The 219,210-nt window shown below is 64.3% G+C and carries 237 protein-coding genes, 2 tRNA genes and 1 riboswitch (2 of these 240 cut by a window edge); of the genes, 152 read left to right on the forward strand and 87 right to left on the reverse strand.

Translation table 11 applies throughout. The features are described 5' to 3' along the window. The 4 genes from AC07XB_RS00270 to AC07XB_RS00285 form a co-directional block, all read right to left on the reverse strand. A protein-coding gene (locus AC07XB_RS00270) for a phage terminase large subunit family protein (RefSeq protein WP_492828381.1) crosses the window boundary here: on the reverse strand, positions 1-878 show its 5' portion. It extends 817 nt beyond the left edge of the window; the window shows 878 of its 1,695 coding nt (coding positions 1-878); its start codon is at positions 876-878; the stop codon falls past the left edge of the window. Beyond that, positions 835-1,311, reverse strand: coding sequence for a hypothetical protein (locus AC07XB_RS00275; protein ID WP_492828383.1), 477 nt, complete (start codon positions 1,309-1,311; stop codon positions 835-837). Before AC07XB_RS00275 ends, AC07XB_RS00270 begins: the two co-directional genes overlap by 44 nt. A gap of 58 nt (positions 1,312-1,369) precedes the next feature. Beyond that, complete coding sequence (locus AC07XB_RS00280) at positions 1,370-1,702, reverse strand: hypothetical protein (RefSeq protein WP_253933258.1); 333 nt, start codon at positions 1,700-1,702, stop codon at positions 1,370-1,372. A 495-nt stretch (positions 1,703-2,197) separates the two neighbouring features. Further along, complete coding sequence (locus AC07XB_RS00285; protein ID WP_492828385.1) at positions 2,198-2,536, reverse strand: hypothetical protein; 339 nt, start codon at positions 2,534-2,536, stop codon at positions 2,198-2,200. Between the two features lie 321 nt (positions 2,537-2,857). On the opposite strand from AC07XB_RS00285, the gene AC07XB_RS00290 reads away from it, so the two are divergent. Next, positions 2,858-3,493: a hypothetical protein gene (locus tag AC07XB_RS00290; protein WP_492828387.1), complete on the forward strand. Its 636-nt coding sequence runs from the start codon at positions 2,858-2,860 to the stop codon at positions 3,491-3,493. Positions 3,494-3,950: 457 nt separating this feature from the next. Here AC07XB_RS00290 and AC07XB_RS00295 read toward each other — a convergent pair whose 3' ends face one another. After that, a complete protein-coding gene (locus tag AC07XB_RS00295; protein WP_492828389.1) occupies positions 3,951-4,352 on the reverse strand; it encodes a hypothetical protein in 402 nt (133 codons plus the stop codon). A 96-nt stretch (positions 4,353-4,448) separates the two neighbouring features. On the opposite strand from AC07XB_RS00295, the gene AC07XB_RS00300 reads away from it, so the two are divergent. The 3 genes from AC07XB_RS00300 to AC07XB_RS00310 all read left to right on the forward strand — a co-directional run bounded on the left by AC07XB_RS00300 (position 4,449) and on the right by AC07XB_RS00310 (position 5,697). Continuing rightward, positions 4,449-4,649 carry a hypothetical protein gene (locus AC07XB_RS00300; protein WP_492828391.1) on the forward strand — a complete coding sequence of 67 codons (201 nt, stop codon included), beginning with the start codon at positions 4,449-4,451 and terminating at the stop codon, positions 4,647-4,649. A gap of 507 nt (positions 4,650-5,156) precedes the next feature. After that, positions 5,157-5,408: a hypothetical protein gene (locus AC07XB_RS00305; RefSeq protein WP_492828393.1), complete on the forward strand. Its 252-nt coding sequence runs from the start codon at positions 5,157-5,159 to the stop codon at positions 5,406-5,408. Between the two features lie 40 nt (positions 5,409-5,448). Then, positions 5,449-5,697, forward strand: coding sequence for a hypothetical protein (locus AC07XB_RS00310; protein WP_492828395.1), 249 nt, complete (start codon positions 5,449-5,451; stop codon positions 5,695-5,697). 9 nt (positions 5,698-5,706) lie between these two features. On the opposite strand, the gene AC07XB_RS00315 is transcribed toward AC07XB_RS00310, so the two are convergent. Continuing rightward, positions 5,707-6,018 carry an outer membrane protein assembly factor BamE gene (locus tag AC07XB_RS00315; protein ID WP_253933265.1) on the reverse strand — a complete coding sequence of 104 codons (312 nt, stop codon included), beginning with the start codon at positions 6,016-6,018 and terminating at the stop codon, positions 5,707-5,709. 155 nt (positions 6,019-6,173) lie between these two features. Between AC07XB_RS00315 and AC07XB_RS00320 the strand changes: the two genes are divergently transcribed. From AC07XB_RS00320 to AC07XB_RS00375, 12 genes are all read left to right on the forward strand, one after another. After that, a complete protein-coding gene (locus tag AC07XB_RS00320) occupies positions 6,174-6,593 on the forward strand; it encodes a hypothetical protein (RefSeq protein ID WP_492828397.1) in 420 nt (139 codons plus the stop codon). 57 nt (positions 6,594-6,650) lie between these two features. Further along, complete coding sequence (locus AC07XB_RS00325; RefSeq protein ID WP_492828399.1) at positions 6,651-6,851, forward strand: hypothetical protein; 201 nt, start codon at positions 6,651-6,653, stop codon at positions 6,849-6,851. A 66-nt stretch (positions 6,852-6,917) separates the two neighbouring features. After that, a complete protein-coding gene (locus AC07XB_RS00330; RefSeq protein WP_492828401.1) occupies positions 6,918-7,292 on the forward strand; it encodes a hypothetical protein in 375 nt (124 codons plus the stop codon). Continuing rightward, on the forward strand, positions 7,289-7,462 hold the full coding sequence (locus AC07XB_RS00335; protein ID WP_492828403.1) for a hypothetical protein: 174 nt from the start codon (positions 7,289-7,291) through the stop codon (positions 7,460-7,462). The genes AC07XB_RS00330 and AC07XB_RS00335 overlap by 4 nt, the downstream gene beginning before the upstream one ends. A 24-nt stretch (positions 7,463-7,486) precedes the next feature. After that, complete coding sequence (locus tag AC07XB_RS00340; RefSeq protein WP_492828405.1) at positions 7,487-7,666, forward strand: hypothetical protein; 180 nt, start codon at positions 7,487-7,489, stop codon at positions 7,664-7,666. 3 nt (positions 7,667-7,669) lie between these two features. Continuing rightward, on the forward strand, positions 7,670-7,873 hold the full coding sequence (locus AC07XB_RS00345) for a hypothetical protein (protein WP_492828407.1): 204 nt from the start codon (positions 7,670-7,672) through the stop codon (positions 7,871-7,873). Positions 7,874-7,917: 44 nt separating this feature from the next. After that, positions 7,918-8,196 (forward strand): hypothetical protein, encoded by a 279-nt coding sequence (locus AC07XB_RS00350; RefSeq protein ID WP_492828409.1) that lies wholly within the window; start codon positions 7,918-7,920, stop codon positions 8,194-8,196. Between the two features lie 146 nt (positions 8,197-8,342). Then, the gene (locus AC07XB_RS00355) at positions 8,343-8,753 is read left to right on the forward strand and encodes a hypothetical protein (RefSeq protein ID WP_492828411.1); all 411 of its coding nucleotides are present in this window, start codon (positions 8,343-8,345) and stop codon (positions 8,751-8,753) included. Between the two features lie 31 nt (positions 8,754-8,784). Next, complete coding sequence (locus AC07XB_RS00360; protein WP_492828413.1) at positions 8,785-9,075, forward strand: DUF5983 family protein; 291 nt, start codon at positions 8,785-8,787, stop codon at positions 9,073-9,075. A 104-nt stretch (positions 9,076-9,179) separates the two neighbouring features. After that, positions 9,180-9,545: a hypothetical protein gene (locus tag AC07XB_RS00365; protein WP_492828415.1), complete on the forward strand. Its 366-nt coding sequence runs from the start codon at positions 9,180-9,182 to the stop codon at positions 9,543-9,545. A 75-nt stretch (positions 9,546-9,620) separates the two neighbouring features. Further along, a complete protein-coding gene (locus tag AC07XB_RS00370; RefSeq protein WP_492828417.1) occupies positions 9,621-9,869 on the forward strand; it encodes a hypothetical protein in 249 nt (82 codons plus the stop codon). A gap of 28 nt (positions 9,870-9,897) precedes the next feature. After that, entirely contained in the window at positions 9,898-10,113 is a 216-nt protein-coding gene (locus AC07XB_RS00375; protein WP_492828419.1) for a hypothetical protein, read from the forward strand. Positions 10,114-10,130: 17 nt separating this feature from the next. Here the strand turns inward: AC07XB_RS00375 and AC07XB_RS00380 are convergent, their stop codons facing one another. After that, entirely contained in the window at positions 10,131-10,475 is a 345-nt protein-coding gene (locus tag AC07XB_RS00380; protein WP_492828421.1) for a hypothetical protein, read from the reverse strand. 130 nt (positions 10,476-10,605) lie between these two features. Between AC07XB_RS00380 and AC07XB_RS00385 the strand changes: the two genes are divergently transcribed. Continuing rightward, positions 10,606-10,818: a hypothetical protein gene (locus tag AC07XB_RS00385; protein ID WP_492828423.1), complete on the forward strand. Its 213-nt coding sequence runs from the start codon at positions 10,606-10,608 to the stop codon at positions 10,816-10,818. Positions 10,819-10,840: 22 nt separating this feature from the next. Here the strand turns inward: AC07XB_RS00385 and AC07XB_RS00390 are convergent, their stop codons facing one another. Beyond that, positions 10,841-11,191: a hypothetical protein gene (locus tag AC07XB_RS00390; protein WP_492828424.1), complete on the reverse strand. Its 351-nt coding sequence runs from the start codon at positions 11,189-11,191 to the stop codon at positions 10,841-10,843. A gap of 73 nt (positions 11,192-11,264) precedes the next feature. Here AC07XB_RS00390 and AC07XB_RS00395 point away from each other — a divergent pair, with 73 nt between their 5' ends. The 15 genes from AC07XB_RS00395 to AC07XB_RS00465 all read left to right on the forward strand — a co-directional run bounded on the left by AC07XB_RS00395 (position 11,265) and on the right by AC07XB_RS00465 (position 17,503). After that, positions 11,265-11,519 carry a hypothetical protein gene (locus tag AC07XB_RS00395; RefSeq protein WP_493688012.1) on the forward strand — a complete coding sequence of 85 codons (255 nt, stop codon included), beginning with the start codon at positions 11,265-11,267 and terminating at the stop codon, positions 11,517-11,519. A gap of 147 nt (positions 11,520-11,666) precedes the next feature. Continuing rightward, positions 11,667-11,789, forward strand: coding sequence for a hypothetical protein (locus tag AC07XB_RS00400; RefSeq protein WP_492828426.1), 123 nt, complete (start codon positions 11,667-11,669; stop codon positions 11,787-11,789). Between the two features lie 10 nt (positions 11,790-11,799). Next, the gene (locus AC07XB_RS00405; RefSeq protein ID WP_492828428.1) at positions 11,800-12,282 is read left to right on the forward strand and encodes a hypothetical protein; all 483 of its coding nucleotides are present in this window, start codon (positions 11,800-11,802) and stop codon (positions 12,280-12,282) included. A gap of 108 nt (positions 12,283-12,390) precedes the next feature. After that, positions 12,391-12,603, forward strand: a complete 213-nt coding sequence (locus AC07XB_RS00410; RefSeq protein ID WP_253927113.1) for a hypothetical protein — start codon at positions 12,391-12,393, stop codon at positions 12,601-12,603. Between the two features lie 38 nt (positions 12,604-12,641). Continuing rightward, positions 12,642-12,878 carry a hypothetical protein gene (locus tag AC07XB_RS00415; RefSeq protein ID WP_492828430.1) on the forward strand — a complete coding sequence of 79 codons (237 nt, stop codon included), beginning with the start codon at positions 12,642-12,644 and terminating at the stop codon, positions 12,876-12,878. 280 nt (positions 12,879-13,158) lie between these two features. Next, positions 13,159-13,539, forward strand: coding sequence for a hypothetical protein (locus AC07XB_RS00420; protein WP_492828432.1), 381 nt, complete (start codon positions 13,159-13,161; stop codon positions 13,537-13,539). A 35-nt stretch (positions 13,540-13,574) separates the two neighbouring features. Beyond that, entirely contained in the window at positions 13,575-13,781 is a 207-nt protein-coding gene (locus AC07XB_RS00425) for a hypothetical protein (RefSeq protein WP_492828434.1), read from the forward strand. Beyond that, complete coding sequence (locus AC07XB_RS00430; RefSeq protein ID WP_492828436.1) at positions 13,771-14,031, forward strand: hypothetical protein; 261 nt, start codon at positions 13,771-13,773, stop codon at positions 14,029-14,031. The genes AC07XB_RS00425 and AC07XB_RS00430 overlap by 11 nt, the downstream gene beginning before the upstream one ends. A 36-nt stretch (positions 14,032-14,067) precedes the next feature. After that, positions 14,068-14,322 carry a hypothetical protein gene (locus AC07XB_RS00435; protein WP_492828438.1) on the forward strand — a complete coding sequence of 85 codons (255 nt, stop codon included), beginning with the start codon at positions 14,068-14,070 and terminating at the stop codon, positions 14,320-14,322. Between the two features lie 10 nt (positions 14,323-14,332). After that, entirely contained in the window at positions 14,333-14,917 is a 585-nt protein-coding gene (locus AC07XB_RS00440) for a hypothetical protein (protein WP_492828440.1), read from the forward strand. 27 nt (positions 14,918-14,944) lie between these two features. After that, positions 14,945-15,385: a hypothetical protein gene (locus tag AC07XB_RS00445; protein ID WP_492828442.1), complete on the forward strand. Its 441-nt coding sequence runs from the start codon at positions 14,945-14,947 to the stop codon at positions 15,383-15,385. Between the two features lie 38 nt (positions 15,386-15,423). Further along, positions 15,424-16,071: a hypothetical protein gene (locus AC07XB_RS00450; protein ID WP_492828444.1), complete on the forward strand. Its 648-nt coding sequence runs from the start codon at positions 15,424-15,426 to the stop codon at positions 16,069-16,071. A gap of 37 nt (positions 16,072-16,108) precedes the next feature. Continuing rightward, complete coding sequence (locus AC07XB_RS00455; RefSeq protein WP_492828446.1) at positions 16,109-16,708, forward strand: hypothetical protein; 600 nt, start codon at positions 16,109-16,111, stop codon at positions 16,706-16,708. A gap of 85 nt (positions 16,709-16,793) precedes the next feature. Beyond that, positions 16,794-17,192: a hypothetical protein gene (locus AC07XB_RS00460; protein ID WP_492828448.1), complete on the forward strand. Its 399-nt coding sequence runs from the start codon at positions 16,794-16,796 to the stop codon at positions 17,190-17,192. 65 nt (positions 17,193-17,257) lie between these two features. Then, complete coding sequence (locus AC07XB_RS00465) at positions 17,258-17,503, forward strand: hypothetical protein (RefSeq protein ID WP_492828450.1); 246 nt, start codon at positions 17,258-17,260, stop codon at positions 17,501-17,503. A gap of 15 nt (positions 17,504-17,518) precedes the next feature. Here the strand turns inward: AC07XB_RS00465 and AC07XB_RS00470 are convergent, their stop codons facing one another. Then, positions 17,519-17,932, reverse strand: coding sequence for a hypothetical protein (locus AC07XB_RS00470; protein WP_492828452.1), 414 nt, complete (start codon positions 17,930-17,932; stop codon positions 17,519-17,521). A 77-nt stretch (positions 17,933-18,009) separates the two neighbouring features. On the opposite strand from AC07XB_RS00470, the gene AC07XB_RS00475 reads away from it, so the two are divergent. The 47 genes from AC07XB_RS00475 (at position 18,010) to AC07XB_RS00705 (ending at position 52,054) form a co-directional block, all read left to right on the forward strand. Next, on the forward strand, positions 18,010-18,357 hold the full coding sequence (locus AC07XB_RS00475) for a hypothetical protein (RefSeq protein ID WP_492828454.1): 348 nt from the start codon (positions 18,010-18,012) through the stop codon (positions 18,355-18,357). Beyond that, positions 18,354-18,581: a hypothetical protein gene (locus AC07XB_RS00480; protein WP_492828456.1), complete on the forward strand. Its 228-nt coding sequence runs from the start codon at positions 18,354-18,356 to the stop codon at positions 18,579-18,581. Before AC07XB_RS00475 ends, AC07XB_RS00480 begins: the two co-directional genes overlap by 4 nt. Positions 18,582-18,620: 39 nt before the next feature. Next, a complete protein-coding gene (locus AC07XB_RS00485) occupies positions 18,621-18,920 on the forward strand; it encodes a hypothetical protein (RefSeq protein WP_492828458.1) in 300 nt (99 codons plus the stop codon). Then, positions 18,917-19,231: a hypothetical protein gene (locus AC07XB_RS00490; RefSeq protein ID WP_492828460.1), complete on the forward strand. Its 315-nt coding sequence runs from the start codon at positions 18,917-18,919 to the stop codon at positions 19,229-19,231. The genes AC07XB_RS00485 and AC07XB_RS00490 overlap by 4 nt, the downstream gene beginning before the upstream one ends. A 21-nt stretch (positions 19,232-19,252) precedes the next feature. Continuing rightward, positions 19,253-19,447, forward strand: a complete 195-nt coding sequence (locus AC07XB_RS00495; RefSeq protein ID WP_492828462.1) for a hypothetical protein — start codon at positions 19,253-19,255, stop codon at positions 19,445-19,447. Positions 19,448-19,450: 3 nt separating this feature from the next. Then, positions 19,451-20,200, forward strand: a complete 750-nt coding sequence (locus tag AC07XB_RS00500) for a hypothetical protein (RefSeq protein ID WP_492828464.1) — start codon at positions 19,451-19,453, stop codon at positions 20,198-20,200. A gap of 40 nt (positions 20,201-20,240) precedes the next feature. After that, positions 20,241-20,765: a hypothetical protein gene (locus tag AC07XB_RS00505; protein ID WP_492828466.1), complete on the forward strand. Its 525-nt coding sequence runs from the start codon at positions 20,241-20,243 to the stop codon at positions 20,763-20,765. A gap of 5 nt (positions 20,766-20,770) precedes the next feature. Further along, positions 20,771-20,971: a hypothetical protein gene (locus AC07XB_RS00510; RefSeq protein WP_492828468.1), complete on the forward strand. Its 201-nt coding sequence runs from the start codon at positions 20,771-20,773 to the stop codon at positions 20,969-20,971. After that, a complete protein-coding gene (locus AC07XB_RS00515) occupies positions 20,968-21,447 on the forward strand; it encodes a hypothetical protein (protein ID WP_492828470.1) in 480 nt (159 codons plus the stop codon). The genes AC07XB_RS00510 and AC07XB_RS00515 overlap by 4 nt, the downstream gene beginning before the upstream one ends. Continuing rightward, positions 21,444-22,064, forward strand: coding sequence for a hypothetical protein (locus AC07XB_RS00520; RefSeq protein ID WP_492828472.1), 621 nt, complete (start codon positions 21,444-21,446; stop codon positions 22,062-22,064). The genes AC07XB_RS00515 and AC07XB_RS00520 overlap by 4 nt, the downstream gene beginning before the upstream one ends. Continuing rightward, the gene (locus AC07XB_RS00525) at positions 22,061-22,594 is read left to right on the forward strand and encodes a hypothetical protein (protein ID WP_492828474.1); all 534 of its coding nucleotides are present in this window, start codon (positions 22,061-22,063) and stop codon (positions 22,592-22,594) included. The genes AC07XB_RS00520 and AC07XB_RS00525 overlap by 4 nt, the downstream gene beginning before the upstream one ends. Further along, positions 22,591-23,037: a hypothetical protein gene (locus AC07XB_RS00530; RefSeq protein ID WP_492828476.1), complete on the forward strand. Its 447-nt coding sequence runs from the start codon at positions 22,591-22,593 to the stop codon at positions 23,035-23,037. The genes AC07XB_RS00525 and AC07XB_RS00530 overlap by 4 nt, the downstream gene beginning before the upstream one ends. Beyond that, a complete protein-coding gene (locus tag AC07XB_RS00535) occupies positions 23,021-23,722 on the forward strand; it encodes a hypothetical protein (RefSeq protein WP_492828478.1) in 702 nt (233 codons plus the stop codon). Before AC07XB_RS00530 ends, AC07XB_RS00535 begins: the two co-directional genes overlap by 17 nt. Further along, the gene (locus AC07XB_RS00540) at positions 23,715-23,987 is read left to right on the forward strand and encodes a hypothetical protein (protein WP_492828480.1); all 273 of its coding nucleotides are present in this window, start codon (positions 23,715-23,717) and stop codon (positions 23,985-23,987) included. Before AC07XB_RS00535 ends, AC07XB_RS00540 begins: the two co-directional genes overlap by 8 nt. Continuing rightward, the gene (locus tag AC07XB_RS00545; RefSeq protein WP_492828482.1) at positions 23,984-24,310 is read left to right on the forward strand and encodes a hypothetical protein; all 327 of its coding nucleotides are present in this window, start codon (positions 23,984-23,986) and stop codon (positions 24,308-24,310) included. The genes AC07XB_RS00540 and AC07XB_RS00545 overlap by 4 nt, the downstream gene beginning before the upstream one ends. A 308-nt stretch (positions 24,311-24,618) precedes the next feature. After that, complete coding sequence (locus AC07XB_RS00550; protein WP_492828484.1) at positions 24,619-25,509, forward strand: ATP-dependent DNA ligase; 891 nt, start codon at positions 24,619-24,621, stop codon at positions 25,507-25,509. Positions 25,510-25,906: 397 nt separating this feature from the next. After that, entirely contained in the window at positions 25,907-26,248 is a 342-nt protein-coding gene (locus AC07XB_RS00555; protein WP_492828486.1) for a hypothetical protein, read from the forward strand. Positions 26,249-26,486: 238 nt separating this feature from the next. Further along, positions 26,487-26,930 carry a hypothetical protein gene (locus tag AC07XB_RS00560; RefSeq protein ID WP_492828488.1) on the forward strand — a complete coding sequence of 148 codons (444 nt, stop codon included), beginning with the start codon at positions 26,487-26,489 and terminating at the stop codon, positions 26,928-26,930. 45 nt (positions 26,931-26,975) lie between these two features. Continuing rightward, entirely contained in the window at positions 26,976-28,388 is a 1,413-nt protein-coding gene (locus AC07XB_RS00565) for an SNF2-related protein (protein ID WP_253927145.1), read from the forward strand. Then, positions 28,378-28,899, forward strand: coding sequence for a hypothetical protein (locus AC07XB_RS00570; protein ID WP_253927146.1), 522 nt, complete (start codon positions 28,378-28,380; stop codon positions 28,897-28,899). The genes AC07XB_RS00565 and AC07XB_RS00570 overlap by 11 nt, the downstream gene beginning before the upstream one ends. 44 nt (positions 28,900-28,943) lie before the next feature. Beyond that, complete coding sequence (locus AC07XB_RS00575) at positions 28,944-31,910, forward strand: hypothetical protein (protein WP_492828490.1); 2,967 nt, start codon at positions 28,944-28,946, stop codon at positions 31,908-31,910. A 109-nt stretch (positions 31,911-32,019) separates the two neighbouring features. Further along, entirely contained in the window at positions 32,020-32,775 is a 756-nt protein-coding gene (locus AC07XB_RS00580; RefSeq protein ID WP_492828492.1) for a hypothetical protein, read from the forward strand. Between the two features lie 76 nt (positions 32,776-32,851). Continuing rightward, positions 32,852-33,538 (forward strand): putative quorum-sensing-regulated virulence factor, encoded by a 687-nt coding sequence (locus tag AC07XB_RS00585; RefSeq protein WP_492828494.1) that lies wholly within the window; start codon positions 32,852-32,854, stop codon positions 33,536-33,538. Between the two features lie 74 nt (positions 33,539-33,612). Continuing rightward, positions 33,613-33,834, forward strand: coding sequence for a hypothetical protein (locus AC07XB_RS00590; protein WP_253927150.1), 222 nt, complete (start codon positions 33,613-33,615; stop codon positions 33,832-33,834). A gap of 54 nt (positions 33,835-33,888) precedes the next feature. Next, positions 33,889-34,455 carry a MazG nucleotide pyrophosphohydrolase domain-containing protein gene (locus AC07XB_RS00595; RefSeq protein WP_492828496.1) on the forward strand — a complete coding sequence of 189 codons (567 nt, stop codon included), beginning with the start codon at positions 33,889-33,891 and terminating at the stop codon, positions 34,453-34,455. 3 nt (positions 34,456-34,458) lie between these two features. Beyond that, positions 34,459-35,559: a hypothetical protein gene (locus AC07XB_RS00600; RefSeq protein ID WP_492828498.1), complete on the forward strand. Its 1,101-nt coding sequence runs from the start codon at positions 34,459-34,461 to the stop codon at positions 35,557-35,559. Beyond that, entirely contained in the window at positions 35,531-35,800 is a 270-nt protein-coding gene (locus tag AC07XB_RS00605) for a DUF7220 family protein (RefSeq protein ID WP_492828500.1), read from the forward strand. Before AC07XB_RS00600 ends, AC07XB_RS00605 begins: the two co-directional genes overlap by 29 nt. Then, on the forward strand, positions 35,766-36,329 hold the full coding sequence (locus tag AC07XB_RS00610) for a deoxynucleotide monophosphate kinase family protein (RefSeq protein WP_492828502.1): 564 nt from the start codon (positions 35,766-35,768) through the stop codon (positions 36,327-36,329). The genes AC07XB_RS00605 and AC07XB_RS00610 overlap by 35 nt, the downstream gene beginning before the upstream one ends. Then, the gene (locus AC07XB_RS00615) at positions 36,322-36,555 is read left to right on the forward strand and encodes a TraR/DksA C4-type zinc finger protein (protein ID WP_492828504.1); all 234 of its coding nucleotides are present in this window, start codon (positions 36,322-36,324) and stop codon (positions 36,553-36,555) included. Before AC07XB_RS00610 ends, AC07XB_RS00615 begins: the two co-directional genes overlap by 8 nt. A 14-nt stretch (positions 36,556-36,569) precedes the next feature. Next, complete coding sequence (locus AC07XB_RS00620) at positions 36,570-40,010, forward strand: DNA polymerase (protein WP_492828506.1); 3,441 nt, start codon at positions 36,570-36,572, stop codon at positions 40,008-40,010. A gap of 54 nt (positions 40,011-40,064) precedes the next feature. Continuing rightward, on the forward strand, positions 40,065-40,766 hold the full coding sequence (gene thyX / locus AC07XB_RS00625) for an FAD-dependent thymidylate synthase (RefSeq protein ID WP_492828507.1): 702 nt from the start codon (positions 40,065-40,067) through the stop codon (positions 40,764-40,766). Then, positions 40,763-41,776, forward strand: coding sequence for a DNA cytosine methyltransferase (locus AC07XB_RS00630; RefSeq protein ID WP_492828509.1), 1,014 nt, complete (start codon positions 40,763-40,765; stop codon positions 41,774-41,776). The genes thyX and AC07XB_RS00630 overlap by 4 nt, the downstream gene beginning before the upstream one ends. A 54-nt stretch (positions 41,777-41,830) precedes the next feature. Continuing rightward, a complete protein-coding gene (locus AC07XB_RS00635; protein ID WP_492828511.1) occupies positions 41,831-42,196 on the forward strand; it encodes a hypothetical protein in 366 nt (121 codons plus the stop codon). A 37-nt stretch (positions 42,197-42,233) separates the two neighbouring features. Beyond that, entirely contained in the window at positions 42,234-42,716 is a 483-nt protein-coding gene (locus tag AC07XB_RS00640; RefSeq protein WP_492828513.1) for a hypothetical protein, read from the forward strand. A gap of 631 nt (positions 42,717-43,347) precedes the next feature. Then, on the forward strand, positions 43,348-44,427 hold the full coding sequence (locus tag AC07XB_RS00645; protein WP_492828515.1) for a metallophosphoesterase: 1,080 nt from the start codon (positions 43,348-43,350) through the stop codon (positions 44,425-44,427). After that, a complete protein-coding gene (locus AC07XB_RS00650) occupies positions 44,417-46,543 on the forward strand; it encodes an AAA family ATPase (protein ID WP_492828517.1) in 2,127 nt (708 codons plus the stop codon). The genes AC07XB_RS00645 and AC07XB_RS00650 overlap by 11 nt, the downstream gene beginning before the upstream one ends. Before the next feature lie 40 nt (positions 46,544-46,583). Then, a complete protein-coding gene (locus tag AC07XB_RS00655) occupies positions 46,584-47,114 on the forward strand; it encodes a hypothetical protein (protein WP_492828519.1) in 531 nt (176 codons plus the stop codon). A gap of 8 nt (positions 47,115-47,122) precedes the next feature. After that, positions 47,123-47,293 carry a hypothetical protein gene (locus AC07XB_RS00660; RefSeq protein ID WP_492828521.1) on the forward strand — a complete coding sequence of 57 codons (171 nt, stop codon included), beginning with the start codon at positions 47,123-47,125 and terminating at the stop codon, positions 47,291-47,293. A gap of 35 nt (positions 47,294-47,328) precedes the next feature. Then, positions 47,329-48,285 (forward strand): ParB/RepB/Spo0J family partition protein, encoded by a 957-nt coding sequence (locus tag AC07XB_RS00665; protein ID WP_492828523.1) that lies wholly within the window; start codon positions 47,329-47,331, stop codon positions 48,283-48,285. Beyond that, positions 48,285-48,545: a hypothetical protein gene (locus AC07XB_RS00670; RefSeq protein WP_492828525.1), complete on the forward strand. Its 261-nt coding sequence runs from the start codon at positions 48,285-48,287 to the stop codon at positions 48,543-48,545. Before AC07XB_RS00665 ends, AC07XB_RS00670 begins: the two co-directional genes overlap by 1 nt. Before the next feature lie 52 nt (positions 48,546-48,597). Beyond that, positions 48,598-48,933 carry an Acb2/Tad1 domain-containing protein gene (locus AC07XB_RS00675; RefSeq protein ID WP_492828527.1) on the forward strand — a complete coding sequence of 112 codons (336 nt, stop codon included), beginning with the start codon at positions 48,598-48,600 and terminating at the stop codon, positions 48,931-48,933. Positions 48,934-49,095: 162 nt separating this feature from the next. Beyond that, positions 49,096-49,470 carry a DUF2528 family protein gene (locus AC07XB_RS00680; protein WP_492828529.1) on the forward strand — a complete coding sequence of 125 codons (375 nt, stop codon included), beginning with the start codon at positions 49,096-49,098 and terminating at the stop codon, positions 49,468-49,470. Further along, complete coding sequence (locus tag AC07XB_RS00685; protein ID WP_492828531.1) at positions 49,470-49,808, forward strand: hypothetical protein; 339 nt, start codon at positions 49,470-49,472, stop codon at positions 49,806-49,808. The genes AC07XB_RS00680 and AC07XB_RS00685 overlap by 1 nt, the downstream gene beginning before the upstream one ends. Next, the gene (locus tag AC07XB_RS00690) at positions 49,808-50,275 is read left to right on the forward strand and encodes a DUF1653 domain-containing protein (RefSeq protein WP_492828533.1); all 468 of its coding nucleotides are present in this window, start codon (positions 49,808-49,810) and stop codon (positions 50,273-50,275) included. The genes AC07XB_RS00685 and AC07XB_RS00690 overlap by 1 nt, the downstream gene beginning before the upstream one ends. A gap of 77 nt (positions 50,276-50,352) precedes the next feature. Beyond that, positions 50,353-50,553, forward strand: coding sequence for an excisionase family protein (gene xisR / locus AC07XB_RS00695; RefSeq protein WP_253927174.1), 201 nt, complete (start codon positions 50,353-50,355; stop codon positions 50,551-50,553). After that, complete coding sequence (locus AC07XB_RS00700) at positions 50,526-51,707, forward strand: Arm DNA-binding domain-containing protein (RefSeq protein WP_492828535.1); 1,182 nt, start codon at positions 50,526-50,528, stop codon at positions 51,705-51,707. Before xisR ends, AC07XB_RS00700 begins: the two co-directional genes overlap by 28 nt. Then, a complete protein-coding gene (locus AC07XB_RS00705) occupies positions 51,704-52,054 on the forward strand; it encodes a hypothetical protein (RefSeq protein ID WP_492828537.1) in 351 nt (116 codons plus the stop codon). Before AC07XB_RS00700 ends, AC07XB_RS00705 begins: the two co-directional genes overlap by 4 nt. 1,067 nt (positions 52,055-53,121) lie before the next feature. Here AC07XB_RS00705 and AC07XB_RS00710 read toward each other — a convergent pair. After that, the gene (locus AC07XB_RS00710; RefSeq protein ID WP_492370678.1) at positions 53,122-53,532 is read right to left on the reverse strand and encodes a hypothetical protein; all 411 of its coding nucleotides are present in this window, start codon (positions 53,530-53,532) and stop codon (positions 53,122-53,124) included. A gap of 477 nt (positions 53,533-54,009) precedes the next feature. Here AC07XB_RS00710 and AC07XB_RS00715 point away from each other — a divergent pair, with 477 nt between their 5' ends. Continuing rightward, on the forward strand, positions 54,010-54,486 hold the full coding sequence (locus AC07XB_RS00715; RefSeq protein ID WP_492370677.1) for a hypothetical protein: 477 nt from the start codon (positions 54,010-54,012) through the stop codon (positions 54,484-54,486). Positions 54,487-54,590: 104 nt separating this feature from the next. On the opposite strand, the gene AC07XB_RS00720 is transcribed toward AC07XB_RS00715, so the two are convergent. After that, positions 54,591-54,794 carry a hypothetical protein gene (locus tag AC07XB_RS00720; protein ID WP_416048276.1) on the reverse strand — a complete coding sequence of 68 codons (204 nt, stop codon included), beginning with the start codon at positions 54,792-54,794 and terminating at the stop codon, positions 54,591-54,593. A gap of 218 nt (positions 54,795-55,012) precedes the next feature. Here AC07XB_RS00720 and AC07XB_RS00725 point away from each other — a divergent pair, with 218 nt between their 5' ends. Next, entirely contained in the window at positions 55,013-55,270 is a 258-nt protein-coding gene (locus AC07XB_RS00725) for a hypothetical protein (RefSeq protein WP_492370676.1), read from the forward strand. A 48-nt stretch (positions 55,271-55,318) separates the two neighbouring features. Here the strand turns inward: AC07XB_RS00725 and AC07XB_RS00730 are convergent, their stop codons facing one another. Further along, the gene (locus AC07XB_RS00730; RefSeq protein WP_492370675.1) at positions 55,319-55,675 is read right to left on the reverse strand and encodes a hypothetical protein; all 357 of its coding nucleotides are present in this window, start codon (positions 55,673-55,675) and stop codon (positions 55,319-55,321) included. Positions 55,676-57,026: 1,351 nt separating this feature from the next. Between AC07XB_RS00730 and AC07XB_RS00735 the strand changes: the two genes are divergently transcribed. From AC07XB_RS00735 to AC07XB_RS00755, 5 genes are all read left to right on the forward strand, one after another. After that, positions 57,027-57,494: an RcnB family protein gene (locus AC07XB_RS00735; protein ID WP_492370674.1), complete on the forward strand. Its 468-nt coding sequence runs from the start codon at positions 57,027-57,029 to the stop codon at positions 57,492-57,494. Positions 57,495-58,594: 1,100 nt separating this feature from the next. Continuing rightward, positions 58,595-58,834, forward strand: a complete 240-nt coding sequence (locus AC07XB_RS00740; RefSeq protein ID WP_416048280.1) for a hypothetical protein — start codon at positions 58,595-58,597, stop codon at positions 58,832-58,834. A 445-nt stretch (positions 58,835-59,279) separates the two neighbouring features. Continuing rightward, positions 59,280-59,699 (forward strand): hypothetical protein, encoded by a 420-nt coding sequence (locus tag AC07XB_RS00745; RefSeq protein ID WP_492370673.1) that lies wholly within the window; start codon positions 59,280-59,282, stop codon positions 59,697-59,699. Positions 59,700-60,471: 772 nt separating this feature from the next. After that, positions 60,472-61,245, forward strand: a complete 774-nt coding sequence (locus tag AC07XB_RS00750; RefSeq protein ID WP_492828538.1) for an alpha/beta fold hydrolase — start codon at positions 60,472-60,474, stop codon at positions 61,243-61,245. A 14-nt stretch (positions 61,246-61,259) separates the two neighbouring features. Then, on the forward strand, positions 61,260-61,727 hold the full coding sequence (locus tag AC07XB_RS00755) for a MarR family winged helix-turn-helix transcriptional regulator (RefSeq protein WP_492370671.1): 468 nt from the start codon (positions 61,260-61,262) through the stop codon (positions 61,725-61,727). Between the two features lie 150 nt (positions 61,728-61,877). Here the strand turns inward: AC07XB_RS00755 and AC07XB_RS00760 are convergent, their stop codons facing one another. Continuing rightward, complete coding sequence (locus tag AC07XB_RS00760; protein ID WP_492370807.1) at positions 61,878-62,630, reverse strand: carbonic anhydrase family protein; 753 nt, start codon at positions 62,628-62,630, stop codon at positions 61,878-61,880. Between the two features lie 403 nt (positions 62,631-63,033). Continuing rightward, positions 63,034-63,369, reverse strand: coding sequence for a hypothetical protein (locus AC07XB_RS00765; RefSeq protein WP_492370670.1), 336 nt, complete (start codon positions 63,367-63,369; stop codon positions 63,034-63,036). A 330-nt stretch (positions 63,370-63,699) separates the two neighbouring features. Between AC07XB_RS00765 and AC07XB_RS00770 the strand changes: the two genes are divergently transcribed. Further along, the gene (locus AC07XB_RS00770) at positions 63,700-64,140 is read left to right on the forward strand and encodes a GNAT family N-acetyltransferase (RefSeq protein WP_492370669.1); all 441 of its coding nucleotides are present in this window, start codon (positions 63,700-63,702) and stop codon (positions 64,138-64,140) included. A gap of 61 nt (positions 64,141-64,201) precedes the next feature. On the opposite strand, the gene AC07XB_RS00775 is transcribed toward AC07XB_RS00770, so the two are convergent. From AC07XB_RS00775 to AC07XB_RS00795, 5 genes are all read right to left on the reverse strand, one after another. Continuing rightward, on the reverse strand, positions 64,202-64,435 hold the full coding sequence (locus AC07XB_RS00775) for a DUF2188 domain-containing protein (RefSeq protein ID WP_492370668.1): 234 nt from the start codon (positions 64,433-64,435) through the stop codon (positions 64,202-64,204). Positions 64,436-64,536: 101 nt separating this feature from the next. Then, complete coding sequence (locus tag AC07XB_RS00780) at positions 64,537-64,917, reverse strand: helix-turn-helix domain-containing protein (protein WP_492370667.1); 381 nt, start codon at positions 64,915-64,917, stop codon at positions 64,537-64,539. Between the two features lie 219 nt (positions 64,918-65,136). Next, positions 65,137-65,700: a hypothetical protein gene (locus AC07XB_RS00785; protein WP_492370666.1), complete on the reverse strand. Its 564-nt coding sequence runs from the start codon at positions 65,698-65,700 to the stop codon at positions 65,137-65,139. Positions 65,701-65,812: 112 nt separating this feature from the next. Continuing rightward, a complete protein-coding gene (locus AC07XB_RS00790; protein WP_492807564.1) occupies positions 65,813-66,334 on the reverse strand; it encodes a hypothetical protein in 522 nt (173 codons plus the stop codon). A gap of 212 nt (positions 66,335-66,546) precedes the next feature. After that, positions 66,547-67,896, reverse strand: a complete 1,350-nt coding sequence (locus tag AC07XB_RS00795; protein ID WP_492828541.1) for a sensor domain-containing diguanylate cyclase — start codon at positions 67,894-67,896, stop codon at positions 66,547-66,549. Positions 67,897-68,070: 174 nt separating this feature from the next. On the opposite strand from AC07XB_RS00795, the gene AC07XB_RS00800 reads away from it, so the two are divergent. Further along, complete coding sequence (locus AC07XB_RS00800) at positions 68,071-68,253, forward strand: hypothetical protein (RefSeq protein WP_492828543.1); 183 nt, start codon at positions 68,071-68,073, stop codon at positions 68,251-68,253. Between the two features lie 100 nt (positions 68,254-68,353). On the opposite strand, the gene dinB is transcribed toward AC07XB_RS00800, so the two are convergent. The 5 genes from dinB to AC07XB_RS00825 all read right to left on the reverse strand — a co-directional run bounded on the left by dinB (position 68,354) and on the right by AC07XB_RS00825 (position 74,565). Next, complete coding sequence (gene dinB / locus AC07XB_RS00805) at positions 68,354-69,517, reverse strand: DNA polymerase IV (RefSeq protein ID WP_492807560.1); 1,164 nt, start codon at positions 69,515-69,517, stop codon at positions 68,354-68,356. 73 nt (positions 69,518-69,590) lie between these two features. Beyond that, complete coding sequence (locus tag AC07XB_RS00810) at positions 69,591-72,056, reverse strand: TonB-dependent receptor (protein WP_492828621.1); 2,466 nt, start codon at positions 72,054-72,056, stop codon at positions 69,591-69,593. 171 nt (positions 72,057-72,227) lie between these two features. Further along, complete coding sequence (locus AC07XB_RS00815; protein WP_492807558.1) at positions 72,228-73,238, reverse strand: FecR family protein; 1,011 nt, start codon at positions 73,236-73,238, stop codon at positions 72,228-72,230. A gap of 78 nt (positions 73,239-73,316) precedes the next feature. Further along, on the reverse strand, positions 73,317-73,820 hold the full coding sequence (locus AC07XB_RS00820) for a sigma-70 family RNA polymerase sigma factor (protein ID WP_492807556.1): 504 nt from the start codon (positions 73,818-73,820) through the stop codon (positions 73,317-73,319). Positions 73,821-74,073: 253 nt separating this feature from the next. Continuing rightward, on the reverse strand, positions 74,074-74,565 hold the full coding sequence (locus tag AC07XB_RS00825; RefSeq protein ID WP_492370660.1) for a hypothetical protein: 492 nt from the start codon (positions 74,563-74,565) through the stop codon (positions 74,074-74,076). A 333-nt stretch (positions 74,566-74,898) separates the two neighbouring features. Between AC07XB_RS00825 and AC07XB_RS00830 the strand changes: the two genes are divergently transcribed. Further along, a complete protein-coding gene (locus AC07XB_RS00830) occupies positions 74,899-75,150 on the forward strand; it encodes a DUF1488 family protein (protein WP_043345911.1) in 252 nt (83 codons plus the stop codon). A gap of 47 nt (positions 75,151-75,197) precedes the next feature. Here the strand turns inward: AC07XB_RS00830 and AC07XB_RS00835 are convergent, their stop codons facing one another. Both AC07XB_RS00835 and AC07XB_RS00840 read right to left on the reverse strand, forming a co-directional pair. Beyond that, positions 75,198-75,854, reverse strand: a complete 657-nt coding sequence (locus AC07XB_RS00835) for an SOS response-associated peptidase (protein ID WP_492828547.1) — start codon at positions 75,852-75,854, stop codon at positions 75,198-75,200. Positions 75,855-76,011: 157 nt separating this feature from the next. Continuing rightward, positions 76,012-76,869: a 23S rRNA (adenine(2030)-N(6))-methyltransferase RlmJ gene (locus tag AC07XB_RS00840; protein WP_043345913.1), complete on the reverse strand. Its 858-nt coding sequence runs from the start codon at positions 76,867-76,869 to the stop codon at positions 76,012-76,014. 266 nt (positions 76,870-77,135) lie between these two features. On the opposite strand from AC07XB_RS00840, the gene mnmC reads away from it, so the two are divergent. The 8 genes from mnmC to AC07XB_RS00880 all read left to right on the forward strand — a co-directional run bounded on the left by mnmC (position 77,136) and on the right by AC07XB_RS00880 (position 88,338). Next, complete coding sequence (gene mnmC / locus AC07XB_RS00845; protein WP_492828549.1) at positions 77,136-79,160, forward strand: bifunctional tRNA (5-methylaminomethyl-2-thiouridine)(34)-methyltransferase MnmC2/FAD-dependent 5-carboxymethylaminomethyl-2-thiouridine(34) oxidoreductase MnmC1; 2,025 nt, start codon at positions 77,136-77,138, stop codon at positions 79,158-79,160. A 223-nt stretch (positions 79,161-79,383) separates the two neighbouring features. Continuing rightward, on the forward strand, positions 79,384-80,745 hold the full coding sequence (gene tig, locus AC07XB_RS00850; RefSeq protein ID WP_441630808.1) for a trigger factor: 1,362 nt from the start codon (positions 79,384-79,386) through the stop codon (positions 80,743-80,745). A 73-nt stretch (positions 80,746-80,818) separates the two neighbouring features. Then, positions 80,819-81,469, forward strand: coding sequence for an ATP-dependent Clp endopeptidase proteolytic subunit ClpP (gene clpP, locus AC07XB_RS00855; RefSeq protein WP_043345919.1), 651 nt, complete (start codon positions 80,819-80,821; stop codon positions 81,467-81,469). A 246-nt stretch (positions 81,470-81,715) separates the two neighbouring features. Continuing rightward, positions 81,716-82,990 (forward strand): ATP-dependent Clp protease ATP-binding subunit ClpX, encoded by a 1,275-nt coding sequence (clpX, locus tag AC07XB_RS00860; RefSeq protein WP_043345921.1) that lies wholly within the window; start codon positions 81,716-81,718, stop codon positions 82,988-82,990. A 249-nt stretch (positions 82,991-83,239) separates the two neighbouring features. Continuing rightward, positions 83,240-85,651 (forward strand): endopeptidase La, encoded by a 2,412-nt coding sequence (gene lon / locus AC07XB_RS00865; protein ID WP_043351692.1) that lies wholly within the window; start codon positions 83,240-83,242, stop codon positions 85,649-85,651. 281 nt (positions 85,652-85,932) lie between these two features. Beyond that, positions 85,933-86,008: transfer RNA gene (locus AC07XB_RS00870), tRNA-Val, on the forward strand. Positions 86,009-86,064: 56 nt separating this feature from the next. Next, positions 86,065-86,141, forward strand: a tRNA-Asp gene (locus AC07XB_RS00875). A gap of 247 nt (positions 86,142-86,388) precedes the next feature. Then, positions 86,389-88,338, forward strand: coding sequence for a SurA N-terminal domain-containing protein (locus AC07XB_RS00880; RefSeq protein WP_492828551.1), 1,950 nt, complete (start codon positions 86,389-86,391; stop codon positions 88,336-88,338). A 72-nt stretch (positions 88,339-88,410) separates the two neighbouring features. On the opposite strand, the gene AC07XB_RS00885 is transcribed toward AC07XB_RS00880, so the two are convergent. Then, positions 88,411-89,094, reverse strand: coding sequence for an arylesterase (locus tag AC07XB_RS00885; protein WP_492370656.1), 684 nt, complete (start codon positions 89,092-89,094; stop codon positions 88,411-88,413). Here AC07XB_RS00885 and AC07XB_RS00890 point away from each other — a divergent pair. Further along, positions 89,093-89,791, forward strand: a complete 699-nt coding sequence (locus AC07XB_RS00890) for an ABC transporter ATP-binding protein (RefSeq protein WP_492370655.1) — start codon at positions 89,093-89,095, stop codon at positions 89,789-89,791. The genes AC07XB_RS00885 and AC07XB_RS00890 overlap by 2 nt on opposite strands. A 12-nt stretch (positions 89,792-89,803) precedes the next feature. Here AC07XB_RS00890 and pgi read toward each other — a convergent pair whose 3' ends face one another. From pgi to AC07XB_RS00930, 8 genes are all read right to left on the reverse strand, one after another. Further along, positions 89,804-91,438 carry a glucose-6-phosphate isomerase gene (gene pgi, locus AC07XB_RS00895; RefSeq protein WP_492828553.1) on the reverse strand — a complete coding sequence of 545 codons (1,635 nt, stop codon included), beginning with the start codon at positions 91,436-91,438 and terminating at the stop codon, positions 89,804-89,806. Positions 91,439-91,676: 238 nt separating this feature from the next. After that, on the reverse strand, positions 91,677-92,639 hold the full coding sequence (locus AC07XB_RS00900) for a DMT family transporter (RefSeq protein ID WP_492807543.1): 963 nt from the start codon (positions 92,637-92,639) through the stop codon (positions 91,677-91,679). Beyond that, positions 92,636-94,261 carry an NAD(P)H-hydrate dehydratase gene (locus AC07XB_RS00905; RefSeq protein ID WP_492807541.1) on the reverse strand — a complete coding sequence of 542 codons (1,626 nt, stop codon included), beginning with the start codon at positions 94,259-94,261 and terminating at the stop codon, positions 92,636-92,638. The genes AC07XB_RS00900 and AC07XB_RS00905 overlap by 4 nt, the downstream gene beginning before the upstream one ends. A gap of 2 nt (positions 94,262-94,263) precedes the next feature. Further along, the gene (locus AC07XB_RS00910; RefSeq protein WP_492807540.1) at positions 94,264-95,553 is read right to left on the reverse strand and encodes a D-amino acid dehydrogenase; all 1,290 of its coding nucleotides are present in this window, start codon (positions 95,551-95,553) and stop codon (positions 94,264-94,266) included. 22 nt (positions 95,554-95,575) lie between these two features. Then, positions 95,576-96,886: a TRAP transporter large permease gene (locus AC07XB_RS00915; protein WP_253927291.1), complete on the reverse strand. Its 1,311-nt coding sequence runs from the start codon at positions 96,884-96,886 to the stop codon at positions 95,576-95,578. After that, a complete protein-coding gene (locus AC07XB_RS00920) occupies positions 96,886-97,437 on the reverse strand; it encodes a TRAP transporter small permease subunit (protein WP_309405805.1) in 552 nt (183 codons plus the stop codon). Before AC07XB_RS00920 ends, AC07XB_RS00915 begins: the two co-directional genes overlap by 1 nt. A 169-nt stretch (positions 97,438-97,606) precedes the next feature. After that, positions 97,607-98,569: a TRAP transporter substrate-binding protein gene (locus tag AC07XB_RS00925; RefSeq protein WP_492828623.1), complete on the reverse strand. Its 963-nt coding sequence runs from the start codon at positions 98,567-98,569 to the stop codon at positions 97,607-97,609. A 146-nt stretch (positions 98,570-98,715) separates the two neighbouring features. Continuing rightward, positions 98,716-100,059, reverse strand: coding sequence for an amidase (locus tag AC07XB_RS00930; protein WP_492828555.1), 1,344 nt, complete (start codon positions 100,057-100,059; stop codon positions 98,716-98,718). 306 nt (positions 100,060-100,365) lie between these two features. Between AC07XB_RS00930 and AC07XB_RS00935 the strand changes: the two genes are divergently transcribed. The 11 genes from AC07XB_RS00935 to AC07XB_RS00985 all read left to right on the forward strand — a co-directional run bounded on the left by AC07XB_RS00935 (position 100,366) and on the right by AC07XB_RS00985 (position 120,104). Then, positions 100,366-101,010: a winged helix DNA-binding protein gene (locus AC07XB_RS00935; protein WP_492828557.1), complete on the forward strand. Its 645-nt coding sequence runs from the start codon at positions 100,366-100,368 to the stop codon at positions 101,008-101,010. A 104-nt stretch (positions 101,011-101,114) separates the two neighbouring features. After that, positions 101,115-104,765 carry a hydantoinase B/oxoprolinase family protein gene (locus tag AC07XB_RS00940; RefSeq protein WP_492828559.1) on the forward strand — a complete coding sequence of 1,217 codons (3,651 nt, stop codon included), beginning with the start codon at positions 101,115-101,117 and terminating at the stop codon, positions 104,763-104,765. A gap of 341 nt (positions 104,766-105,106) precedes the next feature. Next, positions 105,107-107,608, forward strand: coding sequence for a hypothetical protein (locus tag AC07XB_RS00945; RefSeq protein ID WP_492828561.1), 2,502 nt, complete (start codon positions 105,107-105,109; stop codon positions 107,606-107,608). A 21-nt stretch (positions 107,609-107,629) separates the two neighbouring features. Further along, complete coding sequence (locus AC07XB_RS00950) at positions 107,630-109,513, forward strand: GMC family oxidoreductase (protein WP_492828563.1); 1,884 nt, start codon at positions 107,630-107,632, stop codon at positions 109,511-109,513. Between the two features lie 26 nt (positions 109,514-109,539). Continuing rightward, positions 109,540-109,971 carry a hypothetical protein gene (locus AC07XB_RS00955; protein WP_492370645.1) on the forward strand — a complete coding sequence of 144 codons (432 nt, stop codon included), beginning with the start codon at positions 109,540-109,542 and terminating at the stop codon, positions 109,969-109,971. Then, positions 109,971-112,247: a xanthine dehydrogenase family protein molybdopterin-binding subunit gene (locus tag AC07XB_RS00960; protein WP_492828565.1), complete on the forward strand. Its 2,277-nt coding sequence runs from the start codon at positions 109,971-109,973 to the stop codon at positions 112,245-112,247. The genes AC07XB_RS00955 and AC07XB_RS00960 overlap by 1 nt, the downstream gene beginning before the upstream one ends. Before the next feature lie 16 nt (positions 112,248-112,263). Next, on the forward strand, positions 112,264-112,722 hold the full coding sequence (locus tag AC07XB_RS00965; protein ID WP_492828567.1) for a (2Fe-2S)-binding protein: 459 nt from the start codon (positions 112,264-112,266) through the stop codon (positions 112,720-112,722). A gap of 265 nt (positions 112,723-112,987) precedes the next feature. Further along, entirely contained in the window at positions 112,988-114,940 is a 1,953-nt protein-coding gene (locus AC07XB_RS00970) for an alkyl/aryl-sulfatase (protein ID WP_492828569.1), read from the forward strand. A gap of 344 nt (positions 114,941-115,284) precedes the next feature. Continuing rightward, a complete protein-coding gene (purL, locus tag AC07XB_RS00975; RefSeq protein ID WP_492828571.1) occupies positions 115,285-119,331 on the forward strand; it encodes a phosphoribosylformylglycinamidine synthase in 4,047 nt (1,348 codons plus the stop codon). A 240-nt stretch (positions 119,332-119,571) separates the two neighbouring features. Then, the gene (locus AC07XB_RS00980; RefSeq protein WP_492828573.1) at positions 119,572-119,841 is read left to right on the forward strand and encodes a CopG family ribbon-helix-helix protein; all 270 of its coding nucleotides are present in this window, start codon (positions 119,572-119,574) and stop codon (positions 119,839-119,841) included. Further along, a complete protein-coding gene (locus AC07XB_RS00985; RefSeq protein WP_492828575.1) occupies positions 119,841-120,104 on the forward strand; it encodes a type II toxin-antitoxin system RelE/ParE family toxin in 264 nt (87 codons plus the stop codon). Before AC07XB_RS00980 ends, AC07XB_RS00985 begins: the two co-directional genes overlap by 1 nt. 11 nt (positions 120,105-120,115) lie before the next feature. Here AC07XB_RS00985 and AC07XB_RS00990 read toward each other — a convergent pair whose 3' ends face one another. The 4 genes from AC07XB_RS00990 to AC07XB_RS01005 form a co-directional block, all read right to left on the reverse strand. Next, positions 120,116-120,418 (reverse strand): hypothetical protein, encoded by a 303-nt coding sequence (locus AC07XB_RS00990; RefSeq protein WP_492807519.1) that lies wholly within the window; start codon positions 120,416-120,418, stop codon positions 120,116-120,118. 243 nt (positions 120,419-120,661) lie between these two features. Then, a complete protein-coding gene (locus AC07XB_RS00995; protein WP_492828625.1) occupies positions 120,662-121,414 on the reverse strand; it encodes a molybdopterin-dependent oxidoreductase in 753 nt (250 codons plus the stop codon). A gap of 23 nt (positions 121,415-121,437) precedes the next feature. Further along, positions 121,438-122,085, reverse strand: a complete 648-nt coding sequence (locus AC07XB_RS01000; RefSeq protein ID WP_492828577.1) for a cytochrome b/b6 domain-containing protein — start codon at positions 122,083-122,085, stop codon at positions 121,438-121,440. A gap of 61 nt (positions 122,086-122,146) precedes the next feature. Then, positions 122,147-122,788 (reverse strand): hypothetical protein, encoded by a 642-nt coding sequence (locus tag AC07XB_RS01005; RefSeq protein ID WP_492828579.1) that lies wholly within the window; start codon positions 122,786-122,788, stop codon positions 122,147-122,149. Between the two features lie 147 nt (positions 122,789-122,935). Here AC07XB_RS01005 and AC07XB_RS01010 point away from each other — a divergent pair, with 147 nt between their 5' ends. Both AC07XB_RS01010 and AC07XB_RS01015 read left to right on the forward strand, forming a co-directional pair. Then, positions 122,936-123,607 (forward strand): heavy metal response regulator transcription factor, encoded by a 672-nt coding sequence (locus AC07XB_RS01010; protein WP_150985778.1) that lies wholly within the window; start codon positions 122,936-122,938, stop codon positions 123,605-123,607. Then, positions 123,604-125,028 (forward strand): heavy metal sensor histidine kinase, encoded by a 1,425-nt coding sequence (locus tag AC07XB_RS01015; RefSeq protein WP_492807516.1) that lies wholly within the window; start codon positions 123,604-123,606, stop codon positions 125,026-125,028. Before AC07XB_RS01010 ends, AC07XB_RS01015 begins: the two co-directional genes overlap by 4 nt. 87 nt (positions 125,029-125,115) lie before the next feature. Here the strand turns inward: AC07XB_RS01015 and AC07XB_RS01020 are convergent, their stop codons facing one another. After that, positions 125,116-126,327, reverse strand: coding sequence for a globin domain-containing protein (locus tag AC07XB_RS01020; RefSeq protein WP_492828581.1), 1,212 nt, complete (start codon positions 126,325-126,327; stop codon positions 125,116-125,118). Between the two features lie 301 nt (positions 126,328-126,628). Here AC07XB_RS01020 and AC07XB_RS01025 point away from each other — a divergent pair, with 301 nt between their 5' ends. Continuing rightward, positions 126,629-127,153 carry an RrF2 family transcriptional regulator gene (locus AC07XB_RS01025; RefSeq protein WP_492828583.1) on the forward strand — a complete coding sequence of 175 codons (525 nt, stop codon included), beginning with the start codon at positions 126,629-126,631 and terminating at the stop codon, positions 127,151-127,153. 61 nt (positions 127,154-127,214) lie between these two features. Here the strand turns inward: AC07XB_RS01025 and AC07XB_RS01030 are convergent, their stop codons facing one another. The 3 genes from AC07XB_RS01030 to AC07XB_RS01040 form a co-directional block, all read right to left on the reverse strand. Then, positions 127,215-127,652, reverse strand: coding sequence for a carboxymuconolactone decarboxylase family protein (locus AC07XB_RS01030; protein WP_492370633.1), 438 nt, complete (start codon positions 127,650-127,652; stop codon positions 127,215-127,217). A 96-nt stretch (positions 127,653-127,748) separates the two neighbouring features. Next, a complete protein-coding gene (gene pdxR / locus AC07XB_RS01035) occupies positions 127,749-129,200 on the reverse strand; it encodes a MocR-like pyridoxine biosynthesis transcription factor PdxR (RefSeq protein WP_492370632.1) in 1,452 nt (483 codons plus the stop codon). 112 nt (positions 129,201-129,312) lie between these two features. After that, positions 129,313-130,539, reverse strand: coding sequence for an NnrS family protein (locus tag AC07XB_RS01040; protein WP_492370631.1), 1,227 nt, complete (start codon positions 130,537-130,539; stop codon positions 129,313-129,315). A gap of 607 nt (positions 130,540-131,146) precedes the next feature. On the opposite strand from AC07XB_RS01040, the gene AC07XB_RS01045 reads away from it, so the two are divergent. The 5 genes from AC07XB_RS01045 to AC07XB_RS01065 are packed head-to-tail and all read left to right on the forward strand — an operon-like array spanning position 131,147 to position 135,255. Next, entirely contained in the window at positions 131,147-132,748 is a 1,602-nt protein-coding gene (locus tag AC07XB_RS01045) for a cbb3-type cytochrome c oxidase subunit I (RefSeq protein ID WP_492370804.1), read from the forward strand. A gap of 3 nt (positions 132,749-132,751) precedes the next feature. Further along, positions 132,752-133,354 (forward strand): cbb3-type cytochrome c oxidase subunit II, encoded by a 603-nt coding sequence (locus tag AC07XB_RS01050; protein WP_492370630.1) that lies wholly within the window; start codon positions 132,752-132,754, stop codon positions 133,352-133,354. 17 nt (positions 133,355-133,371) lie between these two features. Beyond that, the gene (locus AC07XB_RS01055) at positions 133,372-133,980 is read left to right on the forward strand and encodes a c-type cytochrome (protein WP_492370629.1); all 609 of its coding nucleotides are present in this window, start codon (positions 133,372-133,374) and stop codon (positions 133,978-133,980) included. A gap of 1 nt (position 133,981) precedes the next feature. After that, positions 133,982-134,620 (forward strand): SCO family protein, encoded by a 639-nt coding sequence (locus AC07XB_RS01060; protein WP_492828585.1) that lies wholly within the window; start codon positions 133,982-133,984, stop codon positions 134,618-134,620. Beyond that, positions 134,617-135,255 (forward strand): hypothetical protein, encoded by a 639-nt coding sequence (locus tag AC07XB_RS01065; protein ID WP_492370627.1) that lies wholly within the window; start codon positions 134,617-134,619, stop codon positions 135,253-135,255. Before AC07XB_RS01060 ends, AC07XB_RS01065 begins: the two co-directional genes overlap by 4 nt. A 47-nt stretch (positions 135,256-135,302) precedes the next feature. On the opposite strand, the gene AC07XB_RS01070 is transcribed toward AC07XB_RS01065, so the two are convergent. From AC07XB_RS01070 to AC07XB_RS01090, 5 genes are all read right to left on the reverse strand, one after another. Next, a complete protein-coding gene (locus AC07XB_RS01070) occupies positions 135,303-136,868 on the reverse strand; it encodes a DHA2 family efflux MFS transporter permease subunit (RefSeq protein WP_492828587.1) in 1,566 nt (521 codons plus the stop codon). 110 nt (positions 136,869-136,978) lie between these two features. Beyond that, positions 136,979-138,250, reverse strand: a complete 1,272-nt coding sequence (locus AC07XB_RS01075; RefSeq protein WP_492828589.1) for an HlyD family secretion protein — start codon at positions 138,248-138,250, stop codon at positions 136,979-136,981. A 75-nt stretch (positions 138,251-138,325) separates the two neighbouring features. Further along, on the reverse strand, positions 138,326-139,852 hold the full coding sequence (locus AC07XB_RS01080; RefSeq protein ID WP_492828591.1) for an efflux transporter outer membrane subunit: 1,527 nt from the start codon (positions 139,850-139,852) through the stop codon (positions 138,326-138,328). A 39-nt stretch (positions 139,853-139,891) separates the two neighbouring features. Beyond that, positions 139,892-140,329: a MarR family winged helix-turn-helix transcriptional regulator gene (locus AC07XB_RS01085; RefSeq protein ID WP_492370623.1), complete on the reverse strand. Its 438-nt coding sequence runs from the start codon at positions 140,327-140,329 to the stop codon at positions 139,892-139,894. 139 nt (positions 140,330-140,468) lie between these two features. Further along, entirely contained in the window at positions 140,469-141,335 is an 867-nt protein-coding gene (locus tag AC07XB_RS01090) for an AraC family transcriptional regulator (protein ID WP_492370622.1), read from the reverse strand. Between the two features lie 114 nt (positions 141,336-141,449). On the opposite strand from AC07XB_RS01090, the gene AC07XB_RS01095 reads away from it, so the two are divergent. Continuing rightward, entirely contained in the window at positions 141,450-141,935 is a 486-nt protein-coding gene (locus AC07XB_RS01095; protein ID WP_492370621.1) for a hypothetical protein, read from the forward strand. A gap of 49 nt (positions 141,936-141,984) precedes the next feature. Further along, positions 141,985-143,226: an FAD-dependent oxidoreductase gene (locus AC07XB_RS01100; protein WP_492370803.1), complete on the forward strand. Its 1,242-nt coding sequence runs from the start codon at positions 141,985-141,987 to the stop codon at positions 143,224-143,226. A gap of 182 nt (positions 143,227-143,408) precedes the next feature. On the opposite strand, the gene AC07XB_RS01105 is transcribed toward AC07XB_RS01100, so the two are convergent. After that, entirely contained in the window at positions 143,409-143,732 is a 324-nt protein-coding gene (locus AC07XB_RS01105; RefSeq protein WP_150985789.1) for a hypothetical protein, read from the reverse strand. A 669-nt stretch (positions 143,733-144,401) separates the two neighbouring features. Between AC07XB_RS01105 and AC07XB_RS01110 the strand changes: the two genes are divergently transcribed. Beyond that, complete coding sequence (locus AC07XB_RS01110) at positions 144,402-144,914, forward strand: copper resistance protein CopQ (protein WP_492828594.1); 513 nt, start codon at positions 144,402-144,404, stop codon at positions 144,912-144,914. A gap of 310 nt (positions 144,915-145,224) precedes the next feature. Beyond that, positions 145,225-145,791, forward strand: coding sequence for a TetR/AcrR family transcriptional regulator (locus tag AC07XB_RS01115; protein ID WP_492370619.1), 567 nt, complete (start codon positions 145,225-145,227; stop codon positions 145,789-145,791). Between the two features lie 136 nt (positions 145,792-145,927). Here the strand turns inward: AC07XB_RS01115 and AC07XB_RS01120 are convergent, their stop codons facing one another. After that, entirely contained in the window at positions 145,928-147,634 is a 1,707-nt protein-coding gene (locus tag AC07XB_RS01120; protein WP_492370618.1) for an MBL fold metallo-hydrolase, read from the reverse strand. Positions 147,635-147,775: 141 nt separating this feature from the next. After that, positions 147,776-149,212, reverse strand: coding sequence for a flagellar filament capping protein FliD (gene fliD, locus AC07XB_RS01125; protein WP_492370617.1), 1,437 nt, complete (start codon positions 149,210-149,212; stop codon positions 147,776-147,778). Between the two features lie 607 nt (positions 149,213-149,819). Between fliD and AC07XB_RS01130 the strand changes: the two genes are divergently transcribed. Continuing rightward, the gene (locus AC07XB_RS01130) at positions 149,820-150,083 is read left to right on the forward strand and encodes a hypothetical protein (RefSeq protein WP_492370616.1); all 264 of its coding nucleotides are present in this window, start codon (positions 149,820-149,822) and stop codon (positions 150,081-150,083) included. 135 nt (positions 150,084-150,218) lie between these two features. Here the strand turns inward: AC07XB_RS01130 and AC07XB_RS01135 are convergent, their stop codons facing one another. Next, the gene (locus tag AC07XB_RS01135; RefSeq protein ID WP_492814975.1) at positions 150,219-150,683 is read right to left on the reverse strand and encodes a DUF4126 domain-containing protein; all 465 of its coding nucleotides are present in this window, start codon (positions 150,681-150,683) and stop codon (positions 150,219-150,221) included. A 359-nt stretch (positions 150,684-151,042) separates the two neighbouring features. On the opposite strand from AC07XB_RS01135, the gene AC07XB_RS01140 reads away from it, so the two are divergent. The 9 genes from AC07XB_RS01140 (at position 151,043) to AC07XB_RS01180 (ending at position 160,873) form a co-directional block, all read left to right on the forward strand. Further along, entirely contained in the window at positions 151,043-152,110 is a 1,068-nt protein-coding gene (locus tag AC07XB_RS01140; RefSeq protein ID WP_492828596.1) for a porin, read from the forward strand. Positions 152,111-152,398: 288 nt separating this feature from the next. After that, entirely contained in the window at positions 152,399-153,586 is a 1,188-nt protein-coding gene (locus AC07XB_RS01145; RefSeq protein WP_492828627.1) for an alpha/beta fold hydrolase, read from the forward strand. A gap of 86 nt (positions 153,587-153,672) precedes the next feature. Next, positions 153,673-155,373 (forward strand): AMP-binding protein, encoded by a 1,701-nt coding sequence (locus AC07XB_RS01150; protein ID WP_492370613.1) that lies wholly within the window; start codon positions 153,673-153,675, stop codon positions 155,371-155,373. Between the two features lies 1 nt (position 155,374). Beyond that, the gene (locus tag AC07XB_RS01155; RefSeq protein ID WP_492370612.1) at positions 155,375-156,247 is read left to right on the forward strand and encodes a VOC family protein; all 873 of its coding nucleotides are present in this window, start codon (positions 155,375-155,377) and stop codon (positions 156,245-156,247) included. A gap of 8 nt (positions 156,248-156,255) precedes the next feature. Continuing rightward, positions 156,256-157,413, forward strand: a complete 1,158-nt coding sequence (locus AC07XB_RS01160) for an FAD-dependent monooxygenase (protein ID WP_492828629.1) — start codon at positions 156,256-156,258, stop codon at positions 157,411-157,413. Further along, the gene (locus AC07XB_RS01165) at positions 157,410-157,874 is read left to right on the forward strand and encodes an acyl-CoA thioesterase (RefSeq protein ID WP_492370610.1); all 465 of its coding nucleotides are present in this window, start codon (positions 157,410-157,412) and stop codon (positions 157,872-157,874) included. Before AC07XB_RS01160 ends, AC07XB_RS01165 begins: the two co-directional genes overlap by 4 nt. A 28-nt stretch (positions 157,875-157,902) precedes the next feature. Further along, positions 157,903-158,658: a maleate cis-trans isomerase family protein gene (locus tag AC07XB_RS01170; protein WP_492828599.1), complete on the forward strand. Its 756-nt coding sequence runs from the start codon at positions 157,903-157,905 to the stop codon at positions 158,656-158,658. Between the two features lie 29 nt (positions 158,659-158,687). After that, on the forward strand, positions 158,688-159,950 hold the full coding sequence (locus AC07XB_RS01175) for an MFS transporter (RefSeq protein WP_492828631.1): 1,263 nt from the start codon (positions 158,688-158,690) through the stop codon (positions 159,948-159,950). Positions 159,951-160,045: 95 nt separating this feature from the next. Next, positions 160,046-160,873, forward strand: a complete 828-nt coding sequence (locus AC07XB_RS01180; RefSeq protein ID WP_492828601.1) for a TetR/AcrR family transcriptional regulator — start codon at positions 160,046-160,048, stop codon at positions 160,871-160,873. Positions 160,874-160,917: 44 nt separating this feature from the next. Here the strand turns inward: AC07XB_RS01180 and AC07XB_RS01185 are convergent, their stop codons facing one another. The 6 genes from AC07XB_RS01185 to AC07XB_RS01210 all read right to left on the reverse strand — a co-directional run bounded on the left by AC07XB_RS01185 (position 160,918) and on the right by AC07XB_RS01210 (position 165,390). Continuing rightward, a complete protein-coding gene (locus AC07XB_RS01185; RefSeq protein ID WP_492370607.1) occupies positions 160,918-161,364 on the reverse strand; it encodes a MarR family winged helix-turn-helix transcriptional regulator in 447 nt (148 codons plus the stop codon). Beyond that, positions 161,361-161,585, reverse strand: a complete 225-nt coding sequence (locus AC07XB_RS01190) for a hypothetical protein (protein WP_492370606.1) — start codon at positions 161,583-161,585, stop codon at positions 161,361-161,363. The genes AC07XB_RS01185 and AC07XB_RS01190 overlap by 4 nt, the downstream gene beginning before the upstream one ends. A gap of 13 nt (positions 161,586-161,598) precedes the next feature. Next, complete coding sequence (locus AC07XB_RS01195; RefSeq protein ID WP_492828603.1) at positions 161,599-163,257, reverse strand: FAD-dependent oxidoreductase; 1,659 nt, start codon at positions 163,255-163,257, stop codon at positions 161,599-161,601. A gap of 81 nt (positions 163,258-163,338) precedes the next feature. Next, a complete protein-coding gene (locus AC07XB_RS01200; protein ID WP_492828605.1) occupies positions 163,339-163,764 on the reverse strand; it encodes a rubredoxin in 426 nt (141 codons plus the stop codon). A 42-nt stretch (positions 163,765-163,806) separates the two neighbouring features. Next, complete coding sequence (locus AC07XB_RS01205; protein WP_492828607.1) at positions 163,807-164,511, reverse strand: alpha/beta hydrolase; 705 nt, start codon at positions 164,509-164,511, stop codon at positions 163,807-163,809. Between the two features lie 48 nt (positions 164,512-164,559). Beyond that, positions 164,560-165,390 (reverse strand): dioxygenase family protein, encoded by an 831-nt coding sequence (locus AC07XB_RS01210; RefSeq protein WP_492828609.1) that lies wholly within the window; start codon positions 165,388-165,390, stop codon positions 164,560-164,562. 153 nt (positions 165,391-165,543) lie between these two features. Between AC07XB_RS01210 and AC07XB_RS01215 the strand changes: the two genes are divergently transcribed. Both AC07XB_RS01215 and AC07XB_RS01220 read left to right on the forward strand, forming a co-directional pair. Continuing rightward, on the forward strand, positions 165,544-166,440 hold the full coding sequence (locus AC07XB_RS01215; RefSeq protein WP_458763698.1) for a LysR family transcriptional regulator: 897 nt from the start codon (positions 165,544-165,546) through the stop codon (positions 166,438-166,440). Between the two features lie 188 nt (positions 166,441-166,628). Continuing rightward, complete coding sequence (locus tag AC07XB_RS01220; RefSeq protein ID WP_174428383.1) at positions 166,629-167,171, forward strand: MarR family winged helix-turn-helix transcriptional regulator; 543 nt, start codon at positions 166,629-166,631, stop codon at positions 167,169-167,171. A gap of 34 nt (positions 167,172-167,205) precedes the next feature. On the opposite strand, the gene AC07XB_RS01225 is transcribed toward AC07XB_RS01220, so the two are convergent. Then, positions 167,206-168,429, reverse strand: coding sequence for an IscS subfamily cysteine desulfurase (locus tag AC07XB_RS01225; protein ID WP_492828611.1), 1,224 nt, complete (start codon positions 168,427-168,429; stop codon positions 167,206-167,208). Between the two features lie 361 nt (positions 168,430-168,790). On the opposite strand from AC07XB_RS01225, the gene AC07XB_RS01230 reads away from it, so the two are divergent. From AC07XB_RS01230 to AC07XB_RS01275, 10 genes are all read left to right on the forward strand, one after another. Beyond that, positions 168,791-169,336 (forward strand): flavin reductase family protein, encoded by a 546-nt coding sequence (locus AC07XB_RS01230; protein WP_492828613.1) that lies wholly within the window; start codon positions 168,791-168,793, stop codon positions 169,334-169,336. A 33-nt stretch (positions 169,337-169,369) separates the two neighbouring features. Then, positions 169,370-170,851 carry a 4-hydroxyphenylacetate 3-hydroxylase family protein gene (locus tag AC07XB_RS01235; protein ID WP_492814947.1) on the forward strand — a complete coding sequence of 494 codons (1,482 nt, stop codon included), beginning with the start codon at positions 169,370-169,372 and terminating at the stop codon, positions 170,849-170,851. A gap of 46 nt (positions 170,852-170,897) precedes the next feature. After that, a complete protein-coding gene (locus tag AC07XB_RS01240) occupies positions 170,898-171,278 on the forward strand; it encodes a cupin domain-containing protein (protein ID WP_416048339.1) in 381 nt (126 codons plus the stop codon). 2 nt (positions 171,279-171,280) lie between these two features. After that, positions 171,281-172,627, forward strand: coding sequence for an amidase (locus AC07XB_RS01245; protein WP_492828615.1), 1,347 nt, complete (start codon positions 171,281-171,283; stop codon positions 172,625-172,627). Positions 172,628-172,756: 129 nt separating this feature from the next. Beyond that, positions 172,757-173,941: an ABC transporter substrate-binding protein gene (locus tag AC07XB_RS01250; protein WP_492828633.1), complete on the forward strand. Its 1,185-nt coding sequence runs from the start codon at positions 172,757-172,759 to the stop codon at positions 173,939-173,941. 26 nt (positions 173,942-173,967) lie between these two features. Further along, positions 173,968-174,651, forward strand: coding sequence for a DUF2848 domain-containing protein (locus tag AC07XB_RS01255; RefSeq protein WP_492828617.1), 684 nt, complete (start codon positions 173,968-173,970; stop codon positions 174,649-174,651). Between the two features lie 76 nt (positions 174,652-174,727). Continuing rightward, complete coding sequence (locus tag AC07XB_RS01260; RefSeq protein ID WP_493688015.1) at positions 174,728-175,504, forward strand: ABC transporter ATP-binding protein; 777 nt, start codon at positions 174,728-174,730, stop codon at positions 175,502-175,504. A 9-nt stretch (positions 175,505-175,513) separates the two neighbouring features. Beyond that, positions 175,514-176,239 (forward strand): ABC transporter ATP-binding protein, encoded by a 726-nt coding sequence (locus tag AC07XB_RS01265; RefSeq protein ID WP_493688016.1) that lies wholly within the window; start codon positions 175,514-175,516, stop codon positions 176,237-176,239. Positions 176,240-176,249: 10 nt separating this feature from the next. After that, positions 176,250-177,134: a branched-chain amino acid ABC transporter permease gene (locus tag AC07XB_RS01270; protein ID WP_492827345.1), complete on the forward strand. Its 885-nt coding sequence runs from the start codon at positions 176,250-176,252 to the stop codon at positions 177,132-177,134. Then, entirely contained in the window at positions 177,131-178,180 is a 1,050-nt protein-coding gene (locus AC07XB_RS01275) for a branched-chain amino acid ABC transporter permease (RefSeq protein WP_492827343.1), read from the forward strand. Before AC07XB_RS01270 ends, AC07XB_RS01275 begins: the two co-directional genes overlap by 4 nt. Before the next feature lie 38 nt (positions 178,181-178,218). Here the strand turns inward: AC07XB_RS01275 and AC07XB_RS01280 are convergent, their stop codons facing one another. Continuing rightward, a complete protein-coding gene (locus AC07XB_RS01280) occupies positions 178,219-179,076 on the reverse strand; it encodes an IclR family transcriptional regulator (protein ID WP_492827341.1) in 858 nt (285 codons plus the stop codon). 102 nt (positions 179,077-179,178) lie between these two features. On the opposite strand from AC07XB_RS01280, the gene AC07XB_RS01285 reads away from it, so the two are divergent. From AC07XB_RS01285 to AC07XB_RS01310, 6 genes are all read left to right on the forward strand, one after another. After that, positions 179,179-180,174, forward strand: coding sequence for a tripartite tricarboxylate transporter substrate binding protein (locus tag AC07XB_RS01285; protein WP_492373749.1), 996 nt, complete (start codon positions 179,179-179,181; stop codon positions 180,172-180,174). Between the two features lie 22 nt (positions 180,175-180,196). Then, positions 180,197-181,777, forward strand: coding sequence for a class I adenylate-forming enzyme family protein (locus AC07XB_RS01290; RefSeq protein ID WP_492827338.1), 1,581 nt, complete (start codon positions 180,197-180,199; stop codon positions 181,775-181,777). Continuing rightward, on the forward strand, positions 181,774-182,571 hold the full coding sequence (locus tag AC07XB_RS01295) for a citryl-CoA lyase (RefSeq protein ID WP_492373747.1): 798 nt from the start codon (positions 181,774-181,776) through the stop codon (positions 182,569-182,571). Before AC07XB_RS01290 ends, AC07XB_RS01295 begins: the two co-directional genes overlap by 4 nt. 1 nt (position 182,572) lies before the next feature. After that, positions 182,573-183,427, forward strand: coding sequence for an SDR family NAD(P)-dependent oxidoreductase (locus AC07XB_RS01300; protein ID WP_492810013.1), 855 nt, complete (start codon positions 182,573-182,575; stop codon positions 183,425-183,427). A 485-nt stretch (positions 183,428-183,912) separates the two neighbouring features. Then, positions 183,913-185,487 (forward strand): methyl-accepting chemotaxis protein, encoded by a 1,575-nt coding sequence (locus AC07XB_RS01305; RefSeq protein WP_492373745.1) that lies wholly within the window; start codon positions 183,913-183,915, stop codon positions 185,485-185,487. A gap of 75 nt (positions 185,488-185,562) precedes the next feature. Further along, the gene (locus AC07XB_RS01310; protein ID WP_492827336.1) at positions 185,563-187,938 is read left to right on the forward strand and encodes a DNA polymerase II; all 2,376 of its coding nucleotides are present in this window, start codon (positions 185,563-185,565) and stop codon (positions 187,936-187,938) included. A gap of 9 nt (positions 187,939-187,947) precedes the next feature. On the opposite strand, the gene AC07XB_RS01315 is transcribed toward AC07XB_RS01310, so the two are convergent. The 10 genes from AC07XB_RS01315 to AC07XB_RS01360 all read right to left on the reverse strand — a co-directional run bounded on the left by AC07XB_RS01315 (position 187,948) and on the right by AC07XB_RS01360 (position 197,377). Further along, entirely contained in the window at positions 187,948-188,949 is a 1,002-nt protein-coding gene (locus AC07XB_RS01315) for an NADP-dependent oxidoreductase (protein WP_492810324.1), read from the reverse strand. Between the two features lie 57 nt (positions 188,950-189,006). After that, positions 189,007-189,816, reverse strand: a complete 810-nt coding sequence (locus AC07XB_RS01320; protein WP_492373743.1) for an oxidoreductase — start codon at positions 189,814-189,816, stop codon at positions 189,007-189,009. Positions 189,817-189,937: 121 nt separating this feature from the next. Beyond that, positions 189,938-190,546: a TetR/AcrR family transcriptional regulator gene (locus AC07XB_RS01325; protein ID WP_492827370.1), complete on the reverse strand. Its 609-nt coding sequence runs from the start codon at positions 190,544-190,546 to the stop codon at positions 189,938-189,940. 164 nt (positions 190,547-190,710) lie between these two features. Continuing rightward, positions 190,711-191,721: a Bug family tripartite tricarboxylate transporter substrate binding protein gene (locus AC07XB_RS01330; RefSeq protein ID WP_492373742.1), complete on the reverse strand. Its 1,011-nt coding sequence runs from the start codon at positions 191,719-191,721 to the stop codon at positions 190,711-190,713. Positions 191,722-191,807: 86 nt separating this feature from the next. After that, positions 191,808-192,665, reverse strand: a complete 858-nt coding sequence (locus AC07XB_RS01335) for an SDR family NAD(P)-dependent oxidoreductase (RefSeq protein WP_492827334.1) — start codon at positions 192,663-192,665, stop codon at positions 191,808-191,810. Next, positions 192,658-193,200, reverse strand: coding sequence for a carboxymuconolactone decarboxylase family protein (locus AC07XB_RS01340; RefSeq protein ID WP_492827332.1), 543 nt, complete (start codon positions 193,198-193,200; stop codon positions 192,658-192,660). Before AC07XB_RS01340 ends, AC07XB_RS01335 begins: the two co-directional genes overlap by 8 nt. A 74-nt stretch (positions 193,201-193,274) precedes the next feature. Further along, positions 193,275-194,051: a citryl-CoA lyase gene (locus AC07XB_RS01345; RefSeq protein WP_492827330.1), complete on the reverse strand. Its 777-nt coding sequence runs from the start codon at positions 194,049-194,051 to the stop codon at positions 193,275-193,277. After that, on the reverse strand, positions 194,048-194,767 hold the full coding sequence (locus tag AC07XB_RS01350) for an SDR family NAD(P)-dependent oxidoreductase (RefSeq protein ID WP_492373738.1): 720 nt from the start codon (positions 194,765-194,767) through the stop codon (positions 194,048-194,050). Before AC07XB_RS01350 ends, AC07XB_RS01345 begins: the two co-directional genes overlap by 4 nt. Next, positions 194,764-196,320: an AMP-binding protein gene (locus tag AC07XB_RS01355; protein WP_492827328.1), complete on the reverse strand. Its 1,557-nt coding sequence runs from the start codon at positions 196,318-196,320 to the stop codon at positions 194,764-194,766. Before AC07XB_RS01355 ends, AC07XB_RS01350 begins: the two co-directional genes overlap by 4 nt. A 49-nt stretch (positions 196,321-196,369) precedes the next feature. Beyond that, on the reverse strand, positions 196,370-197,377 hold the full coding sequence (locus AC07XB_RS01360; protein ID WP_492827326.1) for a Bug family tripartite tricarboxylate transporter substrate binding protein: 1,008 nt from the start codon (positions 197,375-197,377) through the stop codon (positions 196,370-196,372). A gap of 291 nt (positions 197,378-197,668) precedes the next feature. Between AC07XB_RS01360 and AC07XB_RS01365 the strand changes: the two genes are divergently transcribed. Further along, the gene (locus AC07XB_RS01365; protein ID WP_492373735.1) at positions 197,669-198,688 is read left to right on the forward strand and encodes a LacI family DNA-binding transcriptional regulator; all 1,020 of its coding nucleotides are present in this window, start codon (positions 197,669-197,671) and stop codon (positions 198,686-198,688) included. Between the two features lie 123 nt (positions 198,689-198,811). Here the strand turns inward: AC07XB_RS01365 and AC07XB_RS01370 are convergent, their stop codons facing one another. Together AC07XB_RS01370 and AC07XB_RS01375 are read right to left on the reverse strand one after the other, a co-directional pair. Beyond that, positions 198,812-199,444, reverse strand: coding sequence for a LysE family translocator (locus tag AC07XB_RS01370; protein WP_492373734.1), 633 nt, complete (start codon positions 199,442-199,444; stop codon positions 198,812-198,814). A gap of 20 nt (positions 199,445-199,464) precedes the next feature. Next, positions 199,465-199,548: riboswitch (ZMP/ZTP riboswitch) on the reverse strand. A 129-nt stretch (positions 199,549-199,677) separates the two neighbouring features. Beyond that, entirely contained in the window at positions 199,678-200,631 is a 954-nt protein-coding gene (locus AC07XB_RS01375) for a LysR family transcriptional regulator (protein ID WP_492827368.1), read from the reverse strand. Between the two features lie 320 nt (positions 200,632-200,951). On the opposite strand from AC07XB_RS01375, the gene AC07XB_RS01380 reads away from it, so the two are divergent. Beyond that, positions 200,952-201,347, forward strand: coding sequence for a nuclear transport factor 2 family protein (locus AC07XB_RS01380; protein WP_492373733.1), 396 nt, complete (start codon positions 200,952-200,954; stop codon positions 201,345-201,347). A 45-nt stretch (positions 201,348-201,392) separates the two neighbouring features. Here AC07XB_RS01380 and AC07XB_RS01385 read toward each other — a convergent pair whose 3' ends face one another. Together AC07XB_RS01385 and AC07XB_RS01390 are read right to left on the reverse strand one after the other, a co-directional pair. Next, entirely contained in the window at positions 201,393-201,890 is a 498-nt protein-coding gene (locus tag AC07XB_RS01385) for a VOC family protein (RefSeq protein WP_492373732.1), read from the reverse strand. Between the two features lie 64 nt (positions 201,891-201,954). Continuing rightward, complete coding sequence (locus AC07XB_RS01390) at positions 201,955-202,839, reverse strand: LysR family transcriptional regulator (protein WP_492810031.1); 885 nt, start codon at positions 202,837-202,839, stop codon at positions 201,955-201,957. Between the two features lie 151 nt (positions 202,840-202,990). On the opposite strand from AC07XB_RS01390, the gene AC07XB_RS01395 reads away from it, so the two are divergent. Further along, positions 202,991-204,022, forward strand: coding sequence for an NAD(P)H-quinone oxidoreductase (locus tag AC07XB_RS01395; RefSeq protein ID WP_492373730.1), 1,032 nt, complete (start codon positions 202,991-202,993; stop codon positions 204,020-204,022). A 138-nt stretch (positions 204,023-204,160) separates the two neighbouring features. Here AC07XB_RS01395 and AC07XB_RS01400 read toward each other — a convergent pair whose 3' ends face one another. The 13 genes from AC07XB_RS01400 to AC07XB_RS01460 all read right to left on the reverse strand — a co-directional run. Beyond that, complete coding sequence (locus tag AC07XB_RS01400) at positions 204,161-204,697, reverse strand: aldo/keto reductase (protein ID WP_493688018.1); 537 nt, start codon at positions 204,695-204,697, stop codon at positions 204,161-204,163. 66 nt (positions 204,698-204,763) lie between these two features. Beyond that, on the reverse strand, positions 204,764-206,167 hold the full coding sequence (locus AC07XB_RS01405) for an MATE family efflux transporter (protein WP_492827324.1): 1,404 nt from the start codon (positions 206,165-206,167) through the stop codon (positions 204,764-204,766). Positions 206,168-206,317: 150 nt separating this feature from the next. Continuing rightward, on the reverse strand, positions 206,318-208,282 hold the full coding sequence (locus AC07XB_RS01410) for a sigma-54-dependent Fis family transcriptional regulator (RefSeq protein WP_492827322.1): 1,965 nt from the start codon (positions 208,280-208,282) through the stop codon (positions 206,318-206,320). 125 nt (positions 208,283-208,407) lie between these two features. Further along, positions 208,408-209,982, reverse strand: coding sequence for a GMC family oxidoreductase (locus tag AC07XB_RS01415; RefSeq protein WP_492827320.1), 1,575 nt, complete (start codon positions 209,980-209,982; stop codon positions 208,408-208,410). Between the two features lie 79 nt (positions 209,983-210,061). Next, a complete protein-coding gene (locus AC07XB_RS01420) occupies positions 210,062-210,646 on the reverse strand; it encodes a gluconate 2-dehydrogenase subunit 3 family protein (RefSeq protein ID WP_492827318.1) in 585 nt (194 codons plus the stop codon). A gap of 133 nt (positions 210,647-210,779) precedes the next feature. Then, positions 210,780-211,559 (reverse strand): lipoyl protein ligase domain-containing protein, encoded by a 780-nt coding sequence (locus tag AC07XB_RS01425; RefSeq protein ID WP_492827365.1) that lies wholly within the window; start codon positions 211,557-211,559, stop codon positions 210,780-210,782. Next, complete coding sequence (locus tag AC07XB_RS01430; RefSeq protein ID WP_492827316.1) at positions 211,559-212,296, reverse strand: dihydrolipoamide acetyltransferase family protein; 738 nt, start codon at positions 212,294-212,296, stop codon at positions 211,559-211,561. Before AC07XB_RS01430 ends, AC07XB_RS01425 begins: the two co-directional genes overlap by 1 nt. Beyond that, the gene (locus AC07XB_RS01435; protein WP_492827314.1) at positions 212,293-212,544 is read right to left on the reverse strand and encodes a lipoyl domain-containing protein; all 252 of its coding nucleotides are present in this window, start codon (positions 212,542-212,544) and stop codon (positions 212,293-212,295) included. The genes AC07XB_RS01430 and AC07XB_RS01435 overlap by 4 nt, the downstream gene beginning before the upstream one ends. Beyond that, positions 212,541-213,614 (reverse strand): alpha-ketoacid dehydrogenase subunit beta, encoded by a 1,074-nt coding sequence (locus AC07XB_RS01440; protein ID WP_492827312.1) that lies wholly within the window; start codon positions 213,612-213,614, stop codon positions 212,541-212,543. Before AC07XB_RS01440 ends, AC07XB_RS01435 begins: the two co-directional genes overlap by 4 nt. 13 nt (positions 213,615-213,627) lie before the next feature. Then, positions 213,628-214,656, reverse strand: coding sequence for a thiamine pyrophosphate-dependent dehydrogenase E1 component subunit alpha (locus AC07XB_RS01445; RefSeq protein ID WP_492827310.1), 1,029 nt, complete (start codon positions 214,654-214,656; stop codon positions 213,628-213,630). Positions 214,657-214,964: 308 nt separating this feature from the next. Next, positions 214,965-216,113 (reverse strand): hypothetical protein, encoded by a 1,149-nt coding sequence (locus AC07XB_RS01450; protein WP_492827308.1) that lies wholly within the window; start codon positions 216,111-216,113, stop codon positions 214,965-214,967. 192 nt (positions 216,114-216,305) lie between these two features. Continuing rightward, positions 216,306-217,379 carry a 2,3-butanediol dehydrogenase gene (locus AC07XB_RS01455; RefSeq protein ID WP_416050472.1) on the reverse strand — a complete coding sequence of 358 codons (1,074 nt, stop codon included), beginning with the start codon at positions 217,377-217,379 and terminating at the stop codon, positions 216,306-216,308. Between the two features lie 344 nt (positions 217,380-217,723). Beyond that, positions 217,724-219,210, reverse strand: partial view of a sigma-54-dependent Fis family transcriptional regulator gene (locus AC07XB_RS01460; RefSeq protein ID WP_492827306.1) — the 3' portion only. Its footprint extends 547 nt past the window's final position; the window shows 1,487 of its 2,034 coding nt (coding positions 548-2,034); its start codon lies beyond the right edge, outside the window — the gene reads right to left on this strand; it ends in the stop codon at positions 217,724-217,726.

A 219,210-nucleotide genomic window follows, 5' to 3' on the forward strand; every position in this document is an offset into this window, starting at 1 on the left:
TGGTATCCAGTTGCTGCGTGGCTTTCCGTCGGGTTCTCAAGTACCCAGTTCCGGTGCTCCGGCCCAAGCTCAGGGCTTTTTCCACACTTCGGGCAGATAAGGAACGCTTCTTCCCATCGGTAGACATGGATGTTGTGCTTGGTGATGTGGCGTAGATCCCCATCATACCCGGGAATTTTGACATGGTCGAAGTAGCTCGGCAGGAACCACTCGTTGCAGTGGTGGCACTTGCAGAGATTCCAGTGCCGGCGCGAACGCTTGAACGACGCCGAGATGCCGAAGTCGTCAAGCGTGGGCGTCGAGAACTCGCGCCGCATCTTGTATTTCGAGTGCGTGAGGCGCGATTCATAGGTCGTAAGCACGGCCAAGTCGCTGAAGTCGAACTCATCGTGGACGTTCAGGTCACTGGGGACCGAGATGGCCGCGGCGGCGCCGATTGTGCCCTTGAAGTGCAGGAACGAGTTGCCCAGCTGCTTGATTTCCGAGTTGTCGAGGTTCGGATTAATCGCCAGGCGCAGCTCTTCGCTGGCCGCGATGATCGGGTCCACCCGGGTCTTCACGAAGGTCGAGGCGAAGTTCGCCGTCGGCAGCGTGTAGATGGCCGTCATGCCGTCGATGATGCGCGCGATGGCAAGCACCTCGCGCACCGACAGCTCGCTGATGCCGATCTGCGAGCATTTGCGAACCACTTTCTCGGGCGACAGGTCCTTCAGGATCTGGAGCTGGTACTCGTGGTCGAGGAAAGAGTAGGGCTCAGCGAGGTCCTTCGGACTCTTGGTATTGCGCTCGATCCACTCCGGGACCGTCGCGAGGCTGAAATTGTTCGAGGCGCCGCTACGCAGCCTCTCCTGGTGCGATTGGAAGATCTGATCCGACATTATTATTTTTGTAGTAGTCGTGATAGCGAGAGAGGAAGACCTCTTGGGCTTCCGGGGCCATGGTCTTCATGGCCTTGATGCAGGCAGCCTCCATCGCCTTCAGGCGCTCGGCGCCGTAAAGGTCGGTCTGCATCTTGATAAGGTGCTGGAGGATTGCCGAGCAGGAGTTGATGGCCTGCGCCCGCTGGTTAGCGGGGATGGACTTGTCCTCCAGGATGGAGGCGAGGAAGAACTTGGTCTGCGTGTACTGCAGGACGAGCTCGCGCTCCAGATTGATGTCGCCTAGCTTGGTCTCGGTGAGCTTGGCGTCGATGCGCTGGCGCAGGATCAGGAGGGATTCCTGACTGAGTTCCTCAAGATCGGCCAAGAGATCGTCGGAATCTTTCTCAGTACTCTCAAAAGGTACTTGGTTACTTTTGTCGAATGCCTTCATCTTATGCATTTTTATTATTATGATTGCATGGCCTACATGAGATACATTCAGCGCTCACTTAGATGTTAGACAACTGCTGTACGTACCGATACAAGGTGCGCTCCGAGCAGCCAGCCTGAATGGCGGCCTGTTCGATCGTTTTCTTACCTAGAATCACCGATTTTGCGAGGTTTTGGCGCTGTTTCTTGCGCGTTTCTGCCAGTGTTTTCGCAGCTTCGCGTCGTTCCACGACCTCGCCGCGCTGTTTTTTTACCCCTAATCCGGCCAGTACGCGGGCCAAGTGGGCCTCAGAGACGCCCACCTGTGCCGCAACGGTCCGATTCGTGATCTGCCGCTTCTGCAGCATTTCAAGAATTTCCGGATGACTTTCGAAGTATTCAAGCAGGGTCATGGCGATGTTGCCTGGTTCTGCGACTGGCTCGATAGCATCGGCTCAGCGTCTTCAGCGCTAGCTCCTTGGTGTCGGGCATCAATGGCCATATCAGGTTCGATTTGCGGCCGTTCTCTCTCTTGCAGAGGACAGCCAGATTGTGTTCAACGTGCAAGCCGCATACAAACGGCGAGCGTAATGGCACGATGTGATCGACCTCGTATGGTCTACCTAGCAGGCGAGTCATCAAGCTCGCCAAAAAGTAGACCTCGTCAATGAGGTCGGGCATTGCCCACTTTGGAGTAAGACGTGATAACGACCTTCGCAGTCGCATGGTGCGCAACCGCTCGCGGTTTTTGCATAGCCACCTTTGATGGCTCTCTTTCAGCTGCCTTTTCCGCTCCGGATCGGTCTCACGCCGGTTCCGAAAGTACGCCTTCGCTTTCTCATCGTAGATTGCGCCAACGTAAACCCTTGATTTCATTCGGGAATTTTACGCTTGCGCAAGCTGTTGCGTCAAAGGCTCTCGGCCTTCCGTCGCCTTATGTGCCGCCAGATCGTGTCCTTGCTGCAGCCGGCCGCATCCGCGGCGTCGTCAGCGTTCATCTTGCCGGCCAACACCGCGTCCACCAGACGCTGCAAATGAACATCCCGCTCCTGCCTGTCAGCCGAGGCCTCGTTGCGGGCCGCGAACGCAGCACCATCGCGGATGACGATGTTCATTTTGGTGAGCACCTTGCTGAGGCTGGTTGGCCGGATACCAAGCTGGGCCGCTAGGTCTTTGGCAAGCAGGGTCCGGTCGCGCAACTGGGCGACAACTTCAGGGTGGTCTTCGAGATATTGGCGGGTGCTCATGGTCGCGAGTATAGGTCAAACATGGAATCAGTGTCAAAAAGTTTGAAAATGGGTTTTGGTTGGAAAGAGGGGCAGGGATGGCGACCAGGGCGCTGGCGCGGTGGAAAGGGTACCCGTCACTGCCTGGTGAGCTACCTGGCGAGCTGAGCTGAAAAATAAACATCCAATTTCTCTTAGTACCTTATAAATAGTCCGGCAAAGTACTTGCAGAAGTGCATTGTTTCCCCTATTATTCTATTAACGGTGCATGACGCACCGGACCAAACAACCCGGCGCCTATAGGGCGCACTGCGCACCATTGCGCCCACTTTGGAGTTAGCTATGTCCGCTAAAATGTCCCCGCTCGCCTCGCTGATTCACGACGTTGCCATCGCTGCAAAGGCGCAATTTAAGGCGGCGCATTCGTCTTACACTGCCGGTCGCGCTGTTGTCATTCACATCATCAAGAATGAAAAGGCAGACGAAGTTATCACGCGCACTGAGGCAGCCATTAAAGAAATGCGCGAGCAAATCGCCGACCCTAAGGTATGGCAAGCGACTGTCAGCAAGTCCGCCAGCGCCTACCGCCGGCTTGCTGAGGCTTTCGCGCTGGGTCTGATTACGGCAGACAAGGCAAGCATTACGGGTAAGACGGATGCGGAGAATCTCAAGGATGCTATCGCACTCGCCAAGGCGCCCAAGGTCAAGGCGGACGAAGTGAACAACCAAGGCGACGCATCCGCGCAAGGCGACGCAGACAATGCCAAGCAAGGCGACGCGCCCAACGTGCAAGCTATCGCCATGCCTACGCCGCAAGCCTTGCAAGCGCTGGCGGATGCTATCTCGCAAGGCGCCACGTTTGACACGGATACGACCCGCGCGATTATGGCATTGGTGAATGCTGTAACGCTGCGTGCTGAGGCTACCCGCACCGGCCGCGAAGTGGGCGCAGAAGTGGCGGCAACTATCGCAGCATGACGCACCGATACGCCTAGCCTTGCTGGCTAGGCGCATCAAATAAACAACCTCAGTGAGGATGTTTATTTGATGGAATGGCGCAGTACCGGCCACGCAGTACCCGATAGCAGGCAAAGCCTGTTAGGGGAGACGCTCATTCAAAATTTGTCAGTAGCAGGGAATACCGTATGACTTGCGGGCCGAATCGGTGCGCATATGTGACACGTTGTTATTTCCCTATGTATTGTGTGAAAGGTAGATATTGTGTATTTCGGGTTTGTCCGCTCCCTCCTTGATAGCGGGTAAGGCGATAAACAATATTCAGGATACCGATATGCGGATAGTTAGCGCGGTTAGCTAGCGGCCCGCATATCCCACTAAGCATAGGGCGCATGTGCAACAGTCGATTCCATACGCAAGTAGGCCGGTATTCCATCGCAGACTAACTCTGTAAATGACGCAGTCTGACAACCCCTATTTAGGGTGTTTTCTGTAGCGCGTCATGCGCGCTATGGAAAGATCCCTGTAAATAAACATCCCCAATGTGCCGCACGGTGCGGATGTTAGTTCGCGCGGCACTGTGAAACGCGGTGCGGATGTTTACTTGGGTGGCATTGTTTCGTTTGTTGCGGATGTTTATTTGTTGAAACAGATGAATCATAGTTTTCAGAAGGGGAGTGTGTCTATTTTTGACGCGCCCCGCTTTGCCTTGATTTTGTGGCGCTTGCTTATCTCCCCTAGGGGAGACGCAGCGAGCGAAACGCAGTGCTCCCCTAGGGGAGCGCAAATCAACATCCTCTCCCGCCGCACCAGCATCTAGCCCGCGCGCATTGGCCAGCTCGGCCAGGGCGCGGTGTGTCTGCGTGGAGAGGATGTTCATTTGCTCGCTGTATTTCAGCGAACAAATCGCTCCCCTAGGGGAGCATCACTTAGCTGTCAGCACCTCCCTTAAAGGGAGAAACCTTGGAGTCAGACCATGTCCTTCTACGTTTTTCGCCCAACTGAGGGCGAATTGTCCTCGCCAATAATATCGTCGGCCAGCACCTGCTTCTGGGTAGTGGCTGGCCGTCCACGAAAAACTCTGCGTGCCGCGATCCGGTTTGCGCAGCGTGTTGGTGGCTATGTTGCCGGCCCCGACAACCGCATCGTCTGGATGCGCGGCCACACGTTCACCTGACACTCAGCAATCGTCTCCCCTAGGGGAGACAACTTAGAAGGTCCCCTCCACAGAGGGGACCGATTTGCGCCGGCCTTACTCTTGAGTGGGGTTACAGGCCGCACACTTAGGAGTGAGACTTCATGCCGTCGATTGCGTTCTGCATCGTCTTTTCCCTCGTACTGTTTGCTTTGGCCATTGACCAAGCCGGATGGGCTTCGACACTGGCTGCAGATCTGTCCGTATGCCTACTCTCACTTGCGTGCTTTGCGTACCACGAAGTCAAGACCAAGCGCAAGCAAGGATTTTGGCCTGGCAAGTAGGGGTGGATAGCAAAAACACAGGTTTCTATAGCTGTGGATATTTTGTTGGAAAAAAGTCACTTTCCCTTTTCTGGTTTCAGGGAATTTTGGCATTTTTCAGGTTGCCCAAATTTCGGCGGAATATCCAAACCGCCTGCGTAGTGTGTTTCTTTTGTCATGGCGTACTTACATTGGAGCCTTTATGCCAGAAGTCAAGAAAGTACCTATGAGCGCTGCCGTTGCCGCCAGCCTCGGCGCCTTGGTCTCCAGCGCACCGCCTGACGGCGCCTTGGACCTGGCTGTGGCTTGGATCGAGTCGAAGCTTGCGCACGACTACCCCAAGTCCCAGTGGGCTTTCGAGCGTGGCCTTGCTCACGCCAATCAGGAGGCCGAGGCGGCTGCCAAGCAGCGCATCGGCTTGCCCATCAGCACGCCCCTCATGCCTGATGTGACCGACAAGGTCCGTCTCCCGCAATAGCCTTCCCGCTCCCCTAGGGGAGCCACCTTGGAGTCAGACCATGGCCGCCCCGCGCCGCCCCGCGCTCACCACCTCTGTCACCCGCGGCTTGGACAAGCTGCTGCCGACGATTTCCCACCAGATCGACCCGGACTGCGCCAACGCGCTCAAGTTCCTGCACGGCTTGGTCCGGTTCGCCCAGTCCGCAGAGTACGACGCCAAGCGCACCGTAGCGTCCGAGCGCATCCGGGCTGCGAAGGCCAAGCGCCGGGCCGAGGTCCCGGCCGAAGCCACCACCTTGCTCCCCTAGGGGAGCCGGTTATTGAAACTTCGCCGTATCCCGGTAGACACCTCCCTCCGGGATGCCGTAGGCCTTGCCGCTCTCGTCAAAGTCAAAGCGTACGGCGCGACTTTCGCTGCCACCCAAGACACCGACCTTGGCGTACGACCACATGAAGCGCTTGCCGCCATTGGAGATGCTCGACGGCTTACTACCCATGACTTGGATAACCTCCTCGCGGGTCATCCCGTTCTGTACCTTATTGGCGTCACCTACGGTGAACTTTGCCCCATAGGAGGAACAGCCGCCGAGGACTACGGATACAGCCACCGCGAGCATGACTTTGCGCATTGTTCTTCTCCTATGGTTTTGGACGGACAGCATAGCGCAGGGGCCGGCTCGTGTAATTACTCCCTTAGGGGAGCCAGCAAATCAACATCCTCTCCGAGCTTGCCACAGTGCGAGAGGCTGTTCATTTGCCACACCACTTAGGAGTCAGCCACACCATGAACAACCAAGAGTTCTTCACCGCCGCCTTGCTCCACTGCCGCAAGCAGGGCATAGCCTCGATCGACAACTCCGGCAACTGCAAGTACCGCGGCCCCAACCGCTTGGCCTGCGCCGTCGGCGGCATCCTGACGGACGAGGAAGTGCAGCAGGCCGAGGTCGAGCGAGGCCGCATCGAAGGCGGCGTCGCGTCCCTCGTGCTCGACTACGTCCCGCGCTTGGCCAATGTCCGCAGAGATCTGGCGGACAGCATCCAGGCAGCACACGACCACCTCATGCCCGCGCCCGGCTTCATCGACGCGGATGCGACCTTGGCCGACCCCGCCCGATACGGCTTCGCGGAGCGCAGCTTGGCCAACTTCAACACTCGCATGCGCGAGATCGCCAAGTCGTACGGTCTCGTTTTCACCGAGGCTTAACTCCCTAGGGGAGTAAATCAACATCCTCAGCTTGGCTGAGGACTTAGGAGTCAGACCATGAAAACCCTTGGCCTGTCCAGCGAGGAGCATTGCGCTATCTCCGCCGCGATCCTGTCCGGGGCGCTGGCGGAACGCCAAGCCACACTGCGCGCACTCATCGAGCACAACCGCGACCACAGCTCGCTCGCCAACGCCTATGAGCGCGAGCTCGAAGCCTTGGAACGCGCCGCCTCAGTGATCGTCAACGGTGGCCGCTAACCCGCTCCCCTAGGGGAGTAAATCAACATCCTCAGCGTGGCTGAGGATGTTCACTTAGGAGTCAGCATGAACGCACAAGAGATATTCACCAAGGTGGCCACCCACCTACTCACCCAGAAGCAGCAAGCCCGCGGCGACGGCGGAATTGGCTGTCGCTACCGCACCAACCACGGCCTGACCTGCGCAGTCGGCTGCCTGGTCCCCGAGGGCCTGTACGACGCCAGCATGGAGCTCACATCCATCGACGGCGTCATCCAGCGGGCTCGGGACGCCGAACTGCCGCCTAGCCTGAGCAAGTTCATCCTCACCGAACTCGATCCGCACAAGGATCTGTTGGCAGCGCTGCAGTGGGTCCACGACAACCAGATCGTGGACGACTGGGACAGCCACCTCATCCGCGTGGCCAAAACCCACCGCTTGGTCATGCCCACCCTCCCGTGAAACAGGGCGACATCAACGAGGCCATGCGCCTCGCTGGCCTGATGGCCACCGCTCGCTGCGTCCGGCTCACCACGAAGCAGAAGGGTGATCCGGTTGCAATCGCTCAGGTCGAGTTGCGCGTGGTCAAGGCCACTGAGGCCCTGCGCAAGTTCCTCGCCAAGCTCCCCTAGGGGAGCACCACTTCGGAGTTAGCCGTGCGCTACAACCACATGTTCACCATCGCGTTCGAGGTCGTCTCCGACGACAGGAACGGCGAGGACGTCACGGCCCAGCAGCTTGCTGACGCCCTTCGCCAACGTGTAGACCGTGCGCTGCAGGCCGGCGAGTTGCTGGAAGCCGTCGGCGGGCCTGACGATACTTACGAGGTCGACTGAGCCATGCTCCGCCAACTCTCCCTGTTCGCCCTGGTCATCTTCGCCGTAATGGCGCTCATCCTGTGCGCAGCCGCCGGCGTGGCCGGCATGGCAGCGCCGCACCTGGTTGGCGAGGTCCTGCACCTTGCCAAGTCCGCCTGCGCCTTGGCCTTTCTGTCGCTGGCCATCCTCTGCATAGCGGCCGTCTGGATACCGCGCCGCGCCTGAAATGAACAACCTGCTCCCCTAGGGGAGCAACTTAGGAGTCAGCAATGAGCGACACCCCGCAACCCACACCCTCCGCCCGCTGGCGCACCGCCGGCGAGGCCGACCCGTTCGGTGACACGTACCTGTGCGAGCGAGAGGACCTGTGCCTCGGCACCATGTCTGACGACGAGCTGGCAAACGCCGTGTATATGCACAACCACCAAGGTTTCGACGTGCAGGCCGCCCTGCGCGGCGAGCCGTCCTCGATTGTGCTGCTGACCGCAGCCAAGGAACGTATCCGCTGGCTGTCGAGGAAGCTCGAAGAGGCGCTTGCCAACCAGTAACCAACCCTCTCCCCTAGGGGAGCGCAAATCAACATCCTCTCCCGCTGTCCCCGGTCCTAGGACCCGGGACACCACGACCTGACTTTTGCCGGCGTGTCAAGAGAGGATGTTCATTTGCCACACGTTGTTCACTTAGGAGTCAGACCATGATCAGATTCGACCGCCTCCAGCGGCTCGCCCACATACTCAACGACCTCACGCCGGAGCAAGTCGCGCTCGCCAACTGGCAGTCCAGATGCGGCAGCGTGGCTTGCGCCTTGGGCTGGGCGTGCACCGACCTGGAGTTCATCAGGGGAGGGCTGTCGTTTAGCCGCTTAGGCGCTCCGTACTTCGACACCGGCGTCGAAGGCGACCACGACGACGATCGCTACCTCTACGGCTTCAGCGCCGGCGCTGCGTTTTTCGGGCTGGGTGAGGGCAACGGTGATGTGCTCTTTGGCCTGCGGCTGTCCAGCGAGTATGACGACGACGCACCGGAAGGCATTGACGATCGCGACCTGGCCCTGCACCGCATCCGCCGCTTGTTCGAGGACCACGGCCGCGAACTGGTTCTGTAACTCCCCTAGGGGAGCAACTTAGGAGTCAGACATGTGGACCATTCACATGCCGGTGCTTTCCACCGGTCACATCACCTACGAAACCTCGCAGATGCTGCACGCCGCGCACGAGGCGCCCGGCGATTTCCCCGGCGTCACTCTCTGCGCCGAGTACAGCGAGGGCTTCTTCATTTTCATCGTACAGTCCGAGCACCTGCCGGACGACCTGGCAGACATCCTTGAGTGGATGCAGGAGCAGGGCTTCGACGACACCTGGGTACGTCTCGATTCAGACGGCGACCAGGTGGACTTGCCTGTGTACGACTGGGAGGCGGGAAAATGAACATCCCGCCCATCAACATCGTCGACTGGGCGATGGCCCACGGCTATCCGTACCCGGTCGCAGTCTAGCTCCCCTAGGGGAGAGGCGCTCACAGGTGAGATCGCATGCCATACACAAAGACAGTTGCAGTCCCAGAGAATTGGCTAGAGGCGATTGACGGGTTGACCGTGGCGAAAGCTATAGCCTATCTGCAGACCTTAGACCCGGATCACGTGTTGTCCTACTGGCTTGACGGAGATACGCACGGTGTAGATGTGCATGCCGAACTGCAGTACGACGTACCGATGACGAACGACGAGATTTTCGCCCAGCTGTCGGCTCATTACATGCGAGAGATTGGCGTCTATGAACGGGCGCTAAAGGCGCATGTAGAGGCGGGAAACGCCGCTCGGGCGGAAAGCTGCGAGAGCCGGCTAGCCGTTTTGCGATCCAAGCTCGCAGACGCCAAAGCGAAGTACAAGGCCGAATGACGGCGCACCGTTTTAGATCTGCGAGGCACCATCGTAAATAGCTCCCCTAGGGGAGCACCACTTAGGAGTTAGCACGTGAATCAATTCATCATTATCAAGCTCGCCTTCGTTGAGGGACTCGACCCGGAGATCGCCTCGCTAAACACAGCGGCCATCGCCGACACGCTGGAGCACGTCGCCTGCTTGCCGGCCCTTGCGGATGAGGTGCAGGTACTGCACGTCGAGCGGCCTCGCGACTTCGAGTTGGAGCTTGTCGGCCTCGCCAACACCGTGAACTATGAGGCGGTCACCGAAATCGTGGGTAGCCTCGACCTAGAAGCCTGAAATGCTCCCCAAGGAGCAAGGAGTCAGCATGCAAACCTACCGCGTCGTCCTGCTCGACAGGCTCAACGACGATCCTACTGAACAAGACCTAAAAGCCGTCTCGCCCCGCGCTGCAGCAGAGGCGGCCCTTGCCGCGGCCAACGGCCGCGGATCGTTCACCGACGCCCTGGTGATCGAGAACCACGATGGTGCCCTCGGCGAGGAGTACTGGTACCGCGTCTGGCTCGACGGCAGCCTTATCTAGCTCCCCTAGGGGAGTGCTCAGCGACGAAGATGGTGAAGGGGGAACTGGGAAACAACGAAGGTGGTGCCGTTGTTGTCCTGCTTCCAGGCAAACGCCGGGCGCCAAGTGTTCAAATCCGGGGAAGGGAGCCAGAACACGTAAGCGCTACCTCTGAAATCGCCCTCCCATCCCTCATGCTTCGCCGCATCCTTCGCATCGTCGAACGCCTTGACGAATTCGTCGACGGACATCAAGCATGGAGTTCTGGGGTCCAGCTTCCATAGCGCTTCGGTTGAGCCAAAGATCTCAGCAACCTCTGTGACGGTCTGCAGATGGTCCCAACCGAAGTCGATAGGGCTGAGTTCGTACGCATGCCACACCATGATTCACCTCACAAAAAGAAGGTGAGAAGTCTAGCACCAGCCTGCCATTGTGGAGCAGGTTCGGAACCCATAGTAGCGGCTAATCATTGAGCCGTGACTCCCCCAGGGGAACACCACTTAGGAGTTAGTAGTGCGAACCACCCAAGATGAATTCCACGCCATGCGTGACCATGTCGCCGACGGCACCGAGATCGTCATGCGCAACGGTGACGTCCTGATGCTGCGCGCTGTCATGCGGGGCTGGCAGCTGTACGACCAAGGCGGCCGCCCGTTCGGCTTGGCCACCAACTCGGCCCACGTGATCTCGTGCCTCGTCTACTCATACCCGAGCGAGGAGATCTGAGCCGCTCCCCTAGGGGAGACAGTCAGTCTTCCTCTTCAGGGGCAGCGTCGAGATGCGGTAGGGCCAAGGGCGACAGGATGAACGCCTTGCCGTCCGCCTGCCGGAACGCGAATCCCTGGCTCACGTCGTCCTCGACCGGGACCCAAAAGACCACCGGCTCAACGCCGTCATCAATCCAGCCCGCCTCCTTGGCCTCCGCTTTCGCGATGTCGTACATGTCGATGAAGGAGGCGAGCTCGGTGACTGCAGCGAAGCGATCCTGCAGCCTTGCGCGCGCTTCCTGCTTCGCGATCCGCTCGGCAGTCTCAGCGACTGTCAGCAGGCAATCCCAGCTGAAGTCGGTCTGGTTGATGACGTAGTGCGACCAAAACATTCGTTGCTCCCTGCATTTCAGTTTCCAACTGAACTATGACGGCAAGCCATGCAAAAACTTTAGGAGGCAAATCATGGGCTCATGGGCCTACTGCAGCCATCCCGGCTGCGAACAAGGGTTGAGCAAGCCGACTGGTCGAGAGGCCATCGAAGGCGAGCAATACTGCGCCGACGGCCACCGCAACCACGCCAGCATAACGAGGGACGAGTTCATCATCGAGCTTTCCGAGCGCGTGGAGGAACTCGAATCCGAGGTCGCCACCTTGTCGGTCCTGCTGGCACGAGTCGCAGCCGCTCTGACGTTCACGCCTGCACCGGAGGACTCGTGATGAGCCTGTACGTCTGGACACCCGCCGTCAAGCTCTGCATCAAATGCCGCAAGCCTGTCTACGGTAGCTCCGCGCGGCCGATGTGCACCGCTTGCCAACAGAAGGAGGCGCGCAGCCTCCGCAACCGGCTCCCCTAAGGGAGAGACCATGAAACGCAGCATCGAAGACCGCTTGGTCGAGGACCAGAACTTCTACGTCCGAGTCCAGAAGACCAAGCTCAAGCTGCTGGTGATCCTGCTGATCGTCGCAGCAATCAAGCACTTCACTTAGGAGTAAGACCATGAATCGCGAACTACTCATGAAGGCCCGATCCATCGTCGCGGCCATTCCCGAAACCCAGCTCGACCTCTCGAACTGGGTGGCCCGCAACGTGACTGACCCGGAGCAGGTGGAGCCGACGTGCGGCACCCACGCTTGCATCGCAGGCTGGATCGCTGGCTCGAAGCTAATCCCCGGCCTGAGCCTGTACTTGGTCAAGCCGGAATTCGAGCCCGCGATCCTGATGCCCTGGCCGACCGGCCTGCCGATCCCGGCCTTCAGGGAGGGCTACCACGCGTTCAACTGGGTGATCGGCCACCTCGCAGTCCTCTTTGACATCAGCGGCCGAGAGGCCGAGGCGTTGTTCAGCCCGGCTGACTCTGGGGAGTTCGACCGCCAGATCTACCACTACTCGGACACGGCCGAAGACGGCTTGAGCGACAAGCGCCTCGCGCTCGCCCGCTTTGACTACCTGCTCGCCGACGGCTACGTTCCACACGACTGATCAACTCCCCTAGGGGAGTTCCACAGGAGACAGCTTTGATACCCCGCACCCCGCCCGTAATCAGCACCTGATGAACCCGAAACCTCACCGACCTGACCCGGACCCGATATGACGCCGATCACCTTGCCCGAGACCTTCAACATCGACGACCTGCGCCGCACCGTGAACAACGTGGCCGCCACCGACCAGCGCAAGAATGGCGCTGGATTTCTCAGCGCTCGCGCGGAAGCGCACAAGGCTGTACTTCAGGCTTGTGTACGCCAAGCCAAAGACCTCGCCCAGCTGCGCGCAGCGATGCGGTTGATGGTCGATGCGCTGTGATAACCAGCTCCCCTAGGGGAGCAACTTAGGAGTTAGAGATGAAAGAGATTTACGTTGTGCTCGTCCACGGCGAGGACGACAGACCACCACATGCGGACATTGCACGGACAGACCGCGAGGCAGCCAAAATCATGGCACGGATTACTGCACAGGCTTTGCGGGATGCTGACTACGACCTCTCGCTTCGCGAGACATCTGATGGCATGACGATCTATGTCGAGGACGACGAAGGCTACGTGGCCATCGTCGAGGTACAGAGCGCGTGGTTGGAGTAACCGATGGCAGCCTTTTCCGACGTCTGTCGCAATTGCCGCAGCTGCGGCATGGATATGGACATGGAGCCGTACTGTGTCAACCCGGAGGTGCTCGCCTTACGCACCGCCGAGACAGGGCGACAGTACCCATGGGGCCTGGACGTGAACCCTGCGTTCCATGTGTGTAGCGCAAGGTGGTTCCAGCAGCGGGAGTAGGGCAGAGCGCTCCCCTAGGGGAGCGCTGCAAACGAACATCCTCTCCTGCCGAGAGGCTGTCCCTTTGCACACTTAGGAGTCAGACATGCACACCGACAAATATAGCCGCACCTGGCGGTTCAAGCCCAACCACGACGCCGACTGCATGGTGCAGGTGCCGTGGGACGTCATGGCCAAGTTCATGCAGGCAGATCGCATTCTGCTCCAAAGCACCGCCGCCGAGGACTGGATGCTCGCACAGTTCGAAGAGGGCAAGCCCGACTGCTACATCCTCAAGCTGCAAGGGCGCCTCTACACCGGCGCCCGCTACAGCGACCAGCCGAGCGACTACAGCTCGTCCTGCATCATCAGCAAGAGCGTGCTCGACGCGATGGTGTGGCATCTGTACCGAAACGGCGGGACCGCCAACACGCTGGCCATTCTCGATCTGATCGGCCGCCCCGAACAGCCGGCGCAGTGCTGGTAACGCTCCCCTGAGGGAGCACAACCTTGGAGTAAGCCATGGAAACTAACATCGACGGCTACGAGGTCACGCTCGAAGTCGACTGCGGTACCAGCGGCTGCTGGATTCGTAAGGGCCGGCACTCGGCCAGCCTCGAAGTGCTGTCCGGCTTCGGTTTGCTGGAGGACAGCAACGGCAACGAGATCGAAGTACCTAACGCCACGATTCGCAAGATCGAGGAGTGGGCCGACGAGAATGGGTACTGACATGGGCTGCTACGACACAGTCCACTTCCGCTGCCCAGTCTGCGACGAGCCGCTTGAGTTCCAGACCAAGGCCGGCGCCTGCGATCTCAGTGAATACCGCTCCCACAGCGTGCCGCTAGCGATCGCCGACTGCATGGGCGATGCCACCGTATCCTGCACCGCGTGTGTGGCCAAGATTCGGTTCAGGGTGAACCAGAAGCGCGTGCCGGTATTCCCCGAGCTCAAGCAGCCCGACGATGACATCGATTAACGCTCCCCTATTGGAGCACCCCCTAGGAGTCAGCATATGCGACGCATCTATTTCGAAGACCACGGCCAAGACTTCCTGTCCTGGACTGTGGACGACAACGGCACCGTAGTCGACTGCGAACCGTTCCAACTGAGAATTTGGGGAGGGGCGCGAGTCCTGTATCCGCACCTGCTGCGCAAGGGGCACCTCGTGGACTTCGTGCCCAAGTTCGGCGGCCCGGCGAAGACGCTCAACTATCCGGTCGAACGGGTGCAGACCCTGCCGCAGGCCGCGCAGCCCATCCACGCTTGAGGAGTCCACCATGCTGACCCCTGAACAGCAAGCGTTCGTCAAGGACGCCATCGAGCTTGGCAAGCGCCAGATCCTGCTGGAGATGAACTCCGGCCACATCCCACCAACGGTTACCACCTTTGCCGAGCTGCACGACTACGTGGACGCCAATGAGTTCGGCGGCCTGTGCGATGACGGCGGCCCGGCCGACGCCTTGTTCGACCGCGAGACCGACGCAGGGTCGGAGGTCTGGTGCGAGGCATGCAACCAGGTGCAAGCCGCACTGGACGAATTCGTGCGCAACCGAGGGAGCGCGAAGCCGATCCTCGGCAACGCCACCCGCCACCTCGTCTACGGCGACTTCGGCCGCACGTGGATTGAGGTCGGCGACGGCGGAGTGATCCCGCTCGTCACTGGCGGAGCGATTCGCGTGGCGCCGCTGGACGAGGCAGTAGTCGCCGAGTGGAGCGACGCGTTGGGGGCCAGCGATCTGCTCAGCAAGGTGCCCAGCCTCGGCCTCAACCACGGTGGCGGGATCACCGCGCTCACGTGGCAGGAAGCCTACAACCTCGCCGGTGCCTTGATCGCCGCGGCCAACATCGCCCTTTACGGCTGAGCTCCCCTAGGGGAGCAGGAGACTGACATGAACAACCTCTTCAAAGACAAGGACGGCAACCTCGTCCAGATCCACACCGTGCAGTTCGCCCGACAGGGCGGCGGCCCGTTGCTCACCGTATCAGGTGACCAGTTCGCCGAGACCTTCGAGCCGGCCGAGTGGCCGGGCTACCGCTTGGTCAATGTGAGCGGGGATTGGCTGGACGATGACGTCAAGATCCCGGCGTACTGGAACGGCACCTACTGGAACGGTTGGGTGACGCCGATGTTCACAGGGGCGGGCATTGCGCTGCTGGCAGCGCTGATGCCAGAAACCGTTTCGTTCGATGGCGCCGAGGGCGGCGTCTTGGCAGTCCACGACCTGGACAGTGGTGACGTGACTGTGATCGAGCCCAGTGAAATCGAGGTGGACGGCAAACCTGTCAAGGTCTGGTCCTTCGACGGCTGGTGCTGGGACCTCGCAGAGTAACAACCCGCTCCCCTAGGGGAGCAACTTAGGAGTAAGACATGCACAAGATGCCACCGCTGGCAGCAGTCAGCTCGCGCTTCGGTGCCCCGATGGGGCGCCGCGACACACACGCAGACGACCGCGAGAAGCCGCGCCTTTTCCTGCTGGCCCGGCTGGCATGGGTCGACGGTGACTACGATGCTGGAGGCGCCTACTGGGGCTACGCCGAGCGCGAGCACATCTACCGGGCCGTGAGTGAGGACGGTGCGGTGGAGCTTTTCGTCCGTGCCCGGCACATTGACGAGGCGAAGTACTGCGTCCTCGAAGAGTACAACGCCACGTTCGCGTTCGGCGGCGACATCGAGACCTTCATCGAGGCGTACATCGAGTGCGCGCTGTGGAGCAGCACGGATGCCGACGGCGACCCGCTGGACAACTACGCTAGCCCGGAGGACATCGCACCCGAAACGCTGGCCAAGATGCGCGAGGACTGCGTCGACTTCTACGCCGCCAACGAGCAGGATCTGGAGGACTGGGCCGACGATTGCCAAGCCGGGCACGACTTCTGGCTGACACGAAACGGGCACGGCGCCGGCTTCTGGGACCGCGGTCGCGGTGCCCTTGGCCTACGCCTGTCTGATGCGGCGCATGTGTACGGCAGCGTCGACCTGTACGTGGGCGATGACCACCTCATCTACTGCTGCTGATACGACGCTCCCCTAGGGGAGCACCTAGGAGTAAGCCATGTTTCCCGGATTCAACAAGCACGACATCCTCTACAAGAAGTTCCACGCCGAGATCACGGCCTGGAACTGGCCGTCGATCCAGACGCGCTGCGAGCAAGCCATCGAAACCGACCCACACGACAGTAGCATGCGGGTCGGCTACGCCTGGATCGGCACCGTGTTCGGCGTGATGCCCAGCGGCAAGTTCTACATGCCGTGGACCACCAACCAGACCCGCGGCGACGAGCACCGCGACTGCGCCTTCATGGCCGCACTGGAGGACATCGCTGGGGAGTACGGCTTGTTCGTCGGCTCGCCGGAAGGCGCCGACGGCGCGGACATGCACATCGGCTTATCGCAGGCCTATGCACCGCCTGAAGGCTACTTGGACTACAGCGTCTGCGGGAACTGTCTAATTGCTGTGGCCAACGCCGACTACAGCGGCATGGGCGACGAGGAGGAGTACGACGTCAAGGCCGGGCTGGAGTCGCTGGAGGAGCACGGCCCGGCCATCGCCGACGGCGCCGAACTGGGCTTCAGGTGGGCCGACTGTGAGTGCTGCGGCGCCAGGGCTGGCGACCGCTTTCGGCTACTTGTCAAGGCAATCAGGGTGCGGTAGGCAGGGCTGCGTGCAGGGGAGGTACAATTGCGGCCTGTAGATTGTCAATACAATTTAAACTAAAACAGGCCTTTGGGGGAAAGTAATGAAGAACTTGGTTCTAGCGATCGCTCTTGTTGCCACGAGCTCAGCGGCTTTAGCCCAACAAGAGTGGGTACAAGTTGCAGGCAACGAATCGCGGGAGTACACGGTAAAAGCCGGTTCAATCTTGCTTTCGAAAAACAACGCCGGAAAAGAGATCGCTGTTGTGACGGGTCGATCGGTAAACCTGCAAGACAAATCAATTCGTCTTGAGAAGTGGTACGTCAAAACCGCCGATTGCCAGCGGGAGGAAGGCAAGATCTCAACCACCGATTTGTCGGGCAACTTTCTGTATGAGAGTGATTTCGTGTTTGGCGCCGGGAATATTGCCAGCGTAAAGGCAGAGTTCATCTGTGAGGGTTACCGGTACGGTAGATCTAAAGGCATCACGAAGGGTCAGTAAAAGTCCCGTTATCGCAGTACCCACAAACGCCCCTCTTCAGGGGCGTTTTTCTTAGGAGTCAGACCATGAACCGCTTCAACGACGCGCTCGCCATCCAGCAGGGCGCATCCAACCCCAGCGGCGTAGCCCGCGCCTTAGTCCGTGCCATCGACCAGGCCCGCGACGATGGCCTCGACACCGAGGGCATCAAGGCCGACCCGGCTTGCCGCCTAATCTGCCACCAGCTCGCGTTCCTGCTGGGCGTGCCCGCCCTCGACACCCACCTCACCGAGTACAGCCGCCTCGTCGACTTCTGCGAAGCCAGAAAATAGACCGCCAAATCGGCGTCACTGGTCTACCCACGCCTTCACCCTGCCTACCGTACTTTCGTAGAGGTAGGAGCCCGAGATGCCGATCAGAGACAGCAACGTGGCGATGAGGTACTGGCCGAAATATCGTGACGGGGGATACCACATGTGCTCGATGTAGTCGCCCGGGTCCGCGGCAACGAGCATAAAGATGAGATGCAACGCTAGCCCGGCAGGAATCAGCAGGGCGATCTTCCGCCTCGCCTTCGTTGGGGGCGTCTTTCGGGTCAGCCACAGCCCGAGAGCTATCGCGATACCAAGGGTAAGCGTCCACATGACCGCCGTACCGCCAATCCCGCGAATGGCATCAGACGAAGGGTTGAACAGCGCCAAGAGCGCCAATTCACATGCGAACACCGTCGCGGCCACGCAAATCCGGATGACCCACTGCATGAAGTTTCCCTGTCCGAATGTAGATGCGTAGTCTACCCAACCCTGAATCTCATGAAAACCAACTTAGGAGTCAGACCATGGAAAACCTCCTCATCGAGCAGAAGTTCGTCGCGCCCAATGGCGTCAAGCTGTCCCAGCTTGTAGCCTTGAGCAGCATCGGCTACCACCCGCCCGAGTGGCGTGATTGCAAGCTGACGAACTTCGCATGGCCAGCATACGCCTGGCCGGGCGGTTACCCCATCTTCTACCAGACCGGCGACCACGGCGTGCTGTGCCCCGTCTGCGCCAACCTCAACCTTCCCTTAACCCTGTTGGACGACCCGCAGTGGCAGATCGTTGCCGCGGACGTCAACTGGGAAGACCACCACCTTTACTGCGACCACTGCTCGAACAAGGTTCCGAGCGCCTACGGAGAAGAACAATGAAGAAACTCGCATCCATCGCCGCCACGCTGTTGGCCGGGTCCGTCCGCGACGGCCTGATGGAGATGTCTGACGTGCAGCGCATGTCCCGCGGCGAGCCGCCGCTGTATGCCAAGGAGGACGTCTACCGGCCGCGCACCCGCCTGACCAAGACGAGCACCAAGCCGGCCGACCGCGCCAAGGAGAAGGCCCGTCGCAAGGCCAGGGCGCTTGCTCGCCGGAAGTGAACAACCCGCTCCCCTAGGGGAGCAACTTTGGAGTTAGCAATGACTGTATTCGAGAACCATGGCCTGTGCTGCCCGAAGTGCGGCCGTGACGCCAACCTGCGCGTCCAAGCGACAGTGCTGGTTGAGCTAACTGGCGCCGGCTGCATCACTCAAGGCGACACAGAGTGGCTCCCGGAGAGCGGCGCGTACTGCAACAACTGCCAGACCGATCTCACCGTGGCCCAACTCTCAGGCCGGGAGGCGCAGATGGCTCACCTGTTGCGAGGGCTGTATGAGGCCGGCGAACTGGCCCCGTTCGATCTGGACCGCATCGAGGAGCTCCTGGACGACCGCACGTGAACAACCCGCTTCCGCTACTTGCTGGGCCGTATGGGTGGGGAGCCTGCCGGTACGCCAGCATCTCCCTCCACGCGGAAGACGACCTCAATGACGATGCGGTCGCGGCCGTGCTGCGCAAGTACAGCTGCCACCCGCCGGCGATCCCACGAATCTTGAACTGCCTGCGCTATAGCAACAGGTACGACTGTTATCTGCAGTACAGCTGGTTCAGGAGTCAGCACGAAGAGTGCCGCGCAGAGCTTGCCGATGTAGGGATTCAGCTCGTCATCAACTTCTTCAAGAATTTCGACCGCTACAGCCCGCTCCCCTAGGGGAGCACTTTGGAGTTAGTCATGACCACTACCCGCCACGAGTTTGAGGAGCGCGTTGAACGCGCTGTGCTCAACGCCCTCGACGAGGTCGCCGAGAACACATTCGGCCAGCCGCGGTCGGGTTGGACAGACGCCGAGATCCCGGCTCTGGCCCCCGCTATCCGCAACCACGCCAAGCGCGTGTTCCAGCGCTTGACTATCCACACTTCGGAGTAAGTCATGAACCCCTACCGCAAGTTGCTCGCCGCCGCCATTTCCCGCAATTCCGGCTACTGCGATCGCCACAGCCGCTGGCCGCTCGAATTCGACGTCGCGCTGGACTACGTCGACCTTGATCGCGAACACATCGAGGCCCTCGCTGTGCAGGACCACGGTGTCACGAAGGCACAAGTCGACGCGACCCGCGGCTTAGTCGAGTGGGACCCGGAAAGTGAATGGACGGATATCCAGTCGCACATGCACGACGGCCTCAATGACGACGATGGCAACCGCACGTACTCGCTGACTACGGCCGCGCGCTTCGGCTTGCCGTACTTCAACCAGCGCGTGAACTACAAGCGCCGCACGACCGAGTGTGCCTATTTCCCGGCCAAGCTGCCGGGCTGGACTGTCAACCCCTACACCTGCAAGTACTTCAACGTCGACTTCGCCCTCGTCGGCCGCGGCGGCAAGCACCTGGTCGTGGAGGAATTCGAGGGCATCTCACTGCGCGGCTGGTCTGCCGACGATCTGGCGGATGCACTGCTCAGCGATGAGCAGTGCCACTACCACCGGTTCACGAACAAGTGGTGCCAGAAGCTACTGGCAATGGTCGGCGAGTGGACCGAGCACTTCACGTCTCGCTCTGCCAGCGCCGAGATGGAATACCAGGCGGCTTTCCGGTATGCGCAGCAAGTCAACGATGCGCTCGACTCGGACGAGTTCGCATCGAAGCTGTACGCCGTACGGAACGACCTCTGCACGGCTTGATCAATCGCTCCCCTAGGGGTGCAACACTTTGGAGTTAGTCATGACCCGAACCACTGAAACCGTGGATGAACGCGCTCGCCGGCTCGTCGAGCAAGAGGTACTCATTTGCCTGTCCTCCCTGATTTTCGAACTGGGCAAGGTGTCCTCTGAACTGGGCATCGAGGACGAGATCCAGGAACTCAGTTACCGCGAGGACTACGAGGAACCAGTCGAGGACCACCTGCGCGGTCTCGATCGCGAAGAACTGGTTCAACTGCTCGAAGACGCTGGCTTCCAGTGCTATGACCACGAGAGCGACAGCCAGTTGGCCACCGCATATATCGATCACCTCAAGACCGAAGACGAGTTGCGCAGCTTTGCGGATGACAACCGCATCGACCCATATAGCGTGGACGTGTACGAGCACTGGGCGATCACCAGCTACCTCGCTCGCAAGCTGCGGGATCAAGGTGAGAGCGTCGTCGAGATGTTCAATATGACCATCTGGGCACGCTGCACCACCGGCCAGTCCATCTACATGGACGGCGTCATGCAGCGTATCGCCGAAGACCTGCTGTCCGACTGAGCGGTATGAAAGACGCCAAAGCAGCTTGCTTGCGGCTGCTGGCCGCACACGGCCAGCTGCTGCGGCACAACCGGCACCAGGTGTACCGGTTCTTCGATCGCAACATCACCATCACCAACACCCGTACGGACTTCCGCGGCTGGCGCAACAAGCTCTGCGAGCTGCGCCGGATTCAGCGGGAGGCTTGTATGCAGGAGTTCAAATGAACAAATTCACCATGCCGGTCACAGCCGCCGACGTCGCCCGCGAGCGCAGGGAGGGCGAGACGATGTGGCAGACCAAGGAGCGCCTGGAGAAAGAGGGAAAGCGCAAGTACCTTCTCCAGGCGTGGATGCCCGACTTCGAGGCGGTGCGCGACAAGCGCATGTCTGAGCTGACGGGAGCCCAGAAGGGGGACGCATACGAGCTCTGGCTTCGTGAGCAAATGGACCACATGGCGCCGTATTACCAGGAGCACTTGCTGTTTCTGCTGGAGCGGATCGACGCGGTGCGAGAGGCTGCTTACGCGGTAACTCAAACGCCGCGCAATGCGCCAGAAGGGTGGCAGCTTGTCCCTGACCGCTCGTCCGACGCGTGGGCCGCTGCGCTGATGCAACTACAACCGATCCGGCTAAACGCGGCGATGCAAGGCATTAGGGCCGTGCTCGCGACGGCGCCGAAGCACACAGCGGAGAGCAAATGAACAACAACCAAATCACCCACACCCTCTACGAGAAGGGCGACCCCGACGCGCCGGATTCCATCAAGGACCGCAACGGCGACATCGCGCTCAGGCAGTGCAAGAACTGCGGCCGCGGTGAGTTCGAGCTTGCAGAGCCGTGCACACCCGGCATCCCGTATGACGACGTGCTGAACGAGGCCGCGTGGGCCTTCGTTGAGGCTATGCCGTTCGTCCTGAGCGGCGAGATGTTCAACCACGTCAAGCCAGCGCTCAAGTTCGCCATCGAGAAGTGGTTGTCTGAGCAGTCGGAGCCCAACCCGGTGGAGGCCATCGACGCCGAGTTCGATGCGGCCGAGGCAAGTGCCGATCCTCGTGCGGTCGACACCCTGGTGGAGGCGCTCGACCAGATGCTGCAGGCGCGAGGCTTGACTATCGTGCCGGCGGAGGAGCTTGCCGGCGAAGTGCGCGAATTGAGCGCCGCCTTGCTCGACGAGCAGCAGCGCTTGGAATGGCTGATGCAGAAGGTGAACTGCGACGAGATCGGCGACGAGATCCAGATCCCATTCGGGCTCAGCCTCGGCCGCCACTTCGACGAGTTTCGCAGGCAGATTGATCAGGCAAAGGGAAATAACCAATGAACAACGATAAAGACCGCGTGGCCTTCGAGGCCGCGTACCGCGCGCACTTCGAGGAGCATCGAGGCCGCGCCCTCAGCCCAGAGGATATGGCCAGCATGCGAGACGGAGACGGTTACGGACAGCGCCCGTACCTGAACGGCATGTGGCAGGGCTGGAAGCTGCGTGACGCCCGCCCTGTCGCCGCGCCCGACACGACCGACGCGGACATCGCCGCTGCTGAGGAGCGCGCAGCGCTGTACGACGATGACCCTCGACAAGACATCAAGACGGACGTGATGAATGCCTTCTATGCGGGAACCGCACATGCCCGTGAACTCTTGGCCGTTGACAAGGGCGACGCCGAGAAGTACCGAGCGCTGCTGTCGCACTGGTGGGAACTGAAGGTGAAGTTTGGTGACCGCAACGACCCGCGCGAGATCCGCGCAGTGTTCCGCGTCAGCACTGAGGTTAGCCACTCCGGCAAAGCGGAGCTCGACAAACTGGTGACGGACTTCTGTACCGCCGCGCAACAGGAGAGGGACACCAAATGAACAACCTCCCAACCGAAGCAATGATCGACGCGGCCCGCCCGCTCTTCCTCGCGCTCGAAGCAGGCGCGACCTCGATCGAGGACGTGCGTGAGCAAATCAGCCGCGGAGGCCGTACACCGATCGACCACCTTCCCAAGTGGTTCCGGGAAGGACGAGGACACTTGACCAAGTCAGGCAGGGCGGAGATCGCTTGGCGGCTGATGCGCGCGCAGGAGCCTGTCCCTTCGCGGTCCACCGACGAAGCCAAGCTGCGCCAGATGCTTGCTTTCCAGGCCGCCGGGGCGATGCTCTACACCGACGACGGTGAGCTGCAGGACAACCGCGCCTTCCCGCAGATCGACTTCAAGCGGGACCCGGTGGACCTGATCCTGCGCAAGATGCGGAAGCGCACTCTTGCAGAGGCTGAGCAACTGCTGGGGGCCGACGATGGACTGGCGCACTAAAGACCTCGTCAGGATGGCCCACCAGGCCGATCTGGAAGTCATCGGCCACTACAGGAAGGGCGTGCGGTTCTACGCCGACACACGTGCGCCCAACGGCGTCGAGATGACGTTCTCGTTGAGCAGCGGGCGTCCCGAGGATACGCGGGGAGACCTGAACGAACTCTCCAGGATGAAGCGCTTCGCCCGAAGCAACCCCGCGCCTCAGCGCGTGCCAGTGACGCCGCCGGTCGTCGAACAACCCAAGGAAGAACCGGCAAAGCCCACCGCACAGGCCACCGTAACAAAGACCAAGACTCTGACCATGAGCAAAGCCAAGATCGTGAACCAACCCCAGACCCCGGCCAGCCAGACGGGCCTCACACAAGCACATGACCTAACGCCCACTGAGTTCTATCGCCTTTGTGAGTGGATCAAGGTGCAACCGCTGGCCAACATCCCGTCATTCGAAGGCATGGCCATGCTGGCGTCGAAGCATGCCGGCCGAGGGCTTGCCGACAGTACTGTACGCGAAGCGATGGCCGCGACTGGGATCGAGGAGCCGGAGCACTGGAACCCGCCCAAGGAGCCGCACATCATCGTGGCGCTCGAACTGGAGAAGTTCATGAAGTCGCTCGGCGCGGAGCCGTCCGAGGCGTTTCTGAACCTGCTTAAGCCAGCGGCAAAGGCGGGTACAGCCCATGTCTAACACCTTTCGCTACTACGTCCCCGAGCAGGGCGAAACGGCCGCTGACGCGAAGACCTTCACCACCATCTGGGACGAGGACGCCATCGACTACGTCGCCGAATCGGCGGCGGCGCACGAGCACAACACCCGCTTCGTTTGGGCGAATGAGTGGCCGATGACGCTCGTGTTGCTCGACGAAGCCAACGAGGAACTGGGGCGCTTCCGCGTGAGCATGGCCCTCGTGCCGGAGTTCGACGCTCATCCGGTGAAGGAGCCGGCCGCATGACGCCCACCGAGTACCTGCTCACCCAGTTGGCTGACGAGTGTCTCGGCGTCGCGGCGGCTTGCCATAAGGCCATGCTGTACGGCTTGACTGAGGGCGTGCCTGGTACGCATCGCACCAACCAGGGTGACATAGCGAGCCGCATGAACGACGTACGTGCTGTGCTGACCTTGCTCAAGGACGTGAAAGTCGATATCCCATTCGATCGGGAACACATCACCGCCAAGCAGGAGAAGACCGTGCACCAGATCGGCCGCGCAATCGACCGCGGCATCGTGCACCTCGCCCATTCACCTACACGTCCAAGCGGCCAACGCTCCGCGTGATGATGTTGGCGGCCAGGGCAATGCCAAACGACTCGGCTTCAGCCACAGAGGGGAACGGCTGTTCTACGGGAAACCACTGGGCGTCCCCTGGCGGAAGCTGCCGTACACGAAACACGTATAGGTCTAAGGCAAAGCCCGACTCTGCGGGCGCGACGCGTGCAATGAATTGGTAGTCGTCGATCTGTCGAATCTTCACCCTCATGCTGGTCTCCGCTGCCTTGACCAGCGTAGCACCTCACGTTCAAAAATCAACAACCCGCTCCCCTAGGGGAGCAACTCCACCAACCACAAAAATCAAGGAGTCTTACATGGCGCAATTCAAGCCCATGCTCGCCGGCGAAGCCGATGTCGCCAAGCTGGCCTACCCGGTGTACGCCAGCCCGAAGCTGGACGGCATCCGCTTCGTTGTGAAGGACGGCAAGCTGCTGACGCGTAGCCTGAAGGAAGTGCCGAACCGCCACGTGTTCAGGCAGTACAGCGACTTCCCTTACGACGGCCTGGACGGCGAGATGATCCTCGGCAACCCGACCGCGGAGGACTGTTACCGACAGACGAACAGCGCAGTCATGTCGCACCATGGTGAGCCGGACATCAGCATGTACGTGTTCGACCTGCACGACACGGACCTCAACTACTTCGACCGCTACGAGATGCTCCGTGAACTGGTGCCGAGCCTGCAGAAGGATGCGCCGCGCATCGAGCTGCTGGAGCAGAAGCTCATCAAGAGCGCGGACGATCTCCTGGCGTACGAGGCCAAGCTGCTCGAAGAAGGGCACGAGGGCGTGATCGTCCGCGGCCTCAACTCGCCGTACAAATACGGCCGCAGCACCGCGAAGGAGGGCTACCTCCTGAAGCTCAAGCAGTTCAAGGATGCCGAGGCGGTGATCGTCGGCTTCGACGAACTCATGCACAACGCCAACGAGGCGACAAAGAACGAGCTTGGCCAGACCGAGCGCTCGATGCACGCCGAGAACCTGGTGCCGATGGACACGCTCGGCGCCTTGGTTGTGCGCGACGTTGAGACGCAGATCCAGTTCAAGATCGGAACCGGCTTCACCGCAGAGCAGCGCAAGCTGTTGTGGACCCGCCGGCACGACCTGGGCGACCAGCTCGTGAAATACAAGTTCTTCCCGGTTGGTGTCAAGGTGGCGCCGCGCCATCCGGTGTTCCTCGGTCTGCGCAGCCCGCTTGACATGTAAACCAAGTTTGACCTAGTCTTTGGGTGCCGGCGCTCGCCGGCACCTCATCTCCGACAACAAAAATAAAAGTGGAGAGTCACATTGCGCATCGCGCTCATAGGGGCGTTGTCCCTATCCCTCGTTGCCTGCTACCTCGTGTCCCCGATCGGTGAGATCGGACGCGCGTGTTCGGCGGGCGCAATCCAAGCAGCATACACAGAGGGCTTCACCGCCGGGGGGCGTGTGGGCACAGCCAGGCCGCCGGCCGGCTCTCTAGCGATGGACGCTGCTTGTACCCAATGGTGGTTCGGCGCCGACTCGCTCGCAGAAGCGAAGAAGCGAATGTGCCGCCGCTAACCGAAGAACTCGGGCATCCGATCCGGGAACTTTCTAGTCAGATCTAAGGATTAATTCCGCAATGTCTCAAAAATATCAAGTCATCGTTCAAGCCTCGGAACAAGGTGTGCAGGTCTGTATGGCGGAGGGTCCCTGTCGTGGTGCACTCGTCGGCTACGCCGAGCAAGCACAGCTGAAGGATGCCACTGTCTTGTCGGACGGCCGTGTGGTCGGCCACATGGTGGCGATGTGGGGCCTGGAACTGATCAATGAAAATCTGGACGACTTGTCCACGTTGTCGCTCTCTCTGCGTGGCGCCTTCCGACTTGGTCGGCTGCGAGTGACCCCGGAGAAGCAAGTGCGCTACCGCAGCCTGCTCGTCGAGTCGACTCCGAGCGGCTGCACGATGCGAGCCGAAGCATGAACCCGGGCGATCCGGTAACCGAGGAAGGGGCGCCGTGGCGGTACGACGACACCGCGCCCCGAGGACGAAAAGTATCCCTCCTCACGGTGGGTGGGGTGATGGTGCAAGGAACTTGGAAGGGAGGTCTGGGAGAATTCTTCATCGCCTGGCAGCCGCTCCCGAAGCGCGACAAAGTGGCGGAGTCCTTGCTTTTCAATAAAACTGGGCGATAATTACGAAACTTAGGAGTTAGTCAGTGATGAACAATGTGTTCTCAGTTTCCGATCTCATCGGTAAATCTGCGCGGGTTCGACCCGGCAGCTTGATCTGGTCCGCATACCACCCCGACGACGCAACTGGCATGAAGGACGGCGCCATTGCCGGCATCGGTATGTACTTCGGGCAGAATGGCCTCGCGCACTGGAATATCGCATGGAGCCTTTCCCCTCGGCTGCAGGGACCCAAGGCGCCGGCCAACCCGGACAAGGAACCGTTTCAGACGTACTTCCTACTGCAGCACCTCATCGACAAGGATCTCGGCGGCATGCCGCTCACCGACTTGGCCGGCTGTATGACGTTGAAGCAGTTTGTAGAGCTTGCCCAGCAGCATCCAGAGGACCCGGATCGGTGGATGCGGGCAGAGCACTGGCCGGGGGGCTTCAACCCTCACAAGTGGATTGAGGACCTGAAGCGCCTAGCCTGATCTCCGCAGAAACCAGCCATCCAATAACAAGAATAAAGGCTGAATATGGAAACAACGGCACTCGACCGTGTGCTGGACCGGTATAAATTGCCGTTTACGCCACACGGTTACCAAAGTGATTGCGTTCTCGAACTAGCACCGATGGACCGCGCCGGCCTCTACGCAGAGGTCGGCTGCGGGAAGACGGTGATGAGCACGCTGCTTGCGCTGATATGGGGCGGCGGTGAGGACGCCGTGGTGATGGTAGTGATGCCGCCGATTCTGCTGACGTCCTGGCGACGCTGGCTTGAGTCGGTAGGCAATGTGGACGGTATCCTGGTGTATAAGGGCTCCCCCAAGGAGCGGGCAGCGCTGCCAGTGCGTCAAGCGAAGTGGGTGCTCTGCAGCATGCAGATATTTAAAAACGACTTCGAGCGTTTGCGCCGCGAGTTGCACGGAAAGCGGGTCATCGGAATCGTGGACGAGGCGACGAGCATCAAGAATGTCGGCTCTGATAACCACCGGAAGGTGGCGCTGTTCTTTGACGGCCACAAATTAATGCTGCTGACTGGCACTCCGTTGTCAACGCCCGGGGATGCTTACGCGTATATCAAGCTGGTCTCATCGGGCATCTACCGTAGCAAAACCCAATTCGAAAATATCCACGTGGAGGAGCGGGATTTTTTCAACAACATAGTGAAGTGGCGGAATCTGGAGTTGATGAACCAAAACCTGATGCTGAACAGCATCCGTGTCCTGAAGGAGGATGTGCTGAAGCACCTGCACTCCCCGGTATATGTGCCACTGCACTACGAGCTGGATGACTCGCACCTAGCGCTGTACCGCACGCTTGCTGAGGAACAGGTGCTATTGCTGGAGCAGGGCGGCAAGATCGACGCCACCTCGGCGCCTCGCTTGTACACGGCGCTGCAGCAGATCGTAGTCAACTGGGATTACTTCTCTGGTGACGACAAGGTCAGGCCGGCAATCCTGGACGTCATTGATAACGTGGTCGAAGAGATAGGCTTGGGCAAGGAGGGCGCCAGCAAGCTGCTCATCTTTGCTAACTACAAGCTGACAAATCGAAAGTTGATGACCTACTTGCAGAAATACAAGCCGGCTGTGTTCTACTCCGAGATTAGCCCAGCCAAGCAGGCAGAGCACGTCGATAGGTTCCTGAACGACCCTGAGTGCCTCGTCGCCATCGCCAACCCGTTGTCGGCCGGCATGGGTCTCAATTTCCAAGGCGTCTGTTGGGAGGTCCTCTTCGTAGAGGAGCCGATTGTCCCCAAAGACTTTCACCAAGCGGTTGGTCGCGTCTATCGCGATGGCCAGCAACATGTCCCAACCGTGCGCCTTGCAATTGCGGAGGGCACCATCCAGCACAGACTTCATGCCAACCTCCTTGAGAAAGACGCCCTGGTCAACAGGGTCCAGCGGGGATTCCAGGATCTCCGAGAGGCCATCCATGGCCGATAAGCCAAAGTACACCCGAGAGCCGGCCGTGGACGAGGCGGCGCAGGTTGAGACGATGGTCAAGGCCGACACGGCGGTCTTTCAGCTGTTCGAGAAGCTGCCGATCCCGGTGCGCTTTGCTGCCTTCTACAACCGAAAGTTTGTGGTGTGGAAGGTGCGCAAAGATAAGTCGCCGGAAGTTCTGGCGGTACCTGTCGTCACAGAGATCGAGGCATCGCTGGCGGCCGGTATCCGGGTCCGACTGAGAGACGTTGAGCGCGGAATTGACCAATGGGCAGTGCATACGCCCCGACCGCTTGGTTCGTATCCGCTCCTCATCTGGGTGCCGCACGAGCAGACAATAGTTTGGCGCGAGAAGGTGAAGAATGGGAAGGTTGACTACGACCTTACCTTCTCCTTGGTCTCGCGGCAGCCGTCGAATCCGTCCAAGTTTAGGAACCCAGGCAAGACATACATGGCCGAGCTGAACTCGTTCAAGTCCTACTACCCGGAGTTTGCTGATGTAAACTTGTAACCCTTCAGCAGTACCAGCCACCTAAAACAAAAATTAAGGCTGCGATGAGTAAATACCACTACTACCAACCGGTGGGTGGTGAGGAAACGTGGAAGCTCTGCCTAGCATCAGACCTTGATCGCGTCCTCGCTAAACACCCGATGTTCATGACGGTCCTCGCGGTCAGTCAGGACGTCGACGACTCCTTCAAGAAGCGGGAGGACTTCGACGCTCTGAAGTATCTCGGGCCGTTCTATCTGGACTTCGATGGCCCGGACATCGACACCGTCTCCAAGCAGGCGCTCAAGCTCCTGAGACATCTTGAGACAGAGATGGACGTCAATATGAACAGCCTCTCCCTCTACGCCAGTGGTGGGAAGGGCTTTCACGTTGAGATCCCGATCGAGACCTTCCTGCCAAAGGCGCCCAAGGAAGGAATCCAATTTCTCCCCCAGATATACCGCGAGATGGCCTACTCCATCTTCGTGGATACGCTCGACCTGCGCGTCTACACCGCGCGGAAAGGGCGCATGTGGCGCGTGCCAAATGTGCTTCGCCCGAACGGGAAGCACAAGGTGCCGATCACCTGGGATGAGATGCAGCGTATGGACGCTGACCTCTACGCCGACCTGACCTCTCGCAAGCGGGAGTTCATGGCGGCACCGGAGCGCCCGTGGGTAAGCGCAGGCTTGACGGCGCTCTATGACAAGGCGCTCAACAAGATCACCAAGGGCAGCAAGGTCCGGCGCAAACACGTCGACGGCAAGCTCAAGGCGGACTGGTCGCGCTTTGACGCCGGAGTCGCCCCCTCAGTCGCTGCGCTGCTGCAAGGCGAGGGCCTGAAGGACACGGCCGGCTGGAACGACATCACGATGCAGCTGGGCATCCTTGCGGCCGAGCTTGGTTGGACCGAGGATGAGCTCGTAGAGCGGGCCAAGCTGCTCACCGAGAAGCACGTAGGGGAGCGTTACCGCACGAAGAACCAGCGCGAGGAGCGGTTGCGGTTCATGTGGCACTACATGAGCGACAACCCCTGCTATGCATTCGGCGCCCAGCCGATCATGAAGCTGATGGCCATCAAGTGCATCGACCTTGAAGGCCTCATCGACGACACCGTCGAAGAAGAAGTGCAGGAATCCGTCAAGGCGCACGAGGCCCGGGTGGCAGCCAAGGCAGCCGGCGACGAGCCGGAGGCAGCTGAGGATACGAAGACTGTCGCTGACGACCCGCTGGCCAAGGCGGTCGAGATGCGCTCCACCGGCATCTGGGTGAAGGGCGACGAGGAGATGAAGCCGGTCAGCTCACTCGCCTTCAAGGACGTCATCGTCCTGCACGAGCTGAGCCGACCGAAGGAAAACCTCGGGTTCGAGGCGGACGTCTACTCTGACGGCGTTTTCCAGGAGCGCAAGATCATCCCGATGACGACGTTCCAATCCAAGCAGCATTTCACCATTCTCGCGTTGCGGTACATGAACGTATTCAACGGCACTGAACAACACGTAGGAGCTATTATGCGGCGCCTTAAAGCCGAGGCCGAGGCCAACGGCGGGATCTACTACACGACCGACCGCGAAGGCCTAGACCTGGTCAACATCCCTCACGCAAAAGAGGTGGAGCTGCAGAAGCCATTCCCGATCTGGGCCAGTTTCGCCGGAGTGACCGTGCCGGAGAAGTACCAGAAGCTGGGCGCGAACCTGCGCTACAAGGGCTACCCGCACGAGCGGGGCCTGTTCCGTTCGGACATCATGCATGCCCCGGACATCGAGACGCTGAAGGCGGACCCGAAGACGTTGGAAGTGCTTCAGGCCCTACTGACCTGTCAGCAGCCAGAAGTCATCGGCCGCCTGGTGGGCTGGTTCACCGCGGCGAACTTCCGCATGTTTTTTCACCACGGCTACGAAGAGTTCCCGCTGCTGCACGTGAACGGCCCGGCCGGCGCAGGCAAGACTGCGATGACCCACCTGCTGATGTCGCTCTTCTACTTCCGCGAGGAAGTGAAGGCGCTCACGCCAACGGCCACCAAGCACGCGTTCCGCGAGTACCTCTCAGCGTCGGCTTCGATCCCGTTCATCTTGGACGAGTACAAGCCGCACGAGATGACAGCGGACATGGCTGACTACCTGCGCACGCTGCTGCGGGCCGCCTGGAACGCACAGCAGCAATCGGCCGGCGGCGGCTCACAGGGCAGTGCAGACGTCCGCACGCTGAACGAGAAGAAGTTCTCAGCGCCGGTCGTGTACATTGCCGAGGCGCTGGTGACCGAGTCGGCCACGGCCGAGCGTAGCGTGGCAGTGACGGTGACCAAGCCGCCGCTCTCCACGTACGCCGAATGGTTCCGCCGCTTCAACCTGGTACGAGACAATAGCGAAATCGTCTCGGCGCTTGGTCGCCGCATCACCGAGTGGGCATACCAGCACAGCCTTGACGACGTGAAGGCGACCTTCGACCCGCTACGCAATCGCATCCTTGCGGAGATGGGGCCGGGCGCCGTGGACGCGGAGGGCAAGCCGCTGACGAGTCGTTTGAATGCTCGCCCAGTGCACGCCTACAGCGTGACGTTCTGGGGCTTGCAGGCGTTCCGCCATGTGGTCGAGGATGTGTTCGGTAAGGGCACGCTGGCCACGGAGTTCGACCGCTTGGAGTCCTCATTCTGGACGCGCGTGCAAGAGTCCCAGACCGCGGTGATGGCCGAGGCGGACAAGGTGCTGTCGATGCTCACGTTCATGAGCAACGAGCGCGACGTCCCTGACATGTGCGCGATCCGTAAGGGCGTGGAGTACGTGTTCGCCAAGCTGGGTGAGCGCGATGCAGTCCACCTCAGCATGCGGTCGGCCTACTTGCGTTACAGCCAATACTGCAAGCAGCGCGGTGAGCGCCCGCTCTACCCAAGCGAGACGGCGTTCATCCATGCAATGCAGAGTCATAACGCGTTGCTGGCCGCCGAGTCGGACAAGTTGGCCGGCGTGCGAACAGTGTTCGTGTTCGATGCCGAGCAGCTCGAACGCAATGGCGTCGGTTCATTCAAACACTAGGAGGAAATCGTTTGACGTAAATTCCAAGTTTGATATACTTCTTCTCAGCCGGGCACCTGTCCGGCCTCTGAAAATTTTCTGACACTTATAAGAATTAAGGAAAATCATCATGGCACTGAAACGCAACCCCAACGCATCGTTCGAAGACACCGAAGGCTCCACCGTGGCAGCTGACGCCGCGGACGCTGGTATGGACACCGGTTCGACGACTCCCGCTGCTGACGCTCCCGCATCCCCGGCAGCCAAGGTCGCAGCCACCACGGCAATCGCCCAAGCGCAATCGACCGCTGTGTCGGCAAGCGTCAAGCGCATCGCCCCGGTGCTGACCGAGCTGAAAGACGCGGTGCGCGTCGACTGGGACACGCTGGAGCGTCTGGTGGCCGGTACCGGTACCATCGACGACGGCGACGGCAAGTCGGTCGGCACCTGGATCAAGATGACGCTGATGTCCTTCCAGGACACCTACGAAGTCGTGCCGGGCTCGCAGGACGACGATGCGAAGAAGTATGTCCGCTACTCGGAAGACGGCGTCAACCTGCGCGACAGCGGCACCACGGTCGCCGCCTACCTCGACGAACTGCGCGAGATGGGCTACGACAAGGCGGCCCTGAAGCACAAGAACATCCTGGTGGGCATCCTGGACGAGACCGAGAAGGGTTCCAACCTGGTCGGCGACGTGGTCCAGCTCTCGCTGTCGCCGCAGTCGCGCAAGACGTTCGAGCGCTACCGCCTGACGCGCACGGCCAAGGTCAACATGGGTCGCGCGCAAGCCGAAGGCTCCGAGGTGATCAAGATCACCGCGGAAGGCAAGCAGTTCGGTAAGAACAAGTTCACCCAGCTGACGGTGACCGGTGCCGACGAATAATCGGCCCGAGCAGTAAAGGAAACGAGCGCTTCGGCGCTCGTTTTCACACCTACCTACACAACAATAAAGGTGCAGCATGAGCTACCGCTTCATTCTGGCGGACACGGAAACCTCCGGCTTCGGCAAGGGGGGGTCCGGCGTCTGCGAGCTTGCGTTCGTCGAGCTTGATGAGCAACTGAACATCCTCGACCAGCAGTACAGCCTCATCGACCCCGAGGTCCCCATCAGCCCGTCGGCTTCCGGCGTGCACGGCATCACCAACGCCGATGTGCAAGACTCCCCGACGATGGCCGAGTTCTTCGAGATCATCTACGGCCGTCGCCTCACCGGCGACGTCGTGCTGATTGCGCACAACGTCGTGTTCGACAAGCCCTACATCGAACCGTACATCGACACTCTTGCCGGCGAGGTGTGCACCTTGCGCCTGGCCCGCAAGTACATCCCGGAAGCGCCTGACCACAAGCTGGCCACGCTGAAGTACTTCCTCAACCTCGACGCCGGTACCAGCCACCGCGCCGACGGTGACGTCCGCACGACCATCGACCTCCTGCGTCACATCGTGGCCCGCTCCGGCGCCAGCCTGTCCGACTTGGTCAAGCAGACGTCCGAGCCGATTTTCGTGCACACCATGCCCTTCGGCGCGCACAAGGGCTTGAACATCCGGGACATTCCGGAGGATTACCGCCGTTGGCTCCGCCGCAAGACGGACATCGACCCGGACCTGAAGTACACGCTGGCCCAGCTCGCGCTGGAAGGCCTGTAAGCAGTAAGACCTGCGCCCGCTACGGCGGGCCAGTGTAGTACCCAACCAATCCTTCGCTAAGAGAGGAGCACCAAATGTTGAAAGCATTCTCCAACAAGAAGACCGTGGACGGCGTTCTAGCCGCGTTTGCACAGACCATCGCGGATCTGGAGACGGTTCAGCGTGAGCAGCAAGCCAGCGCCGAGGCAGCCGAGCAAGCCCGTATCGAGGCCGAGGCACGCCGCGACGCGCACGAAGCTGAATCCCGCCGCGCCCGCGCAGTGGCCGACCAGATCAAGAACCTCATCCTGGGTTAAGCAGTACCCGCAGTACCCATCAAACCATAAGCCTTCACCAAGAAAGGTAACACCATGAAATTCGACCAATACGCACCCCTCGCCATCCGCACCGCCAAGCCGCTGGAGCGCAACGCACAGATCGAACACGCGCAAGTCGGCATCCTGACGGAAGTCGGTGAACTGGCCGACGCCTTCAAGCGCCACGTGATCTACGGCAAGCCGCTCGACGTGACAAACCTGGTTGAAGAAGTCGGCGACGTGTTCTGGTACGTCAACCTGCTGCTGAACGAACTGGGGACCCGCCCGCGCGTCATCGACCGCCTGATCGAGGACGCGTTGGAGGATGGCGAGGACGACGCGGCGGTGTCGGACCTGCGCCTGGTGTTGACGATCGGTGCCATGGCCGGGGCCATTGCGGCGCACCCGGACGGTGGCGTGTCGCCAGCAGAAGGCTGCAGCCTGCTCATCGCACTGCTGGTGCTGCTGCTCAAGCGCCACGGCCAGTCGGTCTACACGTCGCTGGAAGCGAACATCAACAAGCTGGCCGCCCGCTACGGTGACAAGTACAGCGACTACGCCGCGCTGACCCGCGACCTCGACGCCGAGCGCGAAACGCTGAACGAGGCAATCGGAGCCTAAACGATGCTGCCCGCAACGACGACTAAGAACCTGGTCGACGCTGTGGTCACATCGCTGGAGCGACAAGGGGTCGTGCGCGAGGCTGCGCACGCCTTTGTCGATCCAGGGGTGATCCAGTGGATCACGCCACCGCTCTCGCTGCCTGGTACGCTGGGCGGCGTTGCGGTATCCGACATCGCCAACATCGCACCGCCCTGCAAGCCGGAACTGTTAGACGAGTTCTGGCGCCGCAACCTGAGCCGCTTGGTCAACGGCTGGTCGGCGGCAGAGCACGGCACCTACCATAACGTGCCCAAGGTGTTTCGAAACATCCTGCCAGGCACATCCCGGTTCATGTTCTGCCCGCCGGCGTCGGATCTGGCCGAATATCCCGCCGTTCAATTCAGCATCGAGGTCGCACACGCGGCATCACGCTCGTTGACGATTGTCGACTCTGCTGATGCCGGCCGCGACTACTGGGTTAAGGCGGACACCGGCCACGTGTTCGGTGTGCGCGACGGCTTGCCGATCGCCGAGGAGGGCTACGCCGGCGAGCAGTACCCGACCGAGGTTGCCATGCTGCTTCACTCCCCCAGGGGAGACTACGCTGCCGGCCGGTACCCAAGCCAGCTCGACTATATCCGCAACTACGTCGACGACCACTACACCCAGTTCGACGAAGCGGAAGGGCTACTCACAGCTCTCGCGCTGCTGAAGACGTCGTTCTGGGAGATCGACCCGGCCGCACTGGTTCAACGCTTGGCTCGCAAGCCTGGCGCCGCTCCGATGCAGCGGGGTCGTCCTAGCGGTTCGTTGCGCAAACGGCTGAGGGCTGGGGAGCGGGTGCCAGAGTCGGAGCAGCGCATATTCGCTGAAGCTGTGGAGATGGTGGTCCGACTCTTCGACGTGGATCAGGCCCGCCTGCTGTCGCTCTACAGCAAGCTGGTCCCCAACTTTGTCTCTCGCCGCGAGTTCGTGGACTGGTTCTACAACCCGTTCGTCGCGCGGCAGGGGTACATGGTCAAGGCGGCCACGCAGCAGAAATACCTCGCCGGCCTCAGGCGAATCGCCGAGATGTACGACATGGAGATGCCCAGTGCAGACACGCAAGCACTCGATAGCTGAAGTGATCCTGAACACCGCAAGCGGCTTCATCCTCAGCTGCGTGGTCTGGGAGTTCCTTGTCAAGCCGATCTGGCATATCCAGACCAGCCACAGCGAGAACATTCAGATCACCCTGTTGTTCACCGTAGTATCCGTCGCCCGGTCTTACGCCTGGCGCCGGCTGTTTAACAACCATTCCACCAAAAATAATAATAAAGGAATGCACCATGAAGAAGCTCCCGCTGATCGGGTTCACCGGTAAGGCTGGTGTCGGCAAGGACACCGCTGCCTCGCGTCTGGTTCACGCGCATGGCTATGAGCGCTACGCTTTTGCATCGCCGATCAAAAGCATGCTGGGGGTTCTCGGCTTCCCCGAGCATCTGTTCACCGACCACGTCACGAAAGAGGCCGTCATCCAGGATCTCGGCTGCAGCTATCGCAAGCTGGCGCAGACGCTGGGCACCGAGTGGGGCCGCTCGATCCACCCAGAGTTCTGGCTGATCCAAGCGAAGCGGGTCTACGCACGGGTCTGCCGCGAGGAGCATGCAGCTGGCTTTGTCATCTCGGATGTTCGATTCGAGAACGAGGCGGAGTGGATTCGCAGCGAAGGCGGCACGGTCATCCACATCATGGGCCGAGAGACCACAGTGGACGGCACCGCGGCACAGCATGTGTCGGAGGGTGGGGTGATGTTCCACCCGGACAAGGACGTCCTGGTCGGCAACTCCGGCACGATCGGCGACTTGTTCAACTCGATCGACGCAACGCTGCAGGAGCTCGCAAATGTCTGAGCGCCACGCTGATCCGATCGACGCCGCAACCGACCTCGCCGAGGAGATGAACTCCCGGGCACTTGCCAACTTCCGCAAGCAGAACGTCCCGCAGACCCATCCGGACTTCGACGGCAAGACCTGCATCGACTGCGCCGATGACATCCCGGCGGTGCGCCTTGAACTGGGCCGCATCCGCTGCGTCGCCTGCCAAGGTGTGCTTGAGCGCAAACAGCGCAACCACTAACTTAGGAGTCAGTCATGAAACTCGTATTGGACATGTCGTCTATCCTCTGGCGTGCCTTGCTTGTCGGCAAGGACACAGAGTTCGGCTATGAGATCCCGGACCCGGAGAAGCCCGGCAAGCAGGTCTGGGTCAACAGCGCACAGCATGGCTACGAATGCGCCGTCAACATGCTGACCCGCATGATGGAGGAGACCGGCGCCAAGCCGATCGACACCATCATGGTGTTCGAAGGCATGCGCTCGAAGGCCATGCGCTTGCGCATCGACCCAGAGTACAAGGCCAACCGCGGCCAGCGCCCCAAAGAAATCAACATCGAGTTCAACAAGCTCATCAACATGATCGAGCGCGAGTGGCTCGACATGGGAGCGATCACCGCCCGCCAGGATATGGTCGAGGCTGACGATGTGGTCGCCTTCCTCGCCGAGAACCTGGAGGAAGACGTCGTGGTCTGTTCCTACGACGGCGACATGACGGTGCTCAACGGCGTCAACCAGTACGGCGCCAACGTGCAGGTGTGGATCGACGGCGTCGTCGGCGAGAACAAGTATGGCCCGTTCGACACCAAGTACGTCACGGTCTACAAGGCGCTGGTTGGCGACTCGTCGGATGGCATTAAGGGCGTCAAGGGCTTCGGCCCTGCCATGTTCGAGGAATTCGTCCGGAAGTACGGCGACGAGGGTCTGCAGGACATGATCGACTTGTTCACGACCAACCGCCTGGAGGAACTCTCCGACCACGCGGCAACGTGCAAGATCTGCGCACGGATCTCCGACCAGCGCGAGCAGGCCCAGCGCTGCTGGGATCTGGCCAAGATGCACCCCGAGTGGGTCAACGCCTTCAAGATCGGCAAGATCGAATGGAAGGCTGGCATGGTCAAGCAGTTGGAGGACAACACCGACGAGCGCCTGCGCAAGTACCGCGGCAAGGCACGCCTCGTCCACGCCGGCAACTATGACGCCGCCATGAAGTGGGCGATGCCCCTGATCCGCGCGTCGAAGGAGGTGTCGCTGGACATCGAGACGTCGACGCCGGAGGAGAGTGACGATTGGCTGGCGGCGAAGGCACAGCGCGATAAGGACGCCGATAAGGTCGACGTCTTCGGCTCGGAGCTCGTGTCGATGGGCCTGACGTTCGGCGACAACAACCAGTACACCCTGTACTTCACGACGCGGCACCTTGAGGAGGAGGGTGTGCCGAACCTGACGTCGGACCAGATCCGCAACGTGGTCGAGAGCATCCCTCAGTCGATCCCGATCGTCATCCAGAACCTCGCGTTCGAGTTGACGGTGCTTCACCAGGAGTGGGGCGCTGAGATGGCCGACAACGGCTACCACGGCTTCCTGCCGAACTGCCTCGACACGAAGATCGAAGCGTCGTATGTGGACGAGAACCGTCCGCTTGGTCTGAAGCAGTGCTCGAAGTCGATCCTTAGCTACGACCAGACGTCGTATCAGGAAACCACGACGAAGGAAGGCCTGGTGGGCACGCTGCCACCGGGCGGCAAGCTGTTGGCCACGTTCGACGTGACCAACACAATCAAGGAGCCGGTGTACGCCGCCGGCTTCGAGGATCAGCCGGGGGAGTTGCTGGAGCCGGGCGAGTTCGAGGTGGTCCCGCACGAGCGTCGTCAGTACAAGATGCACGAGCTCACGGCCTCCGAGGTCTTTGACTACGGCACGGACGACACGATCTGCACGATCGCACTGCATAACTACTATAAGGTGGTGATGCAGATCGAGCACACGTGGAACGTGTACAAGCAGGTCGAAATTGCCCCGGCCTACCTCACGGCGCTTGCGTACGTGCAAGGCACGCCGATGTCGCTGGAGAAGATGCGCGAGCTGGAGCGCGGGGATGATGAGGTCTACGACAAGTCGTGGGCTGTGGTCCGTGAGTTCCTGATTAAGGCTGGCTGGGACGGCTCGGTGCCTCCGGCCTACGGCGTTGACATCACGCCAGCGCAGGTGAAGGAGGCGTTTGCTATCGTCTTCGACCGCCCGCTGGACACGATGATGCGCAAGATCGACAAGCTGGTGGCTTTCATCAAGGCGGAGGAGGGGGGCGAGACGTTTGCGACCATGCTCGCTGGTGTGACGGACGAAGCCGGGGCGCAGCGTTTCACAGACTATGTGCGTGTTCATTTCAAGGGCGAACCGGACTTCAACACCGGCAGCCCGAAGCAGCTGCAGCGGTTCATGTATGAGACGATGGGCTTGCCCATTCGCCTCTTCAACAAGCCCACCGACAAGATGCGCCAGGAGGGCAAGAAGCAGGGCACGCCGAAGACCGACGACTTGGCCATCCAGTACGCGCTGAAGTACGACGCCCCGGAGAAGCCCGAGATCGAGCCGGTCCTTGACGCGTTCCGCCTCATGAAGATGGTGCAGACCCGCCGCGGCCTTTACTACAAGCCCTACGCGGTGGCGGCACACTGGAAGGACGGCTTGCTCCACCCGAACCACAACCAGTGCGCAACCAATACGCGCCGGTACTCGGCGAGCGATCCTAACGACCAGCAGCTGCCGAAGCATCCGAAGGCGACCGGCGAACCGGCTCGCTTCCGGGAGGTCTACGTGCCGCACAAGCCTGGCGCCGTGGTGGTGTCGCTCGACTTTAACTCGCAGGAACTGAGGGTCATCGCCGACTACAGCCAGGACGCCAACATGCTGGCCTGCTACGTCGGTGACAACCTGAAGGACATGCACTCCCTGACGGCGCTCGGGATTGTGCGCCGTCGGGAGGCGGACAAAGCCGACTGGTCCTACGAGACGTTCATCGGTGCGCTGCAAGACGGGCCGCTGAAGTCGGAGATGAAGACCTACCGGGCGCTGGGCAAGAAGACCAACTTCACGACCGAGTACGGCGCGATGGCTCCCAAGCTGGCGCAGACGCTGCTGGTGTCGGAGGAAGAAGCTCAGTCGTACATCGACGCAAAGCTGGAAGCGTTCCCAGACGTGCAGCCGTGGAAGGACTCGGTCATCGAGGAGGCTCGCGCGAAGGGCTTTGTCACGACCATGATGGGCGCCCGCCGCCACCTTGCCGAAGCGCTTGAATCGGACGACGGCTACGAGCGTAGCAAGGCTGATCGTCAGGGGGTCAACTTCAAGGTGCAGGGCTCCTCGGCCGAGATGACCAAGATGGCCATGGGTCGCATGTGGAAGGCAGGCATCCCCTTCAAGTACGACTGCCGCTTTATCGCACCGATTCATGATGAAGTGGTCTGGTCGGTGATGCTCGACCAGCTCCTGCCGTTCCTGAAGGATGTGCATGCCTGCATGGTGGCGCCGTACGCCAATATGAAGGTGCCCATCGTCTCGTCGATCTCGTTCGGCCCCTCGTTCGGGGAGCAGATCGAAATTGGCGAGGAGCCGACGGCTGAGGCGGTGGAGGCCGGCTTGGTCGAGTACCGCAAGCTGATGGCGAAGGTAGCAGAAAAGGCTGCAGTAGCAGCGTGATATAAACCCGGGGCGGCACAATGCCGCCCCAAACATAACAATAAGAGTTCATCCATGAACCAAGACGTTATCCGCCTCCTCGACCACGGCCATGTTCGCCTGGTCGAACACATGGGCTCCGATCTCTCGATCGTCCGCAATGCTCGCGTCTCTTACGACGCCGAGTGGCGCACAGGCGAGGACGAGGGCAAGGACGCGAAGCTCCTCAATTACCTGGTCAAGAATCGTCACACGAGCCCGTTCGAGTCGGTGACTTTCACCTTCGACGTCAAGGCGCCGATCTTCTGCCTCCGGCAGTGGCACCGCCACCGCACCTGGGCATACAACGAGATCTCTGCCCGCTACGCTGAGCTGCCGGAGGAGTTCTATGTGCCGATCCCCGCCGACATCACGATGCAGTCGACGGACAACAAGCAGATGCGGACCGACGAACAGCACCCGCATTCGGACGTAATCGCTGACATGATTCGCATGTCCTGCGAAGACTCTTTCAAGATCTATCACGAACTGCTCGAAATGGGCTGCCCCCGCGAACTGGCCCGCGCCGTGCTGCCTCTTGGCACGTACAGCCACATGTTCGCCACGGTGAACCTGCACAACCTCATGCACTTCCTCTCCCTGCGCTTGCACTCGCATGCGCAGAAGGAGATCCGCGTCTACGCCGAGGCGATGTTCCAGCTGATTGAGCCGCTCGTGCCGGTGTCGGTCGCGGCGTTCCGGGAGCATCGCTTGGGGGCGGCCGGAGCGACCCAGTGAAACGGGGCGCCTACTACAACGAGATCGACCCCTACGCCGCACAGTGGCTGCGCAATCTGATTGCCGCTGGCCACATCGCGCCTGGTGATGTTGACGAGAGAGATATTCGAGATGTTCAACCTAATGACTTGCGCGGCTACGCTCAGTGCCATTTCTTCGCGGGCATTGCTGTCTGGTCGTATGCCCTCCGGCAAGCCGGCTGGGACGATGATCGGCCCGTCTGGACTGGTTCCTGCCCTTGCCAACCTTTCAGCTCGGCAGGCGCGGGACTGGGCTTTGTTGACGAGCGGCACCTCTGGCCAGACTTCTACCACCTCATCCGCGAGTGCCGCCCTCCAATCGTCCTTGGAGAGCAAGTTGCGTCAAAAGACGCAGACCCTTGGGTCGACCTTGTACAAACTGACATGGAAGCCGTGGATTACGCCTTCGGGGCGCAGCCGTTCCCGGCTGCGGGCGTCGGTTCGCCGAATATCCGCGACCGACTCTACTGGGTGGGCGACGCCCGCAGCCAGGGACTACCGGTTTGCGAACGCCCGGCCCTGGTCAGAGCGGGGTGGTGGCAAGAAGGGCGAGCAACTGAACAACCAAGTGGTGCATCTGGCGGGCTGGCCGACGCCTACGCAGGCGGATGCGGTGCGCTCGCCGTCGCAGGACTTCACCACGCCAAATCTGACGCTGAATCATGCGGGTGTCTTGGCGGGCTGGCCGACGACCCGATCGGCGGACGGGGAGAAGAACGTCCGGACGCTGGAGGGTTCGCTGCGGGAGATCGAACGCAAGGGCTCGCCGCAGGACCTCTGCCAAGCGGCGCAACTTGCCGGCCCGGCCCGACGAACGGCTTCTGGGCAGATCCTGACTGGCTCTTCTGCCGGGATGGAAAGTGGAGGCCAGTTGAATCCGGCACATTCCCGCTGGTTGATGGCGCTCCCTCCCGAGTGGGACGCTTGCGCGCCTATGGCAATGCCATCAACGCGGAAGCGGCGATCGCTTTCGTAGAGTCGGTGATGTAAAGCAGGACGGGACGCTTCGGCGTCCTCGTTCCACCAAAACAATAAGAGGACGCTATGCAAGCTCCCACTGAAACGAACAACCCACCCCTCACCGACGACGACAAGCCCGTTCTGGTGCTGGAGATCTGCACCAAAGAGGGTGTTCATTTCCACGACACGCCGACATCGCTGTTCGACGTGATGCTATCCGACTACGTCAACCGCAATGGCCCAGTGTCGCTCCGTGCGTTGCCGGCAATCGCGCGCAACGTGGCGATCGGACTACTGGAAATCCTTGATGACGGGGGCCTGTATGACGTGGCCGAATGCCTGCTCGATGCGGACGGCGACTACATGGTGGTCGATACAGGGGAAGGCTTTGTCACCTACTGCGTCGAGAACGGATTGACGCTAAAGGCAGTACCCAGTTCGCTGAACTGATCCAACTGAATCGCACAAAAACAATAACAAAGCGATCATGTCAAATTCGGAAAAATCGACATACAACAAGAGCCCCGGCCAGCGCGGCAAGTGGGCTGAGGACAAGGTCCGCGACCTGCTGAAGAAGCTCGGCGAGGAGAGCGCCTTGTTCGACTGGGAGCGCATCCTGGATGCGCGATCGGCCGGCGGCCGATTCCGCTCGCAGATCGGGGACTTCGCGGTGTTCATGCCGAAGCTGCACGGCGTGATCGAGGTCAAGGAGGTCGACCACGACTACCGACTGCCCCATAAAAACTTCGACACCGAGGCGATCGGCAAGCTGTACAAGCGCCAACTTGCCGGCGGCAAGGTCTGGATCGTAGTAGCCCACAAGCGTAGCGCCTGGCGCTTGGTTCCTTTCGAGGTATTCCGGACGCGCACCGGTGGGTCGTGGGACCTGCGGGAATTCCCGACGTACGCCAAGCTCCAGGATTTTCTGGAGCCTGAGCTGAGAGCTAGGCTTAACGAGCTGAGGGGGTAAGTATGCGATGGTCTTGGCCGATGCAGATTGCGGCTGGAGATGTGTTCAGCGAATGGACCGTGCTTACCGCTGCGACAGCGGTAAGCACGACCAAGATCGCTTGCCGCTGCTCTTGCGGGACGGAGCGTCAGGTTCAAGCCTCGTCGCTCCAGTATGAAATCAGCACCAACTGCGGCTGCGCCCGGCGTCGCCACACCGCGGCGTTAGGCAAGTCGCAGACGAAGCACGGAATGTTTGGCACTCGCACCTACGCTTCCTGGAGCGCAATGCGTGATCGCTGCGCCAACCCGAAGTCGAAGGACTACGAGAACTACGGCGGCCGGAGCATAGCAGTGTGCGCGCGTTGGAAGAATTTCGAGGCGTTCTTAGCCGACATGGGCGAACGCCCGGCTGGAAAGACGCTCGAACGGCGCGAGGTCAACGGAGACTACACCCCCGAGAATTGCAAATGGGCTACGCCCATAGAGCAAGCCCTAAACCGCCGGACCACCCGCTGGTTGAGAGTGGGTGGCGAGCAGGTCTGCCTCGCTGAAGCGGCACGCCGACTCGGCTGGAGCGGATCTGGTCTAGCTAGTCGACTCGCGAAGTTGCCTCTCACCGAGGCACTCATAACAAATCCAAGGAGGTCAACATGAAACCGCTTTACGTCCTTTCAGATGTGCACATCGGTGTTACCCGCAGCGCCGGCACGACGCCCACCTCGGCCTATGCCCTGCGCCAGCAGATCATCGAGCGTTTCGGAGAACTGCTGGTAGAGAACGTCCGCGACGCCGACCTGCTGATCAACGGCGACCTGTTCGACGAATACCAGATCCCCCTGCACGACCTGTCGAAGACGTACATGCTGCTGAGCGGCTGGTTCACCATCAACCCGGAGTCGCACCTGTACCTCGGCTTGGGAAATCATGACCTTAGCAAGGACTCGACCAAGCTGTCGGCCGCTGAGTTCCTCGGCCGCTTGCTTGAGCAGGGGTTCTCGGAGCGGGTCACGGTGATCAAGGGCGCGCAGCCTATCCGCGACAACATGTACGTCATCAGCCATGTCCCCAACCAAGACCTGATGGACATGGAACTGGAGAATGTGCCAGACGGGACGAGCTATCTGTTCCTGCATGCCAACTACAACAACGGCTTCGCGCAGCAGAGCGACCACAGCCTGGACGTCTCCGAGGAGCAAGCCCGCAAGCTGGCGCAGCGCGTTGGCACGATCGTCTTCGGCCACGTCCACCAGTACGAGTACCACATGCTGGGCCGCCCCAAGGGCTCGACGCCGGCGGTGTTGGTCGTAGGCAACCAGATCCCCAGCTCGGTCGCGGACTGCCTGGGCAACGACGAGAAGTGCGGCCTGCGCATCACCGGCGCCGGCGTCGAGCTTGACCCGGTGTGGTTCGCCGAGCAGGACTTCGCACGAGTCCAGTGGGACGATCTGCCGTCGTACCAGGGCGACGCCAACTTCATCCGCGTCGAAGGAAAGGCCGATGCCGCGCAGGCTGCCGACGTCATCAGCCTGATCTCGAAATTCCGCTCGAAGTCGCCGGCCTTCGTCATCACCAACGCCGTCAAGATCGGCGAGACCGACATCGGTGAAGACCTGCAGATCACCGCCGAGGATGTGCGCAGCTTCGATGTGCTGGGCGCCGTGCTCGAACTGCTGACGCCCGAGGAAGGCGAAGTTGTGAAGAACCTCTTGGAGAAGCACCATGTTGAATAAGCTGACGCTGAAGAACTTTCGCAAGCACGAAGACCGCGTCCTCGACTTCGGTCAAGGCGTCAACGCTCTGCGCGGCCTGAACGAGGCCGGCAAGAGCACGATCTATCAGGCGATCTCCTACGCGCTATTCGGCGCCCGGGCGCTGCCGCAGTCTCTCGACGAGGTCGTCACGCACGGCAAGCCGGTCAACAGCTTGAAGGTCGAGCTCGAATTCGCTTTCGACGGCACGACCTACACCGTGACGCGCGGCAAGTCCGGCGCTGAAATCAACTTCGACGGCGAGAAGATCACCGGCCAAACCGAGACGGTGAAGTTCGTCGAGCGCCTGCTGGGCACGACGGCGGACACGGCCGGCAAGCTGATGCTGGCCAACCAGAACGCAATCCGCGGTGCGCTGGAAGGCGGCGCGAAGGAGACGATGGCACTCATCGAGAGCCTTGCCGACTTCGACTTGATCGACCGCATCATCACGCTGATCCAGACCCACTTGCCGTCCGGCAACACCAAGGCGGTGGAGGAGCGCGTCTCGACGCTGGCCACCATGCTTGCCGAGAAGCAAGCCGGGGTAGAGGCGGAGAAGCCTGATACGGCGGTGGTCGAGGCCGACATCGAGTCGCTGCAGTTCAAGGCGGCCGACGCCGCAGGGGCGCAGGCGGGCTACAAGGCGCAGCGTGCCGCGCTCGACGCCGAGGTGACCGAGTCCGAGCGCTACGTGGCAACCATGAGCCGCCTGCCGGCACAGATCGAGGCGATGCGCACTCGCGTCGACCAGGAAGCGGCGACCATCCGCCGCTTGACCGGCGAGGCCAAGTGCGACGTGACCGACGCCCAACTGGACGAGGCTCGCGCTGGCATCGAAGCGAACAACCAGGTCGCTGCCCGCATCCGCGCCCACAAGGAGGTCACCGGGCTGGTGTACCCGGAGGACGTCTGGGACGAGGACGAAGACAGCTTCCACGCCTTCGTGGCCGGCGAGCGCAAGAAGCAAGCCGACGCCAACGCCAAGATCGCCGAGATCAAGGGCGAGATCCGCGCGCAACTGGCCATGAAGATCACCCAGTCGGCTTGCGGCCTGTGCGGCAAGGATCTGGAGAACGTGCCGGAGGTGGTCGCGAAGAACACCGCGATCGAGGCCAAGGTGAAGGCGCTGGAGGCTGAGCATGTTCAGTTCGGCGCCGTGACGCGCGAGGCCGGTGAGAACTTGGCGGCCTGCGAAGGGATCGCCGCGGCGGCCCGTAAGATCCACCCGGTGATCGACCGCAATGCTGAGTTCGTCACGGTCGATCGCTCGAACTACCCGGCCCGCGCGGCTTGGAAGGGTGATGTGCCGACGGCGGACCTGACCGACTGGGCGGGCAAGCTGCGGGGGCTGGAGGCCACGGTCAAAGCGGCGCAGGTCGCTCAGGGCCGGCTCGATGCGGCGAAGGAGAGCCATGCCAAGCTGGTCAAGGAGCTCTTTGACCTGACCGAGGCTTGGGAGGCCGCCGAGCCGAAGATCGCAGAGCTTGAGGCAGGCGTGCTGGCTACCTACCGCAAGCTGGTGGTCGACGAGCAGGCTGCGATCGAGACCGCGCGGGAAGTGGATGTTCAGTTGCGCGGCCTGCGCGCGACGCTTGCCCAGGCAGAGGCGGTCTACAAGGAACGCCTGAAGGCGGTCGAGTTGCTGGAGCAGCAGCTGGCGGCGGCCAAGGTCGAGCTGGAGCAGATGAACTTCAACTCCACCCTGATCAAGAAGATCCGGGCAGCCCGCCCGGTGATCGCTGACAAGCTGTGGAACGTGGTGCTGGCAGCCGTGAGCCGCTACTTCTCGCAGATCCGCGGCGTGCAGTCGACGGTGACCCGGGCCGACAACGGCTTCAAGGTCGACGGCCAGGCTGTCGAGGGCCTGTCCGGCTCGACGCTGGACGCGCTTGGCCTCTCGATCCGCATCGCGCTGACCAAGACCTTCCTGCCGGCCGCGCGCTTCCTGCTGCTCGATGAACCGGGAGCGGCCATGGATGACGGGCGCGAGTCCGCCATGCTGGGCACCGTCGCCGGCTCAGACTTCTCGCAGGTTCTGCTCATTTCCCACAACGACTTGGTCGACTCGTTCGCCGACCACCTCATCGCTGTTTAACCCAAGGCGGGCTTGGCCCGCTTCCTATAGGACGAAGAAAATGAACAACAACCAACCAGTCCGCCGCCGCTATTTCATTGTTGAAGGTGCCGAAGGCGAGCGCGTCAAGGCGGATGCCTTGGCGATGGCGAATGCCCACCGCCTGCGCAGGCTGAAGGTAGAGAAGGACTACGGAGCAGACGGCTTGATGCTCGGTCGTGACAGCCAGCCGTACGCACTGCTGTTCCTTGAAGGGCGGCCGGCGCCGGAAGGTACCAAGGAGACAGGCCGCCACTCAGAGAAGGGGGAGTGCTACGTCGAGTACCGGCCGATGAAGAACCGCAAGGCGGGCAAGCAGTTGGCTGCGGACCTGCTCGCCGTGGGCGGCTTCAACGGATCGGACTTCATCCTGCGGCGTTTCGACGCTGGTGCCTACATCCCGAGCGGCCGAAGCCTGGCGGTCTCGACGGCAGGCATCGTCGATGGCGTTGTGGTTGTTCAGGTCCCGGAGAGCGCCACCGAGCCATTCACGCCGCCGGCTTGCTTCCGCGAGATCAAGAAGTCCGAGTACGTGGCCCTGACGGAGGAGTGATGCGCCGCTTGGTCATCGTTCTCACGCTCGCGCTTGCTGCCTGCAAGCCGAGCATCAGCCTGCAGTCCGAGGAGTGGCAGTGCACGAAGCAAGGCATCGTCCCCAGCGACACAGTTGGGCCGCGCGGCATACTCCTGCCGGGCAAGCGCACCGGCTGCACACAATGGACCCGCTTCTGACGTAACACCAAAACAACAATAAGAGGAACTTTAAAGTGCCCACCTTCAACCAAGAACTCACCGCCGGCAACGTTAAAGCGGCCATGAAGGAGGCCGGCGCATCGTCCGGCGACCTGTGGCGCGTGCAGCGCGACCAAATCAAAGTCCTGCCCAACTTCAACGTCCGCATCCGCAACGAGGAACACCGCGCCCAGGTGCGGCTGCTGGCCGACTCCATGCTGGCCAACGGATACCACCAAGACAAGCCGCTGGCCGGCTACGTGGCGGTCGAGGACGGCGCAAATGTGATTTACGTGACCGACGGTCACACCCGGCTCGAAGCGGTTGACCTCGCTAACAGCGAAGGCGCCGAGATCAACATCCTGCCTGTCGTCACCAAGCCGAAGGGCACGACGCTCGAAGACATTACCGTGGCGTTGGTGACCAGCAACGCTGGCCGCCACCTGCAGCCGATCGAAGTCGGCGAGGTGTGCAAGCGCCTGGTTGGCTACGGCTTGGACGAGCCGGCGATCGCCAAGCGCTTGGGCCTGACGACGCCGTACGTCGGCGAGCTCCTGACCTTGGCCGGCGCCTCGAACCGCATCCGCAAGCTGGTGGCTGAGGGCAAAGTCTCGTCAACCTTGGCCATGGCCACCATGAAGAAGCACCCCGAGCAGGCCGCTGAGAAGCTGGAGCAGGCCGTCGCCAAGGCCGCGGGCGAGGGTAAGGACCGCGCCACGGCGAAGCACTTGCCGAAGGCTGAACCGAAGCCCAAGGCGGTGAAGCTGTCGGCGCTGGAGCAGCTGACCGCGCTCCACGCGGGGATGCTGGAGGACAACCCGTACTGCTACTTCGAACTGGCTTACACGCGGAAGACCGAGTGGATGGTGTGGATCACGAGCAAGCCTGCTGAGGACGACCCGGACCGTAAGGTCATCGCGCAGGGTCAGGGCTGGACGCAGGAGGAAGCCTGCAAGGCGGCGCTGGCCAGCTACGCCGAGGCGGTGCAGTAATGGCGAACATCAAGGTCCTGCCTGCGCGTATCGAGGCTCGCGCAACCATGACACTCACCGAGTCTGAACTGCGCGCCCTGGAGGCACTTGTCGGCTACGGTGACGACGCTTTCATCAAATGGTTCTACAAGGACATGGGTGAGCACTACATGAAGCCGCACGAAGCCGGCCTCCGTTCGCTGTTCGCGTCAGTCCGCGCACAAGTGCCGCCGATCCTGCACCGCGTGGACAAGGCCCGAGCCGCGTTCAACGGCATCTGATCACCGGCGCCGCAGCGGCCCTGCGGCAACCACTAGAAGAGGGGAAACCTCCATGGAAAATCAACACCGCAAGATCTCCGGCTATCGCGAACTCGGCGAAGTCGAGGTCAACCTGATGAACCAGATCAAGCAGAAGGGCGCCGAGCTGCTGCAACTGCAGGCTAGCTTGGCTGGCCTCCTGAGCACGCAACTGGAGACCAAGATCCACGAGGCGAAGAAGTCGACCACGCATCAGCCGTGGGAACAGGGCGCCAGCGATGAGTGCATCGAGCTGCGCCGCTTCCAGGCAGCCGAGCCCCTGCGCTGGGCTGCGATCGGCAAGACCGACATCCAGACCGGCATCATGGCGCTGGTGCGCGCTGTGGCGCAGCCGGGTGGCGGTGTCTAAGGTGAATAGCCTCCGCCACATCAAGCGCCTGCTCCGCAACTGGGCCGCCGTGATGCTCGTGTTGACCGCCGGCTCAATGTTTGCCGGCATCGCCGTCATCTGCCTTTCCAACCACTGAAGCAACCCGCCCGGCTTCGGCCGGGCACCCAATAGGAGACTGTCATGAAGGCAGCAAATTGGACCCGATTCACCCTGGAATACGGCACGCTCTGTCACGAAGTGGTTGTCGAGCTCGACGACCGCCCCGAGACGCTCGACATGCTGCACGAAATCAACAACTTCTGCGGCCCCCGCGCCGCGCAGGACAACATCAACCGCCACGGCAATGTCCGCGACGCCGTGCTCGCCCAGCTGTGCGTCAAGGCGCTGCACTTGTCGCTGACCGAGTGGTGTGCGGTCGAGGCGTTCACCAAGGGCAACGGGCAAGAAGGCTGGCCGATCCTCGACGGTCGTGACGGCATCCGCCTGGTGTCGGTCGAGCCCTACTACTTTGAGGAAGGTGACGTGACCATCCGCAAAGAAGGGGAGGACGACTGATGAACGACCTGCATAGCGAAAAGGCCCTGCGCAAGCTGGGCAATTGGTTGCGCAGCCAGGACACCGGGGTGTCGTCGGAAACCATGGCTGCGATCTTCCTTGGCGCCACGAAGGGTAACTTCGACGCACCCCACGACAACTCCGACTTCGGCCGGTGCTACCGCTTGGTCAAGAAGGTGCCGGAGATCCGCGAGGTATTCCCGAGAATCGCCAAGAAGGTGCCCGCGTTCGCCGGCATCCTGCGCGAGTGGGATGAACTGGCCATGCTCTTCGAGCATGGCGCCGCCAGGCCGTTGTACAGCCGTATCAAGGCGTTGCGCGCGGAAGGGACGAAGTGATGGCTGAAACCACAGTCAATATCGGCATTCTGGAGCTGCCCGAGTTCCAGGCGATCATGACCTGCTTGGCCGACTTCCTTCGCCCCTCAGGCTGGCTCCTACATGACGGCCGGCAGACGCTGGAACCGGCGGCTGCGGCCGAGGAGGGCAAGATGCCCGTCGGCACGCAGTTCCAGTTGCAGGCGGCGCTGCTCTGGCCGGAGCGCTTCGAGGTGACCAAGGCGCCTTGCGTGTACCAGGGCACCGACGAGTACGCCGTCCGCAAGATCGGCTCCGGCTTCCCGCCGCTGGGCCAGATCTTCCAGCACTACAAGGGTGGGCGGTACGAGTTGCTGGCGGTCGGCAAGGGCGAAGCCACTGGCCAGCCGATGGCGGTGTACCGCCCGGCCGGCGGCGGCCAGATCTACATCCGGCCGCTTGTGGAGTTCCGGGAGAAGTTCGAATTGGAGGAAGCGCAGCCAGGGTAAACTTCGAGACGCGCAAGACTAGGAGGCCGGCAACCCGGCCTCCTTCGCTGAAAACAATAAGAACAAAGGCGAGCAACATGAGCAACGAACACCAAATCCGCTGGGTACCCCTAAAGCGGTATTGCGAACTGACCGGAGAATCCCCTCACACAATCCATTGCCGCCGCTCTGCCGGAGTCTGGGTGGACGGCAAGCAGTCGAAGAAGGTGCAGGGTGGTGGGATCTGGGTCAACCTGAAGGAAGTCGAGAAATGGATCGAGACGTCAAGTTGCCTGTAGGCGTGCGCATTCGCACCCACACCAATTCCCAGAGCATCCAGATTGCATTCTCTTACCACGGTGTGGAGTGCCGCGAGGTACTCCGCATCGAGCCTACCCTCAAGAACATCAAGTACGCGGAGCGCCTGCGCTCCCAGATCCTCCTCGAAATCGAGAAGGGCGCGTTCAACTATGGTGTTCATTTCCCCGACTCCCCAAAGGCGAAAGTGTTCGGCACGGTTGTGGCCGGCAACAAGCTCTTGGGCGACTACCTGAAAGAGTACATGGAGACCTGCCGTCGCGGGCTCTCCCACTCGACTGTCTTGGGCTATCAGCGCGTCATCGACGCGCACTACGCCACCCTCAAAAAATCCCCCCTACGTGATGTGAACCCGGCGGTCCTGCGCAAATGGATCGCTGATATGAAGGTCTCGGCCAAGCGGGTCAGGAACATCTTGACCCCGTTGCGGGGTGCGATCGCCTTGGCCCTACAAGACCGCGAGATCACCGAGAATCCGCTGGAGCTGATCGAGGTGGCTCGGGTAGCCGGCAAGGTGCGCAAGCGCGAGGCCTACGAGATCAACCCTTGCAACCTGGAAGAGATCAAGGCGATACTTGCGGCGGCCCACCTGCCGTACCGGTATGGCCTCATGCTTGCCTTCTTCACCGGCATGCGCACCAGCGAACTGATCGCGCTGGAGTGGGAGCAGGTAGACCTGAAGGCCGGGACGATCACGGTCGACCGGGCGGTGGCGGAGGGTGTGGCCAAGGAAGGCGGCAAGACAGCGGCGGCGCTGCGGGTGATCGAACTGATAGCGCCGGCGCGTGAGGCCATCGAGAAGCTGAAGGAGGTCAGCTACGCGAAGTCGAAGTACGTTATCACCAAGCCGAACAGCAAAGACCGGTATTCGGACTCGAACAGCTGGTCCAACGCTTGGGTGAGGGTGGTGACGAAGGCCAAAGTCAAGCGGCGGAACAGCTACCAGACCCGGCACACCTTCGCCTCCTTGCTGCTGTCTCAGGGGGAGAACCCGCTGTGGGTCGCCCGGCAGATGGGCCACAAGAACACGGAAATGATCTTCAAGCGCTACGGCCGATGGATCAACGGCGACGGGCAGCGATACAAACCGGTGAGCCAGGTGGCTCACCTCACCTTGGGGGGAACGGACGAATGAAAGGACTGGTCTTTGTAGCCGCCGCGCTGGTGGCGGGCGCAGCGATGGCGGACTGCGAGAAGCCCAACCCGGCGGCGCTGAAGAAGCTGCCCAAGTCTGTGCTGCTGATGGAATGCAGCCAGCCGGACTACGAGTACAAGGCGCTGAAGTTGAAGACCCAGCCGATTGCTTACGCGAAGGGCATGTCGAGCAACAACGCCACGATGTACACCCACTACGACCGGCAGCTTGCGGACCTGAACAGCAAGATGGACGTCTGCTTCGCCGCGAAGCAGGCGGTGGTCGCCGAGATGCAGCGCCGAAAGGTTGCCGAGGCTGACTGGCCCGCGGCCTGCAATCTGGAGTGAGGGTTCGAGTCTACCCGTCAGACTCGAACTGTTCGTCGACTGGCACTGAATGTCGTTCGCACGCAATTCGCACGAATCTGCTGTACCTCCTGGAAAGCCGCATTCTGTCGCGGTTCTTGGTGGGGTTCGAGTCCCCTTCCTCGCACCAAAGTCTTTTTTACGTCACTTATTCGCCTCGTTTCAACTCCCGCATTTCCGCATCACTTCAGCCTGCAAAGCTAGGCCCCACAAGGCTTAGCAGGTGATTTGTGGCAATCGCCTCGTTGCGCTCTGCTACATCCCATTTCACTTATCATCGGCGCTCCGGCCCCATAGCAGCCCCACGTTCGGCCCCACGAAATGGCGCACTTTGCGGAGTCCGCAACAGGCTGGCGCGCGCAGGGAAAGGTGGCCACCATGTTGCCCACCTGGGAAGCAGCCTTCTGAAGCCCATGGCGCCGCAGCAGAAGCCGAGCGTCTTGTATTTGCGGCGGATCTTGCGAACACCTCGGCTTTTGTTGACTATTCTTTGCAATCGAAATTGGTTGATGCTGGTAGCCTGTTTGCCCCCGACGCCCAAATTCGATTGCCGACCAATGATCACCGTTCTCGCCATCGCCGTTGCCTGCGGCGCATTTCTCAGGCTTTGCGTCGCGTCCCCGTATGAAGATGCATTCGGGCTGGGGAAGTGCGATGTGGGCGGCCTCAGTGAGGGTGTGGCGCAGAGTCACGATAGTGACGGTAACGGTCAGTGGCCGAGCACTCGAGGCATGGCGGCGGATCATTGAATTGCTTCGCATCCCGTGTTCGCGATGAGGTGGATTGCGACTGGTATGCTGTCTCGAAATCAATAGCTCCCCTGCGAAACGAGCCATGAAACCCATTCTTTTGCTGCTGATCACCTGTGGCGCACTGCTCAGCGGCTGTGCAGTGCTTCCTTATGACGATGGCTACGGCGGTGGCCAAGGCAACGGCTGCCCTCCCGGGCAAGCCAAGAAGGGGAATTGTCGAGTTGACCAAGGCGGGAATGAGTCCTTTTGCCCGCCTGGGCAAGCGAAGAAGGGCCGCTGCTGAATTGCGCGCGGCGATCACTTCGTCTCTCCCTTGGCGATTGCGGCGCGCATGGCGGCGTCCATCTCCACAAGGCAAGCCGCGTCAACTATCGCTATAGCCTTGGTGTTTCCGGCCCGACGCAACCACCGATACCGCTCGGCATCGCGCTTGTCCTCGCTGGGCTGCTCTGCGGCCTTTTCGGTGGCATCACCGATATGGTCGGCGGCCATTTTCGTCACGTCACGAGAATGGCCGGCCAAGAGGGGCCGCAAGGCATTGGGGCCGCCAGTTAGTCCGCGGTGCTCATATTGACCGCAGACAAACTCGATAACGCGGGTCTGTTCATCCGTCAGCACGTGGCCGCATGTCTCGCAGGAGATATCGTCGTAGTTGGCTATCCTATTGGGGTGTTCGCACGGCGCCGGCGAGCGGCGCAGTCCGGGCACGGATCAGTCTGGTAGCCCGCAATCGGCGCCGACGAAGCCGCTGATCTCGCCTCGGCCATTGCACATGCTGCATACCGGCGGCGCGGGCCTCTGCGGCGACGCGAACGCGCTTGGCGTCGGCAACCATCTCGCGGCCTCACGCTCAATTGGTATGGCAGTCATTTGCATTCCAATATGCTCGCGGCACTGCATTTGGGAGGTTTACGTATCAGGATGCCGGCGAGACGCGCACCATCAAAGGGGCGTGGGTAGCAGCAACGATTGGATCGGTGCTTTCGGAGTCTCCCCGGGCCCGTGTGCCTGCTGCTGGAAACCATTGTCGCCAGTCCTATGGCGCATTTCCTCTTGTGGGATTTCCGTATTTGTCGTTTCGCCACACCACCCCGATCCAGCGATCTACATTCCCCCATAAAGGGCTATTGCAGACACCGCCAGCGCGTCGGAGACTGAGCATCACTTCACTCTCATGAAGCTGACATGGAAGCCACAAAAGTGCAGGGCGACGCCGCCAAGAAAAACGCCATGCGCGCCGAGATGCTTCGCGCGCAGGCGAGGCGGTTCATGAAGTTCGTGGGCGAATGTCTTGCTCAGGAGGGATTCATGGCCCGCGCCGCGGTGGAAGGCCCAGCTTTGCCGGGTGACGAGAGAGAGAGTTTCGAGCTCAATACTAGCTTCGGCCGCGTTTATGCCCAGTTCGGCTTTGCGAAGTGGGATGGACGCCTCGTGGGGCGGTACCAATTCTCGCGCTTCATTCTAGGCGCGGATGAGATGATCCGGCTGGTCCCATTCCACGTGATTCTGATCGAGGATCAGGGGAACGCAACCTTTGCCGAGGATGGCTTCTTCGAATGGAAGATCCCAGATAGTCCGGATAGCAACTACGGTCCGGCGCTCGTCGGCTGTTTGCTCCACGGATTCCAGGAGTCGCTTCCACAGATAAAGCGACCACAGTAGAACCAGAACCGATTTGCCGGAACGCAGCCACCTTCGGGTGGCTTTCTCTTTTCCGCAGCCCTGACCGGCTGCTGCTCTTGGCCACCTCCGGGTGGCTTTTTCGTCTAGGGCGCCAGCGTGCGCACCAGTCTCGACTTCAGCGGCCAAGGCCTAAATGCGAGAATCCAGACGCAGGCCAGAGGCCCAAATACAGGTATCAGGGCTAGATACTCGTAGCCCGACTCGAAGCGAGCCGTCCGGAAAACCTTCCGGAATGGGAAGAACCAGAGCGCCTCGAAGACGAGGAAGCCCAGCAGGAAGATGCTCATAGCGGCCTCATGGTGCGGTGCACACGTTGGAAGCAGTGTACGGCCGGTCTGCGTTCTTTGATTCCCCAATATTGGGGGATCGTTTGGGTTCCTCGAATGACTCCCCACCCCTCAGCATTTTCTCCACACAAAGCCAGTTTCCGCGCTGCCCGGATAGGCAGCAATGACGCAAAGCCATGGCTCGCCCCGAGCTGGCTTCTTCTTTGCCGGGGTCACAAATGCCCGAACCAATTGGCGGCGCTGCCGTAGCCGGCGCGGCGGTCGTGCAGAAGTTCGGGCTGCAGGCCCGGATGCACGACTACATCGGCCTGGTGGCGCTGTTCGGCGTTGTGTTCGCCTGCGGCCTGCCCGACTGGGCCATCGTGCGCTGGCTGTTCAACTTCATCGAGCGCCGGCGCGACAAGGACCTGGGCGAGCTGGCGCTGCGTGCCGGCTACGAGGTCAGGCTGAAGGCGGCGGCAGGGGTGTGCAGATAGGCTGTGTAGGGTGACGCATGACGGCGCGCCCTGTCCCGCATACTTGCCTCACTTGGTGCGAGGCGTTACGTAGGGCGTAACGAGTTCAAAGCAATCAAAAAGCACTGCAGATTTTTTCGCCTTGGAATCATAGGCATGAACCTCGATGCATTTGTACGCGCTTTCGCCCCTTTGGAGGAAGAACGTTTCGGTTGCTACCCCGATTGGAGTCGAGTCGTTCGTAACCGCGGCAATGCCGTAACCACGTGCAACAAGCTCGGATAGCGACAACCCAACGCGCTGCCATTGGCTGTCAGGCGCTTCAACTGCTTGAGCGGATAGCGCGGCTGTAGCGAGGAAAAAGGAAGCGATACGGAGGGCTTTCATTGTGAAGTCGCAGTTGATTCCACCGGGGGATGCGGTCATGGCGCCTTCCTTCGTGGCGCGAGTGGCGCCGCCTCAGTTTCCATCATATGCGCAGGAAACGGCAGCCTCAAATCTGAGGGGCCCCTGGCGTGACGAGCGCGCGGCGGCATACTGAGCTCCGGTGGGGTTTCTGCATCCGTTGTAGGCGCGGCCGCCGCCGGCCGCCAGAGGGCGGGGTCCCACAGGCCTTCCAGGACAGGTTGTACCGCACAAAAATTGCCGCGACCTGGGAGGCGAGTCGCGGCACTGCGGCTGATCGGGGAAGGGGGGCGCCGAGTTGCCGGTGGGCGTGCCTGTCGTCTCGGTTTAGGATCGTTCCTGATGACTTCTTCGTGGCGTCCCATTGGCAAGCGCCAGCGGCCGCTGTTTGCGTATAGGTGCCGGACATCCTGGTTGGGCTATGAATGCGACCCTCCATACGCACCTGATTTCCGAGCCAGTGGCTCGCTTCGATGGAGATGCGCTCACCGCTTACGCTTCCGGATTCGATTGGGTAGTTGCCCGGTTTTCCACCGATGCTCGGCTGGACGGCCGGCGCAGATAACGAGACCATGGCGCCTGCGCATCCGTCCGTAGCAAGCCCTGGCGGACGCCGCTTCAGAGGCGACACCGCCGGGCCATCGGAAGCCTTATTTGACCTGCGGAGAGCTTGCCCGATTCGATCCTGTAAGACTGCATGCCTGCTCGACTGCGCGGCTCACCCGTGCCGGTATCAGTCCACTTAAACGCGAAGCGAAACCAGGCTCGATTATCTTCGAATGAGTGGTCATGGACGACGACATATATGCCGGGGCGTTCTTGTTGGACCTTAGCAATCTCTGCGTAGTCCTCCCGCGTTACCGTCCGATTGCCTTGTTCATCGTGTCGAATGTGGTGCGTTCCTACGCAGTCGGGGACGAGATCAAACCGGCCCTCATGCCAAACGCTCTCCCAGCGGTCGAATAGATCGGCCGGGTACCTTCGGCAGCACTTCTCTGGCACGCGCGGCTGTGAGGCGATGCTTCTCTTGGGTCCGTTCTCACGTTGGTGAGCGCAGGATCACTTCTCGCCTTGCGCTCTTGAGGTGGGTAAGGGAGGCTGGTTGCTCATGGCATTGCTAATCTATTTAAAATCAATGACTTGTTGGATTCTCTGGCCGCGCAAGCACCCGCAGGGGGGTGATTCTCTACCTTGTCAGGCGAGAGCTCAGTTCGCCGGCGTTCTTGCTGTCCGTGCGTTGCGCCTAAGATGCGCGGGTGAGGGCGCCAATGGTCTTGTGATGCACACGTTACGATTTCGTAACGTGTCGGCGCGGGGGGGCGGGATAGACTGAATCGCATAGGTCCTCATACGTGGGCTATAGGAGATCGAGATGCGGAAGATCAAGGTGTTCGCCAGCTTGGCGCTGGCGGCGTGTACTCTCACTTCGATTGCGGGCTATGCCCAAGATAGGGGGCCTGGCGGCGATGATCGCGGAAGGCCACCCATGGGTCATGATCAGGGACAAGATCACGATAGCCAGCACGGCTACAGCGACCGCGGCCGGCATGGTGACCACCATCAGCAAGGTGACAGAGGCTGGGAAGGTGACAGGGGCAGGGAACAGATGGACGAAAGGTATGGCCCTGATCGTCGCGCCGATCGTCCGGGCCCTGGCAGCTGGCACAAGGGTGAAAGGGTCCCCCCGGAATACCGTCAGCGTCAGTACGTGATCGATGACTGGCGCGCCTATCGGCTGTCGCCTCCGCCGCGCGGATACCAGTGGGTGGGCGTTGGCGGGGATTACTTTCTCGTCGCCGTTCCGACCGGCGTGGTCTTCCAGGTGGTCATCGGGCGCTAGGTTGCGCACAGCAAAAAGCCCGCCGGGTGGCGGGCTGCGATGATTTGACGATAAGCCCTTAGTGTCGATGGATCAGGTGGTCAAACCATGTCTGGACGGCACGCTGTTGTGCCGATAGCAGGGTCGGATCATGTTCGCGGAGCACCCAGACAACGATCGCGCATAGCGCTAATCCGACGAGCAGGACGACTAGCGAGGCAACCATGGCGCCTCCTATTGGGTGACTATACAACCAGTGTAGGCCATTCCCGCCGTGCCCGAGCGTGTCAAGTCCTGACATAGGTTGACACGGACAAGAGCCTGCGCCTTAGGCGGGGCGACGCATTAGAACGTCAGTTCTGACTCAAGTGGGGTCCACCCGCGAGCGCCGTGGGTCTTCATGTCAACCGTCTCCATTTCCTTGCCTTGCCCCTGGCATTACTCGTTGGCACGACGCAGGCTGCTGGCCTTGATTAGATTGGCTCAAACCGGCCCGGTGGAATGCCCGCTCCTCCGTTTTGTGGAGAGTCAAGCAAGGGAACGCGCCACGCGCAGCTGCGATGTAGGCGGCCGCGTTGCGGGTGCCTTCTGCTCAATGAAAGGTCTCAGGCTGGCCGCATGCGGCCTACGCGCAAATCCCGAGGCGGCAGGCGCATCCCCGACTTGCTGTCATGGTATCTCGCAACGACGAACCGCCTGTAGGACGAAATCCGGCATGAAATCAGTGCGCACCCGATAGCATTTGCGTATGGCTTGAAGGATGCTGAACTACCCAGCTCGGACAAGCCCATGCTGCTCTTTGTGATCGTTACCCTTGCGGCAATTGGGGTGATCGCCATTGTGATTTCCCTGATGAAATAGTGTCAATGCTCCGATCCAGTTCCCCGAAGACCAGACGAGGCTAACGGGGGCGCCAGGTCGGCGAGCATCGCGCCAACGGCCGGTACGCGGGTCGACTCCTACTACAGCGGGGAGTCCCACATCTGCAGTCTTGGTTTCCAGCGACGGCGGTTAATTTGACGTGTCGCTCAATGCAGCCATTCGTTGAGAGAAGCTGCTTCAAGATGAAGTCGGAGTGGCCAGTCTCAGCGCGCGGTCGCGGATCCTTCCTAGGAGATGCTATGGCTTTCAAATACACCTTCATTGATGTAACCAACGCCACGCCCGCCGGCGCCCCCGTTCTCGTGGCTGAACTGACCGCAGACGCGCCCATCGCGCATCTCGCTATTGGTGCGGTCATTCGTCTGCCGGACGCTGGCGGCAAGCCTTGGCTGGTAAAGGAACTGAGCCTGAGCCCGACGATCCAGGCGAACGTGGTCGGCGCGGACCTGGCGGTCTTGGTCTATGTGACTGCCGAGTAGGCCTCCGGCTTTCGCAGACATCCACGAACGCGCTGTGTGGCTGTCACGCAGCAATTCCCAGCATCTTTGCCGGCAGTGGCGGGTACTGCCGAACCTGACCGCATGCCGAACAGGATGCTCCGGCGGGTACCACGGTCAGCCTGCCGCGGCTTGGAGCCGTCGAACTCGCGCGCCCGCTCCGGATCCCGGCAGGCCAGCCAGTCATCCTATTCCGCCCGCGGCACAATCACCGTCATCCGTTTTTCCTTGCCTGGGGCGTGGAGGCGGTTCATGAGCGAATGCCTGTACGCCGCTCATGGGGCAGATCATGTTGTCCGAGGGGGGGCCGCCGACAGTTGGCTGCCGCAATGCCGCTTGCATGACGAGTCAACGATTGCGAAAATCGCGAGCGGTTTTGGACGATGCTGACGAACGCGCGTCGCAACAAGGGCTCAAGAAACAACCCATGAAAAAAATGACAACGCTTTTTCTAGCGTTAACGGTCGCCGGCTGCGCAAGCTCGGCGGCGCCGAACTTCGTGAACGGAAGATATTACATGGCAGGCGATTCGACATGTGAGCGATACAGGGTTCTTTCGCCAAGTCGAATCATGTGCTTTAACTCGGACGGTCAGGCAACCGGATACAGAGACGCCATGACCGATCAGCAGTTGCAGATGTATCAGTTCAATCAGCAGATGACTGTCCAGCAAATGCAGCAGCTCAACGCGCAATTGCAGCAGCAAAACCAGCAACTGCAGCAACAGCAGAACGCATGGCGTCAAATGCCGCAATACGTGGCGCCGCAAGCTGCGCCTCTGACACCACAAGACGGCAATCAGATCCGGTGCATCAACACTGGGCCGGTTACTCGCTGCCAATATTAATGACGCATTGCGCCGCCTCCAGGGCCGCAAACGCAAGCCACCCGCGATGGTGGCTTTTTTTATGGCTGCCGGCCCGTTGTCGGCGCTCGCAGTAAGCGCTATTTCGCTGAGCCGCCCGGCTCCCAGGGCGGGTTGGGCTGCGCCTGGTCATAGGCAGGGCTGGGTGGCCAAAGTGAGCGCCAAGGGCAATCAGCGGCTTGCCAGCACCGTTGTCACGCCAGCGCCGGGCACGCCGTATCGGGTGTGGGCATAAAAAAAAGACCGGCCGAGACGGGAGATCCTTGCCGGTCTTGCGCAGAAGCAGGAGCGCAAAGGGGCACAGCAGATGCCGTGCGGCGCGAATTAAATCAAATTAAGATCTGGTATGCAACAAATTTAATTTGTAAGAGCGAGATGACAAGATGTCCCTAAATTCAGTCAAAGCTCGCCATGTGCCGGCTTCTCCATTTTTTGGGGCCTTGGCGGCCGAAACAGCCTTCCGGGCCGCCACTGGCCTGTCGCCGGCGCTCTCCGCGCGCTGGCGGACGCAGGCAACCGCCTGCGGGCTACGGGCATAGACGACGGGAGAGCCGTTTTCCAACGCGCCCCCAATTTGACAGGATGCTGTCAATTAGGTAAAAATGACAGTATCCTGTCAAATTGATGGGTGGCTCGGCGCTTTGGTGATGCGCCCGGGCAAGCTATTGATGCTGTCTATTGCACTGCTGATCCCAGTTGCCGAGGGTTCACCAATTTCCCCGCGACAGCCGCGGAATCGATACAGGAGATCACGATGAAGCAGGCAACAGTCGCTGCAACGCAGGGCAATCTTGCGCTGCTTGAAGCGGGTGACGGCACCGATCTGCCCGTGCTGTTCCTGCATGCGGACTCGGGCAGAGCAAGCCAGTGGTCGGAGATGCTCAAACGCATCGGGCGACGCAGGCGGGTGTATGCGGTTGACTCACGGGGAAGCGGAGATAGTGCCCCTGCTGCGGATGGTGATTATTCCTATGCGGGGCGAGCACAGGACATTGGCGATACAGCCGCGTCCTTGAAACTTGATCGGTTCATTGTCGTGGCACACAGCGGCAGTGGTGCGGCTGCGCTGGAATATGCTGCCAGGCACGCGGGCCGGGTGGCGGGACTGTTCCTGCTTGATCCTGCGACGGATCCACGGGCGCTTCCTGCTGATGTTCGCGCCGGGTTTCTTGAGGCCCTGAATGGGCCTGCGAGCCTTGATGTGCAGCGGGGGTTTTATGCTTCGATTGCGGGCAACAACCCACAGGTAAAGGCCAGAGTGTTGGAAGACTGTGCTGCGGTTGACCCGGCAGCCCGGCTGGGATTTGCGGCCGCGTTCGCAAGCTGGAATCCCGAAGCTGCGCTCGATGCATGGAAAGGCCCCATTTTTCTCCTGGTCAGCAGCGCAAACGACAAGCCAAGTGCGCTCCATGCGCTGCGCCCGGCGTTGCCGCATGCCGTGGTGGCCGATACCGGGCACTGGATACAGCTCGACCAGCCCGATCGCGTCGAGCGAGAAATCCTGCGTTTCATCGCTAGCGTCCAATAGGAAGGAGTTCGGGAATGACTGTCAATAAGACCAAAGCGGGCATGATTCTGACGGATATTGTGCTGATGGTGTTCCGTCTCGAGGGCGGTTTCATGGAAGCAGCCGAACAGATCGCTGCGCCAGCGGGATTGACGGCGGCCCGTTGGCGCGTTCTTGGAGCCGTGCTCCATGAACACCGCACTGTCGCGGAGATTGGGCGCTTCATGGGGCTAACCCGGCAAAGTGTGCAGCGTCTAGCCGATGTCCTGGTAGGCGAGGGTCTAGCGATGTTTATCGACAATCCATCACATAAATCCGCCAAATTGCTCGCCCCAACCGCCGCAGGCCATTCCGCTGTGGCGCTATTGGCAACGCGTCAAGCGGCCTGGGCGAATGCAGTCAGTCAGAAATTCAGCGCTGAACAGCTCATCCAGTGCAAAACAACGATCGAAGAAATCATCTCTTGTGTCGAGGCGACGCCAATTAGCCCCGGCAAGCGATAAGCGAGGGCGCTGGTGCTACGGTAGAACGCCCATGCGCAACTTCCTCTATACGCTTGAACCTGCCAAGGAGAAGCTTGTCCCGCATTGAATCGCGCTTCTCGATTCAACGCCCCGACTGCTTGTCAGATTTCTCCGTGCCGCGTCTCATTTTCAGGCGAGGAATTCGACAACCCCACCGTTTAAGTGGTACATCGCTCCGACAATTTTTAATTTTCCATCTTTCTCCATCGGCGCCAGCACGCTACTCCCGTTTCGTATTGCGTCGATCGTGCGCCGAACATTGGTTTGTGCCACCGCATCGACAAATTCATCATTCTTGCTGCTTCTGTCACCAGAGTACTGCGTTTCATCCACAGCCGGTCTGATCTTGGCCAAGAGACCGGTCAGGTTTCCCAGTTCAACGTGATCAATCGCGCCCTTGATTGCCCCGCATCCTGTGTGCCCCAGCACCAAGATAACTTTAGCGCCGGCCGCTGCACAGGCGAACTCCAGGCTTCCAATGAGATCGTCATTGACAATATTGCCCGCGACACGCGCGTTAAAAGTATCGCCAATTCTCGTGTCAAGGATGATCTCGGCCGGAGCCCGGGAGTCAATGCAACTCAAGATCACCGCCGCTGGATACTGCCCGCCGGCAGTCACTCTTTTTTGTGCCAGATAATCGTGGGGTAGCATCTTCCCCGAACGGAAACGTCTATTTCCTTGCTTAAGGCTCTCGATAATCTGGTCCGGTGTCAATTTGTCCCGCTCGGACTTCGATAGCGCCGCCGCGTAAGCCGATTCAACGCCCCCCATGGTTCCCGCCAGCCCAATGGCTGCGACGCCAAGCGCAGTCTTCAGTACGGTACGTCTTCCAACGCTGTTGGAGGACGTCGCTGGACAACAGTCAGTCTTCTTGTGCATTTCATCCTCCGCAAACAACCGCAAGGCGATCGTTGTTGCCAGCATCGCGGTGCTGTCGTGCATGGGCGATTCTCTTGGCGCCGGCTCCCGGATAGGCAGCAGCAGATCGCCAAGCCACCTGCTTCGCAGCTAGCCCCAAACACATGGTATTTGAAGTGAGGTTCCCAGGCTATAGGACTTTGGTCCATTGGGGGGGGCAGGTCAGCGCGGACGATATCGCTTCGTTTATACAGAAGCGGAAGCCGGACTCGCGCGGAAAGTTCGGGGATGAGGCGGCAACTCAGATCTATGTGCCTGAGCGCCAGGCAGGCATGCCGCTCGAGTTTGCCGGCGCCGCGTATCGTTTTGGGCACGCAAGAGAACGGGGACGCTCATGGCCTCGGCACGGCGGCGTCGCTCCTATTCATTTGCCCGGCTGAGCCCGGGCTGTCGACGGATTCAACGAGGTTTTGCTTCCACCGCCGCCGTAGTCCCGCGAAGCTCCCGCAGTCTGCGCAGCGGTCAACTCTTCTCGCTGATGCCCTGAAGTGGCATTGCTATAGCGCTGCGTAATGGCGCCGTTTACGCCAGAGAGCGAATTGCCCTGACCTTGTGCTGAGCCGTAGGCCGTGCTGCCGTGCTGCTGCGAGGCGGCGGCATAGCCACCGTAGCCAGCCGATCCGGAAGATTTGTAGGCCGCGAGTTGGGCGTGAACTGCGCCCGGCACCAACATTAGAGCAAGAATCGGAGTAATTCTCATGCTGCATTCCGGTTGGGTGAAAGGGGGGGCGGCAAGGTGGTTGCTACACCCTCGAGAGAGGGCAAAGGGGCAATCCGTCGCCGCTATTGATTGTGGTGCGTCGCACCAGTTTCAGTACCCCGCCGTAGAGGGGAGGGCTGAGCGCGTTGCGGCGTGGGCTATATGGCGACGAGGGAGATAGCGCCGGCTGGGCATCCGGAAAGAATCGCCCCAAGCAGGAGAGTGCTGGGGCATTACGTGATAGCGGGTGACTTCGCCGTGCACGTTGGATGCTGGCTGCTAAAGCCTGTGCCAAAATCGGGATTTCGGCGATGAGGAAGGAATGAAACGATGACTGCAAATCGCAGCACCAGTCTGGATATCCGAAGGCTTTCCCCGGCGGAATGGCGGCAAGCTTTTCCTGTCATCACGCAATTGCGCTCGCTGGATGAAGCCGAGTTCCTGCGCCGAGCCCGCCGGCAATCGCATTCTGGCTACGAGCTTGTTGGCGCTTTTCAAGGCAGCAAGCTTATCGGCGTGATGGGGATGCGGCCCGTCCATACGTTGGCGCGCGGGGCACACCTGCACGTCGATGACCTTGTGGTCGATGCGCAAGCGCGGGGAAGTGGTGCCGGTCACGCCCTGATGGCATATGCGGAAGCCGACGCGCGTGCGCGCGACATGACTGCGGTGTTTCTCGACGCACGGCCGGAGGCCATTCCCTTCTATGAGCGCGAGAGCTATGTCCTCCATCCTGCTCCCTCGATGAAGAAAGTGCTCCGATCCTCCTAGTGGCCATTCCATGGAGGTAGGCAGGCGTGTCGGGTCCTCGACGCCAGCCGCCAGAGCATGATCAGCCTCTTATGCTCCTGGGGTCCCGCCCGTAGCTATTCCGCGTGCGGATCTGGCCATCCTGGCCGTGCACCAGGAGTTCCACCTTCTCGCGCTGTGCAATCGCCGTCGCGGCTTCCACCGCTTCTTCCTGAGTGAGGAAGTGTGCTCTTTCGCCCTTTGCCCCCTCGTGGATGATGTCCCACCCGTCGCCATGAGGCACGACGTGTACGTTGCGTTGCGGTATCGAATCCATGGTTGTCTCTCTGAGCAGTGCGCTACTGCTGTTTTAGGGGATGTTCTGTCCGCGGGATGGCGGGAGGTATCCGATATTTCGTCTGGACATCGGATGTCGCGCTATTTTTCCGGCTGTCCGACCAATACGTCGAGCGGGACGCGCAGCGCCGCCGCCAAGCTCTGGAAAACCTCCGGGCTGCCATCGCGTTTGCGGTTTTCTATCTGGCTAAGGTAGGGCTTGCTAAGGCCTGCCGCTGTCGCCAGCGCATCCTGGGTCATGCGGCGATATTCCCGCCATGCCTTGACCGGGTTATCCCCGGCGAGTTCGGCGTCCAGGATGGCGGCGGGGATCCGAAAGGTGTTGTCTTGGGCCTTGGCGTGGTCTGGCAGCGTGACATCGCCCGGATCCTCGACCCGGTGCTTGATCCGCTCCCACACCTCAATAGGCACTACCGCGAACTCGGGGTGGCCGTCACGTTCGATGAACTGAATATTGATCATGGAAAGGCACCTCCTCGATGGGCGTTCCGCGGCATTTGCGGGCATGGCTTGGGCGGCCGGGCCGATTGCCTGGTGAACGCGATCGTGTGCATCTTCATGTTAGCCATTGCGGCTAACAATTGTGCAAATATTGTTTGCTGGTTGCCGTCGCACCCGATGCGCGGAACCTTGATCTTTGGCCGGCGTCGCAACCCGTCAACCCGTCAACCCGTCAACCCGTCAACCCACCAAAACGTCCTCGCCCACGATCGCATCAATCTCCGCATACGACCAGTCCGACTCCTCACCCACCGCCAGCTCCAGATCAATCCATGCGCGCTTGATCAACGGCTCAGCCCCCAGCCCGCGTCGCGAAACGACCCGGATCAACCGTCCGCCGCGCGCTTGTATGAACTCAGCCTCTGCTTGCGTGGACACATCGGGGACCACAACATCGCGGCCATCGAGCCGGGCCAGCGTTTGCGCGAAGTACCTGACCAATACATCCGGATCCATCGGCGCACGGTTCCATGATTCCCGAAGCGTGCGCAGCAGTTGGGCAGGTGACTTGCCCAGCGCCGGGATGACGTCATGGAGTTTGGCCAGGCCGAAGTATGTCTCATGGATGCCCGCACAGGCCTGGATCATGTGGCGCAGCGGGGCGTCGAAGGTGATGACGTGGAAGGCGTGGTTCCCGCAAGCCAGGTAGTTCGTGATGAGGTCCTGGCCGGAGCCCGGGCGGCCGCAGAGTCCTATGAGCATGAAGTTTCCTTGGTCGTGCAGCTTCAGGGAAGTCGATGCCAAAGATTACCTATGGGTAATTAAAAAGGCAAGCTCGACGGGTAATCGAGATGCCCCAAGAGGATCGTGCGGAGCGCGGGGTGATACATCCTGCAAGCCGGAAGTCGCGCTGATCTCAGCTTGCGGACGTTTTCTTGCGTGGCTTGGCGGGTGTTTGTGTGCCGCTTTCGTGAACGGCGTTGCTGGCTTGCTTGAATGCCGTGCTTCTCCCGTCGGTCTTCAGCACGCGGGCAGTTTTGGTGCTTTTCTTGTATTTACGCACCGATTGCACGGCTTCGACCTGCGTGATCAATTCGATGGCCGCGAGCATCCTGTCGATGTCTTCGTTGCGCAAGCCATTGATCAGGCGGGCGAATCGGGCGGCTATCTCGGGCGGCAGGGATTCTTCTTTTGGGGGTGCGGCGGCGTCGTGCGCGTCGCCGTCCAGCCATAGGCGAGGCAGGCCGAGCTTGGCTTCGATGTCGCGTGCGAGATGTTCGCCGATGCGTTTTTTTCCGGCTTTGCCTGTGTCCGAGAATATGCGGGAGAAGTATGAGGGGTCGCGGTCTAGCCGGTCTGACAGGCGCGCTATGGAGCCGCCAAACTGTTCGGCCATGATCTGGGCTAGGCGCTGTTGACGCGTATCTTGAATATCCATGGCCCATTAAACCTGTGCATTACCTGAAGGTAAATTTTCTGTGGGTACTTCAAATTCAATGACTAATGGGTAATTTAATGGGTGGTTTATGCATCAGGAGGCGCTTTCCGGCCATTGATGAATGGCGTGAGAGGCTGGCCGGGGTGCCGGGGATTCTGCCGGTGTGTCATTGCCCTGAGGTATCGCTTCGCCAGCCACCGGCCTGGCGTGGATCAGTAACACTCGATACGGTTGCGGCCGCGTTCCTTGGCGCGGTAGAGCGCCCCATCACTGCGCAACAGCGATAGGTCCGCGCTGGGATCGGCGGCATGCATGAGGGCAATGCCGACGCTGACGGTCAGCGTGACGATCTGGCTGCCGTCAAGCAGTGGGGTTTCCGCGATCTGATGCTGTACACGCCTGGCGAATCGTGTCGCCGCATCAAGGCTCGCATCGGGGAGCACCACGGCAAATTCTTCGCCGCCGATGCGGCCGGCGAAATCGTGCTTTTGCAGCGCATTGCGCAGCAGCGTCGCGAAACACCGCAGGGCGTGGTCGCCCATGGCGTGGCCCCAGGTGTCGTTGATGGCTTTGAAGTGGTCGAGGTCAAACGTCAGGACGGCGGCAGGGCGGCCGTCGGTGCGCTGGATCCGGGCGAGTTCCTGTTCGATCCGCACGACGAAGTGACGGCGATTGGGTAGTTGCGTCAGGAAATCGATAGTTGCAAATTCCTGCAGTTCTCCCTCGATGCGCTTGCGCTCGGTCACGTCTGTGATAAATCCGTGCCATAGCGTGCTGCCGTCCTCGAGCCGCCGGGGGCGCGCGTCGCCTTGCCGCCAGCGCAGCCCTTGCCTGGGCAGTTCGACGCGGTACTCGAGGTGCCACGGCTTCAGGCTCGCCGCGGATGCGTGAAGCGAGGCGCCGTAGGCTTCCAGATCGTCGGGGTGGATGACGGCATGGATGGGGGCTGTGCTGGCGGCTACCTGTTGCGGCGTGAGTTCGTAGATATCGGCGATGCCGGCGCTGGCGTAGGGGAGGAAGGATTCCCCCGTCGGCAGCAGGCGATGCTGGAATACCAGTCCCGGGACTTCGTTGGTCAGGCTGGTGATCAGGTCGACGGTTTGCTGCAGTTCTTCGGAGAGTGCCTGGATGGCCGTGATATCGGTGGTGGTGCCGATCATGCGCAGCGGCTCGCCGTTGCTGCCGCGGCTGACTACCTTGCCGCGGCTGGATATCCATTTATAGCTGCCATCCTTACAGCGGATCCGGTGATCCACTGCATAGCTTTCCGTCTCTTGGTTGAAGTGGGCTTGCATGGCGGCCTGGACGTAGGCGAGGTCGTCGGGATGGACGCGGGTATAGCTGTCTTCGATCCGGTTGGTGATCTCGGACGCTTCATAGCCGATGATGGCCTTCCAGCCGGCCGAGTAGTGGATGCTGCCCGCCTGGACATCCCGGTCCCAGACGCCCGTGCCGCTTCCTGCGATGGCCAGCTCGAGCCGCTTTTCGTTTTCCGCTAGCCTGCCGGTGTCGTCGTTCAGTTTGCCTTGGGCCAGGTCGCGCTCGATGATGGCGACCGCCATGCCGGCAAAGTCTTGCAGGAGGCCACGCTCCGCCTGGTCCAGTTCGCGTGATCCGGCGTCGAACAGCCAGAAGGCGCCAAGCTGGCCGCCGCTCGATGTGGTCAAGGCGCACGCCGCATGAAAGCCCATGCATAGGCCGTCGACGAGGATGGGAGCGTCGCCAGGATGCGCATCATGGGGCACATCATGCAGCGTAACCAGCGCAACCGGGACCTTGAAGAGATGCTGTGCGAGGCGTGTCAGCGCGTCAAACCGCTCTTGCTGCAATGCGGCTTTCAGGTTCAGCGGCTTCGAGGTGTCGATGCGGTCATGTCTGGTTTCAGCTTCGGTAGAGGCCCGCATATCCAGGTCAAATGACAATTGACGTTAGCCCGAAGGTGTTGATCGTGCAGCCAGCGCTGCAGTTATGCACGGCTGCGCCAATACTATCAGACGGATCGGCCCGCGGCGGGGTCTGCTAAGGGTTGTCGGCGAAAGGCAACTCTCCCTGTGCCGGCAGCGCAGCTGGCGCCAGTTCGCCCGCGGGTGTCAGCGCGCTGACCCTCACGCCCAGCAATCGGATCTTCCGGTCCAGCGGAACGCGTTTGACGCATTCGGTGGCGGCGCGCCGCAACTGTGCGGCGTCCGCCGTCGGGGCCAGCATGCTGAGGTCGCGGGTGACGGTGTGAAAGTCGTCGTAGCGCAGCTTGACCCCGATGGTGCGGCCCACATAGCCCTTGCGGCGAAGGTCTTCCGCCAGGCGCTGGCACAGGCCGGTGAAGACTTCGGAAAGGGTCTGGCGGTCTTGCTTGGGGTGCAGATCGCGCTCGAACGTGGTTTCCCGGCTCATGGATTTGGGCTCCGAGCTGGTGACCACCGGGCGTTCGTCATGGCCTTGCGCGATCTCGGCTAGCCAGGCGGCGTAGCTGCGGCCGAAATGGCTCTGCAGCATGCCCAGGTCCGCGCTGGCGAGGTCGCCGACCGTGGCGATGCCCAGCGTTGCGAGTTTCTCGGTGGCCTTCGGGCCGATTCCGTTGACCTTGCGCACGGGCAGCGGCCAGATGCGCAGTGGCACATCGCTGGCTGCCAGCAGGGTGAGCCCGTCGGGTTTGTCGAGTTCGGAGCCGATCTTGGCGAGGAGCTTGTTGGGGGCGATGCAGATGGAGCAGCTCAGTCCCGTGGCTTCGCGCACCGCTTGCTTGATGCGGGTGCCGATGTCGGCGGGCTCTCCCGGCACGTCGCTCAGGTCGATGTAGATCTCATCGATGCCCCGGTCTTCGATTTCGCTGGTGAAGGTGGCGACGGCAGCCTTGAACAGGCGGGAGTAGTGCCGGTACGAGTCGAAATCCGTGGGCAGCAGGATGGCGTCGGGGGCGAGTTGCGCGGCCTTCATCATGCCCATGGCGGAGAACACGCCCAGCGCGCGGGCTTCGTAGGTGGACGTGGTGACGACGCCGCGCCCGGCGTAGTCGCGCAGGCGGGCAAAGCGCCGGCTGCCGTCGGGAAGTATCTCGGGTACCGCATTTCGTCCACCACCGATCACCACTGGCTTGCCGCGCAACTCCGGGTATCGCAATAGCTCGACGGACGCGTAGAACGCGTCCATATCCAGGTGGGCGATGCGGCGGGGTGCAGATGACATGGCGTCAGTGGGTTACTGTATGCATATACAGTATATCGAATTCTGCCGACAATACCGCTGCGCCCCGGTCGCGCTACCAGCGATGCACGTAGGTGGCCGTCATGACGATGCCCGCCGCGGGCAGGTGGGAGGTGTTGTTGCTGTTGCGCAGCAACTGGCTGTAGAGCGGGTAGTAGTAGCGGTTGAGCAGATTCTGAATGCCCACTGTGATGGTGTCCTTCTTGCTGACCTGGTAGCGGCTGATGAGGTCCAGCGTGGTGTAGCTGGCCACATCGCGCCGCCCAAAACTGTCGGCGCCGATGAGCCGGTAGTCGTGTCCGGCGAAGAAGGTGGCTTGCAGGCGGTGGCTCCAGGCGGGCGTAGGCCGGTACTGCACGTACCCGGTGAGCTTGAGGGGCGGGATGCGGTAGCCGCTCATCTGCTGGCTCGGGCTGCCTTGCGGGGTTTCGCGGCCGCGCATCAAGGTGAAGGTGCCGCCGGTGCCCCATTGCTCGTTGTCGGACAGGTAGTCGGCGGAGGCTTCCACGCCATAGATGCGCTCGGCGGTGCGGGTCAGGATCAGGCCGTTGTTGAAGCTCTGCACGTCGCCCAGGTTGGAGGTGGTGTAGAACACCGCCAGCGAGGTCAGGGTGTTGCCGAAGGCGCCGCGCCAGCCGAGCTCGTAGTTGTTGGTCTTGACCGGCTGCAGGTCGGAGGCGCCGAGATCGAAGCCGGCGCGCGCATTGCGTACCTGCAGGCCGATGTCGGGCAGGTTGAAGCCCTGGCTGAACGCGGCATAGAGCTCGTGCCCCTTGACCGGCTTGTACACCACGCCGACATTGCCCAGCAGCGCGGTGTAGTCGACCGAGCCGCCCTTTACCGTAGCCGGCTGTGCCAGGCGCGATTGCGACAGCGGCACGAAGTCGTTGAAGCGGGCGTTGGCGTACTGGTAGCGCAGGCCGCCCTCGGCCGACCACTGCGCGTTGAACTTGTGCTGCAACTGGCCAAAGCCGCCCAGGCTGCGCGTGGTGATCTGCGGCATGTAGGTGAGCGTGCCGGTCTTGTTGAAGACGCGGCCGCCGCTGGCGTCATAGGCCTTGGGATCGAAGATGTCGATCGGCATGTCGCTGCGTTCCTGCTCGAAGTCCAGGCCCCATACCAGGCGGGTGCGCTTGGCGCTGTCCAGCGGCGTCTTGATGGTGAGGCGGCTGCCGAACACGTCGGAGTTTTGCATGGACTGGTCGACATTGCCGCCGCGCGTGACGACCGCGCGCGCGTCGAAGGGCGTGAAGCGCGTGAAGTAGTCGCGGTAGTAGAGCTGCGCGCAGACCGCGCTGCCTGCCAGGTCCTTGTGCTCATATTCGAGATTGACCAGCGTGTTGCGGATCTGGTTCTGGTCGGCGAGCTGCAGGCCGCTGATGGCGCGTGCGGGCACGCTGCCCGGCGTCAGACGGGCTACCGATGGGTCGGAGGCGTAGTCGGTGTCCTGTGTGGCGTTGAAATGGCTCACCGCAAGCTGTACGCGCTGCTCGGGCGTCAGGCGCAGGCCGAGCTTGCCGCCGATGTTGTAGTTGTCCGACTGGAACAGGTCGCCCTGGCTGGGCTCCGGAGCGACGCGCTGGCCGCGCGCATCGTAGGCGCTGCCGATGCGGCGGGCACCGACGTCGAAGGCATAGTCGACCATCCCCTCGCTGCCGGAAACATGCTGCTGCAGCTGGCCGGACAATCCATCCGCGCGCAGCCGGGACAGCGGCGAGGTGAGTGAAAACGTGGTCTCCGACAGCGGCGGGCCGCCGGCCGGGCGCGTGTTGATGGAGACGATGCCCCCGGTGGCCCCGCCGCCGTAGATGGCGCTGCTGCCGCGCAGGACTTCGATGCGCTCGATCAATGCGGGGTCCACGTTGGCGAGGTTGCGCGCCGAGTCCCGGTTGGTGTTCAACGGAATGCCATCGACGAGGACCAGCATGCCGCGGCCCCGCAGGGTCTGGCCGAAATCGGTCACGGTATGGCTGGAGTCGGCCATGCCGGGAACGACCTTGGAGAGCAGGGTGGCGACGCTGTCGGAGCCGGTCTTCAGCGCATCGAGCTCCTCGCGGTCGATGACCGTGACTTGCCGCGTGGGGCGCATCAGGTCGCTGGAGGTTCGCGAGGCGGTGACTTCCACGGCTTCGAGCATCCTGGCGGCCTCCGGGGCGGGCGCGGTCGTCGTTGCCGGGGTGGTCAACGTTGTGGTGGCGGCGACCGGTGCGGCGGCACCGGCCTGGCCCACGGGCTGCAGCACGATGCCGCTGCCATTGCGCTGGTAGCGGATGCCGCTGCCCTTGAGCAGCATATCGAGCGCGGCTTCGGCGGGCATGCTGCCATGCACGGCCGGGGCTTGCTTGCCTGCCACCAATGCGGGCGTGAAGAACAGCTGGAGCGATGTTTGCCGGCCGAGCTGCGTGAGCGCGTCGGCCAGGGGCTGGGCACGGATGTCGATCGCCACCGGCGATGGCAAGGCTGGCTGGGCAGTTGCCGGCGTGGCAACGGCGCCGATCAGCGCGGCGGCCACGGTGGCCATCAGGAGGGGCCTGGCGCGTGCGTGGCGGGCCGGGATCTGTTGCTGCTTCTCAGGATGTTGCTGGTTCACGTCGGGTCTTCTCGGAGAGGCCGGATTGGCACAAAGGCACGCAGGCCCGCGGCGCGCGGGCACGTTCCGGGAGAAGACGAAACGCGGAGCAAAAACCTGAATCTAGCGTGAAAATATTTCCGTGCTGCCGTCGGGCAGGGTGCGCACGCCCACCGGCAGGAACTGCGGCAGGGCGGCGAGCAGGGCATCGGTATCGTCGGCGCGGAACACGCTGCTCAGCCGCAGTGCGCCGGTGCCGGCGTCGCGGATCCTGACCGGGCTGCGCCGATAGCGGGAGACCTCGGCGGCTACCAGCGACAGCGGCTGGTCCTTGAACAGCAGCTTGCCTTCGCGCCACGCCACGGCGGCGCCGAGATCGACCGTTGCCGCGGGCGCGACCCGGCCGTCGCCGGCAATGCGCGTGCCAAGGCCGGCCGACAGGCGCGCCGCAGACGCAGCTGCACTGCGCCCTTGTACGCTCACCGACCCGGATTCGACCGCGACCGTGACCTCGGCGCCGTCCCGGCGCACGTCGAAGCGGGTGCCGGTGACCGTGACGCTGCCACTGCCGGCATCGACCACGAAGGGCCGCTCGTTGGCGTGGGCGACCTCGAACATAGCCTCGCCGTCTGCCAGCGTCACAGTGCGCTGGCCTGGCTCGAATCGTACCGATAGCCGCGTGCGCGTGTTGAGCTCGACGACGGAGCCGTCGGGTAGCGTCACGCGTTGCCGCTCGCCAGGCGCGGTGCTGAAGCTGGCTGTGTAGTGGCTCGCATCGCTGGCCACATAGGTAGCCGGGCCGGGCGCGGCCTGCTGGCGCATGAGCCAGGCGGCGCCAACGGCCACCGCGCAGAGGCTGGCCAGTATGGCGGCGCGCAAGGCAGGTCCCGATCTCCGGGCGGCGGCGGCCGGTGCTGGGTCTTGCGCCAGGGCGCGCAGGCGCTCCGGGTCGAGCACGCCTGCCACTTGCCAGATGCGCTCCAGCGCGGTGTATTCGGCCCGGTGCATGGGGCTGGCGCCAAGCCAGGCCGCCATCTCAATGCGTTCTCGCTCGCTGAGTGAGCCAGCGCGGACGCGCGCAAACCAGCGTGCCGCGGCTTCACGGGGAGCGTCCGGCGGCGGCGTCGGCGTCATTGGCGTCATCGGCGTGCGGCCCCAGGGAGGGGCGCGGGCAAGGAGGAGGGGGCAGGAGCCTGGATCAAGGCGTGGTACTCAATGGGGTGCTTGCGGGCCGAGCCGGTCGCGCAGATGGCGCATCGTGCGGATCATGTGTTTTTCGACCATGTTCCTGGAGACCTGAAGGCGCTCGGCGATCTCTTGCTGGGAGAGCCCTTCAAGGCGTTGCCAGACAAAGACCTGACGGCATGCCAGCGGCAGCTCCGCCAGCGCCTGCTCGAGCGCGGCGGCGAGCTGGATAGCGTGGAGCGCGGCTTCGGGATCGCCGGAGCTTGCGTGATGCGTGTCGATGCTGTCAAGCGGGAGCGTCTGCCGGCCTCCCTCGCGCCGGAAGGCGTCAATGGCAAGGTGGCGGGCGGTCTGGTGCAGGTAGGCGCGGGGATGCTCGGGCGGGCTGTCCTTGCGCTCCAGCACCTTGAGCAGCGCGTCCTGAGTCAGGTCCTCGGCATCAAAGCGATTGGCGAGCTTGCGAGTCCAGGTGCCAACCAGCTCTTCGTAGTAGGCGAACAAGCCGAACGCGCGCGAGGGATGTGACGGCATGGCGTGCGCGCGGTTGCGGGTGGTTGCAAATGCGACGTATTATCATTTGCGCGGGCAATGTTCGTCAATAGCTACATTGAGTGGCGCGACAGAGCAGCAATACGGAGCAGCAACATGGCGCCCGCCCGCCGGCGCGAAAAAAAAAGCCCGCGAACTGCGCGGGCCTTTGAAAGCGCAGCCGGTGTAAGCGGATCCGGCTGGCTCGCGATTGTCGCAATGGCCGTCGGAATCTCTTTCCCCTCTGGCGATGGGATCAGCGGAGCAGGAAGGCGATATCGTCGACGCTGATCTGCCCCGGCGCGACGCCGCGGCGCTGCTGGAAAAGGATGTGCTGGAGGACCTGGCGGCGCTGCCTGGCGAAGACGGCCAGGTCGATGGTAATGCCGGCCCGGGCGTAATGCTCGACCAGCAGCTTGTAGGCACGGTGGCGCATCTGCAGGGCTTCGCCCTCGGCGCGCAGCCGGCCGGTGTCTTCGGGCGGCGTCACCTCGGCCCGGCGCAACGCCTCCATGGCGGCGGCGTGCATGTCGCGGTAGCGGTCCAGTTCGGTTTGCGTGGCGTGCAAACGCTCGCGCAGCGCGCGGACCTTGCGCTGCAGCTTTAATGTCATGCCAACGCCGTGCTCGATGAGGGCGACGGTTTCCAGCGCGTGGCTGGCTGCGGCGATCGTGTTTTTCCAGATGCCCCTGTCCGTCACCTCGACGTCCGGCGCCCACCCGTTGCTGGCTCCGCGCAAGCTTTTCATAAGACCCCTTGACCCTAGTGTTGATGTCAGGCGGACAGCTTTATGGTTGCCGTCCTGTCCTGGACCACGGAGATCGTGCCACCGTGGTTGTGATGCGAATCGTACGGTCTGGCCGTGCGCGGGCGAAGTAGAAGATGCTTAGATCTGGTTTTCCCAACACCTATGTCGCGTCATGTCTGTGCGGCTCGACACCAGGTCATCGGTAAGCGATATGGCAATGAGAAGCGGTCTTCTCCAGACTTGCTGATGGGATAGTTGCCCAATCCGGCGCAAATACGGCAGTCCCGCCTTCTATACCGTACAGAGGGCGGCGAATCGGACTAGGATACAGAGATGGCACTTAATTTTCCCAATCCCAGCCGGAGTTACGACCCATCCAGGCATTGCGTATGTTTTTGGGGCTACGACAGTTCGCGTGAGATCTCCTTCGAGGTCGACCGAGCGGTACTCTCCAACCTCAGCCCCGAACTGCGCCCGGACGAGCCTGCCGTGCTGGAGGCATTCGACCGCCACCGCGACCACATCCTGGAACTAGCACGCGGGCTTTATTCCCGCAGCCGGCAGAACAGGTACACCATCTCCTGACGGCGGCACGATCGCTGGCGATTCCGATCGTGAGGGGCGCTCGCCCGTCACGATGCCTTTGCCGTGCGAGGCGGCAGCGGTGCGGGTTCCGCCACCATCTTGTCCGCCGCATAGGGGCGCAGGAAACTACGCGCCAGTTCCGTATCCCGGCAGTTCAGCCAATCGTCCCAATCGGTGGGCGGCACGATCACGATCATCCTTTTTTCCTTGCCCGGCGCATGGAAGCGGCGCATCAACGGGTGGCGATCCGAGTTGATGGTCAGCATGGTGAAGCTGACGGCCTGCTGGCCATCCGCGCCTGGCCACGCGCGCCAGAGCCCCGCGATCGCCATAGGCGCGGCGTCCTTGAGCCGGATGCGCCAGCGCACAGCCTTGCCGGTTTCGTAGTTGGGCTCGTAGAAGCAATCCGCTGGCACCAGGCAGAACTGGCCGCTCTTCCAGGCGGCGGAGAAGGTTCGTTTTTCGGCCACCGATTCCGAGCGCGCGTTCGTGGTGTCGAACTTCGCCACGCCCGGTGGAATGCGTTTCCTGGGGACCATGCCGAAGGTAGCGACCAGGCATTGCCGCTGGCCATCATGGTCCGAGACGAGCAGCGGCGCCGCATAGTCGGGCCATGTTTCCGGCGGCCATTCCTGCGCCGGGCGGGTGACGCCAAATACGTCGCGGAGCAGGCCAGCCTGCGCGGGTGCGTAGTTGATGCACATGGGCTGCCTCCAGCGGGCGCCTCTTGCTAATGGGATTTACCAGTATGGAGGATGGGTGGGGAAGGCCAAAGCCCGGTACGGGCGAACGCCCGCTGATTGCCGAGCCGATGCGGTTGCGCGAGGCACGCAACCGGGCGCGGCCCGGCCGGCGCGAAGGTCAGCTTTCCTGCGCTTCCAGCGTGAAGCCGGCGCCGTCGTCCTGGCGCAGCATCGTCACCAGGGCCGGCATGGCTGCCTCCAGGGTTTCTTTCAGGCGCCACGGCGGGTTGACGATGAACATGCCGCTGCCGTGCAGGCCCAGCCCGCCAGCGACCGGGTGCTTGACGCGCAGGGTGACGTGCAGCCAGCTCTTGAGCGGCAGCTTTTTCAACTGCACCGGCAATTGCACGGATTCGCGGCGCTGCACTTCGGGATACCAGATCGCGTACATGCCGGTGGCAAAGCGCTGCAGGCAATCCTGCAGGCTGCGCACCACGCGGCCGTAGTCCTGCTTGTCCTCGTATGAGGGGTCGATCAGCACCAGCGCGCGGCGCGGCGGCGGGGGCAGGATGGCGTTGATGCCGGTGAAACCGTCGCCGTCGTACAGCATGACGCGGCGGCCGGCGCCACGGAAGTTGTCGCGCAGCACCTGGATTTCGGTGCTGTGCATCTCGAACAGGCGCAGGCGGTCCGCGTCGCGCAGCATCTGCCAGGCGAGCCAGGGCGAGCCGGGATAGTGCTTCAGGTTGCCGTCCGGGTTCAGCGTGCGTACCTGCTCCAGGTAATCCTCGACCAGCGTCGGCATGGGCCGCTTGGCGGCGGCGGCCTGCCACAGCCGGGCAATGCCGGTCTCGAACTCGCCCTTTTTCTGCGCGTAGGCGTGATCGAGCGCATACAGCCCGGCGCCAGCGTGCGTGTCGATGTACCAGAAGGGCTTGTCTTTCTGGCTCAACTGCTCCAGCAACTGGACCACGATGGCGTGTTTGAGAACATCGGCGTGGTTGCCGGCGTGGAAGGCGTGACGGTAGCTGAGCATGGCGAGGCGGGAAAAGGGCGTGCGGGGCGTGCAGGTGCCGGCCTGGAGGGGCCGGCGGCACAGGGCGCTATGCTACCATCGCCGGGCTTTGGGGCGGGCCGGCGGCATGCCGGAGGGCGCGCCTGGCGGGCGATTGCCGATTGCCGATTGCCGATTGCCGGCTCCTTCGCCATCCTCCGGTCCCAATGCACTTCCAGTGCATTGCGCGTCTGACGGTCCTGCGCATTTCCCATTCTCCCGACCCTTGTCACCTTGTTGCCTTGTCCATGTCCCGCAGCCTAGATCTCGCCGAGCCCGCATTTTCCGCCTCAGGCTTGCCATACTCGGCGCGCTACAACGAGGCCTATCACGGTAACGTTGATAGCCTGGAGCGGGCCCGTCACGTCTTCCTTGCCGGCAACGGTTTGCCGCAGGCCTGGGGTGGGCGCGACCAGTTCGTGATTGTGGAGGCCGGCTTCGGGTTGGGGCTGAACTTCCTGGCAACCTGGCAGGCATGGCGAGACGATCCCAAGCGTTGCCGCCGGCTCCATTTTGTGTCGATCGAGAAGCATCCGTTGACGAGCGAGGGGCTTGCCGCGATGCATGTCAGCCTTGGCGCGCAGGCGGCGCTCGTGCCGTTGGCCGCCGAGCTGAGGGCCGCGTGGCCGCTGGCGCTGCCCGGCCTGCACCGGCTGGAATTCGAGGGCGGGGCGGTCGTGCTGACGCTGGCGTTTGGCGATGTCGACGCCGTGCTGCCGCGGCTGGCGCTGGGCGCGGATGCGTTTTACCTGGACGGTTTTTCGCCTGCGCGCAATCCCGATATGTGGCAGCCGCCATTGATGAAGCGGCTGGCCCGGCTGGCTCGCCCGGAGGCCACGCTCGCCACCCACGTGGCGGACATCGTCTTCCAGCGGGGCTTGCAAGCCGCCGGCTTCGCGGTCAGTTCTGCACCGGGATATGGCTCAGAGCCACCGATGACCGTGGCGCGCTTCCCCGTCATGCGCGGCACGCGGCGGCAGCCGCCGCCATCCGTCGCCGCGTGGCCCGAGCGGCACGCGATCGTCATCGGCGCGGGCCTGGCCGGCTGCGCGGTCACGGAGCGGCTGGCCTTGCGTGGCTGGCGCGTGACCTTGTTCGATGCCCATGACGGCCCTGCGCAGCTGACTTCGTCCCACCGTGCCGCCGCCATGCATCCGCACTTGTCCTCGGATGACAGCGTCCTGTCGCGCCTGTCGCGCGCCGGCAACCTGCAGGCCCTGCGGACCTGGGCGGGGCTGGCGGCGGCGGGACATGCGCCCGGCTGGCAGGGCTGCGGCGTGCTGCAGACCGGTGCGGGCGTGGAGGACGCAGCTATCCAGCAGGCGGCTCTGGCCGCCCTGGGTTTTCCGGAGGCCTTCGCGCGGTGGATGAGCGCCGAGGAAGCGGCCAGCCGGCATGGCGCGCCGGTGCCCCATGGGGGGCTGTGGTTCGGGCAGGGCGGCTGGGCGCCGCCGCCCGAGATCTGCCGCGCGCAGTTGGCGCGGGCCGGGACGGCGGTAACGGCGCGCTATGGCAGCCGCGTTGCGCGGCTGGCGCGTGTGGCGGATGGCTGGCAGGCGCTGGATGAGGCGGGCATGGTCATGGCAGCGGCGCCGGTGGTGGTCGTGGCCAACGCGTACGAAGCGCTGCGCTTGCTCGCGCTGCGCCATATGACGATCGACCGGGTGCGCGGCCAGCTCACCACGCTGGAGCCGGCAGAGCTGGCGCGCCTTGGGCAATGGCCCGATTGCGTGGTCACCGGCACCGGCTACCTGCTGCCGCGCGCCGCGGATGGCACCGCGCGCATCGGTTCCAGCTACGAGCCGGATGCACAGGAATCCGGCGCGCTGGACGAGCGCCCCGCGGTGCACGCCGAGAACCTCGCCCGGCTCGCCGCGTTGCTGCCGGCGCTTGCCGGCACGGCCGCCAGCCTGGATCCGGCAACGCTCAAGGGGTATGTGGGCGTGCGCAGCGTCTCGCACAACCGCCTGCCGCTGATCGGCCGCGTGGCCGACGAGGCCCAGGCGGCGCGGGACGCCGCGGCACTCAGCGGGGCACGCCTAAGGGATATCCCTCGGCTGCCGGGGCTTTACGCGGCACTTGCATATGGCTCGCGCGGCCTCACATGGGCCGCATTGGGGGCGGAATTGCTGGCCAGCCAGATCGAAGGGGAGCCATTGCCGCTCGAGCTCGAACTGGCCGAGGCCATCGATCCGGCGCGCCTGCTGGTGCGCGCCTTGCGCCAGGGGACCGTGGCAAGCGGTGATGTGCCCGCCGAGCCGGTTCCCGGGTAAAAACTGCCGGAACCGAATGAAAACCGTGCGATAATGCCCGTTTTCCGTTTGCGTGGACCTGCGCCCGGATGCTCTGGAAACGCCAATTTTTGCGCGTGTCCTGCGTGCGACGCGGTTTGCGTGCCGGGTATCGGCATTAGCCGTCGCTTTGCCTGTGTCTTCTCGGGCACGCGAGCGGGGTGCGCTTACGAACACAACAACACTCTGGATTGGATCAACGACCATGTCGAATGTCATTGAAAACCTTGGCAAACTGGACCGCAAGGTGACCCTGGCCATTCCCAAGGCCGAAGTCGAAAAGGAAAAGCTGGAACGTCTGGTTCGCCTGTCGAAGACGGTGAAGATGTCCGGTTTCCGTCCCGGCAAGGTACCGATGAAGATGGTCGAGAAGCAATACGGCCAGCAAGTCGAGTTCGAAGTGCGCTTCGACAAGGCTGCCCGCAAGTTCTTCGACATCACCAAGGAACAAGACGTCAAGGTTGCCGGCCAGCCGAAGTTCGAAGTCAAGACCGACGGCGTGAGCGAAGACGAAGTGGCCTTCGACGCGACTTTCGAGGTCTATCCGGAAGTCAAGCTGGGTGACCTGGCTGGCGCCGAAGTGACCCGCACCAAGACCGAAATCAGCGATGCCGAAGTCGACAAGACCATCGACATCCTGCGCAAGCAGCGCGTGCACTACCACACCCGTGGCGAAGCCGGCGAGCACGGCGACGGCGGCGCCGAAGTGGCCGCCCAGAACGGCGACCGCGTGACCCTGGACTTCGTCGGCAAGATCGACGGCGTGGAATTCCCCGGTGGCAAGGCTGACGACTTCGCCTTCGTGCTGGGCGAAGGCCGCATGCTGCCCGAGTTCGAGCAAGCCGCACTAGGCCTGAAGGTTGGCGAGAGCAAGACCTTCCCGCTGGCGTTCCCCGAGGACTATCACGGCAAGGACGTGGCCGGCAAGACTGCCGAGTTCACCGTCACGCTCAAGAAGATCGAGTGGGCGCACCTGCCGGAAGTCAACGACGAGTTCGCCAAGTCGCTGGGCATCGCCGACGGCAGCGTCGAGAAGATGCGCGCCGACATCCGCGAAAACCTGGAGCGCGAAGTCAAGCGCCGCACGCACGCCATGCTGAAGGACCAGGTCATGGACGCGCTGTTGAAGGCGAGCGAGCTGGAAGTGCCGAAGGCCCTGATCGAGCAAGACCAGGAGCGCCTGGTGGAAATGGCGCGTCGCGACCTGGAGCAACGTGGCATGCCCAACGCCAAGGACATGCCCATCCCGGCCGAAATGTTCACGCAGCAAGCTGAGCGCCGCGTCAAGCTGGGCCTGATCCTGGCCGAGATCGTCAAGGCCCACGGCCTGGACGCCAAGGCAGACCAGATCAAGGCCGAGATCGAAGACTTCGCCAAGAGCTACGAAGACCCGAAGGAAGTCATGCGCTGGTACTACGGTGACCAGCAGCGCCTGGCCGAGATGGAGGCCTACGTGCTCGAAAACAACGTGGTAAATTTCGTGTGCGACAAGGCCAAGGTCACCGACAAGACGGTGTCCTTCGAGGAACTGACTGCCGAAGGCAACAACCAGCCTCAGCAGGCCTGAGCCTGGCCCGTGGCCGGCGCGCGTGGCGCGTTGGCCGCAGCCTTGTCTCTTACCGAACTCCAGGAGAACTTGCATGACCCGCAATGATTTGCTTGACCGTCTGGCCACCACGCAGGCCTCCGCCCTGGAAACGCAGGGACTGGGGCTGGTGCCGATGGTGGTTGAGCAGTCCGGTCGGGGCGAGCGCGCCTATGACATCTATTCGCGCCTGTTGAAGGAGCGTCTGATTTTCATGGTCGGCGAAGTCAACGACCAGACCGCTAACCTGGTGGTCGCCCAGTTGCTGTTCCTGGAAAGCGAAAATCCCGACAAGGATATTTCGCTCTACATCAACTCGCCGGGTGGCTCGGTGTCGGCTGGCCTCGCCATCTACGACACCATGCAGTTCGTCAAGCCGGACGTGGCCACGCTGTGCATGGGCATGGCAGCCAGCATGGGTGCCTTCCTGCTGTCGGCTGGCGCCAAGGGCAAGCGTTCGGCGCTGCCCAACTCGCGCATCATGATCCACCAGCCGCTGGGCGGCGCGCGCGGCCAGGCCTCGGACATCGAGATCCAGGCCCGCGAGATCCTGTACCTGCGCGAGCGGCTCAACACGATCCTGTCGGAAGTCACCGGCCAGCCGGTCGACAAGATTGCCCGCGACACCGATCGCGACAATTTCATGAGCGGCGAGCAGGCAGTGGACTACGGCCTGATCGACAAGGTGCTCGCCCGCCGTGCCTGACAGACCGGCCCGGCTGCCGCAAGGCGGGCCGGGCCGGGGTCGGGTGGCGATCCTCAGGGTATCGCCGCCCGGCCGCAACGAAGAAGGCTATACAGAAACGAGGCCTTGTGCCTCGTTTTTTGCTTTTGCCCCACAGCTTGGGGGTCTACCCGCCGCGCCATTTTTTTTGGCGTATGATGCGTTTGAAGCGTATCCCCGCAGCGCTCCAGCACTGCGGCACGCACACTGCTAATGTGACTGATTCCTATGGCGGATAAAAAAGGTTCATCCAGCGAGAAGCTCCTTTACTGCTCGTTCTGCGGCAAGAGCCAGCACGAGGTAAAGAAGCTCATCGCGGGCCCGTCGGTGTTCATTTGCGACGAATGCATCGACCTGTGCAACGAGATCATCCGCGACGAGGCTGCTGCATCCGACAAGGACGCGGGGGCCACGGCCAAATCCGATCTCCCCACCCCGCACGAGATCCGCGAAAGCCTGGATCAATACGTGATCGGGCAGGAGCAGGCCAAGAAGATCCTGGCCGTAGCGGTGTACAACCACTACAAGCGCCTGAAGCACCTCGGCAAGAAGGACGACGTCGAGTTGTCCAAGAGCAACATCCTGCTGATCGGTCCCACCGGTTCGGGCAAGACGCTGCTGGCGCAAACGCTGGCGCGCCTGCTCAATGTGCCGTTCGTGATCGCTGATGCCACCACGCTGACCGAAGCCGGCTATGTCGGCGAGGACGTGGAAAACATCATCCAGAAGTTGCTGCAGAACTGCAACTACGAGGTGGAAAAGGCACAGCGCGGCATTGTCTACATTGATGAGATCGACAAGATCTCGCGCAAATCCGACAACCCGTCCATCACCCGCGATGTCTCCGGTGAAGGCGTGCAGCAGGCCCTGCTGAAGCTGGTCGAAGGCACCATGGCTTCGGTGCCCCCGCAAGGCGGCCGCAAGCACCCGAACCAGGACTTCCTGCAGGTGGATACCACCAACATCCTGTTCATCTGCGGCGGTGCGTTCGACGGCCTCGAAAAGGTCATCATGCAGCGTTCGGACAAGACCGGTATCGGTTTTGCCGCGCAGGTGCAAAGCAAGGAAGAGCGCGAGGCCAGCGAAGTGCTGCCGCAGGTCGAGCCGGAAGACCTGATCAAGTTCGGGTTGATCCCGGAACTGATCGGCCGCCTCCCGGTGGTGGCTACGCTGGCCAAGCTGGACGAAGCCGCGCTGATGCAGATCCTGGTCGAGCCGAAGAACGCGCTGATCAAGCAGTACCAGAAGCTGCTGGCGATGGAAGGCGTTGAGCTGGAAATCCGCCCGGCCGCGCTCTCCGCGATTGCGCGCAAGGCAATCCGCCGCAAGACCGGTGCACGTGGCCTGCGTTCGATTCTCGAACAATCGCTGATGGATGTGATGTACGACCTGCCTAACTACAAGGGCGTGCAAAAGGTGGTGATCGATGAGAACACCATCACCGGGGACGCTCCGCCGTTGCTGATGTACGAGGAACAGCCTAAGGTGGCTGGTTCGAACTGACGCGAACGCCGGCACTTATGACGATGCCAGGCCGGCAGCGAGTCCTGAGAGGCCGTTCGCGAAAAGCGAGCGGCTTTTTTTCTTCATTTTCGTAAAACGAAGGGGAGGAAACGGGGGTATGCTGTTTGGACGGGTCTTGCAAGTGCGGGGAGCAGCATTTTGCAACTAGCATCGAATCGCGTGCAAAGGATGTCTTGCAATCGATTCATGAGACCCAATTTACGCCTAAATGACTGACTGGGGAAAATGATGTCCGGAACACAACTCCTCCCGGCTGAGCCGATCCGCTTGCCACTGTTGCCGCTGCGCGACGTGGTGGTGTTTCCGCACATGGTGATCCCACTGTTCGTGGGACGTCCGAAGTCCATCAAGGCGCTGGAAACTGCGATGGAGGCGGGCAAAAGCATCATGCTTGTGGCCCAGAAAACGGCGGCCAAGGATGAGCCGACCGCTGACGACCTCTATGAGGTGGGCTGCATCGCCAACATCCTGCAAATGCTCAAGCTGCCCGACGGCACCGTCAAGGTGCTGGTGGAAGGCACGCAGCGCGCGAATATCCGCGAAGTGAGCGAAGACGAATCGCACTTCATGTGCGAAGCCGTGCCCGTGCCGCCGGGTCCGGTCGAGACCGCCGAGACGGAGGCGCTGCGCCGCGCCATCGTGTCGCAGTTCGACCAGTACGTAAAGCTGAACAAGAAGATCCCGCCCGAGATCCTGACGTCGCTGTCGGGTATCGACGAGCCGGGTCGCCTGGCCGACACCATCGCCGCGCATCTGCCGATCAAGCTCGAGCAGAAGCAGAAGATCCTGGAGATGGTGAATGTCACCGAGCGCCTGGAGAGCCTGCTGTCGCAGCTCGAAGGCGAGATCGACATCCTGCAGGTGGAAAAGCGCATCCGTGGCCGCGTCAAGCGCCAGATGGAGAAGAGCCAGCGCGAGTACTACCTCAACGAGCAGGTCAAGGCCATCCAGAAGGAACTGGGCGAGGGCGAAGAAGGCGCTGACCTGGAAGAACTCGACAAGCGCATCAAGGCTGCGCGCATGCCGAAGGAAGCCAAGAAAAAGGCCGACGCCGAATTCAAGAAGCTCAAGCTGATGTCGCCGATGTCGGCGGAAGCCACGGTCGTGCGCAACTACATCGACACGCTGGTCAACCTGCCGTGGCGCAAGAAGAGCAAGGTCAACAACGACCTCGCCAATGCAGAGCGCGTGCTGGATGAAGACCACTACGGTCTCGAGAAGGTCAAGGAACGCATCCTTGAGTATCTTGCAGTGCAACAGCGCGTGGACAAGGTAAAGGCACCGATCCTGTGCCTGGTTGGGCCCCCTGGCGTGGGCAAGACCTCGCTCGGGCAGTCTGTTGCGCGTGCCACGAACCGCAAGTTCGTGCGCATGGCGCTGGGCGGCGTGCGTGACGAGGCCGAGATCCGTGGCCACCGTCGCACGTACATCGGTTCGATGCCCGGCAAGATCCTGCAAAGCCTGGCCAAGGTCGGCGTGCGCAATCCGCTCTTCCTGCTCGATGAAATCGACAAGATGGGCATGGATTTCCGCGGCGACCCGTCGTCTGCATTGCTCGAAGTGCTGGACCCGGAACAGAACCACACGTTCCAGGACCATTACATCGAGGTCGATTTCGACCTGTCCGATGTGATGTTCGTGGCGACCTCCAATTCGCTCAACATTCCGCCTCCGTTGCTGGACCGGATGGAAGTGATCCGGCTGTCGGGTTACACCGAGGAAGAAAAGGTCAACATCGCCCAGCGCTACCTGCTGCCCAAGCAGATCAAGAACAATGGTCTGAAGCCCGGCGAGATGGAAGTGAACGAAGACGCCCTGCGCGACATCATTCGCTACTACACGCGGGAAGCGGGTGTGCGTTCGCTCGAGCGTGAAGTGTCGAAGATCGCCCGCAAGGTGGTGAAGTTGCTGCTGCTCAAGAAGGAAACGGGCACGGTCAAGGTCGCGTCCGAGAACCTGGACAAGTTCCTTGGCGTGCGCAAGTACGACTTCGGCCTGGCCGGCAAGGAAAACCAGGTAGGCCAGGTGACCGGTCTGGCGTGGACGGAAGTGGGCGGCGATCTGCTGACCATCGAAGCCGCGATCATGCCGGGCAAGGGCAACATCACCCGCACCGGTTCGCTGGGCGACGTGATGAAGGAGTCGGTCGAGGCGGCACGTTCGGTGGTGCGCTCGCGGGCACGTCGTCTGGGCATTACGGACGAGATGTTCGAGAAGCGCGACATCCACATCCACGTGCCTGAAGGCGCCACCCCCAAGGATGGCCCTTCGGCAGGCGGTGCGATGACCACGGCGCTGGTGTCGGTGCTCACGGGCATTCCGGTGCGCGCGGACGTGGCCATGACCGGTGAGATCACGCTGCGCGGCGAAGTCCTGCCGATCGGTGGCCTCAAGGAGAAACTGCTCGCGGCGCATCGCGGCGGTATCAAGCTGGTGCTGATCCCCGAAGAGAACGTGAAGGATCTCGCGGAGATTCCGGACAACGTCAAGAACGCCATCGAGATCGTCCCGGTGCGCTGGATCGACAAGGTCCTGGAACTCGCGCTCGAGCGCAAGCCCGAGCCTCTGCCTGAAGAAGTGGCCAAGCCTGCCGATGTGGCGGACAAGGGCGCTGCCAAGGTCGAGATGATTCATCACTGATGATGTCTCGCTGATGCTGCCGTAGCTTGCTGGCAGCGCATGAAAAACGCCGCGGGTGTCCCCGCGGCGTTTTTCTATTCTGGCTCCTGTTCCGCCTTCGATCCGTGCCACCTTGCACAACGTGCAGGTGCATTTTCCGGCCTGTAAAAATGCCCGCGAAGAATACTTGGCAAAACGCTAAAGGCTGTATTACACTTGCGCCCTCGCAACGCAAACAGCAGTAATTACTCTGATATGTGCGCGGCGATGCTTGCAGCATGCAGTGCGGCTGCGGTAAGAGCGGGTGCTTAGCTCAGTTGGTAGAGCGGCGCCCTTACAAGGCGTAGGTCGGGGGTTCGAGCCCCTCAGCACCCACCATCGCTCCTGCCGCAAGACAAGCCCGACACACAGAGGCATACTGCAACACCGATTCAGGAGTGGTAGTTCAGTTGGTTAGAATACCGGCCTGTCACGCCGGGGGTCGCGGGTTCGAGTCCCGTCCACTCCGCCAAATAAGCAGTCAGCAAAACGGGCCCTTAGTGGCCCGTTTTGCTTTTTGCGCATCACATCGCTTCACACATTCCGCGCTCCGTTCTTGATCAAGCCGGCTCCGGCTTGCAGTGTCCCGGAGCACACGCCACGGCATGGGCAGATACGGCTCGCCAATTGCAGCCACAGGGCTGCAAATCGCGTGAAGCCTGCCGCTCCTGATAGAATCCCGGAGTTTGCCGTTCGTACAACCCTTTTCCTGAGTCAGCATGCTTGATTTCGTACGCAACAACCGGCGCTTGATGCTTTTGCTGCTGCTGGTGCTTGTCTTCCCGTCGTTTGTGTTCTTCGGCGTGGAGAGCTACTCGCGTTTCATGGACAGCTCGCACGACCTCGCCAAGGTCGACGGCCGCGCTATCACCGCGCAAGAAGTGGATAATGTGGTACGTGACCAGAGCGAGCGCATGCGCCAGATGCTTGGCACGAACTACGACCCGCGCCAGTTCGAAGGCGCGCAGGCACGCCAGCAGGTGCTCGACCAGCTGATCCTGCAGCGCGTGGTAGCGGATGAGGTGGCCAAGAAGCACCTGACCGTTTCCAACGAACGCCTGCTCGAGACGATCAGCAGCATTCCCGCCATCGCTCAGTTGCCGAAGAAGAAAGACGGCACGATCGACGACAAGGCCTATGTCGGCCTGCTGGCCCAGCAGGGCATGACGCCGGAGCAGTTCGACGCCCGCATGCGTTTTGACCTGGCCACCCAGCAGCTCAGTAGCTCGGTTGGCGCTACCGCCTTTGTGCCGAAGTCCTTGCTGGACCGCCTGATCGCCATTCGCGACCAGCAGCGCGACGTGCAGGCGCTGCAAATCAAGGCGGCCGATTTCACCGCCAAGGTCAATCCGGATGACGCCGCGCTGAAGGCCTACTACGAAAGCCACAAGGCAGCGTTCTCGGTGCCCGAGCAAGCCAAGGTCGAATACCTGGTGCTGTCGGCCGACGCGCTGGCCGCGTCGACGCCGGTCACGCCCGAAGAGCTCAAGTCCTACTACGACAGCAACATCGCGCGCTTTCGCACCGACGAGCAGCGCCGCGCCAGCCACATCCTGATCGGCTCGCCCAAGGAAGCCCCGGCCGCAGAGCGCCAGGCAGCCAAGGAAAAAGCCACCAAGCTGCTCGAGGACCTGCGCAAGCATCCCGAGACGTTTGCCGACGTGGCCCGCAAGCAGTCGCAGGACCCGGGCTCGGCGGAGAAGGGCGGCGACCTCGGCTTCATGGGCCGTGGCGCGCTGGTCAAGCCGTTCGAAGACGCGATGTACGCGCTCAAGGATGGCCAGATCAGCGACGTGGTCGAGACCGACTATGGCTATCACATCATCAAGCTCACCGGCATCAAGCCGGCCGAGACCAAGCCGCTTGACCAGGTCCGTACCGAGCTGGAAGTGGAGCTGCGCAAGCAACTCGCCGCCAAGAAGTACACCGAACTGGCTGACACGTTTGGCAATACGGTCTATGAGCAGTCCGACAGCCTCAAGCCGGCCGCCGACAAGTTCAAGCTGACGATCCAGAGCGCCGACAACGTGACCCGCCAGCCGAACCCGGCCCTGGGCGCGCAAAACCCGCTCAATAACGAGAAGCTGCTCAAGGCGCTGTTCAGCGATGAGTCCGTCAAGAACAAGCGCAACACCGAGGCCGTGCAGGTTGGCCCCACCACGCTGGTGGCGGCGCGCATCGTCGACTACCGCCCGGCCACGGTGCGCAAGTTCGAAGACGTGCAGGCCAAGGTGCGTGAAGGCTATATCGCGCAGCAGGCAGCCGAGCTTGCGGCCAAGGCGGGCGCGGAACGTCTCGAAGCACTGAAGAAGAGCGACGGCGCCGACGGTTTCGGCGCATCGGTAACGGTCTCGCGTGCCAAGGCCGACGGCCTGGCACCGAAGGCGGTGGAAGCCGTGATGCGTGCCGATACGGCCAAGCTGCCCGCGTATGTCGGCGTGGACCTGGGCGCCGATGGCTACGCGATCTATCGCATTGGCAAGGTCAGCCAGCCTGCGCAGGCGGATGCCGCGCAGCGCCAGGGTGAGGCGCAGCAACTGGGCCAGATGCTGGGCCAGAGCCAGCTGGAAGCCTTCTACGAAGGCCTGAAGGACCGGGCCAAGGTGAAGTTGCTCAAGCCCGCTACCACCACGGAAGCGGGTTCGGCCAGCGGGGCTGGCGCGCAGTAATACTGCCGCTCGCAGCCATAAAGAGAAAGGCGCCTTCGGGCGCCTTTCTCTTTATGGCAAAGCCGCGGACAACTAGCGGGTAGCTGTCTCGGCCGCCGGCGCCTTCAGCAAGGGCTTGAGCTGCGGCCAGACGGTATCGAGCAGCGTGCCCTGCGCCTGCGCCGTGGGATGGAGGCGGTCTGCCTGGAACCACTCTGGCTTGGCGATGACTTGCTCCAGCAGGAAGGGCACGAGCCGGACCTTGTACTCGCTGGCCAGCTTGGGGTAAAGCGAGAAGAACCGTTCGGTGTAGTCCGGCCCGTAGTTGGGCGGGATGCGCATGCCCACCAGCAGCACGCTGGCCTTGGCCTGCTGTGCGCTGGTGACGATGCTGCGCAGGTTGGCCTCGGTGGTCTGCAACGGCAGGCCGCGCAAGGCATCGTTGGCGCCAAGCTCCACGATGACCACGGCCGGATGGTGCCTTGCCAGCAGGTCGGGCAAGCGCGTCTTGCCGCCTACCGTGGTCTCGCCGCTGATGCTGGCATTCACGACGTTATAATCGAAACGTTCCGCCCGCAGACGCGCCTCCATCAGCTTGACCCAGCCTGTATCGCGGGCCAGGCCATACTCAGCGGACAGGCTGTCGCCCAGCACCAGGATGGCGGGCGTTGCCGCACGCGCCATCGACGCCGTGGCCGGCACCATCGCGGGCAGCAGCGTGGTCACGCACACCGCCAGCGCCAGCTTTCGCCAACCGCACCAGAACTTCTTGCTCATGTCTTCATCCATTCTTGCAGTCGAGTCATTAGGAAAGACCGTAGCCGACACGACAGGTTCGCTGACGATTTTGCACGACGTGTCGTTTTCCGTCACGCCCGGCGAAACGCTGGCCATTGTGGGCGCATCCGGCTCGGGCAAATCCACCCTGCTGGGCTTGCTGGCGGGCCTGGACCTGCCCACGACAGGCACCGTCAAGCTCAACGGGCAGGACCTGTTCCAGCTTGACGAAGACCAGCGGGCAGCGCAGCGCGGACGCCATGTGGGCTTTGTGTTCCAGTCGTTCCAGCTGGTCGGGCACCTGAGCGCCCTGGAAAACGTCATGCTGCCGCTGGAGTTGCGCGGAGAGACCGCTGGCGTGAGCGAGCGCGCCGCCGACATGCTGGCCCGCGTGGGGCTGAGCGGGCGCCTTTCCCACTATCCGCGCACGCTCTCCGGCGGCGAGCAGCAGCGCGTGGCGCTGGCGCGGGCGTTTGTGGCCCGTCCCGACATTCTCTTTGCCGACGAGCCTACCGGGAGCCTGGATACGGCCACCGGGGAGGCCGTCATTGCGCTGATGTTCGAGCTGAACCGCGATGCCGGTTCCACCCTGGTGCTGGTCACGCACGATCGCTCCGTGGCGGCCCGCTGCGGGCGCATCCTGACCATCGAAGCCGGCCGGGTTGCCAGCGACGAGTGGATGACCGCGCCGGTTTGATAAAACGCTGCGTCAGGCGTTGCCGAGCGCCGCGCGCGCGCGCGCAATCAGGCTGCCGGTCGATGCGTCGTGCTGCCCGGCGGCGGCACTTTCCGCATGGTTAAGCTCGCCCTCGATCGGCTTGGCCAGGATCTTGCCGAGTTCCACGCCCCACTGGTCGAACGAGTTGATGTTCCAGACCACGCCTTGCACGAAGGTGCGGTGTTCGTAGAGCGCGATCAGCGCGCCGAGGGTATGCGGCGTGATGTCTTCCATCAGCAGCGTGTTGCTCGGCCGGTTGCCCTCGAACACCATGTGGGCGATACGGATCTCGTCGGTGAGGCCCGTGGCGCGCAGTTCCTCGGCCGTGCGCCCGAGCATCAGCGCCTCGGCCTGGGCAAAGCAGTTGGCCAGCAGCTTGGCGTGATGGCCGGGCAGCAGGCGCGGCGGCCGCAGCGGCGCCACGAAATCCACCGGCACGATCTGCGAGCCCTGGTGGATCAACTGGAAATAGGCGTGCTGGCCGTTGGTGCCAGCGGAGCCCCAGACCACCGGCGCGGTATGGGCGCGCACGTGGCGGCCGTCAAGCTGCACCGATTTGCCGTTGCTCTCCATCTCCAGCTGCTGCAGGAAGGCAGGGAACAATTCGAGCGAGGTGGAGTACGGTGCCATGCAGCTGGTCGGCATGCCGAAGAAGTTGCGGTACCAGATGCCGAGCATGCCCAGCACCACGGGCATGTTCTGCGCCAGCGGCGCGCTGCTGAAATGCGCATCCATGGCGCGGCCACCGATCAGCAGGTCTTCGAATGCATCGAAGCCCACCGCCAGCGCAATCGACAGGCCGACCGAGGACCACAGCGAGAAACGCCCGCCGATCCAGTCCCAGAATTCGAACATGTGCGCCGGGTCGATGCCGAAGGCGCGCACTGCCTCCACATTGGTCGACACCGCGGCAAAATGGCTGGCCAGCTGGTCCTGGGCCACGCCTTTGTCGAGGAACCACTGGCGCGCGCTGCAGGCGTTGGCCATGGTCTCGAGCGTGGTGAAGGTCTTGGAGCAGACGATCACCAGGGTTTGCTCGGGGTCGAGACGGTCCAGGCATTCGGCCAGTTCGGTGCCGTCCACGTTGGAGACGAAATGCATGCGCGGGCCGTTGCCGGCCAGGTGCGAGAGCGCGCGGCACACCATGCGCGGACCCAGGTCCGAGCCGCCGATGCCGATGTTGATGACGTCGGTGATGCGCTTGCCGGTGAAGCCGGTCCAGTCGCCGCTGCGCACGCGCTGCGAGAACACGCGCATGCGTTCCAGTACGGCGTGGATGGCGGGCATGACGGGCTTGCCGTCGACCTTGAACGCTGCGCCGGCGCCGGCGCGCAGCGCGATGTGCAGGACCGCGCGGTCCTCGGTGGCGTTGATGTGGTCGCCGGCAAACATGGCATCGCGGCGTTTCGGCACGCCGGCTTCATCCGCCAGTTGCATCAGCAATGCCATGGTCTGCGGCGTGATGCGGTTCTTGGAGTAATCGAGATACAGGCCTGCGGCTTCCAGCGAGAACTGCTCGACGCGTTGTTCCGCGGAGCCGGCGGCAAACCACTCGCGCATCGGCGTTTCGCGAATGGCGTCGTGGTGTTGCAGAAGTGAGTGCCAGGCGTGGAGGTCTGTGGGCATGCGTGCGGAAATCTTTGAAGGACAGCGCGGAAGTACCGTTTCAAGCTTGGTTTTTCGGCTAGATATCATTGCTCCCCGGCAGCCAGCCCGGCTGGCCTTGCGCAACGGTCAGGAGCCTCTCAAGTATAACGCGCCCATCTGGCACGACTCGGCGTTTTGGCGGCAAAAGACGGCATTAGTGCTTCCGAGGGGATCGATCGCCGGGCGCATTCCTTCGCGCGCTGGCGCCGTTCTCCCGTCAGCCGGGGCGCCCGAGCCGGCGCGCAACCGCCCGCAGCGCTGACTCGCCCCCCGCCACGCACACCCCGCCCACGCAGATCACCGCCACGCCGAGCGCGGTGATCCAGTCCGGGAACTGGCCGAACGCCAGGTAGCCGATGGTCGTCGCCGACAGGATCTGCAGGTAGAGGAAGGGACTGAGGAATGACGCATCCGCGTACTGGAACGCGCGAATCACAAAATAGTGGCCAATCGAGCCGGTGATGCCAGTGCTCAGCAGGAGCACGGCTTGCAGCGGCGTGGGTGCCGCTTCGAACCAGAAGAAAGGCACCAGCAGGGTGGTCAGGGCGGCGCCGGTCACGCCGCTCTGGATCAAGGTGGTCATGGGCGCGTCATGCGCGGCAATGCGCCGCGTCAGCATCTGCATCAGCGCGAACACCAGTGCCGACAACAAGCCCAGCGTAATGCCGGCCCCGCTCAGCTCGCCGCCGGGGCGCACCACGATCAGCATGCCAATGAAGCCGATCGCCACGCCGCTCCAGCGGCTGACGCGCGCATGCGCGCTCGGGCGCTCGCCGAGCAGCCAGGGCGACAACGCCACCACGAACAGCGGCGCGCAGAAATTCAGCGCCGTGGCCTCGGCCAGCGGCATCAGCTTGAGCACGCTGAAGAACACCAGCGTGGAGACCAGCATCATGCCCCCGCGCAGCCACTGCAGGCCCGGTTTCACGGGGCGCCATTGCTGGCGGAAACGCACCGGCCCGAGCAGCAGGAAGATGGCGGCCACATGGCCCACGTAGCGTACCCACGCCACGCCCACCACCGGCAGGCCCTGCTGGGTCAGCGTCTTGCTGCTGGCATCCAGCAGGCTGAGGATCCATTGGCCGAGCACCAGCAGGGCCACGCCGGTCAGCAGCTGGCGCCGGGCCGGCGAGCCGCTGGCGGCCTGCAGGCGGGCGCCGCCATCCGTCGCCTTGCTCATGCCTGCTGCGCCCGCAACAGGGCATTGAACAGGTCGCGCACCGGCAGGTAGAGCTCGCTCGCGGTCAGGCCGGCGGGGCCGGTGCCCTGCGCCACCAGGTGGTCGGCGGCGCGCCCGTGCAGCCAGACCGCGGCCTGCGCGGCCTGCAGCGCTGGCATGCCTTGGGCCAGCAGGGCGCCAATCATGCCGGCGAGCACGTCGCCGGTGCCGGCGGTGGCCAGGCCGGCATTGCCGGTCGGGTTGATCGATAGCGACATGCTGCCAAGCGCATCCGGTGGCGACGCGATCACCGTGCCCGAGCCCTTGAGCACGACCACGGCCTGCCATTGGGCCGCCAGCGAGCGCGCCGCCGCCAGGCGGTCGCGCTGGATCTCGGCCACGCTGATGCCGGACAGGCGCGCGGCTTCGAGCGGGTGCGGCGTCATCACGCGCACCGGCGGGCCGCCGCCAAGCATGGCGGCAAGCGCGGGGTCCGCGGCCAGCAGGTTCAGCGCATCGGCATCCAGCACCAGCGCGGGCGGCTCGGTGGCGGCCACGCTGGCTTGCAGCAACTGCGCCAGCTGCTTGCGCGCCGCCGTGCCCGTGCCCATGCCCGGGCCGATCACCAGCGCGGACATGTAGGTCAGCTCGATCTCCGCGATCGGGTGCAGCATCAGCTCCGGGTGCACAAGGTCGATCAGCGGCGCGGGCTGCGCCAGGAAAGCGATGTGCACGCGCCCGGCGCCAAGGTGCTGCGCGGCACGCGCGCCAAGCAGCGGTGCGCCGGTCATGCCGATGCCGCCGCCGATCACGGCGAGCGAGCCGAACGTGCCCTTGTTGGTGGCATGGCGCCGCGTGGGCAGCGCCGATGCAAACGACGCCGGCACGTTGACCGTGGCGCAGGCAGACTGGGCCGGCGGGTAGCGCAGGCCGAGCGGGGCGATATCGACCTCGCCCGCGCAATCGCGCCCGTCGAGCGTGAGCAGGCCCGGCTTGGCACCGATGAAGGTGAGGGTGCGGCGCGCGCGTACCGCCGGCGTGCCGGCGCCGGTATCGGCGAACAGCCCGCTCGGGATGTCGAGCGAGAACACTGGCAGCCGGGATTCGGCAAGGTGCGCGATCCACTGCGCCGTGAAGCCATCGGCGGCGCGGTTCAGGCCAATGCCGAACAAGCCGTCGACCAGCGCGCAGGTGTCCGGGGGAAACGGCGGCAGGGTGCCATGGCAGGCGGACTCCGGCATGGCGTGCAGTATCACGCCGGCCGCGCGCGCCTCCAGCCAGGCACGCCCGGCGTCGGCGGGCAGGCGATCGGGCTCGGCCGTCAGCCACACCTGCACCTGCCGCCCGGCCTGGTGCAGGCGGGTGGCGGCCACCAGCGCGTCGCCGCCGTTGTTGCCCGGGCCGGCCAGCAGCAGCAGCGGGCCCGCTGGCGCATGGTGCGCCAGCCAGGCCGCCGCGGCAGCGCCGGCCCGGGACATCAGCGCGAAGGCGGGCAGGCTGGCCATGGCGGCCGCTTCAATGTGGCGGATGGTCGCCACGTCGTACAGCGGGATCACGCTGGCGCTTGCCGCGTCCAGGGGCAGCCAGGCATCGTCGGGCAGCGCAGCGGCCAGCGTGGGAGAAGTCGGGGCAGAGCTTTGCATGGTCAGCGTGGGCCTAAGCCGTAGCGGTCGGGGGTCAGGCCATCCAGGTCGATGCCGGGGCGATTGCCTGCGATCAGGTCGGCGGCAATGCGCCCGGAGCCGCATGCCATCGCCCAGCCGGTGGAGCCGTGGCCCAGGTTGAGGTAGAGCCCGGGCACGGCCGTGGCGCCGATCAGCGGCGGGCCATCGGGCAGCATCGGGCGGGCGCCGGCCCACAGCGTGGCCGTGCCATAGTGGCCTGCAACCGGGAACCAGTCGCGCGCCACCTTGAGCAAGGTGTTGATGGCCGCGGGGCGCAAGTCGAGCTTGCGCGAGCCGAGCTCGGCGGTGCCGGCAATGCGCAGGCGGTTGCCCATGCGGGTGATGGCGACCTTGTACGACTCGTCCATCAGCGCGCCCAGCGGCGCCTGCAGCTCGTCGCTGACCTGCACGGTGGCGGAATAGCCTTTGACGGGGTAGAGGGGGATGCGCAGGCCCAGCGGGCGCAACAGCGCGGCGCTGGCTATGCCTGCACTGACCAGCACGCGATCGGCGGTGAGCGTTTCGCGCGCGCCGCGGGCATCGCCGGCACCGGTGCTGCGCAGGTCAAGCGAGAGCTTGCCGCCCGGCAACGGCCGCAGCGCGCTGGCGTCGCAGTCCATGACAAAGCGCACGCCCGCGGCCTCGGCCAGCACGCGCAGCCGGCGCACGAACATCGGGCAATTGCCGGATTCGTCCTCGGGAAGATGCAACCCGCCGGCCAGCGGCGTGTCGGTGGTCAGGCCAGGCTCGATGCGCCGGCAGCCGTCGGCGTCGACCAGCCGGTGCGGCACCTTGTGCTCGCGCAGCAGGGCCAGCGCCGGCTCGGCGAGATCCCGGTCGCGCTGGGTACGGAACAGCTGCAGGTAGCCTTGAGATTGCTCGTAGTCGATCTGGAGCTGGCCGCGCAGCGCATGCAGGCATTCGCGGCTGTAGAAGGCCAGGCGCTGCATGCGCAGCTTGTTGAGACGGTAGCGCTCCAGCGTGCATTCGCCCAGCCAGCGCGCGATCCAGCGCCACATGGCCGGATCGGCGCTGGGCCGGAACAGCACGGGCGAGGTGCTGGCGAAGAGGTTGCGCAGCACCTTGCCCGGCATGCCGGGCGCCGCCCAGGGTGTGACATAGCCCGGTGCGATCACGCCAGCGTTGCCGAAGCTCGACTCTTGCGCCGGCGCGGCGCGCCGCTCGACCACGGTTACGTCGAAGCCAGCCTCGCGCAGGTACCACGCGGAGCACACGCCGATGACACCGGCGCCGATGACGATCACATGCATGGCGCTCCGTAGGTTACTTCAGTTACTTCAGCTCTTTTTGCATCACCACATCGGGCAGCCAGGTGACGATCTCCGGCCACACGGTGACGATGCCGATGGCCACCACCATCATCATGAAGAACGGCAGCGAGACCCGCGCTATGTAGTTACTGTCCTTGCCTGTCATGCTCTGCAGCACGAACAGGTTGAACCCCACGGGTGGCGTCACCTCGGCGATCTCCACCAGCAGCACGATGAATATCCCGAACCATACCAGATCGAAGCCCGCGGCCTGCACCATCGGCAGCACCGTGGCGGTGGTCAGCGCGATCATGGAAATGCCATCGAGCGCGGTGCCCAGCAGGATGTAGATCACGGTCAGCACGGCGATCAGCGCCCAGGGCGACAGGTGCATCGAGGCCACCCATTCCGCCAGCGCGCGCGGGATGCCCGTAAAGCTCATGGTCACCGACAGGAACGAGGTTGCGCCCAGCACGAACATGATCATGGCGGTCAGCCGGGTGGCCGACATCAGGCTTTCCCAGAACGCCTTGCGCGTGAGCGAGCCGCCCACCCACGCCAGCGCCAGCGACGCCACCACGCCGTAGGCGGCCGCTTCCGTGGCGGTGGAGTAGCCGGTGATCATGATCCACGTGATAAAGGCGATCAGCACGATGCACGGCATCAACTGGCGGATCGAGGCGAGCCGCGAGCGCCAGTTGAAGACTTCCGCCTTCGGCGTCTTGTCCGGGTTCGACAGCGCCCACACCACGATGTAGCCGGAGAACAGCAGCATCAGCAGCAGGCCGGGCAGGAAACCGGCCAGGAACACGCGGATGATCGACACATCGGCCGAGACCGCATAGACCACCATGGTGATCGAAGGCGGGATCAGGATGCCGAGCGTGCCAGCGCACGACAGCGAGCCCAGCGTCACGCGCTCATCGTAGCCGCGCCGGGTCAGCTCGGGCAACGCCGACTTGGCGATGGTGGCGCAGGTGGCGGCAGACGAGCCCGACACCGAGCCGAAGATGCCGCAGCCCAGGATGTTGACGTGCATCAGGCGCCCGGGGAGCCAGTTCAACCACGGCGAGAGCCCGTTGAACATCTGCTCGGACAGCTTGGTGCGAAACAGTATCTCGCCCATCCACACAAAGAGCGGCAGCGAGGCCAGCGTATACGACGCGCTGGACGACCACCACGCATTGGCCAGGTTGACCAGCGCATCGCGATCGGCAAACACCACCAGCCCCACCCAGGAGGTGACGGCAATGGCCACGGGAATCCACGCGCCGATGACCAGGAAGCCGATCATCACCACCAGCAGGATCAGGGAAATCAGGACGGTGCTCATCAGACGGTCTCCCCGAAGTCGCCGGCGGCCAGCTTGGCTTCCTGCGCCAGCTGGTAGCGCGGCTTTTGCTTGCGCGCCACGCGCAACAGTTCGTCCAGCACCGCTAGCATGAAGCCGGCGCAGCCCAGCACCGCAAAGCTCTGCGGAATCCACAGCGGCACCACGATCTGGCCCTGCGACACATCGCCGATCTCCCAGCTCGCCCAGGCGAAGCTGAACAAGGCCCAGGTCGCGTAGGCGGCGAACACCGCGCAGATGGTCAGCGAGATCAGCTCCAGCCACCAGCGCACGCGCGGCTTGACGGCCTCCAGCAGCATTTCCACGCGCACGATGCCGCCGTGCTGGAAGGTCTGGCCAAGTACGAGAAAGGCGGAGGCGGCGCACAGCCACGCAACGATGTCGTCGCCGCCCTTGAAGATAAACGTGGTCTCGCGCGAGAACGACATCAGGATCATGATGAGGCAGACCCCGAGGATGCACAGCGCGCCGAGCACGGCGAACAGGTCAAGCAGCCGGTCCAGCCAGCGCTTGTTGACGGAAGTGGCTTCCATGGCGAGTGGGGAGGGTTGATGCGGTGAAAAAGAGGGCGCGGGAGGCTTGCGGCAGCAGGGCCACGCCGGCGTGCAACGCCGCCGTGGCCGGATACGGATCGCTTGATTCTCGCTAGGGCACTGACTACGGCGCCAACTACAGCGCCAACTATGGCAATGACGGCAACGCCTACTTCTTGTATGCGTCCAGGATGGCCTTGCCGTCGTCGCCGGCGCCCTTGGCCCATTCTTCCACCATCACCTGGCCAAGCTTCTGCATGTCTTGCTTCAACTGGGGCGAGGGCGGCTGCACCGTCATGCCGTTCTTGCCAAGCACGGCCAGGTATTCACGCGTCTTTTGCTCCGAGATCTGCCAGCCGCGCTTCTCGGCTTCGGCCACCGTCTTGAGCAGGGCATCCTGGGTTGGCTTGTCCAGCGCCGCGAAGGACTTCTTGCTGACCACCAGCATGTTCTTGGGCAGCCAGGCATCGACGGTGTAGAAGTACTTCACGCTCTCCCAGACCTTGGTGTCCACGCCCGTGGCGCCCGAGGACATGAACGAATTGACGGTGCCGGTGGCGAGCGCCTGCGCCAGGTCGGCTGCCTGGATGGTCACCGGCTGTGCGCCCACCAGTTCGGCGATCTTGGAGGTGGCGGGGTTATACGCGCGCCACTTGAGGCCTTTCATGTCGGCCGCGGTGTTGATCGGCTTGTTGGCGTAGATGCCTTGCGGCGGCCAGGCCACCGCGTACAGCAGCTTCATGCCTTGCTTGTCCAGCACCTTGTCAGTGACCGCGCGCGAGGCCTGCCACAGCTTGTAGGAGTCCTGGTAGCTGGTCGCCAGGAAGGGCACCGCGTCCACGCCGAACACCGGGTTCTCGTTGGCCAGCAGCGACATCAGGATCTCGCCCATCTGCACCTGGCCGGTCTGCACGCCGCGCTTGATCTCGTTGGCCTTGAGCAGTGAGCCGTTGGGATGGATCACGATCTTGAGCTTGCCGCCGGTGGCCTTCTCCACGTCGGTGGCCATCTGCTGCAGGTTTTCGGTGTGGAGGTTGCTCACCGGGTAGCCGGTTGGCAGGTCCCATTTGGTATCCGCCCGCGCGGCCGACGTCATCACGGCAGCGGTGGCAAGCACCCCGCCCAGCAACATGCACTTCAGTGTGGCCTTCCCTTGCATCGATCTCTCCTGGTTTGTCGTTGCGGCTACGTTTGTCTTGGATTTTGTTCTGAAGTCGTCTTGCCCGCGCCACCTGGCTCAGGGGTGGCGCGGGTTACCTCTGTCCTTGCCGCGGCGCCTCAGGCCGCCGGCTTGATGATGGATTCCAATGCAATTGCCGTGCCCAGCAGTTGCGCGTCGCGCAACGCACCGTGCGAGAGCATCAGGCCCACGGGCAGCTCGTCCGGCTGGTGGCAGGGCAGCGAGATGGAGCAGCCATCGAGGAAGTTGAACGCCGACGTATTGCGCAGCAGCAGGGCGTTGGTGCGGAAGAACAAATCGTCGTCCGCCACCAGGGGGGCGATCGGCGGCGCCACCATCGGCACGGTGGGGCAGGCCACGGCGTCGAAGCCTTCGATGCGAACTGCTACCCGCGCGATCCAGTCGAGGCGGGCGCGCATCAGGTCCACGTAGTCGGCCGCGCTCATGGCCGCGCCGCGGTCGATGCGCGAGGCGACGCGCGGATCGTATTGCTCGCGCCGCGTGGCCAGCACGTGGCGGTGGATGGCATGCGCCTCGGCGGCGGTGAAGCCGCCGCCGGCGTTGATGCTGGCCAGCTCGGCCAGCTCCGGCAGGTCGATGTGCTCGATCTGCACGCCGGCCGCGGACAGCCGGCCGAGGGCGCGGTCGAACGCGCGCGCCACCGTGTCATCGAGTCCGTCGAGCAGGACCTGGCGCGGGATGGCCAGTCGGATACCCGCCGCGGCCTTGATGACGGGGAGCACCGCCTGGTCGGCGATCACGCTGTCCACCAGCACGCAATCCTGCACCGTGCGCGCCATGGCGCAGGCGGTGTCCAGCGTATAGGAGAGCGGGAAGGCGCCATCCAGCGGCACGCGCCGGGCGGTCGGCTTGAAGCCGGTCAGCCCGCACAGGGCAGCCGGGATGCGGATGGAGCCGCCGGTGTCGCTGCCCAGCCCCGCCGCGGCCAGGCCCAGCGCCACGGACACCGCGGCGCCCGACGACGAGCCGCCGGGAATGCGCGCGACCTGCTTGTCCGCGGGGTTCACCGGCGTGCCGAAATGCGGGTTGATGCCCACGCCCGAGAAGGCGAACTCGGTCATGTTGGTGCGCCCGACCAGCGCCGCGCCGCTCTCGCGCAGCCGGCGCACCACCGTGGCGTCGGCCGTGGCCGCCAGCGCGTCGCTGCGCACCGGCGAGCCTGCGCGCGAGGTTTCGCCGGCGATGTTGAACAGGTCCTTGACCGAGACCGGCAGGCCGGCCAGCGGATGCAGCGGCTTGCCCGCCCGGCAGGCCGCGTCGGCGGCCTTGGCGACCTGCGCGGCGGTGTCGAAGGTGGTATGCAGGAACACGGCGTGCGCGTCCGGCTGTTGCGCGTGCTGCGCAGCCTGGGCGATCACGTCGGCGCGGGAGATCGCGCCATCGCGAAGTTTTGTCTGTAATGTATGGATATCCGTGGGCATGGGGCTCGCGATCAGTCGCGCTCAGGAGGGGTCCGATCGAGTCTATCGAGTGCGTCCGCGCTGCGCAACCAGCCCATGGCGGGGCACGCCTGCGTCTCCGCGATAGTGCGCAACCCGCGTTCCCCGCCCTTTTTTCGTGCAGAATCCACGGTGACATCCCCGATGTTTTGCTTGGATTTATTTTGTGTTTATCCTCATAATTTGTTAATAAACTGTCAAGCCAAATATGGTGGCCGGGACATCGGGGATACACCTAGTCATCCTTGTCGTTCCGTGCGTACACCGACCCCTGAAAGGAGTGAAGACATGGCGCGTAAGCCAGCAACTCAGCCAGCAACTCAGCCAGCAACTCAGCCAGCAACTCAGCCAGCAACCGAGCCAGTAGCCGATCAAGCCGAGGGTGGCCAAGCGCCCGCCAGATCTGCGGCCAGCGCGCTGGCGCATCCGTCGGGCCCCAATATCGTTTCGTCTTCGCACCTGGTGTCGGAGCGCAGCCCGGAGCTGTCGGAGTTCGAGTTCGGCCTGAACACGGCCTACAACGCCTACAGCCGCTGGGTGGTACGCTGCATGGGCGCCTCCGGCGTGCGCGACCTGACCTTCCTGGACGTGCTGGTGCTGCATCACGTCAACCACCGGGCGCGCCCCAAGCGGCTCGCCGATATCTGCTTCGTGCTCAACGTCGAGGACACCCACCTGGTCACCTACGCGCTCAAGAAGCTGCAGGGCCTGGCACTGGTGGAGGGCGAGCGCATCGGCAAGGAAGCCACCTACATCACCACCTCCGCCGGCACCCAGGCCTGCGCACGCTACCGCGAGATCCGCGAGCAATGCCTGACCAGCAATTTCTCCGCCGGCAGTGCCGAGAACGTGGAGATCGGCGAGCTGGCACGGCTGCTGCGTGTGCTGACCGGCCTGTACGAGCAGGCCGCACGCTCGGCAACGTCCCTGTAGCAGCAAGCACATCGCGCGCGACCGGCCTGCGCCCCGGCCGCGCCGCCGCATGGCCGCCCGTTTTTTCCCGACATCTCCATCACGCCCTAGAAGGAAGCCCCCGTATGCCGAAGTCGCTGCCATCCTCCGCCGCCGTTGTTTCGGACCGTCGCCGCTGGCAATTCTGGATAGATCGCGGCGGCACCTTCACCGATGTGGTGGGGCTCCAGCCGGACGGCACGGTGGTCACGCACAAGCTGTTATCCGAGAACCCGGAGCAGTACAGCGATGCCGCCGTGGCCGGCATCCGCCACTTGCTGGGGCTGGCGCCGGGCGAGCCGGTCACGCCGGCGCAGGTGGAAGTGGTGAAGATGGGCACCACCGTTGCGACCAATGCCTTGCTGGAGCGCAAGGGCGAGCCGGTGGCGCTGTTCATCACGCGCGGCTTTCGCGATGCGCTGCGCATCGCCTACCAGAACAGGCCGCGCCTGTTTGACCTGAACATCGTGCTGCCGGAGCTGCTCTACCGCGAAGTCGTGGAGGTGGGCGAGCGCCTGGATGCGCAGGGCGAAACGGTGACGCCGCTCGACGAAGCCGCGCTGCGCGCCGATATGCTGCGTGTATTCGACAGCGGCATCCGCGCCATCGCCATCGTGTTCCTGCACGGCTACCGCCAGGCGGCGCACGAGCAGGCCGCCGCGCGGATCGCCCGCGAGACCGGATTTACGCAGATTTCCGTCTCGCACCAGGTGTCGCCACTGATGAAGCTGGTCTCGCGTGGCGATACCACGGTGGTGGACGCCTACCTGTCGCCGATCCTGCGCCGCTATGTCGGGCAAGTGGAGCAGCAGATGCCGGGCGTGCGCCTGCAGTTCATGCAGAGCAGCGGCGGGCTGACCGATGCGCACCGCTTCCAGGGCAAGGACGCCATCCTGTCCGGCCCGGCCGGTGGCATCGTCGGCATGGTGCGCTCGTCGCAGAGCGCGGGCTTTGGGCGCATCATCGGCTTCGACATGGGTGGCACGTCGACCGATGTCTCGCACTTCAACGGCGATCATCCCAACGATTTCGAGCGCGTGTTCGAGACCAGCGTGGCGGGCGTGCGCATGCGCGCGCCCATGATGAGCATCCACACGGTGGCCGCCGGCGGCGGCTCCATCCTGCATTTTGACGGCAGCCGTTTCCGCGTCGGCCCCGATTCGGCCGGCGCCAACCCGGGGCCGGCGAGCTACCGGCGCGGCGGCCCGCTGGCCGTGACCGACTGCAATGTCATGCTCGGCAAGATCCAGCCGCGGCATTTTCCCGCGGTGTTCGGCCCGCGCGCCGATGCCGCGCTGGACCGCGACACGGTGGTGGCCAGGTTCGCGGCGCTGGCGCAAGCGGTAACGGAAGCGACCGGCGATCAACGCAGCGCCGAGCAGGTGGCCGAAGGCTTCATCGAGATCGCGGTCGGTAATATGGCCAATGCCATCAAGCAGATCTCCGTGCAGCGCGGCCACGACGTGACCGGCTACACACTGACCACCTTCGGCGGCGCCGGCGGGCAGCATGCCTGCCTGGTGGCGGACGCCCTCGGCATGCAGACCGTGTTCGTGCATCCGCTGGCGGGCGTATTGTCGGCCTACGGCATGGGCCTGGCCGACCGAACCGCCATGCGCGAGCGCGCCGTGGAGACGCGCCTGGACGACAGCGCATTGCCCGCGTTGCAAGCCACGCTCGATGCGCTGGCAAGCGAAGCGCGGCAGGAACTGCTGGAGCAGGAAGTCGCCGAGGCGCAGATCGATGTGGTGCGCCGTGCGCACCTGCGCTATGAGGGCACGGATTCGGCGCTGGTGGTGCCGTTCGGCACCTTGCCTGCCATGCAGGCGGCGTTCGATGCCGCGTACCGCCAGCGCTATGCCTTCCTGATGCAAGGCAAGCCCCTGGTCGTGGAAGCCCTGTCGGTGGAAGCCATCGGCAGCAGCGAGCCGCCCGAGGAGAAACTGCCCGACGCGCAGCCGCGCACCGGCGGGCCCGTGCCGGCGGAACTGGTGCGCGTGTTCAGCGGCGGCGCCTGGCACGACACCGGCCTGTTCCCGCGCGATACGCTGCGCCCCGGCGACGTGCTGCCGGGCCCCGCCATCATTGCCGAGCGCAACGCCACCACGGTGGTCGAGCCCGGCTGGCAGGCTGAGCTGACCGCGCGCGACCACCTGGTGCTGACCCGCACGGTGCCGCGTCCCCAGCGGCGCGCCATGGGCACCGACGCCGATCCGGTCATGCTGGAAGTGTTCAACAACCTGTTCATGTCGATCGCCGAGCAGATGGGCCAGCGGCTGCAAAACACGGCGTACTCGGTCAACATCAAGGAACGGCTCGACTTCTCCTGCGCCATCTTCGATGCCGGCGGCAACCTGATCGCCAATGCCCCGCACATGCCGGTGCACCTGGGCTCGATGGGCGAGAGCATCAAGACCGTGATCACGCGCAATGCCGGGCACATGGCCGATGGCGATGTCTACGTGCTCAACGACCCGTACAACGGCGGCACGCATCTGCCGGACGTGACGGTGATCACGCCGGTCTTCGACGAGGCTGGCGCGGAGATCCTCTTCTACGTTGGCTCGCGCGGCCACCATGCGGATATCGGCGGCATCACGCCGGGCTCGATGCCGCCGGACTCCACGGTGGTGGAGGAAGAGGGCGTGATGATCGACAACTTTCCGCTGGTGAAGGCCGGTGTGCTCGACGATGCCGGCATGCGCGCACTGCTGGCGGGCGCGCGCTACCCGGCCCGCAATATCGACCAGAACATGGCCGACCTGCGCGCCCAGGTGGCGGCCAACGCCAAGGGCGTGGAAGAGCTGCGCAAGATGGTGGTGCAGTTCGGCCTGCCGGTGGTGCGCGCCTATATGGGCCATGTGCAGGACAACGCCGAGGAAGCCGTGCGCCGGGTCATCACCGCGCTGAAGGACGGCGCCTACCGCTACCCGCTGGATAATGGCGCGCAAATCCAGGTACGCGTGACCGTGGATCAGGCCAGACGCGAAGCCGTGGTGGACTTCACCGGTACTTCGGCGCAACTGCCCAACAACTTCAACGCGCCGCGCGCGGTCTGCATGGCGGCCGTGCTCTACGTGTTCCGCACGCTGGTCAACGAGGACATTCCGCTCAATGCCGGCTGCCTCAAGCCGATCAACGTGATCATCCCCGAAGGCTCCATGCTCAATCCGCGCTATCCGGCCTCGGTGGTGTCGGGCAATGTGGAAACGTCATCGTGCATCACCAACGCGCTTTATGGCGCGCTGGGCGTGGTGGCGGCCAGCCAGGGCACCATGAACAATTTCACTTTCGGCAACGCGCGCTACCAGTACTACGAGACCATCTCCGGCGGCAGCGGCGCGGGGCAGGGTTTCAACGGCTGCGACGTGGTGCAGACCAATATGACCAACTCGCGCCTGACCGACCCCGAGGTGCTGGAATGGCGCTTCCCGGTGCGGCTGGAGAGCTATGAGATCCGGCCCGGCTCGGGTGGCGCGGGGCAGTGGCACGGCGGCAACGGCGGCATCCGCAAGGTGCGCTTCCTGGAGCCGATGACGGCGTCGATCCTGTCCAACAACCGCTTGCATGCGCCGTTCGGCATGGCCGGCGGCGAGCCCGGCGCGATGGGCCGCAACTACGTGGTGCGGGGTGACGGGAGCGAGCAAGCGCTGGGCCATGTCGGGCGTTGCGAGATGCAAGCGGGCGATGTCTTCGTGGTGGAAACGCCGGGAGGCGGGGGCTACGGCAAGGTGTAAGGGCGTGGCGGGGCGAGCCGGGGTGCAATGCGCCGGCTCGTCGCACGGGCTTCGCTGGCGCGGCGAATTTACACTCGCATTCATTTCCATTCATTTCCCACAGATCAGTCTTTCGTCACTTCCTGAATTTTCGATCCATCGTTTTTGCCAGGTTTGGCGCGCCGGGCGTCGCTGCCGGACACATCGCGTTGCAGCAAACTCCTTGACTTATCCTCAGGTGATTCCTAGGTTTATGAAGACCCTGGGGGGCGAGGCCATCGTGCAGCAAGTGGTCCTTCCCGGGGGGCAAGGGAGGGACCGCAGTGACGCCACGCAGCAGATCAATCGTTCTTGGTATCGCATTGATTGGCGCATTGATTGGCGCGCTCGCCGCGGGCGGGTGTACCAAGCCGGAGCCGGGCCGCGTCCTTGACGAGGCGAAGCAGGCCGGCCGGGGCCCGGAAACGTTCCGGCACGCATCGGAAGACTATTTCCACGACATGGATCGTGGCGTTGCGCTGACCCAGGAAGAAATCGCCGGCCGCAATATGTGGCTGGTGTGGAGCGGCGGCAACGACCGGTTCTGGGACGACATGACGAACTTCACGTTCGGTGCGTTCGACCTGCTCAAGTCCATCAGCTCGCATCCGAGCCAGGGCTATTCCCGCGACACCCGCTGGCGCTATCTGGGCCTGCTCAACGAGCCCTGCTTCGAAAAACCCGCAGGGCCCGATCCGCAGCGCTTCGGGCTGTGGCTGGACCAACGGGTCAAGGATTGCCCGGCCGATCCCTTCGAGAACGAGCAAGCCTATCCGGGCGTCAAGATTGGCGCGCGCGGCACCACGTTCGCCAATGGCGCGAAGCTGCCGGTGGGCTCTTACTACGGCTACCCCACGGGCATCGTCGGCTTGCGGCTGTTCCCCAACCCGGCCTTTGACGAGAAGGCTGCGAAGGCATGGGATCCGCGGCGCTATTACACCGATCCCAAGTACTACAATCGCGCGGATCTCGTGCGGCCCTACCGCGTTGGCATGGCCTGCGGTTTTTGCCACGTGGGCCCGAGCCCGATCCATCCCCCCGGGGACCCCGCGCACCCGCAATGGCCCGAGCTGAGTTCCACGGTGGGCGCGCAGTACATGTGGGTGGACCGGCTGTTCATCCATAACGCATCGACGCCCGAAGGCCGGCAGAACTTCATGTTCCAGCTCGTGCATACCTTCCGCCCGGGCACCATGGATACTTCGCTGGTGTCCACGGACAACATCAACAACCCCCGCACCATGAACGCACTCTACGACCTGATGTCGCGCATGGGCGTGGCCAGGCGCATCGGCGAAGAAAAACTGGCCGGGGGCGAGCTGAACAACCGGCAGCTCAACGACTTCGTCAAGACCGGCGCGTTGACGCAGTTCTACACGCCGCCCGACACGGTATGGACGCCGCATGTCCTCAAGGACGGCGCCGATTCGGTCGGCGTGCTGGGCGCATTGAACCGGGTGTACCTGAATATCGGCCTGTTCAGCGAGGAATGGCTGCTGCACTTCAATCCCATCCTCGGCGGCAAGGCGATCTCGCCCATCGAGCTCGCCGTGGCGCAGAAGAACTCGAGCTACTGGAAGGCGACGGAAGCCGGCACGATCAATATGGCGCTGTTCCTGCTGAAGGCGACCCCGCCGGACCACTTGAGCGATGCCCCGGGCGGCGCTGGCTTCCTGGCGGATACTTCCACGCCGGCCGGCGCGCAGATGCTCGACCGGGGCAAGCTCGTGTTCGCCGACACTTGCGCGCGTTGTCATTCCAGCAAGGCGCCGCCGCCGCCGGCCAGCCTGAACCTGCAGAACTGCGCGGGCCCGAACTATCTCGCCTGCTTCATGCGGTACTGGAAATGGACGCAGACGGACGAATTCAAAACGCAGATGCGCGAGGTGGTCAAAGCGCCGGACTTCCTGGCGGGCAACTATCTGTCGTCCGATGCGCGCATTCCCGCCACGCTGCTGCGGACCAACGTGTGCAGCCCGCTCGCGACCAATGCACTGCGCGGAAATATCTGGGACAACTTTTCGTCGGAGTCGTACAAGATGCTGCCCTCGGTGGGTAGCGTTACCCTCAACGACCCCTTCACCGGCGAGCGCTGGCAATACCGGATGCCGGCGGGCGGCCGTGGCTATACCCGCGTGCCCTCGCTGATCAGCATTTGGTCGACGGCGCCGTTCCTGCTTAACAACGCGCTTGGACCCTTCAGCGAGGATCCGTCGGTCGCCAGCCGTATCCAGGTCTTCGATGCGTCCATCGAGCAGCTGCTCTGGCCCGAGAAGCGCGTGCATGACGACATCCTGGGCGCCAAGGTGCCGGGCACCATCGATCGCACTACCGAGCGCAGCCAGATTACGGTGCCGGAGGGCTTCGTGCCGGACGCGCTCCAGCCATTGCAGGGCTTCATGCACCGCTATGCGCCGTGGCTGGTGGGGGCGAGCGGCGATGTGACGATCGGGCCGGCGCCCAGGCAGATGCCGGTCAACCTGCTGGCCAATATCCAGCCGCTATCGGAGACCACCGACGTCGGGGCCAAGGCCGAGCATGCGGCCAAGGTGGTGGGGCTTGCGCTCAAGCTGAGATCGGACCTGGCCTCCGTGCCGGAGGGTGCGACCGACGCGGATCTGGGCAAGACCTACGCCGATCTGGTCAAGCCGATGCTGGCACTCAGCAAGTGCCCGGATTTTGTCGTGAACCGCGGCCATTACTTCGGCACGGCGGAGTTCAACAACCAGGCCGGCCTGAGCGCCGATGAGCAATCGTTCGGGCAGGAGCCGGTATTGAGCGATGACGAAAAACGGGCCTTGATTGCCTTTCTCAAGACGTTTTGACGTAGGCGGCGCGGCGGGGATATGTCTGCTCCAGGCGAACAAGCATGGGATTACGTGATCGTCGGTTCCGGCGCGGGGGGCGGCACGCTCGCCGCGCGGCTGGCGGAGGCCGGCATGCGCGTATTCCTGCTCGAGGCCGGCAACGATGCGCGCGAGCCTGGCACGGCTTGCATGCCGGAGGATTACGAGGTGCCGGCGTTTCATGCCTGCGCCTCCGAGAATCCGGCCATGAGCTGGAATTTTTTCGTGCGCCACTACGCGGACGATGCGCAGCAGCGCAGGGACCCGAAGTACGGCAGCGAAGGCGTGCTCTATCCCCGGGCGGCGACGCTCGGCGGCTGCACCGCGCACAACGCGATGATCTTCCTCTACCCGCACGACTCGGACTGGGACGGCATTGCCGAGCTGACCGGCGACCACTCGTGGAAAGCCGCTCGCATGCGCCGGTATGCCAAGACGCTGGAGCAATGCCGGCACCGTCCGCTGTGGGCGCTCGCGCGCCGCCTTGGCTTCGATCCCACGGCGCACGGCTGGGACGGATGGCTCAGCACCGAGCGCGCGTTCCCGCTCGAAGCGCTGGCCGACAATGCGCTCACGCGCCTGATCCTGGGCTCCATGGAACTGGCGGCGCGCAGCGTGCCGCGGCGCCTGCATGCGGTCCTGAGCTTCTTGCGCTGGCAGGGCGATCCGAACGCCAGGATCTGGGCAAGGCGATGTTTCAAAGGCGTTTGCTATACGCCGCTTTCCACGCGCGGGCATGCGCGCCACGGCGCGCGCGAACGGGTGCTGGATGTGGCGACCCGCCTGCCGTCGTGCTTGCATATCGAGATGGACGCGCTGGCCACGCGCGTGCTGCTAGACGCGCACGGCACGGCGACCGGTGTCGAATACCTGAAGGGCAAGCGCCTCTACCAGGCCCACGTCTCGCCAAGCACGGCGCCCGGCGTACGCCATGAAGTGCACGCGCGCCGTGAGGTGATCCTGGCGGGCGGGGCGTTCAATACGCCGCAACTGCTGATGCTGTCGGGCATCGGCCCTGCCGAGCACCTTCGGGCGCACGGCATTGCCGTGAAGGTGGATTTGCCGGGCGTCGGGCGCAATCTCCAGGATCGCTATGAGGTGGGCGTGGTAAGCCGGATGGCCCAGCCGTGGCGCATCCTCGATGGCGCCCGCTTCCAGAAGGATGATCCGGCCTATTGCAGCTGGCGCGACCGCCGGCATGGGGTCTACACCTCCAACGGCGTGGCGATCGCGGTCGCACGGCGCTCGCGCAAATCCGCGCCCGCACCGGATGTGTTCTGCATGGCGCTGGTTGAGCATTTCACCGGCTACTTCCCGGGTTACTCCAAGCTATTCGCCCAGAGCGACGATGCGCTTACCTGGGCCATTCTCAAGGCACACACGCGCAACCGCGCGGGCACGGTGCGGTTGCGCTCCGCGAATCCGCTCGAGCCGCCCTTGATCAATTTCCATTATTTCGAAGAAGGCGGGGCGGGGGCGGACGAGGATCTGCGCGCGGTGATCGACGCCATCCGCTTTGTGCGCAAGCTGGCAGCGCCGCTGGCAGAGCGCGGCGTGATCGCGCAGGAGCAGCTTCCTGGCGCGCACCTGCGCAGCGACGATGAACTGGGCGGCTATGTGCGCGACAACGCCTGGGGGCATCACGCCTCGTGCAGTTGCGCCATCGGCGCGCGTGCGGCGGGCGGCGTGCTGGGCAGCGATTTTTCCGTGCATGGCACGCGCGGGCTGCGGGTTGTCGACGCGTCCGTCTTCCCGAGGATTCCCGGCTTCTTCCTGGCCAGCGCGGTCTACATGATCGCCGAGAAGGCTGCCGACGTGCTCTTGCACGAAGCGAACGCCGCGGCGAAGGCGAAGGCGACGGCGACGGCGGCGGCGACGGTGTAGGCAGGCGCGACATTGGAGGTGCAAACATGGCATACGACGTACGCATGCTGCTGGAAATGAGCCAGGACCAGCTTGACGATCTGTTTCGCAACAGCCCGGCCGGCGATATTCCGGATGGCGAGGCCGCCGGCACCGCGATCATCTCGCCCGGCACGGTATTCACCGAGAGCATCGCCAAGATGATCAACCTCTTTGCCTGGCAGGGAAAGGTCTTCGACGCCAAGCGCGGCGTTCTCAAGAACCGCGTCTCCATCTTCGGGCTCGAGGCGATCCTGGCGAAGGTGTACAAGGGCGAGAGCTGGCTTGACCAGAAGGAGTGCATTGTCCTGGACTATTCCGCCACATCGCTGGTCGCGCATTGGATCCGCGACGAGATTCGCTGCATCGCGCCTGGCGTGTATCTTGGCAAGGTGTACTGGGACAAGCATCGCCTGATCGATTTCTGCCTCGAGTTCTGATGAAGCGCAGAGCGTTCCTGGTCGGTGGCATCGGCGGCATCGGGGCAGTCGGTGCGTTGCTGATCGGCTGGTCGGTGCTGCCGCCTCGGCAGCGGCTGGCCACGTCGCAGCCGTTGCCGGCGGTTGGCACGCAGGTGGGGCTCAATGGCTGGGTCAAGATCGCAGCGGACAACACCGTCACCATCATGATGTGCCGCTCCGAGATGGGGCAGGGCGTGCACACCGGCCTGGCCATGGTGCTGGCCGACGAGCTGGATGCCAGCTGGGCGCACGTGAAGGTTGAGCACGCGCCCGTGGACAAGATCTACAACAACCTGGAAGTCGTCGTCGAGGATCTCCCGTTCCGCGCGGACGACGACAGCGTGGCCAGGCATCTGGCCGCCTGGCTGATCGCCAAGCTCATGCGCGAGATCGGCGAGATGGTGACAGGCGGCTCGTCGAGCCTCAATGACTTGTGGGACCCGATGCGCGAGGCCGGCGCATCCGCCCGCGCGATGTTGATCGGCGCGGCAGCCGCGCGGTGGAACGTGCCAGCGGGCGAGTGCCGCGCGCAGGACGGCAAGGTACTGCATCCGTCCGGGAAAACAGCCACCTTCGGTGAACTGGCGGCCCAGGCCGGGAAGCTCCCGCTGCCGGCAAAGGTGGCGCTGAAGACGCCATCCGAATTCAAGCTGATCGGCAAGGACATACGCCGCCTGGAGGCCGCATCCAAGATCGATGGCACGGCGCGCTTTGGCATCGACGTGCTGCCCGAGGGCCTGCTGTACGCCAGCGTGACGATGTGCCCGACGCTGGGCGGCACGGTGGCGAGCTTCGACGGCGCGGTTGCCGCCGCGATGCCGGGCATCGTCAAGGTGCTCGCGGTGGATGCCTACAACGGCGGCACCGGCGGGGTGGCGGTGATCGCCGACAACGCGTACCGGGCCATGAAGGCGCTGGATGCGGTCAAGATCGTGTGGAACCCTGGCCCCGCCGCCTCGCTGTCCAGCCCGGAGGTGAGCCGGCGTCTCGCGCAGGCGCTGGATGCCTCCGACGGCCACGCCTATTACCGGCACGGCGATGTCGAAGCGGCATTGAAGTCAGCCGCCAAGCCCGTCAGCGCCGAGTACAGCGCGCCCTACCTCGCGCATGGCGCGGTGGAGCCCATCAACTGCACGGCGCAGGTGCGCGACGGCGCGGCCAGGGTCTGGGTCTCGACGCAGTTGCCTGGCCTGGCGCGCCGGGCGGTGTCGAAGGTCCTCGGCATCGATGCCGACAAGGTCGATGTGCAGCCGCAACTGATCGGTGGCGCGTTCGGGCGGCGGCTGGAGGTGGATTTTATCTCCCAGGCCGCGGCAATCGCGCGCGCGGGCGGTGGGCGGCCGGTGCAGACGATCTGGTCGCGCGTCCAGGACACCACGCACGACTTCTACCGGCCTGCCTGCCTCTCGCGCTTCAAGGCCGGGCTCGACGGCGCGGGCAACCTGGTGGCCTGGCACAACACGTCGGCCAGCCAGGCGATCGTGCCGGCCATGCTGGCGCGCTTGCTTGGCCTGCCGGGCCTGGGCATCGACAAGACCACGACGGAAGGCGCGTTCGACCGGCCCTACGAATGGCCGAACGCGCGCGTCGGGCACGTGATTGTCGACCTGCCGGTGCCGGTGGGTTTCTGGCGCTCGGTGGGCCACTCGCACCAGGCATTTTTTACCGAGAGCTTTATCGACGAACTGGCGGCGGCCGCCGGCAAGGATCCCGTTGCCTTTCGTGCCAGCCTGCTGGTCAGGCATCCGCGTCATCTGGCCGTGTTGCACATGGCCGCGGACAAGGCCGGCTGGGGAACGCCGTTAGGGAAGACAGCCGACGGCGCCGCACGCGCACGCGGGGTGGCGCTGCACGAGGCATACGGCAGCATCGTCGCGCAGGTGGCGGAAGTATCCGTGGCGCCGGACAAGACCGTGCGCGTGCACCGGGTGGTCTGCGCGATCGATTGCGGGCTGCCGGTGAACCCGAACCTGATTCGCCAGCAGATGGAGAGCGCGATCATCTTTGGCTTGTCGGCCGCGCTGTTCGAGGAGATCACGATCGTCGACGGCCAGGTGCACCAGAAAACGTTTGGTGACTTCCCCGTCATCTTCATGAACAACTGCCCGGCCATCGAAACCCACATCATGCCAAGCCAGGACCATCCCCAGGGTGTAGGTGAACCGGGCACGCCCCCCATTGCGCCGGCGGTGGCCAATGCCCTGTTTGCGCTGACGGGACAGCGCCTGCGCGCGTTGCCTTTGAAACTGGCCTGAGTCCCGGGAGAAAGCCATGCTGCCCCTGAACATCAACGGTAAGACAGTGTCCGTGCAGTCCGATCCGGACACCCCTCTGCTGTGGGTGCTTCGGTGCGAGCTGGGGTTGACCGGCACCAAGTATGGTTGCGGCATCGGCGTTTGCCGGGCCTGTACGGTGCAGTTGAACGGCGCGCCGCAGGTCGCCTGCATGAGCCCGGTCTCCACGCTGGCCAATATCCGGATCGTGACCATCGAGGGCTTGCGCGGTCCGCAGGCGCAAGCCTTGAGGGCCGCCTGGCTCGATCTGGACGTGGTGCAGTGCGGCTACTGCCAGGGCGCGCAGCTCATGACCGCCAGCGCGCTCCTGAGAAGCAACCCAAAGCCCAGTGATGCCGACATCGATAAGGCGATGGAGCACATTGTCTGCCGCTGCGGCACCTACCCGCGGATCCGCGCTGCTATCCACCAAGCCGCCGGGCAGCCACGCACCTGAGGCAGCCCCGCCCGGCGAGGGTTTTTACCGATAACGTGAACGCAGGGGGCGACAAAGAATGAAACCCCAATTCCTGTTCAGGTTATTCGCGCCATGCCCATCGCGGCGAAACCGCCCTTTGCGCTCACAAGCGGGTTGCGTTCGATCATCCATGGCATGGCGTGCCGATTCACGCTGTGCTGACCGATCCCGGCGCTGTTGATGCCGCTATCGGCGGCGCGGTTGGCTTACCTGAGCATCGTCAACGCGCCACCAAGGAGACCCCATGCCGGACAACGCAAGCTGTGCCCACGCGGCCACGGCTGATTTTCATCGCCTGCTGGCGCGCGAGCTGCCGGAGCACGACGAGCAGGACTGGGAAGACGCGCAGCGCGGCTTCGTCGGCACCATCCCCAATGCCAAGGTGGCACGCGCCAACGGGCACGGCGTGTGGAACATGGAAGCCTATGGCTTCCTGGATGCCGCCGAGGCGCCGGATACCGTCAACCCCAGCCTGTGGCGGCAGGCGCGCCTTAACCGCATCCACGGCCTGTTCCAGGTCACGCCGCGCATCTTCCAGGTGCGCGGGTTCGATATCGCCAATATCACCTTTATCGAAGGCGACACCGGCGTGATCGCGCTGGACGCGCTGACCTGCCCGGAGACCGCCGCAGCCGCGCTCGCGCTGTACCGGGCGCATCGCGGCAACCGCACGTTGCACACCGTGATCTACAGCCACAGCCATGCCGACCACTTTGGCGGCGTGGCGGGGCTGGTTGACGAGGCCGACGTGCGCGCCGGGCGGGTCCAGGTGATTGCGCCCTCCGGCTTCATGCACCACGCCATCGCCGAGAACGTGATCGGCGGCGTGGCCATGGCGCGCCGCGCGCAGTTCCAGTTTGGCCACACGTTGGCCAAAGGACCGGCGGCGCAGGTGGATGCCGGCCTGGGCAAGACGCTGCCGATGGGCCGCTCGACGCTGATCGCGCCAACGCGGTCGATCGAGGCCGAGCACGAGATCCACGTGATCGACGGGCTGGAGATCGAGTTCCAGCTCACGCCAGAGACCGAGGCGCCCTCCGAGATGCACCTCTTCATCCCGTCCGAGCGCGCGCTCAACCTGGCCGAAAACGCCACCCACAACCTGCACAATCTTTGCCCATTGCGCGGCGCCAAGGTGCGCGACGCACTGGCATGGTCCAAGTACCTGCACCGCGCGCTGCACCGCTATGGCCCGCGTACCGTGGTGGTGCTGGCCCAGCACCACTGGCCGACCTGGGGCGCGGAGCGCGCCCGGCGCTTCCTGTCCGAGCAGCGCGACCTGTACCGCGTGCTGCACGACCAGACCGTGCGGCTGATGAGCCATGGCCTGAAGGCCGGCGAGATCGCCGAAGGGCTGCAACTGCCGGAGTCGCTGGCTAGGCGCTGGCACACGCGCGGCTACTACGGCACCGTGTCGCACAACGTCAAGGCGATCGTGCAGCACTACCTGAGCTGGTACGACGCGCATCCGGCCAACCTGCATGCGCTGCCGCCGGTGGCCGCCGCGCGCAAGCACCTGGAATACATGGGCGGCATCGACGCCGTGATGGCCAAGGCCCGCGCCGACTACGAGCGCGGCGAGTTCCGCTGGGTGGCCGAGGTGCTCAAGCACGCGGTCTACGCGCATCCGGCGCATGCCGAGGCGCGCGAGCTGGCGGCCAGCGCGCTGGAGCAGATGGGCTTCCAGGCCGAGTCGGCGACGTGGCGCAATGCCTACCTGCTGGCCGCGCGCGAGTATCGCGAAGGGCCGCCGCAGGCCAATCCGCAGGGGCCGCCGGCCAACGCGCTGATGGGCGCGATGAGCAACGAGCTGCTGTTCGACGCGCTGGCGGTGCGCATCCACGGCCAGCGCGCGCAGGGCATGGCGTGCCAGATCGGCTGGCTGTTCACCGACAGCGGCGAGCATTGGGTGAGCACGCTGTCCAACTGCGCGCTGAGCAGCCTGCTGGTGGAGGCGGCCGATGTGGCGGCCGATGTGGCGGCTGATGTGGCGAACACGGCTGACGTGGTCATCGAGACCAGCCGCGACACGCTCGACGCCGTCCTGACCCGGCGCTTGACGGCGGCCGAGGCTGTGGCGCAAGGCCGGCTCACGCTGCGCGGCGATGTGTCGCTGCTGCCGCGCTTCATGGGCCTGCTGGACCAGTTCAGCGGCAGCTTCCCGGTGGTGGACGCGGCGCCCTGGCCGGAGCGCTGAGCCGGCCACCGGCCCGTCGTCGGCGAATCGCAGCCGTTCTGGCTGTGCAAGGTGACGGTGGCGCTGGAGGGCAAGGCCGTGGCGTGGGCGGATTGGGGCGGATTGGGTTCGGCCTGCTTAAGTGGTTTATGAGGCGCAATTAGCCCGGATGCCACCCGGCCCGCGTGATGGCTGCGGAGCTTGTCCGGGCCACCACCACCTTTTGTCCGTCAAGCCACCTCTGCTGCAACGCGGGAACCCCCTCTCGACAAGGTATAATCCCGGTTTCCCGCCAGCACGGCGCCCCAACCAGCGGCGCCGGCCGGTAGCAGCCCCTACCTCCTGCCCTCCCGACCGCTCAGACCATGGCGCATTTCTCGTGCTTCCCCGGTGCATTGGCGCTTTCCGCCTTTCGCCAGCAACGCCTGCTCACCGCCCTCAAGCAGATCGACGCCGACATCGAGTCGGTGCACGGCCAGTTCCTGCATTTTGTCGACACCGACGTGCCGCTATCGCAAGACGACAGCGCCCGCATCGCCGCGCTGTTGACCTATGGCGCGCCTTTCGAGGCACAAACCGACGGTGATCGCTTTGTGGTGATTCCGCGCTTCGGCACCATCTCGCCGTGGGCCAGCAAGGCGACCGACATCGCGCACAACTGCGGCTTCGAGCACGTGCACCGCATCGAGCGCGGCATCGAGATCACCGTGATCTGCAAGAAGGGCCTGCTGCGTGGGCGCAAGACGCTGGATGCCGGCACGCGCGCCGCGGTGGCTGCCCACCTGTTCGACCGCATGACCGAAAGCGTGGTGGCTTCGCGTGAAGACGCCGCCGGCCTGTTCCAGGAACTGCCGGCCAAGCCGCTGCGCTTCATCGACATCTCCGGTGGCCGCGCCGCGCTGGCGCAAGCCAATACCGAAATGGGCCTGGCCCTGTCGGAAGACGAGATCGACTACCTGGTCGACGCCTACGCCAAGCTGGAGCGCAACCCGACCGACGTCGAGCTGATGATGTTCGCGCAGGCCAACAGCGAGCACTGCCGCCACAAGATCTTCAACGCCACCTGGACCATCGACGGCGTGCAGCAGGACAAATCCCTGTTCGCCATGATCCGCAATACCCACCAGCTCAACCCGCAAGGGTCGATCGTGGCGTACTCGGACAACTCCGCGGTGATGGAAGGCGATGTGGCTGAGCGCTGGTTCCCGCGCGGCACCGAGCAGAAGTATGGCCGCCATGAGGCGCTGACCCACACGCTGATGAAGGTGGAGACGCACAACCACCCGACCGCCATCTCGCCGTTCCCCGGGGCCTCCACCGGCGCCGGCGGTGAAATCCGCGACGAAGGCGCCACCGGCCGTGGCGGCAAGCCCAAGGCTGGCCTGACCGGCTTCACGGTCTCCAACCTGATGCTGCCCGACGCCGTGGAAGGCTGGGAAAACGCGCGTGACGCCGCCCAGCCGGTGGCGCACCGCAACCCGGACGACGAGGTGAGCGTGACCGGCAAGCCGGACCGCATCGCCTCGCCGCTGCAAATCATGACCGAAGGCCCGCTCGGCGGCGCCGCGTTCAACAATGAATTCGGCCGCGCCATCCTGGGCGGTTACTTCCGCGTCTACGAGCAAAACGTGGGCGGCACCGTGCGCGGCTATCACAAGCCGATCATGATCGCCGGCGGCATCGGCAACATCGACGCCGGCCACACGCACAAGAAGGCGCTGCCGGCCGGCTCGCTGCTGATCCAGCTGGGCGGCCCGGGCATGCGCATCGGCATGGGCGGCAGCGCCGCCAGCTCGATGGCGACCGGCACCAATACCGCCGACCTGGACTTCGATTCGGTCCAGCGCGGCAACCCGGAAATGGAGCGGCGCGCGCAGGAAGTCATCAACGCCTGCTGGCAGCTCGGCGACGACAACCCCATCCTGTCGATCCACGACGTGGGCGCGGGCGGCATCTCCAATGCCTTCCCCGAGCTGGTGGACGGCGCGGGCCGCGGTGCGCGCTTCGACCTGCGCCAGGTGCACCTGGAAGAGTCGGGCATGAGCCCGGCCGAGATCTGGTGCAACGAGTCGCAGGAACGCTATGTGATGGCGGTGGCGCCGGAGTCCTTCCCGCTGTTCCAGACCATGTGCCAGCGCGAGCGTTCGCCGTTTGCCGTGGTGGGCATCGCCACCGAAGAGCAGCAGCTGCAACTGGTCGATGCGCATGTCGACGCGGCGCTCAAGGAACACTATGCCGTGAACATGCCGATGGACGTGCTGCTGGGCAAGCCGCCGCGCATGCACCGCGACGTCAAGCACGTGGCGCAAAGCCTGCCCCCGGTGGACGTGACCGGCATCGCGCTGGACAAGGCCGTGCGCGACGTGCTGCGCCACCCGACCGTGGCCAGCAAGTCGTTCCTGATCACCATCGGCGACCGCACGGTTGGCGGCATGAATGCGCGCGACCAGATGGTCGGCCCCTGGCAAGTGCCGGTGGCCGACGTGGCGGTGACCACGCTCGACTACAAGGGCCGGGCCGGCGAAGCCATGACCATGGGCGAGCGCACGCCGCTAGCCGTGATCAACGCCCCCGCCTCGGGCCGCATGGCCATCGGCGAGGCGCTGACCAACCTGGCCGCCGCGCCGGTCAAGGACCTGGCCAAGGTCAAGCTGTCCGCTAACTGGATGGCCGCCTGCGGCGTGGACGGCGAAGACGCCAAGCTGTACGACACCGTGCATGCGGTTGGCATGGAACTGTGCCCGGCGCTGGGCATCAGCATCCCGGTGGGCAAGGATTCGCTGTCCATGCGCACCAAGTGGCAGGACGACGGCGTCGACAAGGAAGTGGTCGCACCGGTCTCGCTGATCATCTCGGCGTTTGCCGCCGTGGATGACACCGACCGCACCCTGACCCCGCAACTGCGCACCGATGCGGGCGACAGCGTGCTGATCGCCATCGACCTCGGCCGCGGCAAGAACCGCCTGGGCGGCAGCATCCTGGCCCAGGTGACGCAGCAGGTAGGCGACACCGCGCCGGACGTGGACAGCGCCGAAGACCTGAAGAACTTCTTCAACGTGATCCAGCGCCTGAACCGCGAGGGCAAGCTGCTGGCCTATCACGACCGTTCCGACGGCGGCTTCATGGCTGCCCTGGCGGAAATGGCCTTTGCCGGCCATTGCGGCCTGTCGCTCAACGTCGACATGCTGGCGCTGGACCCGGTCCAGGAGCAGGACTTCGGCGACGCCAAGAACTGGGCGCAGCAAATCTCCGGCCGCCGCGACGAGCAGACCCTGCGCGCGCTGTTCTCGGAAGAGCTCGGCGCGGTGATCCAGGTACGCCAGGAAGAGCGCGATGCCGTGTTCGCCGTGCTGCGCGAAGTCGGCCTGTCGGCCTGCAGCCACGTGGTGGGCAAGCCCAATGCCACCGACCAGATCGAGATCTACCGCGACGCCAAGAAGGTCTTCGGCGCCGCGCGCAGCGAGCTGCAGCGCACCTGGAGCGAAGTCAGCTGGCGCATCGCGCGCCTGCGCGACAACCCGGCTTGCGCCGACAGCGAATACGATCGCGTGCTCGACGCGGGGGACCCGGGCATCTCGCCGGTGCTGACCTTCGATCCGGCACAAGACATCGCCGCACCGTTCGTGGCCACCGGCGCGCGTCCGCGCGTGGCGATCCTGCGCGAGCAGGGCGTCAACTCGCAGATCGAAATGGCGTACAGCATGGACCGCGCCGGCTTCGACACGCACGACGTGCACATGAGCGACCTGATTGCCGGGCGTGCCAACCTGGCCGACTTCTCCGGCTTTGTCGCTTGCGGCGGCTTCAGCTACGGCGACGTGCTGGGTGCCGGCGAAGGCTGGGCCAAGACCATCCTGTTCAACGCGCAGATGGCCGAGCAGTTCGCGGCCTTCTTCAACCGCCAGGACACCTTCGCGCTGGGCGTGTGCAACGGCTGCCAGATGATGAGCAACCTCGCCCCGATCATCCCCGGCGCGGGCGCATGGCCCAAGTTCACCCGCAACCAGTCGGAGCAGTACGAAGCGCGCTACGTCACCGTGCAAGTGCAATCCTCGCCGTCGATCTTCTTCGCCGGCATGGAAGGCAGCCGCATCCCCATCGTGGTGGCGCACGGCGAAGGCTTCGCCGACTTCTCGCAGCAAGGCGACAAGAGCCAGGCCCAGGTGGCGCTGCGTTTCGTGGACAACCACGGCGCGCCGACGCAAACCTACCCGCTGAACCCGAACGGCTCGCCCGACGGCATTACCTCGGTGACCACCACCGATGGCCGCTTCACCGTGCTGATGCCGCACCCGGAGCGCGTGTTCCGCACCGCCACCATGAGCTGGGCGCCGGACGCCTGGAAGCAGGTGGAAGACGGCGGCAGCCCGTGGATGCGCATGTTCCGCAACGCGCGCAAGTGGGTGGGTTGAACGGCCTGCTGTTTTTCGCGCTGTAGAAAGGAAAAGCCCGCTTCGCGCGGGCTTTTCCTTTTGTCGATGCGGGATTCACTGAGCGGGTTGGCTGCCTCAGGCAGGCTGCATTTCCGTGCGCGCTCAGCGGGTGATACAGATAAGTGCTGAAAAATGCCCAAACAAGACCTTCGGTTTGGACGCGCTATCATGAATCGCTATGATTCACTGTGATTCAACCCGCATCGAAAAGGACTACATATGGCACAGACCGAAACCAGGGTGCTGACCGTGCATGTGCCGTTGCCACTGGCCGAGAAGGTCGATCAGTTGGCGGCCCGCCTGGAGCGCTCGCGCGGCTGGATCATGAAGCAGGCCCTATCTGCCTGGATCGATCAGGAGGAAGAGCGCAGCCGTCTGACACGTGAGGCCTTGGCCGACGTGGATGCAGGTCGCGTTATCGATCATCAGGCCGTTCAGGCTTGGGCCGACGGTCTTAGCACGGACACACCCCCGCCGGTCTCGCGCTGATGTTGATGGACCTGAAGTGGACCAGCAAGGCGCTCGCCAAGTTTTTGGCCCCCGTGAATAAGCTGGCAGCTGCGCGAACCGTCCAGGCGCTCGCGGCGGCACCTGCAAATTTCCTGGCTAACCCACGCATCGGTGAGCAGCTTGATGAATTCGAGCCCCGCGAGGTGCGGCGGATTCTTGTGGGGCATTATGAGATGCGCTATGAGATTCGGGATTCGACAATCTACGTGCTGCGGGTGTGGCATACCCGAGAGGATCGCTAAGACGACTTGCCTCAAGTCATCCGCCGTGTACTCCAGGCCTGATAAACGTAATACAACGGCCGCTGCGGATCCGATTGCCTGGCCGATGCCGGCGCCGCGCCGCGGATCTGCATGGTGACCAGCACCATGCGCGCGGCTTTCACGGGGGAGTAGCGGTCGCGCAGCGGCAGCATGGGCAGCACGGCGCGCCATTCCGGGGGCAGGCCATCGTGGCTGAAGGTGCCGAGCGCGCAGTAGCCCCATCCTTCGGATGTGAGGTGCCAGAGTTGCCGGTAGGGGCTGCCGCCTGATGCCACTGAAGCCACTGAAGCCATGGTCTCCCTCGTTCGCATGCCGGTGCCCGCGGCGGGAGATCAGGCGGGCTTGCGCTAATCAGACTGCGCCACGGCCAGGGTGGCGGCACGCATGACCTTGATATTACCCATGTGCGGCGATGGTGGGAATGCTTGGCGCGCTCGCCAGGTGCGGCAATGCGTACACCAGGCAACGTGTTTGGTGCCTGGCGTACCGTGCATCACCCAGGGGTCGTCACTTGCAGGCAGCGGTGCGTTCTTGTCCTACAGCCCGCTAAACCAGTTATACCCCTGGTCTTCCCAGTACCCGCCCGGATTCTCGTTGGTCACGAAGAGCGCGGCGATATGCTTGGGGTTCTTGAAGCCGAGCTTGGTCGGCACCCGTAGCTTGAGCGGGTAGCCATAGCGGGCGGGTAGCGGCTCGCTGCCGAAATCCAGCGCCAGCATGGTCTGCGGGTGCAGCGCGGTTTCCATGTCGAGGCTGGAGTAATAGCGGTCCGCGCATTTGAAGCCGATATAGCGGGCGGTGGTGTCCGCGCCGATGCGTTCCAGGAAGGTGCGCAGCGCAACGCCGTGCCATTCGCCGATCGCGCTCCAGCCTTCGATGCAGATATGCCGCGTGATCTGCCCCGCCTGCGGCAGCGCGCGCAGTTGCGCCAGGCTCCATGCGCGCTTGTCGGCGACCAGCCCGGAGACTTCGAGGCGGTAGCCGGCACCGTCGACCTCCGGCACGTCGTACTCAGGATAGAAGGCGTTGAACGGGAAGGGCTGCGTGATCTGGCTGCGCGCGTAGATGGGGGCGAGCCGGTTGCGGTTGAACAGCCAGGCTTGCACGCGATCGTTCCAGCGCGACATTGACCACAGCACCTTGTCCACGGCATCGCCATCCTGCAAGGTGCAGCCCGCCAGCATGGACAGGGCGCCCAGCGACAGCGAGGAGCGCAGCAACAGGCGCCGCTGGAGTTGCACGAGCTGGGGCTTGAAATCAGCCGCGCTTGCCGGCTCCGAGGCCGGCATCCGCTTGTCATCGTTGGGGGCGCTCATGCTTCGACATCTCCATGGCCAGCGCGCCCGGCGCGTCCGGTCAGCATTGGCAACAAGGTGGCCGGCACCAGGATGACCAGCGCCAGGTGAATCACGACGAAACCCACGATCCCCGCCATGGCAAGGAAATGCACATGGCGCGCCGTGTCGAACCCGCCAAACAGCGTCGCTAGCCAGTCCAGCTGCACGGGCTTCCAGATGGCCAGCCCGGACGCCACCACCAGCACGCCCAGCAGCAGCACCGCCACATACATCAGCCGCTGCACCGCGTTGTAGGCGCCGGGCCGATGCGGCAGGCGCAGCCGGATGGCAAGCGACGCGTCACGCAGGACGCCGCGCGCGCTCAGCGGCAGGAAGTGGCGCCGGAAATGCCGCGTGGCGAGGCCAAAAGCCAGGTAGACCAGGCCATTGGCGGCCAGCAGCCACATGGCCGCGAAATGCCATGCGATCGCGCCGCCCAGCCAGCCGCCTACCGTCGCCCAGGCCGGAAATTTGAAGGGAAACAGCGGCGAGGCGTTGTAGATCGCCCAGCCGCTCATCACCATGCAGGCCATGGCGAAGGCGTTGATCCAGTGCGTGGCGCGCACGACCAGCGGATGGACGATGGCGCGCCGCGCGGGTGAGGAGGAGGGGAGCTTGCGCATGACGGGGAACGTTGGCGGGACAGCAAGGATCCAGGCCGGACGGCGCCGGCCCGGGCGGGTCTTACATCGGAGGCACCACGCCTTCCTTGCCGGCCGAGATAAAGCGCGCGGTCAGCCCGCCGTCGGCGCCTTTGCTGGCAAACAGCACGATATGCGCGCCGGGGACCAGCAAGGAGCGGTCGCCGGGTTCCAGGTTGACGATGGGCACGTCGTTGGGGATCACGATGCGCTTTTCGCCGTCGGGGTACTTCACGGTGATGGTGCGGCCGTTGCTGACCACTACGTTGCCCACGGTGCCGTTGGTCATGCTGCTGTTCTTGCCGAGGTCCCACGCACGATGGCCTTCGCCGCTGCCGCGCATGCTCGGCGGGAACACGTGCACCTCGAGCGCCTTGAGCGAGCCATCCGCCTGCGGCACGGCGGCCGAGCCGATATAGCTGCCGGGCTTGATCTCATCGACCTTGGCCAGCGTCACCGCGCGCACCGCGGTGTCCTTGGTCAGGCCCACTTCCAGGTCCTGTCCCGAGCGCGTGCGCACCTTCAGCGTGTCGCCGGCGAAGGCGGTCACGGTGCCGCGCACGCCGGTAGGCGTGGCGGCGGGAGCGGGCTGCGCCATCACCGCGGGCGCTGCGGCAAACATGGCGCCGGCGAGCAGCGCCGGGGCCACCAAGGTACGTGTCAAATTACGCGAAACGATCTTCATCCTGGAACTCCTGGTGCGTGGAAAGTGCTACGTAGGTTAGGGTGATGGCCGGGTCGCTCGGATGACTTTTTGATGACCAAAATGTCATGAATCGGGGCTCCGGCCACCGCTAGAATGGCGGCATACCGTTGAATGGCATTGCGCATCATGAGCATCCTCGTCATCGAAGACGACCCCAAGACCGGCGATTACCTCAAGAAGGGTTTGCGCGAAAGCGGCTACGCCGTGGATCTCGCGCGCACCGGTACGGACGGTCTGCACATGGCGCTGGAGCACGCCTACGACCTCGTCGTGCTCGACGTGATGCTGCCGGGCATCGACGGCTGGGAAATCATGCGCACGCTGCGCGCGCGGCGCGACCTGCCGGTGATCTTTCTGACCGCGCGCGACCATGTCAACGACCGCATCCACGGGCTTGAGCTCGGCGCCGACGATTACCTCGTCAAGCCGTTTTCGTTCATCGAGCTGGTGCTGCGCATCCGCACGCTGCTGCGCCGCGGCGTGGTGCGCGAGGCGGAGCTGTTCGAATTCGCCGACCTCAAGCTCGATGTCCTGCGCCGCAAGGTGACGCGCCAGGGCGTGGAGATCGTGCTGACCAACAAGGAGTTCCTGCTGCTGCACCTGCTGGTCAAGCGCCAGGGCGAGGCGCTGTCGCGCACGCTGATTGCCGCCGAGGTGTGGGACATGAACTTCGACAGCGACACCAACGTCGTTGACGTGGCCATCAAGCGGCTGCGCGCCAAGGTCGACCAGCCCTTCGACAAGAAGCTTATCCATACCGTGCGCAGCATCGGCTATACCTTCGGCGAGGGCGCGTGAAAGCCTGGTCCTCGCGCTCGCTGACCGCGCGCACGACGTTGTCGTTCGCCGCGATTGCCTGCGTGGTGATCGGCGCGCTGGGCGCGTATTTCTACCAGTCCGTCAAGACCTCGATGGAGGCCCGCGCCGATCTGCAACTGATCGGGCGCGTGGCGCATTTCCGCCGGCTGGCCAGCGATGTGTACACCGTCGGCGAGCTCAAGGACCGGCCTTTGCTGTTCGAATCCATGCTCGGCGCCGAGCGCGACGTGCTGATTTTCCGCAAGCCGGGCGAGCCGCCGTTTATCCACGTCAACCCGGACAACCTGCCGGTGCCGGCAAAGCTTGAGGCATCCCCGCCGGGCGACGGCGCCGGCCTGAGCGCGGCCAGCATCCTGCGCACCCGGCTGGACAACGGCGTGCCGGTGCACTGGGCGGCCGCGATGGCGCGCTCCAGCGAGGATGGCGGCGTGGTCGAGGTGATCGCCGCGCATCCGATGAGCAACGAAGTGCGGATGCTCGCCGCCTACCGCGACCGCGTGGTGCTGGCCGCGCTGGTCGGCATGCTGGCGGCGACCGCGCTCGCCTTCTTCGCCATCCGGCGCGGGCTCAAGCCGGTAGGCAGCATCGCCGCGCGGGCCGCCGAGATCAGCCCCGCCAGCCTCGCCGTGCGCCTGGATGAGCGGAATGCCCCCGCCGAGCTGCGCGGCCTCGTCGGCGCGTTCAACGCCATGCTGGACCGGCTGGCCGACGGCTACGAGCGGCTGTCCCAGTTTTCCGCCGACCTGGCCCACGAGATCCGCACGCCCGTGGGCGCGCTGATCGGCCAGACCCAGGTCACGCTGAGCCAGTCGCGCCGGCCGGAGGAATACCAGGACGTCCTCGAGTCCAACCTGGAGGAGCTGAACCGGCTCGGCCATATCGCCGAGAACATCCTGTTCCTGGCGCAGGCCGACCATGCCGGGCTGGTTATCGAGCGCGCCCCGGTGTCGCTGCCTGACGAGCTCAACAAGATCGCCGAGTATTTCGAAGGGCCGGCGGACGAGAAGGCGATGACATTCGAAGTGGAGGCACTCGGCACGGTCTGGGCCAATCCGCTGCTGTGCCGCCGCGCCATCAACAACCTGGTGGTCAATGCCGTGCGCTACGGCGCGCCGGGCAGCGTGGTGCGGCTGAGCAGTACCGAAGAGCCTGACGGCATCGTCGTTGCGGTGGAAAACCAGGGCGAGGCCATCCCGCAAGGCCAGCTCGACCGCCTGTTCGACCGCTTCTATCGCGGCGATGCGGCGCGCAGCCGGGTCACCGAGTCCAACGGCCTCGGCCTGGCCATCGTGAAGGCCATCATGGTGCTGCACGGCGGCGGCGTGATGGCCAGTTGCCCCGCGCCGGGGCTGGTGCGGTTTGCGCTGCGGTTCCCGCGGCAGCAAGGGTTGGCTTCCTGAGAGCTTGTGGCGGCCGGCGCCTGCAAGCCGTGCACGCGGGATCCCCGCGCGCTTCATTGCCGTCTCGTTTCTAGCGTTACAGCAGCGTTACAGCAGCGTATCCAGCAGATCCGGCCCAAACACCTCCCGGTGCACCCGTTCCGCCCTCACGCCACGCGCCTGCAGCGCCGCGCGCTGTGCCTGCATGAACGGCAGCGGCCCGCACAGGTAGAAGTCCGCATCCGCAAGATCTTCGTCGGCCAGAATCACATCGATATCCATGCGGCCAGGCAGGGCGGGTTGCGCCAGAAATTCCGCCGGCTCCTCGGATTCCAGGAAAAAGTGCGTGCGCAGCTTGGGCAGCTTGCGGGCGGCATGCTTGACGTCCTTCAGGTGCGCCACGTGCGAGGCCATGCGCGCGGCGTGGCCGAATACGACCTTGCGTGAAGGATTGCGCTGCGCGACGGTGTTCAGCGCGCTGATCATGGGCGTGACACCGACGCCGGCCGAAAGCAGCACGATGGGGGTGCTGGGCTCGATGCGCGGGGCGAAGTCGCCGAAGGGCTGGCTGACCAGCAGCACGTCGCCTTCGCGGGCGTTTTCGTGCAGCCAGTTCGAGACCGCGCCGGCGGGCAGGTCCTCGCCATTGCCGCGGTCGCGCTTGACCGAGATGCGCCAGGTCTTGCCGTTGGGCGCGTCGGACAAACTGTACTGGCGCTGCTGGAAGGCGCCGGGGGTGAGTTCCACCACCACGGAGATGTACTGGCCGGGCAGGAAGTCGGCCAGCGTGGTGCCGCCCACGGCTTCGAGCGTGAAGGCGGTGATGTCGGCGCTTTGTGCTTCGCGTGCGACGATGCGCACGGGCTGGCGGTGATCGGGGCCGGTTTGCGCGCGCTCGTAGAGGCGGGTTTCCGCGGCGATCAGTTCTGCGGCGAGCAGCCAGTAGGCTTCGTCCCAGGCGGCGACCAGCGCCGGGGTGGCGGCATCGCCGAGCACTTCGCCGATGGCGCCGAGCAGGTGGCGCGCGACGATGGCGTAGTGGCTGGGCTTGATGCCGACCGAGGCGTGCTTGTGGACGATGCGGCTGACCACCGGTGCCAGGGCGCTGTTGTCGCCATAGTTGGCGGCGTAGGCAAACACGGCGGAGGCCAGCGACTGCTGCTGCGAACCGTTGGCCTGGTTGCCCATGTTGAACAGGTTGGTCAGCTCGGGCCGATCGGCAAACATGTTGCGATAGAACGTCTGGGTAATGGCCAGGCCATGTTCGCGCAGCACGGGCACGCTCGCGTCGATCAGGGGTCTCGATTGTTCGGACAGCACGGCAACCTCCAAAGATGTGCAGAAAATGCAACAAAAAAGAAAAAAGACTCCGCAACGTGGTGCGGTAGCGGCGTACGGTCTGGGTGCAGTCCCGGTTCAGCCTGGACGCGGCCAGGTGGCGACGCCTTGAAATCGATTTTATTAAACATGCATTTGTAATGCAACATAAAATTTGCGGCAACGCGCAAAGATGCATCTTTGGTCCATGTTAGACTGCGGCAGCCGTCACACTGAGGCGCAATGCCTGCCGGGGCCCCATCCTGGCTACCCCATACATCATCGCCGCAAACCGGATTTTTCCATGAGACTGACCGACTACACCGACTACAGTCTGCGGACCCTGATCTATGTGGCGGTCCATCCGGGTGAACTGGTCACCATCCAGCACATCGCGGATGCGTTCGGCATTCCCAAGAACCACCTGATCAAGATCGTGCAAAAGCTCGGCCAGGCCGGCTTCCTGCATACGGTGCGCGGGCGCGCAGGTGGCATCGCGCTGGGCCGGCCGGCTGCGCAGATCAATGTGGGCGAAGTGATCCGGACCATGGAGTCGGATTTCAACCTGGTGGAGTGCTTCCAGGGCGATGACAACCACTGCATCATCACCCGCGTATGCGGCTTGCGCGGCGTGCTGTCCGCGGCGTTGCGGGCTTATTTCGAGGTGCTGGACGCGTATAGCCTGCAGGATCTGGTGGAGAAGCCTGCGGCGCTCACGCGGGCGTTTGGCGACGGTGGCGCCGCCACCCTGACCGGCATCCCGATCAAGAGCGTGACGCGCAAGGCCAAGGCCTCCCAGGCGGCAGCCGAGGACGCTGGCGAGCAGTAAGCCCGCGTTGCGCCGGTCTCCCGGCTGGCGGGAGCGGCGCCGGGGCGAGGTCGGCCCGGGTTCAGGCCGGCGTCTTGCGAAACGAGATGGCGAAGCGGTTCCAGCTGTTGATCGTGGCAATCAGCAGGGTCAGGTCGACCAGCTCGGCGTCGCCGAAGTGGGGGCGAACCGCTTCCCATGCAGCGTCGGGCACATGATCCTGGGCGACCAGCGTGACGGCTTCCGTCCAGGCCAGGGCGGCGCGCTCGCGGTCGGTGAAGAAGGGCGTTTCACGCCAGACCGACAGGGTGGCCAGGCGGCGGTCATTCTCGCCGCCCTTGCGCGCATCGGTGGTGTGCAGGTCGATGCAATAGGCGCAGCCATTGATCTGCGAGGCACGCAGGCGCACCAGTTCTACCAGCGGTTTTTCCAGGCCGCTCTTGCCGACGCGTTCTTCCAGGCCGAGCACGGCCTTGATGGCGGCGGGGCTGGCTTTGTAGAAGTCGAGACGTTGTTCCATGGTTTGCTCCTGCTTTGCGTTTTGCGCCATCGGTGTGGAGGCGCGACAGGAACAAGAATAGGACGGCGACTGGCTATGCAAAATAGCCAGTTTTCTCTAATTTGAGGTAACCAGTGGCGGGCCGTCCGCCGCTAGCGCCCCGGCCAGCTTCTCCATGCCGGCGTGGATGTCCGCCACGCTGATGCCACCGTAGCCCAACAGGATGCCAGGCACCGGCGCCTGCCCGCCGTACATGCCTGCAATGCCATACAGGCCGACCGATGCGGCGGCGGCGCGCGCGATCAGCGCGGTTTCATCTTGCGGCATCTTCAGGTGGGCCACCATATGGATGCCCGCGGCCGGCGCGTGGGGCATGAACCACGGGCTCAACGGGCCCTGCAGGTGCGCAAGCAACGCGGCGCGGCGTGCGGCGTACTCCTTGCGCATGCGCCGCAGGTGCTTGGCGAAGTGGCCGTCGAGCATGAACCTGGCCAGCGCCGTCTGCGTCATGGTGCAGCTGTGCCAGTCACTGACCTGCTTGGCCCTGCGCACGGCTGCGCCCAGCGGCGCCGGGGGGATCACGTAGCCGATGCGCAACTCGGGGAAGATCGTCTTGGAGAAGGTGCCGACGTACGCCACCACCCCTGTCTTGTCCAGGCTCTTGAGCGACTCCACCGGGTGGCCCATGAAGCGGTACTCGCCGTCGTAGTCGTCCTCCAGCACCAGCGCGCCACGGCGTTGCGCCCACTCGAGCAGCGCCACGCGCCGCTCCAGGCTCATCGCCATGCCCAGCGGAAACTGGTGGGACGGCGTGACGTAGACAATGCGCGCGTTGTCCGGCAGGGCGTCCACTACCAGCCCCTGCGCATCCACGGGGACATAAGCCACCTGCGCGCCCAGCGCGGAAAACGCAATGCGCGCGGGCGGATAGCCGGGATCCTCCACCGCCACCACGTCGCCGGGGCGGATGACCACCCGCGCCATCAGGTCGATCGCCTGCTGCGCACCCTGCGTGACGATGACTTCCTGCCAGTTGCTCACCACCGCGCGGCTGAACGCCAGGTAGCGCGACACCGCAAGCCGCAATTCCTGCTCGCCGGCGGGATCCCGGTAGCTGCCGCGCCCGCGGGCCTGCACGCGTAGCGCGTGGCTGACGCAGCTGCGCCACTTATCGAAGGGAAACATGCCCTTGTCGGTGACGCCGCCCACGAAGTCGAACGCTGGCGCGGCGCCGGGTGGCGTATGGGGAAGGGTGTCGGGCAGCGCCTCCCAGATCGAGCCGGAGCCCGCGCTGGGGGACAGCGATGATGGCGATGGTGCCAGGCCCGTCATCTCATGCGCGACGAAGGTGCCGTCGCCGGCGCGGGAGCGCAGGTAGCCCTCGGCAATCAACCGCTCGAACACGTCGAGCGTGGTCTTGCGCGATACCCCAAGCTGTGTGGCAAGGTCGCGGGTCGACGGCAGCCTTTCGCCCGGCGCCAGGCGGCCGTCGACGATGCCCGCCCGCAACTGTCGATAGAGTTGGCCGGCAAGGCCCTGCCGGCCGTGAATGCTCAAATGGACATCCATCTCTTGATCTTTTGTTGGTGGTTACCCGGGCCCGGCACGATGCCAAAGGCTGAGGCGGGCAGGTGGGAAGAGCGGGGAGCGTGGTCTTGTTCGGCGAGCATCGCGGGAAGCCTTAACCTTCCCGCCCGTCGGCCCGGGGCCGGGTCAGGTAGGGCACGTATTTCAGCAGGTACAGCGCGAAGGCCGCCATCCAGAGCGCCGCCGCGCTGGCGATCCAGAACGGTTTGTATTGCGGCAACAGCAGCGGCCCGATCACGCGGACGACAGCGGCCAGGCCGATGCACGCGTAGGCGGCGTTCTCCATCGCACCCGCTTCCAGCTTGCGGCCGGTGTGGCCCAGCGCGGTGCGCGTGATCATCCCCAGGATGGCGCAGCCGATCGCGCCCACGGTGAGGGCGTGCAGCGCCGTCGAGCGGTCGGCCCAGCCCAGGGCGGATGCCGCCAGCAACACCAGGCCCAGCGGCAGGCAGGCATACGCCAGGTGAAGGATGGCGATCAGCGGCTTGCGCACCGTGTGCCACGAGCGCCAGCCGCCAAGCCGCAGCGCTTGCGCCAGCGCAGCTAGCAGCGCGATGGCTGCGGTTGCCATGCCGCGCGGCGCCAGTGTGCAGGCGATCATCGCGGCCAGCGTCAGCGCCACCACGCTGCGCTCCACCGGCATCGAGCGCCGGATGCGTACGCCGGGCACGGTATTGGCGGTGAACATCGGGATCACCCGCCCGCCGATCACGGTAATGAAGATGACGACCAGGCCGATGCCGGCATCGGCACTTTGCAGCGCGACGTGCACGGCGCCTCTCGCCATCGCCAGGTGGAACACCACGTTCAGCGACCACAACAGGAACAAGGCTGCGGCAAGGCCGTAGTTGCGCGCGCTGCCGGCGCGCACCAGCACGCGCAGGAAGGTGGCGGCGCACAGCAGCAGGAAGGCGAGGTCCAGCACGGCCGCGGCAGGAGCGGGCCCGGTCCACATCGCCACGCGCGCCGCGACCCACACAGCGGCGAGACTACCCAGCAGCCAGCCCTGCGGCGTCTGCTGTCCCGTCCAGTTCTTGCCGGCGGTAAACAAGAAGCCGGCCACAACCGCGGCGGCAAAGCCAAACACCATCTCGTGCGCATGCCACAGCATGCCGCCGATGGCCGGCTGTGCGCCAGACCACGGCCACCAGCCCAGGTAGATGGCTGCCCACACGCCGATGGCCACCACGGCGAAGCTCGCCGCCAGCAGATAGAAGGGCCGGAACGCGAGCGCAAGCACGGGGTGGCCGTGGTATCCGGCGCCGGCTGGTGGCCGCGTAGGTGGCCGGGCAGATGGCCGGGTCTGTGGCAGGGGCAGCATGACGCCTCTCGCAAAGGGTTGGATGAAACGCGGATTGCCGTTGGTGTTTGTCGGTGTTTGTCGGTGTTTGCTGGTGCTTCCAGGTCTTTGTCCGTGTGCTTGCCAACAGAATTCGCATATCGTGCGCCGCAGCAACCTGTGAACGATTCTATAAAACAAGCATTTCAAATGCAACATAAAATACGGGTGTGTCAGCGGGGTGATACACGGCGCGGCGACGCGACAATTTGCCGCTAAGCCGCCCGCGGCCCTGGCTGCACAAAGGCGGGGTCGGTGCCGCGCCTGCCCGCCCGCTAGTGGTCACCAGAAAAATCTGGAAAGTGGCTATGGACGGCTTAGCCATTCACTACCTACTCTGCACGGGACGGGGCCTGTGACGTACCCGGGCAAGGCCGTTTTTTGCCCAGGCGACGCCGCCCGCCAAAAAAAGAGCTAAGTTTTGATGAGCATCTTGAAGAAGGCCCCGGGGGGGGAGGCCTTGGCCGCCGGCCGCCGCCGGCACATCCGCAACAAAACCATCCACAGGGTCGAGCGCTTTGCCAAGCTGGTGGCCCGGCGCCCGGCAATCGTCGCCACGCGCCTGATGCGGCAGCAACCGAAACGTCCCATGAGCACCATCGCCATCCTGCTATCCGCCTTCCTGCTCTCGGTGGTCGCGCTCGCGGCCTTTATCTGGAGCATGCAGAAGGGCTTCTTCGATACCTCGCCAGCGGCGGCCAACGTGATCTTCGACCGCGGGGAGGCGGGGCGGCCGGAAGACCCTGCCGCGGACAAGCCGCACGGGGCCGCAGGCGACGCTGCGTACGACACCTCGCGCGATATCGCGGACGAATCCTCGGCGCCCGTGGTCTTCCTGTTCATCTGCTGCGCCATGGTGTGGCTGGTGGTGGCGTCGCTGGCGGGGCTGACGGCCTCGGTCAAGTTGCACGAGCCCGACTTGCTGGCCACGGTGCCGTGGCTGTCGTTCGGCCGCATCCGCACCATCCACCTGAACGCCGTGGCCTATGGCTGGGCACCGATGGCCGGTTTGTCCATCGCGCTGTTCCTGCTGCCACGCCTGCTCAAGACGCGCCTGGCCGGCGCGAAATACGCCGTACTCGGCGCGGCCTTGTGGAACGCCGGGCTCATTGCCGGGCTGGGGAGCATCGCGGCCGGGATCTCGGACGGCCTGGAGTGGCTGGAGATCCCGTGGCAGGTCGACATCCTGCTCGTGGCCGGCGGCGCGCTGGTGGGCATGCCGCTGGTGCTCACGCTGGTGAACCGCAAAGTGGATCACCTCTACGTCTCGGTCTGGTACATGGGCTGCGCGCTGTTCTGGTTCCCCGTGCTGTTCCTGGTGGCGAACATCCCCGGGCTGCATTTCGGCGTGGAGCAGGCCACCATGAACTGGTGGTTCGGCCATAACGTGCTCGGCTTGTTCTACACCCCGCTGGCGCTGGCTTCCATCTATTACTTCCTGCCCAAGATCATCGGCCAGCCCGTGCGCTCCTACGGCTTGTCCTTGCTGGGCTTCTGGGCGCTGGCGTTCTTCTATGGCCAGGTCGGCGGCCATCACCTGATCGGCGGGCCGGTGCCGGGCTGGCTGATTACCTTGTCCATCGTGCAGAGCATGATGATGCTGGTGCCCGTGATCGCGTTCTCGATCAACCAGCACCAGACCATGCGCGGCCATTTCCACCGGCTGATCGATTCGCCCACGCTGCGCTTCGTCACCTTCGGCGGCATGATGTATACGCTGAGCTCGGCACAAGGCTCGTTCGAGGCGCTGCGGGCCGTCAACCGCGTGACCCATTTCACGCACTACACGGTGGCGCACGCGCATCTGGGACTGTACGGCTTTGTCAGCTTTGCGTTCTTTGGCGCCATCTACTTCATGGTGCCGCGCGTGACCGGCCGCGAGTGGCCGTACCGCTGGCTGATCTACGCGCACTTCTGGCTCGCGGTGGCCGGCATCGGCGTGTACTTCATCGGGCTGTCCATCGGCGGCACGCTGCAAGGCTATGCCATGCTCGATGCCAGCAAGCCCTTCATGGACTCCGTGGCCGTCACCATCCCTTACCTGAAAGCGCGCTCGGTCGGTGGCGGCATGATGCTCCTTGGCCATCTCTTCTTCGTCGCCAATTTTGTCTGCGCCATCCTTGGCCTGGGACCTAACCGGGACCGGCCCGCCTTGTTCCACCAAGGCCGCAAGCGGGCACTGGGAGCCTGAATCGTGAACAATGAAAAAGCCCTGCTGGCCGGCGGCATGACCATGCTCGCGCTGGCAACGAGCGCGCTGGTCGTGATCCCCTATCTGCAACTCCGGGACGTCAAGCCCACCGAAGGCGTCAAGCCGTATTCCGCCGCGCAACTGCGCGGGCGCGAGGTCTATATCGCCAACGGCTGCGTCTATTGCCATTCGCAGCAGCCGCGCGACGCCTCGTTCGCGCCGGACGCCAAGCGTGGCTGGGGCCGGGTGTCGGTGGCCGGCGATTACTACTACGACCACCCGCACTTGCTTGGCACCATGCGCACCGGGCCTGACCTGATGAACATCGGCGTGCGCCAGCCGAGTGCCGACTGGCACCTCGGCCACCTGTTCCAGCCGCGCGCCTACGTACCCGGCAGCATCATGCCAAGCTATCCGTTCCTGTTCGACGTGAAGGACAAGGCGGACCCCGGCGACAAGGTGGTCAACCTGCCGGAGGCCTTCAATCCGCCGGGCAAGATCGTGGTGGCCACGGCAACCGCGCTCGACCTGGTTTCGTACCTGCAATCGTTGAACCGCACTGGCGCCGTCCTGCCCGCGCCGCCCGCGGCCAAGGCTGCGCCGTAGACCCCCCGGAGACACAGATGGACAGCCCATCGGAAAAGCGCCGGGCCGCCGCGGCCCGATCCCGCGAGAATGCGGACCCGCATGAAAACCGCGCACCCATGCCCAAGGTGGTGCTGGTGCTGGTGGTGGCCCTGGTAGCCTGGGGCTGCTGGTATATCGCCACCGCGCCCATCAACGCGCCGGCAGAACTGGGCGACCGCCGCACCTTGGCCGATCTCCAGGGCAGCGGCAAGGCCGCTGGCGGTGCCGTGGATGGCGCCGCCGTGTTCCAGGCGCGCTGCGTGGCTTGCCACCAGGCCACGGGGCAGGGCTTGCCGGGGGTGTTCCCGCCGCTGGCCGGCTCGGAATGGGTCAACGGCAAGGACGCCAAGGTTGCCTCCATCGTGCTGCGCGGCATCACCGGCAAGCTGACGGTCAAGGGCACCACTTACAACGGCGCCATGCCGGCATTCGCGGATCAGTTGAGCGATGCCGAGATCGCGGCGGTGCTCACGCATGCGCGCAGCCAGTGGGGCAACACCTCGCCGGCGATGACGGAAGATATCGTCAAGGCGGCGCGCGCGCAGACCGCGGCCATGACCGCACCGTTCGACGGCGATGCCGCGCTTGGCGCACCGGGTGGCTAGCATGCTGTCGCGCACTCGCCCGGCGTGGCCGGCATTGGCCTTGTTGCTGGTGCTGGTGCTGGCCGTCGCGGGTTTGCGCTATCTCACCTTGGGCTTTACCGCCTGGACGCTGGACGACCGGCGCGAGACGCGCATTGCGCAAGGCGCGCTGGTGCTGCCGGTCATCGAGACGCGCAATCAAGCGGGCGAGCCCGCGCGGCTGTTCGGCGCCGGGCGGGACCAGGGCACGCGGCTCTTCCTGGTGGATTTCATCTACACGCGCTGCCTGAGCGTGTGCCGCGCGCTCGGCTCAGAGTTCGAGCAATTGCAGGGCCGCATCCGTGCCGATGGCATGGACGGCCGCATTGGCCTGGTTTCCCTGTCTTTCGATCCCGCCGGCGACGACACCGCCAGCCTTGCCGCTTATGCCAGGGAGCACCATGCGCAACTGCCTGGCTGGCAGGTGGCCACGCCCGTCGCCACGCCAGCCATGCACGCGCTGCTGCGCGACGCGGATGTTATCGCTATCCCGGACGGCCTCGGCGGCTTCGAGCACAACGGCGGCGTGCACGTGACTGACGCCCATGGCCGGGTGCTGGCCGTCTACACGCTGGCCGATTACCAGCAGGCCTACGATTTCGCGCGCAGGCATCTGCCATGAGCCCGCAAGCCACCGTGCAGCAGCCGTGGCTCCGCCATTGGCGGGCGCGCCGGGCCGGTCTTGCCGGCGGGCTGGCGGCGCTAGCCGTGGCGCTGTGCGTGCCGCGTGCGCATGCCTTGCTGGAGGGCTCGATGACGCTGCAGATGCTGGTGCTGCTGCCGGGCCTGTTCTGCGCGGGCTGTGCGCTGCCCTGGCTGATCTCGGACGCGCGGCGCGAGCGGATCACGGCGGCGTTGCGGCCCTACGCGCTGAGCCTGCTGGCGTTTGCCCTGCTGGCCTACGGCGCATGGATGCTTCCCGTCGCGCTGGACCTCAGCCGGCTGGAATTTCCGACCCTGGTGGCCAAGTACGCGCTGGTGGTGGCAGCGGGCGTCGCCGCGCATTTCGGTTTCAAGGCGAGCGCGTGGCCGCCGGTGCTGTTCATCGGCGGCAACTACGTATGGATGGGCCTGACCGTCGGGATGCTGTTCATCGATAGCGAGACGCGCCTTTGCGCCAGCTACCTGCTGGCCGACCAGCGCATCGCGGGCGTGGGCCTGGTGATCTATTCGGGCCTGCTGGGCATGTGGTTGCTGCTATGGGCCGCCAGGAGGGCAGAGCAGCCCCACGGGACGGCGGGGCAAGGCGGCAAGTAGGCAAGTAGGTTGGTTTGCCGCCCGTTCCTGCAAGCTTCCGCGCGCCTTTAATGCGCTGCCGCACCAGCGGCAGCATTGCCGCCCTTGGCCGGCTTGGTGAACCAGATCAGCGGAATGATCACGATGAAGATCACGCCCGAGATCCAGAAGATATCGTTCAATCCAAGCATGGCGGCTTGCGTGGTGAGGCTGCGTTCGAAGAACGCCATCGCCTGGTCATGGCTGAAGCCGGCCGTCGCCTGCAAGGCTTCCAGCGCGTGCACAAAGGCCGGGTTGTGCTGGCTGGCCTGCTCCGCGAGTTGCGAGTGGTGCAGGACATTGCGGTCGTTCCAGGCCGTGCTGGCCAGCGACGTCCCTACCGCGCCGGTGAACACGCGGGCAAAGTTCGACAGGCCCGCGGCGGCCGGAATCTTGTCCGGTGACAGCCCCGACAGGATGATCGCGGTCAGCGGCACGAAGAACAGCGCGGTGGGGATGCCTTGCAACAACGTGGGCAGCACCAGCGTCCAGGTGTCCACGGTGGTGGTGTAGCCCGAGCGCATGAAGAACACTGCGGCGAAGCCGGCAAAGGCCATGGTCGCCAGCACCCGCGCATCGGAGCGCGGCATGATCTTGCCCAGCGCCGGCGCCAGTATCACGGCGAAGATGCCCAGCGGTGCGGTCACCAGGCCGGCATTCACGGCCGGGTAGCCAAGGTACTGCTGCATCCATTGCGGCAGCAGGACCAGGTTGGCGAAGAACACGCCGTAGGCTACCGAGATCGCCACGGTGCCGCCCAGGAAGTTGCGCCCGGCAAACAGCTTGAGATCGACGATCGGATGTTCCTCGGTCAGCTCCCAGATCACGAAGAAGATGAAGCTGATCAACGCAACGACGCCCAGGCCCACGATCAGCGACGAATGGAACCAGTCGAGATCCTTGCCCTTGTCGAGCATGATCTGCAGCGCTGCCACCCAGGTGATGAGCGAAGCCAGGCCAACCTTGTCGATCGGCAGCGCGCGCTTCGGTGTTTCACGCGAGCGGTAGATGATCCAGGTGACGGCGGCGGCGAACAGGCCGACGGGAATGTTAATGTAGAAGATCCAAGACCAGGAGTAGCGGTCGGTCATCCAGCCGCCCAGCGCCGGGCCGGCAATCGGGCCCACGGTGGCCGTCATGGCCCACAGCGCCAGCGCTGTGGAACTGCGTCGCTTGGGATACGAGCCAAGCAGGATGGCCTGCGAGAGCGGAATCAGCGGGCCGGCCACGGCGCCTTGCAGCACGCGCGCGGCCAGCAGGATCGGCAGGTTGGGCGCAATGCCGCACAGCCAGGATGACAGCACGAACAGCAGGATGGCGCCCACGAACAGGCGGATTTGCCCGATGCGCTGGGTCAACCAGCCTGTAAGCGGGATCGATACCGCGTTGGCGGCGGCGAACAGCGTGATGACCCACGTGCCTTCGTCCACCGACACACCGAGGTTGCCGGAGATGGTGGGAATGGCCACGTTGGCGATCGACGAGTCGAGCACGTTCATGAAGGTGGCGAGCGCTACCGCGAAGGTGGCGAGCACCAGCTTGCCGCCGGTAAGCGGCGGGGGCTGGAGCGGTTCGGCTGTGTTGGCGTTTTCCATGGTGAACTCGACGTGTCTCTGGCTGGTGTCGGCCGGCTCTTGCCGGATTTGATTGCTATTTAAAAATCTGAGTTATCAGATAAATAACGAAGAAAAATCCTGGCAAGGCATTACAGGACAGCACCTTTGGCCGGTTTTTCAGCCGTCTTCGCGGCAACCGCAGTGGCCTGTGCGCCCTGGCTGGATGCGCCCGAGGTGCTGTTCAGCGCGATGATGCGAGCGATTTCAGCATCGGCTTGCTCCCCATAGCCACGGTAGACATTGGTGCTGTAGGTGGTTTTCTTGACCGCGCCGAGTTGCGCGCCGCTGCGGTCCCTGGTGTCCACGTCGACCTGCATCGACAAGCCGATCTGCAGCGGGTGCGCACGCAGCTCCGCCGGGTCGAGCTCGATGCGGGCGGGCAGGCGTTGCACGACCTTGATCCAGTTGCCGGTGGCGTTTTGTGCCGGCAACGCCGAGAACGCGCTGCCGGTGCCGGCGGAGAAGCCCACCACGCGGCCGTGATAGCGCACGCTGCTGCCGTACACGTCCGCGCGCAGCACAACCGGCTGGCCGATTCGCATGTGCTGGAGCTGTACTTCCTTGAAGTTGGCATCCACCCACACGCCATCCAGCGGGACGATGGCCATCATCGGCGCGCCCGGGGCTACGCGCTGGCCGACCTGCACCGAGCGGCGCGCCACATAGCCCGTGACCGGCGCCGGCAGCGTGTTGCGCGCCAGGGCGAGATGCGCGTCGCGCAGCTTGGCGGCGGCGGCCTGTACGGCAGGGTGCTCGGCGACCGTGGTCTGGTCGGTCATGGTGCGGTTGGAGGCAAGTTGCTGGCGGGCGGCTTCGAGCGTGGCCTCGGCGGTCTTGACCGCGTCGCGGGCGTGGGCCACGTCTTCCGCGGACACGGCCCCGGTTTCCGTCACCTGGCTGCGGCGCTGGAAGTTGTCGCGGGCCTTGGCCAGGTCGGCCTGGCGCTGCTGGATCGCGGCTTGATAGACGTTGTTGTTGACGTAGAGGGCGCTGACCTGGCGCACCGTTTGCGCGAGCTGAGCCTGGGCATTGCCCAGCGCGACCTGCGCATCGGCCGGGTCGAGGTTGACCACGGCTTCGCCGGCCTGGACGATCTGCGTGTCGTCGGCGTTGACGCTGATCACGGTGCCGCTGACCTGCGGCGTGAGCTGCACGAGGTTGCCGTTGACGTAGGCGTCGTCAGTGTCTTCGTGATGCACGGCGTAGGTGAAGTAGTAGCCAGCGTAGCCGCCGGCAGCAATCAGGGAGGCCAGGCCCAGCGCGGCGAGCAGGCGCTTGCGGGTGGCCATCTTGCTGGCGGGGGCGGTGCTGCTGCTGTTGTTGTTGTCGGCGGTGGTTTCGGTCTGGGTAGCTTCGGTCATTTTGATCACCTCGGTCGCTGTATCGGTGGCGTTATCGGCGTTGAGCGGTTATTGCGGTTATTGCGGTTGTTATGGCTATTGCGGCTGTTCGGGAGCGCCCGGCGCGGCGGCGCGAAGGACTGGCGGCGTGGCGCCCGCCGCGGTGGGCGCCACGCCGGGCGTATCCGTGTAGCCGCCGCCAAGAGACGCCGCCAGCGCGATCTGGCGGTCGCGGCGCGTCATGCGCAGCTGGGCCACCGCCTGGGTGCGGGCCAGCGCGCTGGTTTCCGCGTTCAGCACGGTGAGCTGGGTCGTCAGGCCCTGGCGATATTGCGCAAGGGCCAGGTCGCGCGCACGGCGGCTGTTCTGCTCGGCGCGCAGTGCATCAACCAGTTGCGCATCGATCGTGCGGATCTGGGCCAGTTGCGTCGCCACGTCGGTCAGGGCGCCGATCAGCGTTTGGTTGTAGTTCGCCACCGCCAGGTCGAATTCCGCGTAGCGGCCCTTCAACTGCGCGCGCAGCGCGCCGGCATCGAAGATCGGCAGGTGAATGGCCGGGCCGGCGCTGGCGGTGCGGCTGGCGGCGGTGAGAAAGCGGCCAAAGCCAAAGGCATCCAGGCCAATCGCGGCGCTCAGGTTGATGTCGGGGTAGAAGCTGGCCTTGGCCACCTTGATGTCGTGGGTGCTGGCATCCACGCGCCACCGTGCGGCAACGATGTCGGGGCGGCGCGAGACCAGGTCGGCCGGGAGGTTGTCCGGCAGGCGCACGGCATCGCCGGGGCTCAGCGTGGGCCGCGCGAGGGCCAGCCCGCGGTCCGGGCCGCGGCCAAGCAAGGCGCCCAGCTGGTAGCGGGCATTGAGGATGGCGCCATTGAGTGCCGTGACCACCGCGTTGCTGGCGTCGAGGTTGGCGTCGGCGGTGCGTTGTTCCACTTCGGTGTCCAGGCCGGAGGCGGCGCGGGCGCGGGTAATGCGGGCCAGCGCGCTGCGCTGGCTGACTTCGTCCTGGGCGATGTCGAGCAGGGCGTACAGGCGGGCCAGTTCGTTATAGGCGCGGGCCACGGCCGAGCTGACGGACAGGCGGACCTGTTCCGATTCCGCCTCGGCGGCGCGGCGGGCGGAGACCGACGAGGCCAGCGCTTCGCGGTTCTTGCCCCACAGGTCGAGTTCATAGGCGGCGCTGATCACGCCACGGTTTTCGGTCTGCCAGGAACCCGCGACTGGCGGCGGCACCATGGCCGTGGCCGAGTACTGCTGGCGCGTCAAGGCGTAACCGGCATCCACGCGCGGCAAGGTGTTGGCATTGGCGCCTTCGCTGTAGGCAGCGGCGGCGGCCAGGCGAGCCTTGGCCATGTCGATCGACGGGCTGCCTTCGAGCGCCTCGGCAATCAGCGCGCGCAGCTGCGCGTCGCCGAACTGGGCGGCCCAGTCGGCCGCGGGCCAGTGGCCTTGCTCGGGGGGCAGGCTGGCGGTGGTTTCCAGCGCGGTGGGCTCGGCGACGTGCTTGTCGCTGGAGATGCCCGCGTAGCTGGCGCAGCCGGCCAGCCAGGCGCTGAGCAGCAGGGGCAGGACCTTGGCGGAGCGCAGGGCGCGGCCAGTCGTTCGAGAAGTCTGCGTTTTCATTTTCTGATTTGTCAGATAAATGGTTAAAAAAAGACGCGCTCAGGCGGCCGAGAATTTGTCGAGCAGGCGCAACAATTCGTTGAACTCGCTCTTGCTGAAATCCTTGAGGCGCGCATTGAGCACCTCGGGGGCGATCTCCGGGATCTGGTCGGCAACGCTGTGGCCCTTGGCGGTGAGCTCCAGGTTCACCACGCGGCGGTCATCCACGCTGCGCGAGCGGGTCAAGAGGCCCTTGTGCTCCAGCTTGTCGAGGATGCGGGTCATCAGGCCTGTGTCGATCACCAGCAGCTTGCTCAGCTCGAACGGGGTGGTGGCCGTGCCGCGCGACAGCGACAGCAGGATGCCCATCTGCTGGGCGGTGATATCCAGCTCCTTCAGGGCCGCGTCCATCTCCATCAGCACAAGATTGCGGGCCTTGTTGAGATAAAAACCGACGCTATCCGTCAGGTTGAAAGTCCCTTTCGTGTAGTGCTTCATGGCTGCCTCCCGTCTTCCGTCTGCTGGCTGGATAATATTTGATAAGTCAGATAAATTCAAGGTCAGAATCTACATTGTTTAGCGCGTGCGGAGAAGGCGGCCCGCAGGTTACCAATGCGCCGCTTCCCGGCACGGATGGCTACGCATGCACCTCGCGGCTGGCGAAATACCGGGCCGGAGAATCGCCAAACGCACGGCGGAACATGGCGATGAAGTTGCTTGGCGTGGCGTAGCCCAGCGCCTGCGCAACCTCGCCCACGGCCTCGCCGCGCGCGAGCCGCTCCAGCGCCAGGGTGAGGCGCGCCTGCTGCCGCCAGTTGGCAAAACTCAGGCCGGTCTCGCCCAGGAACAGGCGGGACAGCGTGCGGGCAGACAAGCCGGCCCAGGCCGCCCATTCCACCAGGCTGCGGTGATCGTCGGGCTGCGCCAGGATGGCGTCGCTGATGCGGCAGGCACGCCGGTCGCTGGGCAGCGGCAGGTGCAGGGGTTGTTGTGGCGCCTGCCGGATCTCATCGAGCAGCACGGCGATGATCCGCTCCTGTGCGGCGTCCAGCGTGAACGGCGAAGGCCACGACGCAGCGCGGCTGATCAGCGCGCGCATGACATCGCTGGTCCCTACCACGCAGGGCATGCCGGGCAGGTCTTGTGCCGCGGCGGGCGCGATCCACACATTCCAGCCGCTCAGCACGCCGCTGATCGTGACCCGATGCATTTCTCCCGGCGGCATCCAGCCAGCCCGCTGAGCGGGCAGCAGCCAGGAGCCGCGCCGCGTGCGGACATGTACCAGGCCGTTGTCGATGCAGAACAGCTGGCCGCGCACGTGGCTGTGCCAGCCCAGTTCACGCGTACCGAGCCGGAACTCGTTGTCCGCCTTGTCGGCGCCGCGCATGGCAATCAGGGCAGGGCCGTCCGGCTGTTCGCTGGTGTCGGCAAAGGCGGCCAGCAGGCTTTCCGTTTCCGCCGTCACGCGGGCTGAGGACGCAGGATGGGATGGATGCGACGACATGGCTGAAACTCATTATTTTTAGGCAGGATAACGATATCGAGTCTACCCGAATCCGCCGGATACTTGCTCCCAAGGCGCTGCCATCCACACTTCCCCGCGCCGCAGGAGATCCATATGCAGACTGCAATCCCCGCCGTACCGGCAATCCCGGCCATATCCGCAAGACCCAGCTTCCAGATTTACGACGCCAGCCGCTTTCCCATCGTGATCGGCCGCACGCCGGCCATGCAGCCGGGCTATGCAATCCAGTGGCGCGAGGAGATGACCGCGCTGGTCGAGCAGGGCCGGCCCTTCGTCCTGATCCATGATCAGCGGCCAGCGGAGGAAACGCATGAGGACCGCAAGCAGCGCGCCTTGTGGCTGAAACAGTACAAGGCGCCGCTCGGCGCGGTATGCAAGGCGCTGGTCCACATCGAGCCCGACCCGGTCAAGCGGGCCGCGCTCAGGGCCCAGGCGTTGCTTGCCGTCAAGGCCTTCGGCATTCCCATGGCGATTTGCGCCACCATGGCCGACGCGCTTTCGCTGGCCGCGCGGGCGCTGAACGAGACCACGCCGGATGCGTCCGCGGATGCGCAGGCACCCCGGGCAGCCGCGCGTTGAGCGCTGTACAACCACCGTCATGGCCCAAACCGCGACATTCTCCGTGCCTATGAAACCACTGCACATCACCATCGTCGGCGCCGGCCTGGGAGGCTTATGCCTGGCGCAAGGGCTCAAGCAGCGCGGCATCGCCTTCGATGTCTATGAGCGCGACACCGCACTGGCCAGCCGTACGCAGGGCTACCGCATCCGGATCGACCACGCTGGCCAAGAGGCCTTGAAGGGTTGCCTGCCGGCGGCTTTGTTCAGCGTGTTCCAGTCGACCAGCGCCATCCCCAACGCTGGCGTCAACATAGTCGACACCGGGCTCGAGGCTGTCAGCGGCAGGTGGGTGGAGGCGTGGCGGCGTGGCCGGGGCGATGCGTCCGCCGCAGCGGAAGTGGAAGCAGAAGCGGAAGCGGAAGCGGAAGACCTGAGCGTGAACCGCCAGACGCTGCGCGAAGTCCTGATGCATGGCATCGAGGACCGGGTGCATTTCGGCAAGGTATTTGTGCGTTACCGCGAGGACGGAGACGCTCGCGTGCAAACGGGCTTCTCCGATGGTTCATCCACTGTATCGGACCTGCTCGTCGCGGCGGATGGCGTTAATTCAAGGGTGCGCCGGCGGCGCCTGCCGGGCGCGGCACCGGCCGATACCGGGTTTGCCTGCCTCTATGGCAAGACCTATCCCACGCCTGCCACGCTGGTGCGGCTATCCGGCTTGCTGCCGGCCAGGACGTCGATCGTCTTTGGCGATGGCCTGGCCGTCATCATCGATCCGATGCGGTTCCGCCCGCCGCCCGCGGGGTACCGCCTGAGCATGCCTGGCGACTACCTCTACTGGGCCATCGTCGGCGCGCGCGAAACCCTTGGCATCGGCTGGGAAGCCGGAGACGCGTTGCAACAGGACGCGCTTGCCGCGCGCCTCGAACGCATCTCGGCTGGGTGGCATGCCGGGCTGTGCCCGCTGTTCCAGCTGAGCGATCGAGCCTCGCTGGCCATGGTGCCCGTCAGGGCGGCAGATGTGCCCGCTGCCTGGCCAAGCAGTGCTGTCACGGTGTTGGGAGACGCCATCCATGCCATGAGCCCGGCCGGCGGCCTGGGGGCAAACACGGCGCTGCACGATGCGCTCCTGCTATCGCGGCAGCTGGGCGAGGCCGCCGCCGGCCGCCGCTCGCTGCGGGCGGCCATTGGCGGCTACGAAACAGCGATGCGGGAATACAGCGCGCGCGCCATCCTGGCGTCGCAGCGCGGGACAGAGGTGTTGCTGGGCGCCAGCGGCCGGCAAGCGGAGCGGGTCCTGGCCGGCTAGGCGTGGTGATCTGGGAAGGCGGTGACGCGACCTGGCGCACACAAGCGCACCCAGCGCGGCCAAGCGAAGGGGCCGCGCGCGGTTGCCGCCGCAAAGATCCGAACCCGGGGCGCTATTGCCCGGGAGCGAGCATTGCCACGCGGCGGCGCGGCACGTGGGTGGCCGCGCCTTTCAGCTGCTCGCTACTTCGATTTCGCGCCGTCCGTGTATGGGTCGGCCTTGCCGGCCTTGGCGCCATCCGTATAGGGATCAGCCTTGCCGGCCTTGGCTCCGTCCGTATAGGGATCGGGCTTGCCTTGCGTGGCATTCAGGTCCATTTGCGTGGATTGCTTCGCACCATCCGTGTACGGATCGAACTTGCCGGTTTTCGCCCCATCTGTATAGGGATCGGCCTTGCCGGCCTTGGCCCCGTCGGTGTACGGGTCGAACTTCTTCTGCTGGCCATAGCTCAGGCCTGAAGCCGTTGCGGCGGCGACAAGTAACGTCAACGTGAGTACTCTGCGCATCTCTTGCTCCGGTGGTAAGGAGGTGGTCGCCTGTGGTTCAGCGAGGGTGCGCCCGGTCACAGGCCGGCCGGAATAGCTGGCATCTGCGCCACGCCAGGCAAGCTGGGGCGGTAACCTCGATGGGCCAGCGGGGCACGCTAGTGAAGGCAGGCCAGGGCGCATGAGAGCTCGTCCCCGCCTGCCTATGCTGCGTCCCGCACAGTTCATCCTAGGAGTGAATCCAGGGAGGCCGTAGTAAAACGTTGTAAATCCTTGTTGCGCTTTTTCCTTTCGGCCGCGCCCTTTCCCGGAGTGCGAAACGTGTGCAGCGGCCGGTGCCTTCCCCGATTTTTCTGGCTTTCCCGGCTTTCCCAGCCCTTCTTCGAGCGTATCGCCACGGTCCATGTGCGCTTTGCGCTGTATCCTGGACTTCTGGTCTCCGATCTAAAAAACCCCTTGACTATCTATCTATCAGTAGATAATATTCAACACATGGAAGCCGCTGTTCCGCCCCAGCAAGAAAAGCTGCAGCAGGAAAGAGGATCCAGCGCAGCACCCGGGGAATTCCCGTTTTTTTTGGCCAGCTCATCTATCTACTAGTAGATAACAGGCGAAGGAAGCGAAGGGTTCCAAAGCGTACCGATTCGATTCCGCCCAAGCGCGGGTCCTCAAATGCAAATGGAGAACATCATGACCTCGAACCTCTTCGCCAAGACCCTGATCACCGCCGCCGCCCTTGCTGCTGCTTTCGTTGCCGGCACTGCCCAGGCTTCAGGCCCGAAGGACAGCACGTTCTCGGGTGACAAGTACGGCTACGTGTTCCGCACCACCACGCCCGACGCCTTCACCGACGGCGCGCGCAGCGGCAAGTTCGACCCGTTCACCGAAGGCGCACGCGTTGGCAAGGCTGACCCGTACACGGACGGTGCCCGCATCGTGGCCGGCCTGGACCGCACGGGTGTGTCGGCTAGCCCGGCCCGCAGCGTTGACGCTTATACCGACGGTGCGCGCAGCGGCAAGTTCGACCCGTTCACCGAAGGCGCACGCGTTGGCAAGGCTGACCCGTACACGGATGGTGCCCGCGTGGTAGCCGGCCTGGATCGCAGCGGCGTCTCCGCCAGCCCCGCCCGCAGCGTTGACGCTTACACCGATGGCGCGCGTGGCGGCAAGTTCGACGTGTTCAGCGAAGGCGCCAATGCCTGAGCGCGGCATGGGCATCCCGGCGATCGCCGCACGGATGCCCGATAGCGGTTGGGAAACAGAGTGAGCGTGAAATAGAGTAGGGGTGCATCATGAACTTACGGGACAGCTTCCTTATCCTGGCCGGCTGGGTGGTTCTCTGTGTCGCCAGTGGCTCTGCAATCACCGTGGTGGCGCAAGTGCTCCCGGCGTGAGCTGACATAGGGCGGTGATAAGCGCAATTGAGGCGTAACTTAGGCCAACTAAGCCGGCTTGTTGCGACTGCACACGAAATTGGCTTGAGGATCTATCGATAGATAGATAAGATCACGCTATGAAAACGCAATCCGTACGCGAACAACTGCTCGAACACACGTTGGTGCTTATCCGCCGGCGCGGTTTCAATGGTTTCAGCTATCGCGACCTGGCCGAGCTGGTTGGCGTGAAGACGTCGAGCATCCATTATTACTTCCCCGCCAAGGACGACCTGGTGCTGGAGGCGGTGAAGGAATACAGCGCCCGCATCTCCGAGCGGCTGCGTAGCGTGGATGCTTCGCTTCCCCCTGCCGCGCAAGCCGAGGGCTACCTAAACTTCCTGCGTACCGCGGCCTGCGGCGACCAGATCTGCCTCGCGGGCATGTTGTCCACCGAGACGCTGTGCCTGCCGGAGTCGGTTCACGCCGAGCTCAAGGCGTTCTACCGCATGAACGAGAACTGGCTGATGGGGCTGATCGAGCGCGCGCAGAAGGAATACGGCAAGGTCTACCCGGTGACGGCTCGCGCGCTGGCGCAGGTGATCTACGGCGCGCTGCAGAACGGCCTGATCGTTGCGCGGCTGTTTGGGGCGCCTGAGCGGCTGGAGTCCGCCGCGGACCTGCTGATGGCTTCGGTATCCGAGTAAGACGGACAAGACGTACAAGACGGACAAGACGTATCAAATATCCGGGAAGTATCGGACGAGATGGCAGCCCGCTGCTGGCACATGAAAAAGCCGACCTGTCGAGGTCGGCTTTTTGTTTGCATCTGAGCGCCGCGTTTCAACCTGCTGCGTGCTTGGGCACCTGCCACGTCTCGTCGGACTCCTGCACGCGGCCGTCCTCCACCAGCTTGAGCAGGTGCGCCAGCAGCGAGCGCTTTGCCACCGGGAGCATGCGCTCCGGCACGTCGTCGTAGACGCGCAGGAGCAGGGCGTCGATGCCGGTCTCGCCAAGCTCCCGTAGCCCGTTGAGCACCTTTGCCTCACGCTGCATGCGATGGCGGATCAAGGTGCGGATGGCATCCACGGGCCGGGGCATCAGGAAGCCGTGGCCGGGCGCGAGCCATTCCAGGTCTTCGTCCTGCAACGCGGCCAGCGAGGCCAGGTACGCGCGCATGTCACCGTCGGGCGGATTGATGACGACGGTGGATCCCTGCATCACGTGGTCGCCGGTGAACAGGGTCTTTTCTTCCTCGAGCAGGAAGCAAAGATGATTGGATGCATGGCCCGGCGTGTGGACGACACGCAGCGTGCAGCCTTCGCCCAGCGCCAGGCGCTCGCCGTGCGCCAGGATGCGCTCGGGCTGGAAGGTCTGGTCCTGGCGTGGCGTCTGCGGCGCGGGGCGGCCCAGCACCGGCGCGCCGGTGGCGGCCTTGAGCCTGGATGCCGCCGGCGAGTGGTCGATGTGGGTGTGGGTGGCCAGGATCCAGCGGATCGGGCCTGGCGCGGCCGCCAGCACGGCGGCCACATGGGCTTCGTCGTCGGGGCCCGGATCGATCACGGCCCATTCGTTGCGCGCCGGATCGCCCACGAAATACGTATTGGTGCCGGGCCCGGTCATCACGCTGCCATTGCCGGCGGTGACGCGCCAGATGCGCTCGGACAGGCGTACCGCGGCGCCGGTCGCCAGCTCATAGCGCGCATGGCCCTGGCCTTGCGGGTCGATGCGCTCGATCTCGGCATAGGCGGGCTCGCTGGGCAGCACGGGCCGCAGGCCACCGCCGCCTTGGGCCAGGCGCGGCATGATGCGCGCAATGTCGCGCAGCTGCGCCGCATGGTCAAAGCAGGCCTGAGCAGTGTCGAAGCGGGCAATCGACGCTAGCGTGCGCCGCGTGACGGCCACCAGCTTCAGGCCGCGCGCCGGATCGATGGCATCGCTCGGGCGTATCCAGAGATGCTCCACGGCCTCGTCGCCATCGTGCGTGGCGGACTGGCCGGCGGGCGCCACGGCCACGAAAAAACGCGTGTCGAAGCGCTTGGGCAAGCCGGGTGGCGTCAGCCAGTGGCTGTGATACGCCAGGCGGTCCACAGCCAGGCGCACGCCAAGGCGCTCGCAGAGCTGCGCCATGCCCGGCCCACCGCTGCGCGCGGATTGCCGCAGCCATGCCTGCTGCGTGGCATCCAGCGTGTCCAGCGCGATCAGCTTGCCGCTGGCATCGCTCGCGAACAGCAGGCCGGCTTCCTCGAAACACTCGCGCACGGCTGCCAGGTAGAAATCCAGGCCGCCGTCAGGCAGCTTGAGACGGGTGCTGGCCGCGGCATCGTCCAGGCCGGCGCTGGCGTCGTGCAGGGTCTTGTCTTGGGGGTCGAGCGTGCCGCCGGGAAAGACGAAGGCGCCGCTGCTGCGGTCATCGTCGCGCTCGGGGCGACGCACCAGCAGCACTTCCATGCCGGCCGCGCCATCGCGCACTACCAGGATGCTTGCGGCTTGACGCAGCGAGGGGGATCGTAAAGGAGGGGTGTTTCCGCTCTGTTCTTGTTCGCGCATATGGGGCGGTTCCTGATGGACTGGCTAGGATCAGGCGACAGTGTAGCGGCATCGCACGGTTATGCCACCAAGGGAAAGCGAGGACGGTAAGCCGTTAGCGGGGCCGTCCCGCACTTGCGGGCAGGACGGCTGCGGTGCTGATTACTGCTGGTTGGACGTTGTTTTGTTCATCGCTGCGAATTGCTGCGTGAGGTAGGTTTTGGTGGAGTTCATCCGGGTCATCATCAGGTCAAGCTGCTGGAACTGCGCGCGATAGCGTGCCATCGTGGCGTCGATCCCCGCGGAGGTGCGGGTGTAGGCGCTGTCGAGGTCCTTCAGGTTGGTGTTGAGGCCTTCGGTGGCCGTCGTCAGCGCGCCCTTTGTGGCACTGAACGATTTCACCATTTCCGTCAGTTGATTGCCATAGCCGGACTTGCCGTCGGCACCGCTGAACAGCTGCGCCACGCCGGTCCGGTTGGTGGCGAGCGCCTTGTTCAGCTTGGCGGTGTCGAGCCCCATGGAGCCGTCGGCCTTGAACGAGATCCCGATCTGGGTCAGGTTGACCAGGCTGGAGTCGCTGGTGGCGGTCTGCGGCGCGTTGAACACGGAGCGCAACTGGTTCTGGATCGTGCGCAGCGTAGCATCGCCCAGCAGCGGCGACTGCGTGCCCTTGTTGCTCTTGTCGAAGGCGGACAGCTTCGCGGCGGTGCTTTGCAGCGTGTTGTAGGCCGTGACAAAGCTCTGTACGGCGGTAGCCATCGTCCCGGTGTCGGTGACGGCGGTCACCGTGCTATCGCCCTTGCTCAGCAGGTTCAGCGTCAGGCCCGGCGCGGCGCCTTGCACCGAGTTGGTCGGGCTGCTCACGTCGATGCCGTTGATGTTCAGCTTGGCATCGAGGGCCTCGATGTTCTGCTTCATCGCCTTGGTGCCGGCCGGGTCATACGCCAGCAAGCCGGCAATGGTGCTGGGGTCGCCGGCGCCGTTGCTGTCCACGGAGATGCGCATGCTGGACTTGGCGCCCGTGGTGTTGGACGTCAGTACCATGCGGTACGGCGTGCTGCCGCCATCGTTGACGATGCTGGCGGTTACGCCCGAGTTGGATGCATTGATCGCATCGCGGATGCCGGCCAGCGTATTGTTGGTGCCGTTGATGTTGATCGAGGCAGGCTTGGCGGTGCCGGGCGTGAAGACGGCGCCCTCGGTGGTGCCGAATTCGATCGTGATCTTGGCGCTGCCCAGCAACTGGCCCGTGCTGTCGGTGATGCCATTGGACACCAGCGTTTGCGACTGCGCCAGCTGCGACACCTTGACGGCATAGCTGCCCGCCAAGGCGGACTTGTCGGCCACGACGCCCAGCACGCCGGTATTGCTGGAGGTGGTGGTGCTGCTGTTGTACAGGCTCGCCGAGCCGAGCGCGCTGGCGGCATTCTGGAACGAAGCCAGCGCGCCTTGCAGCAGACCATAAGCGGAGAGCTTGGTGGTGTGGACGGTGGCCTTCTTGGTCAGGGCAGTGAGCTTGGTCTCTTCCGCCTTTTGCAGATTGTCCAGCAAGGTGCTCAGGTCCAGCTGGGACCCGACTCCTATCGAGGAAATAGCCATGGTTGCAATCCCTTAATTGCATGTTGGAGGAGGCCGGCCCGCCGAAGCGGCCCGGCTGGTCAGGAGAGCCAGTTGCGCGCGGATGATACGGCCGGCACGCAGGGCTTCCTCGGGCGAGGTACTGATCGATGGCGTCGCCATAAGCGTGCGCTGTATTGCGACAAGCCGCTGGTTCCTGGCAGGAAATCCGGTGCCAGTGGCCTGGCTGTCGCGTCGCCCTTGATGTTGTCGACACGAGGGTAGATACGGATACGCCGGGACAGCCGTGGGACGCCACTGGCCATTAAGATGCTGCTGATTTCACCCCGGCTCGCTGATCTGTCGGCTGTGGGCGCCGATCTTGTCCTCGTTTCGCGCTGAAGATGTGCGCATCGACCGAAAACCAGGGGGTAATCCCGATCGTGTGCTTCACTCTTCACGCTCAAGATCGTAGCGGCGTGGGCCTGGGGCCAATTGAGTGAATAAGGGGTGAAAGTCCGCGCATATCGTTTGGGTCGGCGCCGCCCACGGCGTGTCGCCAACCGCAGCGAAACCCATCGCCGGGCCTGCAAAAAAATGCACTGCGGGACCGTCAATTTGCCATTAAGTTTGAGAGGGAGATGCCGATATGGACCGCAAGGGTTTGCTCGACGCAGCGGCGGTACTGGAAGACTTGGCGGCCGGCCAGCAGCCTGACCCGGCGCGCCTGGCGGCTGGCGCGCAGGCGCTGGAGGCCATGCACGCCGACCACCCCTCATGGCGCGACATGACCGACGCCGCCTTTGGCCTGCAGGCGCTGGCCGCGGGTGGCGCGCTCGGCCTGGACGCGAAGGGGCGCGCACGCGCGGCCCGCCTGGCGGAGGTCGTGCGCAGCCTGGTCGATCCGTTGTAGGACCAGCTGGCGGCGGTGCCTAAGAGGCCGTTTCAAGATGAAGCGAAGCGGTTCTGGCCAGGCGCGCGGCCGCAGACAGCACAAGCGGATCGGCCAAGGCCGCGCGACGACGCCAGCATCGTTTTGAAATGGCCTCTAAGCCAGCGACAGGACGATGACCGCCGCGCCAATGACGGCAACCAGGTCCTCGATGACCGCCGCCGGCAGGTCCCTGCCGAATATCGCCGCAAGGCGCGCGCGCACCGCCGCGCCGCCGAGCGTGCCGATCACCGCGCCCACGGCGCCAAGAATGCCCCCTCCCACCAGCATGCCGCCACCCGCCCCGATCGTGGCCCCGCACAGCGCCCCCGAGAGAATGCGCGCGCCGAACTGCGGCGGCACCTTGCGGCTCGGCGTGCCGGGCAGCTTGTCGGTGATGAGCTCCACTGCGGCCAGCACGCTGAAGACCCATGGCGTGAACCGATAGCCCATGAAGGCAAGCCAGCTGCCCGACAGATCCAGCAAGCCCGCGTGGACCGCCCAGCTGACGGCGGCAGGCGCCGTCATGGCGCGCAGGCCAGCCACGATGCCGATAAAAAGCGAGAGCACGTACAGGGTCATGGCGTCTGTCCTCAATCAAGGCTGACAACGGTGGCATGGCTGTGACGCGGTGAGCTTAAGGCCGGGCCGTGCGTGGGCACGTGCGCTAACCCACATGGCGAGTATGCCAGCGGCGCATGGCGAAGCAAGCGCCCGAGCAAGAAGACGCGGGCTCGCCGGGGACTTGAGTTGCATCTTCCCTAGGTGCCTCGGCATCGGGAAAACCATTATTTGATATGGAATCAAAAAACAATAACATTTATTGAGTCTATATCAATTTAACGGGAAGGCATCCGTTGCCGAAGCCGCCTGTCGGGCAACGGCACGATAGCCCGCGGGCCGATCGCAGCTCGCGGACCAGACCCGATCAAGGAGGAGCAATGAAGAAAGCACTGGCCATGGCCGCGGCCACGCTGGCGGCACTGACCCACGGGCGGGCGCACGCCCAGTCGTCCGTCACGATGTATGGCGTGGTGGACGCGGGCGTCGAATACCTGAACCGCGTGCCGAACGCGGCAAAGCAGGGGGACGGCCTGTTCCGCATGACTTCCGGCAACATTGCCGGCAGCCGCTGGGGCATGCGTGGGGTGGAGGATCTCGGTGGCGGCCTGAAGGGTGTCTTTGTGCTGGAAGGCGGCATGATGCTCGATACCGGAGTGTCCTCGCAGGGCGGCCGGATCTTTGGACGCAAGGCCTATGTCGGCTTCGACAGCAGCACGTATGGCCAGTTCACGCTGGGCCGGCATCACAACCTGATGTTCGACCTGGTCATCTCGTTCGACCCGATGTTCTTCGCGCCGAAGTACTCGTCGTTCAGCCACGACAGCTGGCTGGCGGGTCGCGTGGACAACGCGGCCAAGTACACCGGCAAGTTTGGCGGGCTGACCGTAGCGGCGCTGTATAGCTTCGGGGTGGACTCCACGGTGGCCAACGGTTCGGAGGTGCCGGGCAACAGCCGCGTGGGGCGCGACATGAGCGCGGGCTTTACTTACCAGGCCGGCCGTTTTCGCGTGGGCGGCGTGTATGACCAGCTCAATGGCAACAGCGCCGCGACGGCCGGCAAGACCGAGCGGCGCTATGTCGGGACGGCCGCGGTGGATCTGGAGGCGGTCAGCATCTATGTGGGCTACCGCAGGCTGGCGAGCCAGTTGCTGGCGTCGATGTCGCGCACGGACCTGATGTGGACCGGCGTGAACTGGAACCTGGCGCCGGCCGTTGCGCTGACCGGCGCCGTGTACAAGACCAATGACCGCACCTCGGCCAAGGACCCGATCTCCTTTGTGCTGTCGGTCGACTACCGGTTCTCCAAGCGTACCGATGCCTACCTGACGGCCTCCTACACAAAGAACAGCGGCGGCTCCGCGCTTAGCGCCAACGGTTACGACGGCTCGATCGTCCCTGGCGCCAATCAGCTTGGCACGGTGGTGGGCCTGCGGCACAGCTTTTGAGTGGCGGCGTCTAGCGCGCTTGTCGCCGGGCACATCTGGCACTTTCCCGTGCGGCTAATGCTGGCTCTTCGCGGCTGCCCGTCGATATGACGATGCAGCCGCTTTTTTGTTCATGGCCGGGCGCCGGCTGCGTAGCGGTGGGGCAAGGTTTACCATTAATTGACATGCACTCAAATAATGTCTAAATTATTGAGACGGTAGCATTTAATCAAAGGAGACGCCGTGACGGAGCAGAACAAGGCACAGGTAACAGCGGGCATGCGTGGCGCGTCGTGGGATGCACGACTGATGACGCGTCCTTACCAGATGGTCCCCTATGCGCTGGGTACCGCGGACGGCCAGCGCACGCTCGGCTTTCTCTTCACGGCGACCGGCAAGGAAAAGACCGTCGTTTCCATCATGCACCCCCGCGAGATGGCGATCACGCACTATCTCGTGCCGTTCATTCTCGACGCCGGCTGCGCCTGCTGGGTGCAGGGCCCCCGGTCGATCGGCAACGACCTGCGGCTGGAGCATGAGATCGCGTTGTTCGACGTGGCGGCAGGCATGACGCACCTGCGCGAGCTGGGTTTTGCGCGCATCGTGCTGCTGGGCAATTCCGGCGGCGCTTCGCTGTACACCTTCTACAACCAGCAGGCGCTCGCGCCGGCTGCGCAGCGCATCGCGCGGACCCCGGGTGGCCGTCCGACCAACCTGGCCGAGCTGCAGATGCCCACGGTTGACGGCATGATCCTGATCTCTCCGCATCCCGGGCAGGGCAAGCTTTTGATGACCGGGCTCGATCCCTCCGTGGTCGACGAGAACGACCCGATGCAAACCGATGCGTCGCTCGATCCGTTCTCCGCGGCGAACGGCTTCGACGCCGCGAGTGGACGCGGCAGCTATGCGCCGGACTTTGTCGCGCGCTACAGCGCCGCGCAGGAAGAGCGGGTGAAGCGGATCGACGAGCACGCGAGGCAACTGCTGCGCCGCAAGCAGGCCGCCCGCCAGCGCATCAAGGCAGGCGCCGGCAGCGAGCTGGACCGGCGTGTGGCCGCGCATGCGCCCATCTTCCACGTCTGGCGCACGGACGCTGACCTGCGGTCCTGGGACATCACCCTGGACCCGTCGGACCGCCAAACGGGCACGCTGTGGGGCAAGGACCCCTTTGTTTCCAACTGGGGCAGCGTTGGCTTCGCACGGGTGGTGACGCCGCAGTCCTGGCTGTCGACCTGGTCGGGCCTGACTTCCAACGCATCGCTGGACAAGACCATCGGCGCGGTGCACCAGCCCACGCTGCTGCTGGAATACACCGGCGACCAGTGCACGTTCCCGGCCGATATCGAGTCCATCTACGCGCAGATCGGCAGCACGGAAAAGCGCCATATCCGCGTGCGGGGCAATCACCATGGCATGGCACTGAGCCGCGACGAGGAGCCGGGCCAGCGTATCGCCGGGGCGCACATCGTCGAGTGGCTGCGCGAGCTGATGGTGTAAGTAAAGTCATCCCGTGCGCCGCAGGCCAACGCGGCGCGCTGACAGAAAACAGACAACAGAAAACAGACAAGCAAGGGTAGAGAGACATGATGCAATCCCAATCGGTACGGCCCCCGGAATTGCTGGCGGGGGTCAGGTATCCCGACGAGGACCGGCTACGGCGCTATGTTGCCGACGGCGTGCTGACGCAAGAAACGCTGACCGGGGCCTTTCGCGCGTCGTTTAAAACCCATGCGGACCGGCTCGCGCTGGTCGGCCCGGAAGGCCGGCTGACCTACCGCGACCTGGACGAGAAGACCGAGCGCCTTGGCGCTGCGCTGCTGGCGCTGGGCCTGCGGCCTCTGGATCGCGCGGTGTTCCAGTGCGGCAACAGCAATGAGCTGCTGCTGGCGTTCCTGGGCTGCCTGAAGGCGGGCATCATTCCGCTTTGCTCCCTCCAGGCGTTCCGCAAGCTGGAAATTGGCTACCTCGGCAATCTCTGCGAAGCCCGCCTGCATGTCGTGCAGGGCGATGACGCCAAGTTCGACGACGTGGCCTTCGCGCAGGAAATGCAGGCCGAAGTGCCGAGTTTCTCCATCATCCTGCAAGCACGTGGCGAGCGTCGTGGCAGCGCGGTGTTGCTAGCCGACCTGATCGAAGAGATGCCGCTGGCTCACGCGCGCGAGATCCTGGCGGGCGTGAAGCTAGATCCCTTCCAGGCCGCCGTATTCCAGCTCTCCGGCGGCACCACGGGCGTGCCTAAAATCATCCCGCGCTTCCAGAGCGAGTACCTCTACAACATGCGCGCGGTGGCTGCGTGCAATGGCTACACGAAGGACGACGTGCTGTTCTTCCCCACGCCGTACATGCACAACCTCAACATGGGCTGCTTCTTCGGCCCGTTCCTGCTGACCGGCGCCACATTGACGGTCACGCCGGATCTTAGCGAGGAAAACCTGCGCGGCCTGGTGCGCGATTACCAGCCTACCTGGTTCGGCGTGGCCGGGCCGATCCTCACGCGCATTGCGCCGGAACTGGCGCAGTCGGATGCCGGCGCGCGGGCGCGCAGGAATTTCATCGCGCCGAAGAACGCCGCGGGCCTGACCCGCCTGACGGGCTCGCCCACGCACCATATCTTCGGCATGACCGAAGGCGTGATCATGTTCGCCCGCAAGGATGACCCGCAGGAGATCCGCGACACCTCCGTCGGCAGCCCGGTGTCGGCGCATGACGAGGTCAAGCTCGTGTCACCGGGCACGGAGGATCCCGTGGCCGACGGCGAACCCGGCGAGGCCCTGTTCCGCGGGCCTTACACCATCCGCGGTTACTACAAATCCGAGAAGGAGGACCAGACGCGCTTCACCGCGGACGGCTTCTACCGCTCCGGCGACCTGATGACGTCGCGCGTGGTGGACGGCAAACGCTATTACTTCTTTTTCGGGCGCATCAAGGATGTGGTGGATCGCGGCGGCGAGAAGATCAATGCCGAGGAGCTGGAGAACGTCGTCAACCTGCACCCGGGCGTGTTGGCCTGCGCTGTGGTGGGCATGCCCGACCGCGTCTATGGGGAGCGCGTGTGCGCCTTCGTCATACCCAAGCCGCCCGCAAGCGACCTCACGCTGGCGCAACTGACCCAATACCTGCAGGAAGCCGGCCTGGCCAAGTTCAAGTGGCCAGAGCGGCTGGAGGTCGTCCGAGAGTTCCCGCTGACCGCATCCGGCAAGCTCAGCAAGGTGCTGTTGCGCCAGCAGATCATCCAGTTGCTCGAGGCCGAGACGGCCGGCAACACCGTAACCGAAGGGAAGTGAAATGACCGAAGCGAAACACCTTGTCGGCGTGCCGTCCGTGCAGTTGCATGGCGTGCATCACACGGCGCGCCCCACCTGGAAGCTGGCCCAGACCGTGCATTTTTACCGCGACCTGCTTGGCCTGCCGCTGGTCCACGCCATCTCGGCCAAGGGCTGGGGCCCGGACAACCATGCGGATTTCCTGCACTTCTTCTTCGATAGCGGCAACAGCAGCACCATTGCCTTCTTCTACTACATCGGCACCGAGCGGCCGGACTGGCTGGCGGTGCGCGAGCACTACCAGGATCGCGCCACGCACACCGCCTGGCGCGTGCGCGACGAAGCAGAGCTGCTGGAATGGCGGCAGCGCGTGGAAGCGGTCGGCATTCCGGTGCGCTACCAGATCCGGCACGAGGTCATCGAGTCGATCTACTTCAACGATCCCAACGGCTATCCGATCGAGATCACCTGGCAACTGCGCCCGTTCAGCGAGGCCGATGCGCTTGACGCGGCGTTGACCATCGAGGCAGCCATGCAGCTGGAGCAGGCAGCGGACGCCGCCACGGCTTTCACGTCCATCGAGCCGGTCTGGCAACGCAAGGCCGCGCAGATCGGCACGGCACCGGAGCAGGCTGGCAAGGCATCGGTCTATGTGCTGGACGTGCCGGAGTTTGCCGCGCTGATCGGCGTGGCGCGTACTACCGAAGGCTATGCCACCACCTCGCTGAAAAACGGCTATGTGCGCATCGACGGCAATCCGCAGATCCGCTTCCGGCGCAAGGCGCTAGGCTTCAAGCCGGCAGTCTGGTACGGCGCGCTGACCGGCGGCCTGGTCGGGCGCATCGTCCAGTTCGATATGGACGCGCTGGTGATTTCCCCGGAGGAGGCGCAATGAAAGCCGCAATGAACGTCGCCATCATCGGGGGCGGCCCCGCCGGGCTCTTCCTCTCCATCCTGCTCAAGGAGCGGCTGGCATCGGTGGAGATCGACATCTACGAGCAAAACCCGGAGGACGCCACCTTCGGCTTCGGTGTGGTGCTCGCCGACACCGGGCTGTCCAACCTGCGCGCCGCATCCCCAGCGGTGGTCGACGAACTCGCCAAGGCGATGCGTTTCAGCGATCGGCACACCATCGTGAGCCACGAGGCACCGATCACCATGAAGCGCCCCGGCGCGGGCGGCGGCGCGATTCCTCGCATCCAGCTGCTCTCGGTGCTGCAGGCGCGTGCCCGCGAACTCGGCGTGCGCGTGACGTACAACAAGCGCATCAGCGACTTTTCGGCCATCGAAGCCGACCTGGTCGTGGGCGCCGATGGCGTCAACTCGCTGCTGCGGGCGTCCAACGAGGAGGGCTTCGGCACCACGCGCCACAACCTGACCAACCACTTTGCCTGGTACGGCGTGGAGAAGGCGTTCCCCAATCCGTCCCTGGTGTTCCGGCAGTACGAGGGCGGCTATTTTGTCGCGCACTACTACGCGTATTCGGACTCCATGAGCACGTTCGTGGCCGAGTGCGACCACCGGACCTGGCAGGATTTCGGTATGGATGCCATGTCCAACGAGGCGCGCCAGGCTCTGTTCGAGATTGTGTTCGGCGCGGAGCTGGGTGGCTACAAGCTGGTCTCCAACAACTCGAACTGGCGCCAGTTCCCGGTCGTGATCAACCAGACCTGGCACGTCGGCAACCAGGTGCTGATCGGGGATGCGCTGACCAGCGCCCACTTCTCGATCGGCTCGGGTACCCGGATCGCCATGGAAGACGCGATCGCGCTGGCCGAGGCTATCGTCGCCTTCCCCGTCGACGTGCCGGCGGCGCTGCAGTGCTACGACGAGGTGCGCCGACCGCAAAAGGCCAAGCTCATCCGCGCCTCGGAGGCTTCGTACAACTGGTACGAGCGTATCCGCGAATGGATGAACGTGGCAACGCCGCATGAGTTCGTCTACCGCTTCATGACCCGCACCGGCCGCGTGGATGTGAACCGGCTGCGTGAACAGTATCCGACCCTGATCGCCGAGCTGGCCGCCGCGGGCGTCACCGATCTCACCGTGCCGCAGCCATGATGCGTGCCACCGAATACGTGCTGAGCGAGCGGCCGTTCGTGGTGCGCCGTACCGTGCGCTGGGGCGATTGCGATCCCGCTGGCGTGGTGTACACGGGCCGCTTCACCGACTACCTGCTGGGCGCGGTTGGCCTGTTTGCCGACCACATGGCCGGCGGAGCGGGGCGGCTTGGCGACGCGCATGGCGTGGGCACGCCGTGCAAGGCGATGCGCTTCGAGTTCATCGGCACGTTGTGGCCGGACGACGTGATCGACATCGAGTGCTTTGTCGAAGCCATCCGTACGCGCTCCTATGACATCCGCTGCATCGCCAGGCGCCCCGGCGGCGCGCCGGTGTTCGATGCCGTGTTTTCCCCGATCTGCGTGCGGCTGGACGAGCGCGTGGGTACGCCGATCCCGGATTCCCTGCGCGCCGCGCTAAGCACGTTCCTGCGCAAGCCGGCCGCAGAGCCCCAGACTTAACGAGAACAAGCGAACAAGCGAACCCAAGATGAATTACCGAATTGGCCAGATCGTTCCCAGCTCCAACATCACGATGGAGCGCGAAGTGCCCGCCATCTTTGCCGGGCGCATGCAGCAACTGCCACAGCGTTTCTCCTTTCACTCCAGCCGCGTGCGCATGCACCGCGTGGTGGCGCATGAGCTGGAGCGCATGAACCGCGACATGGGCCGCTGCGCGCTGGAGCTTGCCGATGCGCGCGTGGATGTGATGAGCACGGCCTGCCTGGTGGCCACGATGTGCATGGGCAAGGGCTACCACCGGCAAGTGATTGAAGACCTTGGCGCGGCCATCGCCGATGCACCTTACCATCCCGCGATCATGACCTCGGCCGGCGCGCTGGTCGAGGAGCTGAAGGACTTTGGCGCCAGGCGCATCGCGCTGATGGCGCCCTACAGCGATGCGCTGACGCGCACTGTGGTCGAGTACATCGAAAGCGAAGGCATCGAGGTCAAGGACGCGATCAACTTCTCGATCCTCGACAACCTGGAGGTCGGCGAGCGCGATCCGCTGCAGTTGCTGGAGGACGTGAAGCGCCTGGACACCGCCGGCGTGGACACGGTGGTGCTGTCCGCCTGCGTGCAGATGCCGTCGTTCGCGGCGATTGAGCGCGCGCAGCTGGCGCTGGGCGTGCCCGTCACCTCCACGGCCGTCTGCACGGCGCGGCAGATGATGCGGCGCCTGGGCCTCGAAGCGGTGGCGCCGGATGCCGGCGCATATCTCGGCAGCAAGACCGGGCTGGTGTAAGGGCCGTTAGTGCGCGAGGAGACGACATGATGCAAGAAACCCATGGAACGGCGTCCCGGATTGGACGTTGGCCTTATATCGCGGTAGTGCTGGGTGCGGCGTTTGGCATGCTGGCCGGCTATGCGCCGCTGTTCAATGCCACCGCCGGCGTGTTCGTGCGCCCGCTGGCCGCCGAGTTTGGCTGGGGCCGCTCGGAGGCGTCGCTGTCCTACGCGGCCTCGATGTTCGGGCTGGCGGTGGTTAGCCCGCTGGTCGGGACCATGATGGACCGCTACGGCATCCGGCGCGTGATCTCGGTGTCCGCGGTGGTCTTCGGCATCGCCACGGCGTGCATGGCACTGCAGGACGGCAGCAAGGCCATGTGGGTCAGCCTGTCCGTGGTGGTAGGTGTGTTCGGCGCGGCCACGTCGGTGCTCGGCTATCTCGCCGTGCTGCCGCAGTGGTTCGACCGCCGTCTCGGCTTGGCGCTTGGCGTTGCCATGTGCGGGCTGGGGGCCGGCACCGTGTTGATGCCCGCCACCGCGCAGTATCTGGTGACCGGCTATGGCTGGCGCACTGCTTATGTGGTGCTGGGCGCCGGGTCGATCGTATTGTCCTTGCTGGCGTGCTCGCTGTTGCGGGAACGCAAGGCGGCGGGAAGGGCGCAGGGCGCCGCGCGCGGCCAGGTGGTTGACGGCATGCCGTTCGCCGAGGCGCTGCGCAGCTATCGCCTGTGGGCCATCTGGGCGGTGTTCGTGCTGGGGTCCTCCGCCACGCTGTCGCTCGGGCCGCATCTGCCGGCGATGTTTGCCGACCGGGGCTTCAGCCCGGCGCAGGCAGCGCGCAGCGCCTCGATGGTGGGCATCGGCCTGCTGATCGGGCGCATCCTGACCGGCGTGCTGATCGACCGGATCCACGCACCATTCGTCGCCTGCGTGTTCTTCGGCGGTGGCGCGCTGGGCATCTTCCTGCTGCGCTCGGCGCATGACTACCAGGCGCTGCTGCTCGCCACCACGCTGATTGGCCTCACCATCGGTGCGGAAGGCGACCTGATCTCGTACCTGGTGCGTTCGTACTTCGGCTTGCGCTCTTTTGGTGCCTTGTTCGGCATTGCGTTTTCCGGCTATGGCTTTGGCGCGGTGCTCGGGCCGATCGGGCTCGGCGCCTGGTTCGACCGCTATGGCAGCTACGATGCGCCGCTGCTGGCACTGTCGTGCATGCTGTTGCTGGCCGCTGCGCTGACGCTTTCCCTTGGCCGGTACCGCCGGGCGGGCGAACTGCCGGCCGCGACGCCGGCGGCCGCCGGCTCTTGAGCACGTGTCAGGACCGGACCCGGCCCGTTGACAGGTAGAATTAGCACGGGCGCAATTATCAAGCCGCGCCACCTGTGCCGATCCGCCACTGACCTATGCCAGCCGCCAAGAATACCGCCACCGTAGCCGAACCCCCTCCCGCCATGCCGCGCCGCCGGGGCCGTCCGCCCAAGACGGACTCGCCGATCGGCGCGGAGGCGACGCTGAGCCGGGTCGCCATCCTGCAGCGCGCCATTGAACTCACGAAGACCATGCCGCTGGACCAGATCTCCATGGTCCAGCTGGCCAAGGATTTTGGCGTGGCGCCCGGGCTCATCCACTATTACCTGGGCGGGCGGGATCAACTGGTCTCAGGCGTGCTGAATGACTACTACCGGCAGCGGTTGGGCCGGCTCTCGTCGCTCACCGGGGACTGGCGCCGCGACGTGGAGTCTTTCGCGCGGCTGAGTTTCCAGGTGGCGATCGAAAACCCCGGTGTGAGCATCTATGTGGCCTCGCACAACCGCTTCCGGCTGTTCCAGGATGTGCAGCCGGGGGAGACCGACTACGGGATGGAGTTTTTCAACCGCATGACGTCGGCCATCATGCAAGGTGGATTCAACGCGGACGAAGTCGCGCTTGGCTATCACCTGCTGGCGCAATACCTTGTGTCTGCCAGCATGGCGGAGGCTTCCCGCCAGTTGCCGGCCTACCACCAGGCCTTCATCGAGAACAAGCTGGAGTCCGTGTCGCCGCTGCAATATCCCGGCGCCCGCTTTGTCAGCAAATCGTTCTCTCGGCTGAGCTCGGAGATAGCGTTCGAGGAAGGGCTGCGCATTACGCTGGACGGCATCGAGGGATGGAAACGGGGTGCAGGCCTTGCCGCCATTCCAGTGGCCAGCGGTGCCGCCACGCCGCGCAAGCCCCGCGTCAAGAAGGCCTGACGAGGGGCGCCTGCACAAGCCCCCGGCGCGCAACGCAGGCAGCCCTACAGCATCGCCTCCGCCTGCGCCAGCAGCTTGCCCAGCGCGAGCTCCATCACCGCGCGCTCCTGGGGGGAAAGCGCGGACATCAGCGTCTCGTGCCGGCTGGAGGCGATCCGCATGATCTTCTCAAACAGCGGCTTGCCCTCGGCGGACAGCGAAATGAGCACCGCGCGGCCGTCGGTGGGGGATGGCTCGCGCCTGACCAGGCCTTGCTTGATGAGGTGATCGGCCGCGCGGCTGGCCTGGCTTTTGTCCAGGTTGGCGAAGCGCGCAAGGTCGATGACCAGGAAGGGGCCGAACTCGCCGATGGCGGCGAGCGTCCTGGCTTCGCTAAGCGACAGGCCTAGCGCTTCCGAATAGGCCTGCGCGATGCCGCGGTCGAACTGCTTGACGATGCGGTGCAGGCGGTACGTGGCGAAGTCGGAGAGGGACAGCTTGGGGCTCGTCATGATGCGCGGCACGGCGTGTTGTCCGCCTCCGTGGCTTCGAAGCTGTGCGAGACCTCATCGAGCAATCGCGTCGCATCGGCAAAGCCGGCATGGCGGCTGAGCGCCAGCAGCGCCACGCGGGCCAGGTAGAGCGGCGTGTTTTGCTCGCCGAGCGCGGTCATGCGGTAGCACATCGCCGTGTAGATTTCATCGAGCTCGGTCGGGCTCATGGTCGTTTGCATAGGGTTCTCCGGCTTAGTCAATCTGCATGGCAAGGGCGATGGCGTTTCGCACATCGCCGGCGCGGGCTTGTCGCCAGCGGCCGCTGACGTAGCCATCCGGGCGGACCAGGTAGAGCGTACCGTCGACGCCGTCCAGTGCGCGCCGCACGGCATCCTGTGGGTCGGCCAGCCGTCCCGCCGCGGGCGCCGTGCCCGCAATCAGGTGGCAATCCAGTTCGACGCCGCTGTCGCAAAGCTGGCGCAGCCCGGGCACGGCGTCGTCCAGATCCTGGCCGGCGCCGGCGAAGCAAAACGCGGTGAAGCCTTTGCCGATGCAGCGGACCAGCGAAGTCGGCGTGCCGTGCGGGCCGACCAGCGGCATGTCAGGCAGCGTGGCGCCCGGCGCCGGACCGGCCTTGAAGGCAGGGTCGTCCGTCGCGGCAATGGGCGAGTCGGCAAAGACCGCCGGACTGGTCTGGCGCGGGTTGATCAGCGAGCGCAGTTCCGCGTGCGCCGCCGATAGCCCCAGCACGGCTTCACGCATCAAGGCAAAGGCAGGCGAGGGCGGGGCCATGAACTCCGTGCTCTTCGCGCCGAAGCGCATGTTCTCGCGCGCCGCCGCCACACGCTCCGTGGAGTAGGAGGGCAGCAAGCCGGGGGAGGCCTTGCCGCGCACGGCAAGGGCAAGCTTCCAGGCGAGGTTGAAGGCATCGTCGAAGCCGCTGTTCAGGCCGCGCACGCCAAAGATGGGCACCAGGTGCGCGGCGTCGCCGGCAAAGAGCGCGCGGCCGTGCACGTAGCTATCCAGCGTGAGGCACTTCGCGTTGTAGATCGAGATCCACAGCGGCTCCCACGGCGCGGTCACGCCCATCATCTTGAGGTGGCTCGCCACGCGCGGCAGCACATTCTCCGGCTTGACGGCCTGCTCCGCATCCTCGTGCTCGCCGACCTGGTAGTCGATGCGCCACACCTGGTCCGGCTGCTGGTGCAGCAAGATGGTGGAGCCGGGGTTGGACGGCGGATCGAACCACGCCAGCCGCTCGACCTCGCGCGGGGCGTCGATGGCGATATCCACGATGACGTAGCGGCCCTCGTACTGCATGCCGCGCAACGACAAGCCTAGCGCATCGCGCACGGCGCTGCGGCCGCCGTCGGCTGCCACCAGCCAGTCCGCGCGCACGGTGTAGGCATGGTCGCCCGCGGCTACTGCCAGCGTCACGCCCTTGCTGTCTTGCGTGACGGCGGTAACGCGGTTCTGCCAGCGGATTTCGATCAGGTCCGGGTAGCGGGCGATGGCGTCGAGCAGGTATTGCTCGATGTAGTACTGCTGGATATTGACCATGGGCGGAAAGACCTGCCCGGGCTCGTGCGGCATGGTGAAGTGCAGCACCTGCTCGTTGCGGTAGTAGCTGCGGCCGCCCGCCCAGGCGAGGCCTTTGTCCAGGACCGGGGCGGCGACCCCGAGCGCATCGAGGATTTCCAGCGAGCGCCGGGAGATGCAGATGGCCCGGCTGCCTTCACAGGTGCCGTCGTCCGCCTCCAGCACCACGCTGGGGATGCCGTGGCGGGCCAGGGCCAGCGCCACCGCCAGCCCGACCGGCCCGCCGCCGGCGATGACGACCTGGCGCGGAGAATCCGTGCCGCCGGGGTGCAGCACCGGCAGGGATGCGGCGTGCGCTTCGCGCTGGTACATGTCTTGTCTCCTGGTTGTGTGCGCAACCAGTTCAAGATAGTCCAATTTGGTTGCGTACGCAACCAAATTACCTGGGCCCGATCAGAATTCCACCATCGCAAAGTCTTCCTTGCCCACGTCGCACAGCGGGCAGCGCCAGTCGTCGGGGATGTCTTCCCAGCGGGTGCCGGGTGCGATGCCGTCTTCTGGAAGGCCTGCGGCCTCGTCATAGACCCAGCCGCAGATGATGCACACCCATTGCTTGAACGCGTCGGTGGCAGCGGATGCGGCCTTTGCCGCGACGGGGGCTTCCGGCTGCGCGGCGGGCTTCTCTTGTTCTGGCTCGTCCAGGCTGAGGACAAGCGGCGCCGCCGTGGCTTCGCCGCTGGGCGCCAGGCGCGCCTGCAACAGGGCAAGCAGCGCCTGCGCCTCTTCCGTGGTCAGGTCGATCCAGTACGGATCGCCTGCGCCGTCGTTCAGGCGCTTCGGGGAAAACTGGATCTCTACTGCGGTGCCTTTCTTGTACATGCGATCAGGGGGCGGGGTCTTTGGTTTTTGTGCAGGTAAGGATTAGACAGGAAAAAGCACGCTGGCGAGCCATTGCTGGAAATCGGCTACCACGTCGGCGGTCAGCTCATGGCCAATGGGGTAGCGCCGCGACCGATGCGGCACGCCCAGCGCGTCCAGCCACTGGTCCGCGCGCTCGGCCCACGCGACGGGCAGCTTGTTGTCGAGTTCGCCGTGCGCGATGAAGGCCGATAGCCCGGCAAGCGCCTCGGGCGCGGCGAGGTGCGGCTCGATCTCCGGCAGGATGCGCCCGCTCAGCACCGCAAAGCCGGCCACGTCGGCCGGCGCGCTCAGGCCAACGCTGGCGCTGAGGATGCCGCCCTGGCTGAAGCCGGCGATCACCGTGCGCGCGGGCAGGGCGCCATCCTGCGCATGGAGGGCGCGGACGAAGGCAATCAGCTGCTGGCGGCTGCGCTCCGCCTGGGCTGCGTTGATGGTGGGCGCGCCACCGGCGAAGCTGACCTCGAAAAAGCCATGCTGGCCGGGCCCGAAGGTGAGCGGGCCTTGCACCAGCACCACTTCCACGCGCGGGTCGATACGGGTGGCCACTGGCGCGAGGCTGGCCTCGTTGCTGCCTACGCCGTGCAGCAGCAGGAGCCGCGCGGCAGGTGCTGCGGCCGTATCCGCTTGCGCCCTTCGCAAGCGATAACGCAGGCCGGTCGCGGGATCTTCGGCCAACGGGCCGATTTCATTGCGGGTGGTGTTCATATCGTCTCGCGTGGCTGTGAGCAAGGGATCAGACAAGGGATCAGGGGATCAGGCCGCAATGGGCTGCGCGGCTAGCGGCCGGAACTGGCCAAGCACATACGATTCCATCGACAAGATCCCGTAGGTGATGCCGCCGTCGATCACCGCCAGCGGCTCGCCCGCTTCGGCCGCGCCGATGGCCACCAGCAGCGGCAGGAAGTGCTCGTCGGTCGGGTGCGCGCGCTGTGCGTGCGGGGCCAGCCGGCGGTAATCGATCAGCGGCTGCGAGTCGCCGGTGCGCATGGCGCTGCGCACCGCCCCGCGCACCCACTGCGTGAATGCTGCCACGTACGGGGCATCACCGCCGCCATGGCCGCGGAATTCATGGAGGTTGTGCGTCATGCTGCCGGAGGCGACGATCAGCACGCCCTGTTCGCGCAGCGGCGCCAGCGCACGGCCCAGCGCCAGCGCGCCGGCCGGGTCCAGCGGCTGCGGCAGCGACACCTGGAACACCGGCACCTGCGCATCGGGATACAGGTGGCGGATCGGCACCCAGGCGCCGTGATCCAGGCCGCGCTGCGGATCCAGCCCGGCGTTGAACCCGGCCTGCGCCAGCAGCGCCACCGCGCGCTCGGCCAATGCCGGATGCCCGGCCGCCGGGTAGCGGATCTCGTACAAGGCACGCGGGAAGCCGCCGAAATCGTGGATGGTCTCGGGCTGCGCGCTTGCCGTCACGCGCACGCCGCCGCGCGTTTCCCAGTGGGGCGAGACCACCAGCACCGCCTTGGGCACCGGCAGCGCGCGGCCCAGCGCGGTGAGCTGCGGGCCGGCCAGGCCCGGCTCGATGGCGAAGGTGGGCGCGCCATGGGAGACAAACAGAACGGGAAGTGCGGTAGACATCTCGGAATCTCCGGTCGCCACGGCAAAACCCGCGGCGTGCAACGACATAGGGAACCTTGCTAGTCTATTGATTCATATGGTGGCGATAAACTGCCATTTGTGTGATATATAGTCCCGATTATCGAGACAATAAGCCGGAGCCGAGGCAACCCCGTGGACCGTGCCCTGGAAATGACCGTATTCACCGCCGTGGTCGACGCCGGCAGCTTTGTCGGCGCGGTCGAGGGCCTGCGCATGTCCAAGGCCGCGGTCTCGCGCCATGTGGATGCACTGGAACAGCGCCTGGGCGTGCGTCTGCTGCAGCGCACCACGCGCCGGCTGTCGCTGACCGAGGAGGGGCGCATTTTCTACCAGCGCGCACGCGAAGTGCTGGCGGCGCTGGACGATGCCGAGTCCGAGATCACGTCCCGCACGCAGGAGCCCAGCGGGCTGATCCGTATCAACGTGCCGCTCACGTTTGGCATCTTGCACCTCGCGCCGCTCTGGAGCGCTTTCATGGCAGCGTATCCGCAGGTTGATCTCGATATCACGCTCAATGACCGCGTGGTGGACCTGGTCGACGAAGGCTACGACCTTGCCGTGCGCATTGGCGACATGCCAAGCTCCGCACTAATCAGCCGCAAACTGGTCGCAACCCGCATGGTGCTATGCGCGTCGCCTGGCTATCTCGCGCAGCACGGCGCGCCAACCCATCCGCATGAACTGGCCGAGCACCGCGTGCTGGCCTACACCAACTGGTCCGGGCGCGACGAATGGCAGTTCGATGGCCCGCACGGCAAGGTCAGCGTGAGCACCCGCGCCAGGGTGTACTCCAACAATGGCGACACGTGCCGCGCCATTGCGCTGGCGCATGGCGGCATCATGCTGCAGCCGAGCTTCATGCTCCAGGACGACTTGCGGCGCGGTGACCTGGTTGAACTGATGCCCGAGTTCCGCGCGATCGAGATCGGCGTCTACGCCGTGTATCCGACGCGCAAGCAGTTGCCGCTCAAGGTGCGCCGGCTGGTGGATTTCCTGGTGGAGGCGTTTCGGGATGTGTCTTGGGGTTAGGGCGTAGGGGGTAGGGGGTAGGGGGGACGGATGAGGCGGGAGCTGCGCGAAAGCTAGCGCAATGCCATGTGTGTGTAGTATTTTGCAAAAAGCTAAATTAGCTAGCTAATACCTTGGCTAGCAGAGCAACTAGCAAAGAAACTGACAGAGCAACTGACAGAGCAACGGGATAAGGGAGTCTATAAGGCATGGCAACTAACACGAAGGGCAAGGCGCTGACGATCACCAATCCGGCTTGCCTGGTCGACGGCTCGGATAGTGAGTTCCGGCACCTGGTAAGCGGCCTGCTGCCGTTTGCCGCCCGCCTGCTTTCCGTGCGCGACGGGTTCGGCAGCCTGATCGGCCTGACGGGCGTCCAGTACTCCTTGATACGGTCCATTGCACATCTCTCGCAACAGGGCGAAGTGACGGTGAACCAATTGGCGGAGCATCTTCATTTGAGCGGGCCATTCGTTACCGTCGAAACCGGCAAGCTCAAGAAGCTCGGGCTGATCGACAAGAAAGCCCACCCCGAAGACAAGCGCAAGATGCTGCTCACGGTAGCTGTGGCTGGCTCCCGGCTCCTGAATGAGCTGACTCCCGTGCAGCAGCGCATCAACGACGTCCTCTTCGAGGGCGTCACCCGCACGGAGTTCAAGGTGCTGTGCTCGGTAGTGGATCGCCTTGTTGTCAACGGGGATCGCGCCGCGCTCGATCTGGCGCATCTTCTGGCGCGGCAGCAAAAAGCGTGACCGTTCACCCCAAGGCGCGCCGCGGCTAGCTTGGTCAGTGGGCCGCCCACTTGATAGCGCCGATGTCGATGCCTTCGCGATGCATGTCCCACAGCGGGCTGAGGTGGCGCAGCTTCGTGACGGTGGCCAGCAACATCTGAATCACTTGCTCCACTTCCGCCAGGGTCGTGTACCGCCCGAGCGTAAAGCGAATCGAGCTGTGCGCCAGCTCGTCGCTGCGCCCTAGTGCGCGGAGCACGAAAGACGGCTCAAGCGACGCGGATGTACAGGCCGAGCCGGAGGAAACAGCCACGCCCTTGATGCCCATGATCAGGGACTCCCCCTCAACGAAGTTAAAGCTGACATTGAGGTTATGGGGAATGCGACTGGCCATGCTGCCGTTGACATAGACCTCGTCGAGTTGCCTGAGCCCGGCCAGCAGCCTGTCCCGCAGGCCTGCAACCCGGCGCGATTCCTCGGCTAGTTCCAGCCTGGCGATGCGGAAAGCCTCACCCATGCCGACAATCTGGTGCGTTGCCAGCGTACCGGATCGCATGCCCCGTTCATGCCCGCCGCCGTGCATCTGCGCCTCGATGCGCACGCGCGGCTTACGCCGGACGTAGAGCGCGCCGATGCCCTTGGGCCCGTACACCTTATGCGCGGTCACGGTCAGCAGGTCGATCTTGAGCGCCTCGAGATCGATGGGGATCTTGCCGGCGGCCTGCACGGCGTCGCAATGAAAGACGATGCCCTGGGCCCGGCATAGCTCGCCAATCTCGGCAACCGGCTGGATGACGCCAATCTCGTTGTTGACCATCATCACGGATACCAGGATGGTGTCGGGACGCAGCGCCGCGCGCAGGGCGTCAAGGCCTAGCAAGCCATCCTCCTCGACGTCGAGGTACGTGACCTCAAAGCCCTGGCGCTCCAGCTCACGGCAAGTGTCGAGCACCGCCTTGTGCTCGGTCTTGACCGTAACGATGTGTTTCCCCTTGCCGCTGTAGAAATGGGCCGCGCCCTTGAGCGCCAGGTTGTTCCCTTCCGTCGCGCCCGACGTCCAGACGATCTCGCGAGGATCCGCATTCAGCAGTGCCGCAACCTGCTCGCGCGCCGTCTCCACGGCCTGTTCGGCATGCCATCCGTAGCGATGGCTGCGTGAAGCGGGATTGCCAAAGTGCTGGTACAGGAACGGCACCATCTTGTCGACGACGCGAGGGTCGACAGGCGTGGTGGCGCTGTAGTCCATGTAGATGGGGGCCGCAGTGGGTTCGCCTTGCATTGCTTTGTTCTCCTGACTCGTGTCGATGCACCTGTTTCCCTGCGGGGAGCAGGGTCCGTCACAGGGTTTGTGTTGGTTCGAATACCGTTTAATAGTAGCATTTATTAATACGTAAGTTACAAAGATAAATGGATGTTGAGCGCGCCTGCGCCCGCGTGCGGGCACGGCAGGGCATCCAGGCTTCGGCGCACTGAGAGCGCCAACACCGCAGGCACCATCCAAGGGTTTTCACCAGCTTGAATTGCAAACTCCAATAGCATTCAATACTACCTAAGTTACAAAGGTAAAAAACAAAGACAAATGAGCGATGGATCGTGTTGGAATGATCCGCGGCTCGGATTCTGGATTCTGTACAGGAGGGATGATGGCCGAAACCTATGCAAAGCGCGAAGTGGATTCCGAGGCTGGTGCCGATGAGCAGCGCCGCTTCAGAAGCACGCTCGCCATGTTCGCCACCGGAGTGGCCGTGATCACCGCGCCCCGGAAAGAAGGGGTACCGGTTGGCATCACGGTGGCGTCGTTCAACTCGGTCTCGCTCGATCCGCCCCTGATCTTGTTCTCGGTGGATCGGCGTTGCCTGAGCCTGGAGGATCTTTGTTCCACCTCCCGGTACGCCGTCAACGTGCTCGAGGAAGGCCAGCAAGACATTTCCAACCGTTTTGCCAAGGCGAGCTCTGGCAAATGGGATGGCATCGGCTTGGCGGCGCAGGGTGGCGAAGCCCCGGTGCTCCTGCCGGATGCGCTCGCCACGTTCGAGTGTGAGCCATATGCGCGACATGACGGTGGCGACCACGTCATCTTCATCGGACGCGTCATTCGCCACCAGGCCCGGCCCGACGGCAGACCACTGGTTTTTTTCGGAGGCAGGTATCGCGCGCTCGAAAAGTCGCCTGCAGCCCCCGTGTGAATCAACAACCGCTACGTATTTAGGAGAGAAGACATGGTCAAGACTGGTAGCCAGCATATCGAGATGCTGCGTGACGGCAGAGAGGTCTACCTCGACGGCAAGCGCGTGACGGATGTCACCACGCACGCCGCCTTCCGGAACTCGATCCGGAGTTACGCAAACCTCTACGACTTTCAGGCACGCCCGGAGAACATCGAGAAGATGACATTCGAGTCGCCGGACACCGGCGACCGCGTGAGCCGGATCTGGCAACTGCCGCAGAGCTATGACGACCTGGTCCAGCGCCGGATGGCGCTTGAGGCCTGGACCGAACTGCACTATGGCTTCATGGGCCGCTCGCCGGATCACGTGGCGTCCTGCATCTCCGGCATGTATATGGGGATCGACGTCTTCGAGCAGCATGACCGGGCGCGGGCCGGCGCCCTGCGCGAGTACTACAAGTACGCCCGGGACAACGATCTCTTCCTGACGTACGTCATCGTCAACCCGCAAGCCAACCAGTCGAAGGCGGCGCACGAGCAGGAGGACAAATACCTGGCCGTAGGCATCGTCGACCAGGATGCCGAAGGCATCACGGTGCGTGGCGCAAAGATGCTGGCCACCAGCGGCATCATGGCCAACGAGGTGTTCTGCAGCTGCATCCAGCCCTTGCGCGAGGGCGACGAGATGTACGCGCTGTCGTTCGCGGTGCCCATGAACATCAAGGGCCTGAAGGTCATGTCGCGCAAGTCGTACGAAGCCAACGCGACTTCGGTGTTCGACAACCCGCTGTCGAGCCGCTACGACGAGAACGATGCGGTGCTCTACTTCGACGACGTCAAGGTGCCATGGGAGCGCGTCTTCATTGCGGGCGATGTCGGCATGTGCGCCAAGCAGTTTCATGCCACGCCGGCCCATAGCTACCAGAACTACCAGTGCCAGGTAAGGCTGATGGTGAAGCTGCGCTTCCTGGTAGGCATCGCGCAGAAGATCACCGAGATCAACGGCACCAATGGCTTCCCGCAGGTGAGGGAGATGCTGGGCCAGCTCGCCGCCGAGGCGGGGATGGTGGAGGCCTTCGTCTATGGCATGGAATCCAAGGGGCGCATGGAGCGGGGCTACTTCATGCCGGACCGCAACCTCCTGTACGGCTCGCAGGTGATCACCCAGCAGCTCTACGCCAAGGTGCTCAATACCCTGCGCGAGCTGGCGGGCGGCGGGATGATCATGCTGCCGTCGAGCCTTCACGATTTCGAGAACCCGGAACTGGCCAGGATCATCGAGAAGACGCAGAAATCTTCGGCCTGCAGCCCGGAGGAGCGCGTCAAGTTCTTCAAGCTGGCGTGGGATGCCGTGGGGTCCGAGTTTGCATCGCGCCACAACCAATACGAGATGTTCTATGCGGGCGCGGGCTTCGTGACCAAGGGCCACACCTACCGGACCTACGACTGGAAGAAGGCCACCGGCCTGGTCGACAACATCCTGGACAGCTATTCGCTCAGCGCGGAGCTGGGCCAGCTGGCACGCGCCGCCTGAGCGGGTAGCGGTGCTCTGACATTCATTGCCACACACGGAGATAACCATGGCGATCAACAAGCTTCACGATGAGTTCCACACCATTGACCTGGCGAGCGGATGGGAGGTGCCTGCGGGCTATCCCGCGGGCATCCAGCAAAAGATCCTGTCCGGCTCGCTCGATGAAAGCGGCGGCCGCGGCAGCCGCACCCGCCTGCTGCGCTTCCAGCCCGGTGTATTCACTACCGCGCCGTTCGTGCATCGCTACTGGGAGGAGGTGTATCTGCTCAGCGGCGACCTGACCGTCGGCAACGACGAACAGGGCGAGGGCGGGCAGGCGTTCGATCCGCACACTTATGCATGCCGTCCGCCGGGCGCCTTCCACGGGCCCTTCAAGTCGAACGCGGGTTGCATGTTGCTGGAAATCCACTACTTCGACCCGGCCTGATCATGCTGGCGACCGTGGATTCCGTGATGCGCCAGCTCTCTGCGGGCACCGCCGACGCGGCGTCCTTGCTGGCGGGCTGTGTCGAGCGCGCCTGCAATCCCGGCGGGGAGGGCGCGCGCGTCTTCCCGCACGGCGTGAGCATGGCCGCGTCGAAGCAGGCCAGGGCAAGCGACATGTTGCGCGGGCAGGGCGTGGCCGGGCCGCTGTCGGGCTTGCCGATCTCGGTCAAGGACCTGTTCGACGTGCAGGGCGACGTCACGCGGGCCGGTGCGCGCGTGTTGCCTGAACAGGTTGCCACGGCGGATGCGCTCGCCATTGCACGGTTGCGCGCGGCTGGCGCGGTCTTTGTCGGGCGCACCAACATGACGGAGTTCGCGTATTCCGGGGTTGGCATCAATCCGCACTACGGCACGCCTCGCAATCCGTTCGAGCGTGGGGTTGGCCGCATTCCCGGTGGTTCCTCGTCCGGGGCCGCGGTGTCAGTGACGGACGGCATGGCCGTGGCCGCGATCGGCTCGGATACGGGCGGCTCGTGCCGGATTCCCGCAGCGCTTTGCGGCATTGCGGGGTTCAAGCCCACGGCGCGCCGGGTGCCGCTGCAGGGAACGGTACCGCTGTCGCCCAGCTATGACTCGATCGGCGGCCTGGCGCGCACGGTTGCCTGCTGCGCCGCGCTCGACCGGGTCATGGCGGGCGAGCCAGATGAGCCGGTGGCAGCGCGTCCGGTGCGTGGCCTTCGGCTGGCCGTGGCAAGGAACGTAGTGCTCGACGGGCTTTGCGCCGAGGTGGCCAGCGCCTATGAGCGTGCGCTCGGGCGGCTGGCCGCGGCGGGCGCCGTGCTGCGCGACGTGGCCTTCCATAGCTGGGACCCGTTGCCGGAACTGAGCATCAACGGTGGCCTGGTGGCGGCGGAGGCAAGCGCGTGGCATGCCGAACGGGTTGCCGCGCTGGGCGATCGCTATGACCCGCGTGTGCTGTCGCGTATCCGCATGGGCGAGCAGCAGAGCGCCGCGGACTACCTGCGCACGCGCGCCCGGCGGCTGGCGTTGTGCCGGGAGGCGCAAGGCGAAATGCAGGGGTTCGACGCCGTGGTGCTGCCGACCGTGCCGATCGTGGCGCCACGCATTGCCGATCTGGCCGATGACGCTGCGTTCTTCAGTGTCAACCGGCTGTTGCTGCGCAACCCCGCCATCGCCAATGTGCTCGACCTGTGCGCCGTGAGCATGCCGTGCCATGAGGCGGGCGATGCGCCGGTCGGGTTGATGCTGTTCGGGCCGCCCATGGCGGACCGGCAACTGCTCGGCATCGGCATGGGTATCGAGGAAATCCTGCGCAGCCACGAGATGTAGGCGATCTATGGCCGCCTTGTAGCCGCATTATCCGCCGACAAAACCTTGTCGCGGCTTCTAGCAGTCCAGCAATGGAGAGGAGAGAACATGTTTCGCTTTCGATTCAAGCCAGTGTTCCTGGCTGGCACGATGTTGGGGTTTTCGGCGATTGCCGCGGCACAGCCGGGCAAAATCAGCGACGGCGTGGTGAAGATCGGCGTCCTGACGGATATGTCGTCGATTTTTTCCGATATCGGCGGGAAAGGGTCGCTGGTGGCGGCGCAGATGGCGGTGGACGATTTCGGCGGGAAGGTGCTGGGATCCGATATCAAGGTGGTTAGCACCGACCACCAGAACAAGACCGACGTGGCCGGCACCATCGCGCGCGACTGGTTCGACAACCAGAAGGTCGACGTCATCCAGGACGTCTTGCCGTCGTCGGTAGCGCTCGCGGTGTCCAACCTGGGCAGGGACAAGCACAAGCTGGTGATTGCCAGCGGCGCCGGCACGACAAGGCTGACCAACGAGGATTGCTCGCCTTACACCATCCAGTATTCCTACGACACCTATGCCTTTGCGGCCAACACGGTAAAGGCGCTGGCAAAAGGGGGCGACAACAGCTGGTACTTCCTGACGGTCGACTACGCGCTGGGCGCATCCCTGGAGAAAGACGCGACGGACGCCCTGGCCTCGGTAGGCGGGAAGATCGTCGGCAAGGCGAAGCATCCCATCAATTCCCCCGACCTGTCGTCCTACCTGCTGCAAGCCCAGGCGTCGGGCGCCAAGGTGATCGGCCTGGCCAATGCCGGCAGCGATACCGTCAACGCGCTGAAAACCGCCCGGGACTTCGGCATTGGCGGCGCAGGAAAGCAGAAGCTGGCGGGCCTGCACATGTTCATCAGCGACATCCATAGCCTCGGCCTGCAAGCGGCGCAAGGGATGATGCTCACCACCTCGTTCTATTGGGACCGCGATGACGCGGCCCGCGCGTGGTCGCAGCGCTTCTTCGAGAAGGCCCGGAAGATGCCCACGCTCGTGCAAGCCGGCGTGTACTCGTCAACGATGCACTACCTGAAGGCGGTCCAGGCCGCGGGGACAGACGAGACCGATGCGGTGGTGGCGAAGATGAAGGCCAGTCCCATCAACGATTTCTTTGCGACCAATGGAAAGATCCGTGCCGACGGATTGATGGTGCATGACATGTACCTCGTCGAGGTCAAGAGCCCGCAGGAATCCCGGAAACCTTGGGACTACTACAAGATCAAGCAGGTCATTCCAGCCAGCGAGGCGTTCCGGCCCATCGCTGCCAGCAAGTGCGCCTTGCTCAAGAAATAGCGATTCGCAACCACGGAGACATCATCATGCTGACATTCGATATCGAGACACGCACCGGCAGGTGGCAGCGCGTTGTGACCGTCAAGCAGCTCGTCATCGCGGGCTGGACGGGTAGGGATGCCGACGCAATGGAAAAACACATCCGCGAGCTCGAAGTACTGGGCGTCAAGCGGCCAGCGGCGACCCCGGTCTTCTACCGGGTTGCGGCGCAGCGGCTGCAATCGCAGCCAACGATCCAGGTCAGCGGAAATGCCAGCAGCGGCGAAGTGGAGTTCCTGCTGCTCAAGGACCAGGGCGAGATGTATGTTGGCATTGCCTCGGACCACACCGACCGGGAGGTGGAGACCTATGGCATCACGGTGTCCAAGCAGATGTGCGACAAGCCCTGCGCGCAAGTGCTATGGCGCCTGGCCGACATCGTCAAGCACTGGGACCAGCTTATCCTGCGCGCCTACGCGACCATCGACGGCGAGCGCGTGCTGTATCAGCAGGGGCCGGTGACGGCGATGCGTTCGCCCCAGGACCTGCTCGACAGGTTTGCGGAGCACGGCGGCAGTTTTGACGACGGTACCGCCATGCTGTGCGGCACGCTGGCGGCCATTGGCGGCATCCGGATGGCGGATCGCTTCGAGATCGAACTGGAGGATCCGGTTCTCGCCCGCTCGCTGCACCACGCGTACGCGGTCGAAACGTTGCCCGTCCACGGCTAGGGCTGCTGGCCGGATCCGCTGGCCGGATCCGCCTGCCAGACCCGTATTCCCGATGCATGCCAAAAGCGACAAAGCGATGCACCACGAAGATTCCATACTAGAAACGCACAGCCTGACCAAGTCGTTCCGCGGCTTCACCGCCGTGTGCGACGTCAACCTCAAGGTGCGGCGCGGCTCCATCCATGCCTTGATCGGCCCCAACGGCGCCGGCAAGACCACCTGCTTCAACCTGCTGACCAAGTTCCTCGAGCCGACCACGGGCACGATCCTGTTCAACGGCATCGACATCACCCGCGAAAAGCCGGCGCAGATCGCCCGGCGCGGGGTGATCCGGTCGTTCCAGATCTCCGCCGTGTTCCCGCACCTGACGGTGCTGGAGAACGTGCGCATCGGGCTGCAGCGGCAACTTGGCACCTCCTATCATTTCTGGCGCAGCGAAACCACGCTCGACGCGCTGAACGCGCGCGGCATGGAACTGCTGGAGCAGGTCGGGTTGACCGATGTGGCGCAGACGGTGACGGTCAACCTGCCGTACGGCCGCAAGCGCGCGCTCGAGATCGCCACCACGCTGGCGATGGAGCCCGAGATGATGCTGCTGGACGAGCCGACCCAGGGCATGGGCCACGAAGACGTGGCGCGCGTGACCGAGCTGATCCGCAAGGTGGCGGTGGGGCGCACCATCCTGATGGTGGAGCACAACATGAACGTGGTCTCGTCGATTGCCGACAAGATCACGGTATTGCAGCGCGGCGCGATCCTGGCCGAAGGGCCGTACGCCGAGGTATCGAAAGACCCGCGCGTGATGGAGGCCTATATGGGCACCGTCGAGGCTGAACTGCAGGGCGCGCACTGAGGAGCCAGGATGAGCACAACGCCCGCACTAGAAATCAAGGACCTGCACGCCTGGTATGGCGAATCGCACATCCTGCATGGCGTGGACCTGACCGTGAATGCCGGCGAGGTGGTGACGCTGCTGGGCCGCAACGGCGCCGGGCGCACCACCACGTTGCGCGCCATCATGGGCCTGACCGGCCAGCGCAAGGGCTCGATCCGCGTCAACGGCACCGAGACCATCGGCATGCCGACGCACAAGATCGCGCACTGCGGCATCGGCTATTGCCCGGAAGAGCGGGGCATCTTCGCCAGCCTGTCGTGCGAGGAAAACCTGCTGTTGCCGCCGCTGCTGAAAGGGCAGGGCGCCAGCGCGGTCACCGGCATGAGCGAGGCCGAGATCTACGAGATGTTCCCTAACCTGAAGGAGCGCCGCCAGAGCCAGGGCACGCGCCTGTCGGGCGGCGAGCAGCAGATGCTGGCCGTCGGGCGCATCCTGCGCACCGGCGCCAACCTGCTGCTGCTCGACGAGATCTCGGAGGGCCTTGCGCCCGTGATCGTGCAAGCGCTGGCGCGCATGATCCTGATGCTCAAGAAAAAGGGCTACACGGTGGTGATGGTGGAGCAGAACTTCCGCTTTGCCGCGCCGCTGGCCGACCGCTTTTATGTGATGGAACACGGCACGATCGTCGAGCGCTTCGCGGCTGCGGAGCTGCAGGCCAGGATGCCGGTGCTGAACGCGTTGCTGGGGGTATGAGGACCGCTTTATGACGATACTGAATTTTCCCCTTTCCGCCTTGCTGTCCCAACTGCTGCTGGGGCTGGTCAACGGTGCCTTCTACGCGATGTTGAGCCTTGGCCTTGCGGTCATCTTCGGGCTGCTCAATGTCATCAACTTCGCCCACGGGGCGCTGTTCATGCTCGGCGCGGTGCTGGCCTGGATGGGCATGGAGTACGCCGGGCTCAACTACTGGGCGATGCTCGTGCTCTCGCCGCTGGCGGTGGCGCTGATCGGCATCGTGATCGAGCGCACCCTGCTGCGCTGGATCTACAAGCTCGATCATATCTACGGCTTGCTGCTGACGCTGGGCATCACGCTGGTGATCGAGGGCATCTTGCGCTCGGTGTACGGCGTGTCGGGCCTGCCTTACTCGGCGCCGCAGGCGCTGGGCGGCGCTACCAACCTGGGCTTCATGATGTTGCCGAATTACCGCGCCTGGGTGGTGGTGGCGTCGCTGACGGTGTGCTTCTCCACCTGGTACCTGATCGAGAAGACCAAGCTGGGCGCCCACCTGCGCGCCGGCACCGAGAACCCCAAGATGGTCGAGGCATTCGGCGTCAACGTGCCGCTGATGGTGACGCTGACGTATGGCTTTGGCGTGGCGCTGGCCGCGTTTGCCGGCGTGCTGGCGGCGCCGGTGATCCAGGTCTCGCCGCTGATGGGGCAGAACCTGATCATCATCGTGTTCGCGGTGGTGGTGATCGGCGGGATGGGATCGATCATGGGCGCGATCCTGACCGGCCTCGGCCTGGGCGTGATCGAGGGATTGACCAAGATGTTCTACCCAGAGGCCTCGGCCACGGTGGTGTTCCTCATCATGGCAATCGTGTTGATGTTGCGCCCGTCGGGGCTGTTTGGAAGGAGTCAATGATGGGAACGATGGGAACGATGGGCCGGTCAGCCAGGAATGTGTGGTACGGATTGCTGCTGGCAGCGCTGGTGCTGGCGCCGATGGCCGGGGCGTATCCGGTGTTCGTGCTCAAGGTGCTGTGCTTTGCGCTGTTCGCGTGCGCCTTCAACCTGCTGGTCGGCTATACCGGGCTGCTGTCGTTCGGCCATGCGGCCTTCTTCGGCGGCGCCGGCTATGCAGCGGGCCATGCCATGAAAGTGTGGGGCGTCACGCCGGAAGCGGGCATGGTGCTGGGGACGCTGGCCGGCGGTCTGACCGGCTACGTGGTGGGGTCGCTGGCGATCCGGCGGCAAGGCATCTATTTCTCGATGATCACGCTGGCGCTGGCGCAGATGCTGTTTTTTGTCTGCCTGCAGGCGCCTGCCACGGGCGGCGAAGATGGCCTGCAGGCGATTCCGCGCGGAAAGCTGTTCGGCGTGCTGCCGCTGGCCGACGACCTGACGCTGTACTACGTGGCGCTGGTGGTCATCGTGGCGGCGTTCGCGCTGATCGTGCGCACGGTGCATTCCCCGTTTGGCCAGATCTTGAGGGCAATCAAGGAGAACGAGCCGCGCACCATCTCGCTGGGCTACGACACCGACCGCTACAAGCTGATGGCGTTCGTGCTGTCCGCCGCGCTGTCGGGGCTGGCCGGGTCGATCAAGGCGCTGGTGCTGGGCTTTGCCACGCTCACCGACGTGCACTGGTCGATGTCCGGATCGGTGATCCTGATGACGCTGGTGGGTGGGTTGGGCACGCTATCCGGCCCGCTGGCCGGCGCCTTCGTGGTGGTGGCGCTGGAGACCAGGCTGGGCGCAATCGGCAATTTCCTGGCGTCCGTCACGGGCATCGCGTGGTTCGGCGCACTGGGCGAGTCGGTCACCATGGTGACGGGCGTCATCTTTATCGCCTGTGTCCTGCTGTTCCGCCGGGGCCTTGTGGGCCAGCTTGAACGCTTGACCGGTAGCCAGGTGTTGCGCCGAAGGCTGCGCGCGCCGCGCGCCGCGCCTAGCCTGAAGCCCGACTAGCAACGCGTCCCCCCTCGCTTACAGCCCCTCACAGCCCTTCACAATCCCTTGGGCAGCAACGCCGCCAGCGATTCCCGCATGGCCCGGGCAATCAGTTGCTGCCGCTCGCGCGGCATGCGGGCCAGCGTGGAGGCCACGCTGATGCCCGCCACCGGTTCGCCGTCCGTGCTGTGCACCGCCATGCCCACGGCCAGCACGCCGCTGGTGGCGTGATTGCCGATCACGGACCAGCCGCGCTCGCGCGTGGCGCGCACCAGGATGTTCATGCGCTCGGGCGTCATGCCGCCGTAGTGGCCCAGCGCCGCGGCATTGGCGGCGATGCATTGCGCCACGTCGTCTTGCGGCAGCGCCGCCAGCAGGGCCAGCCCGGCGGCGCCGACGCCCAGCGGCTGGCGCGTACCGACCTGGATCACGAGGATCTGCACCGGATGCGTCCCGACATGGCGCGCGATGCAGTGCGAGATCGCGCCTTCGCGCACGACGGCGAACGCGGCATCCCCGCAAGCGGCACTCACGCGCGCCAGCACTGGCTGTAGCCGCGCCGCCAGGCCATCGGTGGCGTGCGGCAGCGCAAGCGCCGACAGGCGCGGCCCCGCCACGTAGCGAAAGCGCCCACGCTGCGCCACATAGCCGCTTTCCATCAAGGTAGCCAGCAGCCGGTAGACCGTGGCGCGCTCCAGCGCCGCGATGCGGCACAGGTCGACCACGCGCAGGCCTTCGCGGCCGCTGGCCAGCACCGCATCCAGCAATTGCAGGCCGCGCCGCAGCGTGCGGCTGCCGCCGTCTTCAGTGGGCTGCGCAGCATCGGCAGCGTCGGGAAGGGGGCTGAGGGCTGCCTTGCCTTTGGCGGAAACGTCCGGCAGGCGGACGTTTTGATTGGCGGAGCGGGCAGGCATGGGGAAGAATTTCTCGGTCGATGGAAGCCACCCGCAGTATGCCGCAGCGCGGCCAGAAGGGGGCCAGCGACGGCATTGCACTGCCAAAACAGGAGACAAACCATGACCTTGCATCATGCACCGCGCCGGCGCCTGCTGGCGTTCGCGGCGGCCCTCAGCCTGGCGGGCGGCCTCGCGCTGCCGCTTCATGCCCAGCCCACCGCCTGGCCCACCAAGCCCATCAAGCTCGTGGTCGGCTACGCCGCCGGCGGCGCCACGGACGTGATCGCGCGCATCATCGCGCTCAAGCTGGGCGAGCAGCTGGGCCAGCCGATGGTGGTGGACAACCGGGCGGGCGCCAATAGTAACGTGGGCGCCGAAGTGGTGGCCAAGTCGGCGCCCGATGGCTACACGCTCTACGTCTACACCATCGCCAACACCATCAACGCGTCGCTGTACGACAAGCTTGGCTACGACCCGCAAAAGGACTTCGAGCCCATCGGGCTGATCGCCAGGATTCCCAACATCCTGGTGGTGAACCCCAAGCTGCCGGTGAAAACCCTGGCCGACTACATCCGCTTTGCCAAGGCGTCGCAGGACGGCATCACCTTTGCCTCGTCGGGCAGCGGCTCGTCCATCCACCTGTCGGGCGAGATGTTCAAGATGCAGGCCCGGCTGAACATGCTGCACATCCCGTATCGAGGCAGCGCGCCGGCGGTGACCGACCTGCTGGGCGGGCAGGTCCAATCGATGTTCGACAACACGCCTTCGGCGCTGCCGCACGTGAAGGCGGGGCGGCTGCGCGCCATTGCCATCACCAGCGCCCAGCGCTCGCCGCTGCTGCCCGAGGTGCCGACCGTTGCCGAGTCGGGCTTTCCCGGCTTTGACGTGCAATCGTGGTTCAGCCTGGCCGCACCCGCCGGCACGCCGCGGCCGGTGATCGAGCGCCTGAACTCGGCCCTCAACAAGGTGCTGGCCGCGCCCGACGTGCGCCAGCGCTTGCAGGATCTGGCGGCCACCCCCGAGCCCGGCTCGCCAGAGCAATTGCGCCGCCTGATCGCGGCGGAAACCAAGCGCTGGCACGACGTGGTGAAGCAGTCCGGCGCCAAGGCCGAATAAGAAACAAGGAGCGTTGCCTACCATGTACCCGATCGATTTCTTCTGGCGCGCCGCGGCGCGCTGGCCCGGCAACATTGCCATCGACGCCCCCGAAGGCGCGATCCGCTACGACGCGCTGGCCGCCCAGGTGGCCGCGCTGGCCACGGCGCTCAATGCGCTCGATGACACCCTGCAGAGCCGCGTGGGCATTTGCGCGAAGAACAGCGCCGAGCACATCGTCGCGCTCCTGGCGGTGCTGGCCTGCGGCAAGGTCTGGGTGCCGCTGAATCCCAAGAGCACCCGGCCGGAGATCCGCCGCATCATCGACGCCACCGAGCCCTCCATCCTGGTGCTCGATACGGCCTGCGCCGGCCTGCTGGAGGGCGCGGCCGGCGCGCGCATCTATAGCGGCTCGCCGCCGCCCGGGGAGAGGTCGGTGGCCGCGCTGATCGCGCAGCATGCCGGCGCATCGCGCCCGGCTTTTGCGCTGCCGGAGGATGCCACGCAGGCGATCAAGTTCACCGGCGGCACCACCGGCTTGCCCAAGGGCGTGATGCAGCCGTACCGCGCCTGGATGACCAACGTCTCCAACCAGATCCACGCGTGGGGCTTTGACGAGCACGAGCGCTACATCGTGGCCGCGCCGATCACGCATGGCACGTCGACCTACCTGTTGCCCATCCTGGCGCAGGGCGGCTGCCACGTGGTGCTGGCCGAGGCCGGCGCCGAGGCGGTGCGCACGGCGTTTCGCGAGCGCGGCGGCACCGTGTGCTTCATGCCGCCAACGCTGGTCTACATGCTGATGGCGCTGCCCGGCGCCGCGCGCGCGGACTTCCCCTGCCTGCGCCGCCTGATCTACGGCGGCGCGCCGATGCCGCCCGAGAAGATCCGCGAGGTGCGCGCCTTTTTCGGCCCCGTGCTGGGCACCACCTACGGGCAGACCGAGGCGCCGCAGAGCCTGACCGTGATGCGCCCCGCGGATTTCGAGGACGAGCGCAACTGGGCCGCCGTGGGCCTGCCCACCTGGTTCAGCGACGTGGCCATCATGGCCCCGGACGGCCGCCTGCTGCCCCCGGGCGAGGTCGGCGAGGTGGTCGCGCGCGGCGACCTGGTGATGAGCGGCTACTGGCGCCTGCCGGAGAAATCCGCCGAGACGCTGGTGGACGGCTGGCTGCACACGGGCGACCGCGGCCTGATCGACGAACGCGGCTATCTGTACCTCAAGGACCGGCTCAAGGACATGGTCATCACCGGCGGCTTCAACGTCTATCCGGTGGATGTGGAGAACGCGCTGGGCCAGCATCCGGCGGTGCACGAATGCACGGTGTTCGGCGTGCCCGACGAAAAATGGGGCGAGGCGGTGCACGCCGCCGTGCAGCTGCGCCCCGGCCAGCATGCCACCGAAGGCGAGCTGATTGCCTTTGTGCGCGAGCGCCTGGGCCCCGTGCAAACGCCCAAGCGCGTCCACTTCCATGCGAGCCTGCCGCGCTCCGCCGTGGGCAAGGTGCTCAAGACCGCCGTGCGCGAACGCGCCATCGCTCCCGAAGCCGCTTCGGTCCCATCGGCCCCATCGGTCCCTTCGGCCCCGACCCCTTCCAACGAATCCACTGCGAATCCATCATGACTTCCTCCGCCTCCTCCAAGCCCGTCACCCGCCTTTGCACCCACACCCTCACCAGCCTGCATTATCGCGACGCGGACCTGGTCGAGGACCTGATGGGCAAGAAGACCTTCACCGAGGTCATGCTCATGCAGATCCTGGGCCGCGAGCCGCGCCCGGTGGACCTGCGCATCACCGACGTGGTGCTGATCGTGCTGATGGAGCACGGCCTCACGCCCAGCGCCATCGCCACGCGGCTGATCTACATGAGCGCGCCCGAGAACCTGCAGGGCGCCGTATCCGCGGGCCTGCTGGCCGTGGGCAGCTCCTTCGTGGGCACCATGGAGAACTGCGCGCAGCTGCTCGACCGCATCGGCGCGGCCGCCGATCCCGATGCCGAGGCCATGGAGATCGCGCGCCACTACAAGTCCATCAAGAGCCATGTGCCCGGCTTTGGCCACCACCTGCACAAGCCGGTGGACCCGCGCGCCTACAAGCTGCTGGAAATGGGCCGCGCCGAGCCCGACCTGGCTGGTGACAAGATCCGGGCGCTGGAGCGCCTGTCCAGCGCGGTGGATGCCGTGGCCGGCCGGCCCATCACCATCAACGCCACCGGCGCGGTGGCCGCCTTGCTGGGTGAGCTGGGCGTACCCACGGCCGTGATGCGCGGCTTTGCCGTGATCTCGCGCGCGGCCGGGCTGGTAGCGCATATCGTGGAGGAGCAGCAAAGCCCTTCGGGCCGCTTTATCTGGGACACCATCGAACACGCGATTCCTTACGTGGGCGAAGGCGGGCACCGGCCAGGGGAGGGCGCGTGACATGACGAATCTATCGAACGCAGGCGACAGCGCGGCGGCGGCACGCCCGCCCGGGTTGCCGCTCGATCTTTCGGGCCGCACGGTTTTTGTCGCCGGCGCGGGCTCCGCGGGGCCGGGCTGGAGCATCGGCCGCGCGGCCAGCGTGACCTACGCGCGCCTGGGCGCGCAGGTCTGCGTGGTGGACCGTGACGCGGCCTCGGCCGAGGAAACCACGGCGCTGATCCGGGCCGAAGGCGGCATCGCCGAGACTTTCACGGGCGATGTGTCCGTGGAGGCCGAAGTGGTGCGGCTCTTTGCCGCGGCGCGCGGGCGCTTCGGCATGGTGGACGTGCTGCATCACAACGTGGGCATTGGCAAGACCGGTGGCCCGATGGAAACCACCGCGGACGACCTGGACCGCATCCACGCCGTCAACGTGCGCAGCCTGCTGCTGGCCAGTCAGCAGGTGCTGCCCGACATGATGGCGCGCGGGCGCGGCGCCATCATCGCCATCTCGTCGGTGGCCGGCATGCGCTACGTGGGCTATCCGCACCTGGCCTACAGCGTGACCAAGGCCGCCGTGACGCAGTTCACGCGCATGCTGGCGCAACAATATGCGCCACATGGCGTGCGCGCCAACACCGTGGTGCCGGGGCTGATCGACACGCCGCGCATCGCTACCACGGTGGCGAAGATGTTCTCCGGCACCAGCCTGGACGAGGCGCGCCGTGCGCGCGCCGCGCAAGTGCCGATGGGCCGCATGGGCAGCGCATGGGACGTGGCCCACGCCTGCGCCTTCCTCGCCTCCGATGCGGCGGCCTATATCACCGGCACGGAGCTCGTGGTGGATGGCGGCATCACCGGGAAATTCGTGTGACACGCAATCCGTCGTCCCACGTGCAGTAGTTGCTTGGAGGCCGTTTCAAAATGAAGCGAAGCGGTTCTGGCTAGGCGCGCGGCCGCAGACAGTACAACTGGTACGGCAAGGCCGCGCAACGACGTCAGAATCTTTTTGAAATGGCCTCTTAAAAGAAAGGATGGCCGGCTAGCCATATCCGCAGCGCGGATATTCGCGCAGCGCCATTGCGCGAGGGTCTAAAGAGTCACTAAACCTTGCCGATATGTACCCATCGGCATGAAGAACGCCGGCATTTCTTGCCGGCACGAGCCGATGTCTTCCTCCCGAAGCCGACGCTCGATCGGTTGCCACGACAAGCGAAGATCAGGCATCCGTGCAGGCGGCGTTGCCACGCAGCCGCCTGCCGGTCTCTCGCTTGCCTTTCCGGGATGGCTCTGGCCGATGACCTCTTGCATTCCTCCTTTCTTTTTCCAGGACGACGGACAAACATGCGTTTCAGTGACATGAAAATATCAACCCGCCTTACTGCCGGATTCGGCATTCTGGTTCTGTTGATCGCCTTCATGGGCGGCACATCGATCATCAAGATTCATACCGTGGAAAATGCATTGCACACGGTATTAAGTGACCACTACAGAAAAATAGCGGATCTCAATGACATTGAGGGAAACCTGAACCAGGTCGCGCGCTCGCTGCGCAATATGGTGATCATGACGGTGGCGACAGATATCGAGAAGGAACGTGAACTGACCGCCGCCACGCTAAAGACCATTGCCGCCCAATGGGCCCGGCTAGAGACCAAGATCACCTCTGACAAGGGTCGGGCCGAGCTGGCCAAGGTGAAAGAAGCGCGCGGTGCGTACGGTGCCCTGCAGGACAAGTTCCTCGGGCTGGTGGCGGCAGGCAATGCCGACGAGGCCAGGAACATGCTGCTGGGCGAGTTGCGCCCGGCCCAGCTGGCCTATTTCGCCGCGGTGGAAGGCCTGATCCAGCATCAGGACAAACTCATGGAAACGTCCACCAGCGAGGCCATCGACGCCGTCGAGCGCATGAAGGCCACGATCTGGGCTTCGGGTGCCGTCGCGCTGCTGGTCGCTGTTTGCATGGCCACATGGATCATCCGCGCCATCACCCGGCCAATCAATCAGGCCGTGCGCGTGTCGGCGGCCGTGGCCGCGGGCGACCTGAGCCTGCAGTTCGATGCCAGCGGCAACAATGAAACCGCCAGGCTGATGCGCGCGCTGAAGGACATGCAGGCTAACCTGGTGCGCGTGATCGCCAACGTGCGCGAGAACGCCGAAGGCGTTGCCAGCGCGAGCCAGCAGATTGCCGATGGTAACCGCGACCTGTCCGGCCGTACCGAGGAGCAGGCCAGCGCGCTTGAGCAGACCGCGGCCTCGATGGAGGAGCTCAGCTCCACGGTCAGGCAGAACGCCGCCAACGCGCTGCAGGCCAATCAGTTCGCCATTGGCGCCACCACGGTGGCGCGCAAGGGCGGCGACGTGGTCGGGCAGGTGGTGGGCACCATGAAGGACATCAACGACAGCTCGCGCAAGATCGCCGACATCATCGGCGTGATCGACAGCATCGCGTTCCAGACCAACATCCTGGCGCTGAACGCCGCCGTGGAGGCCGCGCGCGCCGGTGAGCAGGGGCGTGGCTTTGCCGTGGTGGCGGGCGAGGTGCGCAACCTTGCGCAGCGCAGTGCCGAGGCGGCCAAGGAGATCAAGACGCTGATCACCGCCAGCGTGGAGCGCGTGGAGCAGGGCACGGCCATGGTGGATCATGCCGGCGCCACCATGACGGAGATCGTCGCGGCGATCAAGCGCGTGACCGACATCATGGGCGAGATCAGCGCAGCCAGCACGGAGCAGAGCGCGGGCGTGGCGCAGATCGAAACCGCCATGAGCCAGATGGACCAGGCCACCCAGCAGAACGCCGCGCTGGTGGAGGAAAGCTCGGCGGCGGCGGAAAGCCTGCATGCGCGGGCACGGCAACTGGTGCAGGCGGTGGCCGTGTTCAAGCTCCATCAGGAGCGTGGCGGGCATGGCGCGCCATCCGGCCTGACCGGGGCTTGAATGGGGCCTGGGCGGGGCCCGACTGGCCAAGGACCAGTAAAATAGCCGGCCAGGGTGGGTTTTCAAAGGCGGCAGGTGGCTCAACGACAACAGGGTTTTCTTCTGACTCGGCACTGGCGGGATACGGCCGCCGGGACGGAAGTCGAGTTCTGGCTGGCAACCGACAGTGGCCCTCGCCATATCCGCCTGGCGCACCAGCTCTCGGTGGCGTTCGTGCCGGCCGAGCAGCGCGAGACCGCCGAGGCGGTCTTGCGCGGCGAGCGCAACGTGGCATTGCGCGAACTCCCGCTCGCGGATTTCCATCGCCGCCCGGTGCTGGGCCTGTACTGCCAGCACTACCGCCAGCTCACCAAGCTGGAAAAACTGCTGAAGGAAGCTGGCGTCAGCGTCTACGAGGCCGACATCCGCCCCCCGGAGCGCTACCTGATGGAGCGCTTCATTACCGCGCCCGTCTGGTTTGCCGGCGAGGCCAACGCGGCCCACGGCGGAGGCACCCTGCTCAACAGCCAGATGAAGCCAGGGCCAGCCTATCGGCCCACGCTGAAGCTGGTGTCGCTGGACATCGAGACCACCGCCCACGGCGACCTGTACTCGATCGCGCTGGAAGGCTGCGGCCAGCGCCAGGTGTATATGCTCGGCCCGCCCAACGGCGACGACAGCGCGGTCGACTTTGACCTGGAGTACTGCGCCAGCCACCCGCTGATGCTGCAAAAGCTGAACCAATGGCTTGCCCAGCACGATCCCGATGCCATCATCGGCTGGAACGTGGTGCAGTTCGACCTGCGCGTGCTGCAGAAGCATGCGGATCGCTATCAGGTCCCGCTGCTGTTTGGCCGGGGCGGCAATGTGCTGGAGTGGCGCGAGCACGGCTTCAAGGAGAACCATTTCTTTGCCTCCGCCGCCGGCCGCCTGATCATCGACGGTATCGAAGCGCTGCGGTCCGCTACCTGGAACTTCCCGTCCTTCAGCCTGGAGAACGTGGCGCAGACGCTGCTAGGCGAGGGCAAGTCCATCGACAACCCGTATCAGCGGATGGCGGAGATCGACCGCCGCTTTGCCGAAGACAAGCCCGCGCTGGCGCGCTACAACCTCAAGGACTGCGAGCTGGTGACCCGGATCTTTGCCAAGACCGAGTTGCTGACCTTCCTGCTGGAGCGGGCCGCCGTCACGGGATTGCCGGCGGACCGCAGCGGCGGCAGCGTGGCCGCCTTCACGCACCTGTACATGCCGCTGATGCATCGCCAGGGCTATGTCGCCCCGAACCTGGGCGAGGTTCCGGACGGGGCCAGCCCCGGCGGCTTTGTCATGGATTCGCAGCCCGGGCTGTACGATTCGGTGCTGGTGCTGGACTACAAGAGCCTGTACCCGTCCATCATCCGCACCTTCCTGATCGATCCGCTCGGGCTGGTGGAAGGGCTGCAGGATCCGTCCGACGAAAGCTCGGTGCCGGGATTTCGCGGCGCGCGCTTCTCGCGCACCCGGCATTGCCTGCCGGCCATCGTCAAGCAGATCTGGCAAGGCCGGGAAGCGGCCAAGCGCGAAGGCAACAAGCCCTTGTCGCAGGCCCTGAAGATCATCATGAATGCGTTCTACGGGGTGCTAGGGTCCAGCGTCTGCCGCTTTTTCGACCCACGCCTGGCGTCGTCGATCACCATGCGCGGGCACGAGATCATGCACCGCACGCGCGAGCTGATCGAGGCGCAGGGCTACCAGGTGATCTATGGCGATACCGATTCGACCTTTGTCTGGCTGAAGCAGCCGCATGCCGAGGAAGACGCCGACAGGATTGGCCGCATGCTTGTCCAGCAAGTGAACCAGTGGTGGCAGCAGCATCTGCAACAACAGTACGGCCTGGAGAGCGCGCTGGAGTTGCAGTACGAGACCCACTACCGCCGCTTCCTGATGCCCACCGTGCGCGGCGCCGAGCAGGGCAGCAAGAAGCGCTACGCGGGGCTGGTCGCCAAGGCGGACGGCAGTGAGGAGATGGTCTACAAGGGCCTGGAAACGGTACGCACGGACTGGACACCGCTGGCCCAGCAGTTCCAGCAAGCGCTTTATCAGCGCGTGTTCAAGAAGCAGCCGTACCGGGAATATGTGCAGGACTACGTCCGCCGCACCATGAGCGGCGAGTTCGACGCGCAACTGGTCTACCGCAAGCGCTTGCGCCGCACGCTCGAAGACTATCAGCGCAACGTGCCGCCGCACGTGCGCGCGGCACGCATCGCGGACGAGTTCAACCGCAAGGAAGGCCGTCCGCTGCAATACCAGAACGGCGGCTGGATCAGCTATGTGATGACGGTGGCCGGCCCGGAGCCCCTGGAAACCCGGCGCTCGCCCATCGACTACGACCACTACCTGACGCGCCAGCTGCAGCCGGTGGCCGACGCCATCCTGCCCTTCCTGGGCGATGCGTTCGAGACGCTGGTGACGGGGCAGAAGGCGTTGTTTTGATGGCGCCTTCTATCGGATCTTGATGACAACCTTGCCCTTTGCACGTCCTGTTTCGACGTAGGCCAACGCCTCTTTGGTCGACGCGAACGGAAAAACCCGATCGATCACGGGCTTTATCGCACCTGCGTCGATGAGCCTGGCGATCTGGCCTAGCTGGTCTCCGTTAGCACGCATGAAAACAAATGAATAGCTGACGCCACGGCGTTTCGCGGCTTTCCTGATGCGATGGCTCAGAAAGCGCATTGCTGCTTTCAGGAACCAGGAGGCGCCCATCTCTTTCGCAAAATCGGGATCAGGCGGACCGGCGATCCCGATGAGTTTGCCACCCGGCTTGAGCACTCGCAGCGACTTCTCGAGCCCTTTGCCGCCCTGCGTATCCAGTACCACGTCATAGTCCTTCAGGATGGCCGCAAAGTCGTCTTTCGTGTAATCGATGACGATATCCGCACCGAGGCGCTTCACCAGTGCGATATTGCGCGCGCTCGTTGTCGTCGCGACCGTTGCGCCTACATGCTTCGCCAGTTGAATGGCAAAGGTGCCAACGCCGCCCGAGCCAGCATGTATGAGCACTTTCTGCCCTTTCCTGAGTTGCCCTTTTTCGATCAGCGCCTGCCAGGCAGTCAATCCCACCAACGGAATTGAAGCCGCTTCCTCCATCGTGAGTGCCGTGGGCTTGAGGGCCACGCCATCCTCTTTGATCGCGATGCATTCCGCGAAAGTGCCGATGCGGTCCTTGTGTGGTCGCGCATAGACCTCATCGCCCGGTTTGAATCGTTGTACGCGCGATCCGACGCGGACAACAACCCCGGCCAGATCGTTGCCCAAAATCAATGGCAGACGATAGGGCAGAATCAATTTGAACTCGCCGTCCCTGATCTTGGCATCGAGAGGGTTCACGCCAGCGGCGTGAATCTGGATCAATACGTCGTCCTCGCGCACCTCCGGGACCGGCATATCGCCAGCGCGTACGCCATGTTTGCGTCCATATCGATCGACGACGAATGCCTTCATCATGGTTCCTTGTCAGTTTCTCGTTGCGTCAAGTTGTTTCACGGGCAGTAACGCCGTCTACGTTGCGAGCCGCAGATCTTTGCGAATACCGGCGTCTACCATGTTCGCAGGCGCAAATCTGCGTAGCAATCGCAGGCGGCCGGCGAGTCCACCAGCTGCATAGCGGAGTTTCGGACGCGCCGCGATGGCGGCCTGCAGTACGGTCTCGGCCACAACCTCAGGACCGTCAGCGCCCTCGACCACCTCCTTCACTCGCCTATCCACGGCCGAGCGCACCTCGCGGTAGGTGTCGAGAGGGGCGTCGGGCGCCATGAAGTTCGCGTCAAAAGGCGTCTTGATATAGGCCGGCTCAATGACCGATACCCGGATGCCCATCGTGCGCAACTCATGGTCGAGCGATTCCGAGTAGCCTGCGACCGCGTGCTTGGTGGCGGAGTACAGCGCCATGTAGGGCATGGGCAAGAAACCCAGCACAGAGCCGATGTTGATGATGCGGCCGCTACCTTGTTGCCGCATATGGGGCAACACGGCACGCGTCATGCGGATGATCCCGAAGAAGTTCGTATCGAAGATCGCGCGGGCCTGGTCAATCGAACTCTCTTCCGCAGCAGCGGGGGCGACACCGAAGCCAGCGTTGTTGACCAGCAGGTCGATGCGGCCGTGCAGGCGCAGTACTTCCTTGACGGCGGCTTCGACCGATGCTTCGCTGGTCACGTCAAGTGGCAGCATCTCGAACGTCCGCGGTCCGGCTTGCGCACCGCGCCGGCTGGTGCCGTAGACCTTGTATCCGGCCTTCGCAAGCCGCTTTGCCGTGGCTTCGCCGATTCCCGACGAGGCGCCCGTAACGAGCGCTATCTTGGTTTCCATGCTGTCCTTCCGATATTGAGGGATGTTTTACGTGGTTGGTCGGGCGTTCATTTTGCCAAAATATGATGATCATCATATTTTGGATCCAACGAAAACTGGCACCGGCACCGGGCCGGCAGATTTACGCGTCGGTGGGCGCGAGTTTCTTCAATGCGGCTTCAAGAAAACTTTCCGACAGCCTGGGGTCGTCCACGGCACGCGCCAGCACCATGGTGCCAACCATGGAGGCAACTGTCATCAGTGCCTGTTCGTGCGCACCCGGCTGGCCCCAATCGGGCAATTGGCGCGCAACGACATCGATCATCTCCTTGATGCGGCGGGTGGCTGCGCGCCGCACGACCGGCGCCTGGCGCGGCATCTCCGAGCCGAGGGCGGAGACAGGGCAACCAGTCTCCATGTCTTCACAATGCGCTTTCGACAAATAGGCGCGCACCATCGCCGGCAATGCTTGATCTGGCGGCACGGAGGCGGCGATATGCTCCGACAAGGCCACGGCTTCAGCACCGGCGCGGTCAGCGGCTTCGGCAAGCAGTACCTCGCGCGATGGAAAATGGGCGTAGAAGCCGCCATGCGTCAGGCCGGCCTCCTTCATGATGTCGGCCACTCCTGTGCCGTCGTAGCCACTGCGCCGAATCGCGCGCGCGGCGACCTCGACGATGCGCTCGTGCGTGAGTTCCTTGCGGCTCACGGTCTTGCGATTGATTGACGGCTTCTTCATGACGACCATCATATAACATTTCGCCGCCATTTGCTGCACGGAGCCATGTCGATGGAGATCAAGGCGCCCCCCCCAGGCAGCGCTGAGCAGTGCAACTGTCAGTTCGGCTACATGAGGGTGCGCTATCGTGGCTTGATGAAGCGCACGCAGCAACGACCCTGCTGACGATAGGCCTCTCAGTCCAAGCTGATGCCGTTTATCTTGGCGATGCTTTGCCAGAGGGACAGGTCGGTACGTACCGTCTGGGCAAACTGCTCCGCGCTTTTCAATGGCGGATCGACCAGGTTCAGTTGGACGAACCGGTCACGCAACTCCGGGGCGGACAGCGTGTTCAGGATCTCCCGGTGCACGGCCGCTACCACGCCGGCTGGCGTACCGCGCGGGGCGAACACACCATACCAGGCATCTGTATCGAAACGATAGCCTTGTTCGGTCATGGTCGGCAGGTCCGGCAACGCCGGTCCCCTGTGCGATCCGGTGATGGCGATGCCGCGCAGCTTTCCGGTCTTGATCAGCGGCACCGAACTGGTGGCGTCGACGAAGGCCACCTTCACCAGCCCGCCCTGCATGTCCTGGTAGATCTGGCCGATCGTCTTGTAGGGCACATGCCGGATGTCGAGTCCTTCTTTCCGCTTGAGGTACTCCATCACGAGCTGCCCGGTGGAGCCCGGGCCCCAGGTGGCGTAGTCGTACTTGCCGGGATTCGCCTTGACGAGGGCAACGAACTCCTTCAGGTTGCGCGCGGGAAAATCCGGCGAGGCGACCAGATGGATGCCCCCTGAGAAAATCTGTGCCACGGCCACAAGGTCACGCGTCACATCGAATGGCAGCTTGTGCAGCAGGGCCTGGCTGATGACGGTGGAAGACGAACTGGCAAATAGCAAGGTGTAGCCGTCAGCGGGTGCCTTGGCCACCGCGTCGACGCCGATGACGCCATTGGCGCCAGGCCGGTTGTCGACCACGACGGGCTGGCCCAGCGTGCGCGACAAGCGCTCGGCAAAGATCCGCGCAATGGTGTCGGGCCCACTGCCGCCGGCGCTGGGCAGGATCAGGCGAACCGGTCGCACTGGCCACGGCTGCGCGCTCGCCGGCGCCGCGCCGAGCGCAAGGCCCAGCGCCATGCCGAGGGTGGGTGCCAGGGCCAGGAATCGTCCGAGTCCCAACGTGTTCCAGCTAATCCGCATCATGTTTGTCTCCTGCATATTGTTGTGATGGCGGGCCTGGCCATGGTACGGCCCAGGCCCGCTTGACCTGTACAACGCCGCGCCAGCCGTCAGGCTGCGGCGCGCACGGCGCCGATCGACAGGCCGCCATCGACGATGAGCATCTGCCCGTTGACATAGGAGGACTCGGTGCTGACCAGGTAGAGCGCGGCGTGCGCAACCTCCCAGCCTGTGCCCTGCCGGCCGAACGGCAGCGGGCGGGCTGCGCGCGAGGGCCGGGCGCGCGAGGCGTCGCGGCCCATCGGCGTGTCGATCAGTCCTGGTGCCAGCACATTCGCACGCAAGCCGCTGGGCTGGCCGGCGAATGCCACCGCGCGGCCCAGCGCGGTCAAGGCCGCCTTGGACGTCTCGTAGGCCGGCAGGCCGCTCAGCGGAGAGATCGCCGCCGTGGAGGCCACGAACACAATGGCGCTGCCAGCGGGCATGACGGCGGCGGCCTCCTGGGCGCAGAACATCGGGGCGCGCAGGTTGATGTCCTGGACCCGGTCCCAGTCGTCGGGCGTCTCCGCGCCGAAGCGATTCTGGTTGCCGATTCCGACGTTGACCACCAGGCCATCGAGCCCGCCCAGCGCGGCCACGGCCTGGGCCACCATGCGCGAGATTTGCGCGGGGTCCGAAACGTCGGCCTGGACGGGTATCGCGCGGCCGTTCTCGCGCAGGATCAGGTCGACCGTGTCCTGCGCGGCGCCGGCATCCATATCGGCGCATGCCACGGCGGCGCCCTCGCGGGCGAACAGGATCGACATGGCACGGCCATTGCCTACCGATGGCACCGGATCGACGGTATGGCGCTGGCCCGCGCCTACCACCAGGATGCGGCGCCCGGCGAGCCGGCCGTCACGGCGCGGCACGCCAAGCGCGGGTGCAAACAGTTGTTGGTCCGGACGGCTTTCCAAGCATTCAGTCATGACGCAGCTCCAGCTTTTCCAGCGGCGGGTTTTCGATATCGACTTCGAGGTTTTCCAGCAGGCGCGACACCAGCATGTAGAAGCCGATGGTCGCCAGCAGCTCGACCATCATCTGTTCGTCCAGGGCCGCCGCAACCTTGGCGTAGAGCTGCGCCGGTGCCTTGACGTCATGCACCACGGCATCGGTGAATGCGATGGCAAGGCGCTCGAGTTCGCTGAAGTCGCCGTTGGCATCCGGCTTGAGCACGGCATCGATTTTTTCTTCCGGCACACCGGCGGCGCGCGCCACACGCCGGTGCTGATGCACTTCGTAACTGGCGCCGCTGAGCGCGCCCACCCGCAGGATGACCAGCTCGCGCAGCGTGGGCGGCAGCGAGGCCTGCGTGAGAATCGCGCGGCCAAGACCGAGGAAGCCGAGCGCGATCTCCGGCGCATGCGGCAGGATCCTGTACAGGTTGAGGGCGGGACGCCCGCGCAGTTGCTCGCCAAGGCAGCCGGGCACGTTATCCACATCGAAGTAAGGTAGTCTGGCCATGTTGTGTTGTCTCCGTTACCTGCCGCGCGGCAGGTGAGGTCGTGGTGGGAATAGTGCAAATAGGGGTTGGCCGCTCACGGCAGCACGTTGCGCGGGTCTTGTCGCAAGACCAGGTTCCATACCTGTTGGCCGACCGGCCGCTCGCGTTCCTCGATCAGGTGGGCGACCAGTCCCGCGCAGCGTCCGATCAGTGCCAGTCCCCGGCCGAACAGCGGGTCCAGCCCTATCTCGGCGAGGATGGCGCCGATGGCGCCAGCGGCGTTGAGCGGCAGGGCGCCGCGCTTGCCGTCGCCGCAGGCGTCGCCGAGCGCCAGGGCAAGACGACAGTACTTGCCGTGGAAGCCATTCGCGCTCGCGGTCTCCATCAGGACCGGCACGCGCGGATCACCTTGCGCGTGTATTGGATGGCCGACGCCAGGTATCGGCCTGCCGGCTGACCGGCAGGCGGCGACGATGCGCCGGGCATGCTCTGCAATGGTGGCTGCGTCGGCATCGGCCGCCAGCGACGCACCTTCTTGCAGCAGTAATTCCGCCATGTTCTGCACGGTGCCGAGGAAGCGTTCGCCGGCGCCAAGCAAGCCCGCGGCGACCGCGCCTTGCAAGGATTCCGGCGCGCCCAGCCAGGTCATGCGGGCGCTGATCGCGCTTGGCGTCAGCCCGTGATCGACCGCGGTCACCAGCAGTGCGTCAATCATCCGCGCCTGCGCCGCGCTGGGCCTGCGGCCGAGCGCAGCCAGGCAGAGCGTCTGAACGAAATCCAGCTTGCCGATCACCTCGGTGGCCAGGTCGAGTCCGCGCAGCGTGATGCGATCGGGTGTGGTGTAGCCGATCTCGGTGCGGATGCCATTCATGCGCTCAGCCCCACGGTGATGCCGCCGCAGACGTGCAGCACCTGTCCGGTGACGAAGGACGCGCGTTCGTCGAGAAAGAACTCGACGGCATGAACAATATCCTCCGGCTTGCCGAGCCGCCCGACCGGCACGCCGTTCACGATGCGCTGCGTCAGCGCATCCTGGGCCGGGTTGACGGAGCCGAACGCCGCCGTGGCGATGGGCCCCGGCGCGACGGCGTTGACGGTGATGCCGTGCGCCGCCAGTTCCAGCGCCCAGGTACGCGTCATGGCGTTCAGGGCGCCCTTGCTGGCCGAATACGCCGTGCGCAGTTCCTTGCCCAGCGCGGCACGGCTGGAGATATTGACGATGCGGCCGTGGCGCGCCTTTCGCATGGCAGGCACCAACGCCTGGGTGCATTGCAGCGCGGCGCGGACATTGACGGCGATTTGCCTGTCGAAGTCGTCAAGGCCGGTTTCCTCCACGCTCGCCGCCCGCAGGGTCGCCACATTGTTGACGAGGGCAGTGAAGGCATAGCGGGCCGATGCCTCCCCGAGCGCGGCGGCGAGTTGCGCCGGCTCGGCCATGTCGACTTTGACGAAATGCGTCACACCGGCCTCGGGAGGTGCCACCCGATCGAAGTTCACTACCGTGTGGCCGCGCGCGCGCAGCGTCTTGCACAGGGCCCAGCCGATGCCGCCGGATCCGCCGGTTACCAGGATATCTGTTGGTGTCATGATGAGAGAGGCTCCTTGCCTTGAGGGTTGTTGCTGGCATGGTTGCTTGCACTGGCGGCGAGCCGGGTCTTGACCTCGAGCTTCGAGACCTTGCCGTTGGCCGTGAGCGGAAGGGTTTCCACAAAATGAATGCGCTTTGGTGCCTGCACCGAACCCAGGCGTTCCTTGACGAATGCTTGCAACTCGGCAGCGTTGGGTGTGGCGCCGGGATGCAGTTGCACGGCCGCATGCACGGCCTCGCCCCAGCGCGGGTCGTCCATGCCGAGCACGGCGCAGCGGCACACTGCGGGATGGGCGCCGAGCGCGTTCTCCACGTCGCTGGGGTACACGTTGAAGCCACCCGTGATGATGACGTCGCGCAACCGGTCTTTCAGGTACAGGTAGCCTTGCGCGTCCAGGTAGCCACCGTCGCCCGTATGCAGCCAGCCATCGGCCAGTGCTTCGGCGGTCTTGCCGGGCTGGCGCCAGTAGCCGGACATGACGAGGTCGCCGCGCACCACGATCTCGCCGGATTCGCCAGCCGGCAGCAGCTTGCCGTCGCGCCCCATGATGGCGAGTTCGGTCAGGCAGGTGGCGCGGCCGACGCTGCCGTGGCGGGCGGGATCGCGCAATTCGCCAGCGGGCAGGAAGGCAATGATGCCGGGGGCCTCGGTTTGCCCGAACGAGGTCTCCAGGGTGCCAAAAACATCAATGGCCTGGGCAATCCGGTCTGCGCGCATCGGCGCTGCCGCATAGATCAGGTGCCGCAGCGCGGACCAGTCCCGTTCGCGCACGCCGGGCTCGTCCAGTAAATCGTAGATCAGCGTGGGCGGCATGAACACCGCGGTGATGCGCTCGCGCTCCAACTGATCGAGCAGGGCGCGCGGCCTGGTCGAATCCGCCAGCACGATGGTGCCGCCACGTGCGAACACGGGTAGCAGGAACGTGGATGTGCCGTGGGTGATGGAGGCCACGGCGAGATAGCGCTCGTCATCGCGCAGCTGCATCGCGGTGAGGATGGAAACCACCGTGGTGTTCCAGGACCGCAGCGACTGCATCACCCCCTTGGGCGCACCGGTAGTGCCGCCGGTGAACTTGATGGCCTGCGTTTCGCCAAGCTCGCGCTGCGTGCGTAGCGGGACGCGGCCGCGCCAGGCACACAGTAGCGCGGCGATGCTGTCCGGGCCGGATGCCTGCGGCCCGCAGGTGATTACGCGGGTGCCAAGTGTGGTCGTGCCGGATTGGCCGTGGCTGCTGTCTTCCACCACCAGGATGGACGGCTCGGTGAAGTCGACGATGCGGGCCCGTTCGTGGACCGAGGCGCGTGGATTCAGTGGCACCCAGCACTTGCCGGCGGCCAGCGTAGCCAGCAGCGCCAACACATGCTGCACGCTATTGCCGGCGCAAATGCCTACGCGCGATCCGGACACGGGGTCCTGCGCCTGGAACGCCGCTGCGAGCGCCAGTACCTTCTGCGTCAGTTCGCCGTAGGTCAGCGATTCACCGGCTGCCTGCAAGGCGATGCGTGCCGGCGTGGCGCTGGCGGTCCTCAGCAGGTGGTCGATTGGTTGCATGCTTTCTTCCGTTGCGTCTCGTTGATTCCGTTCATTCCGTTGATTCCGTTCATTCCGCCCGCGCTCCCGATACCTTTACGATCCTTGCCCATTTGCTCATCTCCTCATCGACGAATCTGGTAAATTCCGCCGCGCTCATCGGCCGGCTGCCTGCATTCCCGTTGGTGCCGAGGTCGGTGCTGGTGTCGGCGCCCATTTCGGCGTAACGCTTGCGCAGCGTGGCGCTTGTCACAGCCTGGCCAACCGCGGCATTGAGCCGGTTCACAATGTCGGGGGGCGTATGCGCCGGCGCGAAGATGCCGCTCCAGTTGCCCACGAAGTAGCCCGGCACGCCGGCTTCGGCAACAGTCGGCACATCCGGGAGCGCGGGCGAGCGATGCGCCGAGGTCACGGCAAGCGGGCGTACCAGGCCCTTGGCGATCAACGGCAACGAGGTGGGCAGGTTGTCGAACATCAACTGCACCCGCCCGCCCATCAGGTCGGTCTGTGCAGGCGAGCCGCCGCGGTAGGGCACGTGCGTCAGTTGCGTACCGGTCATATGCTCAAAGAGTTCGCCGGACATATGAATGCTGCTGCCATTGCCGGACGAGCCCATCATCAACTGGCCCGGGTTGCGCTTGGCCAGCGCGATCAACTCCTTCACATTGCGTGCCGGCAACGTCGGGTTGACGACCAATACATTGGCACCGGAGGAGACCAGGGCCACAGGCTGGAAGTCCTTCTTTGGGTCGTAGGGAAGGTTGGCGTATAGCGTCGGGTTGATGCCGTGGGTGCCGATCGTGCCCAGCAGCAAGGTGTAGCCGTCCGCCGGTGCATTGGCGACGGCGGCCGCGCCGATGTTTCCGCCCGCACCGGCGCGGTTCTCCACCAGCACCGGCTGCCCGAGGCTTTGCGTGAGCTGCTGGCTGAGCAGCCGTCCGAAAATGTCCGCAGTGCCACCGGGCGGGAACGGCACTACCAGGCGAATTGGCCGTGAGGGATAGGTTTCGGCCAGTACCGGCCCCGCCGTGTGCAGGGCGAGCGCGGCCGCGACCACACAGATCAGTCTGTGAAGCATGGGATGTCTCCGTTGTCGTTGTGATTGCCAGCGGCATGCTCCGGACGGAGCCGCGCCAGGCTTACTGCGCTTCGCCTGGCCTGCCGCTCAGGGATCCACACGTGGCCTCGCCCGTAAAGTCGGCGCCAGGGGGGGGCGGCGAGAGGGCGCGAAGGACGGTCTTGCTGCATGGGATAGTTTGGCGCTGTCTGGGTTAGGTGAGCGGAAATGTGAAAACGATTTCCGTTTGTGCTAACTTAGCAGGCAACAAATTTGGCGTCCAACTGTGGAACGTTTTCATTAGGGAAGACCATGACGCAAAGGATTTCCGTCAGGGATGTGGCTGAGGCGGCGGGGGTTTCCATTGGCAGCGTGTCGCGGGTGCTGAACGGCACCGGCTATGCCAGCCAGGCGCTGCGAGCCCGGGTGCATGCGGCTGTGGAGGCACTGAACTATGAACCCAGCTTTGCCGCCCGCCACCTGCGCACCGGGCGTAGCAAGACGGTCGGCTACCTGGTTTCGAACATCGGCAACCCGCTGCTGGCGGCGCATTTCAGCGAAGTCGAGAAGCATATGCAGGCCGCCGGGTACTCCATGTTGGTCGGCAATACACTGGACCAGCCACGGCGCGACCGCGAACTGGTTGCGCTGTTCGAGACCCGCCGGCTAGAGGGCATCATTGCCGCGCCGAGCCTGGAGAGCGCGGACCCCGCCGACAGCCTGTTCAGCGGCTGCAGCTTACCGGTGGTGATTCTGGATCGGGAAACGCCGCTACCAATGGACGCGGTCTATTTGGACCATCGTAGCGGTGTGAAGCAGGCAATGGCGTATCTGATTTCATTGGGTCACCGCCGTATCGCGTTGTTCGGGCCCGGCGAGCACATTCGTCCAGGGCGCGAAAAGCTGCTCGGCTACCGGGATGCCCTTGCGGAGGCAGGTTTGGTGTTCGACCCGGCACTAGTCTGTATGTCACGCTCGGCGATCGATTCGTCACGCACCCAAATGGCGACCATGCTCGCTCTTTCCGCACCCCCCACTGCAATCATCGGCCTAGGAACGCGCCTGCTCTCCGGAGCCATTTATGTTGCGCGCAAGGCGGGGCTGGATATTCCCAGAGACCTTTCGGTGATCGGCATCGGTACGCCGGAGACGCTAGAGTTGATGTATCCCCCGCTAACCACGCTACGCTTTGACATCGAGCGTGCCGCGCAGGCCGCCGCACATCTGATGCTTGACCGCTTGGCCGGGGAGGGGGGGAGGCAACCGCGTAGCGTGAATGTGCCGCTTGACCTGGTTCTGGGTGAGTCGTGCGCCCCGGCAGCGCCCAGGTAGGCCAGTGGGCTGCACATGCGCCAGTTCGACGCTCGGGGCACCTTCCTGCAGGTTCACGATGGCCTGCTCAGGGCCACGGACGTTGGCCGCCGGCTGATGCGCCGGCGTATTGGCAAGGTGTTGCTATTTCTTGGATTCGTATGCCATCCGCACCGCCAGACCTGTCAGAACGCTTCCCATCAGCCAGCGCTGCACCAATAGCCACTGCGGGCGTCCTGACAGGAAGGTAGATATCGATCCGGCCGTCACGATGATCAGTGCATTCACAGCGAGGCTGATCGAAATCTGAACGCCGCCGAGCGCCAGCGACTGGGTAAGAACGCTGCCGTGTCCTTCCGTAATAAATTGGGGAAGCAGAGACAGATACATGACGGCGATTTTTGGATTCGCCAGGTTGGTGATAAACCCCATGCTGAAGAGCTTCCTTGGGGTATCGACCGGCAGGTCGCGCACTGCAAATGCGGACCGTCCGCCCGGTTTGACCGCTTGCCAGGCAAGATATAGAAGGTACAAAGCGCCGCCAAAGCGAAGCGTATCGTAGGCGTAAGGTACCGCAAATACGAAGGCCGTAATTCCGAATGCCGCGCAGAGCATGTAGAACACAAAGCCCAGAGCAACGCCGCCCAATGAAATGAGGCCTGCGCGTCTACCTTGGCAAATTGAGCGGGAAATTAGATAAATCATGTTCGGCCCCGGCGTTAAAACCATTCCCAACGCCACAAGAGCAAACATGAGCAACTGTGCAAAATCAGGCATAACCCATCTCCAAGGATAGTAGGTAATGCCCAGGCGCGCGGCGGCTAGCAACCTCACGCTCCCCGATAGTGCCCTATCTGTATGCGCCAGTCACATGAGTGCAGAAATCATAGCACAGGAGAAAATACTTTAGGCTCGGAGGCGCCGTGGTCTTGCGCTGACAGACAACCAGCCAACCTGGGACGATCACTGGCGTCCGTCGGACTGAGATCGGCCATCGAAGAAAGAGGAAATTACCTTCTGCGGTGCCCGGATGATTCCCCATCCATAGACGTCTCTGCGCTCCACTGCGCCGCGGTGAGTCTGGAGATGAAGAAATCGGCCAACGCACTCACCTTCGCGGGCCGCGCGCGGGCAGTGGGCGTGACGAAATACAAACCACCTTCAGGCAAGCGCCAATCGGTCAAAACGGGCTCGAGCTGTTTGTCCCGGAAATACTGCGTCGCGACAAACTCAGGAAGCTCGGTGATGGCAAGTCCAGCGAGGACCGTGGGCAGCAATGCCTCCACGCTCGTTCCTCGCAACGCTCCGGTTGGTGTGACGGTGCATTCCTCGCCACTTTCATGGGTAAATCGCCAGACGTCGCGCTTACTCCTGTTGGTGTAGGTAAGGCACTGGTGGGCGCCAAGGTCTTGCGGGTGCTGAGGATGGCCATGGTGAGACAGATAGGCTGGAGATGCCACGACAAATCGCCGCACAGGTGCAATGAGACGTGCGACGAGTGACGAGTCTTCCATGATGGCGATGCGCAGGGCGGCGTCAAAGCCATCGCCAATCAGATCAGTCTGTGCGTCCGTGAGATGAAGTTCGACGGAAATATCCGGATAGGTCCGAAAGAACTCGGGCAACAGCGGAGCCACCCAGCGAGCACCAAAGGAGAGCGGCGCCGCGAGCTTTACGAGACCACGTGGCCGGCTTGACGTCTCACGTGCGAAATCCTCCGCTTCCTCAGCCTCCGCGTAGATTCTCGCCGCTCGCTCGGCAAGCGTGTGGCCATAGTCCGTGAGTGCAAGTCGTCGGGAGGTGCGGTTGAACAGTCGACCTCCCAGCCGTTCTTCAAGACGGGTAACGGCCCTGGAGACCGTGGCGACCGAGACCCCCATGGCAGTTGCCGCCGCAGCGAACGAGCCTTCTTCGGCAACTTTCGCGAACATCGCGAGCCCTTCGAAATCCGGTAGTTTTGACATCGACAATCCTGCAACGATGGTTTTCATTCATTTCTATTTCGAAAATTAGCATGACGTCATAGATTTGTCTCGTCGCACCACTCGTCGCACTTACTCGTCGCACCACGCCACCCAGGAGATAGATCATGGTACGCAGACTCGAAGGACAGTTAGCCGTCATCACCGCCGTCACGAAGACCTTGGCCCTCGCTCAGTAGCGCGGCACCACATCCCGCATCTTCCTGAAGCAGCTGCTACAGGAAATGGACATGCAAGAGACTTAAGAGATTTCCACCCCATGCGACCGCAAAGGTCCACAGTCATCGATTAAGGAGTGTGTTATGAATGACCGTACCCATGAACTGCTTGATCGCAACCTCCAGGAGGTCTTCGGCGAAGGCGACGCAGCGCGTCGTCGCGCGGCGATCGAGGCGCTCTATACCGAGGACTGCGTGCTCTACGTGCCTACGGGTGTATTCGTTGGGCACGATGCTCTCGACAAATTCGCGGGGGATCTTCGCGCGACGCACCCGCACTATGCTTACACACCGCACGGTAAGCCTCAGGCTCTCCACAACGCCGGTCGTCTGGCTTGGGGTTCTGGCCCGCGCGGCGAAGCCCCCGACTACACGGGCTGGGATGTGATCCTCGTTCGTGACGAGAAAATCGCGGCGCTCTATGTCTTCCTCGATTCCGTTCCCAACGTGCCGGCACTTCCGGAGGTAACCGTGCCATGATCGCTTTCGCGTCGCCCACAAGGGCGACGCCGGGGACACGCTCCGTCAACTTGCGGATAGGTTTTGGCCCAGCCGTGCCGCTTCTATCGCGGCGATATTGATCTTTCTCATGGTCATCATCGCGTCAAACGCGCGCCTGGCCGCAGCGGGATCGGGGTCGGATATTGCCGCGGTGAGGGCGCGCGGGGTGATCTGCCATGACAGGCCCCATCGGTCCTTGCACCAGCCGCATGCGCTTTCCTGGCCGCCGTTGCCGATGATCGCGTTCCACAAGCGGTCGGTTTCGGCCTGGTCGTCCGTCGCGATCTGAAAAGAGAATGCCTCGTTGTGCTTGAAATACGGGCCGCCGTTCAGCCCAAGGCAGGGGATGCCGGCGACGGTGAACTCAACCGTCAGGACATCGCCCTGCTTGCCGCCAGGATAGTCGCCCGGTGCGCGGTGGACGGCGCCGACAGCGCTGTCGGGGAACGTCTGCGCATAGAAGTTTGCGGCGTCAACGGCGCCACCTTCGTACCACAGACAGATCGTGTTCTTGCTGGTCATTTCGCATCTCCTGACAAGTTGGCCACCTGCATCCGCGCAGCAGTCGCAGCTACGTCGTGCGTGACTATTTTGTGGGGGTTGTGTGATCTTCGAACGCGGCGACGATGCCGTCAATCATTGCTGTGATGCGCGCGGTATGCCGAAGGTCTTGATGCGTGACGAGCCAGATTTCGTAGACCGCCCCACGTGCGGGTTCCGGCCCTATCTGCACGAGGCCGTCGTGTTCAGCCAGATGGATCGGAAGCTCACCGATGCCGAGGCCAGCCTTTACCGCGGTACGCAGCATGAGGCTGGAATTGAAGGTCGATACGATGCGCCCCGCGTGTATCGGTTCGCCAGCAAGCGTCGGTGATCGATTCCCGGTCCAGTTTCCCTGATAGGCAACGAGATCGTGGCCCGCGAAGGCGGAGCCCGCGGCGGGCTTGCCGTGCTGGTCGAGATATGCCTTCGATGCAAAGAGCGCCATGGGCCAGCGAGCCAGGCGCCGCGCGACAAGATCGGGATTATCCGGCCTGACTGAGCGGACCGCGATATCCGCTTCACGCTTTGCCAGACTTAGCATGCGCGTCGACGTGTCCAGCAGGACGCGCACTTCGGGATGCGCAGCATGCAGGCGTTCGATGGCCGGAAGCAGGAATTCGAGCGCAATCAAGTCGGTGCTGGTGACTCTTACGTCCCCCGCAAGCCGTGTATCCGTGCCTTGCGTTCGTCTGACGAGTTCGTGTGCGGCGTGTTCCATTTTTTCCGCCGATCTCAGCGCGGCCTCGCCTGCGGCGGTCAACGCGTAACCGTCAGAGGTGCGCAGGAAGAGCGTTGCACGTAGGGCGTGCTCTAGTGCCGCAATCCGTCTGCCGACCGTCGCCTGATCAAGGTTGAGCGTCCTGGCCGCGCCACGGAGCGTTTTTTCGCGCTCCACCGCGAGAAACACTCGCGCGTCATCCCAGTTCATCGTGCCGCCCTCCTGATGCAAATTTGCATCTGACAACACGAATAATGCTGCACATATTCATCAGCGTCGAGGCCTAGACTGAACGCCAGAGTTCCTCGTTCCATGATCCGCCCGGATCAATCGAGGCTCATCTATACAAGGAGTGCCATCCATGCCTGCTTCAACTTATCGTGTGCCGTCGTCCATGACGGCCATTGAGATCAAACAGCCCGGCGGTCCTGAGGTGCTGGTGCCGACTACGCGCGCGGTGCCGGTGCCGGCCACCGATCAGGTCCTGATCCGCATCCACGCGGCTGCCGTGAACGGTCCAGACGTTTTCCAGCGCAAAGGGCTCTATGATCCGCCCCCCGGCGCTTCGGACATTCCGGGGCTGGAAGTGGCAGGTCAAGTGGTTGCCGTTGGCGCCGACGTGTCCCAATTCCGGATCGGCGAACTGGTGTGTGCATTGATTCCTGGTGGTGGCTACGCAGAATATGCGGTCGCGCACGCCTGCAACACGATGCATATCCCCAAAGGCCTGACGTTGGTGGAGGCGGGGGCCATGCCCGAAACGTTGATGACGGTATGGCTGAACCTGTTCCAGCGCGGCAAGCTGGTTGCCGGCGAATCGGTGTTGATCCATGGCGGCGCGTCAGGTATCGGTACCACGGCGACCATGCTGGCGAAGGCATTCGGCGCTGCGAAAATCATCACGACGGTTGGCTCGCAGGCACATCGCGAGGCCAGCTTGGCGCTAGGCGCAGACCTCGCGATAGATTACCGCGAGGACGATTTCGTCGCCGAGGCGCAGCGGTTTACCGATGGAAGAGGTGTCGACGTGATCCTCGACATCATTGCCGGCGACTACGTGGCTAGAAACTATGACGCCGCAGCCATGGACGGACGGATCCTCCAGGTGGGCGTGATCAAGGGGCCGGCGAAGGATCTCAACGTCTTGCCGATGTTGACGAAACGTCTGACGCATATGGGTTCGACATTGCGATCGCGCACATCCGCGGACAAGGCGGCCATCATCGATGAACTCGAGCGGCAGGTCTGGCCGCACATCGAGAGCGGCAGGATCAAGCCGGTTGTCTACAAGACCTTTGCGCTTGTCGACGCTCGCGGCGCTCACGAGCTGATCGATTCCGGCACACACTTTGGAAAGATTGTCCTTACGACAGGTGCCGATCTCATTGGCTGAAGCCTGGCTTGCCGGTTTCGTGATCGACGTGAAGAAAAAGCAGCACTTCTAAAGGTCACGGACGTCTCACGATCTGCTCGGCGATCGGCCGGAGCCTGTTCGAGAACGCACGGAGGTGGGTCGCGCCACTTGCAAGCGCTAGCGCCTGTTCATCGCAAATCGTCGAAGTCTCCTGGCGCCAGCGTGAGGGCTGCTGCGCGCACGTTTTCCTCGAGGTGATCGATGGATCGAGTGCCGGGGATGGGCAGCATGACCGGCGATTTCGCGAGCAGCCATGCAATAGACAGGGCCGCATGCGTGAGGCCGTGACGCGTGGCGACCTGCTTCCCCTTGAGCGCCCGCAGGCCGCACCGACACGATGGGCGTGATGCTGCGTGCCAGATCGAGCTGCGCGACCGTCACGTTCGAGATGCCGATATGGCGGATCTTTCCTACGCGCTGCAAGTCAGCCAGGGCTCCGACCGACTCGGCAAATGGCACGTTCGGGTCAGGCGCATGGAGTTGATACAAATCGATGCGCTCCAGCCGCAAGCGCTGCAAACTGCCTTCGACCGCGGCCCGCAAATGGTCGGGGCGGCCATCCCGAACCCAGGAGCGGCGATCTGGCCGCACCAAGCCGCCTTTCGTGGCAATGACCAGGTCCGAAGGATAGGGATACAACGCCTGCGAGATCAAAGATCAAACTGCCGGCAGCCACCCCGAGGCGGGATGCCAGGCACCGAAGTCCGGTGATGTTCGACATCACGCCAGGCGGCTGGCCTCGATGCGCGGGAACACCCGCGCCAGCGTGACGCCACGCGCGGCCATGAACAGCAGCAGCGCCGCCCATAAGCCATCGTTGCCGAACGGGCCGGCCAGCGCAAGCGCCGCCACCATGAACGCCGCGAACGACAAGGCCATCGAGTGCATCAGGTCGCGCGTGCTGGTGGCGCCGATAAACACGCCATCAAGCAAGAAGCCCCACACGGAAACCAGCGGCAGGGCAACCGCCCACGGCAGGTAGCGCACCGCCGCGTCGTGGACTGTCCGCTGGTCGGTCAGGCGGGCGATGATCCATTCTCCGGCGCTGGCATACACCAGGGAGAAGCACAGCGCCCCCACCGCGCCCCAGATCATCGTGACCCGGACCGCGCGGCGCAAGGCGTGCCGGTCCCGGGTGCCGATGGCGGCGCCCACCAGTGCCTCGGCCGCATGCGCGAAGCCATCGAGCGCGTACGCCATGAAGGTCTGGAAGTTGAGCAGCAGGGCGTTGGCCGCCAGGATCACGTCGCCTTGCCGGGCGCCCGCATGGGCGAACCAGCCGAAGCTGGCCACCAGGCAGAGCGTGCGGATGAAGATGTCGCGGTTGAGGGCGACCAGCCGCTTCAGTTCGTGCGCGTCGGCGACCACCGCCCAGCGCAGGGGCGGCAAGCCGTGCGGGCGCAGCCGCCAGAGCAGCGCGGCGCCCAGCACGAAGCCGCACGCATCGGCGGTGGCGGTGGCGGCGCCGATCCCCGCGATGCCCCAGTCGAACACATAAACGTAGAGCAGCACCGAGGCAATGTTCACCGCATTGATGAAGAGCTGGATGAGCAGGCCCAGGCGCACGCGCTGGCAGCCCAGCAGGTAGCCGAGCACCACGTAATTGCACAAGGCAAAAGGCGCCGCCCAGATCCGCGCATGGCTGTAGACCCGCGCGTGATGCTGGAGTGTGTCGCTGCCGCCGATCAGGCCCAGCGCGCCGTGGATCAAGGGCATCTGCACGGCCAGCACGCCGAGCCCGATGACGGTGGCCAGCATCAGGGCGCGTGCCAGGGTGGCGCGCAGCGCCGCGCCGTCCTGGGCGCCGTACGCTTGCGCGACGAGCCCGGTGGTACCCATGCGCAGGAAGCCGAAGCCCCAGAACACAAAGCTGAAGAACAGGCCCCCGGCGGCTACGCCGCCCAGGTAGGCCGGGTCCGGCAGGTGGCCGGCAACGGCGGTATCGACCGCACCCAGGATCGGCTGGGTCAGGTTGGCCAGGATGATCGGGAACGCCAGCGCCAGCACGCGGCGGTGCCAGTGCGACGCGGGGAGGGCCGGCGGTGCGCTGGAAGCGCTGCCGCTGGCGGGTGACGCGGATGAAGCGGATGAAGCGGCTGAGAGGGGACTATCGGCGTCTGGCACGTTGTGCAGCAAGGGCTGGGTGTTTGGGGTCGACCGTCATTATGGTCGATCCACTGCCTTGCTGCCTCGCCGGTGAACAGGAACGATGCCGCTCACCCACGCCGTACGTGCCGGGGATCAGGCGTTCACGGTGCTTCCACGGCCGAAGCCTTATTGCTGGTTGGGTGCAACAATGCCGTAGCGCTCCATTTGACGATAGACCGTGGCGCGCGCGATACCCAGGTCAACGGCAACCTGCGTAATACGCCACTTGTTACGCCGCAGGGCAGCCAGCAAGGCCTCGCGTTCGTTGCCGGGCGGCGGCGCCGCCTCCGGGCGCGCATCCGGCCGGTTTTCCTGCGTGCTATCGAGGATCTCCGGCGGCAGCGCCTCAGTGTCGATCAATCCGTGGTCGCTCATGGCCAGCGCAAAGCGCAGCACATTGCGCAGTTGCCGCACATTGCCCTGCCAGGAATAGGCCCGCAGCAGGGCCAGCGCGGCGGGCGCCAGCACGGCCCGCATATCCAGCTGCCGGCCTTCCTCTTCGGCGATGCGCGCGATCAGGTAATCCTTGTCGCGCCGCTCGCGTAGCGCCGGCAGGTGCAAGGTGGCTCCACACAGGCGGTAGTAGAGGTCTTCGCGGAAGCACTGCTCGGCGATCAACTGGCGCAGGTCGCGGTGCGAGGCGGCGACTACGCGCAGGTCCACCGGGACGGGTTTCTCCGCGCCCAGCGGCATCACCTCGCGCTCGGACAGCACGCGCAGCAGCCGGCTCTGCAGGTGCAGCGGCATGTCGCCGATCTCGTCGAGGAAGAGGGTGCCGCCGTCCGATTGCGCGATCAGGCCACGCATGCCTTTGCTGCGCGCACCGGTGAAGGTGCCCGGCGAGTAGCCGAACAGTTCGCTCTCGATCAGCGATTCGGGAATGGCGGCGCAGTTGACCGCGACGAAGGCTTTGCCGCGGCGCTCGCTGGCGGCGTGCAGCGCCTTGGCCAGGACTTCCTTGCCGGTGCCGGTCTCGCCGTGCACCAGGATATTGAGCGGCTTGTTGGCAAGGCGCTTGGCCTGCAGGATCAGGCGCTGCATCTGCGGGTCGCCCGCGCCGAGCGCGTCCAGCGCGGCGCTGGCTTGCGCGCTCGGCAGCGCGGGCTGGGCGCCGGGAGAGCAGGGCCGGCCCGGTGCCCCGCGCGGGGCGATCGCGGTGGCGTAGTACAGGCCGTGGTCATGGGTGCGCACGGCGGTGCGCTCGGACGACATGCCGGCGCGCGCGATGCGCCAGAGCTCGCTCATGTCCTCGCGCAAGACTTCGGTCAGCAGGTGGCCGCGCACATCCTGGGGCTTGCCGCCGCAGTGCCCTTCGGCGGCACCGGCCAGCCGCAGCCTGCGCCGGCCGCCGCTGTTGATGCCCCGGATGACGCCGTCGGCGTCGAAGGCGACCATGATCTCGCTGTCCACGTCCACCAGCGACCAGGTCGAGCCCAGCCGCAGGATCCATTGGTCGCGGAAGTAGCGCAGGAAATTGGCATCCTCGATCATCTGCGCGTACATGGTGGTCATCTGCAGCGCCAGGTGCTGTCCCTCGCGCGGTGCCGGGGCGCTTAGCGCGGAGACGTCGAGCACGCCCAGGAAGCCGCCGGTGGGATCGAACAGCGGTGCGCTGTTGCACGTGAGCGAGATGTGGGACACGTCGAAGTGGTCGGTCTGGTGGCAGGTCACTGGCGCCTGCTCGACGATGCAGGTGCCGACCGCGCAGGTGCCGGCGCGCGGCTCGCTCCAGTCCGCGCCGAGGTAGAGCCCGGCGTGCTTGAGCTCCTGCTCCCAGTGGTCGTTGCCGATGAAGTCCACGGTCACGCCATGGGCGTCGGTGAGCAGCAGCACGCAGTCCAGGGCGGACACACGCTTGTAGAGCTGCTCCATGCCGGTACGCGCCACGCCGAGAAAGTCCTCGATCTGGTCCTTGTGTTCGCGCAGGCGCTGCGCTTCCACGATATAGGCGGGCACCGGCCGGCTCGGGTCGAGGCCATAGTCATTGAAGCAGCGCAGCCAGGAGCGCTCGATGGTGCCGTCGGCCGCGCCGGGCTGCCGCGAAAAGGCAAGCAGGCGCTCGATATGTGCCCGGTGTGCTTGTTGCAGCACGGTTGTCTCCTTGGCCGGTTCATGTGGTGGGCTGGCCGGGGCAATCGGATGCCCGGCGCAGCGCTGGCTCTACGCTAATCGATTTGGCCGCCCCCCGCAATGCGGCGGGCGGCCATCCGGCCGGCTCAGAGTTCGCGCCGTTGCAGCGCGCCGGCAATGTACCCGGCCTGGCGGATCGCCAGCGCCACGATGGTCAGGGTGGGGTTGGACGCCGAGCTGGAGGCGAACTGGCTGCCGTCGGAGACGAACAGGTTGGGGATATCGTGGCTCTGGCCCCAGCGGTTGACCACGCCGTCGCTGGCCTTGGCGCTCATGCGGTTGGTGCCCATGTTGTGGCTGGCGGGATAGGGCGGCATGTCGATCACGCGCGTGGCGCCGACCGCTTCCGACATCTTGCGGAACTGGGCTAGCCCGTGGGCGCGGATGGCGGCGTCGTTGGCGTGGTCGGTCTTGCTCACGATCGGCACCGGCAGGCCGTACTGGTCCTTCTGCGTGGCATGCAGGGTAATGCTGTTGCGTTCCTGCGCCAGATCTTCGCCGCAGACCCAGACGCAGCTCATGTGGTCGTACATTTCCAGCGCCGAGGCGACGTTGCGGCCCCAGCCGCCCGGCTTCATGAACGCGGCGGTGAAGGGCAGGCCAAGCGCCAGCCCTTCCAGGTGATAGCCGCCGAAGAAGCCGCGTTGGGTGTTGAGCCGGGCTTCGTCCGAGACCACCGCCGCCAGCGCGGTGCCGCGGTACATATAGACCGGCTTGCGGTGGATCGCCACGGCCGCCGCGGTGGTGTGGTTGAGGTAGTTGCGGCCAACCTGGCCGGAGGAATTGGCGAGACCCTGCGGGAACTTGCTGCTGGCCGAATTCAGCAGCAGGCGCGGCGACTCGATCGAGTTGCCGGCCACGCAGACGATGCGCGCGCGCTGGAACTGGCGCCGGCCGCGCTCGTCCACGTAGAGCACGCCGGTGACCTTGCCGGCGGCGTCGTGCTCGATCTGCAGCACCATGGATTGCGGCCGCAATTCTGCTTTGCCGGTGGCCACGGCGCGCGGCACCTCGGTGTAGAGCGTGGACCATTTGGCGCCGATCTTGCATCCCTGCATGCAGAAGCCGATCTGCATGCAACCCGGGCGCCCATCGTAGGGCTGCGAGTTGACCGCCATGGGCCGCACGATTTCCTTGTAGCCGATCTTGCGCGCGCCCGCCGCCAGCACCTTGTAGTGGTTGTTCTCGGGCAGGGCCGGCAGGCCGGAGGCGGCGGTGGTGGTCACGCCCATCTTCTTTTCGGCGAGGTCATAGAACGGCGCGAGCTCGTCGTAGGTGATGGGCCAGTCGATCAGGTTGGCATCCTTCACGGCGCCATAGGTGCTGCGGTTGTGGAAGTCGTGCGGCATGAAGCGCAGCGCCACCCCGGACCAGTGCACCGTGGAGCCGCCCACACCCTTGACGATCCAGGCCGGCAGGTTGGGGTAGGTCTTGGTGTGATGCCAGCCGCCGGCCGAGATGCGCTTGTCCAGCCACGAGATCTTGTTGAACATTTCCCACTCGTCATTCTCGAAATCGGCTTGCGTAAAGTGCTTGCCGGCTTCGAGGATCACGCTGCGTACGCCGCGCTGGGCCAGTTCGTTGGCGAGCGTGCCGCCGCCCGCGCCGGAACCGATGATGACGACCACGCTGTCGTCTTTGAGGTCGAACTTCGTTGCCATGCTTGTCTCCATGCGCCGCTCCGGGGGGATTGCCGTAGCCCGGGCGGCCTCTTGTCGGGGGAATGCCGGTGCCGGCGGCTCAGAGCCAGTCGATATCGTCGAAGCCGCGGTGCAGGTAGCCGCCTTTCTCCCAGGACGAACCCTCGTAGCCCAGCAGGGGCCAGACCGCCTTGTTGTTGTAGAGGCCCGTGACCAGTTCGCCGCGCACTTTCTCGAAGAAGGGCGTGGCCTCGATGGCCTGCAGCAGTGCCACGCGATCGGTCTCCTTGGCGACTTCGCCATAAGGGCGGCCGAAGCGCTCGCGCGCCGAGGCATCCAGCGCGGCAACGCCCTGCTGCAGCAGAGTGCGCGTTGCCTTGTTGCCGGCGGCGGACTTCTCCAGCGGGACGATGGCGTCGACGTAGTAGCGGTCGGACAGTTTGTCGTGGGGAAAGATATCGCGTGACATGGCCACCAGCGTGCGCGCGGTGGCCGGGCCGAGCGCGCGCAAGGAGGCCGTCATGGCTTCGCGCGGCGGCTGGGCCAGCGCCGCCGGTACCACCGCCACGCCGATGGCGGCAAGGCCGCCGCCGCGCAGGAAGCCCCGGCGTGAAACGGTGGGCTGCTTGGGCAGGGTACGCATGGTGGTGCCGGCGCCAGGGCCGGCAGGCTGTGGGGATTTCATTGGTTTTGTCTCCAGTTTTTTGTGGGAGCGCGGTGCGGGCGTTGTCCGCCCCCCGGCTCGGTGCATGGCATTGCTTGTCGCCGGTCGCCGCCGCCTCCCGCTGCTTTGTCGCGGCTTGTCGGGGCGGCGCCGCTCAGCACGGGCTGGGCACGGCGCGCAGCGCGCCGCAGGCCGGTGCCGGGCGCGCCCTGGGGCGGGGTTGGCCGGGTTCGGCGCGCTCGCCAAGCACGTCGATCAGCATGTGGTGCAGCCGTTCGGCCAGCACCGTGGCCATGAGCGGCGCGCCCAGTTGCTCTGCACAGGACGTGGTGCAGGCGCGCAGGCGGTCGGCATCGACGGGATCGCCGCCGAGCGCGCCGCACAGCAGCGCCCATTCGGGCGGTGCGATCAGCGTGCCCGAGGTCAGCAGCACGCCGGTACGCCGTCGCACCTGTGCCAGGCCGACGATCTTGCGCTGGCCCACCACGACTTCCCAGGGCGAGAGTCCGCCGAAGCAGGCCCACTTCAGCGCATCCGCCGGCGGGGCCAGCCGCGCTTCCTCCGGCGGCACCGCATAGGCCGCGATGCCGAGGTCCCGCAGCAGCCCGGCGTGCAGCACGCCCAGCCAGCGGTAGCTCGACACCGTACCGGTGCCGACCAGGGCGTGGCCCGCCGGCAGCACGATCGAGGCTGACAGCATCCACGGGCCGGTCAGCACGGCGCCGCCGCCCGAATCCCGCTGCGCAAACGGGGTGGTGCAGCCTGCCAGGCGCTCGCGCAGGGACGCCTGCGCGCAGCCCAGCACGATGCCCGGCGCGGCGTAGGTCCACAGGCGCACGGCCGGGCGCAGCACCGGCTCCGCCAGGCGGGCCCGGTTCCAGGCTTGCTCTTCGGCGCAGCTCGCGCCGCTGGCGAGGAAGGCGGGGGCGAGCATCACAGGCCTTCCACGGTTTCCAGCCGCGTCTTGAGGTCGGTCAGGAAGCGCGCTGCCGGATAGCCGTCCACCGCGCGGTGGTCGAAGACCAGGTGCAGGCCCATCATTGGCGCCACCGCGATCCAGTCGTCCTTGACCACGGCCCGCTTGGCCACCCGCGTCACGCCGAGGATGGCGGCCTGCGGCACATTGAGGATGGGCGTGAAGCTGTCGATGCCGGTCGGGCCCAGGTTGGTCACGGTGAAGGTGCCGCGCTGGTAGGCGCCGGCCGGCAGCGTGCCGGCGCGCGCGCCGGCGGCCAGGGTGCGGCTCTCGGCAGCGATCTGCGCCACCGACCTGGTGTCCACGTCGCGCAGCACCGGCACCATCAGGCCTTCGTCAAGGCTGACCGCGAGGCCGAGGTTGATGTTTGGCATCAGCTCGATCTCCTTTTCCAGCACGCGCGCGTTCAGGCGCGGGTGCTGGCGCAGGGTCAGCGCCACGGCGCGCAGCACGAAGGCTGTGAGCGTGATCTTGCATTCGGGCCCCAGGTTCTGCTGCATGGTGTGGCGCGCAAGCTCCAGCAGGGTCACGTCCACCTCGACCGAGTGCGCCACGCGCGGCACGGCCCAGCCCGCGCTCATATTGCGCGCGATGGCGCCACGCATGCCCGTCAGCGGCACCGTGACGCGCTCGGCGGCGCTGGCCGCCGCCGTAGCCGGCGGGCCGCTCAGGATGCAAGCAAGGCTGTGACTCATGATCTCGGCTCCAGCCGGGCCAGCACGGCGCCGCGCTCGAAGGTGTCCTGCGCCGCCACTGCCAGTGCGGCGACGATGCCGTCGGCGGGCGCGACGATCTCATGCGTGGTCTTGACCAGCTCGGCCACGCCCAGCGGCTGGCCCGCGCTGACCGCGTCACCGGGCTTGACCAGCCACTCCTGCAACAGGGCTTCGGTGCCGTCTTCCACGTCCTGCCAGACGGTGTCGGCCATCGTTACGTCGGTCATGCTGCTTCTCGGTTCAATTGATAGGAAAGAGGACGGTCCTGCACCAGGGCGCGCACCTGCGCGGCAATGGTGTCGACCTGCGGAATCACGTATTGCTCGAGCGGGCGCGAGAAGGGGATGGGCACGTCCGGCACGGCCAGGCGCCGCACCGGCGCGCGCAGCGCCACGCTATCGAGGTTCTCCGCCACGATCGCGGCGATCTCGCCGGACAGGCCGAAGCTCAGGTAATCCTCGTCCGCCACCAGCAGGCGGCCGGTCTTGGCGACCGAGCGCAGTACCGTCTCGCGGTCGAGCGGGACGATGGTGCGCAGGTCGATCACTTCCACGTCGATGCCCTCGGCCGCCAGTTGCTCGGCGGCCAGCAGCGATTTCTGCACCATCTGCGAGAGCGTGACGATGGTCGCGTCGCGGCCGCTGCGCGCCACCCGCGCCTGGCCGAAGGGAATGGCGTAGGCCTCCTCGGGGACGGCGTTGGTGCTGCCCTCGAAGTAGGACATCCACGACAAGCCCATGATGCCCTTGTGGTAGCAGAACACCACCGGGTTGTCGTCGCGGATGGCCTGGATCATCAGGCCCTTGGCGTCGTAGGCGTTGGACGGCACCACCACCTTCATGCCCGGCATGTGGGCAAAGCTGGCGTACAGGCATTGCGAATGCTGGGCGGCATCGTTGTAGCCGCCGCCGATGCCGGTCATCACCACCGCCGGCAGGCCCACGCGCCCGCCGGACATATAGGTGTTCTTGGCGAGATGGTTGTAGATCTGGTCGAAGCACACCCCGAAGAAATCCACGAACATCAGTTCCGCGATCGGGCGCAGCCCTTGCGCGGCGGCGCCGATGGCCGCGCCCATGAAGGCGGTTTCCGAGATCGGCGTATCCATGATGCGATCGGGCCCGAAGCGGTCCAGCAAGCCGGTGGTGGCGCTGAAGATGCCGCCGTACTTGCCGATATCCTCGCCCATCACGAAGACGCGCGAGTCGCGCTCCATTTCCTGGCCGATGGCTTCGGCGATGGCCTGGGCCATGGTGAGCGTGCGCGTGCCCTGGGGCGCGCTTTGTGCGGTTTGCATGCGGGTCTCCTGTTTATGCTGGTGCGAGGTCTTGCTGGACGAAGACGTGTTGCAGCGCTTCTGCGGGCGCGGGGTAGGGGCTGTTGCGGCCAAATTCATAAGCGGCCTCGATGCGCGCCGAGATGGTCTGGCGCAAGGCGGCTTCGGCGGCGTCGTCGAGCAGGCCGCTGGCGCGCAGCGTGGCGCCCAGGGCGTGGATCGGATCGGCGCTGCGCAGGGTCTTGGCTTCGTCGCGCGGGCGGTAGGTTTCCGGGTCGCCCTGGAAGTGGCCGAGATAGCGGTCGGTCTTGACTTCGATCAGCGTGGGGCCTTCGCCGCGCCGCGCCCGCGCCACGGCCTCGCCGGCGGCGTGGTACACCGCGACGGCGTCGTTGTGATCCACCAGCACGCCCGGCATGCCATAGCCGGCGGCGCGCACGTCATTGGAAGGCACCGAGGTGGAGGCGGACTTCTCCACCGAGATGCCGTACTTGTTGTCCTCGCAGACGAACACCACCGGCAGCTTCCACAGCGCTGCCAGGTTGAGCGATTCATGGAACGAGCCCTGGTTGGCCGCGCCTTCGCCGAAGAAGGACACGGCTACCCAGTCCTTGCCCAGCTTGCGCGCCGCCAGCGCGGCGCCGCAGGCCTGCGGCGAACTCGCGCCGACGATGCCGCTGCAGGAGAACCTGGTTTCGGGATGGAACAGGTGCATATGGCCGCCCTTGCCGCGCCCGAGCCCGGTGGCCTTGCCGAACATCTCGGCGGTCATGGCATCGAGCGGCACGCCCTTGGCGATGGCGAAGTGGTGCGAGCGGTGCGCGCCGACCACGGTGTCCTCCGGCCGCAAGTGCGCGCATACGCCCACCGCCACCGGCTCCTGCCCGGCTGCGAGATGCATCTCGCCGGGCACGGGGCCGGCGCCGATGTCGAAGGCCAGGCCTTTCTGGATCTTCGGCGGCAGCTTGCCTTCGAGGTAGACCTTGGCCATGGTCTCTTCGTATTGCCGGATCTCGATCATCTTCTCGTACATCCACAGAAGATGGCTTGGGGTGGGTTCCATTCGGGGTCTCCTCTTGCTTTCGTTTCAGCGGCCGGCTGCGGTGCCGGACCAGCCTGAATTGCAAGAGTGGTGCCAGCGCGGGCGGGAAGCCCCGCGCCCGGCCCGCGGCTTCCCGCCAGGCCTTGCCGCAGGCCGGATACGCGTGGGGAGGGCCGGCCTGGCGCCAGGCCCGCGGCAGGCATCTGTCGCGCCTGGCGGCGAGACAGATGTCGCATCGGGCGGGACATCTGTCGCCGTCGGAGGCGGCTTTTCCGCAGGCAAGGCGCGCGAGGGGGACGGAGTGCCGGCCAAGCCTTGCGGCAGGCAGATCAGCCGTTCTTCTTCGAAAGACCGTAGAACTCGAAATAGACGGCGTAGATCAGCATGACGTAGTTGAGCAGGTCGACCCAGGTAAGCGGATCGCCGCCAAAGCCGGGGACGATCTCCGCTTCATGCAGCACGGCGCCGGCAAACCATCGCGTATAGGCAAAAAAGGAGATCAGTCCAAGGCCCCAGCAGGATGCCGCGCGTATGGCCCGGTTCGTGCCGGCACCGAACCGGGTCGGCCAGTTGCCGGCAACGTTGGCCCAGAAGATCAGCCAGAAGGCAATCCATACGCCTAGCTGCGCGGGCCAGCTTGGAAGCATCGCGCCGATCTTTTCAACGGCGCCGGGCGGGATGAGGACCCATCTGAGCAACGCCAGATGCACGGCATAGAGCGCAGTGCCCAGCAAGAAGTTGCCGGCCAGCGCGGCGAGCGCCATATGGCTTTTCCGGGCCAGCCTGTTCCACGGCCAGTTGTCGAAGATCAGGAATGTCGTCAGCCACGCCACGATAACGGAATAGAACCAGCCGATCGCCACCGGCAACGGCAGCAGGGTCGCATGCGGCGCGGTGGTGGCCGATACGCTGGGATAGATAAGCAGGAAATAGCCCAGGCCCGTGAGGCAACAGCCGGCGGCGATTTGAGCAAGGCCGCTAGCCGCGGGGCTCAGGCCGCTGTCGGACCATGGCCATCCGGCCATGCCTGTCGCCAGTATGCCGAAGCCGTAGAAGCCGATCAGCACGATCAGGCCGGCCGCGCCGTAGCCGGCGCCGTTGATGGCGCTGAATGCCGGATCCAGTGCGCCGTAGCCATGGACCAGCGCGGCGGGCACGGCGAAGGAGAGCGCCAGCGTCACGACCGTGGCGGCGCAGCCGCGCACGGGCTGCTTCAGCGCTGAGAATCCCGCCATGCCGAAGTTGAAGCCGATGAAGACCAGCACCAGGATGCCCCAGAAGAGGTACATGCCAAATGGCTGGGGGGCGTATTTCCAGACGGCCTGGGCAGGGTCGGCGAACAGGCGCCATACGCCAAGGCTGATGCCGTGCACGATCAGGAAGACGGCCACGGAGAATGCCAATGGCCGCAGCGCTAATCCGGCAGGCGCGAGCGCTGGTGTGTCTTGAGCTTCGATATGGGGGCTGAGGGGTTCCATGACCGGCATGTCCAGTACGATGAAGGCCCGGCACGCGAGGCGCGCGCTGGCCGCTGCGCGACGCTGCATCGCGTGAGGCCCGCATGCCGGTGGGATGGGAGGGTGGCCGCGTTGGTCAACGCGGCGCGTTGGAATGAGCGGCCGTCAAGCCGTCAAGCCGTCAAGCCGTTAAGTCGTCAAGCTGTCCGGCGCTCAGGCCGCCAGGCTGGCAACCGGCTGGACGATGATCTTGACGTTGCCATCCTTGTTGTTGACGAGTTCTTCGAAGCCGTGCGACACAATGTCGGCGAGGGAGATCCGCCCGGTGATGAGCGGCTGCACGTCGATGCGGCCATCGGCGATAAAGCGGATCACGTCGGCGAATTCGCCGTTATAGGCGAGCGATCCGATGATTTCCTTTTCCGTCGATACGATCTCGAAGAAATTGAACGCGCTGGGCTCTTCGAAGATGCCCACCATCACGCATTTCCCGGCCTTGCGGATCACGTCGATGGCAAGCTTCGCCGTGGCCTTGTTGCCGATGCACTCGAAGGACACATCCGCGCCATAGCCGCCGGTCAGCGCCTTGACCTCCGCGATCGCGTCGCATTCCTTGGGATCGATGACGACGTTGGCGCCAACCTCCAGCGCCTTCTTCTTGCGCGCCGACGACATTTCGAGCGCGATGATGCGGCCTGCGCCCGCCGCCTTCGCACACATGATCGTGCACAGGCCGATGGTGCCGGCGCCGACCACCACAACCGTCTGGCCGACGATGTTGCCGGCTTTCTTCACGGCATGCAGCCCTACCGCCAGCGGTTCGATCAGTGCCCCCGCCTCGGTGGGGAAGTTCTCCGGCAGCTTGTAGAGCAGCTCCGCCGGCACGTTGACGTATTCCGCGAATGCGCCGTTGTTCATCAGGCCGGTGAACGCGAGACTCTCGCAGATGTTGTACAGGCCATGGGTGCAGTAATAGCATTTTCCGCAATGCTGGCAGGCATCCGCGGTGACGCGTTCGCCGACCTTGAAACCGGTCACGCCTGCGCCCAGTTCCGCGATCTCGCCACTGAACTCGTGGCCCAGAATGCACTGCCCCTTCAGTCCGGTGAGCGGGTGGGGATGGTCCACCGGGATAAAGACCGGGCCCGCGACATATTCATGCAGGTCCGACCCGCAGATGCCGCACCAATGCACGCGGATCTTTACCCATCCTTCGGCGGGCTTGTCCGGAACGCGTACCTCCTCGACGCGGACATCGTGGCGACCCCGCCATACGGCGGCCTTCATGCTGGGCTGATGCACCGAACCTTCGTTGCTCACGGTTGTGTCTCCATCGTAGTTGTGGGGAATCGACGAAGGACCATGCGGGTGCCGCGGATCAGTGTGTGGCGTGGCCTTCGTGCAGGAAGGAAATCGCATGAACCATGCCAGAGAGGACGGCGGACGAGGGCGGATGCCGAAGGTGCTGCGCGCGCTGCGGCGCAGCGTGGGCAGGGCGCAGGCGCAGGCAGGGTGAAGCGTGGGCCGCGCGGGGTTATTGCTGCGATACAGCACGACGCCGGCGAGGGCCCGGCAAGCTACGGCGCGGCCCGCGTGAGACGGCCCGGCTCGATCCGGTGAGACACCGTGCCTCAGTCCGCCTCGTCCGCCTGAGACCAGGGCGCCGACGCCGGCAAGGACGCCGAACCCGGGTAGACAATGCCGTATCTGGCCATCTTGCGGTAGATGGTCGCGCGGCTCATGCCCAGTGCCTTGGCGGTTTCCTTGACGCGCCAGTGGTGGCAGGCGAGCATCTGCGCGATGTGCTCCCGTTCGAGAAGCTCGCCGGGGCGCAGGCCGGCACTGTCGGATGCCTGCGCGGTGACTGGCGGGCTCGCGGGCGGCGGCGCCGCTGGCGCGGCATCGGCCGGGCAGCGCAGATAGTCGGGAAGATCTTCGGCAACAATGACGCCTTGGGCCGCGGCCAGCGCGCATGCATACCGTAATGCCATGCGCAGTTGCCGTACGTTGCCGGGCCAGCGATAGCGGCGGATGCATGCCATTGCCTCCTCGGACAGCGCGGACCGGGTGCCGTGCGCCTGGGCTTCATCCGCCAGGAAGAAGTCGACGAGCTCGCCAAGGTCGGTGCGATCGCGCAGGGGAGGCAGCCGGAACACGGCGCCAGTCAGGCGATAGTAGAGGTCTTCCCGGAAGGTGCCTTCGGAGACCATGCGCGCAAGGTCCCTGTGGGTGGCGCAGATCAGGTTGATATCGACCCGCACCGATTGCTCGGAGCCCAGCGGCACCAGCTCGTTCTCAGCCAGCACGCGGAGTAGCCGAGTCTGCAGCGGCAAAGCCATGTCGCCGATCTCGTCCAGGAACAAAGTGCCTGCGTGCGCCTGGAGTATCTTTCCCTTGAGCCCCTTGCGCTTTGCGCCGGTGAACGCGCCTTCCGCGTAGCCGAACAGCTCGCTTTCGATCAGCGTATCCGGGATGGCCGCACAGTTGACGGCGACAAACGGCTGCGACGCGCGCAGCGAACCACGATGCACGGCGAGCGCGAACGCCTCCTTGCCTGTTCCCGTCTCGCCTTGCAGCAGCACGGGAATACGCCGGTCGATGATCTGGAGCGCGCGGGCGAGATGCGACGAGACCTGTGGGTCGCCGGCGACCAGACGATCGCTGGCGATGGCACGGGCCGCGGGCTCGGCGTGGCCGGTGGCCGGGTGTCCCGGCGACAGCGATAGCGTGCGCAAGGCTTGGCGTGGCGGGCGAAGTCTCGCGAAAAAGCGGTCCCCGCCACGGGTCAGGCGCAACGGGAACATCTCCAGGCCGCTGTTCAGGTCGATGACCTGTCCGGCATTGAGATCGAACAGATGCTGGACGTTCGCCGGAATCGCGGTGTATAGCGTGCTCAGCATGCTCCTTGTCTGCCGGTTCATCGATGCAATGTTTCCGGCATCGTCGAACGCAATCAGCAGTTCGGGGTGCAGGCTCAGGTAGTCCTGGCTGCGGTGCAGGTACAGGGTCCACAGGTGGCCGGTATCGTGGAGCAGGTAAGCGTTCTCGATCATCTCCGCCGCCTGGCATACCCAGGCGTAGATCAGTTCCTGCGAATCCCGGTTTTCACTGTTTCGCA

The organism is Cupriavidus sp. GW821-FHT02F09 (assembly GCF_059421605.1).

What these genes read in the sequence shown, in the direction of transcription:
- AC07XB_RS01195 (WP_492828603.1), bottom strand. Translation starts at nt 163,257, where the DNA reads ATGTACCAGCGCGAAGCGCACGCCGCATCCCTGCCGGTGCTGCACCCC.
- AC07XB_RS00840 (WP_043345913.1), bottom strand. Translation starts at nt 76,869, where the DNA reads ATGCTCAGCTACCGTCACGCCTTCCACGCCGGCAACCACGCCGATGTT.
- AC07XB_RS00760 (WP_492370807.1), bottom strand. Translation starts at nt 62,630, where the DNA reads ATGCACAAGAAGACTGACTGTTGTCCAGCGACGTCCTCCAACAGCGTT.
- AC07XB_RS00800 (WP_492828543.1), top strand. Translation starts at nt 68,071, where the DNA reads ATGGGGCACATCATGCAGCGTAACCAGCGCAACCGGGACCTTGAAGAG.
- xisR (WP_253927174.1), top strand. Translation starts at nt 50,353, where the DNA reads ATGAGCAACGAACACCAAATCCGCTGGGTACCCCTAAAGCGGTATTGC.
- AC07XB_RS01120 (WP_492370618.1), bottom strand. Translation starts at nt 147,634, where the DNA reads ATGCGCGAACAAGAACAGAGCGGAAACACCCCTCCTTTACGATCCCCC.
- AC07XB_RS00440 (WP_492828440.1), top strand. Translation starts at nt 14,333, where the DNA reads ATGCTGACCCCTGAACAGCAAGCGTTCGTCAAGGACGCCATCGAGCTT.
- AC07XB_RS01135 (WP_492814975.1), bottom strand. Translation starts at nt 150,683, where the DNA reads ATGACCCTGTACGTGCTCTCGCTTTTTATCGGCATCGTGGCTGGCCTG.
- AC07XB_RS00525 (WP_492828474.1), top strand. Translation starts at nt 22,061, where the DNA reads ATGAACAACGATAAAGACCGCGTGGCCTTCGAGGCCGCGTACCGCGCG.
- AC07XB_RS00345 (WP_492828407.1), top strand. Translation starts at nt 7,670, where the DNA reads ATGCTCCGCCAACTCTCCCTGTTCGCCCTGGTCATCTTCGCCGTAATG.
- AC07XB_RS01370 (WP_492373734.1), bottom strand. Translation starts at nt 199,444, where the DNA reads ATGCCTGATTTTGCACAGTTGCTCATGTTTGCTCTTGTGGCGTTGGGA.
- AC07XB_RS01320 (WP_492373743.1), bottom strand. Translation starts at nt 189,816, where the DNA reads ATGGAAACCAAGATAGCGCTCGTTACGGGCGCCTCGTCGGGAATCGGC.
- AC07XB_RS01150 (WP_492370613.1), top strand. Translation starts at nt 153,673, where the DNA reads ATGATGCAATCCCAATCGGTACGGCCCCCGGAATTGCTGGCGGGGGTC.
- AC07XB_RS01180 (WP_492828601.1), top strand. Translation starts at nt 160,046, where the DNA reads ATGCCAGCCGCCAAGAATACCGCCACCGTAGCCGAACCCCCTCCCGCC.
- AC07XB_RS00965 (WP_492828567.1), top strand. Translation starts at nt 112,264, where the DNA reads ATGCTGCCCCTGAACATCAACGGTAAGACAGTGTCCGTGCAGTCCGAT.
- AC07XB_RS01045 (WP_492370804.1), top strand. Translation starts at nt 131,147, where the DNA reads ATGAGCACCATCGCCATCCTGCTATCCGCCTTCCTGCTCTCGGTGGTC.
- AC07XB_RS01340 (WP_492827332.1), bottom strand. Translation starts at nt 193,200, where the DNA reads ATGGCCAGACTACCTTACTTCGATGTGGATAACGTGCCCGGCTGCCTT.
- AC07XB_RS00300 (WP_492828391.1), top strand. Translation starts at nt 4,449, where the DNA reads ATGTCCTTCTACGTTTTTCGCCCAACTGAGGGCGAATTGTCCTCGCCA.
- AC07XB_RS00550 (WP_492828484.1), top strand. Translation starts at nt 24,619, where the DNA reads ATGGCGCAATTCAAGCCCATGCTCGCCGGCGAAGCCGATGTCGCCAAG.
- AC07XB_RS01375 (WP_492827368.1), bottom strand. Translation starts at nt 200,631, where the DNA reads ATGTCAAAACTACCGGATTTCGAAGGGCTCGCGATGTTCGCGAAAGTT.
- AC07XB_RS01000 (WP_492828577.1), bottom strand. Translation starts at nt 122,085, where the DNA reads ATGCGCAAGCTCCCCTCCTCCTCACCCGCGCGGCGCGCCATCGTCCAT.
- AC07XB_RS01170 (WP_492828599.1), top strand. Translation starts at nt 157,903, where the DNA reads ATGAATTACCGAATTGGCCAGATCGTTCCCAGCTCCAACATCACGATG.
- AC07XB_RS00350 (WP_492828409.1), top strand. Translation starts at nt 7,918, where the DNA reads ATGAGCGACACCCCGCAACCCACACCCTCCGCCCGCTGGCGCACCGCC.
- AC07XB_RS01145 (WP_492828627.1), top strand. Translation starts at nt 152,399, where the DNA reads ATGACGCGTCCTTACCAGATGGTCCCCTATGCGCTGGGTACCGCGGAC.
- AC07XB_RS00670 (WP_492828525.1), top strand. Translation starts at nt 48,285, where the DNA reads ATGGCGAACATCAAGGTCCTGCCTGCGCGTATCGAGGCTCGCGCAACC.
- AC07XB_RS00580 (WP_492828492.1), top strand. Translation starts at nt 32,020, where the DNA reads ATGGCACTGAAACGCAACCCCAACGCATCGTTCGAAGACACCGAAGGC.
- AC07XB_RS00430 (WP_492828436.1), top strand. Translation starts at nt 13,771, where the DNA reads ATGGGTACTGACATGGGCTGCTACGACACAGTCCACTTCCGCTGCCCA.
- AC07XB_RS00455 (WP_492828446.1), top strand. Translation starts at nt 16,109, where the DNA reads ATGTTTCCCGGATTCAACAAGCACGACATCCTCTACAAGAAGTTCCAC.
- AC07XB_RS01275 (WP_492827343.1), top strand. Translation starts at nt 177,131, where the DNA reads ATGATGGGAACGATGGGAACGATGGGCCGGTCAGCCAGGAATGTGTGG.
- AC07XB_RS00810 (WP_492828621.1), bottom strand. Translation starts at nt 72,056, where the DNA reads ATGGCCACCGTGGCCGCCGCGCTGATCGGCGCCGTTGCCACGCCGGCA.
- AC07XB_RS01315 (WP_492810324.1), bottom strand. Translation starts at nt 188,949, where the DNA reads ATGAAGGCATTCGTCGTCGATCGATATGGACGCAAACATGGCGTACGC.
- AC07XB_RS00465 (WP_492828450.1), top strand. Translation starts at nt 17,258, where the DNA reads ATGAACCGCTTCAACGACGCGCTCGCCATCCAGCAGGGCGCATCCAAC.
- AC07XB_RS01325 (WP_492827370.1), bottom strand. Translation starts at nt 190,546, where the DNA reads ATGATGGTCGTCATGAAGAAGCCGTCAATCAATCGCAAGACCGTGAGC.
- AC07XB_RS01245 (WP_492828615.1), top strand. Translation starts at nt 171,281, where the DNA reads ATGCTGGCGACCGTGGATTCCGTGATGCGCCAGCTCTCTGCGGGCACC.
- AC07XB_RS01175 (WP_492828631.1), top strand. Translation starts at nt 158,688, where the DNA reads ATGCAAGAAACCCATGGAACGGCGTCCCGGATTGGACGTTGGCCTTAT.
- AC07XB_RS00355 (WP_492828411.1), top strand. Translation starts at nt 8,343, where the DNA reads ATGATCAGATTCGACCGCCTCCAGCGGCTCGCCCACATACTCAACGAC.
- AC07XB_RS00395 (WP_493688012.1), top strand. Translation starts at nt 11,265, where the DNA reads ATGGGCTCATGGGCCTACTGCAGCCATCCCGGCTGCGAACAAGGGTTG.
- AC07XB_RS00495 (WP_492828462.1), top strand. Translation starts at nt 19,253, where the DNA reads ATGACCACTACCCGCCACGAGTTTGAGGAGCGCGTTGAACGCGCTGTG.
- AC07XB_RS01030 (WP_492370633.1), bottom strand. Translation starts at nt 127,652, where the DNA reads ATGGAACAACGTCTCGACTTCTACAAAGCCAGCCCCGCCGCCATCAAG.
- AC07XB_RS00405 (WP_492828428.1), top strand. Translation starts at nt 11,800, where the DNA reads ATGAATCGCGAACTACTCATGAAGGCCCGATCCATCGTCGCGGCCATT.
- AC07XB_RS00790 (WP_492807564.1), bottom strand. Translation starts at nt 66,334, where the DNA reads ATGGATATTCAAGATACGCGTCAACAGCGCCTAGCCCAGATCATGGCC.
- AC07XB_RS01350 (WP_492373738.1), bottom strand. Translation starts at nt 194,767, where the DNA reads ATGACACCAACAGATATCCTGGTAACCGGCGGATCCGGCGGCATCGGC.
- AC07XB_RS00815 (WP_492807558.1), bottom strand. Translation starts at nt 73,238, where the DNA reads ATGACGCCGACGCCGCCGCCGGACGCTCCCCGTGAAGCCGCGGCACGC.
- AC07XB_RS01250 (WP_492828633.1), top strand. Translation starts at nt 172,757, where the DNA reads ATGTTGGGGTTTTCGGCGATTGCCGCGGCACAGCCGGGCAAAATCAGC.
- AC07XB_RS00950 (WP_492828563.1), top strand. Translation starts at nt 107,630, where the DNA reads ATGTCTGCTCCAGGCGAACAAGCATGGGATTACGTGATCGTCGGTTCC.
- AC07XB_RS00825 (WP_492370660.1), bottom strand. Translation starts at nt 74,565, where the DNA reads ATGAAAAGCTTGCGCGGAGCCAGCAACGGGTGGGCGCCGGACGTCGAG.
- AC07XB_RS01205 (WP_492828607.1), bottom strand. Translation starts at nt 164,511, where the DNA reads ATGAACACCACCCGCAATGAAATCGGCCCGTTGGCCGAAGATCCCGCG.
- AC07XB_RS00690 (WP_492828533.1), top strand. Translation starts at nt 49,808, where the DNA reads ATGGCTGAAACCACAGTCAATATCGGCATTCTGGAGCTGCCCGAGTTC.
- AC07XB_RS01025 (WP_492828583.1), top strand. Translation starts at nt 126,629, where the DNA reads ATGAGACTGACCGACTACACCGACTACAGTCTGCGGACCCTGATCTAT.
- AC07XB_RS01130 (WP_492370616.1), top strand. Translation starts at nt 149,820, where the DNA reads ATGGACCGCAAGGGTTTGCTCGACGCAGCGGCGGTACTGGAAGACTTG.
- AC07XB_RS00900 (WP_492807543.1), bottom strand. Translation starts at nt 92,639, where the DNA reads ATGAGCAAGGCGACGGATGGCGGCGCCCGCCTGCAGGCCGCCAGCGGC.
- AC07XB_RS01380 (WP_492373733.1), top strand. Translation starts at nt 200,952, where the DNA reads ATGAATGACCGTACCCATGAACTGCTTGATCGCAACCTCCAGGAGGTC.
- AC07XB_RS00510 (WP_492828468.1), top strand. Translation starts at nt 20,771, where the DNA reads ATGAAAGACGCCAAAGCAGCTTGCTTGCGGCTGCTGGCCGCACACGGC.
- AC07XB_RS00615 (WP_492828504.1), top strand. Translation starts at nt 36,322, where the DNA reads ATGTCTGAGCGCCACGCTGATCCGATCGACGCCGCAACCGACCTCGCC.
- AC07XB_RS01280 (WP_492827341.1), bottom strand. Translation starts at nt 179,076, where the DNA reads ATGCCTGCCCGCTCCGCCAATCAAAACGTCCGCCTGCCGGACGTTTCC.
- AC07XB_RS01065 (WP_492370627.1), top strand. Translation starts at nt 134,617, where the DNA reads ATGAGCCCGCAAGCCACCGTGCAGCAGCCGTGGCTCCGCCATTGGCGG.
- AC07XB_RS00275 (WP_492828383.1), bottom strand. Translation starts at nt 1,311, where the DNA reads ATGAAGGCATTCGACAAAAGTAACCAAGTACCTTTTGAGAGTACTGAG.
- AC07XB_RS00680 (WP_492828529.1), top strand. Translation starts at nt 49,096, where the DNA reads ATGAAGGCAGCAAATTGGACCCGATTCACCCTGGAATACGGCACGCTC.
- AC07XB_RS01165 (WP_492370610.1), top strand. Translation starts at nt 157,410, where the DNA reads ATGATGCGTGCCACCGAATACGTGCTGAGCGAGCGGCCGTTCGTGGTG.
- pgi (WP_492828553.1), bottom strand. Translation starts at nt 91,438, where the DNA reads ATGCCCACAGACCTCCACGCCTGGCACTCACTTCTGCAACACCACGAC.
- AC07XB_RS00320 (WP_492828397.1), top strand. Translation starts at nt 6,174, where the DNA reads ATGAACAACCAAGAGTTCTTCACCGCCGCCTTGCTCCACTGCCGCAAG.
- AC07XB_RS00995 (WP_492828625.1), bottom strand. Translation starts at nt 121,414, where the DNA reads ATGCCGGCCTCGGAGCCGGCAAGCGCGGCTGATTTCAAGCCCCAGCTC.
- AC07XB_RS01395 (WP_492373730.1), top strand. Translation starts at nt 202,991, where the DNA reads ATGCCTGCTTCAACTTATCGTGTGCCGTCGTCCATGACGGCCATTGAG.
- AC07XB_RS01105 (WP_150985789.1), bottom strand. Translation starts at nt 143,732, where the DNA reads ATGCGCAGAGTACTCACGTTGACGTTACTTGTCGCCGCCGCAACGGCT.
- AC07XB_RS00960 (WP_492828565.1), top strand. Translation starts at nt 109,971, where the DNA reads ATGAAGCGCAGAGCGTTCCTGGTCGGTGGCATCGGCGGCATCGGGGCA.
- AC07XB_RS01110 (WP_492828594.1), top strand. Translation starts at nt 144,402, where the DNA reads ATGACCTCGAACCTCTTCGCCAAGACCCTGATCACCGCCGCCGCCCTT.
- AC07XB_RS00545 (WP_492828482.1), top strand. Translation starts at nt 23,984, where the DNA reads ATGACGCCCACCGAGTACCTGCTCACCCAGTTGGCTGACGAGTGTCTC.
- AC07XB_RS01355 (WP_492827328.1), bottom strand. Translation starts at nt 196,320, where the DNA reads ATGCAACCAATCGACCACCTGCTGAGGACCGCCAGCGCCACGCCGGCA.
- AC07XB_RS00475 (WP_492828454.1), top strand. Translation starts at nt 18,010, where the DNA reads ATGGAAAACCTCCTCATCGAGCAGAAGTTCGTCGCGCCCAATGGCGTC.
- AC07XB_RS00425 (WP_492828434.1), top strand. Translation starts at nt 13,575, where the DNA reads ATGGAAACTAACATCGACGGCTACGAGGTCACGCTCGAAGTCGACTGC.
- AC07XB_RS01390 (WP_492810031.1), bottom strand. Translation starts at nt 202,839, where the DNA reads ATGAACTGGGATGACGCGCGAGTGTTTCTCGCGGTGGAGCGCGAAAAA.
- AC07XB_RS00480 (WP_492828456.1), top strand. Translation starts at nt 18,354, where the DNA reads ATGAAGAAACTCGCATCCATCGCCGCCACGCTGTTGGCCGGGTCCGTC.
- AC07XB_RS00585 (WP_492828494.1), top strand. Translation starts at nt 32,852, where the DNA reads ATGAGCTACCGCTTCATTCTGGCGGACACGGAAACCTCCGGCTTCGGC.
- AC07XB_RS00990 (WP_492807519.1), bottom strand. Translation starts at nt 120,418, where the DNA reads ATGGCTTCAGTGGCTTCAGTGGCATCAGGCGGCAGCCCCTACCGGCAA.
- AC07XB_RS00675 (WP_492828527.1), top strand. Translation starts at nt 48,598, where the DNA reads ATGGAAAATCAACACCGCAAGATCTCCGGCTATCGCGAACTCGGCGAA.
- AC07XB_RS00470 (WP_492828452.1), bottom strand. Translation starts at nt 17,932, where the DNA reads ATGCAGTGGGTCATCCGGATTTGCGTGGCCGCGACGGTGTTCGCATGT.
- AC07XB_RS01290 (WP_492827338.1), top strand. Translation starts at nt 180,197, where the DNA reads ATGTACCCGATCGATTTCTTCTGGCGCGCCGCGGCGCGCTGGCCCGGC.
- AC07XB_RS01300 (WP_492810013.1), top strand. Translation starts at nt 182,573, where the DNA reads ATGACGAATCTATCGAACGCAGGCGACAGCGCGGCGGCGGCACGCCCG.
- AC07XB_RS00565 (WP_253927145.1), top strand. Translation starts at nt 26,976, where the DNA reads ATGGAAACAACGGCACTCGACCGTGTGCTGGACCGGTATAAATTGCCG.
- AC07XB_RS01240 (WP_416048339.1), top strand. Translation starts at nt 170,898, where the DNA reads ATGGCGATCAACAAGCTTCACGATGAGTTCCACACCATTGACCTGGCG.
- AC07XB_RS00330 (WP_492828401.1), top strand. Translation starts at nt 6,918, where the DNA reads ATGAACGCACAAGAGATATTCACCAAGGTGGCCACCCACCTACTCACC.
- AC07XB_RS01075 (WP_492828589.1), bottom strand. Translation starts at nt 138,250, where the DNA reads ATGACCGAAGCTACCCAGACCGAAACCACCGCCGACAACAACAACAGC.
- AC07XB_RS00795 (WP_492828541.1), bottom strand. Translation starts at nt 67,896, where the DNA reads ATGGCGGTCGCCATCATCGAGCGCGACCTGGCCCAAGGCAAACTGAAC.
- AC07XB_RS01185 (WP_492370607.1), bottom strand. Translation starts at nt 161,364, where the DNA reads ATGACGAGCCCCAAGCTGTCCCTCTCCGACTTCGCCACGTACCGCCTG.
- AC07XB_RS00575 (WP_492828490.1), top strand. Translation starts at nt 28,944, where the DNA reads ATGAGTAAATACCACTACTACCAACCGGTGGGTGGTGAGGAAACGTGG.
- AC07XB_RS00655 (WP_492828519.1), top strand. Translation starts at nt 46,584, where the DNA reads ATGAACAACAACCAACCAGTCCGCCGCCGCTATTTCATTGTTGAAGGT.
- AC07XB_RS00780 (WP_492370667.1), bottom strand. Translation starts at nt 64,917, where the DNA reads ATGATCAATATTCAGTTCATCGAACGTGACGGCCACCCCGAGTTCGCG.
- AC07XB_RS00515 (WP_492828470.1), top strand. Translation starts at nt 20,968, where the DNA reads ATGAACAAATTCACCATGCCGGTCACAGCCGCCGACGTCGCCCGCGAG.
- fliD (WP_492370617.1), bottom strand. Translation starts at nt 149,212, where the DNA reads ATGGCTATTTCCTCGATAGGAGTCGGGTCCCAGCTGGACCTGAGCACC.
- AC07XB_RS01080 (WP_492828591.1), bottom strand. Translation starts at nt 139,852, where the DNA reads ATGAAAACGCAGACTTCTCGAACGACTGGCCGCGCCCTGCGCTCCGCC.
- AC07XB_RS00735 (WP_492370674.1), top strand. Translation starts at nt 57,027, where the DNA reads ATGCGGAAGATCAAGGTGTTCGCCAGCTTGGCGCTGGCGGCGTGTACT.
- AC07XB_RS01365 (WP_492373735.1), top strand. Translation starts at nt 197,669, where the DNA reads ATGACGCAAAGGATTTCCGTCAGGGATGTGGCTGAGGCGGCGGGGGTT.
- AC07XB_RS01010 (WP_150985778.1), top strand. Translation starts at nt 122,936, where the DNA reads ATGAGCATCCTCGTCATCGAAGACGACCCCAAGACCGGCGATTACCTC.
- AC07XB_RS00570 (WP_253927146.1), top strand. Translation starts at nt 28,378, where the DNA reads ATGGCCGATAAGCCAAAGTACACCCGAGAGCCGGCCGTGGACGAGGCG.
- AC07XB_RS00560 (WP_492828488.1), top strand. Translation starts at nt 26,487, where the DNA reads ATGAACAATGTGTTCTCAGTTTCCGATCTCATCGGTAAATCTGCGCGG.
- AC07XB_RS01345 (WP_492827330.1), bottom strand. Translation starts at nt 194,051, where the DNA reads ATGAATGGCATCCGCACCGAGATCGGCTACACCACACCCGATCGCATC.
- AC07XB_RS01285 (WP_492373749.1), top strand. Translation starts at nt 179,179, where the DNA reads ATGACCTTGCATCATGCACCGCGCCGGCGCCTGCTGGCGTTCGCGGCG.
- AC07XB_RS00685 (WP_492828531.1), top strand. Translation starts at nt 49,470, where the DNA reads ATGAACGACCTGCATAGCGAAAAGGCCCTGCGCAAGCTGGGCAATTGG.
- AC07XB_RS01225 (WP_492828611.1), bottom strand. Translation starts at nt 168,429, where the DNA reads ATGCAAGGCGAACCCACTGCGGCCCCCATCTACATGGACTACAGCGCC.
- AC07XB_RS01160 (WP_492828629.1), top strand. Translation starts at nt 156,256, where the DNA reads ATGAACGTCGCCATCATCGGGGGCGGCCCCGCCGGGCTCTTCCTCTCC.
- AC07XB_RS00915 (WP_253927291.1), bottom strand. Translation starts at nt 96,886, where the DNA reads ATGAGCACCGTCCTGATTTCCCTGATCCTGCTGGTGGTGATGATCGGC.
- AC07XB_RS01085 (WP_492370623.1), bottom strand. Translation starts at nt 140,329, where the DNA reads ATGAAGCACTACACGAAAGGGACTTTCAACCTGACGGATAGCGTCGGT.
- AC07XB_RS01140 (WP_492828596.1), top strand. Translation starts at nt 151,043, where the DNA reads ATGAAGAAAGCACTGGCCATGGCCGCGGCCACGCTGGCGGCACTGACC.
- AC07XB_RS00420 (WP_492828432.1), top strand. Translation starts at nt 13,159, where the DNA reads ATGCACACCGACAAATATAGCCGCACCTGGCGGTTCAAGCCCAACCAC.
- AC07XB_RS00380 (WP_492828421.1), bottom strand. Translation starts at nt 10,475, where the DNA reads ATGGTGTGGCATGCGTACGAACTCAGCCCTATCGACTTCGGTTGGGAC.
- AC07XB_RS00830 (WP_043345911.1), top strand. Translation starts at nt 74,899, where the DNA reads ATGGCACTTAATTTTCCCAATCCCAGCCGGAGTTACGACCCATCCAGG.
- AC07XB_RS00435 (WP_492828438.1), top strand. Translation starts at nt 14,068, where the DNA reads ATGCGACGCATCTATTTCGAAGACCACGGCCAAGACTTCCTGTCCTGG.
- AC07XB_RS01210 (WP_492828609.1), bottom strand. Translation starts at nt 165,390, where the DNA reads ATGTCTACCGCACTTCCCGTTCTGTTTGTCTCCCATGGCGCGCCCACC.
- AC07XB_RS01305 (WP_492373745.1), top strand. Translation starts at nt 183,913, where the DNA reads ATGAAAATATCAACCCGCCTTACTGCCGGATTCGGCATTCTGGTTCTG.
- AC07XB_RS00955 (WP_492370645.1), top strand. Translation starts at nt 109,540, where the DNA reads ATGGCATACGACGTACGCATGCTGCTGGAAATGAGCCAGGACCAGCTT.
- AC07XB_RS00410 (WP_253927113.1), top strand. Translation starts at nt 12,391, where the DNA reads ATGACGCCGATCACCTTGCCCGAGACCTTCAACATCGACGACCTGCGC.
- dinB (WP_492807560.1), bottom strand. Translation starts at nt 69,517, where the DNA reads ATGTCATCTGCACCCCGCCGCATCGCCCACCTGGATATGGACGCGTTC.
- AC07XB_RS00500 (WP_492828464.1), top strand. Translation starts at nt 19,451, where the DNA reads ATGAACCCCTACCGCAAGTTGCTCGCCGCCGCCATTTCCCGCAATTCC.
- AC07XB_RS01220 (WP_174428383.1), top strand. Translation starts at nt 166,629, where the DNA reads ATGGCAACTAACACGAAGGGCAAGGCGCTGACGATCACCAATCCGGCT.
- AC07XB_RS01330 (WP_492373742.1), bottom strand. Translation starts at nt 191,721, where the DNA reads ATGATGCGGATTAGCTGGAACACGTTGGGACTCGGACGATTCCTGGCC.
- AC07XB_RS01440 (WP_492827312.1), bottom strand. Translation starts at nt 213,614, where the DNA reads ATGCAAACCGCACAAAGCGCGCCCCAGGGCACGCGCACGCTCACCATG.
- AC07XB_RS00835 (WP_492828547.1), bottom strand. Translation starts at nt 75,854, where the DNA reads ATGTGCATCAACTACGCACCCGCGCAGGCTGGCCTGCTCCGCGACGTA.
- AC07XB_RS00745 (WP_492370673.1), top strand. Translation starts at nt 59,280, where the DNA reads ATGAAAAAAATGACAACGCTTTTTCTAGCGTTAACGGTCGCCGGCTGC.
- AC07XB_RS00375 (WP_492828419.1), top strand. Translation starts at nt 9,898, where the DNA reads ATGCAAACCTACCGCGTCGTCCTGCTCGACAGGCTCAACGACGATCCT.
- AC07XB_RS01155 (WP_492370612.1), top strand. Translation starts at nt 155,375, where the DNA reads ATGACCGAAGCGAAACACCTTGTCGGCGTGCCGTCCGTGCAGTTGCAT.
- AC07XB_RS00740 (WP_416048280.1), top strand. Translation starts at nt 58,595, where the DNA reads ATGGCTTTCAAATACACCTTCATTGATGTAACCAACGCCACGCCCGCC.
- tig (WP_441630808.1), top strand. Translation starts at nt 79,384, where the DNA reads ATGTCGAATGTCATTGAAAACCTTGGCAAACTGGACCGCAAGGTGACC.
- AC07XB_RS01040 (WP_492370631.1), bottom strand. Translation starts at nt 130,539, where the DNA reads ATGCTGCCCCTGCCACAGACCCGGCCATCTGCCCGGCCACCTACGCGG.
- AC07XB_RS00770 (WP_492370669.1), top strand. Translation starts at nt 63,700, where the DNA reads ATGACTGCAAATCGCAGCACCAGTCTGGATATCCGAAGGCTTTCCCCG.
- AC07XB_RS00535 (WP_492828478.1), top strand. Translation starts at nt 23,021, where the DNA reads ATGGACTGGCGCACTAAAGACCTCGTCAGGATGGCCCACCAGGCCGAT.
- thyX (WP_492828507.1), top strand. Translation starts at nt 40,065, where the DNA reads ATGAACCAAGACGTTATCCGCCTCCTCGACCACGGCCATGTTCGCCTG.
- AC07XB_RS00705 (WP_492828537.1), top strand. Translation starts at nt 51,704, where the DNA reads ATGAAAGGACTGGTCTTTGTAGCCGCCGCGCTGGTGGCGGGCGCAGCG.
- AC07XB_RS00720 (WP_416048276.1), bottom strand. Translation starts at nt 54,794, where the DNA reads ATGAGCATCTTCCTGCTGGGCTTCCTCGTCTTCGAGGCGCTCTGGTTC.
- AC07XB_RS00750 (WP_492828538.1), top strand. Translation starts at nt 60,472, where the DNA reads ATGAAGCAGGCAACAGTCGCTGCAACGCAGGGCAATCTTGCGCTGCTT.
- AC07XB_RS00970 (WP_492828569.1), top strand. Translation starts at nt 112,988, where the DNA reads ATGCCGGACAACGCAAGCTGTGCCCACGCGGCCACGGCTGATTTTCAT.
- AC07XB_RS00555 (WP_492828486.1), top strand. Translation starts at nt 25,907, where the DNA reads ATGTCTCAAAAATATCAAGTCATCGTTCAAGCCTCGGAACAAGGTGTG.
- lon (WP_043351692.1), top strand. Translation starts at nt 83,240, where the DNA reads ATGTCCGGAACACAACTCCTCCCGGCTGAGCCGATCCGCTTGCCACTG.
- AC07XB_RS01200 (WP_492828605.1), bottom strand. Translation starts at nt 163,764, where the DNA reads ATGTACAAGAAAGGCACCGCAGTAGAGATCCAGTTTTCCCCGAAGCGC.
- AC07XB_RS00505 (WP_492828466.1), top strand. Translation starts at nt 20,241, where the DNA reads ATGACCCGAACCACTGAAACCGTGGATGAACGCGCTCGCCGGCTCGTC.
- AC07XB_RS01335 (WP_492827334.1), bottom strand. Translation starts at nt 192,665, where the DNA reads ATGACTGAATGCTTGGAAAGCCGTCCGGACCAACAACTGTTTGCACCC.
- AC07XB_RS00460 (WP_492828448.1), top strand. Translation starts at nt 16,794, where the DNA reads ATGAAGAACTTGGTTCTAGCGATCGCTCTTGTTGCCACGAGCTCAGCG.
- AC07XB_RS00415 (WP_492828430.1), top strand. Translation starts at nt 12,642, where the DNA reads ATGAAAGAGATTTACGTTGTGCTCGTCCACGGCGAGGACGACAGACCA.
- purL (WP_492828571.1), top strand. Translation starts at nt 115,285, where the DNA reads ATGGCGCATTTCTCGTGCTTCCCCGGTGCATTGGCGCTTTCCGCCTTT.
- AC07XB_RS01230 (WP_492828613.1), top strand. Translation starts at nt 168,791, where the DNA reads ATGATGGCCGAAACCTATGCAAAGCGCGAAGTGGATTCCGAGGCTGGT.
- AC07XB_RS01435 (WP_492827314.1), bottom strand. Translation starts at nt 212,544, where the DNA reads ATGACCGACGTAACGATGGCCGACACCGTCTGGCAGGACGTGGAAGAC.
- AC07XB_RS00620 (WP_492828506.1), top strand. Translation starts at nt 36,570, where the DNA reads ATGAAACTCGTATTGGACATGTCGTCTATCCTCTGGCGTGCCTTGCTT.
- AC07XB_RS00610 (WP_492828502.1), top strand. Translation starts at nt 35,766, where the DNA reads ATGAAGAAGCTCCCGCTGATCGGGTTCACCGGTAAGGCTGGTGTCGGC.
- AC07XB_RS01360 (WP_492827326.1), bottom strand. Translation starts at nt 197,377, where the DNA reads ATGCTTCACAGACTGATCTGTGTGGTCGCGGCCGCGCTCGCCCTGCAC.
- clpP (WP_043345919.1), top strand. Translation starts at nt 80,819, where the DNA reads ATGACCCGCAATGATTTGCTTGACCGTCTGGCCACCACGCAGGCCTCC.
- AC07XB_RS00645 (WP_492828515.1), top strand. Translation starts at nt 43,348, where the DNA reads ATGAAACCGCTTTACGTCCTTTCAGATGTGCACATCGGTGTTACCCGC.
- AC07XB_RS00530 (WP_492828476.1), top strand. Translation starts at nt 22,591, where the DNA reads ATGAACAACCTCCCAACCGAAGCAATGATCGACGCGGCCCGCCCGCTC.
- AC07XB_RS01060 (WP_492828585.1), top strand. Translation starts at nt 133,982, where the DNA reads ATGCTGTCGCGCACTCGCCCGGCGTGGCCGGCATTGGCCTTGTTGCTG.
- AC07XB_RS00725 (WP_492370676.1), top strand. Translation starts at nt 55,013, where the DNA reads ATGCCCGAACCAATTGGCGGCGCTGCCGTAGCCGGCGCGGCGGTCGTG.
- AC07XB_RS00290 (WP_492828387.1), top strand. Translation starts at nt 2,858, where the DNA reads ATGTCCGCTAAAATGTCCCCGCTCGCCTCGCTGATTCACGACGTTGCC.
- AC07XB_RS00635 (WP_492828511.1), top strand. Translation starts at nt 41,831, where the DNA reads ATGCAAGCTCCCACTGAAACGAACAACCCACCCCTCACCGACGACGAC.
- AC07XB_RS01255 (WP_492828617.1), top strand. Translation starts at nt 173,968, where the DNA reads ATGCTGACATTCGATATCGAGACACGCACCGGCAGGTGGCAGCGCGTT.
- AC07XB_RS01420 (WP_492827318.1), bottom strand. Translation starts at nt 210,646, where the DNA reads ATGAAATCCCCACAGCCTGCCGGCCCTGGCGCCGGCACCACCATGCGT.
- AC07XB_RS00520 (WP_492828472.1), top strand. Translation starts at nt 21,444, where the DNA reads ATGAACAACAACCAAATCACCCACACCCTCTACGAGAAGGGCGACCCC.
- AC07XB_RS00360 (WP_492828413.1), top strand. Translation starts at nt 8,785, where the DNA reads ATGTGGACCATTCACATGCCGGTGCTTTCCACCGGTCACATCACCTAC.
- AC07XB_RS00365 (WP_492828415.1), top strand. Translation starts at nt 9,180, where the DNA reads ATGCCATACACAAAGACAGTTGCAGTCCCAGAGAATTGGCTAGAGGCG.
- mnmC (WP_492828549.1), top strand. Translation starts at nt 77,136, where the DNA reads ATGTCCCGCAGCCTAGATCTCGCCGAGCCCGCATTTTCCGCCTCAGGC.
- AC07XB_RS00640 (WP_492828513.1), top strand. Translation starts at nt 42,234, where the DNA reads ATGTCAAATTCGGAAAAATCGACATACAACAAGAGCCCCGGCCAGCGC.
- AC07XB_RS00390 (WP_492828424.1), bottom strand. Translation starts at nt 11,191, where the DNA reads ATGTTTTGGTCGCACTACGTCATCAACCAGACCGACTTCAGCTGGGAT.
- AC07XB_RS00325 (WP_492828399.1), top strand. Translation starts at nt 6,651, where the DNA reads ATGAAAACCCTTGGCCTGTCCAGCGAGGAGCATTGCGCTATCTCCGCC.
- AC07XB_RS00930 (WP_492828555.1), bottom strand. Translation starts at nt 100,059, where the DNA reads ATGCCCACGGATATCCATACATTACAGACAAAACTTCGCGATGGCGCG.
- AC07XB_RS01445 (WP_492827310.1), bottom strand. Translation starts at nt 214,656, where the DNA reads ATGGAACCCACCCCAAGCCATCTTCTGTGGATGTACGAGAAGATGATC.
- AC07XB_RS00595 (WP_492828496.1), top strand. Translation starts at nt 33,889, where the DNA reads ATGAAATTCGACCAATACGCACCCCTCGCCATCCGCACCGCCAAGCCG.
- AC07XB_RS00880 (WP_492828551.1), top strand. Translation starts at nt 86,389, where the DNA reads ATGCTTGATTTCGTACGCAACAACCGGCGCTTGATGCTTTTGCTGCTG.
- AC07XB_RS00310 (WP_492828395.1), top strand. Translation starts at nt 5,449, where the DNA reads ATGGCCGCCCCGCGCCGCCCCGCGCTCACCACCTCTGTCACCCGCGGC.
- AC07XB_RS00905 (WP_492807541.1), bottom strand. Translation starts at nt 94,261, where the DNA reads ATGCAAAGCTCTGCCCCGACTTCTCCCACGCTGGCCGCTGCGCTGCCC.
- AC07XB_RS01190 (WP_492370606.1), bottom strand. Translation starts at nt 161,585, where the DNA reads ATGCAAACGACCATGAGCCCGACCGAGCTCGATGAAATCTACACGGCG.
- AC07XB_RS00590 (WP_253927150.1), top strand. Translation starts at nt 33,613, where the DNA reads ATGTTGAAAGCATTCTCCAACAAGAAGACCGTGGACGGCGTTCTAGCC.
- pdxR (WP_492370632.1), bottom strand. Translation starts at nt 129,200, where the DNA reads ATGGATGTCCATTTGAGCATTCACGGCCGGCAGGGCCTTGCCGGCCAA.
- AC07XB_RS00700 (WP_492828535.1), top strand. Translation starts at nt 50,526, where the DNA reads ATGGATCGAGACGTCAAGTTGCCTGTAGGCGTGCGCATTCGCACCCAC.
- AC07XB_RS00485 (WP_492828458.1), top strand. Translation starts at nt 18,621, where the DNA reads ATGACTGTATTCGAGAACCATGGCCTGTGCTGCCCGAAGTGCGGCCGT.
- AC07XB_RS00540 (WP_492828480.1), top strand. Translation starts at nt 23,715, where the DNA reads ATGTCTAACACCTTTCGCTACTACGTCCCCGAGCAGGGCGAAACGGCC.
- AC07XB_RS00295 (WP_492828389.1), bottom strand. Translation starts at nt 4,352, where the DNA reads ATGAACATCCTCTCCACGCAGACACACCGCGCCCTGGCCGAGCTGGCC.
- AC07XB_RS01270 (WP_492827345.1), top strand. Translation starts at nt 176,250, where the DNA reads ATGACGATACTGAATTTTCCCCTTTCCGCCTTGCTGTCCCAACTGCTG.
- AC07XB_RS01450 (WP_492827308.1), bottom strand. Translation starts at nt 216,113, where the DNA reads ATGGAACCCCTCAGCCCCCATATCGAAGCTCAAGACACACCAGCGCTC.
- AC07XB_RS00650 (WP_492828517.1), top strand. Translation starts at nt 44,417, where the DNA reads ATGTTGAATAAGCTGACGCTGAAGAACTTTCGCAAGCACGAAGACCGC.
- AC07XB_RS00910 (WP_492807540.1), bottom strand. Translation starts at nt 95,553, where the DNA reads ATGCATGTGATCGTCATCGGCGCCGGTGTCATCGGCGTGTGCTCCGCG.
- AC07XB_RS00600 (WP_492828498.1), top strand. Translation starts at nt 34,459, where the DNA reads ATGCTGCCCGCAACGACGACTAAGAACCTGGTCGACGCTGTGGTCACA.
- AC07XB_RS01095 (WP_492370621.1), top strand. Translation starts at nt 141,450, where the DNA reads ATGCAGACTGCAATCCCCGCCGTACCGGCAATCCCGGCCATATCCGCA.
- AC07XB_RS01115 (WP_492370619.1), top strand. Translation starts at nt 145,225, where the DNA reads ATGAAAACGCAATCCGTACGCGAACAACTGCTCGAACACACGTTGGTG.
- AC07XB_RS00885 (WP_492370656.1), bottom strand. Translation starts at nt 89,094, where the DNA reads ATGAGCAAGAAGTTCTGGTGCGGTTGGCGAAAGCTGGCGCTGGCGGTG.
- AC07XB_RS01100 (WP_492370803.1), top strand. Translation starts at nt 141,985, where the DNA reads ATGAAACCACTGCACATCACCATCGTCGGCGCCGGCCTGGGAGGCTTA.
- AC07XB_RS00285 (WP_492828385.1), bottom strand. Translation starts at nt 2,536, where the DNA reads ATGAGCACCCGCCAATATCTCGAAGACCACCCTGAAGTTGTCGCCCAG.
- AC07XB_RS00940 (WP_492828559.1), top strand. Translation starts at nt 101,115, where the DNA reads ATGCCGAAGTCGCTGCCATCCTCCGCCGCCGTTGTTTCGGACCGTCGC.
- AC07XB_RS01430 (WP_492827316.1), bottom strand. Translation starts at nt 212,296, where the DNA reads ATGAGTCACAGCCTTGCTTGCATCCTGAGCGGCCCGCCGGCTACGGCG.
- AC07XB_RS01260 (WP_493688015.1), top strand. Translation starts at nt 174,728, where the DNA reads ATGCACCACGAAGATTCCATACTAGAAACGCACAGCCTGACCAAGTCG.
- AC07XB_RS01455 (WP_416050472.1), bottom strand. Translation starts at nt 217,379, where the DNA reads ATGAAGGCCGCCGTATGGCGGGGTCGCCACGATGTCCGCGTCGAGGAG.
- AC07XB_RS00985 (WP_492828575.1), top strand. Translation starts at nt 119,841, where the DNA reads ATGTTGATGGACCTGAAGTGGACCAGCAAGGCGCTCGCCAAGTTTTTG.
- AC07XB_RS00450 (WP_492828444.1), top strand. Translation starts at nt 15,424, where the DNA reads ATGCACAAGATGCCACCGCTGGCAGCAGTCAGCTCGCGCTTCGGTGCC.
- AC07XB_RS00400 (WP_492828426.1), top strand. Translation starts at nt 11,667, where the DNA reads ATGAAACGCAGCATCGAAGACCGCTTGGTCGAGGACCAGAACTTCTAC.
- AC07XB_RS00820 (WP_492807556.1), bottom strand. Translation starts at nt 73,820, where the DNA reads ATGCCGTCACATCCCTCGCGCGCGTTCGGCTTGTTCGCCTACTACGAA.
- AC07XB_RS01295 (WP_492373747.1), top strand. Translation starts at nt 181,774, where the DNA reads ATGACTTCCTCCGCCTCCTCCAAGCCCGTCACCCGCCTTTGCACCCAC.
- AC07XB_RS01005 (WP_492828579.1), bottom strand. Translation starts at nt 122,788, where the DNA reads ATGAAGATCGTTTCGCGTAATTTGACACGTACCTTGGTGGCCCCGGCG.
- AC07XB_RS00925 (WP_492828623.1), bottom strand. Translation starts at nt 98,569, where the DNA reads ATGTTGCTGGGCGGGGTGCTTGCCACCGCTGCCGTGATGACGTCGGCC.
- AC07XB_RS01385 (WP_492373732.1), bottom strand. Translation starts at nt 201,890, where the DNA reads ATGACCAGCAAGAACACGATCTGTCTGTGGTACGAAGGTGGCGCCGTT.
- AC07XB_RS00980 (WP_492828573.1), top strand. Translation starts at nt 119,572, where the DNA reads ATGGCACAGACCGAAACCAGGGTGCTGACCGTGCATGTGCCGTTGCCA.
- AC07XB_RS00730 (WP_492370675.1), bottom strand. Translation starts at nt 55,675, where the DNA reads ATGACCGCATCCCCCGGTGGAATCAACTGCGACTTCACAATGAAAGCC.
- AC07XB_RS00280 (WP_253933258.1), bottom strand. Translation starts at nt 1,702, where the DNA reads ATGACCCTGCTTGAATACTTCGAAAGTCATCCGGAAATTCTTGAAATG.
- AC07XB_RS00315 (WP_253933265.1), bottom strand. Translation starts at nt 6,018, where the DNA reads ATGCGCAAAGTCATGCTCGCGGTGGCTGTATCCGTAGTCCTCGGCGGC.
- AC07XB_RS00715 (WP_492370677.1), top strand. Translation starts at nt 54,010, where the DNA reads ATGGAAGCCACAAAAGTGCAGGGCGACGCCGCCAAGAAAAACGCCATG.
- AC07XB_RS01265 (WP_493688016.1), top strand. Translation starts at nt 175,514, where the DNA reads ATGAGCACAACGCCCGCACTAGAAATCAAGGACCTGCACGCCTGGTAT.
- AC07XB_RS00445 (WP_492828442.1), top strand. Translation starts at nt 14,945, where the DNA reads ATGAACAACCTCTTCAAAGACAAGGACGGCAACCTCGTCCAGATCCAC.
- AC07XB_RS00775 (WP_492370668.1), bottom strand. Translation starts at nt 64,435, where the DNA reads ATGGATTCGATACCGCAACGCAACGTACACGTCGTGCCTCATGGCGAC.
- AC07XB_RS00765 (WP_492370670.1), bottom strand. Translation starts at nt 63,369, where the DNA reads ATGAGAATTACTCCGATTCTTGCTCTAATGTTGGTGCCGGGCGCAGTT.
- AC07XB_RS00935 (WP_492828557.1), top strand. Translation starts at nt 100,366, where the DNA reads ATGGCGCGTAAGCCAGCAACTCAGCCAGCAACTCAGCCAGCAACTCAG.
- AC07XB_RS00305 (WP_492828393.1), top strand. Translation starts at nt 5,157, where the DNA reads ATGAGCGCTGCCGTTGCCGCCAGCCTCGGCGCCTTGGTCTCCAGCGCA.
- AC07XB_RS01235 (WP_492814947.1), top strand. Translation starts at nt 169,370, where the DNA reads ATGGTCAAGACTGGTAGCCAGCATATCGAGATGCTGCGTGACGGCAGA.
- AC07XB_RS00920 (WP_309405805.1), bottom strand. Translation starts at nt 97,437, where the DNA reads ATGGAAGCCACTTCCGTCAACAAGCGCTGGCTGGACCGGCTGCTTGAC.
- clpX (WP_043345921.1), top strand. Translation starts at nt 81,716, where the DNA reads ATGGCGGATAAAAAAGGTTCATCCAGCGAGAAGCTCCTTTACTGCTCG.
- AC07XB_RS00755 (WP_492370671.1), top strand. Translation starts at nt 61,260, where the DNA reads ATGACTGTCAATAAGACCAAAGCGGGCATGATTCTGACGGATATTGTG.
- AC07XB_RS01415 (WP_492827320.1), bottom strand. Translation starts at nt 209,982, where the DNA reads ATGGCAACGAAGTTCGACCTCAAAGACGACAGCGTGGTCGTCATCATC.
- AC07XB_RS00890 (WP_492370655.1), top strand. Translation starts at nt 89,093, where the DNA reads ATGTCTTCATCCATTCTTGCAGTCGAGTCATTAGGAAAGACCGTAGCC.
- AC07XB_RS01090 (WP_492370622.1), bottom strand. Translation starts at nt 141,335, where the DNA reads ATGTCGTCGCATCCATCCCATCCTGCGTCCTCAGCCCGCGTGACGGCG.
- AC07XB_RS01055 (WP_492370629.1), top strand. Translation starts at nt 133,372, where the DNA reads ATGGACAGCCCATCGGAAAAGCGCCGGGCCGCCGCGGCCCGATCCCGC.
- AC07XB_RS01070 (WP_492828587.1), bottom strand. Translation starts at nt 136,868, where the DNA reads ATGGAAAACGCCAACACAGCCGAACCGCTCCAGCCCCCGCCGCTTACC.
- AC07XB_RS01425 (WP_492827365.1), bottom strand. Translation starts at nt 211,559, where the DNA reads ATGCTCGCCCCCGCCTTCCTCGCCAGCGGCGCGAGCTGCGCCGAAGAG.